This window comes from Halolamina sediminis (assembly GCF_001282785.1).
Classification (GTDB): Archaea; Halobacteriota; Halobacteria; order Halobacteriales; family Haloferacaceae; genus Halolamina; species Halolamina sediminis.
Genome location: NZ_CVUA01000001.1, coordinates 1,214,572 through 1,441,037, shown reverse-complemented (window position 1 = coordinate 1,441,037; position 226,466 = coordinate 1,214,572). Strand labels below are relative to the sequence as shown.

Annotated in this window: 215 protein-coding genes and 5 pseudogenes (2 of these 220 only partly in view); 107 read left to right on the top strand and 113 right to left on the bottom strand. The window is 66.5% G+C overall.

Annotation, left to right across the window (positions count from 1 at the left end):
• From BN1959_RS07270 to BN1959_RS07240, 7 genes are all read left to right on the top strand, one after another.
• Positions 1-640: the 3' portion of an ABC transporter permease subunit gene (locus tag BN1959_RS07270; protein WP_053948023.1), read on the top strand. 149 nt of this gene lie to the left of the window's left edge; 640 of the gene's 789 nt are visible here — the last part of the coding sequence; its start codon lies beyond the left edge, outside the window; it ends in the stop codon at positions 638-640.
• Entirely contained in the window at positions 637-1,452 is an 816-nt protein-coding gene (locus BN1959_RS07265; RefSeq protein ID WP_053948022.1) for an ABC transporter permease, read from the top strand. Before BN1959_RS07270 ends, BN1959_RS07265 begins: the two co-directional genes overlap by 4 nt.
• Before the next feature lie 344 nt (positions 1,453-1,796).
• Positions 1,797-3,479 (top strand): ABC transporter substrate-binding protein, encoded by a 1,683-nt coding sequence (locus tag BN1959_RS07260; RefSeq protein WP_053948021.1) that lies wholly within the window; start codon positions 1,797-1,799, stop codon positions 3,477-3,479.
• A gap of 23 nt (positions 3,480-3,502) precedes the next feature.
• Positions 3,503-4,489, top strand: coding sequence for an ABC transporter permease (locus BN1959_RS07255; RefSeq protein WP_053948020.1), 987 nt, complete (start codon positions 3,503-3,505; stop codon positions 4,487-4,489).
• A gap of 34 nt (positions 4,490-4,523) precedes the next feature.
• Complete coding sequence (locus tag BN1959_RS07250) at positions 4,524-5,432, top strand: ABC transporter permease (RefSeq protein ID WP_053948019.1); 909 nt, start codon at positions 4,524-4,526, stop codon at positions 5,430-5,432.
• Complete coding sequence (locus tag BN1959_RS07245) at positions 5,432-6,484, top strand: ABC transporter ATP-binding protein (RefSeq protein WP_053948018.1); 1,053 nt, start codon at positions 5,432-5,434, stop codon at positions 6,482-6,484. The genes BN1959_RS07250 and BN1959_RS07245 overlap by 1 nt, the downstream gene beginning before the upstream one ends.
• A complete protein-coding gene (locus tag BN1959_RS07240; RefSeq protein WP_053948017.1) occupies positions 6,481-7,533 on the top strand; it encodes an ABC transporter ATP-binding protein in 1,053 nt (350 codons plus the stop codon). The genes BN1959_RS07245 and BN1959_RS07240 overlap by 4 nt, the downstream gene beginning before the upstream one ends.
• 273 nt (positions 7,534-7,806) lie before the next feature.
• On the opposite strand, the gene BN1959_RS07235 is transcribed toward BN1959_RS07240, so the two are convergent.
• From BN1959_RS07235 to BN1959_RS07215, 5 genes are all read right to left on the bottom strand, one after another.
• Positions 7,807-9,747, bottom strand: coding sequence for a CocE/NonD family hydrolase (locus BN1959_RS07235; protein ID WP_053948016.1), 1,941 nt, complete (start codon positions 9,745-9,747; stop codon positions 7,807-7,809).
• Positions 9,744-10,529, bottom strand: a complete 786-nt coding sequence (locus tag BN1959_RS07230) for a creatininase family protein (protein ID WP_053948015.1) — start codon at positions 10,527-10,529, stop codon at positions 9,744-9,746. The genes BN1959_RS07235 and BN1959_RS07230 overlap by 4 nt, the downstream gene beginning before the upstream one ends.
• Positions 10,526-12,160 (bottom strand): hydantoinase B/oxoprolinase family protein, encoded by a 1,635-nt coding sequence (locus tag BN1959_RS07225; protein ID WP_053948014.1) that lies wholly within the window; start codon positions 12,158-12,160, stop codon positions 10,526-10,528. Before BN1959_RS07225 ends, BN1959_RS07230 begins: the two co-directional genes overlap by 4 nt.
• The gene (locus BN1959_RS07220; protein ID WP_053948013.1) at positions 12,157-14,151 is read right to left on the bottom strand and encodes a hydantoinase/oxoprolinase family protein; all 1,995 of its coding nucleotides are present in this window, start codon (positions 14,149-14,151) and stop codon (positions 12,157-12,159) included. The genes BN1959_RS07225 and BN1959_RS07220 overlap by 4 nt, the downstream gene beginning before the upstream one ends.
• A gap of 157 nt (positions 14,152-14,308) precedes the next feature.
• On the bottom strand, positions 14,309-14,851 hold the full coding sequence (locus tag BN1959_RS07215) for a ribbon-helix-helix protein, CopG family (protein WP_053948012.1): 543 nt from the start codon (positions 14,849-14,851) through the stop codon (positions 14,309-14,311).
• Between the two features lie 200 nt (positions 14,852-15,051).
• Here BN1959_RS07215 and BN1959_RS07210 point away from each other — a divergent pair, with 200 nt between their 5' ends.
• Both BN1959_RS07210 and BN1959_RS07205 read left to right on the top strand, forming a co-directional pair.
• Complete coding sequence (locus tag BN1959_RS07210) at positions 15,052-15,618, top strand: plastocyanin/azurin family copper-binding protein (RefSeq protein ID WP_053948011.1); 567 nt, start codon at positions 15,052-15,054, stop codon at positions 15,616-15,618.
• Positions 15,619-15,736: 118 nt separating this feature from the next.
• Positions 15,737-16,090 carry a winged helix-turn-helix domain-containing protein gene (locus BN1959_RS07205; RefSeq protein ID WP_053948010.1) on the top strand — a complete coding sequence of 118 codons (354 nt, stop codon included), beginning with the start codon at positions 15,737-15,739 and terminating at the stop codon, positions 16,088-16,090.
• A gap of 91 nt (positions 16,091-16,181) precedes the next feature.
• Here the strand turns inward: BN1959_RS07205 and BN1959_RS07200 are convergent, their stop codons facing one another.
• Together BN1959_RS07200 and BN1959_RS07195 are read right to left on the bottom strand one after the other, a co-directional pair.
• On the bottom strand, positions 16,182-16,601 hold the full coding sequence (locus BN1959_RS07200; protein WP_053948009.1) for a desampylase: 420 nt from the start codon (positions 16,599-16,601) through the stop codon (positions 16,182-16,184).
• A 112-nt stretch (positions 16,602-16,713) separates the two neighbouring features.
• Complete coding sequence (locus BN1959_RS07195) at positions 16,714-17,733, bottom strand: PLP-dependent cysteine synthase family protein (RefSeq protein WP_053948008.1); 1,020 nt, start codon at positions 17,731-17,733, stop codon at positions 16,714-16,716.
• A 181-nt stretch (positions 17,734-17,914) separates the two neighbouring features.
• Between BN1959_RS07195 and BN1959_RS07190 the strand changes: the two genes are divergently transcribed.
• The 5 genes from BN1959_RS07190 to BN1959_RS07170 all read left to right on the top strand — a co-directional run bounded on the left by BN1959_RS07190 (position 17,915) and on the right by BN1959_RS07170 (position 22,075).
• Positions 17,915-18,103 carry a hypothetical protein gene (locus BN1959_RS07190; RefSeq protein ID WP_079978631.1) on the top strand — a complete coding sequence of 63 codons (189 nt, stop codon included), beginning with the start codon at positions 17,915-17,917 and terminating at the stop codon, positions 18,101-18,103.
• Positions 18,103-18,426: a rhodanese-like domain-containing protein gene (locus BN1959_RS07185; RefSeq protein WP_053948007.1), complete on the top strand. Its 324-nt coding sequence runs from the start codon at positions 18,103-18,105 to the stop codon at positions 18,424-18,426. The genes BN1959_RS07190 and BN1959_RS07185 overlap by 1 nt, the downstream gene beginning before the upstream one ends.
• A 402-nt stretch (positions 18,427-18,828) precedes the next feature.
• Positions 18,829-20,109, top strand: a complete 1,281-nt coding sequence (locus BN1959_RS07180) for an MFS transporter (RefSeq protein ID WP_202594656.1) — start codon at positions 18,829-18,831, stop codon at positions 20,107-20,109.
• Positions 20,110-20,162: 53 nt separating this feature from the next.
• Positions 20,163-20,795, top strand: coding sequence for a hypothetical protein (locus tag BN1959_RS07175; protein ID WP_053948006.1), 633 nt, complete (start codon positions 20,163-20,165; stop codon positions 20,793-20,795).
• The gene (locus tag BN1959_RS07170; RefSeq protein ID WP_053948005.1) at positions 20,792-22,075 is read left to right on the top strand and encodes a hypothetical protein; all 1,284 of its coding nucleotides are present in this window, start codon (positions 20,792-20,794) and stop codon (positions 22,073-22,075) included. Before BN1959_RS07175 ends, BN1959_RS07170 begins: the two co-directional genes overlap by 4 nt.
• Positions 22,076-22,094: 19 nt before the next feature.
• Here the strand turns inward: BN1959_RS07170 and BN1959_RS07165 are convergent, their stop codons facing one another.
• Positions 22,095-23,750, bottom strand: coding sequence for an acyl-CoA synthetase (locus BN1959_RS07165; protein WP_053948004.1), 1,656 nt, complete (start codon positions 23,748-23,750; stop codon positions 22,095-22,097).
• Between the two features lie 108 nt (positions 23,751-23,858).
• On the opposite strand from BN1959_RS07165, the gene BN1959_RS15430 reads away from it, so the two are divergent.
• The 4 genes from BN1959_RS15430 to BN1959_RS07145 all read left to right on the top strand — a co-directional run bounded on the left by BN1959_RS15430 (position 23,859) and on the right by BN1959_RS07145 (position 28,153).
• Entirely contained in the window at positions 23,859-24,509 is a 651-nt protein-coding gene (locus tag BN1959_RS15430) for a PH domain-containing protein (protein ID WP_079978630.1), read from the top strand.
• Positions 24,506-26,083, top strand: a complete 1,578-nt coding sequence (locus BN1959_RS07155) for a PH domain-containing protein (RefSeq protein WP_079978629.1) — start codon at positions 24,506-24,508, stop codon at positions 26,081-26,083. Before BN1959_RS15430 ends, BN1959_RS07155 begins: the two co-directional genes overlap by 4 nt.
• Before the next feature lie 171 nt (positions 26,084-26,254).
• Positions 26,255-26,593: an aminotransferase class I/II-fold pyridoxal phosphate-dependent enzyme gene (locus BN1959_RS15235; RefSeq protein WP_053948003.1), complete on the top strand. Its 339-nt coding sequence runs from the start codon at positions 26,255-26,257 to the stop codon at positions 26,591-26,593.
• 162 nt (positions 26,594-26,755) lie between these two features.
• Positions 26,756-28,153, top strand: a complete 1,398-nt coding sequence (locus BN1959_RS07145; protein WP_053948002.1) for a sodium-dependent transporter — start codon at positions 26,756-26,758, stop codon at positions 28,151-28,153.
• Between the two features lie 30 nt (positions 28,154-28,183).
• Here BN1959_RS07145 and BN1959_RS07140 read toward each other — a convergent pair whose 3' ends face one another.
• From BN1959_RS07140 to BN1959_RS07125, 4 genes are all read right to left on the bottom strand, one after another.
• Entirely contained in the window at positions 28,184-28,630 is a 447-nt protein-coding gene (locus BN1959_RS07140) for an arsenate-mycothiol transferase ArsC (protein ID WP_079978628.1), read from the bottom strand.
• Between the two features lie 2 nt (positions 28,631-28,632).
• The gene (arsB, locus tag BN1959_RS07135) at positions 28,633-29,685 is read right to left on the bottom strand and encodes an ACR3 family arsenite efflux transporter (RefSeq protein ID WP_053948001.1); all 1,053 of its coding nucleotides are present in this window, start codon (positions 29,683-29,685) and stop codon (positions 28,633-28,635) included.
• On the bottom strand, positions 29,682-30,062 hold the full coding sequence (locus BN1959_RS07130) for an ArsR/SmtB family transcription factor (protein ID WP_053948000.1): 381 nt from the start codon (positions 30,060-30,062) through the stop codon (positions 29,682-29,684). Before BN1959_RS07130 ends, arsB begins: the two co-directional genes overlap by 4 nt.
• Before the next feature lie 98 nt (positions 30,063-30,160).
• On the bottom strand, positions 30,161-31,303 hold the full coding sequence (locus BN1959_RS07125; RefSeq protein ID WP_154018240.1) for a type IV pilin N-terminal domain-containing protein: 1,143 nt from the start codon (positions 31,301-31,303) through the stop codon (positions 30,161-30,163).
• Positions 31,304-31,441: 138 nt separating this feature from the next.
• Between BN1959_RS07125 and BN1959_RS07120 the strand changes: the two genes are divergently transcribed.
• The 3 genes from BN1959_RS07120 to BN1959_RS07110 are packed head-to-tail and all read left to right on the top strand — an operon-like array spanning position 31,442 to position 34,033.
• Positions 31,442-32,353 carry an ABC transporter ATP-binding protein gene (locus BN1959_RS07120; protein WP_053947999.1) on the top strand — a complete coding sequence of 304 codons (912 nt, stop codon included), beginning with the start codon at positions 31,442-31,444 and terminating at the stop codon, positions 32,351-32,353.
• Positions 32,350-33,171 carry an ABC transporter permease gene (locus BN1959_RS07115; RefSeq protein ID WP_053947998.1) on the top strand — a complete coding sequence of 274 codons (822 nt, stop codon included), beginning with the start codon at positions 32,350-32,352 and terminating at the stop codon, positions 33,169-33,171. Before BN1959_RS07120 ends, BN1959_RS07115 begins: the two co-directional genes overlap by 4 nt.
• A 40-nt stretch (positions 33,172-33,211) precedes the next feature.
• A complete protein-coding gene (locus BN1959_RS07110) occupies positions 33,212-34,033 on the top strand; it encodes an ABC transporter permease (RefSeq protein WP_079978627.1) in 822 nt (273 codons plus the stop codon).
• Positions 34,034-34,042: 9 nt separating this feature from the next.
• Here BN1959_RS07110 and BN1959_RS07105 read toward each other — a convergent pair whose 3' ends face one another.
• Positions 34,043-34,354 (bottom strand): hypothetical protein, encoded by a 312-nt coding sequence (locus BN1959_RS07105; protein WP_053947996.1) that lies wholly within the window; start codon positions 34,352-34,354, stop codon positions 34,043-34,045.
• Between the two features lie 138 nt (positions 34,355-34,492).
• Here BN1959_RS07105 and BN1959_RS07100 point away from each other — a divergent pair, with 138 nt between their 5' ends.
• Together BN1959_RS07100 and hflX are read left to right on the top strand one after the other, a co-directional pair.
• Positions 34,493-34,840 carry a thioredoxin family protein gene (locus BN1959_RS07100; protein ID WP_053947995.1) on the top strand — a complete coding sequence of 116 codons (348 nt, stop codon included), beginning with the start codon at positions 34,493-34,495 and terminating at the stop codon, positions 34,838-34,840.
• A gap of 96 nt (positions 34,841-34,936) precedes the next feature.
• Positions 34,937-36,259, top strand: coding sequence for a GTPase HflX (hflX, locus tag BN1959_RS07095; RefSeq protein ID WP_053947994.1), 1,323 nt, complete (start codon positions 34,937-34,939; stop codon positions 36,257-36,259).
• Between the two features lie 450 nt (positions 36,260-36,709).
• Here hflX and moaC read toward each other — a convergent pair whose 3' ends face one another.
• Both moaC and BN1959_RS07085 read right to left on the bottom strand, forming a co-directional pair.
• Complete coding sequence (moaC, locus tag BN1959_RS07090) at positions 36,710-37,243, bottom strand: cyclic pyranopterin monophosphate synthase MoaC (RefSeq protein WP_053947993.1); 534 nt, start codon at positions 37,241-37,243, stop codon at positions 36,710-36,712.
• The gene (locus BN1959_RS07085; protein ID WP_053947992.1) at positions 37,236-38,687 is read right to left on the bottom strand and encodes a bifunctional ADP-dependent NAD(P)H-hydrate dehydratase/NAD(P)H-hydrate epimerase; all 1,452 of its coding nucleotides are present in this window, start codon (positions 38,685-38,687) and stop codon (positions 37,236-37,238) included. The genes moaC and BN1959_RS07085 overlap by 8 nt, the downstream gene beginning before the upstream one ends.
• 81 nt (positions 38,688-38,768) lie before the next feature.
• Between BN1959_RS07085 and BN1959_RS07080 the strand changes: the two genes are divergently transcribed.
• Positions 38,769-39,602 carry a hypothetical protein gene (locus tag BN1959_RS07080; RefSeq protein WP_053947991.1) on the top strand — a complete coding sequence of 278 codons (834 nt, stop codon included), beginning with the start codon at positions 38,769-38,771 and terminating at the stop codon, positions 39,600-39,602.
• 3 nt (positions 39,603-39,605) lie between these two features.
• On the opposite strand, the gene BN1959_RS07075 is transcribed toward BN1959_RS07080, so the two are convergent.
• Together BN1959_RS07075 and BN1959_RS07070 are read right to left on the bottom strand one after the other, a co-directional pair.
• On the bottom strand, positions 39,606-41,003 hold the full coding sequence (locus BN1959_RS07075) for a LamG domain-containing protein (protein WP_053947990.1): 1,398 nt from the start codon (positions 41,001-41,003) through the stop codon (positions 39,606-39,608).
• 248 nt (positions 41,004-41,251) lie between these two features.
• A complete protein-coding gene (locus BN1959_RS07070) occupies positions 41,252-42,115 on the bottom strand; it encodes a fumarylacetoacetate hydrolase family protein (RefSeq protein ID WP_053947989.1) in 864 nt (287 codons plus the stop codon).
• Positions 42,116-42,203: 88 nt separating this feature from the next.
• Here BN1959_RS07070 and xacF point away from each other — a divergent pair, with 88 nt between their 5' ends.
• The 5 genes from xacF (at position 42,204) to BN1959_RS07045 (ending at position 47,487) form a co-directional block, all read left to right on the top strand.
• Entirely contained in the window at positions 42,204-43,640 is a 1,437-nt protein-coding gene (xacF, locus tag BN1959_RS07065) for a 2,5-dioxovalerate dehydrogenase (protein WP_053947988.1), read from the top strand.
• Between the two features lie 69 nt (positions 43,641-43,709).
• On the top strand, positions 43,710-44,789 hold the full coding sequence (gfo6, locus tag BN1959_RS07060; protein ID WP_053947987.1) for a D-xylose 1-dehydrogenase Gfo6: 1,080 nt from the start codon (positions 43,710-43,712) through the stop codon (positions 44,787-44,789).
• Between the two features lie 80 nt (positions 44,790-44,869).
• Positions 44,870-45,736: an MBL fold metallo-hydrolase gene (locus tag BN1959_RS07055; RefSeq protein WP_053947986.1), complete on the top strand. Its 867-nt coding sequence runs from the start codon at positions 44,870-44,872 to the stop codon at positions 45,734-45,736.
• 58 nt (positions 45,737-45,794) lie between these two features.
• The gene (locus tag BN1959_RS07050; RefSeq protein ID WP_053947985.1) at positions 45,795-46,967 is read left to right on the top strand and encodes a mandelate racemase family protein; all 1,173 of its coding nucleotides are present in this window, start codon (positions 45,795-45,797) and stop codon (positions 46,965-46,967) included.
• Positions 46,968-47,031: 64 nt separating this feature from the next.
• On the top strand, positions 47,032-47,487 hold the full coding sequence (locus BN1959_RS07045) for a ferritin-like domain-containing protein (protein WP_053947984.1): 456 nt from the start codon (positions 47,032-47,034) through the stop codon (positions 47,485-47,487).
• Positions 47,488-47,524: 37 nt separating this feature from the next.
• On the opposite strand, the gene BN1959_RS07040 is transcribed toward BN1959_RS07045, so the two are convergent.
• Together BN1959_RS07040 and BN1959_RS07035 are read right to left on the bottom strand one after the other, a co-directional pair.
• Positions 47,525-48,475 (bottom strand): ABC transporter permease, encoded by a 951-nt coding sequence (locus tag BN1959_RS07040; protein WP_154018237.1) that lies wholly within the window; start codon positions 48,473-48,475, stop codon positions 47,525-47,527.
• Between the two features lie 159 nt (positions 48,476-48,634).
• The gene (locus tag BN1959_RS07035) at positions 48,635-49,576 is read right to left on the bottom strand and encodes an ABC transporter permease (RefSeq protein ID WP_154018236.1); all 942 of its coding nucleotides are present in this window, start codon (positions 49,574-49,576) and stop codon (positions 48,635-48,637) included.
• Positions 49,577-49,678: 102 nt separating this feature from the next.
• On the opposite strand from BN1959_RS07035, the gene BN1959_RS07030 reads away from it, so the two are divergent.
• The 4 genes from BN1959_RS07030 to BN1959_RS07015 are packed head-to-tail and all read left to right on the top strand — an operon-like array spanning position 49,679 to position 53,389.
• The gene (locus BN1959_RS07030) at positions 49,679-50,893 is read left to right on the top strand and encodes an ABC transporter permease (RefSeq protein WP_053947981.1); all 1,215 of its coding nucleotides are present in this window, start codon (positions 49,679-49,681) and stop codon (positions 50,891-50,893) included.
• Positions 50,890-51,897 carry an ABC transporter ATP-binding protein gene (locus tag BN1959_RS07025; RefSeq protein ID WP_053947980.1) on the top strand — a complete coding sequence of 336 codons (1,008 nt, stop codon included), beginning with the start codon at positions 50,890-50,892 and terminating at the stop codon, positions 51,895-51,897. The genes BN1959_RS07030 and BN1959_RS07025 overlap by 4 nt, the downstream gene beginning before the upstream one ends.
• Positions 51,890-53,104, top strand: coding sequence for an ABC transporter ATP-binding protein (locus tag BN1959_RS07020; RefSeq protein WP_053947979.1), 1,215 nt, complete (start codon positions 51,890-51,892; stop codon positions 53,102-53,104). The genes BN1959_RS07025 and BN1959_RS07020 overlap by 8 nt, the downstream gene beginning before the upstream one ends.
• Before the next feature lie 51 nt (positions 53,105-53,155).
• Positions 53,156-53,389 (top strand): SelT/SelW/SelH family protein, encoded by a 234-nt coding sequence (locus BN1959_RS07015; RefSeq protein ID WP_053947978.1) that lies wholly within the window; start codon positions 53,156-53,158, stop codon positions 53,387-53,389.
• A 43-nt stretch (positions 53,390-53,432) separates the two neighbouring features.
• Here the strand turns inward: BN1959_RS07015 and BN1959_RS07010 are convergent, their stop codons facing one another.
• From BN1959_RS07010 to BN1959_RS06995, 4 genes are all read right to left on the bottom strand, one after another.
• The gene (locus BN1959_RS07010; RefSeq protein WP_053947977.1) at positions 53,433-54,488 is read right to left on the bottom strand and encodes a phosphotransacetylase family protein; all 1,056 of its coding nucleotides are present in this window, start codon (positions 54,486-54,488) and stop codon (positions 53,433-53,435) included.
• The gene (locus tag BN1959_RS07005) at positions 54,485-56,590 is read right to left on the bottom strand and encodes an acetate--CoA ligase family protein (RefSeq protein ID WP_053947976.1); all 2,106 of its coding nucleotides are present in this window, start codon (positions 56,588-56,590) and stop codon (positions 54,485-54,487) included. The genes BN1959_RS07010 and BN1959_RS07005 overlap by 4 nt, the downstream gene beginning before the upstream one ends.
• Positions 56,591-56,715: 125 nt before the next feature.
• Positions 56,716-57,276: a class I SAM-dependent methyltransferase gene (locus BN1959_RS07000; RefSeq protein WP_053947975.1), complete on the bottom strand. Its 561-nt coding sequence runs from the start codon at positions 57,274-57,276 to the stop codon at positions 56,716-56,718.
• On the bottom strand, positions 57,276-57,716 hold the full coding sequence (locus BN1959_RS06995) for a DUF302 domain-containing protein (protein ID WP_053947974.1): 441 nt from the start codon (positions 57,714-57,716) through the stop codon (positions 57,276-57,278). The genes BN1959_RS07000 and BN1959_RS06995 overlap by 1 nt, the downstream gene beginning before the upstream one ends.
• Positions 57,717-57,868: 152 nt before the next feature.
• Here BN1959_RS06995 and trxA (BN1959_RS06990) point away from each other — a divergent pair, with 152 nt between their 5' ends.
• The 13 genes from trxA (BN1959_RS06990) to BN1959_RS06935 all read left to right on the top strand — a co-directional run bounded on the left by trxA (BN1959_RS06990) (position 57,869) and on the right by BN1959_RS06935 (position 66,680).
• A complete protein-coding gene (trxA, locus tag BN1959_RS06990; protein WP_053947973.1) occupies positions 57,869-58,273 on the top strand; it encodes a thioredoxin in 405 nt (134 codons plus the stop codon).
• Positions 58,274-58,598: 325 nt separating this feature from the next.
• On the top strand, positions 58,599-59,336 hold the full coding sequence (locus BN1959_RS06985; RefSeq protein WP_053947972.1) for a DsbA family protein: 738 nt from the start codon (positions 58,599-58,601) through the stop codon (positions 59,334-59,336).
• A complete protein-coding gene (locus tag BN1959_RS06980) occupies positions 59,333-59,887 on the top strand; it encodes a hypothetical protein (protein ID WP_237560311.1) in 555 nt (184 codons plus the stop codon). The genes BN1959_RS06985 and BN1959_RS06980 overlap by 4 nt, the downstream gene beginning before the upstream one ends.
• Positions 59,884-60,297, top strand: coding sequence for a hypothetical protein (locus BN1959_RS06975; protein WP_053947971.1), 414 nt, complete (start codon positions 59,884-59,886; stop codon positions 60,295-60,297). The genes BN1959_RS06980 and BN1959_RS06975 overlap by 4 nt, the downstream gene beginning before the upstream one ends.
• Positions 60,298-60,362: 65 nt before the next feature.
• Complete coding sequence (locus tag BN1959_RS14380) at positions 60,363-60,686, top strand: hypothetical protein (RefSeq protein WP_202594655.1); 324 nt, start codon at positions 60,363-60,365, stop codon at positions 60,684-60,686.
• Positions 60,687-60,803: 117 nt separating this feature from the next.
• Positions 60,804-62,054 (top strand): M20 family metallopeptidase, encoded by a 1,251-nt coding sequence (locus tag BN1959_RS06970; protein ID WP_053947970.1) that lies wholly within the window; start codon positions 60,804-60,806, stop codon positions 62,052-62,054.
• 92 nt (positions 62,055-62,146) lie between these two features.
• A complete protein-coding gene (locus tag BN1959_RS06965) occupies positions 62,147-62,371 on the top strand; it encodes a YgaP-like transmembrane domain (RefSeq protein ID WP_053947969.1) in 225 nt (74 codons plus the stop codon).
• A gap of 2 nt (positions 62,372-62,373) precedes the next feature.
• Entirely contained in the window at positions 62,374-62,967 is a 594-nt protein-coding gene (locus tag BN1959_RS06960) for a class I SAM-dependent methyltransferase (RefSeq protein ID WP_053947968.1), read from the top strand.
• A gap of 119 nt (positions 62,968-63,086) precedes the next feature.
• Positions 63,087-63,323 carry a sulfurtransferase TusA family protein gene (locus BN1959_RS06955; RefSeq protein ID WP_053947967.1) on the top strand — a complete coding sequence of 79 codons (237 nt, stop codon included), beginning with the start codon at positions 63,087-63,089 and terminating at the stop codon, positions 63,321-63,323.
• Positions 63,320-64,465, top strand: coding sequence for an NAD(P)/FAD-dependent oxidoreductase (locus BN1959_RS06950; protein ID WP_053947966.1), 1,146 nt, complete (start codon positions 63,320-63,322; stop codon positions 64,463-64,465). Before BN1959_RS06955 ends, BN1959_RS06950 begins: the two co-directional genes overlap by 4 nt.
• 2 nt (positions 64,466-64,467) lie before the next feature.
• On the top strand, positions 64,468-65,094 hold the full coding sequence (locus tag BN1959_RS06945) for a DUF1641 domain-containing protein (protein WP_053947965.1): 627 nt from the start codon (positions 64,468-64,470) through the stop codon (positions 65,092-65,094).
• Between the two features lie 122 nt (positions 65,095-65,216).
• A complete protein-coding gene (locus tag BN1959_RS06940) occupies positions 65,217-65,555 on the top strand; it encodes a thioredoxin family protein (RefSeq protein ID WP_237560309.1) in 339 nt (112 codons plus the stop codon).
• A gap of 6 nt (positions 65,556-65,561) precedes the next feature.
• A complete protein-coding gene (locus BN1959_RS06935) occupies positions 65,562-66,680 on the top strand; it encodes an aminotransferase class V-fold PLP-dependent enzyme (protein WP_053947964.1) in 1,119 nt (372 codons plus the stop codon).
• 66 nt (positions 66,681-66,746) lie between these two features.
• On the opposite strand, the gene BN1959_RS06930 is transcribed toward BN1959_RS06935, so the two are convergent.
• Both BN1959_RS06930 and BN1959_RS06925 read right to left on the bottom strand, forming a co-directional pair.
• Positions 66,747-67,316 carry a DsrE/DsrF/DrsH-like family protein gene (locus BN1959_RS06930; protein WP_053947963.1) on the bottom strand — a complete coding sequence of 190 codons (570 nt, stop codon included), beginning with the start codon at positions 67,314-67,316 and terminating at the stop codon, positions 66,747-66,749.
• Between the two features lie 2 nt (positions 67,317-67,318).
• The gene (locus tag BN1959_RS06925; RefSeq protein ID WP_053947962.1) at positions 67,319-67,564 is read right to left on the bottom strand and encodes a sulfurtransferase TusA family protein; all 246 of its coding nucleotides are present in this window, start codon (positions 67,562-67,564) and stop codon (positions 67,319-67,321) included.
• 246 nt (positions 67,565-67,810) lie between these two features.
• Here BN1959_RS06925 and BN1959_RS06920 point away from each other — a divergent pair, with 246 nt between their 5' ends.
• The 5 genes from BN1959_RS06920 (at position 67,811) to BN1959_RS06900 (ending at position 72,953) form a co-directional block, all read left to right on the top strand.
• On the top strand, positions 67,811-69,004 hold the full coding sequence (locus tag BN1959_RS06920) for an MBL fold metallo-hydrolase (protein ID WP_053947961.1): 1,194 nt from the start codon (positions 67,811-67,813) through the stop codon (positions 69,002-69,004).
• Between the two features lie 8 nt (positions 69,005-69,012).
• Complete coding sequence (locus BN1959_RS06915; RefSeq protein ID WP_053947960.1) at positions 69,013-69,570, top strand: YeeE/YedE family protein; 558 nt, start codon at positions 69,013-69,015, stop codon at positions 69,568-69,570.
• Positions 69,567-70,025, top strand: coding sequence for a YeeE/YedE family protein (locus BN1959_RS06910; RefSeq protein WP_053947959.1), 459 nt, complete (start codon positions 69,567-69,569; stop codon positions 70,023-70,025). Before BN1959_RS06915 ends, BN1959_RS06910 begins: the two co-directional genes overlap by 4 nt.
• 7 nt (positions 70,026-70,032) lie before the next feature.
• Positions 70,033-71,208 carry an inorganic phosphate transporter gene (locus BN1959_RS06905; RefSeq protein WP_053947958.1) on the top strand — a complete coding sequence of 392 codons (1,176 nt, stop codon included), beginning with the start codon at positions 70,033-70,035 and terminating at the stop codon, positions 71,206-71,208.
• Positions 71,209-71,270: 62 nt separating this feature from the next.
• Entirely contained in the window at positions 71,271-72,953 is a 1,683-nt protein-coding gene (locus BN1959_RS06900) for a formate--tetrahydrofolate ligase (protein WP_053947957.1), read from the top strand.
• A 27-nt stretch (positions 72,954-72,980) separates the two neighbouring features.
• Here BN1959_RS06900 and BN1959_RS15400 read toward each other — a convergent pair.
• Positions 72,981-73,112, bottom strand: a pseudogene (locus BN1959_RS15400) (helix-turn-helix domain-containing protein); the annotation flags it as partial.
• 334 nt (positions 73,113-73,446) lie between these two features.
• On the opposite strand from BN1959_RS15400, the gene BN1959_RS15030 reads away from it, so the two are divergent.
• The 7 genes from BN1959_RS15030 to BN1959_RS06875 all read left to right on the top strand — a co-directional run bounded on the left by BN1959_RS15030 (position 73,447) and on the right by BN1959_RS06875 (position 78,337).
• Positions 73,447-73,596, top strand: coding sequence for a DUF7512 family protein (locus BN1959_RS15030; protein ID WP_202594654.1), 150 nt, complete (start codon positions 73,447-73,449; stop codon positions 73,594-73,596).
• Positions 73,597-73,598: 2 nt separating this feature from the next.
• Positions 73,599-74,639 (top strand): TSUP family transporter, encoded by a 1,041-nt coding sequence (locus BN1959_RS06895; protein ID WP_053947956.1) that lies wholly within the window; start codon positions 73,599-73,601, stop codon positions 74,637-74,639.
• Positions 74,640-74,747: 108 nt separating this feature from the next.
• The gene (locus tag BN1959_RS06890; protein WP_053947955.1) at positions 74,748-75,152 is read left to right on the top strand and encodes a helix-turn-helix domain-containing protein; all 405 of its coding nucleotides are present in this window, start codon (positions 74,748-74,750) and stop codon (positions 75,150-75,152) included.
• Between the two features lie 154 nt (positions 75,153-75,306).
• On the top strand, positions 75,307-75,666 hold the full coding sequence (gene trxA / locus BN1959_RS15025) for a thioredoxin (RefSeq protein ID WP_053947954.1): 360 nt from the start codon (positions 75,307-75,309) through the stop codon (positions 75,664-75,666).
• Positions 75,667-76,713 carry an NAD(P)/FAD-dependent oxidoreductase gene (locus BN1959_RS06880; RefSeq protein WP_053947953.1) on the top strand — a complete coding sequence of 349 codons (1,047 nt, stop codon included), beginning with the start codon at positions 75,667-75,669 and terminating at the stop codon, positions 76,711-76,713.
• A 107-nt stretch (positions 76,714-76,820) separates the two neighbouring features.
• Positions 76,821-77,045 carry an SHOCT domain-containing protein gene (locus tag BN1959_RS15490; RefSeq protein ID WP_079978735.1) on the top strand — a complete coding sequence of 75 codons (225 nt, stop codon included), beginning with the start codon at positions 76,821-76,823 and terminating at the stop codon, positions 77,043-77,045.
• A gap of 278 nt (positions 77,046-77,323) precedes the next feature.
• Positions 77,324-78,337 carry a tyrosine-type recombinase/integrase gene (locus BN1959_RS06875; protein ID WP_053947952.1) on the top strand — a complete coding sequence of 338 codons (1,014 nt, stop codon included), beginning with the start codon at positions 77,324-77,326 and terminating at the stop codon, positions 78,335-78,337.
• Between the two features lie 45 nt (positions 78,338-78,382).
• Here BN1959_RS06875 and BN1959_RS06870 read toward each other — a convergent pair whose 3' ends face one another.
• The 5 genes from BN1959_RS06870 to BN1959_RS06850 form a co-directional block, all read right to left on the bottom strand.
• Positions 78,383-79,219: a DUF6036 family nucleotidyltransferase gene (locus BN1959_RS06870; RefSeq protein ID WP_053947951.1), complete on the bottom strand. Its 837-nt coding sequence runs from the start codon at positions 79,217-79,219 to the stop codon at positions 78,383-78,385.
• Positions 79,216-80,166: a MarR family transcriptional regulator gene (locus tag BN1959_RS06865; RefSeq protein WP_079978626.1), complete on the bottom strand. Its 951-nt coding sequence runs from the start codon at positions 80,164-80,166 to the stop codon at positions 79,216-79,218. The genes BN1959_RS06870 and BN1959_RS06865 overlap by 4 nt, the downstream gene beginning before the upstream one ends.
• A gap of 231 nt (positions 80,167-80,397) precedes the next feature.
• Positions 80,398-81,567, bottom strand: a complete 1,170-nt coding sequence (locus BN1959_RS06860) for a site-specific integrase (protein WP_154018234.1) — start codon at positions 81,565-81,567, stop codon at positions 80,398-80,400.
• Positions 81,568-81,613: 46 nt separating this feature from the next.
• The gene (locus BN1959_RS06855) at positions 81,614-82,918 is read right to left on the bottom strand and encodes a hypothetical protein (protein ID WP_053947949.1); all 1,305 of its coding nucleotides are present in this window, start codon (positions 82,916-82,918) and stop codon (positions 81,614-81,616) included.
• Between the two features lie 242 nt (positions 82,919-83,160).
• Positions 83,161-83,493, bottom strand: a complete 333-nt coding sequence (locus tag BN1959_RS06850) for a hypothetical protein (RefSeq protein WP_154018233.1) — start codon at positions 83,491-83,493, stop codon at positions 83,161-83,163.
• Between the two features lie 395 nt (positions 83,494-83,888).
• Between BN1959_RS06850 and BN1959_RS06845 the strand changes: the two genes are divergently transcribed.
• Positions 83,889-84,431: a hypothetical protein gene (locus tag BN1959_RS06845; protein WP_053947948.1), complete on the top strand. Its 543-nt coding sequence runs from the start codon at positions 83,889-83,891 to the stop codon at positions 84,429-84,431.
• A 171-nt stretch (positions 84,432-84,602) separates the two neighbouring features.
• Here BN1959_RS06845 and BN1959_RS06840 read toward each other — a convergent pair whose 3' ends face one another.
• From BN1959_RS06840 to gatC, 5 genes are all read right to left on the bottom strand, one after another.
• The gene (locus BN1959_RS06840) at positions 84,603-86,141 is read right to left on the bottom strand and encodes an AAA family ATPase (RefSeq protein WP_053947947.1); all 1,539 of its coding nucleotides are present in this window, start codon (positions 86,139-86,141) and stop codon (positions 84,603-84,605) included.
• A 10-nt stretch (positions 86,142-86,151) separates the two neighbouring features.
• Positions 86,152-87,555 (bottom strand): hypothetical protein, encoded by a 1,404-nt coding sequence (locus BN1959_RS06835; protein WP_053947946.1) that lies wholly within the window; start codon positions 87,553-87,555, stop codon positions 86,152-86,154.
• 48 nt (positions 87,556-87,603) lie between these two features.
• Entirely contained in the window at positions 87,604-88,431 is an 828-nt protein-coding gene (locus tag BN1959_RS06830; protein WP_053947945.1) for an IS5 family transposase, read from the bottom strand.
• A 104-nt stretch (positions 88,432-88,535) separates the two neighbouring features.
• A complete protein-coding gene (gene gatA / locus BN1959_RS06825) occupies positions 88,536-89,834 on the bottom strand; it encodes an Asp-tRNA(Asn)/Glu-tRNA(Gln) amidotransferase subunit GatA (protein ID WP_053947944.1) in 1,299 nt (432 codons plus the stop codon).
• Positions 89,834-90,121 carry an Asp-tRNA(Asn)/Glu-tRNA(Gln) amidotransferase subunit GatC gene (gene gatC / locus BN1959_RS06820; RefSeq protein WP_053947943.1) on the bottom strand — a complete coding sequence of 96 codons (288 nt, stop codon included), beginning with the start codon at positions 90,119-90,121 and terminating at the stop codon, positions 89,834-89,836. Before gatC ends, gatA begins: the two co-directional genes overlap by 1 nt.
• 94 nt (positions 90,122-90,215) lie before the next feature.
• On the opposite strand from gatC, the gene BN1959_RS06815 reads away from it, so the two are divergent.
• Positions 90,216-91,520, top strand: a complete 1,305-nt coding sequence (locus BN1959_RS06815) for an MFS transporter (protein WP_053947942.1) — start codon at positions 90,216-90,218, stop codon at positions 91,518-91,520.
• Positions 91,521-91,603: 83 nt separating this feature from the next.
• Here the strand turns inward: BN1959_RS06815 and BN1959_RS06810 are convergent, their stop codons facing one another.
• Positions 91,604-92,764 carry an acyl-CoA dehydrogenase family protein gene (locus BN1959_RS06810; RefSeq protein ID WP_053947941.1) on the bottom strand — a complete coding sequence of 387 codons (1,161 nt, stop codon included), beginning with the start codon at positions 92,762-92,764 and terminating at the stop codon, positions 91,604-91,606.
• 129 nt (positions 92,765-92,893) lie between these two features.
• Here BN1959_RS06810 and BN1959_RS06805 point away from each other — a divergent pair, with 129 nt between their 5' ends.
• A complete protein-coding gene (locus BN1959_RS06805; RefSeq protein WP_053947940.1) occupies positions 92,894-93,211 on the top strand; it encodes a hypothetical protein in 318 nt (105 codons plus the stop codon).
• A 153-nt stretch (positions 93,212-93,364) separates the two neighbouring features.
• On the opposite strand, the gene BN1959_RS06800 is transcribed toward BN1959_RS06805, so the two are convergent.
• The 3 genes from BN1959_RS06800 to BN1959_RS06790 form a co-directional block, all read right to left on the bottom strand.
• Positions 93,365-94,354: a transcription initiation factor IIB gene (locus tag BN1959_RS06800; protein WP_053947939.1), complete on the bottom strand. Its 990-nt coding sequence runs from the start codon at positions 94,352-94,354 to the stop codon at positions 93,365-93,367.
• 288 nt (positions 94,355-94,642) lie between these two features.
• On the bottom strand, positions 94,643-95,563 hold the full coding sequence (locus tag BN1959_RS06795) for a hypothetical protein (RefSeq protein ID WP_053947938.1): 921 nt from the start codon (positions 95,561-95,563) through the stop codon (positions 94,643-94,645).
• A gap of 68 nt (positions 95,564-95,631) precedes the next feature.
• Positions 95,632-96,540 (bottom strand): DUF7260 family protein, encoded by a 909-nt coding sequence (locus BN1959_RS06790; protein ID WP_053947937.1) that lies wholly within the window; start codon positions 96,538-96,540, stop codon positions 95,632-95,634.
• 125 nt (positions 96,541-96,665) lie between these two features.
• Here BN1959_RS06790 and BN1959_RS06785 point away from each other — a divergent pair, with 125 nt between their 5' ends.
• Positions 96,666-96,986: an EthD family reductase gene (locus BN1959_RS06785; protein WP_053947936.1), complete on the top strand. Its 321-nt coding sequence runs from the start codon at positions 96,666-96,668 to the stop codon at positions 96,984-96,986.
• Positions 96,987-97,171: 185 nt separating this feature from the next.
• Here the strand turns inward: BN1959_RS06785 and BN1959_RS06780 are convergent, their stop codons facing one another.
• From BN1959_RS06780 to BN1959_RS06765, 4 genes are read right to left on the bottom strand one after another with little or no spacing between them, the layout of a single operon-like run.
• Positions 97,172-98,440, bottom strand: coding sequence for a DUF5305 domain-containing protein (locus tag BN1959_RS06780; protein WP_154018232.1), 1,269 nt, complete (start codon positions 98,438-98,440; stop codon positions 97,172-97,174).
• Positions 98,441-98,494: 54 nt separating this feature from the next.
• Positions 98,495-99,658, bottom strand: coding sequence for a signal peptidase I (locus BN1959_RS06775; protein WP_053947934.1), 1,164 nt, complete (start codon positions 99,656-99,658; stop codon positions 98,495-98,497).
• Between the two features lie 19 nt (positions 99,659-99,677).
• The gene (locus tag BN1959_RS06770; protein ID WP_053947933.1) at positions 99,678-100,529 is read right to left on the bottom strand and encodes a hypothetical protein; all 852 of its coding nucleotides are present in this window, start codon (positions 100,527-100,529) and stop codon (positions 99,678-99,680) included.
• A 46-nt stretch (positions 100,530-100,575) separates the two neighbouring features.
• Positions 100,576-102,027 (bottom strand): PGF-pre-PGF domain-containing protein, encoded by a 1,452-nt coding sequence (locus BN1959_RS06765; RefSeq protein WP_053947932.1) that lies wholly within the window; start codon positions 102,025-102,027, stop codon positions 100,576-100,578.
• Between the two features lie 500 nt (positions 102,028-102,527).
• On the opposite strand from BN1959_RS06765, the gene BN1959_RS06760 reads away from it, so the two are divergent.
• Both BN1959_RS06760 and BN1959_RS14695 read left to right on the top strand, forming a co-directional pair.
• On the top strand, positions 102,528-103,100 hold the full coding sequence (locus tag BN1959_RS06760; RefSeq protein WP_053947931.1) for a DUF7344 domain-containing protein: 573 nt from the start codon (positions 102,528-102,530) through the stop codon (positions 103,098-103,100).
• Positions 103,097-103,789 carry a hypothetical protein gene (locus BN1959_RS14695; RefSeq protein WP_053947930.1) on the top strand — a complete coding sequence of 231 codons (693 nt, stop codon included), beginning with the start codon at positions 103,097-103,099 and terminating at the stop codon, positions 103,787-103,789. Before BN1959_RS06760 ends, BN1959_RS14695 begins: the two co-directional genes overlap by 4 nt.
• 25 nt (positions 103,790-103,814) lie before the next feature.
• On the opposite strand, the gene BN1959_RS06750 is transcribed toward BN1959_RS14695, so the two are convergent.
• The 3 genes and pseudogenes from BN1959_RS06750 to BN1959_RS06740 form a co-directional block, all read right to left on the bottom strand.
• The gene (locus BN1959_RS06750) at positions 103,815-105,053 is read right to left on the bottom strand and encodes a CaiB/BaiF CoA transferase family protein (protein ID WP_079978625.1); all 1,239 of its coding nucleotides are present in this window, start codon (positions 105,051-105,053) and stop codon (positions 103,815-103,817) included.
• A gap of 76 nt (positions 105,054-105,129) precedes the next feature.
• Positions 105,130-105,635 (bottom strand): annotated as a pseudogene (locus BN1959_RS06745) (HAD family hydrolase).
• A 26-nt stretch (positions 105,636-105,661) separates the two neighbouring features.
• Positions 105,662-106,951: an erythromycin esterase family protein gene (locus BN1959_RS06740; protein WP_053947928.1), complete on the bottom strand. Its 1,290-nt coding sequence runs from the start codon at positions 106,949-106,951 to the stop codon at positions 105,662-105,664.
• Between the two features lie 96 nt (positions 106,952-107,047).
• Here BN1959_RS06740 and BN1959_RS15230 point away from each other — a divergent pair, with 96 nt between their 5' ends.
• The 3 genes from BN1959_RS15230 (at position 107,048) to BN1959_RS06730 (ending at position 108,619) form a co-directional block, all read left to right on the top strand.
• Positions 107,048-107,164: a hydrogenase maturation nickel metallochaperone HypA gene (locus BN1959_RS15230; RefSeq protein ID WP_237560308.1), complete on the top strand. Its 117-nt coding sequence runs from the start codon at positions 107,048-107,050 to the stop codon at positions 107,162-107,164.
• Positions 107,161-107,571, top strand: coding sequence for a hypothetical protein (locus tag BN1959_RS06735; RefSeq protein ID WP_053947927.1), 411 nt, complete (start codon positions 107,161-107,163; stop codon positions 107,569-107,571). Before BN1959_RS15230 ends, BN1959_RS06735 begins: the two co-directional genes overlap by 4 nt.
• Positions 107,572-107,686: 115 nt before the next feature.
• A complete protein-coding gene (locus tag BN1959_RS06730; protein WP_053947926.1) occupies positions 107,687-108,619 on the top strand; it encodes an acetamidase/formamidase family protein in 933 nt (310 codons plus the stop codon).
• 67 nt (positions 108,620-108,686) lie between these two features.
• Here the strand turns inward: BN1959_RS06730 and BN1959_RS06725 are convergent, their stop codons facing one another.
• The 11 genes from BN1959_RS06725 to BN1959_RS06675 form a co-directional block, all read right to left on the bottom strand.
• On the bottom strand, positions 108,687-109,082 hold the full coding sequence (locus BN1959_RS06725; protein WP_053947925.1) for a hypothetical protein: 396 nt from the start codon (positions 109,080-109,082) through the stop codon (positions 108,687-108,689).
• 145 nt (positions 109,083-109,227) lie between these two features.
• The gene (argF, locus tag BN1959_RS06720; RefSeq protein WP_053947924.1) at positions 109,228-110,151 is read right to left on the bottom strand and encodes an ornithine carbamoyltransferase; all 924 of its coding nucleotides are present in this window, start codon (positions 110,149-110,151) and stop codon (positions 109,228-109,230) included.
• Positions 110,152-110,164: 13 nt separating this feature from the next.
• The gene (locus BN1959_RS06715; RefSeq protein ID WP_053947923.1) at positions 110,165-111,262 is read right to left on the bottom strand and encodes a [LysW]-lysine hydrolase; all 1,098 of its coding nucleotides are present in this window, start codon (positions 111,260-111,262) and stop codon (positions 110,165-110,167) included.
• Between the two features lie 2 nt (positions 111,263-111,264).
• A complete protein-coding gene (locus BN1959_RS06710) occupies positions 111,265-112,407 on the bottom strand; it encodes an aspartate aminotransferase family protein (protein WP_053947922.1) in 1,143 nt (380 codons plus the stop codon).
• Entirely contained in the window at positions 112,404-113,309 is a 906-nt protein-coding gene (locus tag BN1959_RS06705) for an acetylglutamate/acetylaminoadipate kinase (RefSeq protein WP_053947921.1), read from the bottom strand. The genes BN1959_RS06710 and BN1959_RS06705 overlap by 4 nt, the downstream gene beginning before the upstream one ends.
• A complete protein-coding gene (argC, locus tag BN1959_RS06700) occupies positions 113,306-114,346 on the bottom strand; it encodes an N-acetyl-gamma-glutamyl-phosphate reductase (RefSeq protein WP_053947920.1) in 1,041 nt (346 codons plus the stop codon). The genes BN1959_RS06705 and argC overlap by 4 nt, the downstream gene beginning before the upstream one ends.
• Positions 114,343-115,221, bottom strand: a complete 879-nt coding sequence (gene lysX / locus BN1959_RS06695; protein WP_053947919.1) for a lysine biosynthesis protein LysX — start codon at positions 115,219-115,221, stop codon at positions 114,343-114,345. Before lysX ends, argC begins: the two co-directional genes overlap by 4 nt.
• Positions 115,221-115,391 (bottom strand): lysine biosynthesis protein LysW, encoded by a 171-nt coding sequence (gene lysW / locus BN1959_RS06690; protein ID WP_053947918.1) that lies wholly within the window; start codon positions 115,389-115,391, stop codon positions 115,221-115,223. The genes lysX and lysW overlap by 1 nt, the downstream gene beginning before the upstream one ends.
• 273 nt (positions 115,392-115,664) lie before the next feature.
• The gene (argH, locus tag BN1959_RS06685) at positions 115,665-117,146 is read right to left on the bottom strand and encodes an argininosuccinate lyase (RefSeq protein ID WP_053947917.1); all 1,482 of its coding nucleotides are present in this window, start codon (positions 117,144-117,146) and stop codon (positions 115,665-115,667) included.
• Positions 117,147-118,379, bottom strand: coding sequence for an argininosuccinate synthase (locus BN1959_RS06680; protein ID WP_053947916.1), 1,233 nt, complete (start codon positions 118,377-118,379; stop codon positions 117,147-117,149).
• Positions 118,380-118,690: 311 nt separating this feature from the next.
• Entirely contained in the window at positions 118,691-119,908 is a 1,218-nt protein-coding gene (locus BN1959_RS06675; RefSeq protein ID WP_053947915.1) for an aminotransferase-like domain-containing protein, read from the bottom strand.
• Between the two features lie 312 nt (positions 119,909-120,220).
• On the opposite strand from BN1959_RS06675, the gene BN1959_RS06670 reads away from it, so the two are divergent.
• Entirely contained in the window at positions 120,221-121,123 is a 903-nt protein-coding gene (locus BN1959_RS06670) for a hypothetical protein (RefSeq protein ID WP_053947914.1), read from the top strand.
• On the opposite strand, the gene BN1959_RS06665 is transcribed toward BN1959_RS06670, so the two are convergent.
• Both BN1959_RS06665 and BN1959_RS06660 read right to left on the bottom strand, forming a co-directional pair.
• Positions 121,120-122,565 (bottom strand): M20/M25/M40 family metallo-hydrolase, encoded by a 1,446-nt coding sequence (locus BN1959_RS06665; protein WP_053947913.1) that lies wholly within the window; start codon positions 122,563-122,565, stop codon positions 121,120-121,122. The two genes, BN1959_RS06670 and BN1959_RS06665, sit on opposite strands and share 4 nt — an antisense overlap.
• A 78-nt stretch (positions 122,566-122,643) precedes the next feature.
• Positions 122,644-123,135, bottom strand: coding sequence for a molybdopterin-dependent oxidoreductase (locus BN1959_RS06660; protein WP_053947912.1), 492 nt, complete (start codon positions 123,133-123,135; stop codon positions 122,644-122,646).
• Between the two features lie 272 nt (positions 123,136-123,407).
• Here BN1959_RS06660 and BN1959_RS06655 point away from each other — a divergent pair, with 272 nt between their 5' ends.
• Positions 123,408-125,063, top strand: a complete 1,656-nt coding sequence (locus BN1959_RS06655; protein ID WP_161803741.1) for a sensor histidine kinase — start codon at positions 123,408-123,410, stop codon at positions 125,061-125,063.
• A 4-nt stretch (positions 125,064-125,067) separates the two neighbouring features.
• On the opposite strand, the gene serA is transcribed toward BN1959_RS06655, so the two are convergent.
• Positions 125,068-126,648: a phosphoglycerate dehydrogenase gene (gene serA, locus BN1959_RS06650; protein ID WP_053947910.1), complete on the bottom strand. Its 1,581-nt coding sequence runs from the start codon at positions 126,646-126,648 to the stop codon at positions 125,068-125,070.
• Positions 126,649-126,795: 147 nt separating this feature from the next.
• On the bottom strand, positions 126,796-126,981 hold the full coding sequence (locus BN1959_RS06645; protein WP_053947909.1) for a hypothetical protein: 186 nt from the start codon (positions 126,979-126,981) through the stop codon (positions 126,796-126,798).
• Between the two features lie 96 nt (positions 126,982-127,077).
• On the opposite strand from BN1959_RS06645, the gene serB reads away from it, so the two are divergent.
• Positions 127,078-127,716 (top strand): phosphoserine phosphatase SerB, encoded by a 639-nt coding sequence (gene serB / locus BN1959_RS06640; protein ID WP_053947908.1) that lies wholly within the window; start codon positions 127,078-127,080, stop codon positions 127,714-127,716.
• Between the two features lie 3 nt (positions 127,717-127,719).
• Here serB and BN1959_RS06635 read toward each other — a convergent pair whose 3' ends face one another.
• The 7 genes from BN1959_RS06635 to BN1959_RS06605 form a co-directional block, all read right to left on the bottom strand.
• The gene (locus BN1959_RS06635; RefSeq protein ID WP_053947907.1) at positions 127,720-128,895 is read right to left on the bottom strand and encodes a pyridoxal-phosphate-dependent aminotransferase family protein; all 1,176 of its coding nucleotides are present in this window, start codon (positions 128,893-128,895) and stop codon (positions 127,720-127,722) included.
• 80 nt (positions 128,896-128,975) lie between these two features.
• Entirely contained in the window at positions 128,976-129,959 is a 984-nt protein-coding gene (locus tag BN1959_RS06630; RefSeq protein WP_053947906.1) for an AbrB/MazE/SpoVT family DNA-binding domain-containing protein, read from the bottom strand.
• Positions 129,959-130,855 carry a phosphate ABC transporter ATP-binding protein PstB gene (gene pstB, locus BN1959_RS06625; protein ID WP_053947905.1) on the bottom strand — a complete coding sequence of 299 codons (897 nt, stop codon included), beginning with the start codon at positions 130,853-130,855 and terminating at the stop codon, positions 129,959-129,961. The genes BN1959_RS06630 and pstB overlap by 1 nt, the downstream gene beginning before the upstream one ends.
• The gene (gene pstA, locus BN1959_RS06620; RefSeq protein WP_053947904.1) at positions 130,848-132,452 is read right to left on the bottom strand and encodes a phosphate ABC transporter permease PstA; all 1,605 of its coding nucleotides are present in this window, start codon (positions 132,450-132,452) and stop codon (positions 130,848-130,850) included. The genes pstB and pstA overlap by 8 nt, the downstream gene beginning before the upstream one ends.
• Positions 132,449-133,606 carry a phosphate ABC transporter permease subunit PstC gene (gene pstC, locus BN1959_RS06615; RefSeq protein ID WP_053947903.1) on the bottom strand — a complete coding sequence of 386 codons (1,158 nt, stop codon included), beginning with the start codon at positions 133,604-133,606 and terminating at the stop codon, positions 132,449-132,451. Before pstC ends, pstA begins: the two co-directional genes overlap by 4 nt.
• Before the next feature lie 49 nt (positions 133,607-133,655).
• Complete coding sequence (locus BN1959_RS06610) at positions 133,656-134,765, bottom strand: PstS family phosphate ABC transporter substrate-binding protein (protein WP_053947902.1); 1,110 nt, start codon at positions 134,763-134,765, stop codon at positions 133,656-133,658.
• 240 nt (positions 134,766-135,005) lie between these two features.
• Positions 135,006-135,650, bottom strand: a complete 645-nt coding sequence (locus BN1959_RS06605; protein ID WP_053947901.1) for a hypothetical protein — start codon at positions 135,648-135,650, stop codon at positions 135,006-135,008.
• A 79-nt stretch (positions 135,651-135,729) separates the two neighbouring features.
• Here BN1959_RS06605 and BN1959_RS06600 point away from each other — a divergent pair, with 79 nt between their 5' ends.
• Positions 135,730-136,041: an MTH1187 family thiamine-binding protein gene (locus BN1959_RS06600; RefSeq protein ID WP_053947900.1), complete on the top strand. Its 312-nt coding sequence runs from the start codon at positions 135,730-135,732 to the stop codon at positions 136,039-136,041.
• Positions 136,042-136,053: 12 nt separating this feature from the next.
• On the opposite strand, the gene BN1959_RS06595 is transcribed toward BN1959_RS06600, so the two are convergent.
• Positions 136,054-137,601 carry a hypothetical protein gene (locus tag BN1959_RS06595; protein ID WP_053947899.1) on the bottom strand — a complete coding sequence of 516 codons (1,548 nt, stop codon included), beginning with the start codon at positions 137,599-137,601 and terminating at the stop codon, positions 136,054-136,056.
• A gap of 117 nt (positions 137,602-137,718) precedes the next feature.
• Between BN1959_RS06595 and mch the strand changes: the two genes are divergently transcribed.
• Both mch and BN1959_RS06585 read left to right on the top strand, forming a co-directional pair.
• Positions 137,719-138,654 (top strand): methenyltetrahydromethanopterin cyclohydrolase, encoded by a 936-nt coding sequence (gene mch / locus BN1959_RS06590; protein WP_053947898.1) that lies wholly within the window; start codon positions 137,719-137,721, stop codon positions 138,652-138,654.
• A 3-nt stretch (positions 138,655-138,657) separates the two neighbouring features.
• Positions 138,658-139,146: a hypothetical protein gene (locus BN1959_RS06585; protein WP_053947897.1), complete on the top strand. Its 489-nt coding sequence runs from the start codon at positions 138,658-138,660 to the stop codon at positions 139,144-139,146.
• A 1-nt stretch (position 139,147) separates the two neighbouring features.
• Here the strand turns inward: BN1959_RS06585 and BN1959_RS06580 are convergent, their stop codons facing one another.
• The gene (locus BN1959_RS06580) at positions 139,148-139,543 is read right to left on the bottom strand and encodes a hypothetical protein (protein WP_053947896.1); all 396 of its coding nucleotides are present in this window, start codon (positions 139,541-139,543) and stop codon (positions 139,148-139,150) included.
• A gap of 39 nt (positions 139,544-139,582) precedes the next feature.
• Positions 139,583-141,199, bottom strand: a complete 1,617-nt coding sequence (locus tag BN1959_RS06575) for a GTPBP1 family GTP-binding protein (RefSeq protein WP_053947895.1) — start codon at positions 141,197-141,199, stop codon at positions 139,583-139,585.
• A gap of 132 nt (positions 141,200-141,331) precedes the next feature.
• Between BN1959_RS06575 and BN1959_RS06570 the strand changes: the two genes are divergently transcribed.
• Positions 141,332-141,718 carry a winged helix-turn-helix transcriptional regulator gene (locus BN1959_RS06570; RefSeq protein ID WP_079978624.1) on the top strand — a complete coding sequence of 129 codons (387 nt, stop codon included), beginning with the start codon at positions 141,332-141,334 and terminating at the stop codon, positions 141,716-141,718.
• Here the strand turns inward: BN1959_RS06570 and BN1959_RS06565 are convergent.
• On the bottom strand, positions 141,715-142,710 hold the full coding sequence (locus BN1959_RS06565; RefSeq protein ID WP_053947894.1) for a sensor histidine kinase: 996 nt from the start codon (positions 142,708-142,710) through the stop codon (positions 141,715-141,717). The two genes, BN1959_RS06570 and BN1959_RS06565, sit on opposite strands and share 4 nt — an antisense overlap.
• Before the next feature lie 123 nt (positions 142,711-142,833).
• Between BN1959_RS06565 and BN1959_RS06560 the strand changes: the two genes are divergently transcribed.
• The 4 genes from BN1959_RS06560 to BN1959_RS14690 all read left to right on the top strand — a co-directional run bounded on the left by BN1959_RS06560 (position 142,834) and on the right by BN1959_RS14690 (position 145,029).
• The gene (locus BN1959_RS06560) at positions 142,834-143,448 is read left to right on the top strand and encodes a class I SAM-dependent methyltransferase (protein ID WP_053947893.1); all 615 of its coding nucleotides are present in this window, start codon (positions 142,834-142,836) and stop codon (positions 143,446-143,448) included.
• A 62-nt stretch (positions 143,449-143,510) separates the two neighbouring features.
• Positions 143,511-144,038 carry a multiprotein bridging factor aMBF1 gene (locus tag BN1959_RS06555; RefSeq protein WP_053947892.1) on the top strand — a complete coding sequence of 176 codons (528 nt, stop codon included), beginning with the start codon at positions 143,511-143,513 and terminating at the stop codon, positions 144,036-144,038.
• Between the two features lie 48 nt (positions 144,039-144,086).
• Positions 144,087-144,731 (top strand): triose-phosphate isomerase, encoded by a 645-nt coding sequence (gene tpiA, locus BN1959_RS06550; RefSeq protein WP_053947891.1) that lies wholly within the window; start codon positions 144,087-144,089, stop codon positions 144,729-144,731.
• 148 nt (positions 144,732-144,879) lie between these two features.
• Positions 144,880-145,029 (top strand): hypothetical protein, encoded by a 150-nt coding sequence (locus BN1959_RS14690; protein WP_154018230.1) that lies wholly within the window; start codon positions 144,880-144,882, stop codon positions 145,027-145,029.
• Between the two features lie 104 nt (positions 145,030-145,133).
• Here the strand turns inward: BN1959_RS14690 and BN1959_RS06545 are convergent, their stop codons facing one another.
• From BN1959_RS06545 to BN1959_RS06535, 3 genes are all read right to left on the bottom strand, one after another.
• Positions 145,134-145,415, bottom strand: a complete 282-nt coding sequence (locus tag BN1959_RS06545; protein ID WP_053947890.1) for a hypothetical protein — start codon at positions 145,413-145,415, stop codon at positions 145,134-145,136.
• On the bottom strand, positions 145,415-146,404 hold the full coding sequence (locus tag BN1959_RS06540; protein ID WP_053947889.1) for a hypothetical protein: 990 nt from the start codon (positions 146,402-146,404) through the stop codon (positions 145,415-145,417). Before BN1959_RS06540 ends, BN1959_RS06545 begins: the two co-directional genes overlap by 1 nt.
• Before the next feature lie 114 nt (positions 146,405-146,518).
• Positions 146,519-147,889 carry a DNA polymerase Y family protein gene (locus tag BN1959_RS06535; protein WP_053947888.1) on the bottom strand — a complete coding sequence of 457 codons (1,371 nt, stop codon included), beginning with the start codon at positions 147,887-147,889 and terminating at the stop codon, positions 146,519-146,521.
• Positions 147,890-148,083: 194 nt separating this feature from the next.
• On the opposite strand from BN1959_RS06535, the gene BN1959_RS06530 reads away from it, so the two are divergent.
• Positions 148,084-149,307 (top strand): MFS transporter, encoded by a 1,224-nt coding sequence (locus BN1959_RS06530; RefSeq protein WP_053947887.1) that lies wholly within the window; start codon positions 148,084-148,086, stop codon positions 149,305-149,307.
• A gap of 67 nt (positions 149,308-149,374) precedes the next feature.
• On the opposite strand, the gene lrpA1 is transcribed toward BN1959_RS06530, so the two are convergent.
• The 4 genes from lrpA1 to BN1959_RS15485 form a co-directional block, all read right to left on the bottom strand.
• Positions 149,375-149,803, bottom strand: a complete 429-nt coding sequence (gene lrpA1 / locus BN1959_RS06525) for an HTH-type transcriptional regulator LrpA1 (RefSeq protein ID WP_053947886.1) — start codon at positions 149,801-149,803, stop codon at positions 149,375-149,377.
• Between the two features lie 102 nt (positions 149,804-149,905).
• Positions 149,906-150,844 carry a thiamine pyrophosphate-dependent enzyme gene (locus BN1959_RS06520; protein WP_053947885.1) on the bottom strand — a complete coding sequence of 313 codons (939 nt, stop codon included), beginning with the start codon at positions 150,842-150,844 and terminating at the stop codon, positions 149,906-149,908.
• Positions 150,845-150,847: 3 nt separating this feature from the next.
• Positions 150,848-152,737 carry a 2-oxoacid:acceptor oxidoreductase subunit alpha gene (locus tag BN1959_RS06515; protein ID WP_053947884.1) on the bottom strand — a complete coding sequence of 630 codons (1,890 nt, stop codon included), beginning with the start codon at positions 152,735-152,737 and terminating at the stop codon, positions 150,848-150,850.
• A gap of 132 nt (positions 152,738-152,869) precedes the next feature.
• The gene (locus BN1959_RS15485) at positions 152,870-153,097 is read right to left on the bottom strand and encodes a hypothetical protein (protein WP_053947883.1); all 228 of its coding nucleotides are present in this window, start codon (positions 153,095-153,097) and stop codon (positions 152,870-152,872) included.
• A 138-nt stretch (positions 153,098-153,235) separates the two neighbouring features.
• Between BN1959_RS15485 and BN1959_RS15480 the strand changes: the two are divergent.
• The 3 genes and pseudogenes from BN1959_RS15480 to BN1959_RS06500 all read left to right on the top strand — a co-directional run.
• Positions 153,236-153,526, top strand: a pseudogene (locus BN1959_RS15480) (PKD domain-containing protein); the annotation flags it as partial.
• Positions 153,527-154,153: 627 nt separating this feature from the next.
• On the top strand, positions 154,154-155,989 hold the full coding sequence (locus tag BN1959_RS06505) for a hypothetical protein (RefSeq protein ID WP_154018228.1): 1,836 nt from the start codon (positions 154,154-154,156) through the stop codon (positions 155,987-155,989).
• Positions 155,990-156,586, top strand: coding sequence for a CAP domain-containing protein (locus tag BN1959_RS06500; protein WP_079978623.1), 597 nt, complete (start codon positions 155,990-155,992; stop codon positions 156,584-156,586).
• On the opposite strand, the gene aroC is transcribed toward BN1959_RS06500, so the two are convergent.
• The 4 genes from aroC to BN1959_RS06480 form a co-directional block, all read right to left on the bottom strand.
• Entirely contained in the window at positions 156,583-157,746 is a 1,164-nt protein-coding gene (aroC, locus tag BN1959_RS06495; protein WP_053947880.1) for a chorismate synthase, read from the bottom strand. The genes BN1959_RS06500 and aroC overlap by 4 nt on opposite strands.
• A gap of 86 nt (positions 157,747-157,832) precedes the next feature.
• The gene (locus tag BN1959_RS06490) at positions 157,833-159,095 is read right to left on the bottom strand and encodes an alkaline phosphatase family protein (RefSeq protein WP_053947879.1); all 1,263 of its coding nucleotides are present in this window, start codon (positions 159,093-159,095) and stop codon (positions 157,833-157,835) included.
• A gap of 76 nt (positions 159,096-159,171) precedes the next feature.
• The gene (aroA, locus tag BN1959_RS06485) at positions 159,172-160,491 is read right to left on the bottom strand and encodes a 3-phosphoshikimate 1-carboxyvinyltransferase (RefSeq protein WP_053947878.1); all 1,320 of its coding nucleotides are present in this window, start codon (positions 160,489-160,491) and stop codon (positions 159,172-159,174) included.
• A gap of 193 nt (positions 160,492-160,684) precedes the next feature.
• Positions 160,685-161,950, bottom strand: a complete 1,266-nt coding sequence (locus tag BN1959_RS06480; RefSeq protein ID WP_053947877.1) for a Zn-dependent hydrolase — start codon at positions 161,948-161,950, stop codon at positions 160,685-160,687.
• Between the two features lie 102 nt (positions 161,951-162,052).
• Between BN1959_RS06480 and BN1959_RS06475 the strand changes: the two genes are divergently transcribed.
• Entirely contained in the window at positions 162,053-164,908 is a 2,856-nt protein-coding gene (locus tag BN1959_RS06475) for a DEAD/DEAH box helicase (protein WP_053947876.1), read from the top strand.
• 193 nt (positions 164,909-165,101) lie between these two features.
• On the opposite strand, the gene BN1959_RS06470 is transcribed toward BN1959_RS06475, so the two are convergent.
• From BN1959_RS06470 to BN1959_RS06455, 5 genes are all read right to left on the bottom strand, one after another.
• The gene (locus BN1959_RS06470) at positions 165,102-165,836 is read right to left on the bottom strand and encodes a CBS domain-containing protein (protein ID WP_053947875.1); all 735 of its coding nucleotides are present in this window, start codon (positions 165,834-165,836) and stop codon (positions 165,102-165,104) included.
• Positions 165,837-165,943: 107 nt separating this feature from the next.
• Positions 165,944-166,798: a transcription initiation factor IIB family protein gene (locus BN1959_RS14360; protein WP_079978621.1), complete on the bottom strand. Its 855-nt coding sequence runs from the start codon at positions 166,796-166,798 to the stop codon at positions 165,944-165,946.
• A 445-nt stretch (positions 166,799-167,243) separates the two neighbouring features.
• Positions 167,244-168,041 carry a polyprenyl synthetase gene (locus BN1959_RS14355; protein WP_079978620.1) on the bottom strand — a complete coding sequence of 266 codons (798 nt, stop codon included), beginning with the start codon at positions 168,039-168,041 and terminating at the stop codon, positions 167,244-167,246.
• 5 nt (positions 168,042-168,046) lie between these two features.
• On the bottom strand, positions 168,047-169,546 hold the full coding sequence (locus BN1959_RS06460; RefSeq protein WP_053947873.1) for an MATE family efflux transporter: 1,500 nt from the start codon (positions 169,544-169,546) through the stop codon (positions 168,047-168,049).
• Positions 169,546-170,145 (bottom strand): TetR/AcrR family transcriptional regulator, encoded by a 600-nt coding sequence (locus BN1959_RS06455; RefSeq protein WP_053947872.1) that lies wholly within the window; start codon positions 170,143-170,145, stop codon positions 169,546-169,548. Before BN1959_RS06455 ends, BN1959_RS06460 begins: the two co-directional genes overlap by 1 nt.
• 172 nt (positions 170,146-170,317) lie before the next feature.
• On the opposite strand from BN1959_RS06455, the gene BN1959_RS06450 reads away from it, so the two are divergent.
• Positions 170,318-170,935 carry a TetR/AcrR family transcriptional regulator gene (locus BN1959_RS06450; RefSeq protein WP_053947871.1) on the top strand — a complete coding sequence of 206 codons (618 nt, stop codon included), beginning with the start codon at positions 170,318-170,320 and terminating at the stop codon, positions 170,933-170,935.
• Positions 170,936-172,402: 1,467 nt separating this feature from the next.
• Here BN1959_RS06450 and BN1959_RS06440 read toward each other — a convergent pair.
• Complete coding sequence (locus tag BN1959_RS06440) at positions 172,403-173,011, bottom strand: TetR/AcrR family transcriptional regulator (protein WP_053947870.1); 609 nt, start codon at positions 173,009-173,011, stop codon at positions 172,403-172,405.
• A gap of 2 nt (positions 173,012-173,013) precedes the next feature.
• On the bottom strand, positions 173,014-173,469 hold the full coding sequence (locus BN1959_RS14345; RefSeq protein ID WP_079978619.1) for a zinc ribbon domain-containing protein: 456 nt from the start codon (positions 173,467-173,469) through the stop codon (positions 173,014-173,016).
• A 252-nt stretch (positions 173,470-173,721) separates the two neighbouring features.
• Between BN1959_RS14345 and BN1959_RS14340 the strand changes: the two genes are divergently transcribed.
• The 3 genes and pseudogenes from BN1959_RS14340 to BN1959_RS06430 form a co-directional block, all read left to right on the top strand.
• Positions 173,722-174,048: a HalOD1 output domain-containing protein gene (locus BN1959_RS14340; RefSeq protein ID WP_079978733.1), complete on the top strand. Its 327-nt coding sequence runs from the start codon at positions 173,722-173,724 to the stop codon at positions 174,046-174,048.
• A gap of 189 nt (positions 174,049-174,237) precedes the next feature.
• Positions 174,238-175,119: a M48 family metallopeptidase gene (locus BN1959_RS06435; RefSeq protein WP_053947869.1), complete on the top strand. Its 882-nt coding sequence runs from the start codon at positions 174,238-174,240 to the stop codon at positions 175,117-175,119.
• 316 nt (positions 175,120-175,435) lie between these two features.
• A pseudogene (locus BN1959_RS06430) lies at positions 175,436-176,482 on the top strand (transposase); the annotation flags it as partial.
• A 180-nt stretch (positions 176,483-176,662) separates the two neighbouring features.
• Here BN1959_RS06430 and BN1959_RS06425 read toward each other — a convergent pair.
• Positions 176,663-178,372 (bottom strand): transposase, encoded by a 1,710-nt coding sequence (locus BN1959_RS06425; protein ID WP_053947868.1) that lies wholly within the window; start codon positions 178,370-178,372, stop codon positions 176,663-176,665.
• Between the two features lie 67 nt (positions 178,373-178,439).
• Complete coding sequence (locus BN1959_RS06420) at positions 178,440-178,880, bottom strand: hypothetical protein (protein WP_053947867.1); 441 nt, start codon at positions 178,878-178,880, stop codon at positions 178,440-178,442.
• Between the two features lie 424 nt (positions 178,881-179,304).
• On the opposite strand from BN1959_RS06420, the gene BN1959_RS14330 reads away from it, so the two are divergent.
• The 6 genes and pseudogenes from BN1959_RS14330 to BN1959_RS06395 all read left to right on the top strand — a co-directional run bounded on the left by BN1959_RS14330 (position 179,305) and on the right by BN1959_RS06395 (position 184,813).
• Positions 179,305-179,682, top strand: coding sequence for a winged helix-turn-helix domain-containing protein (locus tag BN1959_RS14330; RefSeq protein WP_079978617.1), 378 nt, complete (start codon positions 179,305-179,307; stop codon positions 179,680-179,682).
• Positions 179,679-179,954 carry a DUF7521 family protein gene (locus BN1959_RS06415; protein WP_053947866.1) on the top strand — a complete coding sequence of 92 codons (276 nt, stop codon included), beginning with the start codon at positions 179,679-179,681 and terminating at the stop codon, positions 179,952-179,954. Before BN1959_RS14330 ends, BN1959_RS06415 begins: the two co-directional genes overlap by 4 nt.
• A gap of 194 nt (positions 179,955-180,148) precedes the next feature.
• On the top strand, positions 180,149-182,749 hold the full coding sequence (locus tag BN1959_RS06410; protein WP_053947865.1) for an efflux RND transporter permease subunit: 2,601 nt from the start codon (positions 180,149-180,151) through the stop codon (positions 182,747-182,749).
• A 242-nt stretch (positions 182,750-182,991) separates the two neighbouring features.
• Positions 182,992-183,651: pseudogene (locus BN1959_RS06405) on the top strand (transposase); the annotation flags it as partial.
• A gap of 349 nt (positions 183,652-184,000) precedes the next feature.
• Complete coding sequence (locus tag BN1959_RS06400) at positions 184,001-184,288, top strand: hypothetical protein (RefSeq protein ID WP_053947864.1); 288 nt, start codon at positions 184,001-184,003, stop codon at positions 184,286-184,288.
• A gap of 3 nt (positions 184,289-184,291) precedes the next feature.
• Positions 184,292-184,813: a winged helix-turn-helix transcriptional regulator gene (locus BN1959_RS06395; protein ID WP_053947863.1), complete on the top strand. Its 522-nt coding sequence runs from the start codon at positions 184,292-184,294 to the stop codon at positions 184,811-184,813.
• Here the strand turns inward: BN1959_RS06395 and BN1959_RS06390 are convergent.
• From BN1959_RS06390 to BN1959_RS06375, 4 genes are read right to left on the bottom strand one after another with little or no spacing between them, the layout of a single operon-like run.
• Positions 184,810-185,352, bottom strand: coding sequence for a hypothetical protein (locus BN1959_RS06390; protein WP_053947862.1), 543 nt, complete (start codon positions 185,350-185,352; stop codon positions 184,810-184,812). The genes BN1959_RS06395 and BN1959_RS06390 overlap by 4 nt on opposite strands.
• On the bottom strand, positions 185,352-185,606 hold the full coding sequence (locus BN1959_RS06385) for a thrombospondin type 3 repeat-containing protein (RefSeq protein WP_237560307.1): 255 nt from the start codon (positions 185,604-185,606) through the stop codon (positions 185,352-185,354). Before BN1959_RS06385 ends, BN1959_RS06390 begins: the two co-directional genes overlap by 1 nt.
• A 16-nt stretch (positions 185,607-185,622) precedes the next feature.
• A complete protein-coding gene (locus tag BN1959_RS06380) occupies positions 185,623-186,492 on the bottom strand; it encodes an FAD:protein FMN transferase (RefSeq protein ID WP_079978616.1) in 870 nt (289 codons plus the stop codon).
• A gap of 5 nt (positions 186,493-186,497) precedes the next feature.
• Positions 186,498-186,830, bottom strand: coding sequence for a hypothetical protein (locus tag BN1959_RS06375; protein WP_053947860.1), 333 nt, complete (start codon positions 186,828-186,830; stop codon positions 186,498-186,500).
• 433 nt (positions 186,831-187,263) lie between these two features.
• Here BN1959_RS06375 and BN1959_RS06370 point away from each other — a divergent pair, with 433 nt between their 5' ends.
• The 3 genes from BN1959_RS06370 to BN1959_RS06360 all read left to right on the top strand — a co-directional run bounded on the left by BN1959_RS06370 (position 187,264) and on the right by BN1959_RS06360 (position 191,427).
• The gene (locus BN1959_RS06370; protein ID WP_053947859.1) at positions 187,264-189,063 is read left to right on the top strand and encodes a M28 family peptidase; all 1,800 of its coding nucleotides are present in this window, start codon (positions 187,264-187,266) and stop codon (positions 189,061-189,063) included.
• A complete protein-coding gene (locus BN1959_RS06365; RefSeq protein ID WP_053947858.1) occupies positions 189,063-189,818 on the top strand; it encodes an aspartate/glutamate racemase family protein in 756 nt (251 codons plus the stop codon). Before BN1959_RS06370 ends, BN1959_RS06365 begins: the two co-directional genes overlap by 1 nt.
• Positions 189,819-189,939: 121 nt before the next feature.
• Complete coding sequence (locus tag BN1959_RS06360; protein WP_053947857.1) at positions 189,940-191,427, top strand: amidase; 1,488 nt, start codon at positions 189,940-189,942, stop codon at positions 191,425-191,427.
• A 68-nt stretch (positions 191,428-191,495) separates the two neighbouring features.
• Here BN1959_RS06360 and BN1959_RS06355 read toward each other — a convergent pair whose 3' ends face one another.
• Positions 191,496-192,455 (bottom strand): LLM class flavin-dependent oxidoreductase, encoded by a 960-nt coding sequence (locus tag BN1959_RS06355; RefSeq protein ID WP_053947856.1) that lies wholly within the window; start codon positions 192,453-192,455, stop codon positions 191,496-191,498.
• Positions 192,456-192,513: 58 nt separating this feature from the next.
• On the bottom strand, positions 192,514-194,244 hold the full coding sequence (locus tag BN1959_RS06350; RefSeq protein WP_053947855.1) for a M28 family peptidase: 1,731 nt from the start codon (positions 194,242-194,244) through the stop codon (positions 192,514-192,516).
• 279 nt (positions 194,245-194,523) lie between these two features.
• On the opposite strand from BN1959_RS06350, the gene BN1959_RS06345 reads away from it, so the two are divergent.
• From BN1959_RS06345 to BN1959_RS06325, 5 genes are read left to right on the top strand one after another with little or no spacing between them, the layout of a single operon-like run.
• Positions 194,524-196,194 carry an ABC transporter substrate-binding protein gene (locus BN1959_RS06345; protein WP_053947854.1) on the top strand — a complete coding sequence of 557 codons (1,671 nt, stop codon included), beginning with the start codon at positions 194,524-194,526 and terminating at the stop codon, positions 196,192-196,194.
• 40 nt (positions 196,195-196,234) lie between these two features.
• Positions 196,235-197,233 carry an ABC transporter permease gene (locus BN1959_RS06340; protein ID WP_053947853.1) on the top strand — a complete coding sequence of 333 codons (999 nt, stop codon included), beginning with the start codon at positions 196,235-196,237 and terminating at the stop codon, positions 197,231-197,233.
• A complete protein-coding gene (locus BN1959_RS06335; RefSeq protein ID WP_053947852.1) occupies positions 197,233-198,180 on the top strand; it encodes an ABC transporter permease in 948 nt (315 codons plus the stop codon). Before BN1959_RS06340 ends, BN1959_RS06335 begins: the two co-directional genes overlap by 1 nt.
• 4 nt (positions 198,181-198,184) lie before the next feature.
• Positions 198,185-199,303 (top strand): ABC transporter ATP-binding protein, encoded by a 1,119-nt coding sequence (locus BN1959_RS06330; RefSeq protein WP_053947851.1) that lies wholly within the window; start codon positions 198,185-198,187, stop codon positions 199,301-199,303.
• Positions 199,300-200,571 carry an ABC transporter ATP-binding protein gene (locus BN1959_RS06325; RefSeq protein WP_053947850.1) on the top strand — a complete coding sequence of 424 codons (1,272 nt, stop codon included), beginning with the start codon at positions 199,300-199,302 and terminating at the stop codon, positions 200,569-200,571. The genes BN1959_RS06330 and BN1959_RS06325 overlap by 4 nt, the downstream gene beginning before the upstream one ends.
• Before the next feature lie 30 nt (positions 200,572-200,601).
• Here BN1959_RS06325 and BN1959_RS06320 read toward each other — a convergent pair whose 3' ends face one another.
• Complete coding sequence (locus BN1959_RS06320) at positions 200,602-201,321, bottom strand: aspartate/glutamate racemase family protein (RefSeq protein WP_053947849.1); 720 nt, start codon at positions 201,319-201,321, stop codon at positions 200,602-200,604.
• 181 nt (positions 201,322-201,502) lie between these two features.
• On the opposite strand from BN1959_RS06320, the gene BN1959_RS06315 reads away from it, so the two are divergent.
• A complete protein-coding gene (locus tag BN1959_RS06315; RefSeq protein ID WP_053947848.1) occupies positions 201,503-203,014 on the top strand; it encodes a carboxypeptidase M32 in 1,512 nt (503 codons plus the stop codon).
• Between the two features lie 42 nt (positions 203,015-203,056).
• Here the strand turns inward: BN1959_RS06315 and BN1959_RS06310 are convergent, their stop codons facing one another.
• From BN1959_RS06310 to BN1959_RS06290, 5 genes are read right to left on the bottom strand one after another with little or no spacing between them, the layout of a single operon-like run.
• A complete protein-coding gene (locus tag BN1959_RS06310) occupies positions 203,057-204,088 on the bottom strand; it encodes an ABC transporter ATP-binding protein (RefSeq protein ID WP_079978615.1) in 1,032 nt (343 codons plus the stop codon).
• Positions 204,064-205,074 (bottom strand): ABC transporter ATP-binding protein, encoded by a 1,011-nt coding sequence (locus tag BN1959_RS06305; RefSeq protein ID WP_053947846.1) that lies wholly within the window; start codon positions 205,072-205,074, stop codon positions 204,064-204,066. Before BN1959_RS06305 ends, BN1959_RS06310 begins: the two co-directional genes overlap by 25 nt.
• Complete coding sequence (locus BN1959_RS06300; RefSeq protein ID WP_053947845.1) at positions 205,071-206,006, bottom strand: ABC transporter permease; 936 nt, start codon at positions 206,004-206,006, stop codon at positions 205,071-205,073. The genes BN1959_RS06305 and BN1959_RS06300 overlap by 4 nt, the downstream gene beginning before the upstream one ends.
• Positions 206,007-206,009: 3 nt before the next feature.
• Complete coding sequence (locus BN1959_RS06295) at positions 206,010-206,987, bottom strand: ABC transporter permease (RefSeq protein WP_053947844.1); 978 nt, start codon at positions 206,985-206,987, stop codon at positions 206,010-206,012.
• Positions 206,988-207,005: 18 nt separating this feature from the next.
• Positions 207,006-208,823 (bottom strand): ABC transporter substrate-binding protein, encoded by a 1,818-nt coding sequence (locus tag BN1959_RS06290; protein WP_053947843.1) that lies wholly within the window; start codon positions 208,821-208,823, stop codon positions 207,006-207,008.
• A 145-nt stretch (positions 208,824-208,968) separates the two neighbouring features.
• On the opposite strand from BN1959_RS06290, the gene BN1959_RS06285 reads away from it, so the two are divergent.
• Both BN1959_RS06285 and BN1959_RS06280 read left to right on the top strand, forming a co-directional pair.
• Entirely contained in the window at positions 208,969-210,003 is a 1,035-nt protein-coding gene (locus BN1959_RS06285; protein WP_053947842.1) for a zinc-binding dehydrogenase, read from the top strand.
• Between the two features lie 86 nt (positions 210,004-210,089).
• Positions 210,090-211,895 (top strand): M28 family peptidase, encoded by a 1,806-nt coding sequence (locus tag BN1959_RS06280; RefSeq protein ID WP_053947841.1) that lies wholly within the window; start codon positions 210,090-210,092, stop codon positions 211,893-211,895.
• A 12-nt stretch (positions 211,896-211,907) separates the two neighbouring features.
• On the opposite strand, the gene BN1959_RS06275 is transcribed toward BN1959_RS06280, so the two are convergent.
• The gene (locus BN1959_RS06275; protein WP_053947840.1) at positions 211,908-213,005 is read right to left on the bottom strand and encodes a mandelate racemase/muconate lactonizing enzyme family protein; all 1,098 of its coding nucleotides are present in this window, start codon (positions 213,003-213,005) and stop codon (positions 211,908-211,910) included.
• A gap of 102 nt (positions 213,006-213,107) precedes the next feature.
• Here BN1959_RS06275 and BN1959_RS06270 point away from each other — a divergent pair, with 102 nt between their 5' ends.
• Positions 213,108-214,886, top strand: a complete 1,779-nt coding sequence (locus tag BN1959_RS06270) for a M28 family peptidase (protein ID WP_053947839.1) — start codon at positions 213,108-213,110, stop codon at positions 214,884-214,886.
• A gap of 311 nt (positions 214,887-215,197) precedes the next feature.
• Here the strand turns inward: BN1959_RS06270 and BN1959_RS06265 are convergent, their stop codons facing one another.
• Entirely contained in the window at positions 215,198-215,953 is a 756-nt protein-coding gene (locus BN1959_RS06265) for an IclR family transcriptional regulator (RefSeq protein WP_053949331.1), read from the bottom strand.
• Between the two features lie 124 nt (positions 215,954-216,077).
• Here BN1959_RS06265 and BN1959_RS06260 point away from each other — a divergent pair, with 124 nt between their 5' ends.
• Positions 216,078-217,112 (top strand): zinc-binding dehydrogenase, encoded by a 1,035-nt coding sequence (locus tag BN1959_RS06260; RefSeq protein WP_053947838.1) that lies wholly within the window; start codon positions 216,078-216,080, stop codon positions 217,110-217,112.
• A 54-nt stretch (positions 217,113-217,166) separates the two neighbouring features.
• Entirely contained in the window at positions 217,167-218,363 is a 1,197-nt protein-coding gene (locus tag BN1959_RS06255; RefSeq protein ID WP_053947837.1) for a dipeptidase, read from the top strand.
• A 41-nt stretch (positions 218,364-218,404) separates the two neighbouring features.
• Here BN1959_RS06255 and BN1959_RS06250 read toward each other — a convergent pair whose 3' ends face one another.
• From BN1959_RS06250 to BN1959_RS06225, 6 genes are all read right to left on the bottom strand, one after another.
• Positions 218,405-218,635 (bottom strand): hypothetical protein, encoded by a 231-nt coding sequence (locus tag BN1959_RS06250; protein ID WP_053947836.1) that lies wholly within the window; start codon positions 218,633-218,635, stop codon positions 218,405-218,407.
• 94 nt (positions 218,636-218,729) lie between these two features.
• Positions 218,730-221,066 carry a dipeptide ABC transporter ATP-binding protein gene (locus BN1959_RS06245; RefSeq protein WP_053947835.1) on the bottom strand — a complete coding sequence of 779 codons (2,337 nt, stop codon included), beginning with the start codon at positions 221,064-221,066 and terminating at the stop codon, positions 218,730-218,732.
• Entirely contained in the window at positions 221,063-222,016 is a 954-nt protein-coding gene (locus BN1959_RS06240; RefSeq protein ID WP_202594651.1) for an ABC transporter permease, read from the bottom strand. The genes BN1959_RS06245 and BN1959_RS06240 overlap by 4 nt, the downstream gene beginning before the upstream one ends.
• Positions 222,016-223,002, bottom strand: a complete 987-nt coding sequence (locus BN1959_RS06235; protein WP_079978611.1) for an ABC transporter permease — start codon at positions 223,000-223,002, stop codon at positions 222,016-222,018. The genes BN1959_RS06240 and BN1959_RS06235 overlap by 1 nt, the downstream gene beginning before the upstream one ends.
• Before the next feature lie 16 nt (positions 223,003-223,018).
• Positions 223,019-224,866 (bottom strand): ABC transporter substrate-binding protein, encoded by a 1,848-nt coding sequence (locus tag BN1959_RS06230; RefSeq protein WP_053947833.1) that lies wholly within the window; start codon positions 224,864-224,866, stop codon positions 223,019-223,021.
• 90 nt (positions 224,867-224,956) lie between these two features.
• On the bottom strand, positions 224,957-226,466 hold the 3' portion of the coding sequence (locus tag BN1959_RS06225; RefSeq protein ID WP_053947832.1) for a S9 family peptidase. 317 nt of this gene lie beyond the right edge of the window; only the last 1,510 of its 1,827 coding nucleotides appear in the window; its start codon lies off the right edge, out of view; the stop codon is at positions 224,957-224,959.

Here is a 226,466-nt window from a genome sequence, read left to right as displayed (position 1 = left end):
CCCCCCGACGTTCGTGGAGACGTTCGACCTCCAGCAGATGGGAACGATGGAAGGGTTCCTCGCGATCGAGCTCTACCAGTTCCTCTGGCTGATCGGCCTCGGCGCGTACGTCGCCTACGCCGCCGGCGGGGCGATTGCCGGCGACGTCGAGACGGGGCGGATCGACACGCTGCTCGCGGCGCCGATCTCCCGGGAACGCCTGCTGGTTGAGAACTTCCTCGCTCTCCTCTCGCCGATCCTGCTCGCGAACGCCGCGGTGTTCGCGGCGGTGTTCACCGCCACGCGGTTCGTGGGCGAGCCGATCGCGATCGCGGACCTCGTCGCCGTCCACGCGCTCTCGGTCCCCTACTTCCTCTGCTGTGGCGCGTTCGGGACGCTCGCGTCGGTGACGGCGCCGGAACGGGTCGTCGCCGAGGGCGTCGCCGCGGCCGGGATCGTCGGGACGTTCCTGCTGGAGACGATCGCGACGAGCAGCGACCTCGGCTGGCTGGGCGCCGTCGCGCCGATGCGGTACTACGATCCGACGGCGGTCCTGACCGCGAGCGAGTACGACCGCGGGGGCGCCGGGATCCTGCTCGTCGCGACGGCGGTCCTGCTCGCCGCGAGCGCGGCGTGGTTCCGGGAGGTGGACCTCTCGTGACTGGAGTGCCGGGCTGGTGGTCGACCGTGGAGACTGTCGCCCGGTTCGAGGCCCGGGAGCGACTGCGGACAAGCGCCGTCGTCGCGGCGCTGCTCGCTGCCTACGGCGCACTGTTCGTCTGGGTCGGGCCGGAGCTTGTCGGCGGCGAGGAACTGCAGGCCCTGCTCGACGCGATGCCGCCCGTGCTGGTCGAGCTGCTGGGGTTCGAGAGCCTCGCGTCGCTGTCGGGGCTGCTCGCCGGCGAGTACTACACGTTCGGCTGGCTGGTCGGCCTCGCGGGCTACGTGGCCTACACCGCCGCCGGCTCGGTTGCGGGCGACATGGAGACCGACCGGATGGACACGCTGCTCGCGGCGCCCGTCTCGCGGGGGAGCGTCCTGCTGGGGAACTTTCTCGCGCTGCTCGTGCCGATCGTCGTCGCCAACGCCGTGGTCCCACTGGTGCTGGCCGTCTCGGCGTCGGCGGTTGGCGAGTCGCTCCCGCTCGGAGAATTATTCGCGTTCCACGCGCTCTCGATCCCGTACCTGCTGTGTTGGGGAGCAGTAGGGCTGCTGCTGGGCGTCGTGATCGGCCGGAGCCGGACTGCGGGCCGGATCGCGATCGCGCTCGTGTTCGCCTCGTGGCTGTTCGAGTCGGTGCTGGAGGTGACCGATTACGGTCGGGTCGGTGCGGTGACGCCGACGTGGTACCTCGACCCGTCGGCGGTGCTCGTGGGCGGGGAGTACGACCTGCTCGGGGCGGCGGTGTTGGTCGCCGCGGCCGCGCTGTTCGTCGGGGCGAGCGCTCGGCTGTTCGCGCGCCGGGACCTCTAGCGCTCGGCGACCCGTCGCCGTACTTCTCGCCGAACTCGACGACGAGCCGCTTCACCTCCCCACGGACGTTCAGCAGGCGCTGCATCTCCCGGCACCCGGTATCGCGCGGGTGGTACCCGCGCTGCCCGTTGGGTTTCCCGGGGCAATCGCGTGAATCCAGCTGTCGGGGTTCGCGGACAAATATGAACGATTCATACAAGCGATAGCGGAGTACTCAGAGGTATTCAGCGCTCACAACTACCTTTAACGGACGTGGTATGCATTCTCGTACTGAGTGATACTGTGTACCACCCAGTTCACGCAGTCCTACAGTTCGACAACTGCGACCACCACAAAGTAACACAATGAACGACGACATCACCGACGAGATCAGTCTCGATCGCCGCCGCTTCCTGCAGGCGACGAGTGCGAGCACCGCCGCAGCGATGCTGGCTGGCTGTGCCGGCAGTCCGGGGGGCGACGGCACCGAAACGACGGACGGAACACCGACCAGCGGGAGCGGCTCCGCCGACGACGAGCTCTCAGTCATCTGGCCCGGCGGCGTAAACAACATCAACCCGCTGGGGTGGCTCACCATCCCGGACTACGACGCCGCTCGGATGATGTACGAGCCGTTGACGAGCGTCGACGCCGAGGGGCAGGCAATCGGCCACATCGCGGAAGACTGGGAGACCTCGGACAACGGCGCCACCTACACTTGGACGATCCAGGACGGGATCACCTGGCACGACGGCGAGCCCCTGACCGCGGAGGACGTCGCGTTCACGTTCCGGTCGATCAAGGAGTACGAGTGGCCGTACCTCGGCTCGCTGTCGAGCGTCATCGCGGAGCCGAGCGAGATCACCGTCGAGGACGAGCACACCGTGACGACGCCGCTGACTCAGCCGTACGCGGCGCTCCCGCTGGTGCTCGCCGACCTCGGGCTCGTCATCCCGAAGCACATCTGGTCGGAGTACGACAACCCCACGGAGGTCTCGAACACCGAGGACCCGATCGGCAGCGGCCCGTTCGTGTTCGAGGAGCGCGAACAGGACCAGTTCATCAACTTCTCCGTCGACGAGGAGTACTGGGGTGAGATCCCGGACTACGAGAGCGTGAGCATCGAGATCATCTCCTCGACAGACTCGCAGGTACTGACGATGAAGGAGGGCAGTGGCGACATGCTGCGCCTCCAGCCCGGGCAGTACGTCAACGAGATCGAGAGCGCGAACAACCTCGAAGTGGTCGAGGGCGGCTCGACGTACGTCACGTACATCGGCATCAACACCAACCGGTCCCCGCTCTCGGACGGGGCGCTCCGCGAGGCGATGGCGTACGCGGTGGACCGCGAGACCGTCGCGGAGCTGGTCAACGCCGGCTATGCCACGCCGGGCTACTCGCCGGTCCCGCCGGGACTGGAGTTCTACCACAACTCGGACACGAACAGCTACGCCCACGATCAGGAGCAGGCCCGGACGATCCTCTCCGAGAACGGGTACGAACAGCAGGGCGACGGGCGGGTGACGCCCGAGGGCGACCCACTCGAACTCGTCATCTCGATCCAGAACACGGGGAACTGGCCGCGCATCGCGGAGGTGCTCCGTCGCCAGCTCGGCGAGGTCGGCATCAGCGTCGAGGTCAACTCGATGGAGTCCAACGCCCACACTCAGAAGGTCTCCGTCGAGCAGGACTACGACCTGACGCTCAACACCTGGCGCGTCTGGTTCGACCCGGACCCGTTCCTCTCCCCGGTGTTCGAGGAGGAGGGGACGCTCAACACCAGCCAGTACCACAACGAGGAGTTCGACGAGCTCATGCGCCAGCAGCGGCGCGCGACCGATCCCGAGCAGCGTCAGGAGTACCTCTACGACGCACAGGACATCCTCACCGACGAGCTCCCGTGGGTCGTCCTCTACTACCCGCAGCTGCTCCACGGCATGCGCTCCAGCGCCTGGGAGAACTTCAACCCGATCCCCCGCTACGGGATGCAGAGCCCCTACGGGCTCGAACCCGGCAGCGGCCCGATGGTCCAGCTCGACCCCAAGTAGCGTCGCCCTCCACTCTCTAACGAATGGCAAACACGTCTTCGAAGAAAGCGTACATCGCCACGCGGGTCCGGAACTATCTCGCCGCCTTCGCCGCGATCCTCGCGGTGAACTTCGCGATCCCCCGGGTGATGCCCGGCGACCCGACCACGCGGTTCGTCGGCCCCGGCTTCACCGAGGCAGCCCGTCAGCAGCTGCTCCAAGAGTTCGGGCTGAACAGGCCCATCTGGGAACAGTTCCTGCTCTACCTAGCGAACACCCTCACTGGCGATTTCGGCGTCTCGTTCGCCCGATATCCGACCCCGGTCATGGACCTCATCGTCGAGCGGCTGCCGCGGACGCTGTACCTGATGGGCGCGAGCGTCACCATCAGCGTCGTCATCGGCATCCCCCTCGGCGCGTTCGCGGCCTGGAACTTCGGGGAGCGCGAGGACCTGTTCATCACGCAGTCCTCGCTGTTCTTCCGCTCGATCCCGACGTTCTGGCTGGCGATCCTACTCGTGTTCGTCTTCGGCTACGTCATCCCGATCTTCCCGATCTCGGGGGCGACGGGCAGCGCGACACACCCATCGTTTTTCGCGTACTTCGTCGACCTGACGTACCACACGGTGCTGCCGGTGGTGACGATGTCGGCGTACTTCCTCGCCGGCTACACGTTCCTGATGCGGGGGAGCCTGCTCGACATCCTGCCGGAGAACTACATCAAGATCGCCGAGAGCAAGGGGCTCTCCGAACGGCAGGTGCTGTTCGGCCACGCCGTTCCGCCGGCGTTTCCGCCCGTGCTGACCCAGCTGGGGTTCCAGATCGGGCGGCTCGCCGGCGGCGCGGTGCTGGTCGAAACCGTGTTCAGCTATCCCGGGATGGGACAGCTGATGTTCGAGGCGGTGTTGGCGCGGGACTACCCGGTCATCCAGGCGACGTTCTTCTTCCTCGCCGTCATGGTGCTCGGGTCGATGTTCCTCGCGGAGATCCTCTACACGATCATCGATCCACGGATCGGAGGCGGCGAATGATTGGGCAACAGACGACAACGACGGAGGTGGACGGATGAGCACGACCGAGGAGACGGCCGGCGGGGGATCGAGCAGGCGGTTCGATCGCTTCCGGCGGTTCCTGCGGGCGTTCCTGACCAACCGCAAGGGGCTGTTGGGAACGCTGCTGCTGGGGACGATCGTCTTCATCAGCGTCGCGGCCCCACTGATCGCGCCGTACGATCCGGAGGCCTACGGCGTCGGCAAGGCGCTTGCACCCCCCTCGGCGGAACACCTGTTCGGCACCGACGATCTGGGCCGGGACGTGCTCTCCCGGTTCCTCTACGGCGGCCGGATCTCGCTGCTGGTCGGCGTCGTCAGCGGCGTCGTCGCGACGCTGGCGGCGACGCTGATCGGCGTCCCGGCGGGCTACTACCGCGGCCGCATCGGGCGGTGGATCACGACGGCGATCGACATGAGCCTCGTGTTCCCCCCGTTCGTACTGGTCGTCGTGTTCGCGGCCTACGCGGGCAGCAGCGTCTGGAACATCATCCTGATCCTCTCGCTGCTCTCGTGGCCGATCCCCGCCCGGACGATCAAGGCGAAGACGCTGAGCGTCCGCGAGAACGACTTCGTCGAGTCGACCGAGGCGCTGGGCGCCTCCGACGTCCGGATCATGCGACAGGAGGTGCTCCCGAACATCCTGCCGGTCGTGTTCGCGAACGGCATCCTCCAGATGGTGTACACCATCCTGATGGAGGCCGCGGTCGGCTTCCTCGGGCTGGGCGACACCGCCCGCATCTCCTGGGGGACGATGCTGTACTTCGCCCAGAAGCAGGCCGCACTGAGCAGCGGCGCCTGGTGGTGGATGATCCTCCCCGGGTTCGGCATTGTGCTCGCGGCGTTCAGCTTCATCCTCGTCGGCAGCGCGCTCGACGAGGTGCTCAACCCCCGACTCCAGCGGCGGACGTGGGGTGACGACTGATGGACCGACAGGAAGGCGACCGATCACGCACACAGGACATGAGCACGCAGACACAGGAACGACCGACCGACGCCGCGGAGACGCTGCTGTCGGTCCGGAACCTCTCGACGTACTACAGCGAGGACGAGGCCGACGTGCCCGTTCGGGCCGTCGACGGCGTCGACTTCGATATCGCCCGCGGGGAGACGTACGGGCTGGTCGGCGAATCCGGCTGCGGGAAGTCGACGCTCGGGCTCAGCCTCATCCGGGCGCTCCCGCCACAGGGTGACATCGTCGAAGGCGAGATCCGGTTCGAGGGACGCGAGATCGGCCAGCTCCCCAAGTCCGAGGTCAAGGACGTGCAGTGGGCCGACATCTCGATGATCTATCAGGGCGCACAGAACGCGTTCAACCCCGTCAAAACCGTCGGGGCACAGATCAAGGAGCCCCTCCGGGTCCACGACGTCGTCCCGGAGGACGAGCGGGAGGGGCGCGTCCGCGAGCTGCTGGAGAAGGTGAACCTCCAGCCCGACGTGGCCGAGCAGTACCCCCACGAGCTCTCCGGCGGGATGAAACAGCGCGCCGCGATCGCGATGGCGATCGCCTGCGAGCCCGACCTGCTGATCGCCGACGAGCCGACGACCGCCCTCGACGTGATCGTGCAGGCGGAGGTGCTCAACATGCTCCAGCGGCTGCAAGCCGACCTGAACTTCGGGATGCTCGTCATCTCGCACAACCTCGCGGCCATCATGAAGCTCTCGGACCGCATCGGCGTGATGTACGGCGGGAAGATCGTCGAGAGCGCGCCTGCGGAGGCGCTGTACGACGCGCCGAAACACCCCTACACCGCGCTGCTCCTCCGGAGCCTCATCGATCCGCGACGGCCGCCCGAGCAGGTCGAGACGATCGAGGGGACGCCCCCGGATCTCCGTGACCCGCCGACCGGCTGCCGGTTCGCCGAGCGGTGTGCATTGGCGACTCAGGACTGCCGGGACGGTGAGCCACCCCTCGAATCGGTGGGCGAGGCCCACGAGACCGCCTGCTTCCACCACGAGGAGGTGTCGGAGCTATGAGCTCGGAGTCGACCGCCACCCGGGCGGAGCGGGGCGAGGAGCCGATCCTCGAGGTCCGGAACCTCGAGAAACACTTCGTGAAGAGCACGGGGTGGCTCGAGTCGCTGTTCGCCGACGAGAAGCGGGTCCGGGCCGTCGACGGCGTGAGCCTCTCCATCGAGGAGGGGGAGATCTTCTCCGTCGTCGGCGAGTCCGGCTGCGGGAAGACCACGCTCGGAAAGACACTGCTTCGGGTGATCGAGCCGACCGCCGGCGAGATCCGGTTCAAGGGGACCGACCTCGCGTCGCTGTCGGGCAGCGAGATGCAGGAGATGCGCCAGCACCTCCAGATCGTCTATCAGGACCCGTTCGAGGCGCTCAACCCCAAGCGGACCGTCCGTGGGCTGTTGCGCCAGCCGATGGAGATCCACGGGATCACCGACGACGAGGAGCAGGACGACCGCATCCACCGCGCGCTGGAGGACGTGAACCTCCTGCCCGCGGCGGACTTCCTCGACCGCTACCCGGAGGAGCTCAGCGGCGGCCAGCTCCAGCGCGTGCTGTTCGCGCGGGCGCTGGTGCTCGATCCGGAGTTCATCGTGGCCGACGAGCCCTCGAGCATGCTCGACGCGAGCGTCCGGGCCCGCGTGCTCGACCTGATCGACGAGCTCCGCGAGGAGCGCAACATCTCCTTTTTTATCATCACGCACGACATCGGCGCAGCACGCTACCTGAGCGACCGCATCGGCGTGATGTACCTCGGGCGACTCGTCGAGATGGGCGCCGCCGACGGGATCGTCGACGACCCGAAACACCCCTACTCGAAGGCGCTGATCGACAGCATCCCCTCCCCGGACCCGCGGGAGCCGCTCGGGAGTTCGGGGATCGGTTCGGAGGTGCCCGAGCCGGTCGACCTGCCGAGCGGCTGTCGGTTCCACCCGCGGTGTCCGATCGCGACCGAGCACTGCACGGAGGTCGACCCCGAGTGGCGCGAGGTACCCTCGGCGGACGACGCGGTGCGGATGACCGAGTGCCACGAGGTCGAGCCGAAACAGACGCCGTCAGAGTAACCGATACGGTGAAGTTCCTGCCGGCGCCTCCGTGCGCCGGCCACGAACACTCTGCCGTAATCGTGTGTAACCAACACGGCGAAGTTCCTGCCGGCGCCTCCGTGCGCCGGCCACGAACACTCTGCCGTAATCGTGTGTAACCAACACGGCGAAGTTCCTGCCGGCGCCTCCGTGCGCCGGCAACGAACACTCCGCCGTACTCGTGTTGTAACCACCCCTGAGAAGCGGCGCGTTCGAACGCCGAGCAGCCGCGGAAAACGTCCTCGCCGAAAATCAGCGATCGACCGCGGCCCGTTTCCGCTCACGGTAGAGCGCCTCGCCCTCGCGGTCGACGCCGTACTGCATCGACGCGAACGACCGCGTCACCGAGCTGTGGACCTCCGACTGGATCGACTCGGTCGGGAACGAGAGCGTCGTCGCCGTCCGGCGATCCATGGTCTCCGTTTCGAGCGTCCCGCGTTCGACGCTCGCCGTCGTCGCGGTCTCGTACTCGAACGTCGCCCCCGAGAGTGACTTCGAGTAGGACTGTTCCAGCGACACCGTCACCGTGTCGTCGGTGTGTGAGACGGCCGTCTCCCAGTCCGGCGCCGTCGGCTCCTCGTACACGTCCTGCGGTGGATCGAACGCGGCGCCGTCGTCGAACGTCGGGCTGCCGTCGTGGAACTGGCCGGGGAGATGACACGCCGAACCCGCCGTCCAGAGCGCGAACCCGGCGCTGCCGTCGGGCGGCGACACGTAGGGGAAGAAGGCGCCGCTGACGGCGACCCGGAGCGTGTGCCCGGGCTCGAACACGTGGGAGGTCGGCCGCAGCGACACGTCGATGCTGTGGGGCTCTCCCGCCGTCAGCGGCTCGGGGGTCGCCCCCTGCTCACCGAGTGGGTCGACCTCGCCATCGAGTTCGGCCCGGGTCACGCCGTGGGTGACCAGTCGGCCGGTTCCGTCCGGCGCCACGTCGACGACGCGGACCGCGACGAGCTGGGTCGGGCCGTCCGGGACGATCTCCAGACCCACCTCACCGCTACCCGTCAGCTCGAAGGCGTCCTCGAGCGGAGCGGTCTCGTAGGTGAGCGACCGATCGTCGTCGGGCGTCGTGTCCAGATCCGTCCCGCCCGGGATCTCGAAGCCGATCGAGGCGGTTCCAACGCTGTAGTCGACCTCCCAGCGGTCGGTGGTGCCCGCCGACGAGCCGTCCGTCGAGAGCCCGTCCCGACCGAGATCGAACCCCACAGCGTCGTCGTCGGCCGTCGGCCACGTCTCGCGGGCCCGCCATTCGCCAGCGAGGCGATCCTCGTCGGCGGGGCGTTCGGTCCAGTAGCGGATTTCGGGGCGGGACTCCCGGTCGCCCCCGTCGTGGAGGTGGTGGTCGAACCACGCTTCCATCTCGCCGAGGAAGTCGATTCGGGCTGTCTCGCCCTGTTCGGGCATCGCGTGACGCCACGGGCCAAGGATCACCTCCGTCGGCGCATCGATGCGGTCGGCGTAGTCGAGCGTCCCGCCGCCGAACGCGTCGCGGTAGCCGCCGACCGCGAGCGTGGGGACCGAGATATCTCCGATCGGGACGTCCTTCGCCGCCCAGTACTCGTCCTTCTCGAGGTGGTCGAGGTACTGGAAGAGGAACGGCTCCCGGTCCTCGAGCGCGTCGAGTCGGTCGTTCCACCGATCGGCCCACCCCTCGACCGTGCGGTTCGCTGGGGGCTGGAGCGGGAGGTACTCGAAGTTCGGCGCCCACTGGCCGCAGGTGCGCAGGAACGCCAGTGTGCCCCCGTCGAAGTAGGCGTCGTAGATCCGGGCGGGCGCGTGGATCGGGACGATCGCCGCCAGCCCGTCGGGGTTCTCCGCGGCGATCTCCAGCGCCGTCGTCCCGGGGTAGGACTTCCCAACGATACCCACTCGGCCGTTGGACCACGACCGGTCGGCGAGCCACTCGACGACGGCGGCGCCGTGACGGCCCTCGTCGGCGGTGAACGGCTGGTCGACCAGCCCGTCCGAAGCACCTGTCCCGACGGCGTCGGCGACGACCACCTCGTAGCCAGCGTCGACGAGGGAGCCGACCATCGGGTCCGAGCGTGTGTCCGAGAGGTCGTCCTTGTGGTACGGCGTGTAGACGAGCACGACCGGCTGCGGGCCGTCGACCGCCGGCTCGTGTCGCGTCGCGCGGACGGTGCCGTCCGCGAGCGGGATCGCAACGTCGTCGTGGACAGTCACGTCGCTCATGCCGTACCCCCCTCGACGGCCTCGATGTAGTCGGCGGCGTCGGCGACCAACTCCGCCCAGAGCGCGTCACCCTTCCCGGCGCTCGCGAGCGTCGGGTCGCCGACGTGGCCGAGGTCGCCATCTTCGGGGGAGTGGGCCGTGCTCGGGGTCAGCACCCGGTCGTCGTTGCCGACGAGGTTCAACGTCCCGTACGGGCCGGGGTCGGCGGTCTCCTTCTCGACGGCGTCCTCGTCGACGAGGTCGGGGTACCGTGCGAGCATGAACGAGGTCTCGAACTCGCCGCCGTGCATCCCGTCCTCGGGGTCGCCGTCCCGGAGGCGCTCGTGGACAGAGATGCCGAGCCGGAGCGGGTCGATCGCCGCGAACGAGGTGTCGGGATGTCGCGCCGCGCTCTGTTGCATCGCCGTCTCGATCGCGGTGAGGTTCGCGATCCGGTGGCCGTTGACGGTGACGACGTTCTTGAAGCCGTGGCCGGCGAGGCTGGCGTACACGTCCGTGAGCACCGACACCACCGTCTCCGTCGACAGCGAGATCGTCCCCGGGAAGCCGAGGTGGTGGTTCGCGTCGCCGTAGGGGATCAGCGGCGCCGTCAGCACGTCGGCCGCGACCGCGATCTCCTCGGCGAGATCCCGCGCCTGAAATGCGTCGACGGCCAGCGGGAGGTGTGGGCCGTGCTGCTCGGTCGAGCCGATCGGAACGATAATCGTCGGCGACTCGCGCTCGGTGAGGTACTGTTCGACTGCCGGCCAAGGGAGTTCTTCCAGTTTATGTGTGTCGGTCATCGCTCCTCCGTGTCGTCGGTCACTTTCCCGTCCAGTCGGTCGGCCTCGCGGTCGGCCCCGGCCCGATCGTCTGGGTCGCCGTACCCGCCGCCGCCGGGCGTCCGAACCGTGACGGTGGTTCCCGCCTCGATCTCCCGGGTGGTCTTTGCGGCCAGCGGCTCGCCGTCGACGAGGTTCTCGCCCAGCGCGCCGGGCTCGCCGCCCGCCGCACCCTGTGGGCGGTGGCGACGGCGCTCAGTCAACAGCGAGACGACGGCATCGGTCTCGACGGTGAGCGAGCGCGTGAGCCCCAGCCCGCCGCGGTACTCGCCGTCGCCGCCGCTGCCCTCCCGGAACGCGTACTCCTCGACGGTGAAGGGGTACTCCGCCTCCAGCGCCTCGATCGGCGTGTTCAGCGTGTTGGTCATTCCCACTTGAACGCCGTCCATCCCGTCCTTGTCGGGGCGGGCGCCGAACCCGCCCGCGATCGTCTCGTAGTAGGTGAACCCGTCGCGGTCCCGGTTGCCGATGATGAGGTTGTTCATCGTCCCCTGCGAGCCCGCCGGCACGCGCTCGGGCACCGCCTCGGCGAACGCGGCGAACACCACGTCGGTGAGCCGCTGGCTCGTCTCGACGTTGCCGCCGACGACGGCCGCCGGCGGGTTCGGGTTCACGACGGTCCCGTCGGGCGCGACCACGTCGATGTCGGCGTAGCTCCCGTGGTTCGGCGGGATCTCGGGGTCGGTGATGCTCCGAACGACGAAGTACACCGCGCTCTTTGCGACCGATAGCGGCGCGTTCATGTTGCCGGCACACTGCTCGGCGCTGCCCGCGAAGTCCACGTCGACGGTCGCGCCGTCGACGGTGATCGACACCTCGATCGGGATGTCCGCGTCGGTCACGCCGTCGCCTTCGAGCACATCGCTCGCGTCGTAGGTGCCGTCGGGGAACGCCGCCAGTTCGTCGCGCATCCGAGCGCGGGAGTAGTCGATGATGGCGTCGAACGCGTGTTCGACCCGGCCCCGGCCGTGCTCTTCGATGAGCTCCGCGAGGCGGTCCTCGGCGCGGTCGTGGGCCGCCAGCTGAGCGCGCAGGTCGGCCCGCCGCTCGGTCCGGTTGCGCACGTTCGCCAGTATCACCGCCATCAGGTCCTCGTTCAGTTCGCCGCCCGAGCGCAGCGCCACGCCGGGCAGGCGCATCCCCTCCTGGTAGATGTCGGTGGCGCCGGCGGGCATACTGCCCGGCGTCATCCCTCCGACGTCCGCGTGGTGGGCCCGGGTAACGGCGTAACCGACGATCTCGCCCGCCGGTGCGATCGTCGAGACGATCGTCACGTCGGGCAGGTGGGTTCCGCCCTCGAAGGGGTCGTTCAGGATGTACGCGTCGCCGGGCTCGGGATCCTTCGCCGTCACGGCGGCGACGGCGTCGGGCATCGCCCCGAGGTGGACTGGGATGTGTTCCGCCTGTGCGACCATCCGGCCGTCCGCGTCGAACAGCGCGGTCGAGCAGTCCTGTCGCTCCTTGATGTTGGGCGAGTAGGCGCTGCGGATCAGCACCTGGCCCATCTCCTCGGCGACGCTCTCCAGTTCGTTCCGGAACACTTCGAGCGTGACCGAGTCGATCGCCTCGGTCTGCGCCTCGGCGTCGCTCATCGCTGCACCTCCGTCAGCACGAGCGAGCCGTTCTCCCTGACGGTCGCCTCCCACGCCGGCGGCACGACGGTCGTGCTCTCGTCCTGTTCGAGCACGGCCGGCCCGCCGAACGTGGTGCCCGGCGTCGTCGGCCGGCGGTAGACGGGCGTGGTGTACTCCTCGCCGCCGAACACCGCGGTATGCTCGCCGAGCTTCTCGAAGCGGTCCTCGGGCAGCGCCGTCTCGGGGACGCTCCGGGGAACCGCGGCGGCGACCCGGAGGTTCACTACCTCGACGGGCTCTGCGGCCGCGTAGCCGTACACGCGTTCGTGGCTCGTCTCGAACGCGGTCCGGAGCGCGTCGGTGTCGACCGGGCGCCCGGCGTCGATTTCGAGTTCGAAGCTCTGCCCGCGGTAGCGGAGGTCCGCGGACCGCCGGACAGTCACGTCGTCGGCCTCGGCGTCGACGGGGAGCTCCCCGACGAGCCCTTCGTACACCGATGCGAGTTCCTCGCCGGTCGTCGCCGAGAGCGGGGTCTGGTAGGTGCGGACGGCGTCGTACGTCTCGTCGGCATCGAGCAGCCCGTACGCCGACAGCACGCCGCCGACGTGGGGGACGACGACGGTGCCGATGTCGAGTTCGCCCGCGAGCGCGGCGGCGTGCATCGGGCCCGCGCCGCCGAACGCGACGAGGCCGAACTCTCGGGGGTCGTGGCCGCGCTCGACGGTCACCGAGCGGATCGCCCGCGTCATGTTGGCGTTCGCGATGCGGAACACCCCCTCGGCGGCCTCACGCGCCGAGCCCAGCCCGGCCTCGTCGGCCAGCCGTTCGAGCGCGGCGGCGGCGGCGTCGACGTCCAGCCCGAGCTCGCCGCCGAGTTGGGTCTCCTCGCTGATGTAGCCGAGCACGAGGTTCGCGTCCGTCACCGTGGGCTCGGTCCCGCCACGCCCGTAGCAGGCTGGGCCGGGCTCCGAGCCCGCGGATCTGGGGCCGACGCGCAGCGCGCCGCCGGCGTCGACCCACGCGATGCTCCCGCCGCCGGCGCCGACAGTGGTCACGTCGACCATGGGCACCCGGATCGGGTAGCCGTCGATCTCGTTGTCGGTAGTGCGTTCGACGCCGCCGTCACGGACGAGGCTCACGTCGCTCGACGTGCCGCCCATGTCGAACGTGACGAACCCCTCGAACTCGTCCTCGCCAGTCGAGGCGGTGCTGCTGGCGCCGACCACGCCCGCCGCAGGGCCGGAGAGCACGGTCTGGACGGCGTGGCGTCGGATCTCGCTGGCCTCGGCGATCCCGCCGTTGGACTGCATGATGCGCGGCTGGGGCAGGCCGAGGTCGGCCGCACGCTCCTCCAGCCGGCCGATGTAGGAGTCGATCGCGGGCGTGACGTAGGCGTCGACGGCCGCCGTCGACGTGCGCTCGTACTCGCGGAACTCGTTGAGCACCTCGTGGGACGCCGACACCGAGACGTCCAGCTCCTCCCGGAGCCGCTCGGCGACACTCCGCTCGTTGCTCGGGTCGACGTAGGCGTGCAGAAAGGAGACGACGACGCTCTCGACGTCGCGGTCCCGGAGTCGCTCGACCAGTTCGTCGATCGCCCCGGCGTCGGGCGACGTCCGGACGCCGTCGGTCGTCGTCCGCTCCGGGATTTCGAACCGGTTCCGGCGCTGCACCAGCGGCGTGGGTTTCTCCGCGTCGAGATCGTACAGATCCGGCCGGGTCTGCCGGCCGATTTCGAGCACGTCCCGGAACCCCTCGGTCGTCACCAGTGCGGTCTCGGCGCCGTCCCCTTCGAGGAGGGCGTTGGTCGACACAGTCATCGCGTGGGAGAACTCGGTGATCGCCGCGGGGTCGATCCCGGCCTGCTCGCAGGCCTGCTCGATCCCCCGGACGACGCCCTCGCTCTGGTCCGCCGTCGACGGGACTTTCGTCGTCGTGAGCGTGCCGTCCGCGACGAGCACCACGTCGGTGAACGTTCCCCCGACGTCGACACCGACAGCCGCCGTCACGATCCCGCCTCCCGCCGGCTACCCGGTCGTCCGTCCACCTCTGCCGGCGACCGACGGCCGGCTCGTGTTCCGTTCGTCATTGATACTCTCTACCAATGATCCGCCCCGGAAAAGGGTGATTAAGAGATTCACGTACGGCGTATGCAGCCGTGTGAACTTACACCTCGGAGATAAGGACTTTTGAGACACCTTCGGACACTTCGACCTCGAAGTCGAGCTTCTCGGTGCTCCGCTGGATGAAGCGAGTCATGAACCACTTCACCTTCTCGGTCGGGAACACGACGTGGTAGGTGCCGTCGTCGGCCTTTCGAGCGGTGAGGAACCCACAGAACGAGAGCCAGTCGAGGATGTCCGCGAGGCTGTTGAAGCGAGTGTGGTACTCGTCGGCGTGGAACTCGGCGACCCGGTCGATCACCTCCTGGAACTCCGGGCTGGGCTCGCCGTTCTCCAGTTCGACGTTGTCGAGCAGGCCGTGCAGGAAGTCGATATCGAGGAGCACGTGTTCGCCGCCGGAGAGCATCCGGTGGTACTGTTCCAGATCGACATCGGTCTCGGAGTTCGCCACTTGGAAGTTCGCCGCGTAGAAGATGATCGCGCGCCGGACCGTCTCGCTCTGACCCTCCCCGGTCAGTTCGACGAGTTCGTCGAGGGCCTCCCGCGACTGCTCGTCGAGGGAGACGGTGAGTCTATCTCCAGCCATACGACACCGTAACGCGCCCCACGGGAAATACGCGCTGGTGGGTCGCCCACGGGGGGAACGCCGCGCCGAGGGGCCCCGAGCCACGGCCGTCGGTCGAACTACCCCGGTAGCTACGACCGCGACGGGGGTCAATCGACCGCGGTTTCCCACTGTTCGGGATTCCGCCGAAGTGGTCTTTGGGTCCGGCACCAACCGTGGGTATGGAACGCCGAAAGGTGCTGAAGGCTGCTGGGTTCGCCGCGACCGCAGGACTGACCGGACTCGCCGGCTGTAGCGCGCCGTCGGACGAGACGGACACGCCCGCGAGCGACGGGACGGAGACGTCCACTGAGGGCGGCTCCGGCGGCGGGACCACGACAGTGGAGATGATCACCAGCGACGACGGGAGCTACTACTTCGACCCGATCGGGCTGTTCGTCGAGGCCGGCACGACTGTCACGTTCGAGAACGCCAGCGGGAGCCACTCCGCGACGGCGTACGACGAGTCGATCGACTCGGCGTCGACGACACGCATTCCGGAGGGTGCCTCCGCGTTCAACAGCGAGATCCTCGGCGAAGAGGGGGCGACGTTCGAACACACCTTCGAGACGACCGGCACGTACGACTACTTCTGTATCCCGCACAAGAGCCTCGGCATGGTCGCCCGCATCGTCGTCGGCGAAGCAGGCGGCCCCGCCGAAGGGAGCATGCCGCCGGACGGCGACGTCCCCGAGAGCGGGACGATCGTCGATCAGGGATCGGTCAGCTACGACGAGTTCTCCGGCTGAGGCCGCGCTTTCCTCCCGATTTTTCGCCGTTCGTGTGTCGGAACCGATCCGCCCGGAGAGCCGACCGTGTCGTGCCGAGAACGCGCAGTATTTCCGTCGCCGCCCCCCAGTTCTGACGATGGATCTCGCCGCTCCCGAGGAGGTGCCGTCGCTGAACACGGTCCTCAACGCGCTGGACGACGTGGACTGTCGGACGATCCTCCGTGAGACCGCCGATCCCACGCCGGCAGCCGATCTCGCCGACGCCTGTGGGATCCCCAGATCGACGCTGTACCGCAAGCTGGAACTGCTTACCGAGGCCTCGCTCGTCCGGGAGTGCGAGACGATCAACCCCGGCGGGGGCCGGACCACGAAGTACGAGCGCGACATGGAGGGTGTCACGGTCGCTCTCGACGCCGACGACGAGTTCTCCGTCACTGTCGAACGTCCGAACCGGGACGCCGACGATCGGATCGTCGACGCCATGTGGTAGGCACTGTCGACGGCCATCGCCCGGCAGAATGGGTTTCCTCCTGGGATCGGACGGTGAGAGCTGGCTCTCCCGGCCGACCCCTCGACGCCGTTCAGCGGTCGACCACGCGGACGACTTCCTGCTCGAACCCGGCTTCCTCGCCCTGCCACCGCCACGATCCCAAGTACGGGTAGCCGGCGAACGCACAGATGGCGTAGGAGTAGCCCGGCCACGCCGCCCGGTCGGCGTCGGTCTCGCTGGGCTGGGTCGGGCCGGCTGGGTGGGTGTGGTAGAATCCGACGACCTCCAGCCCGGCGTCCTCGATCTCCTCGATGACCGCCAGTTGCTCCTCGGGGTCGATGTAGTACCGGATCTCGGGCGTGTCGGCGACGTTCTCCGTCGGGTACGCGTCGACGACGGTGCTCTCCTCCTCGCCGTACTCGCCGGCGAGGACGCCACAGACCTCCTCGGGGGCGCCGTCGTAGCCGGCGTACACCACGTCGTCGTACGCCTCGCGGGCGAACTCGATCACACACCGGGTTCCACGGGCGGGAAGAAAACCCCAGCGCCACCGGCGACGTTCGGCCGGCCGGCGCCCGACGACACGCGCCCGCGGCGGCCGGTAGAACGGACCCGTTCTTGCGTCAGCTATCGCCGTCCAGGTACGACTCCCAGAGCGGGGTGTCGGCGTACTTGTCGCCGCGATCGCAAAGCGGGATCACCACCACGTCGTCGGCGTCGAGCCCCTCCGCTTCGTGGAGTCGGTGAACCGCCTCCACCCCGGCACCGCTGGAGACGCCGACGACGAACTGCCCGTCGACGCGCAGGTGCTCGCGGACCGTTTCCTCGTCGTGCTGTCCCGTGTCCCGGATCGCGATCTCGCGCTCCTGAAACCGGTCCCGGAGCTCGCGGGCGCGCTCGTAGGCGGCCTCGGTGTCGACGTACAGCTTGTCGTCGAGCACCGACTCGTCGTACGTCTCGGGGTGGTAGTGGTCGCCCGACCGGAGGTACTTCAGCCCGGCAATCGCGTGCAGCGGGTCCGCCGGCTCGAAGCCGACCACCGTCACGTCGCCGCGTTCGTGGAGCCCGCGGCCGGTGCCGGTGACGGTGCCGCCGGTGCCGGCGCCGGCGACGAAGTGGGTCACTTCGCCGTCGGTCGCGTCGTCGATCTCGGGGGCGGTCGTCCGCTCGTGGGCGCCGGGATTGTCGGAGTTCTCGTACTGGTTCGGCCGGTAGTAGCGCTCGGGTCGCTCGGCGATCAGCGCCTCGCAGCGCTCGAGCACCGCGTCGTAGCCCCGGTCGGCGTCGACGAAGTGGATCTCCGCCCCGGCGTCCCGGATCGCGCCGACCTTCTCGCCGCTTGCGTTGTCGGGGACGACGATCTCCACGTCGTACCCCCGCGCGGTCGCGACGCGGGCGAGCTCGCTGCCGGTGTTACCGCTGGAGGGCTCGATGATCGTCCGGTCACCGTCGAGTTCACCGCGGGCCTCGGCGCCGTCGAGCATCTCCCGGGCGATGCGGGACTTCACCGACCCCCCGCCGTAATCGGCGGCGTAGAGGTTGAACCACTCGACCTTCCCGTAGACGGTCGCCGGCACGTCGACAGCGAGCTCCACCAGCGGGGTGCCGCCGATCGTGGACTCGTCGACGGTACGCTCGGACATAGGCGGGGTAGACGCCGTCGTCGTGAAGGCTCTGACGCAAGCAGTAGCGAGACCGGCCGATCGCGGCGAGCGATCTCGTGTCGCAGTCGCGGAGTCCGTGCCGTGATCGTGGCCGCCCGAGACAGGGGAGAACACTGCGGGCGGCGAAACCCGTATATCCCACCCTGTCGTGGCTTCGACCATGAGCCACGCAGACTGGGAGGACGTCGTCGGCTCCCCCGAGGAGATCGACGGGGGTGACATCCTCGTTCAGGAGACCAACCACGTCCCGAGCACCGAGAACGTGCCCAAGTTCGTCGGGGACGGGACCGAGGCACAGGTCTGGCGCAGCGGCGACGGGCCCTACTGCATCTTCCTCCGGACAGCGTAATGGTCGACGAGATCACCCCCGAGGCGGTCGAGGAGAAGCTCGGCGAAGACGGCGTGCAGGTGATCGACATCCGCTCGCCCGCCCAGTTCGAGCAGGGGCACATCCCGGGCGCGATCAACATCCCGATGTCCGAGCTCCCCGCCCGCGTCGACGACGTGGAGTGGGGCGACGACGTGGTCGTCGCTTGCCCGATCGGGCAGTCGTCGGTTCAGGCCGCCCGGCTGATCGACTCCTTCGAGGGCGTGGAGGCCGACGACGAGGTCCGGAGCATGGCCGGCGGCTACCGGGACTGGGAGTACGAGCTCGAAACCGGCGAGAACTGACGGGAGCACGCGCCGCCAGCAGCCACCGTCTCTGCCGTCCGGACTGACCCTCCGAGAACGATCGCGAACCGCTACCTCTTTTAGCGACGTCGGCGACGGGGCGATCGAGGCGTCGATGTACCGCCGGCTCTCGGTTCGTCCGGTGTTCGATCCGACCGCGCCGCCGGCCGCGCGGCGGGCCCGATAGCTGCAGCACTCGGGTTCGCTCCGCTACCGGCGACGGTAGCCGCACTCCTTCGATCGAACACGCCAGATGCCGAACGCCACCGAGCCCGCGGCACACCGCCCGGGCTCACACGACGCCGAATCGCTCGCCGACCGGCAGTGGTATCGCTCGCGTCCGCCGGGACGTGAATCGAATCCTCCACGCAGTCTTCGCGGTCCCTACAGGGGTGATCGCCGGTGATCCTGCCCAACATCGGGCGGGACCACCCGCTGCGTGCCAACCGGGACTTCCGGCGGTTCGTCGCCGGGCAGTTCGTCACGAACGCCGGGGACAGCCTCTACACCGTCGCGGTGCTGTGGCTCGTCTTCGAGCTCAGCGGTTCGACGACGCTGGTCGGCGTCGCGAACGCCGTCCTCCTGCTCCCGTGGCTCCTCCAGGCGGTTGCGGGCCCGATCGTCGACCGCTTCCCGGTGAAACCGCTGCTGGTCGGCTCCCAGATCGTACAGGGGGTCGTCGTCCTCGTCTTCCCGCTGGCGGCGGCCGCGGGCCGGCTCGGGGTCGACCTGATGCTCGGGGTCGTGCCGATCCTGATGCTCGCGACGCTGGTGATGGGGCCGATCGAGGCGACGTTAGTCCCGCGGATCGTCGCGGACGACCGGCTGCCACAGGCCAACGCCGCGCTCACGACGGTGACGCTCGGGCTGGACATGGTGTTCGACGCTGTCGGCGGCGGGCTGATCGCCCTGTTCGGCCCGACCGCGCTGTTCCTCGCCGACGCGGTCACGTTCGCGCTCGCGGCGCTTTTGTTCGCCCGGATCGGGATCCCGCGCATCTCGCCCGACGACGCCGACGGCTCGGTCGCCGCGGCGGTCCGATCCTACGTCGACGACCTGCGCGAGGGCGTCGAGGTCCTCCGCGGGACGGCGTTCGTCGAGCTCGTGCTCACGACCGCGGTCGCGAACTTCGCGACGGGGGTCACCCTCGCGGTGCTGCCGGCGTTCGGCGACGCCGTCGGCGGCCCCGCCGTCTACGGCCTCCTGCTCGGCGCGCTCGGAACGGGCCGGCTGCTCGGCTCGGTCGTCGGCCCGCGGTTCGAGCGTGTCCGCTACGGCCGGTTCCTGATCGTCGGCAACGGGCTGGCCGCCTGTGCGTGGCTCGCGTCGGTGCTCGTCCCGTCGACCGCGCTCACGATCGGCCTGTTCGCCCTCGCGTGGATCCCGGCCGGGGCCAGCGGCGTGCTCACGTCGACGCTGAACCAACGGCTGTTCGCGGCCGACCGGCTGGGCCGGGTGTCCGCAATCAAGGGGACCGCCTCCGGCGCGACGCTGCCGCTGGGCTCGCTGCTCGGGGGCGCGCTCGGCGACGCGATCGGTCACGGGACGGCGATGGCGCTGGCCGCCGCCGGGTTCGGGTTCACCGCCGCGTACGTGCTCGTCCGCCCGCGGCTGCGGGGGCTCCCGACCGTCGCGAGCGCGGAGCCAGTGGACTTCGACGTGAGGGTGGCCGACGAATCGTAGGGGCCATGCCGACCACCGCCTTCTTGGCGGTCTGCCCACATCGTCGACCCGGGATGGTCCCCAGCGACACGATAGCCTCCGAAACCGCGAGACGTGGCTTCCTCACAGGCGTGGTCGGTATCGCGACGGCGCTGGCCGGCTGTAGCGGCTCCGAGAGCCACAGCTCCCCGCCCGAGAGCGGCACGATCGTCACCGATCACGTCGCGACGACGACGCGGTCGACGGGCGATCGCCCGCCGATCGTCGCCCCCCGGGAGGACACCGGGGGCGGGAACACCGACGACGGATCGACGGCTGAACCCCTCACTCTCCAGACCGTCGAGAGCGAGGACGCCGCCGAGGCGTTCGAGTTCGCCGAGGGCGCGACGAACGTCGGCGCCGCCCGGCGACTCCTCGCGGAGACAGAGTACGACAGCGAGTCGGTGTTCGTTTTCCAGACCCGCATCGGCGAGTGCTACCGGCTGAAGCTCAACTACGTCACGAGGGGCGACGACGGCGACCCGAACCTCCAGTTCTGTCGGGTGATCCGGGACGCCCACACCGCCTGCGACCGCGAAGCGTTCGACCACGCCGCCGCGTTCGTCCGGCTGCCGTTCCGCGGCGACGAGTACGGCGGCCTCTCCGCGGGCAGCGGCGGGAGCTGTGACCCGATCCCCGACCGCTACAACGGGAGTGATTCGGCGTGAGCCGGCTCACTCGCCGCTCGGCGATCGCGGCCGTCGGGACCGCGCTCGCTGGCGGGCTCGCAGGCTGTAGCGGCCTGCAGTCGTCGGAGACGACCGTCGAGTACGACGAGTCCGCGATCCGGGCGCTGCCGGAAGACCTCCCGCGGGTCCCCGCGACGATCCCCGTCCAGCCGACCGAAGCACACCTCGCGGCCGCTCGCGAGCGCGTCCGGTCGCTACTCGACGGCGCGGACGTCTCTGCGGTCCCCAACGGCGCCGTCCGGCACGAACTCGCCGCGGAACGCGACGCTGCGCGGGACGCGCTCTCGGATGATCACGACGGGGAGAGCCGCGCCGACGCGCTCGCCGGGCTCACGCACCCGCGCTCGGAGGCGATGTTCGTCCACGCCGGCCTCGCCGCGTTCGACGACGAACTCACCGCGGCGGACGTGCGCGCCCGCCGCGAACGCCACCACCGGGACGCCACGTCGTTCCTCGCCGACTACCGCTACGCGGGCCCGCCGGACGATCCAGTTGCCGCACTCGCCCAACACGCCGGGATCACCGACTGGGCACAGACGGGCGTCCGCCTCACCCAAGCGAAGGAGCGCTACGAGTACGAGAACACCGTCCTCCACGTCGCCGAACTCGCACAGGGCGTCGAGTGGGGGCGGGCCTACGCCGCGGACGCGCGCCGTCTCCACGAGCGGTACGTGTCGACGCTCGACGACCCCCGCGATCACGGTGCGCGCTTCGCGAGCGTGGCCGACACGCTGGTCGGCGACGTGGAACCGAACGCGACGCCGCCCGAGTTGGACGCGGTCGGGAGCGAGATCGACCGCGATATCGCGGACACGCCGGCCGAGACGCTCCTCGAAGCGCTCACGCGGAGTCGATGGGTCGGGACAGAGAACGCCGTCGAACAGCACGACGACGGGCGCTCCGCCGGCGCGATCGTCGCCGCGATGGGCGGGCTCGCGGCCGACCGTGCGCTCGCGGCGGCGGAGACGGCGGTCGCCGACGGCGAGTACGGCGTTCCCGAGTCGGTCGATCCGATCGCTGCCGAACGGACCGCCGCAGTCGACGGGCTCCGGGCGCTCCTCGACAGTTCCCCCGTGCTGCTCGCGCGACGGCTCGGACAGACCATCCACGGCCGGATACGGAACGCCGACGAACTCGTTCGGTCGGGCGTCGTCTCCGAACCGGGACGCTCTCTGTACGCGGAGTACGCGGCCGCGAACCGCCTCGCCGCCGCTGCGCCGGCCGTTGTCGAACGCGTCGGCGACGCAGTCGACGCCTGAGTCGGGGGAGCGTCGCCGACTACCGGCCGAACCGCTGCTGTTCGCGCTCGCGGAGTTCGATGCGGCGGGTCTTCCCGGAGGCGGTCTTCGGAAGCTCCTCGACGTACTCGATCCGGCGGGGGTACTTGTACGGCGCCGTCTCCTCCTTCATGTACGCCTGGAGTGTCTCGGTGAGCTCGTCGTCGCCGTCGTACCCATCCGCGAGCACGACGTACGCCTTCACCACGTTCCCGCGCTCCTCGTGGGGCGAGGCGACCGCAGCGGCCTCGGCGACAGCCTCGTGGGAGACCAGCGCGTCTTCGACCTCGAACGGGCCGATGCGGTAGCCCGCGGAGAGGATGATGTCGTCGGCGCGGCCCTCGAAGAAGAAGTAGCCGTCTTCGTCCTCGCGGGCGAGGTCGCCGGTGCGGTAGTACTCGCCGTCGAACGTCTCCGCGTCGAGGTCGGGCTTCTCGTAGTAGCTGTCGAAGATGCCCGGGCAGTCGACCGGCACCGCGATCTCGCCGGTCTCGCCCTGCTCGACCTCTTCTTCGTCCTGCGTGTCGATGATCGTCGTCCCGAGGCCCGGTGTGGGTTTGCCCATCGAGCCCTCCTTCACGTCGATTCCCGGGTAGTTCGAGACGAGCGCGACGGTCTCGGTCTGGCCGTAGCCGTCCCGCGGCGTGATACCGTAGGCGTCCTGTATCGCCTCGATCGGCTCGCGGTTCAGCGGCTCGCCCGCCGACAGCGCCTCGACGAGGTCCAGATCGTACTGGTCGAGGTCGGTCTGGGTGAACATCCGGTACTGGGTCGGCACCGCACAGAGCCGCGTCACTCCCTCCTCGGCCATCACGGAGAGGAACTCGTCAGCGTCGAACTCCCCCTGGTAGAGGAGCTGTCGGGCGCCGGTCGTGAGCCCGACGCCGACCGGCGACCAGAACCACTTCGCCCAGCCGGTGCCCGTCGTCGCCCACAGCAGCTCGTCGTCGAGATCGACGTCGTCGCTCTCGACACCCGGCGGCTGCTCCCCGTCGGCTGAGACCCCCCACCAGTAGGGCGCGTTGACCAACTCGAACGCCCGAAGCCAGCGGTGGCGGTGGAGCACGGGCTTGGGCTGGCCGGTCGTCCCCGAGGTGTAGTTGATGCTCATCGGGTCCTCGGCGCCGATCTCGGGGCCGTCGTGCTCGGTCGACGCGCCGTCGATCAGGTCGGCGAACGACGCCCAGCCCTCGGGAGCGCCGTCGAGCGCGATCGTCGTCTCCAGCGGCGTCTCGTTGAGCACCGGCTCGACCATGTCGACGAGGGATTCGTGGGCGACGATCGTCGTCGCCTCGCAGTCGTTCGCGCGGAAGGCGATGTCCTTTGGCTTCAGCATCGCCGAACAGGGAACGAGCAGCGCACCACGTTTCAGCGCGCCGAGCTGGATCGCGAAGGCGTCGGGGTGACGGGGGAACAGATGCATCACGCGGTCACCCTCGCCGACGCCCAGCTCCGCGAGCGCGTTGGCGAAGCGATTCGTGTCGTCCCGGATATCCGCGTAAGTTCGCTCCTCGCGTGCGCCCTCGTCGTCGAGGAACGTCACGGCGACGCGATCGCCGAAGGAGTCAGCGTGATCCTCGATAGTTGAAGTGATCGCGTAGTCGTCCGAGATTCCCCACTCGAACCCCTCGACGGCGGTCTCGTAGTCGACAGACATACCTGTCGAGTGATGCGATCCTGCAGAGATAATCGTTTGGGTTACGACAACACGAAGTGCTCACGCGACGGCGATACGGTTAAGCCGCCGTTGTGTGACTTTCCCTGCATGAGTGATCCTCCCGGTGACGGTACCGATGAGGTCTCCCCGTCGGCGAGCACGACGGAACCGTCGTCGTCCTCCGGTGACTCCGGTCCCGACCCGGATACGGACGACCAACCCTCCGTCGCGGCCGAGGCGGGACTCGACGACTCGATCGTCGGCGTTCCCCGCGAACTGGCGTCGACGGTCCGCCTGCAGTGGATCGTGGGGTCGACGATCGGTGCGCTCGTGGCCGGCGTCGTCCTCGGGGTGATCGGCTACGTCGTCGGCACCCGGACCGAACTGCTCGCGCCGGGCATCGAGCCCGCTGCCCGGATCGGCGTCGCCGTGTTCACGCTGTTCGTACTGTTCGGCGTCATCCGAGCGGTCCTGCTCTACCGCTCGTGGGAGTACGTCGTCCGCGCGGACTCGCTGTTCCTGAGCCGCGGCGTACTCACCCGCGTTCGAACCGTCGTCCCCTACGTCCGCGTCCAGCACATCGACACGACGCGGAGCCCGCTCGAACGCGTGCTCGGGCTGTCGACGCTGGTGGTGTACACCGCGGGCTCCCGCGGCGCGGACGTGACGATTCCCGGGCTCACGCCGGACCGCGCGTCGACGCTGCAGGAGCGTCTCGAACGGCTCACCACCGAGTCTGAGGAGGAAGACGCCGTATGACCGACGGGGAGACGACGGGCGAGGAGCCGCTCACGGGACGTGTGTTCCGCCTCCACCCGCTGTCGGTCCCCTACCGGATCGCCGAGAACGGGCTCGGACTCGCGATCGCCGTGCTGTTCATCGGCCCGCCGGCGTTCGGCGCGGTCGCTGGCACCGTCGGCGTCACCGTCGCGCTCGCGCTCGCCGGGGGGATCGCGGTCACGGTCGTCGTCTACGGGATCGCCTACTACCGCCGCTTCGAGTACGAGCTCACCGCCGATACGTTCGACATCCGCTCGGGCGTGTTCGCGAGACGCGAGCGGGAGATCCCGCTGGGGCGGATCCAGAACGTCGACATCAGTCAGAACGTGGTCCAACGTGTGCTGGGGATCGCCGAACTCCGCCTCGAAACCGCTGGCGCGAGCGGGAGCGAGGCCCACCTCCAGTTCGTCGGCGAGGACCGGGCGGGGCAACTGCAGGGGGAGATCAGCCGGCTGAGCCGCGACGGCGACGCGGCGGCCGAGGAGACCGAACGGTTCGAGACGGTGTTCGAGATCGCCGACCGCGAACTGGGCGTGCTCGCGCTGGTATCGGCCGACGCCCAACTGCTCTCGATCCTGTTCGTCGTCGGCTCCGTGTTCATGCCCGCGATCGGTTCGATCGTCGGTGCGGAGTGGTTCTTCGGCGTCGAGTCCGGGCTGAGCAGGCTGCTCGGACCGCTGGCCACGCTCGCGGGGATCCTCGCGCTGGGGCTGGTGTACGGCGCCATCAACGCGACGCTGTACTACGGGTTCACGCTCCGCCGGGGCGACGAAGAGCTCCGCTACGAGCGGGGCCTGCTCCAGCGCTACAGCGGGACGATCCCGCTCGGGAAGGTCCAGTCGCTTACGATCGAGGAGAACGTGCTCGCGCGGGCGCTGGGCTACGCCTCGCTGGAGATCGAGACCGCCGGCGGGAGCGGCGGCGAAGGCGGGCAGGACACCTCCCAGTCTGCGGTGCCCATCGCCCGGCGTTCGCGGGTGTTCGAGCTCGCGAACTCGATCGAGCCGGCCGGCGAGATGGCGTTCGAGCGCCCGCCCAAGCGGGCTCGCGAGCGCTACGCGGCGCGCTACGCGGGCGTCGTCCTACTCCTGACCGGCCTGCTCTACCTGATCCAGAGTGTCCTCTCGGCGTCGTTCTACTGGTGGGCCCCGCTCGGCCTGCTGCTGCTCGTCCCGGTCGCCGCCCACCTGAAGTGGCGGTCCCGCGGCTACTACGTCGGCGAGAACCACGTCGTCACCCGGAACGGGTTCTGGGTCCGCCAGCTGAAAGTCGTCCCGTACTATCGGGTACAGACGGTGCTGAGCTCGGAAACGGTGTTCCAGCGGCGCCGCCATCTCGGGACGGTGACGATCGACACCGCGGGCACTCGGAGCCTCGTCGGGAACGACGCCGCGGCCGTCGACGTGAGCAGCGAGACGACCGAGCGACTCCGCGAACACGTCGCGGGGGCGCTGTACGACTCGCTTCGTCGCCGCCGGCGACAGAAAGCGTCGAACCGGCCTGAGGGACCGACCGCAACTGAGTCGTCCGTCTCACCGGACGACTCCGGCTGATTCGGGGCCGCTGGGGTCGACCGAGACCGCGGCGATCGACGGCATCAGCGCGGCCGGCGAGAGCCCGGCGCCGTCGTTCGCGGAGTACGCCCGGGAGGTGACGCTGCAGGGCGGGAACGCGGATTACCTCTCGCCGCGGCGATCGTCAACGAGGACCCCTCACCGTACAAGATGGCTGTCGTCTGCCAGCCGAACAACCCCACCGGGGAAGCGGTCCCGCCGGCGCGGCTCCGGGCGTTCGCCGACCGCTGCCGCGAGGCCGTCACCGAACTGCTCGTCGACGAGGCGTTCGTCGCGACCACGCGCGAGCGCGTCGCCGACGAGCATGAGCGCCTGGGGGCGGCGATCGCCGGGCAGTTCGACGTTCGGCAGTTGGACGCGCCGTTTCTGCTGTTGGACACCGGCGGTGTGGACGTTGACGCGCTGCTCGCACAGGCTCGCGACCGTGGGTCGTACTTCGCGACGCCCGGAGCTTCCGCGGGCTGGACAGCCACGTCCGTGTCGCCGTGAAGGTCCGAACCGCGAACGACCGGCTGCTGTGGGCGCTCGGGCTGGCTCCGGTGCCGGAGTCGTAGCCGTCCGGGCGCTCGGGCGTCGTGTCGGCGCGCTAACCGCCGTTTCCCGCCGGAAACAACACCGCTTTCGGTGTCCGTTGTACATCTCCCCTCATCAATGGCCGATCGAGACACGTGGGTATCGAGCCTCGGGTTCGTCCTCGCGTCGGTGGGGAGCGCTGCGGGGCTGGGCAACGTCTGGCGGTTCCCGTGGCTGACCGCCGAAAACGGGGGGAGTGCCTTCCTCGTGGTGTATCTCCTCGTCGTCGTCGGCGTCGGGGTCCCGGGACTGCTGGCGGAGTTCGTCCTCGGTCGGCGGGGCCGGCAGACGCCGATCGGCGCGTTCCGCTCGCTGATCGACTCCAAGTGGGGGACCGCGCTGGGCGCGTTCAACGTCGTGACGACGCTGGTGATCCTCTCCTTCTACTCGGTGGTCGGCGGGTGGATCCTCCGGTACACGCTGGCGTCACCGACGGGAGCGTACTTCGCACAGCCACAGCAGTACTTCGGCGCCATGGGGTTCGGGCCGGCCGCGGTGGGGTTCCACCTCGCCTTCCTGGGGATCGTCGCCGGCATCGTCTTTTTCGGCGTGGGCGGCGGGATCGAGCGCGTCTCGAAGGTGATGCTGCCCGCGATCGCGGTGCTGCTGGTCGGGTTAGCGGCGTGGACGGCCACCCAGCCGGGCACCGCCGCCGGCTACGAGTACTACCTGCGCTTCGACGCCGGCTACCTCGTGGCGAACCTCCCGTCGGTGCTCGGCCCGGCGGCCGGGCAGGCGCTGTTCACGCTCTCGCTCGGTGCCGGGACGATGCTCACGTACGCCTCCTACATCGACGACGACACGTCGTTGCCGCGTGACACGCTCGTGATCGCGATATCGAACACGTTCGTCGGCGTGCTCGCGGGGCTGGTCGTGATCCCGCTTTTGTTCTCTCAGGGCGTCGACCCCGGCGGGGGCGGGCCGGGCGCGCTGTTCGTCGCGCTCGCCGGCGCGTTCGGGTCGCTCCCGGGCGGCCCGATCGTCGCAACGGCGTTCTTCGGGACGGTGCTGCTGGCGGCGGTGACCAGCGGGATCAGCCTGCTCGAGGTGCCGGTCGCGACGCTGGTCGACACGTTCGACGTACCGCGACGGCGGGCGACGCTGCTCGTCTCGCTCCTGCTTGCGGGGACGGGCGGCGGGCTGGCGCTGTCGAGCGGCGTGTTCCAGTTCGTCTCCGGCACCCTCGCGGACCTGCTGCTGTCGGTCGGACTGCTCGGCTTCCTCGCGGTCGCCGGCTGGCTGCTCCCGACCGACTCGGTGGCCGAGTTCCGGATCGGGGCCGGTCGCTTCGCGCCGCTGGCGGAGCCCTGGATCGTGACGGTCGGCTGGGTGCTGCCCACGGTCGTCCTCTTCTCACTGACGAGCAGCGTCGCGCCGCTGGTCGGCGTCACGCTCGGTCTCGGCGGCCGGGCGCTGGTCGCGATCGGCGTAACGGTCGCGTGTCGGCTGACCGTTTCAGCCGTTTCCTCCCGCTGAGGGGTCTGGACGTTTTCCGAGACGATTCGACTACTCGGCGAGTTCGTCGAACAGCGCGGCGACGCGGTGCTCGATCTCGTCACGGATCGCCGCCACCTCGGCCGGTGACTGCCCGTCCGGATCGTCGAGTCCCCAGTCACGGCTCTCGCCGCCCCAGCCGGCGGGGCAGACGTCCGCCGCCGAACAGCCCATCGTGATCACGTAGTCGCTCGCCCGGAGCTCGTCGACGGTGACCTCGCGGGGGGTCCGGTCCGAGAGATCGATCTCGACCGCGGCCATCGCGTCGACGACTTCGGGGTGGACGTGCTCGGCGGGTCGTGTCCCGCCGGTCAGCAGGTCGAGCCGGTCGTCGAGGCCGCGGCGCGCCAGTTCGCGCCGAGCGAACGCGTACGCCATCTGCGAGCGCCCGGCGTTCTGGACGCAGACGAACGCGACTGTCGTGGGGGCGTTGTCCTGCCCCTCGGTGGGTTCGGACACGGTCAGTCCCCAGTGATCGGGCTGCTCACACCGACGCTGTCGGGGAACAGCCGGTCTTTCGTCGCCAACGCCACCCGAACCAGCGCGAGCATCACCGGCACCTCGATCAGCGGCCCGACGACGGTCGCGAGCGCGACGTTGCTGCCGACGCCGAACACCGCGACGGCGACCGCGATCGCGAGCTCGAAGTTGTTCGAGGAGGCGGTGAACGCCACGCTGACGCTCTCCGTGTAGGAGAACCCCAGCACTGCGCTGGCGCCGTAGGCTAGCGCCCAGAGCCCGGTGAAGAAGACCAGCAGCGGGATCGCGATCAGGACGATCTCGCCGGGGTTGGCGACGATGTAGTCGCCCTTCAGCGCGAACATCACCACCACGGTAAAGAGCAGGCCGAGCAGGCCGAACGGGCTGATCCGCGGGATCAGCCGGTCGTAGTACGCTTCGCGGCCGATCGTGCGGAACGCCGCTTTCTGAGTCAGGTAGCCCAGTAGCAGCGGCAGGCCGAGGAACACGAACACCATCTGCGCGATCAGCGACATCGACACGTCGACCGCGGTGCCGCGCAGCAGCGTCAGGAACAGGAAGGCGTAGGGGACGAACAGCGCGATCTGGAGCAGGCTGTTGACGCCGACACAGACCGCACAGAGCTCCTGATTGCCCGCCGCGAGCTCGTTCCAGACGAGCACCATCGCGATACAGGGCGCGATCCCGACGAGGATCAGCCCCGTGACGAACTCGGGCCGGCCGCCGAGAAAGAAGGTCGCGAGCCCGTACATGACGAACGGCGCGATCAGCCAGTTGAACGCGAGCGTGAGCGCGATCTCCTTCCGGGCGGTCCGCGTCACCTTGGGCACGCGCCCGTAGTCGATCTCGGCCATGATCGGGAAGATCATCACGAACAGCCCGAGCGCGATGGGGAGGCTGGTACCGTGCCACGTCACCGCGTTCAGCGTCTCCACGACGCCCGGCGCGAACCGACCGACTGCGATGCCTAGCACCATCGCCAGCCCGATCCAGACCGTGAGATAACGGTCCAGAACGCTCAGCGAGTCACTCACGCCGACCCTCCGTCGGCGACTGCGAGCAGGTCCTCGGCGAGCGCGGTGCTGTCGTAGTAGCGCCAGTTCCCCTCCTTCCGCCGGGTCGCGAGCCCGGCGTCCACGAGGTCGGCGAGCGCGTGGCTCACCCCGCTCTCGCTCACGTCGACGACGGGCTCCAGCTCACAGACACAGAGCTCGCCGTCGGCCGCCGAGAGGATGCGGGTCAGCCGGTGGCGAGTCTCGTTCCCGAGCGCGGCGAAGGCGTCGCGAGCGCCGTCGTTCTCGGCCGTCGAGTCGGCCAGCTCGTCGAGTTCGGCGAGTCGCTGCCGTACGTCGGCGTCACAGCACTCGCCGACCTCGTCCTCGATTCGGCGGCGAAGACGCGATTGGCTCATCGGGCGCTGATTGAGGAGCAGTTCAGATAGCTGTTTCGGTCTGAACGACTGTTCAGATAGGTCGTCGCTAGCCGAACGTCTGTCGCTAATTGGGAGGATCAGTCGTTGCCGTTGCCGCCATTGCCCCCGTTCCCGTCATTACCGTCGTTGCCGTTCGGGCTCGCCGACTTCGTCTCGGGCGGGCAGATCACCACGTCCTCGCCGCGGGACTCGTAGATCCCGCTGCGCTCCGCCTGTGTGAAGAAGGAGACCAGCACGACCGCGTCCTGGTAGTCGTGGGAGTCCTCGTTGAAGTCGAACAGGTAGATCGCCTGATTGTCGTCGAGGCTGATCTCGCCGTCCTCGAGGTAGGGCTCGACGTACGCCGCGGCAGACTGCTGGCCGTCGGCACCGCCGAACTCGGGGGCGTCGTCGCCGTCGCGGTAGACGCGGACGTTCTCGGTGTTGTCCGTGCTGCTGACGCGGGTCCACTGCCAGCCCACCTGCGTACAGCCGAAGTTCCCCCAGACGCAGTCGTACTCCGGCTTCCGCCCCGCCGCGGTCACTTCGAGGTCCGTACCGGGCTCCTGCCGGGAGACGCCGGTCGCGCCGACGACCGAGTCGCTGTCCTCCACCATCCGCCACGCGTTCTCGACGGTGCCGCCGACGCTCACGGTGACGTTGACCGGCGCGTCGGCGGTCTCCGAGGACCACCCCGTGCCGACGAACTTCACGTTCGCCGTGTACGGCGCGGTGGCACGGACCTCCGCGCCGTCGATGACGAACTGGCCGCGCTCGATCGGCACCGTCTGTGAGGAGAGCTCGTAGCTGGCGCCGTCGTCGCGGTAGGAGAGCGCCACCGACGCCTCTTCGGCGTCGCCGGCACAGAGCAGCGACTCGTTCAGCCCGAGCGTGAGCCGCTCCCCGACGCTCCACTCGCCGTCGGCCAGTGCGCCGTCGTCGCTCTCGGTCGCTGGGAGGCTGATCGCCCGGTCGCCGACGGCGATCCGCGTCGTCAGCGCGGCCGCCTCGACCGGGTCGCCACCGCGGTGGACGACATCCAGCGTGTGCCGGGTCTCGTTCCCCTGGACCTCGACCTCGACCTCCTCGTCGGTCGCCGCGAACGGCGGCGGCGCCCGCAACGAGTCGCTGAACCCCAGCACCATCACGCCCGCGGTCGCCGTGAGCATGATCACCACCGCGAACAGCAGGACGGCGCCGATGACGGGCGATATCGCCCGTTCGTGGGGGTCTCGGGGCACGTCATGGGGCACGGAACCTGGATAAATAAACGCTCGTATCCGTGCAACCGCCCCTGTCCGGAGTCGTCGGAGACGCTGATAGGCCGGTACTACGATCAGTTTTATCACTACTCGACCGAACGGGCTTCCCGAGAACCGATGCCCGCTATCGAAACACACCAGCTCTCCAAGCGGTACGGCGACGTGACGGCGGTCGACAGGGTCGACCTCACCGTCGAGGACGGCGAGATATTCGGCTTCCTGGGCCACAACGGCGCCGGGAAGTCGACCGTGATCAACATGCTGCTCGACTTCGCGCGCCCCACTGAGGGCAGCGTCGAAGTGTTCGGGATGGATGCCCGCGACCAGAGCGTTGCCGTCCGGGAACGGATGGGCGTACTCCCGGAGGGGTACGACGTGTACGACCGGCTGACCGGCCGCCAGCACCTCCAGTTCGCAGCTGAGTCGAAGGGGGTCGAGATCGAACCAATGGCCGTCGCCGAGCGCGTCGGTATCCGCGACGCTGCCGACCGAAAGGCCGGGGGGTACTCGAAAGGGATGGCCCAACGGCTCGTGCTCGGGATGGCGCTGGTCGGGGATCCCGACCTGCTCATCCTCGACGAGCCCACGTCGGGGCTCGACCCCGGCGGCGCCCGGCGGATGCGCGAGATCATCCACGAGGAGAACGAGCGCGGCGCGACCGTCTTCTTCTCCAGCCACATCCTCGAGCAGATCGAGGCGGTCTGTGACCGCGTCGGCATCATGCACGAGGGGCGGCTTCAGGCGGTCGACACGATCGACGCGCTGCGTGAGTCCGCCGCCGGCGGCACGAAGCTCCGCATCACCGTCGACGACCCGAGCGAGAGCTACCTCGACACGATCGAGGCGGTCGAGGGCGTCGACACGGCGTGGATCGAGGACGAGGCGTTCGCGGTCACCTGCCCCGACGACGTGAAGATGGACGTGCTGGTCGCGCTCGACGGCGCCGGCGTCGACGTGCTCGACTTCTCGACGGAGGAGCCGTCGCTCGAGGACCTGTTCGTCGAGTACACCGCGGAGGGGGGGCAGTGAGTTGGACCGTCGTCGCCCGGAAGGAGCTCCGGGACGTATGGGGCGCCCGACGGACGCGCTGGCTGCTCGGGACAGTCGCGTTCCTGTTCGTCGCCGGCGGCTACGCGGTCCCGATGCTCGGCCCGGAGACGCCGACGAGCGCCGACTTCGCGTCGTTCGTGGTCGGTGCGGCCGCGCTGGTCGTGGCACTGGTCGGCCTGCTGCTCGGGCATCGAACGATCGTCGGCGAGCGCGCCTCGGGGGAGCTGGCGCTGCTGCTCTCGCTGCCGTACGACCGGCTGGACGTGGTGATCGGGAAGTTCCTCGCACGGTGGGCGGCGCTCGGCGCCGCCGTTGCCGTCGGCGTCCTCGGCGGAGCCGCGCTGACGAACTACCCGTTCGGCAGCCTCGAAGTCGGCACCGTCGCCGCCTACCTGCTCGGGACGCTGCTGTACGGCGCCGCCTTCGTCGGAATCGGGCTGGCCATCTCGACGGCGACCACGTCGACGGCCGTCGCCAGCAGCGCCGCGTTCGGCGTGTTCGTCCTGTTCGTCGCGGTCTGGTCGCAGCTCCGGGGGGTGTTCACCGCCGCGCTCGACTCCCTCGGCCTCGCGAACGGGACGATGCCGGACTGGGCGCTGTTCCTCTACGGCGCGGAGCCAGGAATGCTGTACCGCCGGCTCGTGAACGGCTTCTTCGCGGGCGTCGAGCAGGGGCCGTATCTCGGTCCGGACGCGCCGTGGTATCTCGGCGAGTGGGTCGCGGCCGGCCTGCTCGTCATCTGGGCGCTCGGCCCCGCGGCGCTCGGCTACCTGCGGTTCCGTTCCACCGACCTATGATCCGGAGCAGTCAGACTGTCGACGACACGGAGGGGTGCCGATGAGTTGGCGCTCGGTCGCTCGGAACGACCTCCGGGGCGCGTTCGCGGCGCGGGGAGTGTGGGTGCTGACCGCCGGATTGCTCGCGCTATTTGCGGGGTTGGGCTACGCCGTCCCGCGGCTTGCCGGGTCGCCCGAAGCGCCGTTCTCGGCGTACCTCGACGTGTTCGTGTCGGTCGCCGTCCCGCTGTTCCCGCTCGTCGGGCTGGTGCTGGGCTACCGTGCGGTCGTCGCCGCCCGGGAGTCGGGCACCGCCGCGCTGGCGCTCTCGCTGCCGAACTCCCGGCGCGATCTGGTAGCCGGGAAACTCCTCGCCCGCGCGGTGGCGCTGACGGGCGCGCTCGCTGTCGCGGGCGTGGCCGCCGGCGGCTACCTGTTCCTCAGCTACGGCGACTTCGCGGCCGGCGAGTACCTGCTCGTGCTGCTGGCGACGCTGCTGTACACGCTCGCCTTCCTCGGGGTCGCGGTCGGCCTCTCGACGGGGTTGGCGAGTCCGCGCCGCGTGATCGGCGCCGCGTTCGGGACGTACGTGCTGCTGGCGATGCTCTGGGGGTCGCTGGTTGACGCCGTAGTGATCGTGCTGTTCCGGTTCCAACCGCCGATGGCGCAGCCGACCTGGGTCGAGTTCGCGCAGTTCGTCGAACCGGGAACGAGCCTGAACTACCTCCTCGCGGCCGAACTCGGCGTCGGAACGGCGCCGCCGGCGGCCGTCGTCGGGACCGAACCGTTCGTCTCGACGGCGGGGGCGCTGACGGCGCTGCTCGCGTGGCTCGGGCTCCCGGTACTACTCGGCTTCGTCCGGTTCCAGCGGAGCGAACTCTGAGTCGGAAATTCAGACTCGCTCGAACCGGTGCCGGACGATCTCGCTGTCGTCGTCCCACTCGAACTCGTCGTGGGAGCGCCGAAGCATCTCCTTGTACTGTTCCAGATCACGGGCGCCCTCGGCGCGGGCGTCCTCGTCAGTCATGTCGCCGAGCGTCCGGTCGGTCACGTCGACGATCTCGAACGTCGTGCCGTCGATCTCGAAGCGATCCCCTTCCTCGGCGTAGGCCTGCCCGCGGTGGATCTGTGTCACGTCGCCGTCGAGGGCCTGTTCGCGCATCCGCTCGCTCGGGAGCAGCGTGTCGGCGTGTGCCTCGCTCATAGTGGAATACCGGGCCGGACGAGGTAAATAGCTCCGGGCGGCGGCACGCGCGGTGGGAAGGCGTCGATGGCGGTGGCGGCGTCGAGTCCGCGTCGCCGCGGGCGCGGGACATATCCCCCTCCAGCGCCTCTCTCCGGTATGAGCGAAACGTTCGAGAAACCGCACCGACTCGACACCGGCGATGAACTCGACGAACTGGTCGCCGAACACGACGTGGTCCTCGTCGACTTCTACACCAAGGGCTGTACGCTCTGTCAGTCGATCGAGCCCGTCGTGGGCAACGTCGCCCGTGCGACCGACGCGACTGTCGCGATGCTGAACCCCCAGACCGATCTGGATCTCGTCGACGAGTACGGGATCAAGAGCGTCCCGACGCTGCTGCTGTTCGAGGACGGCGAAGTCGTCGGCCGGATGGCTAGCGGCTTCGATGGAACCGAGTCGATCGTCGAGTTCGTGACCGAGAACAGCAGCGCCGAGCGCCGGTGAACGACCGGATCCACCGCGGGATTCATGCCCACGGATCACGAACGTCGACCGTGAACGAACCGTCGATCGCGACCGGAACCGAGGTGACCGACAGCCATTCCGACTGATCGCGCGGTCGTCGCCAAGCGCGTCGACGAAGGCGAGGCGGACCTCGAAGAGATAAGCGAGCTCACCCGCTCGGCGGGGTACGAGGTCGTCGGCGAGCTGACCCAGCGCCGGACGCAGGACGCCGCCTACCACTTCGGCGAGGGGAAAGTCGACGAGCTCGCTGCGCTCGTGCGAGAGACCGGCGCCGACACTGTCGTCGTCGACAACGAGATGGGGCCGTTCCAGACGTACAATGTCGGGGGGAAGCTGCCCGAGGGCGTCGACGTGCTGGACCGGTTCACCCTGATCCTCGAACTGTTCGGCCAGCGCGCCCAGACGCGGAAGGCCCAGCTACAGGTCGAGCTCGCGGAGCTACGCTACGAGCTCCCACGGGCCGAGGCCAAAGCCAGCCTCGCCAAACGCGACGAGCGACCGGGGTTCATGGGGCTGGGGGAGTACGACGAGTCCCGCGAGCAGGACATCAAGAACCAGATCGCCCGGATCTCCGAGGAGCTCGACCAGATCGCCGAGAAGGAGGAGAAACGGCGGGCCCAGCGCCGCGATCAGGGGTTCGACCTCGTCGCGCTGGCGGGGTACACCAACGCCGGGAAGTCGACGCTGCTGCGCCGACTCGCGAGCGAACTCGACGTCGACGAGAACGAGGAACAGCACCCGGACCTCGACTCCACCGCGGAGTCGGAGGATCGACTGTTCACCACGCTCGGCACCACGACGCGGAAGGCCGATACGGGCACGCGGGAGGTGCTGCTGACCGACACGGTCGGGTTCGTCTCGGACCTCCCCCACTGGCTGGTGGAGTCGTTCAAGTCGACGCTGGACTCGGTGTACTACGCCGACCTCGTGCTGCTAGTCGTCGACGCCGCCGAGCCTGTCGAGGAGATGCGTCAGAAGCTGGTGACCTCCCACGACACGCTCTCGGACCGCAACGAGGCGCCGATCGTCACGGTGTTCAACAAGGCCGACAAGCTCTCGGAGCCGGAGATCGAGCGCCGCGAGCGCGCGCTCTCGGGGCTGGCGCCCAACCCCATCGTCGTCTCGGGGAAGACCGGCGAGAACGTCGACCGCCTGCGCGAGCGCGTCGAGCGCGAGCTGCCCGACTGGGAGCAGGAGCGACTGCTGCTCCCAGTGACCGACGAGGCGATGAGCGTCGTCTCGTGGATCCACGACAACGGGAACGTTCAGGAGGAGTCCTACGGCGACCAGCAGGTCGTGATCGAGTTCGAGGCGCCACCGGAAGTGGTGTCGAAGGCGCGCTCGAAGGCAGCGGAGTTGGAGTCAGTCGCGGTCGACGCCGAGGCTGGTGGGGCCTGAGTTTTCGAGTTCCGTTATGGATCTCTCGGTCGATTCTGTGAGTTAGTGGTCGATCTTGCAGACAGCGACCGCGGCAGTATCTCCTTCGTTGGCCACTGAGACAGCGACGGCATCTCGACGCTAGACCACTTGCGGCCGCAGTGCGCCGGGCACGAGGCCCGGCGCAGCGCCGAGTCCCCACCCCTCCCCCCGCCGGCGCCACGTTGGCGCCGGCGAGGCGTCCACCGCCACCGCACCGCGGCCGCGGTGGCGCGAAGCGCACGCGGCCCTGTGCCGCGTGTCAGCGCGAGGGACGACTGACCGAACGGATGTGAGGGAAGGAGTCGGCTGGGGAGGCGTGTGGGCTGTGCGGGGCGGTGCGGTCACAAGTGGTCTACGATCGAGACGCTGTTACCGATCTATCAGCCAACAATCGAACCACGAACCACCTGACCACCAACCGAACCGTCCTCAGAGCTCCCGCTTCTCCTTGCTCACGACCTCGACGCCCGAAATCTCCGTCCCCGGGTAGCCACTGGCCTCGACCGACTCTCCCTCGTCGACGACCTCCTTCTCGGCGGCTTTCACCATGTCCCAGACGACGCCGAGCCCCGTCGTCACGCCCTGGATCGCCTCCATCTCGCAGCCGGTCTTCCCGGTCGTCTCGACCGCCACCTCCAGTTCGATTCGGTCGTCGCCGACCGAGAACTCCGTGTCGACGTTCGTGATCGGGATCTGGTGGCACATCGGGATCGTCTCCCACGTGTGCTTGACGGCCTGAATCGCGCCGATGCGGGCGGTCGCGAGCACGTCGCCCTTCCCGATCTCGTCGGCGCGGACGGCGTCGACCGTCGACTCGGTGAGCCGGATCTCTCCCCGCGTGACCGCGCGCCGGCCGGTGTCGGGCTTCTCGCCCACGTCGACCATCTGCACGTCGCCGTCGTCGGTGGTGTGGGTCAGTTCGCCGTCCGGTGTGACGCCGGCCACGTCGTCGTTCTCAGTCATCGTCGCCCCCTTCGAGCGCCGCCGGGATGGTCTCTTGGAGTTCGGTCGCGCGCAGGCCATCGCCTCGATCGAGCAGTTCGGCGGCACGGCCGTTGACGTAACTGCCGACGCAGGCCGCCTCGAACGGCGCGGCGCGGGAGAGCAGCGCGGCGACGATGCCCGCCAGCGTGTCGCCGGTGCCGCCGACGGTCATCCCGGGCGTGCCGGCCCGACAGCGCCGCACCGTCTCGCCGTCGGTGATCACGTCCACCACGCCTTTCGCGAGGATCGTGTGGCCGAGATCGGCCGCGAGCTCGCGGATCTCGTCGGCGTGGGCCACGAGGTCGTCCGCCTCGGGGCCATCCAGCTCCGCCAGTTCGGAGCGGTTCGGGGTGAGCACCAGCGCCGCATCGGTGTCGACTTCGGGCACGAGCGGGAGCGCGTCGGCGTCGACGACCGCGGTGCCCGAGAACTCGGCGAGGAACTGCCGGGCGGCGTCCTCGGTCTCGGGATGTCGACCGAGCCCCGGGCCGAGAATCACCGTGTCGTCGTGGCGCTCTGCCGTGTCGACGAGTTCCGGGACGTGTTCCGGTGCGAGGTGGTCCGTGGTCGAGTTCTCACCGTCGTCGCCGTAGGGCTGGACGATCAGGTCCTCGGAGTAGCCCGCGATCGGGGCGAACACCGATTCCGGGCAGGCGACGAACGCGAGATCCGCGCCGGCCGACAGCGACGCGCCGGCGGCGAGGGCGGGCGCGCCGGTGTAGGGGCCGCCGCCGATCACGAACGTCTGGCCGCTGTCGCCCTTGCGGCTGCCGCCCGCGCCGAGCACCGCCACGTCGCCCGGCCCGACCACTTCCTCGGCGGCCGCGGGGATGCCAATGTCCGCGACGGTCACGTCGGCGTGCTCGGCGAGCCCCGGCTTCAGGTCGTGGAACGTGACGACGTGCTCGGCCTCGACGACCCCGACCGGCGTCGCGGCCGTGTCCGCGTCCACGCCCGAAGGGACGTCCACCGCGAGGACCGGCGCCGCGCTGTCGTTGATCGCGTGGGCCGCGCTGGCTTCCGGCTCCCGGAGCTCGCCCGTGATCCCCGTCCCGAGCATCGCGTCGACGAGCAGGTCCGGGTCGTCGAGGTCGAACGCGTGGGAGTCGGTCACGATCTCGGCATCGATTTCGGCGGCTTCGAGCGCCTCCCAGTTCGCTCGGGCGATCTCGGTCGTGATGCTCTCGGGGCGACCCAGCAACTTCACCTCGACATCGCGGTCGTCGAGGAAGCGCGCGGCGACGAGCGCGTCGCCGCCGTTGTTCCCCCGGCCACAGACCAGCGTCACCGAGTCGCCCCGGGCCGTCAGTTCCCGGACCCGCCGGGCGACCGCGTTGCCCGAGGACTCCATCAACGCCCGGAGCGGCACGCCCAGCGCCGCGGCGTTGCGGTCGACCGCGGCCATGCGCCTGCTCGTGATCATGCCGATAGCTTCGGTGTCGGCCGGATTAAGGGTGGTGGGCCACGCCGGAACCAATACCCGGCCGGCCCTCCGAGCCCACCTGTGCAGGAGTACCCGCCCATCCCTACCGTCGGCGACGAGGCCGCCCCCGAGTTCGCGGGCCACCTCTGGCTGCTGGAGGCGGTCGAGGGGTCGCTCCTCCGGTTCCAGCTCCGGACGTCGGGTGCGATCCGTTTCGGCGGCCAGCAGCACGTCTACCACGACGACGATGCGATCCCGCGACAGTGTCGGCGCGCGGTCCGGCACGTCCGGGAGCGGCTGAACCGCGCGGCGCTCCGGCGCGCCGTCGACGACGCGAGCAGCCTCACCTTCGTCGGCTGGGCGACCCACCGCGAGCGGATCGACTACGACTGGGGGCGGCTGCCGCCGTTTCTCGGCATCGACGTGTTCGACGCCGACGCCGACGCGTTCCGCCCGCCGGACGACGCCGAAGCCATCTTCGACCGACTCGGGCTCGATCCCTCCAACGCGGTCGAACGCGAACGCCACAGCCGCGACTTCGACCCCGATAGCTACCGGATCCCGGCCTCGGCGTGGTACGACGGCTCCGCTGCTGGCGTCCTAATTTGTGACAAGCGTGACGGCCGTGCACTGCTCAAAAATTCCGAAATTCCCACACCGCCCGAGAATCCGATAGAGTCCGAGAACGCCGACTCGCTGGCGGCCGCGGTGGCCACGGATCGCCGGTTCGAGCGCGTCGCGACGCGGCTCCGTGAGCGCGGGCAGGCACCGACCGTCGACGCGCTTCGCGATCGACTACTGGAGGACGTCTATCGCGAGGAGCACGGCCGCCTGTTCGGCGGCGAAAGAGCGATCGACGAGTCGGCGTTGCGAACGGCCGTCGCGAGGCGTGCCCAGCGGTTCCTTGGCGGATAGCCCTCACTCGGCGTCCCACGCGGCGGCAGTCGGCCCCGTCGTGGTTACGAGGCCCTCGATCTCCTCGGGCGAGAGCGTGACGTCGTAGAGCCGTGCGTCGTACAGTCGGCCGTCGTACGTCGGCTCGTGGACGCCGGTGTCCCTGTCGCGGTAGTGGTACCCCAGCGCTGCTCCGATCTCGGCGATGTGGAGCGGATAGTCGTCCTCGGTCTCGTCGACGAGCTCACCGTCGAGGTACAGCCGGGCGCGGGACTCGTCGTAGGTGTAGGCGACGTGCTGCCAGCGCCCCGTGTCGAGCCTGTCGACAGGGACCGCGGTGTACGCGCGGCTCTCCTCGCGGTCGGGATCGTACACCATTCCGTGGAGCTCCCCGCGCCGGAGCGCGATCGCGACGTAGTCCCACTTGAGGAGTATCTGCCAGCCGCCGTCGGGGTCGTTCGGCTGTATCCAGAACGACACCGTACACGCCCCCTCGGCACCGAAGGCGGGGGTTCGGAGCTTCCCGCCGTCGACGGCGTAGCCACCGGCGAGGAGGCCCTCGGTCCGCTCCTCGACACCCCCTTCAGCGATCGCCGACACCCCGCCGAACGGCGGCGTCACGTCACCGACGCCCGTGAACCCCAGGTCCGCGTCGAGCGCCCGGATGCGCGCCGACCGGTCGGTCGCGCCGTCGCGGAGCGTGTCGACCCGCTCGTCGGCCCACGCTGCCCCATCCCCGTGGTTCCGGAGCACGCCGTGGAGCCGGCCGTCGTCGTACGTGAGCAGGAACGCCTCGCGGTCGTCGCCGGCGCGGCAGACCACGAGTCCGTACTCCGGCACCGGGCCGACGGCGACGCGGCCGGCCCCCGCGAGCACGACCCCGCGGAGCCAGCCCGGGAACGTCGACGCCAGCGTGTCGAACAGCGACTCCGAGAACACGAGGTCGAGATTGGCGTCGACGTTGGCCCGCGTGTACAGCGTCTCCAACTGCTCCGGCCGAGCGATCTGGGGGAACACGCCTCGGACCTCGTCGGCGTTGCGGATCGCCGAGCCGAGCTCCGCGAGGAGCCGGACCACGTCGTCGTCGGCCGCCAGCGAGACGTCGGCGTTCCGGAGGAACGTCACGTCGACCTCGGACTCCTTCCACAGCGGCGTCAGCGCCGGCGCGGCTGCCGCGATGGCGTTGGCGTCGCGCTCGTACGCCCGGGACTGTTCGAGCGCCAACACGCCCGCGAGCGTGGCCTCGTACCCGCCGTCGACCGCCCGCACCAGCCCGCGGTCGAGCAGCTCCTCGGTCGCGCGGTCGATCGTCGAACGGGATGCGGCGACGCGATCAAGCAGATCACGCTTGTCCAGGGGGCCGTCCCGCAGGTAGTCGAGTAGCGTCGCCCGCCGCCGCGCGGTGTCGAGGATCGTCGTCATGTGGAAACCGAACGACACCAAGCGGGAACCGGAGGAGTATAAGCGCGTTGACGATGGCTCACGGCGTGACGAACTCCGTCGCCCCGTGAACTATCCCGCCGGAAGCGCCGACGATCGGCTGAGGCCACGGCCGGAGTCGCTCTACTGGCGGACCCGACGGACCAGTCACGGAGCGTGACACGGGGCGGTCCGCGTCCGTGGCCGAGTTCCGTTCCTGACCTCGTCGAAATCGCCCACCAGCACGACGCTCAGACCTCGATGACGGGGTTCACGAGCTCCCCGATCCCCTCGATGTCGATGCGGACCGTGTCGCCGGGACTGAGGGTGAACTCGTCCTCGGGGACGAGCGAAGTGCCGGTGAGCAGCACGCCCAGCTCCGGCACCGCGTTGTGGGCCCGCCAGCAGTCGGCGAGCTCCTCGCAGCTCCGGGCCATCTCCGCGGTCGAGGTGGCGTCGTCGTAGACGGTCTCGCCGTCGCGCTCGATGCGCATCGACATCCCGAGGTCGTGGGGATCCGGGACGCTGTCGGCGCCCACGACACAGGGGCCGATCGAACAGCAGCGGTCGTACACTTTCGCCTGCGGGAGGTAGAGTGGGTTCGCCCCCTCGATCTCGCGGCTGCTCACGTCGTTGCCGACGGTGTAGCCGACGATCTCGCCATCGTACAGTACGAGCCCCAGTTCGGGCTCGGGGACGTTCCAGTCGGAGTCGCCGCGGACGCCGATGGCGCCGCCGGGGCCGACCGTCCGGCTCGGCGTGGCCTTGAAGAAGATCTCGGGGCGCTCGGCGTCGTACACGTCGAGGTACACGTCGGCCATCCCGCTCTCCTCTTCGCGGGCCTGCTCGCTGATCTCGTAGGTGACGCCGGCGGCCCACACCTCCCCGGGCGCGACGGGGCGTTCGAGCTCGACGACGGAGAACTCGACGACAGGCGCCTCGGCGAACAGCTCGGCGGCCAGCGCGTCGACGCCGCTGTTCGCGACGTCTCCGGCCGCGGCGAGATCGCGGAACGATCCCAGCCGGGGTTTGATCGCCGTCAGATCCCGAGCCTCGCCGTCGGCGACGGCGAGGAGGTGGGCATCGCCGTCGCGCTCGTGGCGGTAGTAGCGCATGCGGGGACTGCGGCGCGTGGGGGGCATAAATCTCCGGGGGTGGGCCGCAGCGTAAAGGGTTATCCGCCGACCGCTACAACGGACGGGTATGGCGAGCAGATCGAATCTCATCGACGGCGAGTGGATCGACGCCGAGAGCGGCGACACGTTCGATACACACGACCCCGCCAACCCGGACGAGGTCGTCGGCACCTACCCCAAGTCCAGCGCGGCGGACGCCGAACGCGCGGTCGAGGCCGCAGCCGCGGCAACCGACGAGTGGAGCAACACGCCCGCCCCGAAACGGGGACGGATCCTCTCGCGGGCGAGCGGGATTCTGGCCGACAAGAAGGATGAACTGACCGAACTGCTGGTCCGCGAGGAGGGGAAGACCGAGGCCGAGGCCGGCGGCGAGGTCCAGCGCGCCATCGACATCTTCGACTACTACGGCTCGAAGGCCCGCGACATCGGCGGCGAGGTGAAAAGCGCCAGCGGCGGCGACACGGTGCTTCGAACCAAACAGGAGCCGGTCGGCGTCGCCGGCCTGATCACGCCGTGGAACTACCCGATCGCGATCCCGGCGTGGAAGATCGCGCCCGCGCTGGCGGCCGGCACGACAGCGGTGATCAAGCCCGCGACGCTCGCGCCCGGCCCGACCCACGAGATCGCCGCGGCGCTCGACGAGGCCGGCCTCCCCGACGGCGCGCTCAACGTCGTCACCGGGCCCGGCAGCGAGGTCGGCGACGTGGTCGCCGGCCACGAGGCCGTCGACGCCGTCTCATTCACCGGCAGCGCCGCAGTTGGCGACATTGTCTACGACACCGCGACCGAGGACGGCAAGCGCGTCCAATTGGAGATGGGCGGGAAAAACCCCACCGTCGTCTCGGACTCGGCTGACGTGGAGAAGGCCGCCAAGATCGTCTCTTGGGGCGCCTTCGGCGTGACGGGACAGGCCTGTACCGCCTGCTCGCGGGCGATCGTCTACGAGGACGTGTACGACGAGTTCGTCGACGCGATCGTCGAGCAGGCCGAGGGGATCAAGCCCGGCAACGGGCTCGAAGGCGGCGACATGGGCCCGCAGGTCAGCATGGACGAGCTCGAAAGCACGCTCGAGTACGTCGAGGTCGGGCAGGAGGAAGGTGCGAGCCTCGAGACCGGCGGCGACGCGCTCGACCGCAAGGGGTACTTCGTCGAGCCGACGGTGTTCGCCGACGTCGACAACGACAGCCGACTCGCCCAGGAGGAGATCTTCGGGCCGGTGCTGTCGGTGATCCCCGTGAGCGGCTACGACGAAGCGCTCGCGGCCGCCAACGACGTGGAGTACGGGCTCTCGGCGGGCATCGTCACGAACGATCACACCGAGGCCAACAGCTTCGTCGACGACATCGATGCCGGCGTGGTGAAAGTCAATCAGCAGACGACCGGCGTCGAACTCCACGTCCCCTTCGGCGGGATGAAGGCCTCCTCCAGCGAGACGTTCCGCGAGCAGGGCGAGGCCGGGCTCGACTTCTACACCATCTCGAAGACGGTGTACGACAGCTACTGAACCCGCGGCCTCCTGCAGCTTTCGCTGTCACAACGGCTTTTTTTTTCGTTCCCGGCGAGACTGGCGTCCATGGATATCGAGACGCTCGCCGAGTCGTTCGACCGGCGGGATTGGCAGGAACTGGAGGCGACCGACGACCCCGTTCGCTTCGCGATGGTCGGCGTCGGCTGGTGGACCCGCGAGCAGGCGATGCCCGCGGTCGCGAACGCCGAACTGTGTGAGACGACCGTCCTCGTCAGCGGCGACCCAGAGAAGGCCGCCGACGTGGCGGCCGACGTCGAGACCGTCGAGCACGCGATCAGCTACGACGCGTTCCACGACGGGGAAGCGAGCGACGCCTACGACGCGGTGTACGTCGTGACACCGAACGCCCTTCACCTGCCCTTCGTCGAGACGGCCGCCGAACTCCACAAGGCGATCCTCTGTGAGAAGCCGATGGAGGCGACGATCGAGCGCGCTGAACGGATGGTCGAGGTCGTCGAGGAGAACGACGCGACGCTGATGATCGCCTACCGGATGCAGACCGAGCCCGCAGTCCGGCGGGCGAAGGAGTTCGTCGACGACGGCCTCATCGGCGAACCGATCTTCGTCAACGGGAACATGACCGAGCCGATCCTCGATCTCGTCCCCGACCCCGACCAGTGGCGGCTGGACGGCGAGCTCTCCGGCGGCTGTGCGGTGATGGACATCGGGCTCTACCCGCTGAACACCGCGCGATACCTGCTCGGCGCCGACCCCGAGCGCGTTCGCGGCACCGTCGCGTCCGTGACCCCCGAGTTCGACGACGTGCCGGACGAGCACGCCGCGTTCCAACTCGACTTCCCGGGCCACACGTTCGCGGTCTGTACCGCCAGCCAGAACGCCCACATGGCGAGCCACATCGAGGTGCTGGGCACCGAGGGGCGGGTCCGGATCGAGCCGGCGTTCTACCCCTGGGACGACCGCGCGCTCACGATCGAGCGCGGCGACACCAGCTTCGACGTCGCGTTCGAGCAGGCCGACCAGATGGAGGAGGAGTTCGAGTACTTCTCGCACTGCGTGCTGACCGGCGAGGACCCTCACCCGGACGGCGAGCACGGGCTGGCCGATATTCGGGCGATCAAGGCGGTGTACGAGGCCAGCGAGACGGGCGAAACTGTGGAGCTCTGAGTCGCGTCGGCGACCGCAGGTCAGTTGGCTGTTCCCCTGCGGCGCCAACGCTTTGCCCTCCCCCGCCGAACCACGCGGCCATGGTTCACTCGACGTGGGGCGACTGGTTCGTACGCGAGGAGGTCGAGGCGGCCGATCCCGGCGACGGCGTCGTCGGCTGGTACCTCGGCTGTAACGGGTTCGTGCTGCGCTCGGCGTCGACGACGATCTACGTCGACCCGTACTTCGGCGACGGCGACCCGCCGAACATCGTCCGCATGATTCCCGTCCCGATCGACCCCACCGACGCCACTGACTGCGACGCCGTCCTCGTCAGCCACGAACACATCGACCACATGCACCCGCCGTCGTACGGCCCACTGGTGAACGACCTCGGCGCCGACCTCTACGCGCCCGCGGCGTCCTACGAGTCGCCGGACTACGACGCCGACCTCGACGCTCCGGAGGATCGTCGAAACGTGATCGCCGCGGGCGAGACGTTCGACGTCGGCGACTTCACCGTCCACGTCCGCGGGGCGAACGATCCCGACGCGATCGAGCCCGTGAGCTACGTCGTCGAACACGAGTCGGGGACGTTCGTCCACGCCGGCGACAGCCGGCCCGCACCCGACGCGTTCCCCGAGATCGCCGCGGAGTTCGACGTCTCCGTCGGCGCGCTGGCGTTCGGTTCCGTCGGGGAGATCTACAAGCACGATCTCGGCCGCGGGGAGCGAACGCGGTGGTACATGGACGAAAATCAGGTGATCGAGGCCGCGAACCAACTCGAACTCGACCGGCTGCTCCCGACCCACCACGACATGTGGCAGGGCGTCGGTGCCGATCCAAAAGTGCTCCACGAACACGCCGCCTCGTTCCCCTACCCGCGAGTGCTGGAAGTGCCCCACGTCGGCTGCTCGTTCCGGCTCGACGAGCCGGGGATCCGGCGGATGGGGGCGCTGGACGGGTAGCCCGCCGCCGAATCCGCCTTGGGGGGATTTTTACGCGGTGGCCGCGCAGTAGGCGGGCATGGCACCCACGATCACGAAGATCGAGAGCCGGGAGTTCGAGTACCCATTGGAGGACGTGGGGACCGACGAGCACGGCTTCAACCTCGTCTACGAGCCGGGCGAGACGACCTACCGCAAGCTGTTCGGCGTGAAGATCCACACCGACGAGGGGATCACCGGCGAGTACGTCGGGGGAAACTCCCCGGCGGCCGCACAGTACAACATCATCGCGAAGTACCTGATCGGGAAGAACCCCCTCGAACGCGAGAAACACTGGTCGGAGATCAAACGGGCGCTCCGGAAGTACGACCGGATGGGGATGGGCCCGATCGACATCGCGCTGTGGGACTTCGCGGGCAAGTACTACGACGCGCCGATCCACGAACTGCTGGGCACTTACCGCACCGAGATCCCCGCCTACGCGTCGACGTACCACGGCGACGACGCCGGCGGGCTCGACTCGCCGGAGGCGTTCGCCGACTTCGCCGAGGAGTGTCGCGATCAGGGCTTTGGCGGCTTCAAGATCCACGGCTGGGGCGGCGGCGACTCCTCCCGCGATCTCGATCGGGAGGTCGAAGCGGTCCACGCGGTCGGCGAGGCCGTCGGCGACGAGATGGACCTGATGCACGACCCCGCCTGCGAGCTGGAGACGTTCGCCGACGCGCTCGAACTCGGGAAGGCCTGCGACGAGCAGGGCTTCTTCTGGTACGAGGACCCGTTCCGCGACGGCGGCATCTCCCAGCACGCCCACCGGAAGCTCTCCCAGAAGCTGGATACGCCGATCCTCCAGACCGAGCACGTCCGCGGGCTCGAACTCAAGTCCGACTTCGCCGCCAACGACGCGACGGACTTCCTCCGCGCGGACCCCGAGTACGATGCCGGAATCACGGGCGCAATCAAGGTCGCCCGCGTCGCGGAGGCGTTCGGGCTCGACATCGAGTTCCACGCGCCCGGGCCGGCACAGCGCCACTGCATTGCCGCCTGCCGTAACTCCAACTACTACGAGATGGCGCTGGTCCACCCGGACTGTCAGAACACCCAGCCGCCGGTGTACGAGGGGGGTTACTCCGACATGATGGAGGCCGTCGAGGGCGGGACCGTCTCCGTCCCCGAGGGCCCCGGACTCGGCGTCGACTACGACTGGGAGTACATCGAGGAGAACACGACCGGACAGGTCCACACCTACGAGTAGCGGCGACGGCGGTTTCCGGGAATCGCCGACGGATATATCGTCCGTTAGGTACAAATCAGAGTGCATGAGCTCCGAGAAAGTCATCGACCTGCTGCGCAAGGCGTACGGCGACGAGATGGAGACGGTGATGAACTACCAGACCAACGCCATCGTGCTCGACGGCGTCCGTGCCGAGGAGATCAAGGAGAGCCTCAAGACGGACATCCAGGAGGAGCTGACCCACGCCGAGCAGTTGGGCAACCGCCTCAAACAGCTCGACGCCCGGCCGCCGAGCTCGGCGGAGTTCGTCGCCCGGCAGGACTCCCTCCAGCCGCCGGAGGACTCTACCGACGTGCTCTCGGTGATCCGGGGGGTGCTCGACGCCGAGGAGGGCGCCATCGACACCTACCGCGCGCTCATCGACGCCGCTGAGGCCGCGGACGACCCGGTGACGGAGGACCTCGCGGTCACGATCCTCGCCGACGAGGAGGCCCACCGCACCGAGTTCCGCGGCTTCGAGAAGGAGTACCAGCAGGACTGACAGGGGGAAGCGGCGCGCGCGTCACCACTTTCGTTTTTCACTCGACGGAGACCTGTGGATCGAGGTAGCCGTACACCACGTCCTGCAGGAAGCTCCCGCCGATCCCGAGGAAGACGATCACCAACGTCGACCAGGTGATCAGGGACATGTCGCCCTGATCGACCGCGACCAGGCTCGCCCGTGCCAGCCCGTCGATCGGCAGGATCTCTTCGATCACGTAGATGTTCAACACGAGCACCGCGAGCAGTTCGCTGAGCGACAGCGAGACGATCGGCAGCGCCGCGTTCCGGAGCACGTGCTTGACCAGCGTGAGCCGGGAGATGCCTTTCGCCCGCAGCATCTTCACGAACTCCCGGCCCGTCTGGTCGAGTACCGCCGAGCGGCTGAACCGGAGCTGCCCGGCCAGCAGGCTCGCCGCGACCGCGCCGGCGGCGATCACCTGCGGGTGGACGTACGGTCCGGCGCCGGCGGTCGGGCCGGCCCGGACTGGCGAGACGACCGCGAGGAGGTACGTAATCACCATGAACACGGGGATGCCGAGCAGCGCGTACGTGCTCAACCGGGCGGTCCAGTCGACGGCGCCCTCCTTCTCGAACGCCGCCAGCACGCCCAGCGGTACCCCGAGCGCCACGGCGACGACGACGCCGGGGACGACGTACTCCAGTGTGGTCACCACGCGCCCGTCGAGCACGGCCGCGACCGACTGGTCGTACGCGATCGACTGCCCCCACTCCAGCGTCGTGAGGTCGACGAACCAGTCGGCGTAGTGTTCGTAGAGCGGTCGATCCAGCCCGCGCCGGGCGAGAAACTCCTTCCGGAACTGCTCGATCTGCCAGTCCTGTGCGCCGTTGTACCGCATGAGCGCCAGCTGCTTCTGGAGGATCAGTCGCGCCTGAAGCACCGTGAACCCGAACATCACGGACGCGGCGGCGTACACCGAGAACACGGCAAACGCGAACCGACGGAGGAGGTAGCTGACGTAGCTCACGGGGACCACCCGACCACGGGTCGTTCGTCCGAGGTCATCGGCATCATCTGCAGCAGAAAGTCGTATAAACTTTCCTGTGACTTCCGGAGCGAAGGGGAGCCCCGACGAGTCCGGATCGTCGCCGCTCCGGTGGCCCGGGACGACGTCGCCACGGAATGTTCACTCGACGGAGACCTGTGGATCGAGGCAGCCGTACAGCACGTCCTGCAGGAAACTGCCAGCGATCCCGAGGAACACGATCACCAGCGTCGACCAGGTGATCAGGGACATGTCGCCCTGATCGACCGCGACCAGGCTCGCCCGTGCCAGCCCGTCGATCGGCAGGATCTCTTCGATCACGTAGATGTTTAACACGAGCACCGCGAGCAGTTCGCTGAGCGACAGCGAGACGATCGGCAGCGCCGCGTTCCGGAGTACGTGCCGGACCACTCTGGCCCGAGGGACGCCTTTCGCTCGGAGCATCTTCACGAACTCCCGACCCGTCTGGTCGAGCACGGCCGCCCGGCTGAACCGAAGCTGCCCGGCGAGTAGGCTCGCCGCGACGGCGACGGCAGCGATCACCTGCGGATGGATGGGCAGCCTGCCGCCGCCTACCTGGGAGACGCCGGCGAGGAGGTACGTGATCAGCATAAACACGGGGACGCCGAGTAGCGCGTACGTGCTCAGCCGGGTGCTCCAGTCGACGGTTTCGTTCTTCGCGAACGCCGCCAGCACCCCCAGCGGGACCCCGAGGACGACGGCGATCACGACCCCCGGCACCACGTACTCCAGGGTGGTCACGACGCGCCCGCCGAGCACGGCCGCGACCGGCTGGTCGTACGCGATCGACTGGCCCCACTCCAACGTCGTGAGGTCGACCAGCCAGTCGAGGTAGCGCTCGGACAGCGGCTGGTCCAGCCTACGCTGGGCGATGTACGACTCCCGGAACCGTTCGATCTCCTGTTCGGTGGTGTCCGAACCCCCCCATTGCATGAACGCGAGCTGTTGGCGGAAGAGCAGCCGTATCTGGAGGACGGTGAACCCGAACATCACCGTCGCTGCCGCGTACACCGAGAACACGGCGAACGCGAACCGACGGAGGAGGTAGCTGACGAAGCTCACGGGGACCACCCGACCACGGGACGATCGACCGCGGACATCAGTTCCATCACCAACATAAAATCTTATAAAGTTTCCTGATGGTTTCCAGAACCGCGAACAGCGATGCCCTCCAAGGACTTCGAGTCGGCAGCGTTCACCGAGGTGAATTGGGACGTACGCGACCGTGGAATCACGGTCCGGAAGCGGACGCTCGGGCTGATCGCCGCCTTCCTGCTGCTCGGCGCGCTGTACGCGTACGACGCGATCGTCGCGCCCGACGAGCTGGTCGCGGCCCTGAACTGGGACGTGACGCGTGCGGACTGGCTCCTGCTCGTCGCCAGCGTGTTCTTCGCGCGCTACGGGCTGTTCCCGCTGGCGGCCGACCCACCCCGGACCCGGCGGCTGCTCGGCCGCCTCCGCTCGCACCCGATCGGGCTGGCCGCGATCCTCGCTCTCGGCGTACTCACGGCGATCGGGCTGCTCGGGCCGGGGCTGTTCTTCGACACTGGCTACCCCAAGCTCAAGTATCGCCTCCAGCCGCCGGTGTACACCAGCGTCTTCGTCGGCGACGTCCACTACTACAACTGCGTCGGGCAGGTGACCGACGGCTACTGTCACGGGACCTGGCGCTACCCGTTGGGGACGAACCGCTACGGCGAGAACGTCCTCGAACTGCTCGTCTACGGGATCCGTGTCGCGCTGCAGGTTAGCCTCCCGACGGTCGTGCTCATCGGCGTCGTCGGCACGGTCGTCGGCGCGCTCGCGGGCTACTACGGCGGCTGGGTCGACGACGCGTTGATGCGCTACGTCGACATCCAGCAGACGGTGCCGGCGATCGTCGTCTACATCCTGCTCGCGACGTTCTTCCTCGGGGAGTACTCCGGCGTCACCGACGGCGGCCTGTTCGCCTTTGTCGGCGTGTTCGGGCTGCTCAACTGGGGTGGCGTCGCACGCGTCGTCAGGAGCGACGCCCTCCAGCAGCGGTCCGCGGGCTACGTCCGGGCGGCGCGGGCGACGGGCGCGAGCGACCTACGGATCCTGCGGGACCGCATCGTCCCGAACGCCAGAGGGACGATCGTCACCGAACTCAGCCGTCGGGTGCCGCTGCTCGTCCTCGCACAGGTCGCGCTCGCGTACCTCAGCCTCAGCCGGATCGCCTCACAGTCGCTCGGCCGAGTGATCCGTGTCGGGCTACAGCCCGAGGTGATGCCGTGGCACCAGAAATGGTGGGTGACGACGTTCGCGGTCGCGCTGCTGGCGTTCGCCGTCGCCGCGTTCAACGTCTCCGGGGACAGCCTCCGCGACGCGCTCGACACGCGGCAGGGGGGGAGCTCGTGAGCGACCCGCTGCTCTCGGTGCGCGACCTCCGCACCGAGTTCGACACCGACGCCGGGGTGGTGCGGGCCGTCGACGGCGCCTCCTTCGACGTCGAGGCCGGCGAGACCGTCTGTCTCGTCGGCGAGTCCGGCTCCGGGAAGACCGTCGCCTGCGAGTCGATCACGCGGCTGATCCCGACGGACACGGGGGCGATCACCGGCGGCGAGGTCCGGTTCGACGGCGAGGACCTGACCGACCTCTCGGCGTCGGCGCTGACGGAGTACCGTGGCAACCGGATCGCCCACGTGTTCCAGAACCCCCAGGGCGCGCTCGACGACGTGTACACCGTCGGCGAGCAGGTCGTCGAGACCGTCCGCGCCCACCGCGACCTCGACAAAGCGGCGGCACGGGAGGCGGCGATCGACCTGCTCGATCGGGTCGGGATCCCCGACGCCGCCGACCGGGTCGACGACTATCCTCACTCCTTCAGCGGGGGTATGAAACAGCGCGTCGTCCTCGCGATCGCGCTCGCGGGCGACCCCGACCTGCTAATCGCCGACGAGCCCACGACCGCGCTCGACGTGACGATTCAGGCCCAGATCCTCCGGCTGCTCGGCGAGATCCAGGCGGAACGCGGGATGGGGCTGCTGTTCGTGACTCACGACCTCGGCGTCGTCGCGGAGATCGCCGACCGCGTGGTCGTGATGTACGCGGGGAAGGTGATGGAGACCGGCGACGTGTACGAGCTGTTCGAGAACCCCGCCCACCCCTACACCCGGGCGCTACTCGACTGTCTCCCGGGCCACGGGGAAGCGTTCGACACGATCGACGGCCTCACGCCGGACCCGACCGACCCGCCGGACGGCTGTCGGTTCCACCCGCGCTGTGACCACGCGGTCGAGGACTGTCGCGCCGGCGAGCAGCCGGCGTTCGAGCCCGTCGGCGACGACCACGACGCCGCCTGCGTGCTGTACGGCGACGACCACCAGCCACCACTGTCGTTCCCCGACAAACACGATGACTGACGAACCCCTCCTCTCGGTGCGTGATCTGGAGAAACACTACCCGGTCCGGAGCGGCCTGCTGCGGCGGGTCACCGACCACGTGAAGGCCGTCGACGGGATCTCCTTCGACGTCGAGGCCGGCGAAGTAGTCGGGCTCGTCGGCGAGTCCGGCTGCGGGAAGTCCACCGCGGCGACGACCCTGCTCCACCTCGAAGAGCCGACGGGCGGGGAGGTCCGGTTCCAGGGGGCGACGGTGGCCGACCAGTCCCGGAGCGAGCGCAAAGCGTTCCGCCGGAACGCACAGGTCGTGTTTCAGGACCCCGACTCCGCGTTCGACCCGCAGGCGACCGTCGGCGAGTCGATCGCCGACCCGCTCGCGACCCACGGCCTGCGCGACGAGCAGCGTCAGTGGGAGATCGTCGCCGACGTGCTCGAACGGATCGGACTCTCGGCCGACGACGCCGACCGCTACCCCCACGAGTTCTCCGGCGGGCAGAAACAGCGCATCGCGCTGGCCCGCGCGCTCGTGCTCGACCCGGACCTGCTGGTCGCCGACGAGCCCGTCAGCGCGCTCGACGTGAGCATCCAAGCGGACATCCTCTCGCTGCTCGCGGACCTCCGGGACGAGCTCGGTCTGGGGATCCTCCTGATCAGCCACGATCTGGACGTGGTTCGCCAGATCTGTGACCGCGTCGCGGTGATGTACCTCGGCGAGATCGTCGAGATCGGGCCGACGGAGGCGCTGTTCGAGAACCCCCAGCACCCCTACACCGAGGGGCTGCTCGCCGCGATCCCGGACACGGACCCGCGGAACCGCGGCGGGACAGTCGAACTTCGCGGCGACGTGCCCGACCCGATCGACCCGCCGTCGGGCTGTTCCTTCCATCCGCGCTGCCCGCAGGTGATACCGCCCGAGGAGTACGAGTTCGCCGACGGCGAGTACCGAACGGTGCTCGACTTCCGGCTCGCGCTCCGGGAGGACGATATCGACACGGCACGCCACGACACCGCAACGGCGCTCCGCGAGGCGTACGAGATTCCCGAGACGCTCACGGACGACGACGCCGAGACGCTCCTCGACGGCGCGATCGAGGACGTGCTCGGCGGCGATCGGGAGCGTGCGCTCGATCGGCTCGGGGGGTTCGCGACGCCGTGTGAGCGCGACGATCCGGCGCTGGGATCGACGAACGAGCGCCAGTCGGCCGCCTGCCTCCGGCACACGCGATGAGTTTCCGGGGTGCGTAAGTTTACCACTGAACGGTCCGTACTGGGAAACGCTATGACGAGCGTCGAAATCGAGTACTGCGTCCCGTGTGGACACCGCGATCGAGCACAGGATCTGCAAGCGGCGATCCTCGAAGAGTACGGGCTGCAAGTCGACCGCGTGTCGCTGGTCACCGGCGACGGCGGCGTGTTCGAAGTTCGTGTCGACGGCGACGGGATCTTCGACATCGACGAGGACGAGTACGACGCAGACGCGATCGTCGAGGGCGTCGGCGCGTACGTGAACTGATTGGCGGCGACGGGCGTTTCGAGCGGGGATCGGCGTCTCTTCTTCAGTCGAGCAGGGCGTCCACGTCGGCGTGGGCGTGGAGCAGCTCCTGCATCCGCTCGACGGTCGCTTCGTCCCGCACGCGGCCGCCGTGGATCAGGGACTCGATCCGCTCGATCGTCGTGATCGTGTCCGTCTGGACGGTCAACACCGGCATCCCCTGCTCTTCGGCCTCGCCGAGTATCGCGCCGGACGGCCGGTGGCCCCCCGTGAGCACGAGACAGTTGACGCCGGGGGCGTCCAGCGCCGCGGCTTGGACGTCCGCCCGGTCGCCCCCGGTGATGACGGCGGCGTCCTTCGTGCGCCGGAAGTGGCTGAGCGCGCTCTCCCCGCTCATCGCCCCGACGAGCACGCGCTCGACGAGAGCACTCGTGTCCGCGTCGGTGAGCGACTCCGCGCCGAGTTCGTTCGTGAGGTCTGCCACCGAGACGCCGGCCATCGAGCGTTCCCAGGGCAGGACACCCAGCACGGGGATGCCGCGCGATTCGAGGAACGGAACTACGTCGGTTTCCACCTCGTCGTACGCGGCGCTGGAGACGGCGTTGAACACGATGCCGAGGCAGCGGTCGCCGAGACCGTTGGCCGCCGTGAGGATGCGGTCGACGTCGCCCGGTTCCTCATAGCGGGCGACCAGCACCGCGCGGGCGTCGAGCAGCGCCGCGATGTCGGCGTCCGTGAGGTCGACGGTCGCCCCCGTATCGGGGTCGCCGGCGCCCTCGACGACCATCACGTCTTTCCCCTCGGCGAGCCCCGCGTACGCGTCCTGCACGCGGTCACGGAGCGCCGGGACGTCCTCCTCGCCGCGGATCGCGCCGGAGATGAACGTCGGGGAGTAGACGACAGGCTCCATCTCGTGCATCTCGGCGTCCAGATCCAGCAGCTCCCGGGCGAGCATCGGGTCGGCGTCGATCGTCTTCCCGACGTTGCTCTGGAGACGGGTCCCCTTCGGTTTCATGTAGCCGACCGCTGCGCCGCGGTCCGCGGCGAGGCGCGCGAGCGCGAGCGTGACGGCGGTCTTCCCGGTGCCTTCGTCCGTCGAGGTAACGAGTAGCGAGTTCATAGTTTCTCTGGGTCGATGGTCAGTCGTACGTCGAGGGCCTGCACGCCGTCGGCGGTCGCGAGCAGCGGGTTCACGTCGAGTTCGAGGATGGCGTCGAAGTCAGTCACGAGCTGGCTCAGGCGCTGGATGGCCTCCTCGATGGCCGCTTCGTCCGCCGAGGCACGGCCGCGTGCCCCCCGAAGCAGTGGCGCCGAGTCGAGTTCGTCGATCATCTCGCCCGCCTCGCGCCCGGAGACGGGGGCGATCCGGACGCTCGTGTCCTCCAGCACTTCCACGAAGATCCCGCCGAGGCCGAACAGCACCATCGGGCCGAACTGCGGGTCGCGATTCATCCCGAGGATCGTCTCCGTCCCCGCGTCGGTGTCTACCATCTCCTGCACTTGGACGCCGAGAACGGTCGCGTCCGGCTGGTAGTTCCGGGCGCGGGTGAGCAGCGTCTCGTACGTGTCGGCGACCTCTGACTGGGGGACCCCGACGGCCACGCCGCCGATGTCGGACTTGTGGGAGATGTCCGGGCTCACGATCTTCATCACCACGTCGCCGTCGATGCGCGAGGCGGCCGACACGGCGGCCGCCTGATTCTCGACCAGCTCGGAGTCGGGGATCGGGATGCCGTACGCCTCGAGGATTCCCATCGCTTCCACGCCGAGCCGTGTCGCGCCGCGCTCAGCCCCCTCTGCGAGGACCTCTCGGGCCCGCTCCCGGTCGACGTCGAACGACTGGGGTGCCTCGTAGCTCCGGGTTTCGACGCCCCGCTGGACGGCGAGTGCGTCCAAGCTGCTGACGGCTCGGGCCGGATCGAAGTAGTTCGGGATGCCGGCGTCGCCGAGGACGTCCGCCGCGCGGTCGGTTCGCTCTCCACCCATCAGACACGCGACGACGGGTGTGTCGTGTTCGGCCTGTCGGTCGGCGATCGCTGCGGCGAGCTCCCCGAAGTCGACGACCGCCGTGGGTGCGGAGATGACGATCGCACAGCCCACGTTGTCGTCGGCGAGCACGGTGTCGAGTGCCGTCTCGAACCGTTCGATGTCGGCGTCGCCGATCACGTCGACGGGGTTGTAGATGTTCGCCTCCTCGGGCATCGTCGCTTCGAGTTCCGAGAGCGTCCCGTCGGTGAACGACGCCATCGCGAGCTGTGAGTCGCCGACGGCGTCGGTCGCCATCACGCCGGGGCCGCCCGCGTTCGTGACGACGCCGACCTGTTCGGAGTCGGGCATCGGGAGCCCGTCGAGCGCGCGAGCGTAGTCGAACAGTTCCTGGACGTTCTCGGCGCGCACGACGCCCGCCTGCTCGAACGCCGCCTCGTAGGCCGCCTCGCTGCCGGCGATCGTCCCCGTGTGGGAGGACGCCGCGTCGGCGCCGGCCTCGGTCCGTCCGGACTTGACGACCACGACGGGCGTGTCCTGGGTCACCTCGCGGGCCGTGTCGATGAACGCGCGGCCGTCCTCGACGCCCTCGAGGTAGCCGAGGACCACGTTCGTCTCGGGGTCGTCCCGCCAGTGGGCGAGGAAGTCAGACTCGTCCAGCACGGCCTTGTTGCCCAGCGAGACGACGTCCTTGAAGCCGATGCCCTGGTCGTTAGCCCAGTCCAGTACCGCCGTGATGAACGCGCCGGACTGGCTCATGAACGACAGCGAGCCCGGAAGCGCGTTCGACGGCCCGAACGTGGCGTTGAGCCCCGGCGGCGTCGAGAGCACGCCCAGCGAGTTCGGCCCGACGAGGTTGAGGTCGTACTCCGCGGCGACGGCGCGGAGTTGCTGCTCGCGCTGTGCGCCCTCCGTCCCGGTCTCGCTGAACCCCGCCGTGATGACCACGACGTTGTGCACCCCCACCTCGCCCGCCTCGCGGACGGCGTCGACAGCTATCGGCGGCGGAACGACGACGACCGCGAGATCGACGGGGTCCGGAACGGACGCGACGTCCGGGTAGCACGGCTCCCCGAACACGGTGTCGCGGCTCGGGTTCACCGGAACGACGTCGCCCGTGAAGTCGGCGAGGTTCCGGACGATGGCGGCCCCGATCGACCCAGTACGCTCCGTCGCACCGACGACGGCGACGCGTTCGGGCGCGAACAGTCCACCGATATCGGCGTCCGAGTTCACGTCGTCTCCCTCGCGCGGACAGTGCTTAAAACCGGGGCCGGGATCTCACGTTGCGGGAGTCGGATAGCGAACCCAGCCCGAAACCCGAGCTGGTCGAACCCGACATCGCCGAGAGAGGGGCGCACTCAGTCGTTGCGGCCGACCAACAGGAACGTCTCCGGCCGCTCCGCCTCGAACTCGATTTCGAACCCGTGCTGGCGCAGTGCATCCCCAGCCTCGGCGGCCGAGAACCGCTCGTCGAGGGGTGGGCCGTGGGCACCGGTTCCGGCGGCCGCCCAGTCGACGACGACGAGCGTCCCACCGGGTTCGAGCACGCGCGAGAGCTCGCGCAGCGCCCGTTCGCTCGCGAACTCGTGGTAGGTCATCGTCGAGAACGCGGCGTCGAGGCTATCGGTGTCGAAGGGGAGGTCGTCGACGCCGCTGGTCACGAGGTCGACGTTCTCGGGGACGCCTTTCTCCCGGTAGTAGTCGTGCATCGCCTCCTGGATGTCGACGGCAGAGACGCGGTCGACGGCCGGCGCGACGTCGTCGGTGTAGAACCCGGTCCCGCTGCCGAGATCCGCGACCGTCTCGTCGCCGTCCGGTGACAGCGCCCAGAGTAACTCCTCCGCCGAGAGGAACCGGTACCGACGCTGTGCGTCTTCGAGGTTGTCGGCGCGGTCGGCGTCGAACGTGTGATACCCCATTAGAGGTTCGCGAACGCCTCGTCGACGAGCTCGCCGGTGTCGGCGACGATGTCGGCCATCTCCTCGTCGTCGGGCGCCATCCCGATCAGCCGGCCGATGCGCATGATCGAGACGTGGTAGACGACCTGCTTGCCGGGCTCTTCCTCCCAGATGACGACGTTACAGGCCATGAGCGCACCGAGCTTGTTGTCGGTCGCGTCGAGCGCGCGGTCGGCCACCTCGGGGTTGCACGCGCCGAGCACGTAGTAGGGGTCCCGGCCCGCGTCAACCTTCTCGTTGAGCATCTCCGAGGGGGAGAACTCGACGGGGACGCCGAACCCGGCGTCCGTGAACACGTCCCGGACGTGCTCGATCGCGTCCTCGTGGCTCATCTCGAGGGTCGCCTGTTCTTCGCCGATATCCTCCGGGTCGATCTGGCTCGGGTCGATTGGGAGCGTCATTCGTGTGCTGTCTTGGGTCTTCAGGACAAAGTCTCTTCGGGTACTCCGCAGAACGACTGATCTGTGGGACGAGTCGGTACCGCTTCACGGCCTAGCAGAATTGTGGGAAACGTACAAAACACATAAACGCCCCCGGTACCAAAACGAGGCCGATGGCGGAAGATATCGAGGAGATACGACGGCGGAAGCGAGAGGAGCTTCGAAAGGAAGCCGGCGACGAGAGCACAGCAGCCCAGAGCCCGTCCGAACCGGTCCCGATCGACGGGGACAGTGAGCTGTCCGAAACCGTCGCCGAACACGACCTCGTGCTGGCCGACTTCTACGCCGACTGGTGTGGGCCGTGCCAGATGCTCGAACCGATCGTCGAAACGATCGCCGCCGAGACCGAGGCGACCGTCGTGAAAGTCGACGTCGACGCGAACCAACAGCTCGCCGCCGAGTACGGCGTCCGGGGCGTGCCGACGCTCGTTCTGTTCGCCGACGGGGAGCCGGCCGAGCGGCTCGTCGGAATGCAGGACGAAGCGCAGCTCCGCTCCGTGATCGAAACCCACGCGTGACCGACGACGACTGACGCGTTTGCCGACGCGGACAGGGCCTTCCCCACGGACCGCTCAGTTGCGGATCCCACTCACTTCCCCGAACCGAGACCGACGGACGGTTCCGGTGGAACGTTGGTCGGGCTCACTACCTACGAGGGGACCCAGTCCGACGTCCTGTACCGGGACGAGGCGACAGTATCGTGGTCCGGAACGACGACTCACACGACCAGTATTCGGTGATCGAGACGATCGAAAACGCGGTGTCAGTGTCCAGGGGGCGGGTTACGGCTGTCGTTCCGGACCACAACGTCTATCAGCCGGTGAGCAGTAGTATTGTACATTGATGGACAGAGAGGACAACATCACCCGGCGGAGGGCGCTCGTCGCTGGCGGCGCAGTGCTCGCGTTCGGCGGTGGTGTCGCCTATCTCGGATCACGCTCCGGGGGGAGTGGGCAGCAGTACGTCCCGGACACCACACACGCCGGGACGGGGACGACCGGGTTCGGCGTCGAGCTCGACGGACGCCCCGTCGCCGGCGAACGCGGCGCGCCGGTGGACATCTACTACTGGACGGACTACCTGTGTCCGTTCTGCAAACAGTTCGAGGTGGAGACGCTGCCGGAGCTCGGTCGCAGACAGCTCGATACCGGCGACGCCCGGCTGGCCGTCCTGCCCTACCCGAACATCGGGGAGTACTCGACGCCAGCGGCGGTCTGGGGGCGCTGCGTCTGGTCACAGGTCGCCGACAGCAACCCCGAGGCGTTCTGGAACTGGCACGCGGCGGCCTACGGCGAACAGTCCGGCTCCGGGACGGACTGGGCCGACGAGGAGACGTTCGCGGCGATCACAGAGCAGACGGACGGCGTCGACCTCTCCACGGTCGAGAGCTGCCGCGAGGAACGCGGTTCGTCGATCAGGGAGCGCTTCGAGCCGAACGTCGGCGTGGCCCGGGAGGCGAGAATTCAGGGGACGCCCGGGTTCGTGCTCTACAACCGTGACTCCGGGGCGGCCGGGAAACTCGTCGGCGCACACCCCTACGAGAACTTCGCCGACGCGATCGACCGGGTGAAGCAGGCGTGATCAGAGAGTACGCCGCCGCGGGTCGCGACTGGACTCGCGACCTCCGGGACGCACTCGCCTTCCCACTCACGTCGGACGTGCGGTTGCTGTCGGCCGGCGTCGTGACGGTCGTTACCTACGTCGTTCTGGTGTTGAGTTCGTTCCCGCAGTTCTCGCTTCAGGTGCTCGCGACCGACCCGACGGACGTCGGCTACGCGGTCACCGCTCTCACGCGTGAAGTGTACTTGACCACCGGCGCTCTCGGCCTCACGCTTGTCGGCGCGTACGCGGTACTGACTGGTGTTGCGGTTGCGAACGCCCTCAAACTGGTCAACCGTGCGCGTCGGCGAGGCGCGTCGACGATCCTGGGCGTGCTCCCCGGACTGCTCGCCGCCGGCTGTGCGAGCTGTGGCGCGGGCGTGCTCGGTGCGCTCGGCTTCGTCGGAGCGATGGCGGCGCTACCGTTCGACGGCAACCTCCTGCGAGTCGGTGGCATCGGCCTGCTCCTCCTCTTCCTCGCTCGTACGGGCGATCCACGGGCGTGTTCGGTCGACGGAGGTGTACGAGGGTGACGTCGCTCCCACACCCTCGGCTGCTCCGGAGCGTCGGCGTGAGCGTCGGGGTGTTCGTCCTGTTCGGGACGGTGACCGGGCTGCTGCCGAACCCGGTCTACGTCCGGATGGTCTCCCGGACCCCGGCGGACTACCTGTTTCTCGTCGCGACCGCGGCCTTCGCCGGCGCGTTCGTCTACCAGCGCTCGCTGGCCGAGGAGCCGACCGGCGACGGGTTCGCCGCTGGTGGCGTGATCGGGGGGTTCCTGGCGTTCGGCTGTCCGATCTGTAACGCCGTGCTGCTCGCGCTGTTCAGCTCGTCGGCGCTCATGACGTACTTCGACCCATTCCGGCCGGTCCTCGGTGCCGTGAGCGTCGTGTTCTTCGCCGCGTTCCTGGTCTACCAGCGCCGGCGGTGTGAGGTGTGCTGATCGCGACCAGTGTCCTCGACGACCCAAACACACTTGTGGCGATCAGGTGAACGAGAGAGCAACCGATGACTGCTTCCGACGAAGATGCGAACGCCGGGGACGCGTCGACGCCGCCGTGGGGAGTGCTCGGTGTCGGCGGCGCGGTGAGCCTCTGCTGTCTCTTCGCGGCGCCGACAGCCGGTGCCGCCGTCGCCGGGGGAACCACGGCTACGCTCGGTGGTGGTGTCGTCAGAATCCTGGTAACCGTGCTGGCGGTGGGTATGGTCGGCGCAGTCTACCGCTTCCGCTCAGTAGGCAGTCCTGCAGCGCGCCGGACGGCGGCGAACCCTGACCCGTATCGGTCGGCGCTGACTGAACGCCGGACTGCACCGACGTTCAGGTTTCCGTGACTGGTTCCGCCACGGACCCCCCTCTCCGAGTGCGGTCGCTCCGACCTAGGGGAGAGAAACAAGCGGTATTGTAAAAACCGCGAAATACTTTTGCGTCTACCGCACCGATACCGAGGCGTGAGCGACACGACTCCACCCGAGTACGTGCGAACCCACCGCGAGGAGCTAGTCGCGCTCACCCTCGACCTCCTCGCGATCGACACGTCGAACCCGCCCGGCGACACGCGAGAGATCGCCTCGGAGATCGAGCGGTTCCTCGACCCGCTTCCGGTCGCCGTCGAGCGGTTCGCCGTCGATCCGGCGAAGCCGAACCTGCTCGTTCGAATCCCGGGCGAATCCGACCGCACGCTGCTGTACAACGGCCACCTCGATACGGTGCCGTTCGACGGCGAAGCGTGGTCTCACGACCCGCTCGGCGAGCACGTCGACGATCGCGTCTACGGCCGGGGTGCAACCGACATGAAGGGTGCCGTGGCGTCGATGCTGTTCGCGATTCGGGCGTTCACAGCTACCGACACCGATCCGGCCGTCGACCTCCAGTTCGCGTTCGTGAGCGACGAGGAAGTGGGTGGAGACGCCGGCCTGCCAGCGTTGCTGGAAGCTGGAAAGCTCGAGGCCGACGCGTGCGTGATCGGCGAGCCGACCTGCGAGGAGGGCCGCCACTCAATCACGGTCGCAGACCGGGGCAGCATCTGGCTGACGCTCGAAGCGAGCGGCGAAGGCGCCCACGGCTCCCGGCCGGCACTCGGTATCAACGCCATCGATCGGCTCTACGGCGCCATCGAGACGGTGCGCGAACGGTTCGGCACCCGGCGGCTCGAGATCGACGCCGCCGTGGCACCGATCGTCGACGAATCGGTCGAGTACTACACCCCCTCGATGGGCGAGGCCGCCGCTCGGGAGCTGTTCTGGTACCCCTCGATCAATCTCGGTGTGCTGGAAGGCGGCGACGCCATAAACAGCGTCCCGCAGTCCGCCCGCGCCGAAGTCGACGTCCGGCTGACGGCGGGTGTCCACACGCCCGACGTGCTCGCGGGAATCCGTGACTGCGTCGCCGACTGCGACGGTATCACGATCGCCGACGTCGCCTGGAGCGTCGGGACCGCGGAGGATCCCGACAGCCCACTCGTCGAAGCTGTCGCATCGACAGCGGAGGAGACCACGGGCGATCGGGTTTTCAGACGGAGTGCCACGGGTGGTGGTGATGCCAAGAAGCTCCGGAATGTGGGTATCGGTACCGTCGAGTTCGCGCTCGGGACCGACACGGTTCACGCGCCCGACGAGTACGTCCCGACCGACGTGCTCGTCGAGAATGCGGTCATCTACGCCCAACTTCCGGCAACGTGGCAGTCCCGGATGGAGCAGTAGCGGTCTCCAAGCGCCGTAGTCGTGCCGGATCGGTCGGTGGACCAACAGCGAATGGTCGCCGAGAAAGACTTAGGTAACTGTATGGTGTAGTCATGGGTATGGAAAGCAATATTGGCGCAACGGACAGGCGAGCTCGCATCGTTGTTGGGTTGGGCGTGGGCGTCGTCGGACTGGCGACGCTCGGTGGGCAGCTCGAACTCGGGACGACGGTCGGCGCAGTCCTAACGCTGCTGGGGCTGGTTCTGCTCGGTACGGGAGTCGGCCGAGTCTGTCTCCTGTACCGCCTGCTGGGGATCGACACGTCGGACTCCCGGTAGGGATGGACCGGTTCGAGAACACCGGCCAACCCGACTGGGACTGGTGGAGCAAGCTCTGGCCGACCCCCGGCGCGACACTCCGGAAACTCGGCCTCGAACCCGACGGGTCGGTGGCCGAAGTCGGCTGTGGGAGCGGCTACTTCGCGCTTCCAGCCGCCCGCATTGTCGAACCTGAGCCGGTCTATGCCATCGACTTGGATCAGGCACTACTCGACGACCTCGACGCCCTCGCTGATCAGCAGGACATCGAGAACGTCGTCCCGGTCCACGGCGACGCCCGGAAGCTGACTCGTCTCCTCCCCGAGCCAGTCACCACGCTCGTCGTAGCAAACACGTTCCACGGCGTCGACGATCAGTCAGGGTTGGTCGAGCAGGCCTACCGGATGATCGAACCCAGGGGGAGCCTGGTAGTGGTCAACTGGCACGAGCGCCCGCGTGAGGCGACGACTGTCGGGAACGAACCCCGGGGCCCCCCGACGGAACTCCGAATGACGCCGACGGAGACTGAAGCTGCCGTGGTTCCCGTCACGGGGTTCGAGCTCGACCGGCGGGTCGAGCTGCCGCCGTACCACTACGCGCTCGTATTCGACCGGTAAACACCTCAATTCTCCGATTCCGGGGGAACACCCGGGACCGAACCGGTTGTTTCCCACAATCTTGGAATTCACGCACAATACAATAGGGGGCGGCTCCAACTGCCACCTGTGAGAGAGCCATGACTGACATCGAACCCGACGACACCGTCGACGCCAGAGGCGCAGCATGCCCCGGCCCGCTCATGGACCTCATCGGGGGGATCCGGAGCGCCGAATCGGGGGACGTGATCCGGCTGTTGAGCGACAACGACCAGTCGCTCACCGACGTACCCGAGTGGGCTGAGGAAGCGGGCAACGAACTACTCGCGGTCGAGGAGCGCGACGACCACAACGCGTTCTACGTGGAGAAAGCGTGACCGAGCACGTCGTCATCGTCGGTGCCGGGACCGGCGGCACCGTCCTCGCGAACGACCTCGCCGACCGGCTCGAACCCGAACTCGACGCCGGCGACGTCCACGTCACGCTGGTCAACGACGGCCCCGACCACGTTTACAAACCGGTCTGGCTGTACGTGCCGTTCGGGCAGCGGGAGCCCGGCGACGGGCGGCGTGCCCTCGAAACCCTCGTCGACGACGCCGTCGACCTCCGGATCGACCGCGTGAGCGACATCGACACCGAGTCCCAGCAGCTGCAGTTCGACGGGAACGGCTCGTCAGTCGACTACGACCACCTCGTGTTGGCGACTGGATCGACGCTGGAGCCCGACCGGATCCCTGGCCTGCCCGAGGGCGGTCACGACTACTACAGCGAGTCGGGCGCGACCGACCTGCGCGACGAACTGCTCGAGTTCACGGAGGGCGAACTCGTGTTGAGCGTCATCGGGACACCACACATGTGTCCGGCAGCGCCCTTGGAGTTCGTCTTCATGGCCGACGACTGGTTCCGGGAGCGTGGCCTCCGGGAGGACGTCGACATAACCTACACGTACCCGATCCAGCGCGTCCACGGCAACCCCCATATCGCCGAGTGGGCCCGTCCCATCATGGACGACCGAGACATCCAGGTGGAGACGTTCTTCAACGCCGAGTCGGTCGACCCGGAGGGGGAGACCATCACGTCGATGGAGGGGAGCGAACTCGATTACGACCTCCTCGTGACGATTCCGCCCCACGCCGGTGTCGACCTGATCGAGGAGGCGGGACTCGGCGACGACGGCTGGGTCGACGTCGACAAGCACACGCTGGAGGCCGAGGCCGCCGAGAACGTCTACGCGCTCGGCGATACCGCCGACACCGGGGTCCCGAACGCGGGCAGCGTCGCCCACTACCAAGCCGGGGTCGTCGGCCAGCGCCTCGCCAGCGAGATTCGGGGCCGCCCGGCGACCGCGACCTACGACGGGAAGACGCTGTGTTTCATCGAGACGGGGATGGACGCGGCCTCGTTCGTCGAGTTCGACTACGAGAACCCGCCGTCGCCCGCGCCGCCTTCAGAGAAACTCCACTGGTCGAAGCTGGCGTACAACGAGTCCTACTGGCTCACCGCGCGAGGGCTGCTCTGATCATGTCCGAAGAACAGGTATCCGAGCCGGCCGACCTCGAATCGGCGATCGAGCAGAACCCCGAGGCGGTCGCCGAGTTCGTGGAACATCTCGACGCCGTCAACGAACTGCTGGACGTGCTCTCGCTGGGCGAGAACGCACTCTCGGACGAGATGGTCCGCGAGCTCTCGGCCACGGGGTCCACGCTCGCGGAGTCCGCCGACGGGCTAGCGACCGACGAGACCGTGGCGCTGGCCGAGACGGTCGGGGAGAACGGCGACGAGCTACGGGAGGCACTCGACACGGTGCTCACACTCCAGCAGAGCGGGACGCTCGACGAACTGGCCGAGCTCGCGGAGGTCGGGTCGCTGGCGACCGCGGCGCTCGACGACGAAATGGTCACCTCGCTAGCCGGTACCGGCGCCTCATTGGGGGAGGTCGCACAGTCGGCGTCCGACGACGACACCCGTGACGGCATCGAAACGCTCCTCGAAAGTGTGGGTGAAGCCGAACGGGAACCTCCCGAGCAGGTCGGAGCTGTCGGCTTGCTTCGTGGACTGCGTGATCCGGATGTCCAGTACGGACTGGGCTACCTGCTTGCGCTTGCAGGCGCGATCGGCCGTGACCGTACCGCTGGGGACTCACACTGACGGGTAGCCCCCGGTTCACGTCACGGCTTTGCTCGTTGCCGACGAACGGATAGACGGGGGAGAGAGTTGTATTGTGTATTTTGGGCAAGACTATTACCCATCCGGTACGTAGGGCCCGGTAGATGGTACTACAGACAGCGGCGACGGACAGCGTGGTTTCGCTCGGTGACGACGACCTCGACACGGTCGTGGGAGGCAGCCAGGTCGCGCTCGCCGAGTTCAACACGGGGTGGTGTGGCACCTGTAAGCGAATGAAACCGGCTCTCGAAGCGCTCGCCGCGGATACCGACGCGACGATCCTGACGATCGACATCGAATCGAACCTCGAGACGGCGATCGAGTTCGGCGCCCAGAGCACCCCGACGTTCGTGCTGTTCGTCGACGGGCAGCCGGTGAAACAGCTTCGCGGCGGCCAGACCGAAGAGACGCTCCGCGACCTGATCGCGCAGTACCGCGACTAACACGAGATGACCCCAACAGAACTCCGCGCCGACACGCCCGCCCTGCACGAGGACGTCTATCTGAACTTCGGCGCCCACGGGCCGAGTCCACGGTACGTCGTCGAGGCCGCAGACGAGTTCGTGCGGTCACACGAGTACGAGACGAGTAGTCGAAACGATCCCTACGAGGTGGCGTTCGACACGTACGATCGTGTGCGGGCGCGCGTCGCCAACTTCGTCGGCGCCGCCGACGACGAGATCGCGCTCACCGAGAGCACGACCGCGGGCATCAACGCCGTCGCGAACGCGATCGACTGGGAATCCGGTGATATCGTCGTTCGGACCGATCTCGAGCACCCGGCCGGGACGCTCCCGTGGCAACGCCTGAAACAGAAGGGCGTCGAGGTTCGCGTGGTCGAAACCGAGAACGGTCGCGTCGATCTCGACGCCTTCGCCGAGGCCGTCGACGGCGCGAAGTTGGCCTGTTTCAGCGCCGTGACGTGGACCCACGGCACCCGGTTACCCGTCGCTGAGCTCGCCGACATCGCCCACGAAGCCGGCGCGTTCACGCTCGTCGACGCAGTCCAAGTGCCGGGACAGCTCCCGATGGACGTCGAGGAGTGGGGTGCGGACGCGGTCGCGGCGGCAGGCCACAAGTGGCTGCTGGGACTGTGGGGCGGTGGCTTCCTCTACGTCGACCGCCGAGTCGCCGACTCTCTCGCGCCCACCACGGTTGGCTACCGGAGCGTCGAAACGCCGACTGCGGATCCCTTCGAGTTCGCGGCCGGCGCTCGACGGTTCGAAGTCGGATCGTCGAACCCGGCACCGCACGTCGCCCTGGCCGAGGCCATCGAGGCGATCGACGAGGTCGGCGTCGAGCGTATCGCCGACCGGATTCAGGAGCTGGCCGGCAAGCTGGCCGACGGCGTCCCCGACGACCGGCTTCTCAGTCCGCAGGATCCCGAGTCAGGACTCGTAAGCATCGACGTGGACGACCCCGAAGCGACGGTCGACCGACTCGCGTCGGAGGGGATCGTCGTTCGGGCCCTGCCGACGCCGGACGCGATCCGCGTGTCGGTCCACGCGGTCAACAGTGATAGGGAGGTCGAGAAGCTGTTAGACGCGCTGGAACCGGAGTGGACCTGACGGGAGCATCGTCCTCCGCTGTACAGCGCGACGATCCGAGAAAGGAATCGAGTTCGGTTGTCGGGTTCAGACGAGGAGCTGGATGTCGGCATCGGCCATGTCTTCGAGGGCGGTCGCCGCGCCGACGCCCGTGGTGACGCCGTCGTAGAAGTCGTCCTCGTCGTAGTCCATCAGGTCGATGGTCATCTGACAGGCCTGGAACTCCACGCCCATATCGAGGCTCGTCTCGAGGAGCTCCTCGATGGTGGCGGTGTCGTTGTCAGCGATCTTCTTCTCCATCATCTTCGTCGTTACACGGTCCATGCCGGGGAGCGCGGCGACGGCGTTCGGAACGGGCATGTTGGGGTTGCCAACGGAGCTCAGCTTGAGCTCCTTCGAGCGCTCCTCATGGAGGATCTCCAGCCCCCAGAACGTGTGGAAGACGGTCACGTCGTAGCCGAACGCGGCCGCGGTGCTGGCGAGGATGAGCGGCGGGTACGCCATATCCAGCGTCCCCTTCGTCGCGATGATGCTCATCTTCTTCCCGTCGTCGTCGGTGGCTTCGGCGAGCGCATTCTCCAGTTCGTCCACGCGGGCGGCCAGTTCCGCACGCGAGGGGGCGTCGTCGGCCGACGCGTCGGGTGTGTCCGTGCTCATCGTTACTCCGTCTTGCGGACGTAGTGCTTGTACACGTCGTCGGCTTCCTCCTGCTCGACGAGCTCCACGCCTTCGGTACCGGACGCCCAGCCGTCGATGTCGCTCATGCTCCCCGAATCGGTCGCCAGCACTTCGAGGACTTCACCCTCGGAGAGGTCGTCGATGGCCGTCTTCGTCTTCACCACTGGCATGGGACACGATGCGCCTTTCACGTCGAGCGTCTCCGTAATGTCGAATTCAGCACTCATTGGTTATCTGCTCCGTCTGTATTGGAGCTATCGCACAATATCCCCTACCGGAGTAAAAGATTGTCGGTTCTTGGAAATACTCCAACGAACCAACTATAGGGAGACAGCCGATTAGTGTGCTTATAGACCTTTGAAACAGGTTTTAACCGGAAAAGACTGGTCTCCGCCCCGAGGTAGTATTGTGTAGTTGGGGAACTACTATGCAAATGTTTTTGTACGTCCACCCGGTATGAACGACTGCACAACATGGACGCCGACGACTTCCCAACTCCGGACGCCGACGTGGAAACCGTCAACCCGGAAACGCTCAAGGACCGTATCGACGCCGGCGAGGACGTCACGCTCCTCGACGCGCGTATGCAATCAGACTACGAGGAGTGGCGGATCGACGGCGAGAACGTCACGTCGATCAACATTCCGTACTTCGAGTTCCTCGAGGACGAGGTCGACGAGGACGTCCTCGAGCAGATCCCCGACGACCGGGAGGTGACCGTCCTGTGTGCGAAGGGCGGCGCCAGCGAGTTCGTCGCGGGCACGCTCGCGGAGCTCGGCTACGACGTCAACCACCTCGAGGACGGCATGAACGGCTGGGCGAGCATCTACGAGGCCGTCGAGGTCGAGCGCTACGACGGCGCCGGTACGCTGCTGCAGTACCAGCGGCCCTCCTCGGGCTGTCTCGGCTACCTCCTCTACGACGACGGGGAGGCAGCGATCATCGACCCGCTGCGGGCGTTCACCGACCGCTACCTCGACGACGCTGACGACCTCGGCGTCGACCTGCAGCACGCGCTGGACACCCACATCCACGCCGACCACATCTCGGGCGTGCGCGATCTCGACGCCGAGGGCGTCGAGGGCGTCATCCCCGAGGCAGCTGTCGACCGCGGCGTCACCTACGGGGACGATCTGACCACGGCCGCGGACGGCGACACCTTCGAGGTCGGCGAGGCCACCATCGAAGCTGTCTACACGCCCGGCCACACGACCGGGATGACCTCCTACCTCGTCGACGGAAGCCTGCTCGCGACCGGCGACGGCCTGTTCATCGAGAGCGTTGCCCGCCCCGACCTCGAAGAGGGCGACGACGGCGCACCGGACGCCGCGCGCATGCTCTATGAATCGCTGCAGGAGCGCGTACTGACGCTGCCCGACGATACGCTGATCGGCGGCGCCCACTTCAGCGACGCCGCCGAGCCCGCCGCCGACGGCACCTACACCGCGCCCATCGGCGAACTCGTCGAGGAGATGGACGCACTCACGATGGACGAGGACGACTTCGTCGACCTCATCCTCTCGGATATGCCGCCGCGGCCGGCCAACTACGAGGACATCATCGCGACGAACCTCGGGCAGAACGTCGTCGACGACGAGGAGGCGTTCACGCTGGAGCTCGGCCCGAACAACTGCGCAGCCAGCCAAGACTCCCTCGCGGGTGACTAACGACGCCGATGGTAGCTGATCCAGTACTGCTCCAGACGGTCGCCGACCTGTTCCCCAACGGGATCAGCCGGTACGCCGTCGGCGGACTGCTCGTCGGTCTCGGGACCGTCCTGATCTACGTCGGGACGGGGATCCCGGCCGGGGCGAGCACGTTCCTGGAGTCGACACTGTCGTACGTCTCCGACCAGTCACGGTTCCAGCAGTACGTCGGCTCGCGTGACTGGCGGGTCGTATTCACGGCCGGGATCATCCTCGGCGGGCTGGCGTTCGCGGCGACGTTCCAGTCCGGGCTGGTCACGAGCCCGCTGTACGAACCCGGGACGACCGGGCAGCTGTACGAAGTCGCCGGTGTGACCCTCTGGACAACCGACGTCCAGCCGTGGCGGCTGTTTGGCGGTGGTATCCTGGTCGGTATCGGGACCCGGATCGGGAAGGGCTGTACGTCCGGGCACGGCGTCTGTGGCGTCGGCTCGGCGTCGAAGACGTCGCTAGTCGGCGTCGTGACGTTCCTGACCGTGGCGATCGGGACGGCACAGGTCGTCGCCGCGATGGGGGTGAGCCCATGAGCGACCGACATCCGCTGTTCAAGCCACTGATCTTCATCGGCGGCATCGTCTTCGGGTTCGGGCTCGGCTTCAGCCACATGGCGCGGCCGGAGGTCGTGCTGAACTTCCTCCAGTTCGACGACCTCGGCCTCCCGTTCGTGATGTTCGGGGCCGCCATCGTCTCCGGGATCGCGTTCGCGCTGCTGCCACGGATCCGAGATGCCGCGCCCCTCACGGGCGACCCCTACGAGCGGCGCCTGAAGCCGTTCGACCGGAACGTTCTGATCGGCGGCGCCGTCTTCGGCGTCGGCTGGGGGCTCTCCGGCATCTGCCCGGGCGCCGCGTACGCGAGCCTCGGCATCGGCAACGTCACGATCCTCTGGGCGCTGGCCGGAATGTTCCTCGGCGCGTACGCGCAGGGCTACTGGCGGAGCCGCAGCCAGGCGCGTGACACCACCGCGACCGGCGCGGATTAGCACACAGATGGACCCCGCTCTCTTCGCCCTCTTCGCCGGTGCAGCGCTCGCCAGCCTGTTCATGGCGTGGGTCATCGGCGCCGGCTCGAGCGGTGCCACGCCGTTTGCCCCTGCCGTCGGCGCGAACGCGATCGGAACGATGCGGGCCGCGTTTTTCGTGGGCATCTTCGGGTTCGCCGGCGCAGTCACGCAAGGGGGGAACGTCTCTGAAGCAATCGGCAGCGGCCTCGTTGGCGGCATCAGTCTGCCCGTCGCGGGCGTCATCCTGGTGCTCGTGTTGGGCGCAGGGCTGATGGCGATCGGCATCCGGACGGGGTACCCGATCGCGACCGCGTTCACCGTGACCGGCGCGGTCATCGGCGTCGGCCTCGCGCTCGGGGGCTCGCCGGTCTGGCCGAAGTACCGACAGATCGCCGCCGTCTGGGTACTGACGCCGTTCGTCGGCGGCGGCATCGCGTTCACCATCGCGAGCCTCCTTCCCCGTCCCGACGTCCCCGAACGGTACAGTATACCGGCCCTCACCGGTCTCGTCGGGGCCGTCCTCGTGAACGTCCAGTTCAGCTTCCTCGGTGAGGGGGGCAGGTCCGGAACTCTCCGCAGTCTCGGCCAGCAGGTGCTGGCAGTCGACGGGCTCGCGTCGGCGGTCGGGGTTACGGGCGTCGCGGCGCTGGCCGTCGCGGCCGTCGTCTGGTGGGACATCCGTCGTGACGAACGCGGTGGCCTGCGGCGCGTCCTGCTCGCGCTCGGATCGCTCGTCGCGTTCTCCGCGGGCGGGAGTCAGGTCGGACTTGCCGTCGGGCCACTGCTGCCGCTGCTCGACGAGTTCGGGATGGTCTCGACGTTCGCCGTGCTCGTCGGCGGCGGCCTCGGGATGCTCGTCGGCTCGTGGACGGGCGCGCCGCGAATGATCAAGTCGCTGGCGCAGGACTACTCGTCGCTCGGGCCGCGGCGCTCCATCTCGGCGCTCGTGCCGTCGTTCCTGATCGCACAGCTGGCAGTGTTGCTGGGCGTCCCGGTCTCGTTCAACGAGATCGTGGTCAGCGCCATCATCGGGAGCGGCGCTGCGGTCGGGGGGCGCGAGGCCGTCGACGCACGGAAGATCCTCCTGACGGTGGGGGCGTGGGCGGGATCGTTCGTCCTCTCGTTCGTGCTCGCCTACGGCGCCGCGTTCCTCCTGTTGTAGCCACGGTCTGGGAATCGACTCACGGTTTTAGCACCCGCCGGACGCTACTGTCGGGGAGAGCCATGGATTCACAACAGGAGAGCCTCCCCACGGACGCCGACATCGCTCGAAACGTCGAGCGACGGCCGATCGAGTCGGTCGGTGCGGAGATGGGACTGAACGAGGGCGACCTCGAACACCGAGGGGACGAAGTAGCGAAACTGACGTGGGACGCCGTCCACCGGGAGCTGGACCAGCCAGCGCAGGGGGACCTCGTTCTCGTGACGGCGATGACGCCGACGAGGCGTGGTGCGGGGAAGACCGTCACGACGGTCGGCCTCGGGCAGGCGTTCGGCCAACTCGGCGAGACGAGCGTCGTTGCGATACGCGAGCCCTCGCTCGGACCCGTCTTCGGTATCAAGGGCGGTGCCGCGGGCGGGGGGTACAGTCAGGTCCTCCCCATGGAGGGGATCAACCTTCACTTCACGGGAGACATCCACGCCGTGACGTCGGCGCACAACCTCGTCTCGGCGATGCTCGACGCCCACCGACACCACGACAACGAGCTCGATATCGACCCCGACCGGGTCGTCTGGCCGCGCGTGCTCGACGTCAACGACCGCGCGCTCCGAGAGACGGTCGTCGGTCTCGGTGGCCCAGCGAGCGGCCCACCCAGAGCGGATGGGTTCTCCATCACTGCCGCCTCCGAGTTGATGGCGGTGCTCTGCTTGGCGACGGACGTAGCGGACCTCCGTGAGCGAGTCAGCCGCATCATCGTCGCCTACGACACCGAGGGGACGCCGGTCACGGTCGACGATCTCGAGGCCGCCGGATCGGTCACGGCTCTGCTGAAGGACGCGTTGCGGCCGAACCTCGTCCAGACGATCGAAGGAACACCCGCGTTCGTCCACGGTGGCCCCTTCGCCAACATCGCCACCGGGACGAACTCCATCTTGGCGGACCAACTGGGGCTTCGACTCGCCGACTACGTCGTCACTGAGGCGGGATTCGGCGCTGACCTCGGCGCCGAAAAGTTCGTAAATATCGTCTCGAGAGAAGGGATCGAACCGGACGCGACCGTCGTCGTGGCAACCGTCGATGCCTTACGGAAACACGGGGGGGACGGGGCCGACGAAGACTCGCTGGACGGAGTTCGCGCGGGGTTCGCGAATCTCGATCACCACGTCGACGTACTCCGATCGATGGGGCTGCCGGTCGTCGTCGCGGTCAATCGGTTCCCCGACGACACGAGTGCGGAGATCGGCGAAATCGTGGATCATTGTGAGCAACGGGGGGTGCCTGTGTCGGTTTCGACGGTCCACGCGGACGGTGGTGAGGGCGGCACTGACCTCGCTCGACGAGTGAAAGAGCAGATCGAGGCGGGGCAGGGTGACCTCCAGCGGACGTACGACCTCGATACGCCGCTTCCGGAGAAGATCCGGGCAGTCGCGACGCAGGTTTACGGCGCGGCCGATGTCGAGTTCACGTCGGGGGCCCGTGATGACATCGCGCGTATCGAATCGCTCGGACTCGACGACACCCCGGTCTGTATCTCCAAGACGCCCAGTTCACTGTCTGACGACCCCGAAAAGCGGGGCGTCCCCGAAGATTGGACGCTCACCGTTCGTGAACTGTACCCGTCAGCCGGAGCCGGGTTCGTGGTGGCACTGACTGGAGACGTGTTGACGATGCCGGGACTGCCGGCCGACCCCGCTGCCGCCGACATCGACGTCGACGCGGAGGGCTCCATCCACGGGCTGTTCTAGCCCCGGCCACTCGCTATCGGAACAACGTCAGTCGGCAGGCTGTTCGGCTCCCCGGGTTTTCTCGACGCCCAACGGGTCGGCCGTCGACATCGCGATGACCAGCCGCAGGAACTGCCCTGCGTTCGTGAGCAGTTTGTTCTCCGCCTTCCGGAGGTGTTCCCTGTCAGGTCGGAGGTCGCCGCCGGCAGGTCCGGCGCGTAGACCGCGCGCATGTGCCTCGTTAGCGCCTCCAGTGCATCCGTTCCCCGGCCGACATATCTCGGGTACTCTCCCGGCGCGCGCGAGCCTCACGCCCCTGCTTCGGCCCCCCGTTCGGCGCCGGCGCCGCGAACCGTATATTTGGAAAACGTATGCGTATATCCGAATCCGTTAGCCGTCGCATCCATTGCAGTAATATTGTATTACCATCCCACAACCGTTAAATGCCACAACGGAGTAGGCTCGACCGAGCAGAATCCCATGAAAAACACAATACTGTACGAGGTGACCGCCGATGTTCGGGCTTGAGGGTGCCACGGGCATCAGCGGCGCCCTGCTCGTCATCGGTGTCGTACTGCTCGAAGCAATCATCCTGTACGTCGGTTACGGCCTGGTGGAGCAGCTGGTGGGCCCGACGATCATCGACGCGATCGGTGGTAACTAATGATGGAGATAATGGGCGTCTCGGTGGCGTTACTCGCCCTGTTCGCCGGTTTCGGCGTGCTGATCGGCCTCCTGTTCGGGTTCTTCGGAATGGGGGGTTCGTTCCTGGTCACGCCGGCGCTGATGGTGATGGGGTACGAGACTGACGTGGCAGTCGCGTCCGGACTGGCGTTCGTGTTCGCTACCTCCGTGATCGCGACACTGAAACACCGTGACCTCGGGCAGGTCGACTACAAGCTCGGGGTACTGATGATCGCGGGCACGACCGGGGGGATCGAGGTGGGGAAGATCGGCCTTCACTACCTTCAGTCGATCGGCCAAGCTGACACGGTCGTGAGCGTCATCTACGTCCTGCTGCTGGGCGGGATCGGCGCGTTCATCACCTACACTGCGGTCAGAGGCGGCGACGGCGGTGGCCTCAGCCCCGACCACGACGAGGCTGACGGCGAGATCAACGCGGACGACATTCCGGATATCGCGAAGAAGATCCAGTCCTACCGTATCCCGCCGATGATGAAGCTCCGTGGCGGGATCCAGGTCTCGCTGTGGATGATCCTGCTCGTCGCGTTCGTGACGGGGCTGCTCTCCGGGTTCCTCGGCGTCGGCGGCGGCTTCATCCGCATGCCCGCGCTGTTCTACCTGATCGGCGTCCCCGTTCCGATCGCGGTCGGGACCGACCTGTTCGAGATCGTGTTCTCTGGTGGGATCGGCAGCTTCCTCTACGCGATGGACGGAGCGGTGAACCTCTCGATCGTCGTCCCGCTGCTCGCGGGGAGCGCCGGCGGCGCCCGTATCGGCGCCGCGGCGACCAGCCTCGTCGACGAGGACGAGATCAAGGTGTACTTCGGCGTGATGCTCCTGCTGGGGGCGATCGCCGTCGCCCTGCGGAAGGTCGGGACGTTCATGGACATCCCCGTGCTCCAGACCGTCTCGCTGGTCGTGATCCTCGGCGCCGCAACGCTCGTCGCCGGCGCCGTCGTCGTGAGTTCGATCCGGGCGCTTCGCTCGGAAGAAGAAACTCCCACGGCGAGCGCGGCCGACTGACGCCTGCGTTCGCGGCGTCACACGCAGGTTCCGGACGGTTACGCGTGGATTTGTGCAATTCGTACACAAGTCTTTTAACGTCATAGTGCCTACGAGAAGGTGATAACAATGCCAGATTCGATGTCTGAACAACTCCGGCGGGACATGGAGTGTGAGGGACTGCTAGAGTGCTTCCACGGCCTGAAAGAGCTCGACAAGGAGTGCTTCCAAGCGCTCGTCCAGTCCGACGAACCGCTGACCGTCGACGAGATCGCCGAAGCAGTCGATCGCGAACGCTCGACCGCCTACCGTGCCGTCCAGCGGCTGCTACAGACCGGTTTCATCGAGAAGGACCAGATCAACTACGATCAGGGTGGTTACTACCACGTCTACTCGCCGACGGACCCCGCCAAGATCGCCGACGACATGCAGCGCCTGCTCAACGACTGGTACGCGAAGATGGGGCAGCTCATCCAGGAGTTCGAGACCAAGTACGAACAGTCCGAGACTGCGGCGCCGGCCGCCGAAAGCTAACTTTCTCCTTCCCTCTCCCGAGTTGCGTTACTCCTCTCGATAGATCTCACGTACTATCGAGTCACGAACGACATTTCTCGCCGGAGTTCGTATTGGGTAGTATTGTGCCTATTCTCCAAAACTCTTAATTAGCGCTGGTGCGTACGTGCTGGTGATGGCAACTGATACTGCATCCGACGCTGGCAACGCGAGCACGAACGAACCGCTCTACGTCGACGGGCAGTCCGAGCTCGACGACATCGTCGCAGAGAACGATGTCGTCCTCACGGACTTCTACGCCGATTGGTGTGGGCCGTGCCAGATGCTCGAACCGACCGTCGAGACGCTGGCTGCCGAGACCGACGCGACCGTCGCGAAAGTCGACGTCGACGCCAACCAGTCGCTTGCGAACGCCTACGGCGTCCAGGGCATTCCCACGCTGATTCTGTTCGCTGACGGCGAACAGGTCGAGGAAGTTGTCGGTCTCCAGGGTGAAGACCAACTTCGAACGCTCATCGAGAGCCACACCGAGTAGATGACTCGGGATATCCACGACCTCGTCATCGCCGGGTCGGGCGTCGCGGGCCTCTCCGCGGCTGTGTACGCCGGGCGTGGCGATCTCGAACCCCTCGTCCTCGAGGGCGACGAGCCGGGCGGCCAGCTCACGCTGACGACGGACGTCGAGAACTACCTCGGCTTCCCCGACGGCGTCGGCGGGATGGACCTCGTCCAGCGCGGGAAGGAGCAGGCCGAGCAGTTCGGCGCGGAGTTCCAACACGGCCGCATCGAGGACGTAGTCTTGGATGAGCAGCCGTTGGAGCTGTCGTTGTCGACCGACGACACGATATACACGCGGTCGCTGATCGTCGCGACCGGCGCGAGCGCGCGCTGGGTCGGCGCCGAGAACGAGGACGAGCTGATGGGCCACGGACTGTCGACGTGTGCGACCTGTGACGGTGCCTTTCACCGCGGCGACGACGTTCTCGTCGTCGGTGGTGGCGACAGCGCGATGGAGGAAGCGTTGTTCCTCGCGAAGTTTGCCGACTCCGTGACGGTCGTTCACCGCCGCGAGGAACTGCGTGCGTCCGAGATCATGGCCAGCCGCGCCCGCGACCACGACGACGTCCAGTTCCGCTGGAACGCGGAACTCGAAACCATCCACGGCTCGCAAGCGGAGGGCGTTACCGGCGCCACACTCGTCTCACATCCCGAGGGATATCCGAGAGAGAAGGCCAAATCCGGGATCGACGTCGAACGCGAGACCGTCGATATCGGCGGCGTGTTCTACGCGGTCGGGCACACGCCGAACACACGGTTCCTCGACGACACTGGGATCGAGCGGGACGAGAACGGCTACGTCTTCACTGAACCCGACGACGCCGGCCGACCTACGGCCCGGACGACTGTCGATGGGGTGTTCGCTGCTGGTGACGTCGCCGACCCGCGCTATCGGCAGGCGATCACGTCCGCCGGGACCGGGAGCATGGCTGCCCTCGACGCTGAGGAGTTCCTCGAGACACTCCGGAGTTCAGACGGATCGACGGCGACCACGACGGCCAGTCAGGAACAACCTGCCCCGTGAGCCCCACGTACAGAACCGCCATCGTTCGTACTACCGGTGGCCTCGTCGGGTTGATCGCAACCGCTGGGGTCGCCACCGCACAGCACGGCGGTGGCCACTCCGGAAGTATGGGCGGGGGAATGAGCGGCTTCGGCTGGTGGCCACTCCTCTGGCCGCTCGTCTTGCTAACTGTGGTTCTCACCCTCGGCTACGGAATTTACGCACGGGAGCGTACGCCGGCGACTGGACGAAGCCAGACGGATACTGCACTGACGACGCTCCGGGCCCGGTACGCTCGTGGAGAGATCTCTGAGGATGAGTTCGAAGAGCGTCGACGCCGACTCGAGGAGTGACTGGTGGGCACTCGTTCTCTCGATTTTCACGAGACGAACGGATGTGCCGACCCACGGTAGAAAATCGAAGGTAACCAAGCATGTACGACGGTCCGATGGTAAAACACTGTACCGGACTCTCGTCGATGTGGTCCGTTCGAAAAACGAATGGGCGCTGCAGGACTTGGTCACGCGGCGTGACAGCGCTTCCTTTTGGTTATTTCGGGCGTTCAGCTCGTCGGAATGGAACGGGGAGTACCCGGGGCTCGTGGGGTTCGCCTGACCGGAGAAAACTGACCATGAGTCTCGAACCAATCGATGCCGAAACCGCGCTCGAACTGTACCTCGCAGACAAGGAAAACGAACTCTCGGAGGCCTCACTCACGGGCCACAAGTACCGCCTCGGGCACTTCGTCCGCTGGTGCGACGAAGTCGAGGAGATTGAGAACCTCAACACGCTCAACGGCCGCCAGCTCCACCGGTACCGGCTGTGGCGACGGGAGGACGGCGACCTGAACAAGGTCAGCGAGAAAACCCAGATGGACACACTCCGCGTGTTCATCAGGTGGCTGGAGTCCGTCGATGGCGTCGAACAGGACCTGAGCCAGAAGGTGCTGTCCCCGTCGATCACCCCGGACGAGAACTCCCGTGACGTGATGTTGGACAGTGATGATGCCTCGCAACTCCTCAGCCATCTTGAGACGTACGAGTACGCGAGCATCCAGCACGTCGCAATCGCCCTGATGTGGCACACGATGATGCGCATCGGCGGTGTTCACGCCCTCGACGTCGATGATTACGATCCGGACGAACAGTTCCTCAAGATTCGGCACCGCCCGGACACCGGGACACCGATCAAGAACCAAGGTGACGGTGAGCGAATGGTCGCCCTCTCGGACAGAGTGTGCGACCTCATCGACGACTGGATCGAAACGAAGCGACCGTCGGTGACCGACGAGTACGGTCGAGAACCGTTGCTGGCGTCGCGGCAGGGGCGGACGAACAAGACGACGCTGCGCACCTACGTCTACCGATGGACCCGGCCGTGTACCTACAGTACTGAGTGCCCGCACGACCGTGACCTCGGAGAGTGTTCCGCACTCGAACGCGACAACGCCTTCAACTGCCCATCGAGCGTCAGCCCGCACGCGATTCGCCGGGGCAGCATCACGCATAGCCTGAACAGCGACATGCCGGACAAAGTGGTCAGCGACCGAGCGAACGTCAGTCAGCGAGTCATCGAACAGCACTACGACCGTCGTACCGAGCGGGAACGGATGGAGCAACGGAGGGAATACTTGGACAACCTGTAACCCACGTCCACGACCCACGGGAGAACCGCATCACAACCGCTTTATTCACTCATCGAACGCATCGCGCTTGCCGGTATCAACATACCCCGAGTCTGTCCGTCGGACGTGCCCGTACGTTTCGAGTTGCGCTAACTGTTCGCCAACGTGACTCCGGTCGAGACCACGCTCCTCGGCGATCGAATCCACCGACATGGGATTGTCCTCGTCCAACACGAGCCTGACTTCCAACTCGTCCATGTACTGTGCGTAGTACTCATCGACGGTGTCTTCGAGCGGTGTCTGTACCTCGTATTGCTCGTCCAATTTGTCGAGGGATTCACGGATATGCGTCGTGAATCGCTTCCCGTCGAGTAACGTGACCTGCGCCGTGATCTCACGGCCGATCGCTTCGAAGTCCAGCCCGGTCTGGATCAGCGTGTTCATGTCGTCGATGTCGTCAGGGCGCTTGGCGACGGTCTTGAACAGGAAGATATCTTCCAGCGCAGTGAGCTGGACAGTGAGCTCGCTGGATGTGAGGTACTCTTCACTTCGCTCCTGCATCCCGTCACTGAAGATGAGCTTGTTGGCGACCTGGCGGTTGAACACGTCTATCCGACAGCCGTCGTCGTTTTCCAGACAGAGCCTCGCGCCGAGCTGCTGGTACGTCTCGTCGAGTTCGGACACTTCCTCGTACCCCTGGTCGCCGAGCGCGGCAAGTAACCGGTCGAATTCGTCCTCCGTCGTGACGACCAGGTCGATGTCTTTGGTCGTGTCTTTCAGCCCCCGGAATGCCATCGCCCCGCCGCCGATGAGGAACGCGGTGACCTCGGCGTGTAGCGTCGCGCCGAGTTCCTGCAGCTCCGCCTCGATATACGCTGCGTCGAACTGTGGGCGAGGCGTCATAGGGATATGTTGTAGTCAGCGGCCGTCGATTTGAACGTATCCCATTCTGGCAGCGTCTCGCTGGACACCGCGCCGTCGGCGTCGAGATACGCACGGAGCTCCGCCACGATGCCACGAAGATCGATCTCGGCTTCTCGATCGTAGCGTTCAGCCGTCCGGGTGAGTGTCTCCGCGCCAATCTCGCACGCAGCAATCAGTAACAGGCAGTACGATCGGTACCGAGCGCCGTCGTCGATCAGCAGCAGGTGGCACACGATGTCTTCCGGCGCGAGTTCCGCTCGGTGTTCGGACCGGAAATAGTACTGGTCCTCTCGCGTTAACAGGGAAATCCCGTACTGGTCAAGCGCGTCCGGTCCAGTCTGGTGAAACAGTGATGCAGTCACGTCCCCTTGGCAACCGAACAGGTACTCGTCGACGTCGGTCCAGATAAGCCGGACGCCAGCAGCGTGGTCACTCGATTCCTGCCGATGCATGTGGCGGACGAGCGACCGCGCAAACGCTGCCAGGTCTTCGAACTGCGTCGTCAGGGCAAATCGAGCGTCGCGTTTCGTGACGATGCCGACGTTCCGTAGCTGTTTGAGTCGACGGTAGACTGTCGCTCGACTCACGCCGGTCCATTCCGTGAGGTCCGCTGCTGTTCGCTCGCCATCCAGATGGTAGAGGATCTGGATCGTCGATCCACCCAGCAGGTCCGGGAAATCGACGTGCGGGAACTCGCGTACGAGATCGGCGAATCGCTGTGCGGGTTCGGCGTTCGATAGTGCCACTCTGTACCGACCGTTCTGTTGGTCTCTGGTGACTAACCCGTTTTCTGCGAGTGTCGACACGATCCGGGACGTATGCCCTGGGTCCCAGTCGAGGGCGGTAGCTAACTCTCGCTGTATCACTCCCTCAGCCGCCTGTGAACTCAGCTGTGAGAGGACGGTGAGCTCCGATTCAGAGAGCACTCTATCTCAAAACACGCAACTTATTTATAAATATCTTGCTCTTTTTGAGAATCTAGTCGCGGTCGATTGAATCGACGAACACCAGACCGTCGATCGCACTTCCCGCCAGATAACGACACCACGCTCACTGAGCGTCCCGGCACCTTCGTACACCCTCAGGCTACTGGCTCCTATCGAACTTCGGCGAGAGGACAGACCGAAACCCGCACGATTACGCGACCTTCCCAGCGATTACTCGTGAGTGAACCCGGAGTCCGGATCATCGTCGGCGTTCCGGAACTCGTCCTCGTACCGTTCCCGTTCTTCAGTCTCGTCCGGGAGATCATAGTGAAGGTCCTGCACGCGAGGAGAAACGTCGCACCGCTGGGCAACCGCCTCCGCCGACACGCCCTGGTTCTTCTGGTCAGTAATGTACCCGGTGCGGATGTGGTGTGGTGCCCGGCTGCTCGGACACTTGAACGCGGAATTGTTCGTCTGAGCCGCTTCACACTCCTCAGGGTCCCGGTCGTGTGGGCACCCGAGCCCGACCGCGCACGGCCGCGTCCACATGTACGCGATCGTCTGCAGCGTCGAGGGACTGATCCGCCCGTCCCCTTTCGTCAACAACGGCTCGCGTCCCTCGTCGTCCACGGCCGCGGGACGTTTATTGGCGAGGTAGTCCTGAATGATCTCGGGAACAGCGCCGTAGAGAGTGACCTCACGTTCGCTTCCTTCGTCGTTCTTGAGCGGCGTCGCCGAGTCATGCTTGAACGTGAGTGTTCCCTCGTCGTAATCGAAATCATCCACGTTACGCCCACGTAGGCCGTTCTTGCGCGGACCGAACTGGCACATCAACTCCATGGCGACGTGCTCGACAGTAGCATACTCGTACTTCCGCAGATACTCCAGGGCAGCCTTCGCAATCTCCGGGTCCAGTTGTTTTTCATCCACCCCGTCACCGTTCTCGTATTCGGGTTCGGGAATATTGACGGACTTCTCGAAGCGAACCGGCGCCATCCGGTGCTCGATCAGATGCTGGATGGACTCACGGAAGAGATACATATCGTCCCGTAGTGTAGAGACCGATAACGGCTCCTCACGCGTCAACGATTCGTATTTCCGCCACGTATCGTACCGTTCGACATCTTCACTGGTGAGATCCTCCGTTGTTTCGACGCGTGCTTCCTCGGCAAGGTACGTCTGAAGGTAATCCAACTTCCGTTCGTACTGCCGGGTTGAGTCAACTTCCTCCAGTTTGTTCTCACGAAACTCGCGGAGAACCGCATCCATCGGTCGAGACTTCCGGGAGAGCTCCGGGAACGACTCCGACATCTCATCGACGATCGTTGAAGCGATCGCTTCGAGGAACTCCTCCGACGGGTCCTCGGAGAGTCGTTGTTTCAGGAACTCTTCGTCATCCACGGTGTCAGTCATTGGTCTGTTGTTTGGAATGGGGGTGCGTGCTGGCTCACTCGAAGTCGTCCAGTGATCGGTCGAAGCCGGGGCCGTCGCCGGTGTCCGCGAACGCATCGTCCGGGAAGATCTGGCGCATCCGGTAGCGGAAGAAGACCCGGCGGTACCGATCTCGCCGCTCCGGCGTCAAGTAGAAGTCCCGCACCGAGACTGGGTCTTTTGCGCCCTGTTCCTCCGCGAGGTTCGCGGCCATCTCCAGCAGATCAGTCTCCGCATCGGCCAGGACGTTGTAGTACAACGACCGGCCGTGTTTCGGGGTGGCGACGTCACCGTCGATGGTGACGTTGGCTCTTCGACAGAGATCTTTGAACTTCTCCCGCGCCTGCCTCCCACAGAGGAACGGCCGGCCGTCCTTCGGACTCGGGAAGAGATGCCCGTTCCAATCCGGCTGGCGAGCGCGTGTGTCGAGGAGACTCGCCACCGCGTCAAGCCCGAACAGGAGGCTGACCTCGCCGAGCCCGTTCTTCCGGTCACGTTCGTCGAAGCTGATCTTTGGGGGCTCCTGGTCGAACTGGAACTGCGTGACGTGCACGCGGGGAAGTTCGCTCGTTCGAACACCCCAGACACAGTACCCGATCACCAAGACGCGTTCTTCGTCCGTCTCAGCAGTAATCCAGAGTCGCTTGACTTGCTCCTCTGTCAGCGGCGTCGGCTCTGGGTCTACCGCCCACGTGAACTCCTCTTCGATGTCTTCCATCGGGTCGAACTCGATCCGGTCCGATCGTTCGAGCCATTCGAAGAACCGATGGGCGGCACGGACGAACTTCAGTGCGGACTCGTCGGACGCACACTCGTCACGGAGGCTGATCCCGATCTGCTTGAACGTCTCGTAGAGCTCTGTTTTCCGTTCCGGATCGTTTGCGTACGCGACGACCGCCGCGTCGCCGTACTCTTCGCTAAACCGCCGGAGGACGCTGTTGATCCGTGAACGGTTCGTTCGCTTTGTCGAGTATTCCCAATCACGACACGCGACGCGGTCGTCGAGATACGTTTTTGCGATCCCGATCGTTGCGACGTCGTCGATGTGCCACTCGTATCCTTCCTGGCCACCCGCGGAAGTGAGGAGCACGAAGAACTCCGGGGTACCCATATCGTGCTTCTCTCGGAGTATCCAGCGGAGATGTGAGTAGCCGTTCTCGGCTAGCCATTGAACCGTTGGGTAGTCCCGAGGTGAGTGCGGGTTGTCTTCCCGCCAGTCGTCGAGGATCTCTTCCCCGATGTCTTGGAGGGTTGTGAGGTCGTGTCCCCAGTCTCGATACTCGTCGGTATCGTCTGGGTTGTCTTTCGGTCGGTCCGTCATACCTCACCGTAATGGGTGCTGTATTAAACTTCTTGTTGAAAAACAAACATGTTATGAGAACAGAATTGTGACAGTCGAACAAATGTTCCCATCACAAATTTTCTAGAATGGCTTCGAGGGGGTGGTCCTGAACACCGATCGGCGGCTAATCTGATTCTCGCCAGTCCGTCGGAACTCGAATGACCGGGAAAGAGGCTGTCGAATAACGCAGTAGTAGTATTGCTTGCTACAACGCCACGCGGTCAGTGTTCGCGCCGGCGTTCGACTTCAGCAACGTACGCCGATCTCCCGTCAGCGTCGAGGAACTCCCAAACGTCCGGGAGTGGTGCTGTCTCCGGGGAGGCTGTCGCAGCGAGGCTGACGGCCGCTTCTGCAGTTTCCAGTGCACGGCGTAGCTCCCGAATATCGTCCGCAGTCAACGATTCGTCAGCGCCGATACGGCTCGCAGCCTGCTGGAACGCATCCCGCACAACAACCTCACCAGTATGCTCCAGTTTCGCCCGGAGAAGCTGCCGCCCGATCGACTCCCACGAATCAGTCCCAGCCACGGACGGGAGTGCGTCTTTCTCAGTCACAGTCGGTGTCATCGACGACATGCGGCTCACCAGTGACACGCCGGCCGTGCGTACTTTCTGGCACCCAGAGAGCATCGGACACACCGCCAGACAGCCGATGAGACCAGAGCCGACCTGCTCTGCCTGGTACCATCTCAACGAACGGGACCACTGATCGGGCCTCTGTGTTGGGGTTACGAAAATTCCATAACAGCAGCCAGAGCTATGTGCGAACTCAACTGAACCTTCCACTGAGTCATCGGCCCTGAGTCTGCTCACGTTCTTTTCTACGCCATCTGTAGAAGAGCCCGAAATACGTCGCTCAGTGGCGATTACAGGCGATTCCAACGGACAGGGCAATCTGAGTCCTGTGCGAGGGTTTATATTCACAAGTATCATCTACGGGGTTTGAACCGATGGTCGAATCAGAAAAGCAACCGCCGGCGGACCCGTTACCCTCACAGTTACGCCGTACTGTCTCCAGCAACGAGCAGTTCCAACTCCCTGTCGAATTCGTCGCCGAGGTCGGATTCCAGAGTCCGCGAGTCGATACGACACAAGGTGCGAAGACAGCATGGTACTACCACGAACGACACGACAAAGCAGTCCTGGCAAGCGATGCTGTAGACAGGCCCTCGTTGGAGTTCATCGGCACGAGTAGCCTCACAGGCGTTAGTAACGACGACATAGTAACTGGAGACGTCGACGCAGCCCGAGTAAAGATCATAACGGCGCTCCCCAGCCCACTGTACGAACGCCTAATAGCCGGGAGTGTCGTGCTGAAGCCGGTCTACGAAGGCCGGGATCCTGAGTTGAACGCGACGTGCGTGTCAGTGTACCCCGCCGAAGCGTACGACGATGGGAGCTTGCCGAACGTTGACCGTGAGCAGGACATCGTTGAAACCGACGATAGCAGGACGGAAGTACAGGTAACCCACGACCACCAGAATTCAGTCTAACTGGTTCTCCCAGTATCTGTCGTGTTCCCTCTACCTGCAGCGGTATCCTTCACTCACTTCATCGACAGTATCTTGGACGAATCCACCAGACTACTCATTCTGATTTACAAATTAGATACTGACACATCACTAGGCAAAAACGCGGTGCGGCGGCCGGTTACTCACACACGATTACCCACGGCCGATTACCTTGCCCAGTAAAACCACGAGACTGCGGCGGAAGCCTTCGATACTGATGGAAACATCCATGACGTCATCGTCTTTGAATGCCGTTGTGACGCTATCCTCAGCCAGCGCCGAGAACAGCGATCCAAAGGCTTTGTCGACGTTGGCGCGATTCAGTTCGTCGACGATGAGCCACTCGTTAGTCGGATTCCCGTCATCGTCTTGGAACCGGTCGAGGAAGACACCCGGCGAGAAATTCAGCCCCGATTGACCCTCAGGCTGATACCCGCCGATCGTGTCGAACGACGACCAGTCGGCAGTCGCAGTCACCATGGTCACGTTCGATTCGACGAGATGGCTAGCTACCTGCTTTGCCAGCTCACTTTTTCCCGTGCCAGGTGGGCCAACTAAGACGATATGCTGACCACCAGTCAGCGCTTGGGTCATCTGGCCGATGATCTCCGGAAGGACACCGTCATCCGGGTAGTAGAGCCCCTCAATATCGTCTTTGGTCGGGGGATTCTCGAATTCGTACTCCGGGACTGCCTCTGCGTATGTGCGACCGGCGTCGACGGCGCCGAGGATCGTCCAGGCGGCGTCTGACCCGAGTTCGCCGATCGTGACGTCTGCAAGGCCGGTTGCTGAGAACGGGTAGCTGTCTGGGCGGGTTGTTGCATCCGTATCCAGCAATTCACCGATAACCTCTCGGATACCGACGGGAGTGTCGAACCGGACGACGTCGACGGGGACTCGTCGATATCGGGTTCCGTTCCACGTCGTTTCAGTCGCGGGTTCTGACTGCCGTGAATAACCACGGAACTCGTCGTCGACGAGATGGATGAATAGCGCGTTTGCCGACAGTGTCCGTGGAGAAATATCGTGTCGATTGTCTTCCGGAATGTGAATTTGGCTATCGCCGAAGTCCCCGATATCTTGAGTGACGAGATAGATCTCTGGGGGCGTCTCTTGATCGAGAACGTCGACGATGTCCGATATGGCTGGAGGGTCTTGGAACTGAGCCCGTTCAGATTTGCCCTCGATGAAATCGCGGCCATCCGCACTGAGCGAATACGTCCCATCGGCAAGTTCCACGTAGCCAATCGACCGGAGATAATTCAGCCGCCGTGTGACCTGCTCCGATGTTTCCCAGTCAACTCCGATATCCTTGGCCAGAAACTCCCTGAGCTCCTCAGCGGTGGCTTCGTGTCGGAATAGCTCTTCGAGTACTTCTCGAAAGCCGACAATGGAACTGTCGAATGCCCCGAAATATGTCTCTGCATCAGCCCCCTCACCGAGCCATTTCCCGCCTTCGGTCCCGGGGCTAAGCCGCTCCCCGGTTTGAGCTAAGAGATCGATCCCGACGAGAAATCGGACCACTCGCGTGGCACGGGTGTCACCATCAAGTGAGAATTCATCCTCAATCCAATCGGTGAGCTCCTCGACAAGTGGCGATTCCGAGTCAACATACCTGAGGATCTCCTCAATCGACTCGGTTTGGCTATCGACGCCACCCGGAATTCGTTCGACGCTTTTTCGTGGAGCCATTGGTGGAGCGTTACTCAGTTACCCACGGCAGATCCTCAGAGGCCGTATCCGGCGTGACGACGACAAATTCATAGGGCTCATCGTGGTCGTCAGTCCGGTGTGTGATACTGTCGTGATCGGACTCTGCGTCATCCGTAAGGCCCGTGCAGAGTAGGATGGTCTGCCCATACTCCCCGTCTCCAGACCGTTTGAAATGGTCTTGGTACATCATCATCTCGTAGATGTCGTTGGGACGGGCCTGCCCGTGCACAATCTTATAGAGATTTGTAGGGCCATCCGCTTGCTCGTGGATGAGATCGATCTCGCCACCGTCGATCTCGGTTTCTGAACGGAGGCTATCTCCCGGCTTTGCAGACGATTCGATGTTCTCTATGAGTGCTTCAATCTCTGTTTGCTCAGATTCATCCTCATCGTCGTCGGTCTTGTCATCGTCATCCGTGCCGTCATCATCGCCATTACCCGATTCATCGTCGCCATCACTCGTGTCGTCACCGTCGTCGTCGCCCGTGTCGTCATCATCATCGTCACCCGTACCGCCATCGCCACCGCTTGACTCGTCGTCATCGCCCGTCTCATCATCGTCCCCGCCCGTGGTATCGTCATCACCTCCGGTGTCGTCATCATCTATTGTGTCGGTGTCGTCGTCGCCATCGTTCGTGCTACCACTGCCACCCCCATCGCCACCGCTTGACTCGTCGTCATCGTCGTCGCTATCAGAGTCGTATACCTTTCGCTGTGGCTTTCGAGAGTCGTCATCGAGCCACTCCCGTAGCTTCTGCCACAGCGACGATGTCTCATCGATCCCTGTCTTTTCGTTATTCGTCGGCACCTCATGCTCTTCTGCGGCAGGTTCGATGCGAATTACCCCATTGAATCGGTTTAGTGTCTGGTGCCGGTCGATCTCGAATGGCCATTCATTCGTGTTTAACACCCGCCCGTTTGCATAGACGTCAACCCCTGCATCATTCGTCGAAATTCGATAGCGATAGCGGAAATTATCGCTCCCCGGGGTCGTCACTGTGAAGTTGCGATCATCGGCGTCGACCGCCTCGCCCATTGCCTCGAGATCAATATTCCCATACTCATAGGAGACGTTGTATGTGACCCCGAGATCGTCGGTAAGCGTCGTCGTATCGTAGCCGTACTTCGCGTCTTCAGGAATGTCTAAGTCAGCGACTGCGGCTTCGAACTCCTCGAATGAATCGTAGTCGGCCATATCCGAGGGAGCAGACTCGACGGCATCGATGAACGCCATATTGACTGGCGGCACGTCGATCGTATCTTCCGACACAACTTCTTCGTCCGCGTCGATATCCCGATAGGTAATCGTAATCGAATTGTCCGGGTGTGCACCCAGCAGCCGCCGGAAGCGAATGCCGAGTACCAGCGCCACGTAGCTGGCTTTCATCGACATGCTCAATGCCTGTCGGGGCTCTGGTGAATCGCCAGAAGGCGTTTCGTTTCACTGTTTCACGGATCGCTTGATGTTGTGGACCGCACACATCAGGACGATCTCACGAAATTCGCGGTACCACGCTCGGGCACGCACCGCGTGGCCGAGCGTGCGCTTAATCGTCGAGAAGACGGTCTCAGACAGTGCTCTTTGGCCGTATAGAGACCCATCGATGCGCGCGTTATGCGCGCAATCGATGGGTCGGAACTCGCGGTGCTTGATCAGCGGTCTCACGCCCTCTTCGCGCAATTTCTTGCGCAATTGCTGCCAATCGTAGCCTTTGTCAGCGGCGAGGCTGGCAATCTCGCCCGCGTTGCGGCGGGCGAGTTGCCAGCCGATCTGCGTGTCGTGGCGCTTCTCAGTCGTACAGTGAACGTCGAGCACAGCTTGCGTTTTCGTATCAACGAGCGCAGTCGCTTTGAGCGTTTGAACGCGGTAATTCGTCCGGCGACAGTAGTGCTTGCTGGCAGTTTCGCGGTCGAAAAACGTCGCGTCCATTGCGGCGTGATCGGCGGTGTCGTGCAGCTGCGACGAAAGGCGCAGGAGCACCCGCCAGATCTTCATCTCTAACCTATCAAACGCCTTCACAAGCGTGGAGTGATGCGGGAGATCGCCCTCTTCGAGGCCGATCTCGGCCAAAATATGCGGCATCTCGCTCAAGAGATCAAGCGCTTCACGATACGGTTTCGCCAAGTAAATCCGGAGACAGTGAAGCGAAACGACGGCGTAGTCGGCGAAGCCGCCACCCCCTTCGGGGGCGGCGACTTCGCCTCGGCCACCAACAGCATTTTTAGCTAACGTCACAGTTTTGCGAGTGAAGCGGGAGATTTTCGACATAGGCATCGACAGTCTCCCGCTTCAACTCCTTTGAACTGACGACCTATCCCGCCGCAGTATAGCGATTCACCAGAGCCCACCAAACGAAAACCCGAGCTACCGACTCACTCTAGCGCACTCGCCGCCCGAACGATCGTCTCCTCGCCGTACTTCGGTCCGACCAGCTGCAGCCCGACCGGCAGGCCGTCGGCCTCCCCCGCCGGAACCGAGATCGCGGGCAGGTCCGCGAGGTTCACCGGCACCGTGTTCGCGTCGGCGAGGTACATCGTCCGCGGGTCCTCCAGCCCCTCGCCCAGTTCGAACGGCGGGACGGGCATCGTCGGCGACGCGAGTACGTCCGCCTCCTGCAGCGACTCGTCGAAGTCCTGCTTGATCCACTCCCGAGCGTCCTGCGCCTTGGCGTAGTACTTGTCGTGGTACCCGGCCGACAGCGCGAACGTCCCGAGCAGGATCCGACGCTTCACTTCGGGACCGAACCCCTCCTCGCGGGCGGTCGCGAACGCCTCGTTCCAGTTGCCAGCTTCCGAGAGGTCGTCGTAGTCGCCGGCCTCCACGGCGTTCAGCCCGTAGCGAGTGCCGTCGAAGCGCGCGAGGTTCGAGGAGGCCTCCGACATCGCGATCACGTAGTACGCCGCGACCGCCTTCTCGACGGAAGGCATCGACACCTCGACCGTCTCGGCGCCCTGCGCCTCGAGTTCGTCAATCGCGTCCCGGAACGTCTCGACGACGCCCTCGTCGGCGCCCTCGAGCAGTTCGTTCGGGATCCCGATCGTCATCCCCTCGACGTCGCCGTCCGCGGCCGCGGCGTAGTTCGACCCGTCACCCTCGTCGACGGTCGTCGCGTCGCGGTCGTCGGAACCAGCGATCACGTCCAGCAGCGCCGCGGCCTCCTCGACGGTCGGCGCGATCGGCCCGATCTGTTCCAGCGAGTTCGCGTAGGCCACCAGCCCGTAGCGGGAGACGAGCCCGTAGGTGGGCTTGATCCCGACGACGCCACAGAACGCCGCGGGCGCACGGACCGAGCCGCCCGTATCGCTCCCCAGCGCGAGGTCGGCCTCGCCCGCGGCGACAGCCGCCGCGGAGCCGCCGGAGGAGCCCCCCGGCACGCGGTCGGTGTCGACGGGGTTCAGCGTCGCGCCGAAGTGGGAGGTCTCGGTCGTCGTCCCCATCCCGAACTCGTCCATGTTTGCCTTGCCGTTGATCGTCGCGCCCGCCTCTTTCAGGCGCTCGACGACCGTGGCGTCGTAGGGGGGAACGTACCCCTCCAGCATCTTCGATCCGCAAGTGGTCTCGACGCCCTCGGTGGAGATGTTGTCTTTCACCGCGACGGTCTTGCCCGCGAGCGGGCCGTCGTCGGCGCCCTCGATGCGCTGCTCGGTGATGTAGGCGTTCAGCTCGGCCATTACGACACCCGCGGCCCCTTGAAGTAGCCGTCCTCCGTCTCGCTGGCGTTCTCGAGGGCCGCCTCCTGACTCAGGCCCTCCTCGACCTCGTCGGCCCGCATCACGTTCACGAGGTCGGGCTCGCTCTCGACTTCGGGCACCTCGTCCAAGGTTTCGAAGTCCGCGAGCACGTCCTCGAACTGCTCGGCGAACTGCTCGACCTCCTCGTCGGTCAGGTCCACCCGCGCGAGGTCCGCCACCTTCCGGACCTCCTCGCCGGTGACCGCCGGCTCGTCTCCGTCGCTCATACCGTTCGGTCGCCGCGGACCGGGAGTAAGGGTTTCGGTGAGCCCCGAGATCGACGCCAGAACGTCTTTCCGGGAACCGTTCGACAGCGGTGCTGTGAACCTCCCGTTCGCGACCGACACGCCGACGGACGACCGCTGGCTCCAGGCGTGGGCTGTCGGCTACGCGGCCGTCGGCGGCGCGTCGGTGCTCCTGCCGCTGTACGCGCTGAGCCTCGACGGCGGCGCCTTCCTCGTCGGACTGATGGCCTCGACCGCGGCCTTTGCGGGCGTCCCTGGCGCGATCCTGTGGGGGCGGATCGCCGGGCGGGCCGGGCGCCGACGCCCGTTCGTGCTGTTTGCGCTACTCGCGACGGCGGCGGTGCTGCTGGTGTCGCCGCTGCTCCGGAGCCCGGTCGCGCTGGTCGCCGCCAACGCCGCGCTCTGGTTCGCCGTCACCGCCGCCTCGCCCGTGCTGAACCTCGTCGTCGTCGAAGGGGTCGAGCAGTCGGCGTGGGACGGCCGGATCGCCCACCTGAACGCGCTGCAGGGCTGGGGCTGGCTGGTGGGGCTGGTCGTCGGCACCGTCTGGACCGCCGCCGCCCCGCGGTTGGGCTACACGGCCGTCTCGGCCCAGCGCACGCTCCTGACGGGGCTGGGGCTGCTCGCCGTCGCAGCGACGGTGCTGTTCGTGCGGTTCTACCCGGACGCGACCCACGTCTCCGAGAAGCGGTTCCTGCGTCGCTACCGCTCGCTGTCGCGGGAGAGCTGGCGCGGTGACCGCTTCCTCCGCGGCATCCCCTACGGTCCGAGTCGGATGTACTGGGCGCTGCGCTCACTGCGGTCGGGGCGGCTCTCCGAGCGCTTCGGCCGGCCGCTGCTCGGCTACTTCGCCGGGACGGCGCTGTTCTCGGCTGGCTTCGCCGTGTTCTGGGGGCCGATGCCCGCCCACCTCACCGACATCGGGTTCGACGACGGGGTCGTGTTCCTCTGCTTCCTCGCGAACACGCTCGGCGCGACGGTGTGTTACGATCCCGTGGGCCGGCTGATGGACCGCTACGCGGCCATGCGCCTGCAGGTGGGCTCGCTGGTCGTCCGTGCGGTGCTGTTCGTGGGCACGGCCGTCCTCGTCGGCGAGCTACTGGTCGGGAGCGCACTCGCGGCGATCGGCGTGACGTGGGCGGTGGTCGCGGTCACGACGACCGGGATCGTCGCGCGGCTGGCGGCGGAACGCGTCCGCGGCGAGGCGCTGGGACTGGTCGTCGCGATCACCGGGCTCGGCGGCGGCGTCGGGAACGCGGTCGGCGGCGCCGTCGCCGCGGCGACGACCCCGCTCGCGACGTTCGGGCTGGCGGCGGTGACCGTCCTCGTCGGCGGCGCGGTCGCTGCCGCCGCAGTCGTTCCGGCGCGAAACACCGCCTGACACCCGCTTTCGCGTCGGCGACGCTCTCGGACGCTCTCTTCTGCCGCAGAATCAGGGAGGAACGCCGAGTTCGGACCGACCGATCAGAGCCCGATCTCGCGACCGATCACGAGGTGCTGGATCTCGCTGGTCCCCTCGCCGATCTCCATCAGCTTCGCGTCGCGGTAGAAGCGCTGGGGCGCGAAGTCCTCCGTGTAGCCGTAGCCGCCGAGGGTCTGGACCGACTCCTCGGCGACCTCGCGGGCGGCCTCGCTAGCGTCGAGCTTCGCCAGCGCGGACTCGCGACTGACGGACTCGCCCTGATCGTACGCCCACGCCGCCTTGTGGGTCAACAGGCGGGCGCGCTCGATCTTGCGGTGCATGTCCACGACCTTGTCCCGGATCGCATCGAACTTCGAGATCGGTTGCCCGAACTGCTCGCGCTCGGTGGAGTAGTCGCGTGCGGCCTCGTAGGCGCCCTGTGCGAGCCCCGTCGAGAGCGCCGCGATGGAGATGCGGCCGCCGTCGAGGGTCTTCTTCGTCTGCTCCCAGCCCTCGCCCTCCTCGCCGAGCAGGCGGTCCTCCGGGACCCGCACGTCGTCGAGCTGGATCTCGCAGGTGGGCGAGCAGTTCAGCCCCATCTTCTCCCAGACGGTCGTCACCTCGAACCCGTCGTCGTTCTCTGGGTCGACGATGAACGTCGAGATGCCGTCGTACCCCTCGTCGGGGTCCGTGACCGCCTTCACGAGCACGCTGTTCGCGACGTTGGCGTTGGTGATGAACTGCTTCGTCCCGTTGAGCACGTACTCGTCGCCGTCTTTCTCGGCCATCGTGTCCATGTCGGAGGCGTCGGAGCCGCTGCCGGGCTCGGTGAGCGCCCACGCGCCCATCCCCTCACCCTCAGCGAGGGGCGTGAGCCACTCCTCCTTCTGGGCCTCGGTGCCGAACATCTCGATCGGCTTCGAGCCAAGCGAGACGTGGGCGGCGTAGGAGAGCCCGATCCCGCCGGAGACACGGCCCAGCTCTTCGGTCACCAGCGCGTACATGAGCTGGTCGCCGCCGAGCCCGCCGTACTCCATCGAGACGGGGACGCCCATCATGTCGAGCTCGCCCAGCTGCTCGAAGATCTCCTCGGGGAAACGGTGCTCGTTCTCGATCTCCTGTGCGATGGGTTCGATCTCCTCCTCACAGAACTCCCGGACCGTGTCACGGATCATCCGGTGCTCCTCGCTGTCGACGACGTCCAGCAGACCCTGCTCGCTCATGCACGGCCGTATGGGCGAAGCAGGCAAAAACCCCGCCGGTCCGTCGCCGCCGGGAAGTGGCACCGCGACCCACGGACTGCTACCACGGTGACGTGTACGTTTAACACCTGAGCGGCCGTTCAATCTCGCGTGCCCTCCGATCGGTCACGCGACGACGAGTCGGACAGCCGGACTGCCGTCGACGTGTCCGACCTCGATCAGGAAGCCCTCTACCGAACCGTGCGACAAGCCGTCCAAGACGCGATCCTCGACGCCGTCGGAACGATCGCGCTGGTCACCGTCGGCGGGGCACTGGCGTTCGTCGGGGGGAGCCTCCTCGTCCGAACCGCCACCGAGAGCGGGCTCTCGATCGGGTTTCTCACCGCCGGGATCTGGCTGCTCGCGATCGGTCTCTACGTCGTCGGCTCCTCCCTCGGCGTCGTCCAGCCGGTCCGCGACTGGCTCTGAGAGGTCGACATCCACCCTGTCGAGCCCGTTCAGGGGCTCGACGGACTCCGACTGTGCGCCAGCGTCGCTACTCGAACGGGAACGAACGTCGAATCGATCGCGAAAATCGAAAAACGAGCCCTCAGTCGGTGGTGAAGGAGCTCTCCACCCGTCTCAGGGCATGTGGATGCTCTCTTCGGCCTCCAGCAGCTCGTGGTAGCGGTTGCGGATCGTGACTTCGCTGATGTTCGCGACCTCGCTGACCTCGGACTGGGTCACCTTCTCGTTGGTGAGCAGCGAGGCGGCGTAGACGGCGGCGGCCGCGAGGCCGACCGGCGACTTGCCCGAGTGGACCTCCTGCTCTTTTGCGGTCTGCAGGAGCTGGCGCGCGCGGCGCTCGGCCTCGTCGGAGAGACCGAGGTCGCTCGCGAACCGGGGGACGTACTGCTCGGGGTCGGCGGGCTGGATCTCCAGCTTCAGTTCGCGGACCACGTAGCGGTAGGTTCGGGCGATCTCGTCCTTCTCGACGCGGGAGACGGCAGAGATCTCGTCGAGGCTTCGCGGCGTGCCGGCTTTCCGGGCGGCGGCGTAGAGGCTGGCCGTCGAGACGCCCTCGATCGAGCGTCCCGGCAGGAGATCCTCCGAGAGCGCACGTCGGTAGATGACGGAGGCGGTCTCGCGGACGTTCTCCGGGAGGCCGAGCGCCGAGGCCATGCGGTCGATCTCGCCGAGGGCCTGCTTGAGGTTGCGCTCCTTGGAGTCACGAGTCCGGAACCGCTCGTTCCAGGTCCGGAGCCGCTGCATCTTCTGTCGCTGGCTGGCGGAAAGCTGGTTGCCGTAGGCGTCCTTGTCCTGCCAGCCGATGTTGGTCGACAGCCCCTTGTCGTGCATCATGTTCGTCGTCGGGGCGCCGACGCGGGACTTCTCGTCCTTTTCGCGGGAGTCGAACGCGCGCCACTCGGGGCCGTGGTCGATGCTGTCCTCGTCGACCACGAGACCGCAGTCCTGACAGACCGTCTCGCCGTGTTCGGTGTCGGTCGCGAGGCTGCCGCCGCACTCGGGGCACTGTAGCTCGTCGACGGACTCCTGCTCCTCTTCGGTCTCTTCGTCGCTCTGTGCGGCCTCGGCACGCTCACTGGTGTACGCTTGTACTTTGTCGCTCATTGGGTGTGGGGGGAGAGACAGATGGGTCTGGACTGCAGTCGTCTCACTTTCGGATACCGTACGCACCCACTTAAATCTGCTGTCTGTTTTCTGGGCCGAGAGGACGGAGAGGAATCGGAAAGAACCGCTGAAACAGCCGAATTGTTCAGAATCCTCCCAGACGGGCAGAACGGCGGATGTGGCCGTCGACGGCTACTTGAGGGTTTCGTCGCGCTCAACCAAGGAGTTTATTGAGCGTTTCGCCCGGCAGGAACCGCCGATCGGCGCGGCGGCCGGGTCCCCGAAAGCTCAGTCCGTCCGGTTCACGTAGAAACTGGCGCGGAACAGGCTCCGGCCGTCCCACAGGATCCGCCCCGTCTCCGACTCGTCGACAGCGAAGCCGAGCCGCCGGAGCAGCGTCTCGAACGCGTCGGACGGCTCGCCGGTCTCTCGGTACGTCTCCCGTTCGATCGCGCGGTCCAGCAGCGTCCGGGCGTCCTCGGAGAGGTCGATCGCGCCGAGGTCGGCATCGACCGCCGAGCCCAGCACGACCTCCCGGAACGCCTCGCGGTCGTCGGCGACCGCGTTCGCGAGCGTGGTGTGTTCGGTCAGTGTGACCTGTTCGCGGTCCACGTGGATCCGGTAGGAGAGCTCCCCCTCCGCCGTCATCCTGACGACCCGCCCGTCCAGCTCGCCGACGAGCCGGCTCTCGCGTTCGGCCGGGCGAGCCATCACGTAGGCGTCGCCGCGGAGCAGCGACGCCGACGCCGACGCACCGTCGGTCACGACGTGGGAGTGGAGGATCTTCACCGTTCGCGCGCTGGGCTGCTCGAGGCTGTCGAGGAGCACCGCCTCCTCGGGCGCCTCCTCGACCGACTCGACCCGGACCAGCGGGCGCTCCAGCACCGCGCGGCCGCTGACGAACTGGTCGATCCGGTAGTACTGGCCGTCGTGTTCGACGTAGGCGCCCTCACTGATCGGCGTGTAGCCGTGAGTGACGTGCCGTCCAGTCGGGAGGATCGCGTCGAGGGCGGCCCGCGCCGGGTCGCCGAACAGTTCGTCCTCGGGCGGTTCGTACAGCGCCCACGGGACGGGCTCGGTCGCGATGCGCTGGATTTGCAGTGCGTACTTTCGGGACGTCTCGTCACTGAGCACGTCGCCCGAACAGCCGGCCAGCGCGGCCGCGACGGCGGCGCCGGCGAACTGGAGGGATCGTCTGCGAGAGACCATACCCACTGTGGTCGCCCGTCGAACTTGGAACTACTGACGCGAGACTACGGGCGAAAAACGAGCGACGGTCAGGCTTGCGCGGTCAGCGCGGTCGTGATACGGCTCTCCACGTCGTCTATTCGGGCCAACACGCGTGCCCCGTCAGCGAGCACGGGGTAGGTGGCGTCCATATCCCGGTAGAGGTAGCGGTACACCGACTCGCTGTCCCGTCGCTGCCAGCCGAACGTCACGCCCTCGTGAATCTGCACTTGGCGGCGGGAGAGCGCCGTCTCCAGCGATTCTCGTGTCTCGTCGAGCCGGTCGAAGCGCGCCCGCAGGTCCTCGAACGACTGCAGTCGGAGTCGATTCCCGTCCAACTCCGCACACCGGGTCGCAGCGTCGTCGAGCGCATCGCCCGCTCGATCGAGCCGCTGGCGCTCGGTGTCGAGCGTGTCGAGGTAGCGGTCCCGACGGGTGTGACTCTTTTTCGCACTCGCGATCACCGCACGCTTGACCTGCGGGGAAAGCGTGTCGTTCGCGACGACCGCGCCGGCGACGCCATCGCCGAACTCGTTTGCGAGGTTGACTGGCAACGACTCCCCGTAGTCGCGCTCGAAGTGCTCCACGTCCATCACCGTCTCGCGGTACGCATCCCGCACCTGTGCCATCCCGCCGGACTGCCTGTTGGCCGCGCCGACGACGCCGACCCCGCCGCCCTCGGCGGTCGAGGTCGGCCCGGCCGTCGAGAGCTCCTTCACCTGCGACGTGAACGACGACAGCGCGTCCTGCTCGGCGGTGATCGCCTCGTACTCCGCACGGATCGCCTCCTTCGCCGCCCGCACGTTCGCCCGCGGGGCGAACAACAGCCCGGTCGAGAGCCCCGCCCACAGCACCAGCGCGACGAGCGAGCCCGCGACCGCCTCGGCACAGCCGAGCGTGCCGCTACAGGCTGCTACCTCCTTCCCGATGTCTGGGGAGAAACCGTACGAAGCGGGCATTTGAGTGTGTGAACAACTGGCTCGGAGCTACTTCAAATGATCGCCGATTCTTCGGATCAGCAAACGGCGGCGGGATCGGTCCGCGAACCGACAGATCGAAGGCCACACCGGCGACAGTCCGAGACATGGTCAAGATGGTCGTGCTGCTGGTCCGGAAAGCGTCACTCGACTACGATGAGTTTCTGACCCACTGGGAGGAGGAACACGTCCCGCTGGTCGAGGAGCTCCCGGGCGTCGAGCGCTACGTCACTTCCCACCCGACGGAGCCCGAGAAGAGCGCCTACGACGGCGTCGCGGAGGTGTACTTCGAGGACATGGCGCAGCTCGGCGCCGCGTTCGACTCCGACGCCGGCAAGGCGCTGCTGGCCGACGCCGAAGAGTTCTCCGATCAGGAGGCGGGCGAGGTGCTGTACATGGATGAGGAGACGCAGTTCGTCGCAGAGTGAGAAACCGACTCACGGGGAGCGACCTGCCACGCAATCCGTTGTGCGGCCACGGAGCCCATGCCGTGATCGTGTAGAACCGACTCACGGCGAGCGACCCGCCGCGCAATCCGTTGTGCGGCTGTGGAGACTACCGTGGTTGTGTCGACCCCTCGACCGAACAACGAACACTCGATAGACGCGTCGCCTTACTTCTCACTCGACTCCGACTCACTGCCGTCGGCGGCCGACGACTCCCCCGCTTCCGACTCCCCGTCGCTCGCGGCGTCGGACTCGGCTGCCGACGCTCCGTCGCCGTCCTCGCCGTCAGCAGCCCCCTCGTCGGTGAGCGTCAGACCGTCGTCGAGGAGCGCCCCGAGGCCGTCGTCCCCGTCGTCGCCCGCGGGCGGCTCGGGCCGCGCGAGTGCGGGGGGCTCGTACACTACGACCAGCTCGTCGGCGACCGCGTAGAACAGCCCCGTGTCCGGGTTCTCGATAACCCCGGTGTCGGCGTCGATGGCGAAGTCGACCACGTCGCCCAGCGACTCCGCGTCGGCGCGGGCCCGGTCGTCGAACGCCGTGGAGAGGCGTGCCCGGACGACCCACTCGTCGAACTCCGCACGCTCCTCGCGGAACGCGAGCAGGTCGCGCTCGGCCTCGGAGAGGGTGAACGCGTTCTCACGCCATCCGGCGACGAGCGCCCCGACGCCGGCTACGCCGAGGACGAACAGGAGCGGGCCGCCGATCGACCAGAACGGGCCGTACTCGCGGGGCGTCCGGACCGTCCGCGTCGTGGTCACCGGCTCGGTTCCGGCCTCCGCGGGCCCGACCGAATACGTCTCGCCGCTGACGGCGATCGGCAGTCGGTGGGTGAACGAGCGGTTGGCCGGCTGCCCGTTCAGGCTCCCGGCGACCGTCGCGTCGATCGCGACGAACGTGGCGATCTCCCCCTGGGTGCCGCCGAGGCTCTCCTGAATCGTCGCCTGCCTGTCGGCGAGCGCCGTCGCGTTCACCGAGAACCCCAGGTCGACCGACTCACCCGGGGCAACCGACTCGGCGCTGGTCCCGTCGAGTGAAGTGCGGTCCGACCAGAACACTGTCCCCTCCGAAGTCGACTCGATCACGAGGGTTGCGTCGATGTCGATCGTCGCCGGCTCGGCGCCCGCCCCGGCGTACGTCAGCGTGTACTGGCCGTCGAGCACCGGCGCCGGCCCAGCGTAGTACGTCGAACGGTCCGAGAGCGTCGATCCGACGGGGAAGACGGGGTTCTCGCGGATCACGTCGGCGCTGTGCTGGAACGCGCCGTCGGCCCGCCAGTGGGTCCGCTCGACCTGCTCGGTCTCGGTCCCCGGGGCGACGTGGGCGGTGTACGCTGCGGCGCCCCCCACGACCGCGACTGCGACCAGTACGATGGTCAACACGGCGAACCACGACCCCACGATCGCGCGAGCCCGGAGCCTGCTCGTCCCCTCGGTCATGCCCATCCCTGCGGGATGACGTTACATAGAACTATTGGTCATCCGAAACGAACGTTACCGCGTCAGATAGCGGAGCAGCCGTCGCAAGCTCGACCGGCTGTGGCGGGAGCTCCGATCCCTGACCCGCACGCGCCGGCCGCCGAGCACCACGAGCCCCAACAGTGCGACGGACCCGGCAAGTCCGGCGTCGATCACGAGAATCGGGAGCCACGGGTGGACGTCGTACAGCGTATCGATTACCGGCCCGGGGAGCACCGCGAGGTACCGATGCTCGGTCACGAACCGGCGGTAGTACCCCGTCTCCGGGGGTGCCGACAGCGTCATCTCGACGGTAGCCTGCTCCCGGCCCCCCACCCGGACGCGGTCGGGCGAGACGGCCACCCCCTCGCTGCCCGGTTCGAGGTACGCCACGACCGGGACGAGCCCCCCGTTCGGGACGGTGTAGGGGAGCGTCGCCGACTCCCCCTGTCGGATCACGGTGGGGTTCTCGGAAGCGAACTCCGCGCTCACGACGCCGAACTGCTGGGTGCCGGCCGGGACCACCATCGCCGCCGTCGCCGACGCCACGAGCACCCCGGCCAGCACGGCGACGATCAGCCCCGGGGAGATCCCCTGATCGCGATCGCGGCTCCGGCTCCGGTCCCGGAGCTCGCCACCGCCCACGACCAGGTCGTAGAGGTACAGCAGCGCCGACAGCCCCAGCAGTACGTACGCGAGCCCTTGGGTGCCGAGAAACGCTCGCGAGCCGGTGAGCACGGCGAGCTGCTGTTGGACCGCGCCGAACGCGCTCTGTAGCCCGGTGACCAACGTCCCGAGGTTCGGGATCACTACCACGCTCCCGCCGATCTGGAGTGCCTTGGCGACGATCTGCCCCTCCTTCACCGGCGGCTCGTCGCCGTCCTGGTCGGTGAATGGGTTGGCGTCGCCCTGCGTGACGTACCCCCGTTCGGTCTCACCGACGACGCGGTGGGTCGTCAGCCCGCCGCCCTGCAGCTCCTCGGCGCGGAACACGATCACGTCGCCCTCCGCCACGTCGCCGGCGACGGCGTCGGGGATCGCGACGAACCCGTCACCCGGGTCGAGCGTCGGCTCCATGCTCCCGGTCTCGACATAGCCGAGCAGTACGGGCGTCCCAAGCACCTGCCCGAGTAGCAGCGACGCCACGACTAGCGCCACGGCCAGTTCGGCGCCGATCGTCAGGAACCGTCGGGGGGACACGAGTACGCGATGGGTGGAGTTAGTCTGACAAAAAGGCTCGGTCGGGACCGAGGACGCCGAGCGCGAGCGCGGTGTACGGGACGATGAAACCCAGACAGAACCCCAGCAGATGGACGTAGACGTTCACGATTCCGCTGTCGCCCACGAGGCTGTCGAAGCCGACGAACTGGTAGCCGAACAGCGTGACGACGCCGAGGACGCCGGCGTCGAGCCATCCGGCCTGCATGAGGCGAGGTCCCCAGCCGGCTCGGGGTTTCTCGGGCCACGACCCTCGGGCAGAGAGCACGTAGCCGGCGGCGACGACTACGCTCGCGGCGCCGATCCCGGTAATGGTTCCCGCCCGTGGAACGATCAACGCGATCAGCGCCACGACCGCGAAGAACAGCCCCGGCGCGTATCGCACGCTGATGCGGTCGTCCAACCGGCTCCCGTACGCGACTAGCACGAGCGCGAGGAGCCCGACGAACGCCATGTTCAGCCCCGAGAGCCCGTAGCTGACGGCGTTGCGAGGGAGCGCGAGGTTCAGCCACGACAGCGCCGGCGAGAACGCCACCAAGTACGTCGCCGCCGTGACGCCGAACACCCGCCGGTAGCCCGACAGCGCCGCGAGCACGTAGCCGAACCCCGCGACGAGCGCGTAGCCGAGCACGTTCGCGGCGAGGTGGGCGGCGTCGAAGTGGACGAACTGCGCGGTGTAGGCGGTCAGCAGCGACGGGTCACCGTACGCGAACGCGAGCGATCGCCGGCGCGCGACCGGCAGCGCGAAGACGGCGACGGCGATCGCCGGCACGAGCGCGAGTGCGATACAGTCCCGGAGCCGGACGGCGTCGCGTAGCGCCGCGAGAAACGAGTCGTCGTCCGGTCGGGCCATATGTCAACTGTCACGGTCGAACGGCAAAAGGCTGTCTGCCGGCAGTTCAGGGCTGTGGCGTCCGGCGAGCCAGCAGGAGTGTCGCGGCGACGATCACCAGGAGGCCCACCAGACCGGCCAGCGCGCGGAGCCCGAACCCGCTGGCCTCCCCGACGGGGGACTGCGTGGGCTGTGCCGTCGACGCCGCGGAGGCTGTCGCCGTCTCGCTCGGCACCGCCGTGGAACGCTCCTCGGCCACCACGCGGACCGTTCCGGCCTCGCTCCCGGCGACGGCCACGGCGTACTCGCCGGTCTCGTTCCGGACGATCGGGACCGATACCGTCTCGCGCTCGCCGGGCGGCACCGCGACCGTCCGCTCGGCGGCCACCGTGCCGTCGACAGTCACCCGGACGGTTCGCTCGCCGGCCAGCGTGCCGTCGTTCACGACGGCGGCGCTGACGGTAGCGGGCTCGCCGGGCGCGACGGCGTTCGTATCGAGGCTCGCGTCGGTCACCGAAAGCCGCGGGCGATCGACGGCGACGATGAACGTCGAGAACCCGGGTGTCACGGCCTCGAACGTCAGTCGGCCATCTCGTTCGCCGGTCGCCGTAACGGGGACTCTGGAGAGTTCGCCGTCGGAGTGGCGGTACACCGCGAGGTTCGCGGGATCGACGTTTTGGGCCCGGAAGTACGACGGCGGTGCGCTGAACCGCATCGTCGCGTTCGAGACGTTCCCGGAGCGGACGGTCATCCTGACCGCCCCCAACGGGTCGGCGCCGTCGTCGACTACCGACGACTGGGCCTCGCCGGCCTCTGTGGCCTCGGCGATCACCGAGAACGTCCGGTCCGGGCTCGTCACCGAGAGCCCGTCGAAGGTGAGAGCCTCGCCGTCGACGCGATCCAGCGGCAGTCTGCTGGTGTCGAAGTTGACGGGCTTTCCCGGCTCCGCGCTGAGAGAGGTGAACTTCCGCGAATCTCCGGAGGGGGCACTCGACAGGGTCGAAACGCCGTCGATCTCGTCGTCGTTTTCCTCCGCCTGCTCTTCGGGCTCGGCGACCCGGGCGTGGATCGTGATGTCGTCGACGAGGCCGTCGACGGCGCCGCCGGTAGTGTCGACGGTGAGGGAAATGGCGGCGGACTCGTTGGGGGCGAGGGTGACGTTGTTCTCCGGCGACTCGATCGGCTGGCCGTCGACGGCGAACGTCACCGCGTCCGAGCCGTGGGTCAGCCAGACGTCGGCGTACCGGGAGCCGTTGTATCGAACCCGGAACACGTCCCCGATCGTCGTCCGCCCGTCGGCGTTGACGCCCTCGCCGTCGATCGCCGGGTTCGACGGTGAGAGATCGACGACGAGCTCGTCGTCGCCGTCGAGGTACGCGTAGTCGCTGCTCGGGGCGAGCTCCACGTCGCTTCCGAGCTGGTCGGTCGGGCCGTCGAACAGTGGCGCAGCTGCCGACGGGAACGCGAGCGTTCCCGCGACGACGAACGCGATGGCGAGTGTGAGTGTTCGACGGTTCACTGTCGGACTCCGCGGTGGGAGGCGTGCGTTACCTCTACTTGAATACGAACTACCGTAGTATTGGCACGTCTGAGGCGGTTCAGGGTCGGCCTACGGGGCCGCAGTCCGTCGATCGTCTCCCCTCGTGATGGTTGGCAAATGGGTTCGACACGGCACCCCGTAATCGATAGAGTCCCAACAGGTGCTGAAGCAGCTCTCGATTAATGACTGAATTATGATATTCGTCAGACGCTTCCTGAAGCGCTGGATTACTACAACAAACCTCACCTGAACCGTCCGAGAACACCCATTCCCCGACATTATATCAAATTATAATTCTAGAATTGTATTAGGAAATATGTCTGGGTAGCCCCATATACCGCGTTTTCGCCCGAATTAGGTGAAGACAACTTAGTAACCGGTCTGTTAAACTATACATAGGGTTTATATGCTACTATGCTAACATTCTCTCTGTGTCATCCACAACTCCGCGCCAGCAGCAAGGGGAGGCTGCCGGCGACATGTCCCCGGGCTCGGTCGAGGAAGGAGAATCGCCGAGTCTCTCCGACGACGAGCTGTTCGAGGTGCTGTCGAACCGTCGTCGTCGGTACGCGGTTCACGCACTGGAGGCCACGGATGGTGCCGCAGAGATCGGTGACGTCGCCGAACAGGTGGCTGCCTGGGAGTACGATGTCGACGTCGAGGAGGTGTCCTACGAGGAGCGCAAGCGAGTGTATACGGCGCTCCAACAGTCCCATCTGCCGATGATGGACGACGCGGGAATCGTCGAGTTCAACAAGAACCGGGGGGTGGTCGAGCCGACCGACTCCCTCAACGATATCGAGGTGTACATGGAGGTCGTCCAGGGGAACGAGATCCCCTGGAGCGTCTACTACCTCGGGCTCTCCGGGGTCGCCGCCTCGCTCACGGCTGCGGTGTGGTTGGGGGCGTGGCCCTTCGCGCTCCTGCCCGACGCGGCGTGGGCCACCGCCATCACCGCGATGTTCACCGTCTCCGCGGTCGCTCACACGTACTATGCACGGGGCCAGCGCATCGGTGAAGTCGACAAACCGCCCGAGCTCAGGAAAGAATGAACACCCACCGCGCGGTCAGCGTCCTGCTGGCGGTCGTCGCCGCGACGATGCTCGTCACGGGCAGTTTCGGGTTCACGAGCGTCAGCGCTGAGCGCGGGGTGTCCGTCAACGTCGTCGAGTCCGAGGAGGCGTACGTGGGTGTCTCGGCCTGCGAGAAGAGTAACGGAAACGGCAACGGGACCGATCCGGTACGGGTGATGGTGACAAACCAGTTCAGCGAGGAGTTCACCGTCGAAGACGTCTCGTGGGGGGAGATGTCGAACCAACTGGTCTTGTCTCCCGGCGATTCGACGACGTTCAACAACGTGAAGCTCTCCGGTGACACGGTGACTATGGAGGTGACCGGTGGGATCGATGCTACCGTGACCACGCAGGTGAAGGAGAAGGGCGACTGCCCGAAGGAACTGAGGAAAAATAAGCACGTCAACGACGAAGGAGAGGAAGACGACGAAGGAGAGGAAGACGACGAAGGAGAGGAAGACGACGAAGGAGAGGAAGACGACGAAGGAGAGGAAGACGACGAAGGAGAGGAAGACGACGAAGGAGAGGAAGACGACGAAGGAGAGGAAGACGACGAAGGAGAGGAAGACGACGAAGGAGAGGAAGACGACGAAGGAGAGGAAGACGACGAAGGAGAGGAAGACGACGAAGGAGAGGAAGACGACGAAGGAGAGGAAGACGACGACTGAACTCCTAGTCGATCCGGAACCGCGCTCAGACGACGCCGTCCGCATCCAGCCGCTCGATCGTCGCCTCGCTGTACCCCAACTCCGCCAGTACCTCTTCGGTGTGCTCACCCAGCAACGGCGGGTGTCGCCGTGCGGTCGCCGCGTACTCCGAGAACTGCATCGGCGACCCCGGAAGCTCGATCTCGCCCGCCGTCGGGTGAGTGACGCGCTGCACCATCCCCCGCGCCTCGGCCTGCGGGTCATCGAACGCCTCCAGTACGTCCCGAATCCGGCCGACAGGGACGTCGTTGGTCCGGAGTAGGTCGACCACCTCGTCGACGCTGCGATCGGCGAACGCGTCGGTGAGGATCGACTCCAGTTCCTCCCGGTTGTCGACGCGTCTCTCGTTGGTCTCGAAGCGCGGATCGTCGACGAGGTCCGGCCGGTCAAGCGCCTCGCAGAGCCGGTACCAGATCGCCTGACTCGCACAGGCGACGACGACGTAGCCGTCCGCGGCCTCGAACGCCTGGTACGGCGCGATGTTGGGGTGGCGCGAGCCCATGCGCTCGGGCGGCTCGCCGGAGGCGAACGCGTCCGTCCCCATGTAGGAGAGCCAGCCCAGCAGGGCGTCGAACAGCGCCACGTCGATGCGGTCGCCGGTTTTCTCGGCGTCCGGCGCGCCTGCTCGGTCCGCGCCGCCGTCGAACTCCCGGCGGAACAGCGCCGCGAGCACCGACTGGGTGGCGTACATCCCCGCCGCGAGGTCGGCGACGGCGACGCCGACCCGCACCGGCGGCCGCCCCTCCTCGCCGGTGATGCTCATCATCCCGCCCTCGGCCTGCATCATCAGGTCGTACGCCGGGCGCTCGGCCTTCGGGCCGGTCTGTCCGTACCCCGTGATCGAGCAGTACACCAACCCGGGGTTCGATTCTCGGAGCGTCTCGTAGTCCAGTCCCCACTCGGCGGCTTTGCCGACACGGAAGTTCTCCAGCACGACGTCCGCCTCGCTCGCGAGGTCGCGGAACGCTTCCCGGCCGTCCTCGGTGGTGAGGTTCAGCGTGATCGAGCGCTTGTTCCGGTTGATGCTCGCGTAGTAGGAGGCAACGTCGTCGCCGAAGGCGGGCGGCGTCCAGTGGCGGGTCTGGTCGCCACCGTCGGGGCGTTCGACCTTGATCACGTCGGCGCCCAGATCGCCGAGCTGCATCCCGCAGAACGGGCCGGCGAGCACGCGCGAGGCGTCGAGTACGGTGACGCCCTCCAGCGGTCCGGTCGGGTCCTCGGTCATACCCCGACCCGGGCGGGCCAGCATCTTAGTGGTTCCCACCCGGCGCCGTCCCGGCTCACTCCTCGCCGCCGGCGAGTCAGTCCGGAAGTTCGGTCAGACCGCCGTCGATGTGGAGGTACCGCCCGCCGTATCGACCGATTCCACCGTCCGCGTCACGGTCGTCGCCCACGTGGGTCAGCGCGTCGACGGGCACGTCGAGTTCGGCCGCGACCGCGGCGAACGCTCGGCGGTCCGGCTTCCGCCAGCCAATCTCGACGCTCGTTACCACCGCATCGAACTGGTCGAGCAACCCCACACGGCCGAGGACGCGACGGACCAGCCCCGGCATCGAGCAGTTCGAGAACAGGCCCACGGACTCGTCAGCCTCGATCCCGCGGCTCGACAGCGCCCCGCGGGCGTGGGCGGGCAGCGACACACCGGCGCCGGCCGGCGAGTCGAGGTTCGACTCGGTGTACGCCTCCCCCAGTCCGCGGGGACCGTGACGCCGCGGGTCCGCAACTGTTCAGCGACAGCCTCGGCGGGGTCCGAGGGGCGCGGGGCGGCGACGAGCGTGCCGAAGCAGTCGAACGAGACAGCGCGCATCACTCCACCGTCGGGGCGGGAGCGCGCTAAGAGTTTTGCCGTCCCCCGTCGATCGCGACAGTCGGCGTCGATTCGGGCAGGACGAGTAGCCAGTCGAACGATCCCGGCAGATCGGTACGGGCGTAGCTCTCCCCCGCCGGATCGAACACCGAACCGACGTAGCGTTTCCGCCGCACTGCGGTAACCCACGACGCGAGCTGATCGTCGGCCGCGACGGCTCCGAGATCGAGAGCGTAGGGAGTATCCCCGACTGCCGCGAACGCGGCCGTCGCGGTGTCCTCGCTCGGTTCGTCGGCCAAGAACGTCTCCACCTCGCCGCTCCCGTGGCCGACCGCGCGGAACGAACCGCGGGCGAAGTCGAATCCGACCGGCCGGTAGTCGTCGCCGAGCGCCCGCGCGAGTCGCTCGCCCATCGTCGTCGAGTCGGCCCAACCCGTGCCGTCGTCGAACGTTCCACGCTGGACGTGGCCGTCGTGCGCCCACAGCACCACGCCCGTTCCGGGGTCCCGATCCAGTGCCCAACGGACGTTCTCGGCCATGAAGCGGTCCCGTGCCGCCATCCCCGCGGGGTGGGGGCCGGGCTGTTCGTGTCTGACGCGGGCCCACTCACAGGACTGTTCGATCACGCGGCAGAGCCACTGGGCCGTCCACCACGCGTCGACCGATCCCTCGGACACGGCGCGGTTCGCGTCCAGTCGGTCGCGTAGCCGCTCCGCGGCCGCAGTCACCGCCGGCAGTACGCGTTCGCGCTCGGCGTCGTCGTTGACCGTCGCGTCGGCGACGGTCCGGAGTGCGCCGATCTCGGCGTCGAGATCGGTTCGCTCGAAGTACGCCCGCAGCGGTGTGGCCGGCGCCGATGGCGTGCTCAGGTCGACGCCGCGAACCCGGACCTGGTCGTCGGGGGCGCGACCGTCGTTGAACGCCCGGAGCCACTCCAGCAGCGCCCGGACGGACTCGGTCCGCCACTGCCACATGTCGAGTTCGGCGAGTGCTGCCCGTGCGTCCGCGGGATGGTCGGCGAACGGGCTTCCCCACCGGACGTACGCGTCGAGCGCCGTCGTCGCGGCCGCGTCGGCCTCGAACGCGACCGTCCGGAACCCCCGCTCGCTCACGAGGTGGCGGATCAGGCGGTGTTTGTGTTCGAAACACTCCCTGGTCCCGTGGGTCGCCTCGCCGAGCCCGACGATCCGGGCGTCGCCGAGTGAACGAGCCAGCGGCGTCGGTGGGTCGGACGCTTTCACGTCGGTCCCCCGGTCTGCAGGCGCCATCGGGGTTGTGTGGGTCGCCAGCGCATCGAGCGCCTCGTCGTCCAGCATACGGGCCCACTGAAGCCAGCGCATGAAAACGGTGCGTGAGAAAGCGTCTCAAACGCACGACAACATTTACCACGGTAGAACCCCCACGGTTACTCGATGGTCGGCCCCCAGTTCGTCTGCCAGGAGTGTGCCCGGACGGTGAGTAACCGCTCGTACCGCGCCAACTGCCCCGACTGCGGTGGTGAACTCGGCCGACAGCGCCGCGCGACGTGAGCGAGGAGTCGACCGACCCCACCCGAATCCGCTCGCTCGCGGTCCACCGCGACGACGTGCTCACAGCGTTGGAAGCCCGGGCGCGCGACCGCGATCCGACCGTTCTCCGTCTCGTCGCCCCGTTCTCCGGTCGGATGCGTGCACGCCTCCACGTCGCCCGCGAGGACGCCGGGCCCGAGGAGATCCACGTCGAGCCGGCGGCGTTCGTCGCCGATCTGCCGGCGTTTCCGAGCGTCGACGAGACCGAGGACCGGCTCCGGGCGGCCGACGAGTACGACCTCGAGCGCCACCGCGAGGCCCACCAGCGAGCGGTGGATCGGTGGCGCGACCGCGTCGGGGATCGCCTCCGAGAACGGATCACGCTCCCGGGGACGGACCACGAGGTGACGGTGCGCTATCTGGGCTGATCGGCGAAAACCGAACAGTCCGGGGATGCCTGAACAGTTCGCGGTGGGACGCAAACCCGTGTGGCGACCGGCGGACCGACAGCAGCTTTTTGCGAACACGTCCCAACCGACGCGTATGGCCAGAGAGACCATCAGCGACGACACCCACGGCGTCGTCTACGAGTTCAGCCCGCAGATGAAGCCGGTCCGGACCGTCGAGCCCGGCACCGAACTCACCTTCGAGACGCGGGACAGCCTGAACGGCGTGATCCAGGGCGACGAGGACCTCCTCGAACAGATCCCCGAGGAGGTCAACGCCGCCACCGGTCCAGTCGCCGTCGAGGGCGCCGAGCACGGCGACGTGCTCCGGGTCGAGATCGAGGACGTCCGACTCGCAGAGGACCGCGGCCGCGTCGTCACCACGCCGGGGTTCGGTCTCATGCAGGACGATCCCGACGTGGAGGCGCCGTTTACCCGGGTCACCCCCGTCGAGAAGGGGTCGAACTACGCGGACGGCCGGCCGCGGGTGACGTTCCAGGGGCGGGAGATCGCGGCCGACCCGTGTATCGGCACGATCGGCGTCGCGACCGCCGGGGAGACCCACTCGACGCTCGTCCCCCACGACCACGGCGGGAACCTCGACACCAACGACGTGACGGCGGGGTCGACGCTCTACCTCCCCGTGTTCCAGTCCGGCGGCCTGCTCGCGATGGGCGACTCGAAGGCGGTGATGGCCGACGGCGAGATGTGCGGCACCGGCGCGGAGATCGCGACCGACGTGGACGTGACCCTCGACGTGATCTCCGACCCCGAGTTCGACCTCCAGCGGCCGCTGATCGACACCGGCGACCACTGGAAAACCGTCGCGAGCGCGGAGACGATGGAGGCGGCGTCGAAGCTCGCCCACAAGGACGCGATGGCGCTACTCTCGGCGGAACACGGCTACAGCACCACCGAGGCACACACGTTCGGCAGCCTCGTCGGCGGGCTGGAGATCTCGCAGGTCGTCGACCCGCTGGTGACGGTCCGGAACGCGATCCCCAGCGAGCACGTCTCCTCGCCGTTCTGAGCCGGGTCGACAGTCAAGCCCGGTGACGGGAGGGTTCCCGACTCCGAACCCGTTCCCACGACGCCCGCTACAGATACTGGAACGCCTTCCGGCTCAGTTTCTCGTTTCTTCCGTCGAAATGGTGTGCGATATCGCCCAGCTTGTCGGTCGCACCGATCGATGCCAGCGCCTCGATCGCGTCGAGTTTGTACTGGTCGTCGATGTTGTCGTCGAGTAGCTTGTCCAACTCCTCCTCCGCTCGCATGTACTCCATCTTGTCGATCGCTTCCTCGCGGATGAAGTGGTCCCCGTTGTGGAGGGAGCTATCCACGACGACGTACGCGAGTGCCGTGCCGCCGTTTTCCTGCCGCGCGAGCTTCTCTAGCGCGTCCCGCCGTTTCGCGTCGTTCGAGCTGTCCGCGACGATGTCCAAGAGCCGGTTCGTGTGGTCCGAAAAGCTCGGTCCGCTACTGAACAGTCCCATGTCGGAAGGTAGCAGTGAACGATCATATTACCTAATTTATCGGAAATACTTTCCGAGAGTCAACCGGTGAGACCCTATTGATATCTGTCAGTTCGCACGGCAGCCGGCGAGTACCCCGCTCACACGCTAGCCTGTACTGCGGCACCTACCGGCGACCGTGTATTAACTCCAGCAGCAGCGCCTGCTGCGTCGGCTTGCGGTTGCCGGCCTGCTGCCACACTACCGACTGCTCGCTCTCCAGCGCGCCGTCGGTCACTTCCTGTCCACGGTTCGCGGGCAGACAGTGCATCAGCTTCGCGTCGCCGAGCAGTTCCTCGTCGACTTGGAACCCCTCGAACGCGGGCAGTTTCTCCTCGCTGTCGCCCATGCTCACCCAGACGTCGGTGTACACCACGTCCGCGCCGGCGACGGCCGCCTCCGGGCTGTCGAACTGTGTCGGCTCGCCGCCGGCCGCGGCCGCCGCCGCGATCGCGTCCTCGTCGACGTCGTAGCCTTCCGGCGTCGCGACGCGCAGGTCTACGCCCACAAGCGCACAGCCGACCACGAGCGAGCGCGCGACGTTGTTCCCGTCGCCGACCCACGCGAGGGTGATGTCGTCGAGCGCCCTGCCCGATTCGGCCGCGATCTGCCGCAGCGTCAGCAGATCCGCGAGCGTCTGACAGGGGTGGGCTTCGTCGGTCAGCGCGTTCACGACGGGCACGTCGGCGTACGCCGCCAGCTCTTCGAGGTCGTCGTGGCTGTTCAGTCGCGCGACGAGCGCGTCGACGTACTGCGAGAGCGCGCGGGCAGTGTCCTTCAGCGGCTCGCCGTGGCCGAGGTGGATGTCGTCCTGCCCGAGGAACGTCGGGTGGCCGCCGAGTTCGGCGACGCCGGCCTCGAAGGAGCTCCGGGTACGCGTCGAGGGTTTCTCGAACACCATGGCCACGCTCCGATCGTCGAGTCGGGCGGCCTCCTCGCCGGCCTCGATCGCGGCCGCGCGGTCGAGGAGCCGCCGGAGCGCCGCCGGCGAGAGCTGGTCGATCGTGAGCAGATCCGTCGGGAACGTGGTCGCGGTGTCGTTGTCGTGCATGGTTCTGAGTCAGTCAGTCGATGAGCTGTTCGCAGGCGGTCGTCAGGACCGTTTCCGCGCGGTCGAACTCGGCAAGCGGCAGGCGCTCGTCGGGCGCGTGATCGAACGCCGAGTCGCCGGGGCCGTAGGTGGCGACCGGGACGTCCCACGCGTCGGCGTAGAGGTTCGCGTCGGCGGTCCCGGTCTTCTGCAGGTGGGTCGGCTCGCCGCCGGCGGCGCGGATCCCCCTCCGGAGCGCCGTTGCGGGCGTGCTACGTGGCGAATCGGCATGGGACGGGATCGACTCCCTCCACTCGATCTCGCCAGCGTCGAGACAGTCCTCGACGGTCGCACAGACGGAATCCGGCGCCTCGCTCGGCGGCACGCGAAAGCGCGCAGCCATCGACGCCGTGACGGCCGAGCCGTCGTTGGAGAGCCCGCCGTCGATCGACGCCGCGGTGGCGGTGATCGTGTCGAAGCCCCCGGGCTCGGCGTCGCCGTTCTCCTCGGCGACGACCGCGCGGACGCGCTCCCACCACGCGGTCGCGTGGTCGATCGCGTTCGCGTCCGGGCGAGCGCCGTGGCCCGCAGGCGTCGAGACAGCGTATTCGCCGCCGACGATCCCGCGGTAGCCGAGGGTGATCGCGTCCCAGCCCGAGGGTTCGCCGTTGATGACGGTCTCGGGCGCGTCGCGATCCTCGATCAGGTGACGCGCGCCGCGGGAGTCGGTCTCCTCGCCGACGACGCCGACGAACGACGCCCCGGTTTCGACGGCCGCGACGGCCATCGCCGCCAGCGGCCCGGTCGCGTCGACGCTGCCGCGCCCCCAGAGTACCGGGCCGTCGACGCCCAGTTCCTCGTCCCCGTCCCCGACGCGGACGGGGATCTCGCCAGGGACGGTGTCGACATGGGAGGTCAGCAGCACCGAATCGTCGCCCGGCACGCGGACGTTGCCGGCGTCGTCGATCCACGCCTCACGGCCGTGGTCGCCGAAAAACTCCGCGAGACGGGCCGCCGCCTCGGCCTCCTCGCCCGAAGGCGAGGGAATCGAGACGAGCGCCGCGAGCAGTTCGCGGCCGGGCGTATCGAGTGCGCCAGCCGGGTCCGGGATGTCGCTCACGGGGTCGGGCATCGTCAGCCGAGCACCTCGATCAGGCTGTCGACGACGCTGTCGGCGTGTTCCTCCCCGATCACGAGCGGCGGGAGCAGGCGCACGACGGAGCGGCCGGCCGGGAGCGCGAGCACCTGCTCCTCGATCGCGAGATCGCGGAGCACGCGCATCGAGCCGCGCTTGACTTCGATGCCGATCATGAGCCCCGAGCCGCGCACCTCGCGCACCGGGAGATCGTGCTCGTCGACGGCCGCACGGAGCTCCGCGCGGAGGTACCCACCGACCGCGGCGGCGTTCTCGGGCACACTATCGGCCTGCAACTGTGTCAGCGTCGCGCTCGCGGCGGCGGCGACGACGGGGTTGCCCGCGAACGTCGAGCCGTGGTTCCCCGCGTCCTCGGCGATCCAGTCCGCACAGAGCGTCACGCCGAGGGGGAGCCCCGACGCAACCCCCTTCGCGGCCGTGAGCACGTCGGGGACGATGCCCGCCGACTGGCAGGCCCACATCGTCCCGGTGCGGCCGACGCCGGTCTGGATCTCGTCCAGCACGAGCGCCGCGCCGGTCTCCTCGGTCACCGCGCGGGCAGTCCGGAGGTACGCGTCGCCCGCGGGGTGGACGCCGCCCTCCCCCTGGATCGGTTCGAGGAAGACGGCGGCCGTCTCGTCGTCGACGGCCTCGGCGAGCGCGTCCTCGTCGCCGTACGGGACGAACTCCACGCCGCCCGGGAGCGGCCCGAACGGGTCGCGGTAGTCGTCCTTCCACGTCAAGGAGAGGGCGCCGAGCGTACGGCCGTGGAACGCGCGCTGTGTGGCGACCACTTTCTCGCGGCCCGTCGCCGAGCGCGCGAACTTCAGTGCGGCCTCGTTGGCCTCCGTGCCGGAGTTACAGAGCCACACCTTCGAGAGGTCGCCCGGCGCGACCTCGGCGAGCTGCTCCTGCAGCGCCGTGCGCGCGGCGACGGGGTAGGAGCCCTGCACGTACAGCAGCTGCTCTGCCTGCTCGGTGATCGCGTCGACGACCGCCGGCGGCGAGTGCCCCAGCGGCGTACAGGCGTAGGAGGCGCCGAAGTCGAGGTACTCGGTGCCGTCCTCGGCGGTGAGCGTGACGCCCGAGCCCGACTCGATCGCGATGGGCTTCTCGGAGAAGACGAACCCCTCGCCCGTCACGCGGACTCGCCCCCGTTCGCTGTGGTCGCTGCGTCGTCGTCCGTACCCGTGACCGACTCCTTTGCGATCCACGTGCCGTGGCCCTCAAGCGCCGCGAGCAGCGGCTTGCGGAGCGTGGCGTCGGAGACGACGACGCCTTCGGCGCCGCCGGAAAGCGCCTCCTTGGCGGCGTGGACCTTTCGGCTCATGAACCCCTCGGCGGCGTCCTCAACCGCCGCGAACTCCTCGGGCGTCGACGCCTCGTCGATGAGGGTGGCCGGATCGTCCGGCTCCGCGTAGATCCCGTCCACGTCAGTCAGCAGCACCAGTTCGGCGCCGAGTTCGGCCGCGAGCAGTGCGGCCACGCGGTCGGCGTCGGCGTTGGCCGCGGTGTCGTCGTCAGCCAGCATCGGCGGCGAGACCGTCGGGACGTAGCCGTCCGCGAGCAGCGATCGGAGCAGGTCGGCATTGACCTGCTCGGGTTTGCCCGCGTGGTCGCCGCGACGAATCTTCTTCTTCCCGTCCTCGACGATCCGGACCGCCGACTTGCGCGGGCCCGTCACGAGGCCGCCGTCGACGCCCGAAAGCCCGACCGCGTTCACCCCCGCCGCACGGAGGTCGGTCACCAGCTCGGTGTTGAGCTTCCCGGGCAGCACCATCTCGAACACTTCGAGCGTCTCGTCGTCGGTGAAGCGCCCCGAGACGCCAGACGGCGTGGTGACGTACTCTGGCTCCTCGCCCATCGCTTCGAGCGTGTCGTCGACGGCGGTCGAGCCGCCGTGGACGACGACGACCTCGCGGCCGGCCGCGACGACGTGGGCAACGTCCTCGATCACGCCCGCCGGGTCGACCGCGCGGGCGCCGCCGATCTTCACGACCAGCGGGGCCTGGTCCGGGCCGACCGCGGCGTTGGACTCGCTCATGGCGACCCCACCGGGTGAAGCCCCTGCTGGTCGAGTCCGGCCGTCTCTTCGAGCCCGAACGCGAGGTTGGCGGCGTGGACTGCCTGCCCCGCGGCGCCTTTCATCACGTTGTCGATAGCCGCGAAGGCGACGACGCGCTCGCCGTCGGCGGCGAAGCCGACCTCCGCGAGGTTAGTGCCCGCGACCGATTTCGGCTCGGGGTAGCGATACACGCCACTGCCGCCCGCGACCAGTCGGACGAACGGCTCGTCGTCGTAGGCGTCGCGGTAGGCACTCCAGAGGTCGGCGGTCTGGATCTCGCTGTCGCCGCCAGTGGGGAACGTGTGACAGGTCGCGGCCGCGCCGCGGACCATATCCACCGCGTGGACCGTAAAGGAGAGTGAGAGCCCCAACTGCTCCTCGATTTCGGCCTCGTGACGGTGGCCCGTTGGCGCGTACGGACGGACGACGCCCGAACGCTCCGGGTGGGACGAGGCCGCACCGCCGCCGGCGCCGCCCTCCGAGGAGCCGACCTTGAGGTCGGCGACGATCTGGTCCGCGGGCGTCAGCAGGCCTGCATCGACCAACGGCTTGAGCGCGAGCATCGTCGCCGTGGCGTTACAGCCGCCGGAGGCGACGATCTCCGCGTCTTCGAGCCCGTCACGGCCGAGTTCGGGCAGCGCGTACGTCGCCGAATCGAGGTAGTCGGGCGCACTGTGGCCGTCGTACCACTGATCGTACGCCGCCTCGCTGCCGAGGCGGAAGTCCGCCGAGAGGTCGACCAGCGTGTCGGCGGCGTCGAGGTACGCTTCGACGTTGTCCATCGAGACGCCGTGGGGCGTCGCCGCAAACAGCGCGTCGATCGACTCGAGGTCGGCCGGGTCCGAGAAGCGCAGGTCGAGTTCGCGGAGGTTCGGGTGGACCGATCCCACCGTTCGGTTCTCGTACTCGCGGGAGGTGGCTTGGACGACCTCGAACTCCGGGTGGGCTGAGAGCAGGCGGAGCAGCTCCCCGCCAGCGAAGCCGGAGGCGCCGACGACGCTCGCGGTGAGCGTCACGCCTCCACCTCCGTCGCCCCAGCGTCCGCGTCGACTTTCGTCTCCAGCCAGTCGACGACTTTCGCCGCCACGTCGACGTCGACGGCGGCGTTCAGCGCCTTGAACTCCACCGTGTGGTTCACCTCGTGGACGGTGTACCCCCCGGTTTCGAGCTCCATCAGATCCACCCCGAGCAGGCCGCCGCCGACGGCCGCGCTGGCTTGCTTGGCCAACTTCTCGACCTCGGGATCGAGGTCGAACGACGCCGTCTCGGCGCCCGTCGCGGCGTTGGTGAGCCAGTGGTCCGAACTGCGGCTCATCGCCGCCACGGGCTCGCCGTCGACGGTCAGCACGCGCAGGTCGCGGCCGGGCTTCTCGACGAACTGCTGGACGTAGAACACACTGTGCTCGTAGTGACCTAGCGTCTCCTTGTGTTCGAGCACGGCCTCGGCGGCCGAGCGCGACTCGAGCTTGGCCATCAGTCTGCCCCACGATCCGACGACCGGCTTCAGCACGCAGGGGTAGCCAAAGGCCTCGATCGCCTCGAGCGCCGAGTCCTTCGTGAACGCGACGGTGGTTTCCGGCGTCGGGATATCCGCCTCAGAGAGCGCGAGCGTCGTCTCGACCTTGTCCGAGCAGAGTTTCGCCGTCTCGGGGCTGTTGACGACCGGCACGTCGTAGTGGGCCATGAACCGGCTCGCGTACTTCGATCGCGAGGTCGCCAGACAGCGGTCGAACACCACGTCACACTCCCCGAGCGACTCGGGCGGCGCGTCGAGGCCGAACGTCGCCTTGCGCACGTCGACCTTGTGGACCTCGTGACCCCGGTCGCGCAGCTCCGTCAGCAGGAGCTTCTCGTCCGGGCGGATGCGGGAGTAGAGCAGACCGACGTCCATCACTCCCCCCAGTCTTCCGCGAGGTCGGGCGCCTCCGCCAGCTCGGCGGGCTCGACGCCCACGACTTCGAGTTCGGTCCCACAGCTCCCGCAGTCGACGATCTCGCCGATCTCGACGTCCGCGGGCAGTGTGACGCTGTCGCCGCAAGTCACGCAATCAGCTTCTGACATCGTACTCCGAGGGAGGCGACGGGAGTACTTTAATCCGTCTATTTATTTTCCGTAAAATAAGAGCTTAGACGACTCTATCCGCCAAATTCTGTCGGGACGGTGCCGCGCGGAACGGGCCGCGGCGGCGCGGAGTGAGTGGTGGCCCGGGCGGGCCGTCGCGGCCCCCGCCGGAGTCGGGTGGGAGCCGGCCGCGGCCGCCGTCGCCGGGGCCGCCGCGGTGCCGTTGGCCGTGGCTGTCGCCGTAGAACTGGGGTCACCGTGGGGTGGGTGTTCTCAGACATACTCGGTCACCGCCGCAGTCAGTCGGCTGTCCGCGGCCGCGAGCGCCTCGCGGTGGGCGTCGACGGCCGCCGCGTGTTCCTCGTGGGTGTCACGGAGGCGGGTCAGCGACTCCGTGACCGCCGGGGCCGCGGGGCCGCCGCGGGAGCTGCGCGCAGTGACGCTGCCGGCGGGCGAGAGCACGTCCGCCAGTGTCGCCTCGTCGACGTACGCCGAGAGCGAGTCGTCGAGCACGCCCTCCGCGGCCGCCGCGAGCGCGTCGATCTGCTCGTCCACGCTCGACTCGTCGTCGATCCCCGCGGCCGCGTCGGCGACGAGCTCGTGGGCGGTGCGGAACGGGATGCCCGCGCTCGCGAGCGCGTCCGCGACGCCCGTCGCCGTCGAGAACCCCTTCCCGGCGTCGGCCGCGCAGGCCTGAGCGTCCCACTCGGCGGTCGCGACGGCGCCGGCGGTGACCACGGTCGCCTCGGTGACGATGTCCACCGCGTCCCACGCGTGCGGGGTGGCACGCTGGAGGTCGCGGTTGTACGCGCGGGGGAGCCCCTTCAGCGTCGTGAGCAGCCCCGTCAGGTCGCCGACGGCGTCGCCGGCGACCGCGCGGACCAGCTCCAGCGAGTCGGGGTTCTTCTTCTGGGGCATGATCGAGGAGGTCGAGGCGTAGGCGTCGTCCAGCTCGACGTGGCCGTCCTTCGCGCCCTCGATCAGGTCGGCCGCGAGCCCCGAGAGCGTCGCCGACAGCGCGGCAAAGGCCGCACACCCCTCGATCAGGAAATCGCGGGCAGTGACGGCGTCGGCACTGTTCTCGATCACGTCGTGGAAGCCGAGCAGTTCGGCGGTGCGCTCGCGGTCCACGTCGAACGTGGTGCCCGCGAAGGCCGCCGCGCCGAGCGGCGAACGGTTCGTGCGCTCGTAGGCGGCGAGCAGGCGCTCGGTGTCGCGCGCCACGGCACCCGCGTAGGACGCGAGCAGGTGGCCGACCGTGGTCGGCTGGGCGTGCTGGCGGTGCGTGAAGCCGGGAACGATCGTGTCGGCCTCCGCGGCCGCCGCGTCGAGCAGCGCGCCGCGGAGTTCGAGGCTGGCCTCGGCGGCGGCGAGGAGATCCTCGCGGAAGCGGTAGCGGATGCAGGTCGCGACCTCGTCGTTGCGCGAGCGCGCGGTGTGCATGCGACCGCCCGCGGGGCCGACCTCGGCGACGACCGCCGACTCGATCGCCTCGTGCACGTCTTCGCCCTCCGGGAGCGCGTCGTGGCCGGCGGTCTCGATCCCGTCGAGCGCATCGAGGATCGCCGTGGCGTCGTCGTCGCCGACGATACCCTGCTCGGCAAGCATCACGGCGTGGGCGCGGTCGACCGCGAGGTCCGCCGCGAAGATGCGTTCGTCGGCGTCGAGGCTTGACATGAACGAGCGCGCCGGCCCGTCCGCGAAGCGTTCGCGGCGGACTACGGTCTCCGCACCGTCGGTCGGCTCTCCGGACATCTACTCCCCGCCGTCGGTCGAGAGCGTCGTTTTCTCGTTCTCGTCCTCTTTCTCGGCCGCCTCCGTCACCTGGTTCGCGAGGCGCTCCTGGAACCCGTGGTACTTCGCGACGCCGGTCGCGTCGGCCTGCTCGATCCCGTTGACGGTCTCGGTGTTGAACGAGGCGGCGTTCTCGGAGTAGACGCCGTACTCGGAGTCACGGGCGACCGGGCGGACGCCGCCGCCCTGCAGCTTGACCGTCACCGTACCGGTGACTTTCTCCTGTGAGGCGTCGAGGTAGCCGTTCAGGCTCTCGGTCAGCGGCGAGAACACCAGCCCGCGGTAGGCTTGCTCGGCCCACTGCTGGTCGATCTGGGGTTTGAAGTCGCGCTCGGTCTTCGTGAACACGAACTGCTCGAGCGCCTCGTGGGCCGTGAGCAGCACCGTCGCGGCGGGGTGCTCGTAGTTCTCGCGCACTTTCAGCCCGAGCATGCGGTCCTCGAGCATGTCGGTGCGGCCGACGCCGTAGGCGCCCGCGAGCGCGTTGAGCTCCTCGATCAGGTCGACGGGGTCGAGCTGCTCGCCGTTGAGCCCGACGGGGTAGCCGTCCTCGAACTCGATGTCGACGAGCTCCTCGCCGCCGCTGGGCGTCTCGGTCCACTCGTATATCTCCTCGCTGGGAACGTGGCTGGGGTCCTCGAGGTCGCCCCCCTCGACGGAACGGGACCAGAGATTCGTGTCGATGCTCCAGGTCCCCTCGTTGCCCGCCTCGACGGGCAGATCGCGCTCGGCGGCGTACTCGACCTCCCACTCGCGGGTCAGGCCGAGTTCGCGCACGGGCGCGACGACTTCGAGGTCGGAGCCACGCCAGACCGTCTCGAAGCGCAGTTGGTCGTTCCCCTTGCCGGTGCAGCCGTGGGCGATCGCGTCGCAGTCCTCCTGTTCGGCGACGTCGAGGATCGCCTCGGCGATCACGGGACGGGCGAGCGCGGTGCCGAGCGGGTAGCCCTGATACGTGGCGTTGGCACGGACCGAGTCGAAACAGAGCGACGCGAACTCGGACTTGGCGTCGACGACGTGGATCTCCAGCCCCAGCGCGTCGGCGGTCTCGCGGGCCTCCGCGAACTCCGCCTCGGGCTGGCCGACGTCGACGGTGACGGCCATCACTTCGTCGTAGCCGTACTCCTCTTTCAGTAGCGGGACACAGACGGTGGTGTCCAGACCACCGCTGAACGCGAGCGCGACTTTCGTCATATCTACGTCTGAACATCGCTACCCGATAAATACATCGCTTTAGAGTTTGTAAGAAAATGTGCTACGACACGCTAACCGGACGAAGGTTTGGAGAACATCGGCGAAACGGTGACGAAGGGGTAAGGTGGAGTTGGGCCTAAGCGGCCCGCGGCCGGAACGCGACCCGCCGCTGTCGGGAGGCGGCGACGGCGGTGGCGTCGGCGGCGTGCGTGCCGTCGACGGCGGTGGTCGCGTGAGTCACAGGCGTGAGGTTGGGCCGGGGGGACAAATGTGTTTCGCCGCCCGCTACGCCAGTACGTCTCCGTGGTCCGTTACTCCAGATACGTCTCGGTCGCCCGCGCCAGCGCCGCCACGCCGGCTTCGAGCTCCTCGGGCGAACAGTGGCTGAAGGAGAGCCGTGCCGAGCGCGTCCCCCGGGCGTCCTCGACGAAGAAGCGCTCGCCGGGGAGGTACGTTACGCCCTCTCCGGCCGCGAGCGGGAGCAGTTCCTCGGTGTCGACGCCCTCGGGGAGCGTGACCCAGAGGAAGAAGCCGCCCGCGGGCTCGGTCCACGACGACCCGGGCGGGAGGTGGCGTTCGAGCGCGTCGAGCATCGCGTCACGGCGGCGCTCGTACCCGTCGAGGAGTTCGTCCAGCGTCGGCTCGTAGTGGCCAGCGTCGAAGTAGCGGCCGAGCACGCTCTGAGTGAACGTGTTGGTGCCGCCGGCGGCCATCCCGCCGATCTGGTCGACGAGCGCCTCGTGGGCGACGATCCAGCCCGTCCGCACCCCGGGCGCGATCGTCTTCGAGACGGTGCCGAGCCGGATCACCCGGCCCGAGTCGTCCAGCGCGGACAGCGGCGGCGGGGACTCGCCGGAGAAGCGGAGCTCGCCGTACGCGTCGTCGGCGACGATCAGGAAGTCGTACTCCTCGGCCAGTTCGAGCACGCGCTCGCGGCGCTCGCGGGTGAGCGTCGCGCCCGTGGGGTTCTGGAACTCCGGGATCGTATACAGCAGCGTCGGCGTCGGCTCGCCGGCGGCCTCGCGCGCTTCGAGTGTCGCTTCCAGCGCGTCGGGATCGAGGCCGTTCTGGTCGATCTCGACGCCGGTGAGGGCGGCGCCGTGGTTGTCCAGCACCGCGAGGCTCCAGACGAACGTCGGCGCCTCGACGAGCACCTCGTCGCCCGGATCGAGAAACGTCGCACAGACGGCGTCCAGCGCGTGGGTCGCGCCGTTGGTGAGGAGCAGTTCCTCCCGCGTGGCGTCGACTCCCTGCGTCGCCTCGCGGGCGAGCAGCCCGTCGCGCAGGCGCTCGACGTACTCGCCGCCGCCGTACTGGAGCACGTCCGCACCCTCCTCCTCGAGTACGGTCTCGGTGGCGGCCTCCAACGCCGCCGTCGGGAACGAGTCCGGGTAGGGGAAGCCGTACGTCAGGGGGACGGCGTCCTCGGCATCCGGAGAGGCGCTGCTACCGTACCCCTCCCGCCCGAGGCGTTCGCGCACCGTCGACGCGAACAGGTGGTCGAACCGCTTGTCGCGTTGCTCGGTCATGACGGGATTCGTCGCCGCCGGAAAATAAAGCCACCCGTGGCGGAAACGGCGGCCGGCTCAGCCGAGCAGCCCCAGCACCCAACGGCCGGGCGACGCCACCCCGACGACCGTCAGCAACACCGTCCCGACCTGTTCGAGCGCCGTGTCGAGCATATCGGGCGTGGAGACACCGCTCGTGCCGCCAGCGATTTATCCGTACTTGCTGGGGCGGGGAGGACGGGACCGCTGACCGACGCTGCAACAACGCGTGTGACTTTATTTCACGATTCAATCGGCAACAAGGGTTTTGCGTCGCTGGGGCGACGATTCGGTATGGATCGGACCACGCTGACGCGACGTGACGCCCTCCGAGTCGGCAGTGCGGCCGGGGTCGTCGGTCTCGCCGGCTGTTCCGGCGTGCTCGGCGGGAGCGCGACCGTCTACGGCCGGTGGACCCCCGAACGGGAAGGCAGCGGCGCCGCCCAGAGCGGCGAGTCGATCCGGGCGATGGAGCCGGCCGCGTTGGCCGAGGGGCGCTTCGTGCTCGGGGACCGCTACGACCTGATGGCGGCCTTTCTCGAACCGCCGGTGCCGACCATGGAGTTCGGCGAGCTCGACGCCGTCTACTACAACGGCGGGTGGACCACCTCGCTGTACGGGGTGGAGGCGGCGTTCGACCAGTCGGCGATGATCGACGCCTATCGGCAGGAGCTCGAGGCGGAGACGGTGAACAGCACGTACAGCGGCTACGAACTCTACCGCGTCGACGCCACGCTCTCCTCCTATCTCGTCGGCGTCGCCGACGGGCGGATCGCCATCGCCGCGAACGGCGACCGGGACCGTGCGGCGATCGAGTCGCTGATCGACGCCCGCGAGGACGGCGCGCGCCGGACGAACACCGACGGCCCGCTGGCCTCGATCCAGTCGGCGATCGGGCAGGAGTCCTACACCGAGGTCTCGATGGGCGACGGCGTGGGGATTCAGGTCGTGGAGACCACGCCGACGGCCGTCGCGAATGGGTTCAGCGTCGCCGACGCCGAGAAAGAGCTCGTGGGGCTCACCAGCGGGTTCGTCCTGCCCGACACCGTCTCCGACCCCGAGGCAGCCGTCGAGGCCCGACTGAGCGCCGACGCCTCCGTCGGCGTGCTGAACTATTCCGCCCCCGAGATCAGCACGAGTTCGGGGGTCGTGGTCGCGACCGAGGAGCGGCTGGTCGAGGACGGGCTGGCGTTCTAGAGCGTCTCGAACAGCTCGACGCTGGTCCGGATCCCGCTCCGGAAGCAGTCAAGCGCGAGGTTCTCGTCGGGCGAGTGGTTGTTCTCGTCCTCGTTCGCGTACGGCACCGTCACGCAGGGCAGCCCCAGTTCGCGTTCGAACACCGCGGTCGGCAGCGACCCGCCGAGCGTCGGTTTCAGGATCGGCTCGGTGGGCCACGCGGCCGCGACGGCGGCCAACACGGTCTCGCGGATCGGGTGGTCCAGCGGCGTCCGCTGGGGGTGCATCTGCCCCATCTTCGTCACCGACACGTCACAGACGCCGGTCGCGTGCTCGTGGACGTGGTTCTCGAACGCGTCGTAGATCGCGTCGGGGTCCTGATCCGCGACGAGGCGCATGTCCATTTTCAGGGTCGCCGTGGAAGGGAGGACGGTCTTGCTCCCCTCGCCGCCGTAGCCCGAGGTGAACCCACAGATGTTGCAGGTCGGGTAGTACAGCAGCTTCTCGAGGTAGCTCTCCCCCGGCCCCTCGGCGAAGGCGTCGATCCCGAGGTCCGTCTTGACTGCCTCGGCGTCGAACGGCATCGCGTCGAGCGCCTCGCGATCGCGCTCGTCGATCGGGCGCACGTCGTCGTAGAAGCCGTCGACGGCGACGCGGCCGGAGTCGTCTTTCAGCGAGGCGACGATCCGGACGAGCTCCCACGCGGGGTTGGGGACGGGGCCGCCGTAGTTCCCGGAGTGCAGGTCGCGGTTCGGCCCCTCGACGTCGATCTGGACGTACTGCATCCCGCGGGCGCCCAGCAGGACGTGCGGGCGCCCGGACTCGTCGACCGGGCCGTCGGCGACGTACGCGAGGTCTGCCTCCCCCAGCACGTCGGCGTACTCCCGGACGACGCCGTCGAGGTTGGGGCTGCCGCTCTCCTCTTCGCCCTCGAGCAGGAGGGTGACGTTCGTCGGCAGGCCGGTTGTCTCCCGCAGCGCCCGGACCGCACAGAGGTGGGCGAACCACTGGCCCGTGTTGTCGCCGGCGCCGCGGGCGTAGATGCGCTCGCGGCCGTCGGGCCCCTCGCGGATCGTCGGCTCGAACGGCGGCGTGGTCCACTCCTCGGGGTCGGCCGGCTGTACGTCGTAGTGGCCGTAGACGAAGATCGTCGACGGGTCGTCGACGGCGTCGGCGCCCGGCCGACCGTCGCCGGTCGCACCTGCGTCGGCGCCCGGCCGACCGTCGCCGGTCGCACCTGCGTCGTCCGCCTCGGCGCGGGCGATCACCGCCGGCTGCCCCGGCGTCTCGACCCGGATCGCGTCGTCGAAGCCGTACTCGGTACAGAGCGCCTGGACCAGTTCCACGCAGTCGGCGACGCCCTCGCCGGTCGCGCTGATCGAGGGCTGGGCGAGCAGCGAGAACAGGTCCGCCAGCTGCTCGTCCTCGTGGTCGTCGGCGAACCGCCACGCGGCTTCGCTCATCGGTAGACACCCGGACTCATGTGAACGAGTGGCGCGGGGAGGGAGAAATCCCTATCGGACCCGGCGATCCGCGGCCGCTCAGTCGACTCCGCCGAGCGCGATCTCGCCGGCGGTGCCGTCGGGACGACCGACAGTGAGTTGGATCGCCGCCACCCACTTGACGCTCTCCCAGCAGTCGCCGTCGCCGGTGGGGACCAGCCGGGCCGGGCCGCCGTGTTCGATCGGGAGCGGTTCGCCGTCGAGTTCGAGCGCCAGCACCGCGCTTTCGAGCCGGTCGAGCGGGAAGGCACAGGCGTAGTCGCCGTCCATCGCGTGGACGAGCGCGAACTGGCTCTCCGGCGACGGCTCGGCGCGGGCGAGCAGGTCACCGACGCGGACGCCGCGCCACGACAGCCCCTCTGCGACCCAGCCGGCTTCACAGTCGAAATCCTCCGAGAACGTCTCCGTCGGGAGGTCGGCGAGGTCGGCGGCGTCGAACGTCCGCGGGTTGCCGACGCTCCCGCGAATCGCGAGCGCCCAGTCCTCGGTCTCGACCTCGTCGGGGACGGCGTGTTCGGGCAGCCCGTTCATCGGTCGACCCTCGTGGTGGTCATGGGCCCCAAGTCGGTCCCCAGCCACGAACGGCTTTGGGCGAACATCTTCAGTTCCGGGCCCGACACGCGCTGGCCCGGGGAAGGCGGGGAGATCGTTGTAGTGATAGTTACATTTCCGGGATCGATCAACTTAGATGGGAACCCCATCGTGCCATACCACAACCTTATCCCGGCTTCTGTTCATTTCCTCCCCAGGGTTGTACAGACTGTGTATACTCTTCTGACACGGGCGCCGTCGGAGGTGGCATGATGCAGTTTCCCGCCGAGGTGTGGCTCTCCGCCGGGACGGCGCTGCTCACGACACTGGTCGGGGCGTACCTGCTCGCCCGTCGAAACTCAGCTGCCAGCCGTTCGCTCGTCGCGTTCAACCTCGCGGTCGCGGTGTGGACCGGCGGAAACGCCTTCCAACTCGCCTCGACGACGTTGGCCGGAAAGCTCGTCTGGATCAACGTCCAGTACGTGGGGATCGCCCTACTGCCGATCTCGATATTCGCGTTCGCCGTCACCCTCGCCGGCGAGGAGGACCGCGTCAGTCGGCGCCATCTGGCGCTCATCGGGGCGCCGCTGGCGGCGCTTGTGGTTCTCTCCTGGACCAACGCCGCCCACGGGCTCGTCCGGAGCAGTGTCGGCCTCGTGGTCGTCGACGGGGTCGTGCGCATCGAACGGACGTTCGGGCCGGCGTTCTGGCTGGGCTGGGTGTACAGCAACCTCCTGAACCTCGTCGCGACGGGGCTCGTGTTCCGCACCGTCGTCTACGCCGACCGCGTCCTCGAACGCCGGGTGTTGGCGCTGCTGATCGGCCCGATCGTTCCGTGGCTGGCGCACTTCCTCTACCTCACGGGCGCGATGTCGGTGGAGCCCGAACTGTTCTTCTCGGTCACCGGGATCGCGTTCGCCTACGCGCTGCTGACGTGGGACGCGATCGAGCCCACGCGGGGGCGGGACGCGGTGCTCGAACTGCTCGACGAGGGCGTCGTCGTGACGGCCGGCGATCGGATCGTCGACCTCAACAGCGCTGCCAGACGGCTGCTCGCCCTCGGGGACGAGCCGGCCGTCGGCGAGCCGATCACGGCCGTCCTCGACGACCACCCCGAACTGCTCGAACGGTTCCGGGACGGCGAGTCCGGGGAGGATCTCGTCGTCGATGCCAACGGAACCCGGCGGTATCTGGACGTGCGGTTCGACTCGTTCGACGACAGCATCGGGAGCCCGGATCGCGTGATCGTGCTCGTCGACGTGTCGACGCTCCGGGAACGGGAACGCGCCCTCGAACGACAGAACGACCGGCTGGAGTCGTTCGCCAGCATCGTCAGCCACGACCTCCGGAACCCCCTCAACGTCGCCCAAGGACGCGTCGAACTGGCTCGGGAGGAACACGACAGCGAGCATCTGGCGATCGCAGAGCGGGCCCACGAGCGCATGACGACGCTGATCGACGACATCCTGACGCTCACCCGCGACGGCCGCTCGGTCGAGTCCGTCGAACCCCTCGCTCTCGCCGAGATCGCCCGGGGAGCGTGGGAGGTCGTGGAGACCGACGGCGCGACGCTCGAGATCGAGGGGGACGGTCGGATTCTGGGCGACAGCAGCCGATTTCGCCAGCTGTTCGAGAACCTCTTTCGGAACTCGATCGAGCACAACGACGGGTCGATCACCGTCCGCGTGGGGCGGTCGGCGGACGGGTTCTACGTCGCCGACGACGGGCAAGGGATCCCCGATGCCGACCGCGACCGCGTGTTCGAGGCAGGGTACACGACCGGCGAGGACGGGACGGGGCTCGGGCTCAACATCGTTCAGGAGATCGTGACGGCACACGGCTGGACGATCGAGGTCCACGAAGCCGACGGCGGCGGGGCGAGGTTCGCGATCCGCGGTGTCGTGGACGGCGACGCCGAAAACGCGTAGGGACTCAGTCCGAGAGGTCGATCTCCTGAACAGCGATGATCCGGCTGTCGGCCGTCAGTTGTGCCAACGCGTCCTCGGGCACGTCGTCGTCGAGACTGTACACCGTCAGCGCCTCGCCGCCGATCGTCTCGCGGGCGTTGTACATCCCCGCGATGTTGACGCCGTACTCGCCGAGCACGGTACCGATGAGACCGATCACGCCCGGCGCGTCCTCGTTGCGCGCGACGAGCATGTGGCCGTGGGGGAGCGCGTCGACGCGGTAGCCGTCGATCGAGACCAGCCGCGGCTCCTCGCCCGTGAACAGCGTTCCCGACACCGCGAGCTCGTCGGTGCCGTCGCCGACAGTCACCGTCAGCAGGCTTTGGAAGTCATCGGAGCTTCGGGTCTTCGTCTCGGTCACGTCGACGCCGCGCTCCTCGGCGACCCGGGGCGCGTTGACCGCGTTCACCTGCCACTCAAGCGGCGCGAACGCCCCCTGAAGTGCGCTGGCCGTGACCAGCTCCACGTCCTCCTCGGCGATCTCGCCGGCGTAGCTCACCTCGATCTGCTCGATCCGGCCGTCGAACAGCTCGGCGGCGACCCGCCCGGCGGTCTCCGCGAGGCCAATGTACGGCTCGATCCGGGGAAAGGCGCTCTCGTCGACCGAGGGAGCGTTGAGCGCGTTCATCACCGGCTCACCGGTGAACGCGGCGAGCACCTGCTCGGCGGTCGCGACGGCGACGTGCTCCTGTGCTTCGGCGGTCGAGGCGCCGAGATGGGGTGTCAGCACGATGTCCTCGACCTCCCGCAGACGCGAGCCCTCTGGGAGCGGCTCGTCGGTGAACACGTCCAGCGCGGCGCCGGCGACGACGCCGTCCTCGACCGCGTCGGCCAGCGCCGACTCGTCGACGACGCCGCCCCGAGCGACGTTGATCACGTAGCCGTCCTCCAGCTGGGCGAGCTCTTCCTCGCCGATCAGTCCCTCCGTCTCGTCGGTCAGCGGGACGTGGACGGTGAGGAACTCCGCGCGGTCGATACACTCCTCCAGTTCGACCAGTTCGGCGCCCAGCTGCTCGGCGCGCTCCTCGCTGATGTACGGGTCGTAGGCGACGAGCTCCATCCCCAGCGCGCCGAGTCGCTTGGCAGCCTCCTGCCCAACGCGGCCGAGGCCGACGATGCCGAGGGTCTTCCCGTTGAGTTCGGTGCCGAGGAACGCTCCCTTCGCCCACGCGCCCTCGACCATCCGGCCGTGGGCCTGCGGGATCGAGCGCGCGGTCGCGAACGTCATCCCGACGGTGTGCTCGGCGGCGGCGCGGACGTTCCCCTCGGGCGCGTTCGCCACGATCACACCGTGCTCCGTGGCGGCGTCGATGTCGATGTTGTCGACGCCGATGCCCGCACGGCCGACGATCTGGAGGTTCGGCGCGGCCGCGAACAGCTCCTCGGTCACCTCGGTGCCCGAACGGACGATCAGCGCGTCGGCGTCGGAAACGGCGTCGAGCAGCGCGGTTCCGGCGGCGTCGTAGTCGGTGGCGACCTCGTGGCCCGCCTCGCGGAGGCGTTCGATCCCGGCGTCGGCGATCGGATCCGTGATGAGTACCTTCACGCTCCGAGTGAACTCTCCCCGGGGGTTAACGCTTTCTCAAGCATGGGAGTGATTGGCCCATGAATAGGCACGAACGTGAATACTATCGAGGAATGAAATAGAGAGTATGCAGTGGTGTGGGTCGTCGCGGCATCGGACCGGACGGAACTACTTGCCGCCGGAACGTAGCGAACGGACCGCGAATACGGCCCCCAGAACGAGGACGCTCGCGAGGGCGATCTGCATCTGCGCGTACGCGTCACGGCCAAACACGAGGCCACTGAGCAGCGCGACTGTCAGCACCAAGAGGTACTTGATCTCGGTGAGCTGCCGTTCAGTGGAGGGATCGACCATACTCGGGCGACTCCGACCGGCGACAAATGTGTACCGCTCCCGCGCCGCGGCTATCCCGGACAAACGACTGATTACCCCCGCGCCCGGAGAGAGGGTATGACCCTCGTCGCGTTCGACTTCGACGGCACGCTCTCGGAGGCGGAGATGCTGGTGGCACTTGGCGAACGGTACGGTGTCGCCGAAGAGATTGGCGGCATCACCGCCCGCGCGATGCGCGGGGAGCTCTCCTACGCCGAGAGCCTGCGCGAGCGCGCGGCGATGCTCGACGGATTGGCCGAACACGAGGCCGCCGCGGCGTACGAGGAGACGACGCTCCGACCGGGCGCCGCGGACGTGATCGAGCGCCTCAACGACGCCGGCCACACGACGGCGATCCTCACCGGCGGCTTCACGCCCGGCGTCGAGGCAGCCCTCGAACGCGACGGCGCGAGCGTCGACCGGATCGTCGCTAACGACCTCCCGACCGCGGACGGCGAACTCACCGGCGAGGTCGAGGGACCGCTGATCGAGGGGACGAAAGACGACGCGCTCGAAGAGCTCTGTACAGAGTACGACGTCGATCGCGCGAACACCGTCGGGGTCGGCGACGGCGCGAACGACCTGCCGATGCTGCAAGCCGCGGGCCACGCGGTCGGCTTCGAGCCCAAGGACGCCGTCGAACCGCACTGTGACGACGTGGTGACGACGATGGACGCGCTGGCGACGCTGTTCGAGCGGACCGGACTGCTCGACTGAGATTTACGCGTCCAGTTCCTGCCGCGCGGTCTCGACTCCTGCCTCGGTGTCCACGTCGACGCCGACCTGCTCGAACGCCTCGCCGATGGTTCGGATCCCCCGCAGCAGCTGCTCGCTCGTGAGGTTCCCCATGTTGCTCACCCGGAAGATGTCGCCGCCGAGGTGGGCCTGCCCGCCCGAGATCGACACGCCGCGCTCGGAGACCGCGTCGAAGAACTCGTCGCTGTCCTCCTCGCGGGCGCCCTCGGGCAGTTCGATCGCCGTCAGCGTGTTGGAGTAGCTGCTCTCGTCGTTCAGTTCGGGGAACGACGAAAGCCCCATCGCCCACATCGCTTCACGGAACGCGGTCGACTGCCGGCGGTGGCGGGCGATGCGGTCGCCCATCCCCTCGGCCTCGATCTCCTCGACCGCGACCGCGAGCCCGCGGAACAGCGGAACCGCGCTGGTAAAGGGGGTCTGATGCTGGCTCGCTTTCCGGCTGTGCCAGTCGAGGTCCTCGTAGAACGGCGCCCCCTCGCCGTCGATGTGGACGTCGACGCCGTCGGCCACGTACAGCGCGGAGATCCCCGGCGGCGCCGCGAGCGCCTTCTGCCCGTCAGTCACCGCGATGTCGACGTCCCAGTCGTCGATCCGGAACTCGTCGCCGCCGATGGAGGTAACGCCGTCGACGACGAACCGGGCGTCGTGTTCCGCGGCCATCGCGCCGATCTCCGGGACGGGGTTGATGAGCCCCGTGCTCGTCTCGTTGTGGACGACCGTGACGACCGCGGTGTCGTCGGTCACCGCGTCGGCGACCGCGTCCACGTCGACGGGATCGCCCCAGTCGAACTCGACGGCCGTCACCTCGCAGTGGCGCTGTGCGATGCGCTTGAACCGCCGGCCGAACTTCCCGTTGACGACCGCGACGAGTTCGTCGTCGGGGTCGACGAGGTTCGCGACGGCGGCCTCCATCCCCATCGTCGCCGTCCCGTTGAGGATCAGCGCCTCGCCGTCCCGGGTGGCTCGCGTCTCGTCGGGCGTCGAGCGCTCGAACACGTACTCTAGCCCGTCCTGTGCGCGCTCGTACACCGCCTCGAACGCGCCCGAGCGGTGGGAAACCATCGGCTCGCTCATCGCCTCGCGCGCCGCGTCGCTCATCGGTACCGGACCGGGGTTGAGAAGCAGGAAGTCCTCTCGCATGTGTGTGAGTAGTTCGGCCCGTGGGTGTTAAGCCCGCCGTTGGCTGTAAGCGTGTTACCACGAAACAAGAACGGGTCGCGTCAGGACCGAACGACTCGTTGGAGAGCGATCTCGCCGAGCGACTCGGCGCGGCTGGTAGTCCGGAGCACGCTGTCGAGCACGCGAGTGAGCAGGATGCCGTCCGGCGGCGCCTCGGTCGACACCGTCCGGCGGAGCGCTCGCGCCGCTTCCGCGGCACTCCCGGCGCGGTCCAGCACCTCGTGTGCCGTCGCGGTCGACCCCCCGTCGACGACCGCGTCGGCCGCCATCTCGACGGTCTCGCGGGCGTCGTCGCCGACGGCGCGAACGTCGGCAGCGAGGTTGGCCGATTCGACCGGGCCCAACCGACGGACGGCGCGGGCGATCTCGGCGGCGTCGATCCCGACCCGCTCGAGCTCGCGCGCCGCGCGGTACTGCGCAAACAGCTGTGGGCGCGTGGCGTCGAGCCGGTCGAGCGCCGCGAACAGCACCATCGCCCGGCTGCACTGGCGCTCGACCAGCCGGGCGAGTCGGTCGGTCTCCTCGGTTCGATCGCCGATCGATCGCGGGTCGGCCGTCGCGCCCGCGAGCGTGGCCATCGCGGCGTCGTGCATCGACCCCGCGACGAACCGGAGCTGCCCGACCGACCGGCGGACGGTGAGGTCGCTGTCGTCCAGCAGCCACCGGACTTCGACGCCGTCCGCGGACTCCTCGGTCACGTCGACGCCGATCAGCGTCCGGGCCCGCGCGGTGATCGACTCCCGCTGGGCGGCCGAGAGAGCGTGGAAGGTGATTCGGTCGAACCCCGCGGTGTACGCGGCGTCGAGCGTCCGGTCGACGGCCGCGTCGGCGTCGCCGCCCTCGACGTCGACCGCCCCGAGAGCGGTCTCCTCGCGTTCGCCCCAGCGGACGATCAGCGAGCCGTCGCGGTGGGTGTAGAGGTACGCAGTCTCGCCGGCCTCGACGCCGTGCTCCTGGGCCCACGAGATGGGGATCGAGACGGTGTACGTGCCGCCGCCGACCTGCTGGATCTTTCTGGTCTCCATCAGCCGAACTTGCCCGTGATGTAGTCCTCGACCCGCTGGCTCTGCGGGTGCTCGAAGATCTGGTCGGTCTCGCCGTACTCGACGAGCTGGCCGCCGGTGAGGAACACGGCGGTCTGGTCGCTGATCCGGGCGGCCTGCTGCATGTTGTGGGTGACGACGACGACGGCGTACTCCTCGGCCAGCTCCTCGATCAGGTCCTCGATCTTCGCGGTCGCGATGGGGTCGAGCGCACTCGCGGGCTCGTCCATCAGGATCACGTCGGGGTCGACCGCGAGACAGCGCGCGATACAGAGGCGCTGTTGCTGGCCGCCGGAGAGCCCGAGCGCGTTGTCGTCGAGTCGGTCCGCGACCTCCTCCCAGAGCGCGGCCCGACGGAGCGCCCGCTCGACCAGTTCGCGCTCCTCTTGGGTGTCGTCGCGGCCGAGCAGGCGAGCCAGCAGCCCCGTATCGAGGTCGCCGTGTTTCCGCGGCCCGTAGGAGATGTTATCCGCGATCGACTTCGGGAACGGGTTGGGCTCTTGGAACACCATCCCGACGCGCTTGCGGAGCTCCACGAGGTTCACGCCGTCGCTGTAGATCTCCTCGCCGTCGAGCCGCACGGAGCCGTCGACGCGTGCGCTGTTGATCCGATCGTTCATGCGGTTCAGACACCGGAGGAACGTCGACTTCCCGCAGCCCGACGGCCCGATGAGCGCGGTCACGGACTCGTCGGGGATCTCCAACGAGACGCTCTGGAGCGCCCGCTCCTCGCCGTAGTAGACGTCGAGGTCCTCGGCGGCGAGTTTCGCGTCGCCGGCGAACTCGTACTCCGTCCACGCCTCGCGGACCTCCTCGCTGGTCTCGCCGGTAGTCGTCAGCTCCTGTTCGGTGCCGTCGCGCGTCTCTGTCTTACTCATGTAGTTTCCTCCGGAAGTAGAGTCGGCTGCCGACGCCGACGGCGTAGAAGCCGACGACGACGAGCAGCAGGACGAGGGCGGTGCCCCAGCCGAACTCGGTGTTGGTGAAGATCTCCTTGGGGAACACCCCGGCCGTGATCGTCGAGTACAGCTGGTACGGCAGGGCGCTCGCGGGGGAGAGCAGCGCCTCGTTCGTCACGAACGGGGGCTGGGCGCTGAGCTGGAAGCTGCCGAGGACGTTCGGGGAGTTGCTGGGGTACGGCGCCCCGCCGAACACCAGCAGCAGCGGGGCCGTCTCCCCGGCGATCCGGCCGACGCCGAGGATGACGCCGGTGATGGTGCCCGGCATCGCCGCCGGGAGCACGACGCTCCTGATCGTCTGCCACTTCGTGACGCCGAGGGCGGCACTGGCGTCGCGGTGGGCGTCGGGCACCGCGAGAATCGCCTCTCGGCTGGTGATGAGCACCAGCGGCAGGAGCATGAAGCCGAGCACCAACTGCCCAACGACGATCGAGTTCCCGCCGCTGATCCGCGGGACGAGAAACGCCAGCCCGAACAGCCCGAACACGATGCTCGGCGTGCTCCAGAGCCCGTTGGTCGCGACCTCGACGACCTGCGTGAACCGCCCGCGCTCGGCGTACTCCGTCAGGAACACCGCGGCGCCGATTCCGAGCGGGACCGCGAACGTGATCGCGCCGAACACGAGCCACAGCGTCCCGACGACCGCGGGCAGAACGCCCGGGATCTCGACGTAGAGCCCGCCGGTCTGGTTCAGGAGGAACGGGAACTCGGGCCACGGGAGCCGGACGCCGACGAACGGGAGAGTGAACCGGCCGCCAGTCAGGCTCGCGCCCGTGAGCATCGTCTCCAGCCCGTTGGTGACGATGAACGCGATCAGCAGTACGAGCACGCCGAGCATCCCGAACACGACCGATCCGACGAGGTAGTACGCCCCCGTCTGTCGCCCCTCGGCGCCGAACCCCGCCTTCGCCTTCCCGGCGCTCCAGGCGCCGAGCAGCGTGCCGAACACGACGAGGATCGGGACGAGCTCGCTCCCCGGGAACTCGGCGGAGGACCACGCCGGCGACCACGTCCAGCCGGCGTTGATGCCGCCGACGGCGACGAAGCCGCCGAGCAGGATCAGTACCCCCGCGACGGGGAGTGTCGAGCCGACGTCCTCGGGGGGGAGGACCGACGCGAGGAAGCCGCCGACCCCGACGAGGGCGGCCACGGGGAGCCACAGCGCAGCGTCGTTCCCGAGCACCAGCGTGGCGGCGAGGCCGCCGACGATCGCCCACAGCAGGCCGAACACGGCGCCGACGGTGACGCCTGCCGTCGACGACGGCGCGGTGTCGACGTAGTCGAGCCACGAACCGAGACCGAGGAACGCGAGCCCCCCGCCGACGACGACGAGGCCGACGCCGAGCAGCTTCAGCACGCTCAGCCCGGCGACGGTCGCCGTCTCGTCGGCCCACTGCAGCAGCAGTACCCACGACGCGAGGAACGTGACGACTGCGACGGCGAGGATCCCGGTCGACACGAGGTCGCCGGCCGTCGAGTCCGCGCCGGCGAGCCGGTTCCGTTCGACGTTGCTCATCGCTCACCTCCGAGCTTCCGGTGCATCCGCCACTCGACGTACTGCGAGGCGACGCTCAGCAGCATCACCATCACGAACAGGACGACGCCGGCCGCGAACAGCGCGCTCATGTGGACGCCGCTGGCGTTGCCGCCCTCGAACGCGATGACGGTGGTGAGCGTCTCGCCGTAGCGCGAGAACACGTCGAACACGGGCGAGGGGAACCCCTTCGTGTGGGTGAGCATCACCGTCGCGGCCATCGTCTCGCCCATCGCCCGGCCGACACCGAGCAGGACGCCCGCAGAGACGCCCGACAGCCCCGCGGGGATGGTGACGCTCTTGGTGGTCTGCCAGTTCGTCGACCCCATCGCGAGCGCGCCGCTTTTGATCTCCTCGGGCACCGCGTTCAGCGCGTCCTCGGCGACGGTGACGACCGTCGGGAGCGCCATGATGCCGATCATCAGCCCGGCCGCGAAGTACGTCCCGATGGTTGGGGTGCCGAACTCGGCGTAGAAGTACTGGTTCACGATCGTGAGGCCGATGAACCCGTACGTGATCGACGGGATGCCGGCCATCAGCTCGATGCCGGGTTTGACGACCTCCCGGACACGTCCGGGCGCGATCTCGCTCACGAACACCGCGCCGGCGACGCCGACCGGCGCCGCGATCAACGTCGCGATCAGCGTCGTGATCGCGGTGCCGAGCATCATCGGCGTGAGCGACCAGACGCCGCCGCGGCCCCAGAGCCCCTGCCCGAGCGTGGGGGGCTCCATCGCGGGGTTGCGGACCCGCATGAACAGGTCCACGCCCATCGCGCGGACAGCGGGGATCGACTCCAGCAATAGGAACGCGACGATCAGCGTCAGGATCGACACCGTCGCGACGGTCGTCAGGAACGTCAGGGCCTTGGCGGCCTCCGCCTGATAGCGAGCCCAGCCGACGCCCATCGTCCCGAGAAACGACAGCACCGGCAGCACCGTCCACCGCGAGCCGGTGAGGAACAGCAGGAACGTCAGAAGCACCGACGCGATCACGAGGCCGTGCATCGCGATGGCGCCGTCCTCGGTCCGGGATCGGTAGTCGCGTGCCCGCTGTTTCGTGCCGTCGACGCGCCGGGTGACGGCCGCACGGAGCCGCGTCAGTACCTCTCGTGCTTGGGGAACTCGCTGCGTCATGAATGCATCATTGATAAATCAGGGAGAGCCGATTGCGCGGGGCGTGGCGTTACTCGTAGTTCGACGCCGCGACTTTCTCGCGCTGGGTCTCGAGCCGGTCGCTGGGGAGCTTGAAGTAGTTGTTCCCGGCGACGAAGATCTCCTGCCCGAAGTCGCTCAGACAGAAGTTGATGAAGGCAGCCTCCTTGCGGGAGGTGTCCTCGTACGTGTAGGCGTGGAGGTCACGCGACAGGGGGTAGTCCTGTGCGCCGAGGTTCTTCCCGTACTCGTAGAGGGTGCCGTCGATCTCGAGACCGATCGGGACGGTGCCGCCCTCGGGGTCGACGAACGCCAGCGCGATGTAGGCGATCGCGTTGTCGGCCTGCCCGACTGCCTGCTGGAGCTGCTGGTTCTGCCCGAAGCGCTGGTCGGGGCTGATCGGCTCCTCGGGGTCGCCGTAGACGTTGTTCCGGAACGCGGTGTCCGTGCCGGAGCCCTCCGCACGGCCGAGCGCGAGGATCTCTCGATCGGGGCCGCCGACCTCGTTCCAGTTGGTGATCTCGCCCTTGTAGATGCCGCGCAGCTCGTCGATGGTGATCGACTCCAGCCCCGCGTCCGCGATCTCGGGGCTGACGACGATCGGCTGGCCGTCGACGCCGACGACGTGGTCGACGAAGTCGTCGAGCCCCTCGGCGTCCTCGCCGAGTTCAGAGGCTGCCGAGGAGCTGGCGTCGCCGATGTCGACGCGACCCTCCATCACGCCCTCGATCCCCGTCCCCGAGTGGCTTAGCGCGATGCTGACACGGAACGGCGGGACCGAGCGCTGCTCGGTCGCCTCGTAGCCGTAGTCGCTCGCGAAGTAGTCCGCCAGCCGCATGTCGGTGCCGTACTCGTCGGCCCACTCTTGGGGCCAGTAGTCCTCGTCGCCCGCCTCGGGGTTGGAGTTCCAGTAGCTGGAGGCGGTGTTCGTGATCGGGAACACCGTCGAGGAGCCGTCGCCGGTTAGGACCGTCGTGTCCAGCCCGTTCGAACTCCCCGAGCCGGAGCCGCTGGAGCCGCCCGCCTCGGTGTCGGTCCCGCTGCCGCCAGAACAGCCGGCGACCCCCGCCACGCCCGCAACGCCAGTCACTGCGATGAATTTCCGCCGCGATACTCGTCCTGCCTCCGGGTCCGGTGCCATCACCTGAGTCGGGGGTGGGTACGAGTAAAGCAGTTTATAATAGGGGTATTTTCCAGTACAATAACCCTACAGCGATCTGTTCATCCATAGTGGTATTCATCCTCACACTAGACGCTATATACTCCTCCCCATTGCTCTGCAGTCTCGGCGGACTGTAGGCCTGTAGCTGTGGGACACCGCGTGTCCCCGTGAGCAGTCCGACGCGCTCGTCCGGCGAATCCGGGCGTTCGTGGCCGTCGGCTACCGCGACAGCGAGAACGACCGCTCGACGGTCTCGTACCCCTGTGCCGCCAGTGCGGCGTCGCGGTACCGGCGCGCGACGAGGTGCTGGGGGAGCCGCCGGAGGCCGAACTTCCGGTCGGACTGCACCTCGACCGTGATGCCGGTGCCGCCCTCGACGGGCTCGATCCACGCGGTGTACGTGCCCCACGGCTGCCCTTCGGCCGTGACGGTCAGTTCCACGCGATCCGGCTCGGTCACGTTCTCGACGACCTCGGCTTCGACGCCCATCTCGACGCTCCGGAGGCCGAACAGGTAGGAGAGGTCGAACGCGGCGCCGCCGTCGACCCGTCGCACGTCGTCCGCGATCCCCCACTGAAGCACGAGCGACGGCGGTGTCGGCCCCGCGAACGCCTCGCGGACCGCCTCGGGGTCGGCGTCGGTTCGCAGTCGGGCACGGCCGCCCGTGCGGAACACGGGCGCCCGTGCCAGCGCCATCAGGGCAACGATGGGGACCAACGCCCACAGCGGCGGGAGCGACAGGAACGCCGCCGCGCCGGCGATCCCGATTCCGAGCGCGACAGCGCCGCTGACCAGCCGTTCGACGCGGAGGTAGCGCCGCGCGACCGCGGCGCCGTCCCGGGGGACCTCGATATCGTCGGTCACGGGGGTGGCGTGTGCGGCCGTTACCCTCAGCGTTCCGGTCGCCGGTAGAGCGAAGTCCCGGGGGAGTCAACAGCCGGCCATGACCGTCGTGGCGTTCCTCTCCGTCGCACCGGCGACCGACGAGTCGATGGGGTCCGAAGTCGCGAAAGCCGTCGACGCGCTCGAGGCGTTCGACGTGTCCTACGAGACCACGCCGATGGGGACCACCATCGAGGCCGACGAGATCAGCGAACTGTTCGCCGCGGCGCAGGCCGCCCACGAGGCCGTGGACGGCGATCGCGTGAGCACGTTCCTGAAGATCGACGACAAGCGGACCAGCGACGCCGACGCGGCGTCGAAAGTCGACTCCGTCGAGGAAGCGTTGGGGCGGGAGGCACGGAGCGAGCGGTGAAGGCGGCTCAGACTACTGCGGGGGTTCGCCGTTCTGCCACGTTTGCTCGAGACCCGAGACGTCCAACTCACCGTACCGGAACGTGTTCTCGCGCATATGCTCCCAGTCGTCGAACGGGTCGCCGTCGTTGTAGTCGGCGAAGTCGTCGGGTCCGTTGTAGTTCATGACGCTCGCGTACTCGCCCACCGAGTACTCCTCCGAATCGATCCCCCCGAACTCCTCCGGCAACAGCCCGAGGGAGTGGCCGAGTTCGTGTGCCAACACGCTCGTTCGTTCGGTCCACGGGAGCGTTCCGTCGACCCAACTTGCGGTTCCGGTGTTCAACCCCCGCCGATCGTCCTCGCCCTGGAAATCGAGGTCGCGGTCGTTCAACAGGACGTAGTGGTGGCCGAGTCCGGCGCGTTCGCCGTCCTCCGCCCGGGACTCGACCGCCTCCTCGTACCCCTGTGTCAATGGTTCGACGTCGTCGGCCCCCTCGTAGAAGTGGAGGTGAATCGGTCCGCCGGGCGCGTTCGCGAACAGGTCGACCAGCCGTTCCCGCTCGTTCTCAGAGAGGTGGTCGACCCCCTCGGCGGCCGCCACCTCGACGTAGACGTCCGGTTCGGTGGGGTGGACCGGGAACCCGAACTCCTCGGCCATCAGCCACGCGAGGTGGTCGGGGAACCCGTCACCCGCTGTGTCGCCCCGGGTCGGATCGACGCCGAACGCCTCGGCCTGTGCGTCGATGAGACGGTCACTACTGCTGCTCCCGATCCCTCGGGATGCGGCCTCGGTGATCTCGCCGTCGGTCGTCGCTTCGACCAGCAGGTTTTGCCGCTCCGCCTGGGCCCACCGCTCGTAGGGGTTACCCTCGTACTGACGGTAGCGTAACACCGTCCGCATGTAGCTGATCGCCCGTTCGGTGTACCCTTCGCCGGCGAGGTTCGTCGCCATCTCCGCGACGATCGGTCTCGGTTCGTGGAGTCGCTCGACGACGGATAGCAACGGGCTCGTCCCGAGCAGGAACCCGTCCCGCATTCCGTCCCCCGACGAGTCGACGAGGGCGCCCGCGATCGCGCCGGTCGGGGGGTACGACGTCGCCATGAACGCTCCCCTCTGAAAGCCGGTCGGCAAAGCCAGCCATCGGTCCACCGTCGCGAGATCGCCGTCCGAGATCGAATCGAACGCGGCGACCGAGGCCGCGGTCCGGGCAGCGTTCCGCATCTCCAACGACTCCGAGACGGTCTCTAACCGATCGAGGAAGGCGAGCCCGTTGTCGGTGTAGCCGTCGTCGTCACGGAGCGTCGCGACGAAGCTCTCCGAGACGTCGTCCACACTGACGCCCTCGTCCCAGTCCTCGGTCTCGCGGTCGATCGCGCCGACGAGTTCGTCCAAGAACTCGGCCATCGGTTCCGGCGTCGCCGTCTCCGTCCGCGTCGACGTTGGTGAGGCAGTCGCAGTCGGGGAACGCGTCGGTGAGTCGGTGTCGGGGGCGGCCGATCGACCCGCCAGCCCGCTGCAGCCGCTCAGGCCTGCCGCCCCCAGCACGGCACAGTTCCGCAGGAGCGTCCGCCGATCCATGACATGAGATAGCACACTCTCGGGATAAACCTTCTGAGGGTGACAGAACCGTCGGCGGCACCGCGAGCCGTGGACGGACTGAAAACCCCTTTACGCGGGGCGGCGGGAGTAAGGCGTATGGAGAGCATCAACCGGATGGCGGTCGAGCTGGTCGACGAGGCGCTCGACTTCGCCGACGAGCTCAACGTCGCGCCCTACGAACTCGACTCGGGCGCGACCGTGCTGGACTTCGGCGTCGACGTCGACGGTGGGGTCGAGGCGGGCGTGCTGCTCGCGGAGATCCAGACGGCCGGGCTGTCGACGATCACGACCCGGATGGGCCGTGTCGACGGCGCGCCCGTCCCCCACGTCGAACTGTCGACGGACCACCCCGGGATCGCGCTGCTGTGCTCGCAGAAGGCGGGCTGGGAGCTCGACTTCGACGTGTTCGACGGGCTCGGCTCCGGCCCGGCCCGGGCGCTGGTCGGCCGCGAGAGCGAGTTCGAGGCCGTCGGCTACTACGACGAGTTCGACCTGACCGTGCTGGCCGTCGAGAGCATCGAACTGCCGGACGACCAGATCGCGGCCCACGTCGCCGACCTCGCGGGCGTCGAGGAGAGCGGCGTGTTCCTGCCGACGTTCGCACTGGGCTCGATCGCCGGCAGCGTCGCCGCCGGCGCCCGCGCCCCGGAGATGGCGGTCTGGCAGCTGTTCGAGGCGGGGTACGACCCGAACGACGTGCTCTCGGTCTCGGGCAGTGCGCCCGTCGCGCCCGTCGGCTACGACGAGAGCGAGGCGATGGCCCGGACGAACGACGCGCTGGCCTACGGGGGCGAGGTCCACCTCACCGTCGCCAGCGACGACGCCGACGCGTTCGAGTCGGTCACCTCCGCCGCCGGCGAGGAGTTCGGCGAGCCGTTCGCGGACATCTTCGGGGCCCACGACTGGGACTTCGAGGCGCTGCCGGAGTCAGTGTTCGGCCCCGCAGCGGCCACCGTCGACGTGGCCGACGGCCCGACGTACCGCTTCGGCGAGCGCAACGAGGAACTGCTGGCGGAGAGCTTCGGCTTCTAGGCCGTGCGACTCAAACCGCTGCCCGAGGCGCCGAACGACCTCGACGCGGTGGCGGACGCCCAGTCGGCGGTGCCGCTGGTCCCCGGCTCGGAGAACGACTGCTGTGCCCGGCTGATGCGCCGCGAGGGCCACGAGAGCCGGGACGTGGCGCGGACGTGGTTGACGTTCCTCCGCGCGCTGGAGTTGGCCGCGGAGACCGATTCGGGGTTCAAGCGCACCCAGCGCGAACCGACAGCCGAGAATATCCGTGGGTCGTTCCGCGAGCGCGTCTTCGGCGCGAGCGAGACGCTTTCAGTGCTGCAGGACGCCGACGAGCCGCTGTCCGCGGAGAGAGTGTTCGAGCGTCTGCGCGACACCGTTCCGGGCTGGGAGCGCGAGCGGCGCCGGCAGTGGGTCGAGCACTGGACCGACCGCACCGAGCGACTGCTCGACTGGCTGGTGCTGTTGGATTTGGCCACGCGCGTCGACGGCAGCTACGTCGTCGGGAACTGAGCTACGGCTCCCCCTCGCCGGTCGGTCGCCCCAACACGACCGCTCGCGCCGCGGTAGCGCCGACGTACGTCGCGGCCGCGGCGGCGCCGACTGCGAGCATGTCCGGCAGATCGGTTGTCACCAGCAGCGCGACGGCGCCGACGCCGGCGCCGACGCCGGCAACAGCTTCCACCAAGACGAGTATCGCGTGCCATCGCGTATCGGTGGTCTCCGTCCGCGGGTACGCGCCGGCGAGCAGCAGCGGCATCGCGACGCCGAGTCCGACCGCGACGGCGTAGGGGCTCGCGTCGGCGACGCCCCCGGCGACGAGCGGGAACTGCGCGAGCGTCGTCGCCACGGCGGCCAGCAACACGCCGGTCACGAGCAGCGTCAGCCGCCGCTTCGTGCCGTCATCCATCCCTTCGTGGGTCGCCGTGGGTCGCGAAAAGCGTTCGGGCTACGTGTCTATCGAGCGGACCGTGCCCACGCCCTTGCTCTGGCCCTCGCGGAACACGAACCGCTGGCCCTCCTCGACGAGGTAGGGGCGGAACTTGAACCGGACCGTCGTCCGGCCGTTGTCGCCCGGGAGCAGCCGCCCGCCCTCGGGCGTGAAGATCCCGGCTTCGCTCACGGTTTCGAGGTGGACGACCGGCTCGTACCCCTCGCCGATCTTGGTCGGGTGGTTCAACACGACGACCTCGGCCTCGAACTCTCGGACGGGATCGGGGTCAGCGTCGCGGGGGAGCAGCGCCATCCCGCGCTCGATCTCCGCTTCCTCGACGCCCTTGAGGGCGATCCCGACGATCCGGCCCGCGCGGGCCTGATCGACGCGGTGGTAGTGCATCTCGATCGACCGGACCTCCACCTCCCGGAAGCTCCCGTCGGCCATCGGGCCGAGCAAGAGCTCGTCGCCGGCCTCGACCGTGCCGGCGTTGATCGTCCCCGAGGCGACGGCGCCGACGCCGGTGACGCTGTAGGAGCGGTCGACGTACATCCGGAACGGCGCGTCGGCGTCGGAGTCGCGCTTGGGCAGCGCCTCGAACAGCGTGTCCAGCTCGTCGAGCCCGTCGCCCGCGACCGCGCTGGTCCGGAGGATCGGAACTACGGTGCCGATCTCCTCGATCGCGGCGTCGACGCCGTGGCGATCGACGGGTAGGGGTGTCTCGCCCACCTCCCGGAGCATCGCCTCCACCTCGTCCTCCACGGCTTCGACGCGCTCGTCGCTGACGGCGTCGGTCTTGGTGATCGCGACCATCGTCGGCAGTTCGGTCGCGAGCAGGATGCCGAGGTGTTCGCGGGTGGTCTTGGTCGGCCCGTCGTCGGCCGCGACCGCGAGCAGGCCGTAGTCGAGCTTCTGACCCACCAGCCCCCGGATCGTCGTGCGAAGCCAGGGCTCGTGGCCCACGGTGTCGACGAAGCTGACGAGGCGGTCGGCCTCCTGTACGACCCGGGCCCGGTCGCTCTTGCGGTGGGGGTTGTCCATCCGGACAGTGTCGCCATCCTCGTCGAACCCGTACACCGCGTAGGAGAGATCCGCCGAGAGCCCGCGTTCGACCTCGTGGGGCTGCACGTCGAGGAACGAACGGGTGTTCCCCTGCCCGTCGTCGCGCTCGCCGGTGACGAGTGTGCCCACGAGCGTCGACTTCCCGTGGTCGACGTGGCCCGCGGTGCCGACGACGACGTGTTCGTCGTCCTCGCGTTCGAGCATCGCCCCCTCGCGAACCGTCGCGACGCCGACGAGCCCCTCGGCCCCGTCGCCACCGTCGATTCCCCACGTCTCCACGTCCTCGATGTGGGCGTCGGCCTCGTCGGCCAACAGCGAGAGCACGTCCATCGACTCCGAGAAGGCGTCGGGGGAGATGCCCGCGATCGCACCGTCGTCGTCGACGCCGACGACGTACGTCGCCTCACCGTCGCCAGAGAGCACGCGGTGGCGGAGTTGGGCAGCCAGCGACTCCATCCGACCGTCCGCGAGGTGGGTGTCGCGGGTGAGCCGGGTTTTGAACTCGACGGGGCCGCCCTCCTCCTCGCCGCGCTCCAGGGCCCGCTGCAGCGGGGCCCGGTCTGCGCTCATGGAGCGAGGTAGGCGCCGCGGCCGATATATGCCTTTTCGTGTTGTGTCTCCCCATGCCACAGTAGTGCTCCGGAGCGGCGCCGGCGGTGGAGGGGAAGCGGTTATAGGTATCCGGAGCGAACCGGGTAACAGATGTCTACCGATATCGAGGACGCCGGCGTGAGCGCGGAGGAGCAGGTGAGCGAGGGACAAGCGACGGAGGTCTGCCCGGTCGTCGACGCCGTCGAACAGATCGGCTCCCAGTGGCGGCTCGTAGTGCTCCACGACCTGACCGAGGGGGAGAAGCGGTTCAACGAGCTCAAGCGGTCGACGGAGGCCAACGCCCGCACGCTCTCGCGCGTGCTCGACGACCTGCAGGAGTCCGGGTTCGTCGAACGGCGACTGGAGGAAGACGCCCCCGTCGCGACGTACTACTCGCTCACCGGGAAAGGCGAGTCGCTGGCGCCCGTGTTCGACGAGATCGAGTCCTGGGCCAACGAGTGGATGGAGAGCTGTCAGGCGGGCACGGCCGACGACTAAGTCCCGATCTCGACCCGCGCGCCGCCGTCGTTCTCGGCGACGATCTCCCACCCGTGAGCCTCGGCGATGCGTCGGACGATCCCCAGCCCGGCACCCTGCCCGCCGTCGCCGGAGTACCCCCACGCGAACGGACTCCCGTCACCGAACCCCGGGCCGTCGTCGGCGACCACGAAGCCAGCGTCGGTGTCGGTCACGCGGACGGTCACGTCGTCACCGCCGTGCTCCACGGCGTCACCAGACTGCGTCTGGTTGCCAGTCGAGCCATGCTCGACGGCGTTGCGAACGAGATTCTCGAGTAACAGCGTCAACAGTGCCGGATCCGCCTGTACCGTCCCCTCGGCGTCGATGTGGATCGAGGCCTCGGGCGCGCGAACGCGGTCGGCCGCATCCGTGGCGGCGGACGCGAGCGAAACGGATTCGGTGTCGCTCACCTCGCCGGCGGCGATCGCCTCCGCCTCGTGGGCGAGCCCCTCCAGCCGGTCCAGCGCGTCCCGCGCCTGCTCGAGCGTCGGCCCCTCCAGCGAGTCGACGGCGAGCCGGGCCGCACTCAGGTGGTTCCGGAGCTCGTGGGAGACGGTGTCGCCGAACGCCGCGAGCGGGTCGTGCTCGACTGCGGGCTCGGCCTCGGCCGCGCTCGCGGCCAGCAGGCGTTGGCGGATCACCGACGCGGCCGCGTCGGCGCCCGCGGGCGCCTGTTCGACCCCCGGCGGGAGCTGTCGCGCCTTCGACCCGACGAACACGCCCGGGAGCTGGTGGCCCCGACGGGCGGCGGCGCCAAACACGTCGGCGGGGCGGCTCTCGATCCCGTCGATCACGACGAGCAGCGTTACCTCTATCGCGTCGAGCGTCGCGAGCGCCTCGGGCGCCGACGACACCCGCGTCGTCTCGATCCCGTCGGCGGCGAGGCTGCTCTCGAGTGCTGTGGCTCTGTCGTCGTTCCCAACAACGAGAACGCGACGGCGGGCGAACGGCGACTCCAGAGCCGGCGTCACACCCGTCGTTCGTGAGCCGCCCACAATAATCGCACGCTCTAGTTACGAGATCTGATAGGAGATGTGTGCGATGCGTTGACAGGCATCCGGAACGCGTTTCACTCGGGGGTCGGAACGCCGCCCATGGACGATCAGCGGGCGACGGTTCGGGACGGCTACGACGCGATGGCGGACGCCTACGACGAGCAGCGAGGGGGGGACCCAGCTGACAACGACGCGCTCGTCGCGCTGAAGGAGTCGCTCCCGGCGGCGCCGCGGGTGCTCGATCTCGGCTGTGGCGCCGGCGAGGGGCCGCTCGGGTTCCTCCCTGCCGAGCGCGCGGTCGGGCTGGACATCTCGACGGCACAGCTCCAGCTCGCCCGCAAGCGCGTCGACGCCGGCCTCGTCGCCGGCGACATGACCGCGCTCCCGTTCGCGGCCGACGGCTTCGACGCCGTCACCGCCTTCTACTCGGTGATCCACCTCCCGGTCGCGGACCACGGCGACTGCTACGCCGAGGTCGCACGGGTGCTCGAACCGGGCGGGGAGTTCCTGTTCAGCATCGGCGACGACTGGGCAGGCGAGAACGACGACTGGCTCGACGCCGGCGAGCGCATGGCGTGGTCGTTCCCGCCGATGGCGGAGACCGAGCGGCTGTTGGCCGAGGCGGGGTTCACGATCACGGAGCGCTACGGCGTCCACAGCGAGTTGGACGACATCGACTGGCCGTTCCTGCGGTGCCGGCTCGGCGCCGAGTGAGTCCGTCCGAACCATCGGCGCCCCGCCGGTTCCTTTTTACTACCCCATCCGCTAGGTCGGGTATGGCCCAGTGTGAGATGTGCGGCGCGGAGAAGTCCTCGCTCACCACGACGAAAGTCGAGGGCGCGGAGCTCGAACTCTGCGACGACTGCACGGACTTCGGCACGACCGTCGAGACCGAGTCGACGTCGACCACGTCGACGAAGTACTCGACGTCCTCCTCCGACGGCTCCTCCTCGTCCTCGACGGGTGGGGGGAGCACCGGGGGCGGCGGTGGCGGCGGGCGCCGCCGCGACATGTTCGATCAGATGGACGAGATCGCGAGCGACTACGACGAGCAGATCCGGGCGGCCCGCGAGGACGAGGGGTTGAGCCGGGAGGACCTCGCGAAGGAGCTCAACGAGAAGGCCTCGCTGATCAGCAAGCTCGAGCGCGGCGACGTGCTCCCCAGCGACGACGTGCGCACGAAGCTCGAGAAGCGACTCGGGATCTCGCTGGCGGAGGGCTCCGGCGACGACGGCTCCGACTGGGAGACCGACTCCTCGATGACCCAGACCCTCGGCGACGTGGTCGAGCGCAAGGGCGAGTAACGCCGCCGAACCGCCTACCTATTTGCCGGTCGGGACCCGCCTCCCGACGTGTTCGTCCTCGTCAACCTCAAAGCATACGACTGTGACCCCGTCGCCGTGGCCGCGACCGCGGCCGACGTGGCCGAGGAGACCGGCGCCCGCATCGCGGTCGCCCCGCAGGCCGCACGCCTCGGCGCCGTCGCCGCCACCGGCGTCGAGACGTGGGCCCAGCACGTCAGTCCCGTTTCCCACGGTAGCCACACCGGCAGCACCCACGCCGACGCCGTCGCAACGACCGGCGCGGTGGGTACGCTGCTGAACCACTCGGAGAAGCGCCTGAAACTCGCGGATATCGACGACGGGCTCGACGCCGCAGACGCGGCCGGGCTCGAGACGGTGGTCTGTGCGAACAATCCCGACCAGATCGCCGCCGCCACGGCGCTCGGCCCCGACGCCGTCGCGGTCGAGCCGCCCGAACTCATCGGCGGCGACGAGTCCGTCGCGACCGCCGACCCGGACATCGTCCGCGACGCGGTCGACGCCGCGGAGGACGTGAACGACGACGTGGACGTGTTCTGTGGCGCCGGCATCGCGACCGGCGAGGACGTGGCAGCCGCGCACGATCTCGGCGCCGACGGCGTCTTGCTGGCTTCCGGGGTGGCGCTCGCAGACGATCCGGAGGCAGTGCTGCGCGATCTGGTCTCGCCGCTTTGAGTACCGGTCGCGTGGAGTGGTACTTCGCCGTCGGAAAGTCGACCCGCAATAACCGGGGAGAGATCGTCCCACTCGGTCGGTCGGGTGAAACCGGAGGTAAAGTACAAACCAACAGACGTTTTCCCTACCGTTCAACACGATGGTACCGATGCCGTGGTTCAATCCGGTTGGTTACTCTCCCGCTTGGCCACTCAAAATCGGGGCAAGCGATCCTGTTGGAATCGTCCTGACAGTCGGTCTGGTGGTGTTCGTCAACGTCGTCGTCTATCTCGCCAAGAAAGTGTGGCAAGCGCTGTAGCCGCCGCTCCACGAGTGCTCGCAGTTCTCAACAGGTCGCGGTGAATCTCGAACGTCGCATCCGCGCTCGAAGCGAGGGCGGATCCCGACAAAAGAGGTTGGTGTTCAGCCCTCGCGCTCCTCGATCACGTAGTGGTCCTCGCCCTGCTCCACCAGCGTGCCGCCCTCTTTCAGCGTGACGACGTACCCCGTCGGCGAGCGCTCGGCCTCGTGGGGCGCGCGCACCCGGACGAGGTTGCCGATGAACTGCGCCGAGGGCGGTTTCTGTGCAGCGCCGCAGTCGTAGACGGTGACGAGTTCGTCGCCGGCGTCGGCCTCGTACACCACCAGCCGGGCGTGGCGCTCGAGGTGCCAACGACCGTCGCCGGTTTCCGGGAGCGCCCGCATCAGTCGAGATCCGTCGCGGTCTCGATCGCGTCGACCGCGTCGGCCACTGTCCCCGCGGCGGCGTTGCCGTCGAACGCCTCGCCGACGAGATCGGGCAGCGCATAGCGGTACCGGCCGGCGCCGTCGTGTTCGATCACGCCAGCTTTCCGCAGCGTCCGGTTGCGCGCGTAGGCGTACTGGCGCTCGCCGGAGCCGCCGGCGGCGACGTGGGCGTCGAGAGGGGTGGCGTCGCCGACCTCGCGATAGTGCGCTAGCATCTCCCGGGTCACCTCGTCCAGCGCATCGATCCCCTCGACGAACGCCTCGACCACCGCGTCCTCCTCTCGGAGTTCGGCACGGCGAACGAGCCGGCTGAGGCGCTCACCGCGGTCGGCAGTCGGGTCGGGAGGCTGCTCGTCGCCGTCCGCCGAGTCCTCGCGTTCCGGTGCCGAGCGCTCGACCGGTGCCGAACTGCCGAGCGAGCCGCCGGTGAGGTCCGACGAGGACTCCATCGTGACGCCGAACTCCTCGTCCGCGGTTTCTCGGCTCGACTCCGCGGTCCTCCCGCCATCACTGGCGGATGCTGTCTTCACGGGCGAGAGGCCGGACTCCCGCGCAGTGTCGCCGGCGTGGGTCGACTGCCCGCGCTCGGTGTCGGCCGTCGGCGCCTCGCGCTGGGACGATTCGGCCGCCGCGTCGACGGTCGGTCGCACGCCCTCGTGGTCGCCGTCGGCGGTCGCCACGCCGGTGTCCTCCAGCGGGTCGGTCGCCGGGTCCCAGTCCTCGTGCGTTCTCGTTTCCGTGTCGTCGGCCGTCTCGCCCGCCGAGGCAGCGGTCTGGGGATCGCCGTCGGCAGGGTCGAGGTAGCGCCGGTCGAGTTCGCTCTCCAGTCGCTCGATCCGGTCGGTCTTCGCGTCGAGTTCGGCCGTCAGCACGGCGAACGTGTCGATGAGCGGGAGCGAGACGGCGCGCTCGTCCTCGTCTTCCTCGGTGTCGGTGTCGTCGGTCATGGTGGGGGCGTCGCCGCCGTCCCGACGCCGGTCGGGCGGCTCGGTGGGCGACCGGAGGGGTCGCCGTGATCGTCGTAACAGACCCACTGGGCCCACATAGGGTTTCCGACGGGGCTACTCGAACTCCTCCAGCGAGAACTGCCCCGACCGGTCCTCGCCGGCGGCAGGGTCGCGGTCGTCGCCGCTGCCGTCCGCGACCGCGTCGCCGGACCGCTGTGCGTTCCGACTCCCGACCGCGCCGTCACCGGCTTCGTGTGCGTCGAACCCGTCGAGGCTCGCCTGCTCGCCCGCGGTGAAGCTCAGCTTCGACACCCGCACCCCGAGCTTGCGGACCGACTCGTCCTCGAACTCGCCGAGCAGCGAGAGGGCGGTCTCCTCCACCAGATCGGGGTCGTCGACGGGGCCGGAGAGCGACTCGGCGCGGGTGTTCACGTCGTACGGCGTCGTGACGGCCTTGATCCCGATCGTCCGGTAGAGCGCGTCCTTCGAGCGGGCACGCTCCGCGACCGCGGCCGCGAGCGCGCGGACCTTCTCCCGCATCGCCTCGGCGTCGGTCGTCGCTTCCGAGAACGACGACTCCCGGGAGAGGCTCTTTGGCAGCCCCGTCGGCGTAACCTCGCGGTCGTCGTCGCCGCGGGCGCGCTCGTAGAGCTCGACGCCCCGGTCGCCGAAGCGGTCCTGCAGGTGGCCGGGGTCCGCATCTGCGAGGTCGCCGGCGGTCTCGATCTCCATGTCGTGAAGCTCGCCCGCACGGACCGGGCCGACGCCGTGGATCTCTTCGATGGGCAGCGGCGCGAGAAACGCCGCGACCGTCCCCGGCGGCACGACCGTCAGCCCGTCGGGCTTGTCGTGGTCGCTGGCGATCTTCGCGGTCGCCATGTTCGGCGCGACGCCGACGCTCGCGGGGACCCCCACCTCGTGGGCGATGCGCTCCCGGACGTGGCGCGCGAACCCCTCGGCGAGCGTGCGCTGCTCGGCCGCGCCGGAGGCCCGCGCAGGCGCGTCGACGCGCTCCCACGACGTGCGATCGGTCACGTCGAGATACGCCTCGTCGATGCTCACCTCCCGCACCGTGTCGGCGCAGTCGTGCAGGATCGTCTTCACCTCGCTCGCGACAGACTGGTAGAACTCCATGGCTACCGGGCGGTAGTGGCCGCGGTCGTCGCCCTCGCCCGCCGCGCCTGCTCGGTCCGCGGCGTCTTCGTCGCCCAGATCCGGGCGCTCGACGGGCGGCAGTCGCTCGACCGCCTGCGAGATGGGCTGGGCGGAGTCGACGCCGTGCTCCCGGGCCTCGTAGGAGGCGGTCGCGACGGCGCCGATCGTCTCACCCGCCTCGTACCCCATGCCGACGACGACCGGCTCGCCGCGGAGTTCGGGCTCCCGCAGGCGCTCACAGGAGGCGTAGAAGCAGTCCATGTCGACGTGGAGCACCACTCTGTCGGGCGACTCGTCGTCGCCAGTCCCGGGAAGGGTGCTCCCGCTCATACGTGGCGTTCGGGCCGGGACGGAGAAGAGGGTTTCCCGGACGGGGTGAAAGTGGAGCGGGGGTCCTACCCCCACTTAGCAGACCCAAAACCGCCCCCACCGACTGGTTCCACGCACGGCCAAACACGTATCAACTCCCCTACTAAAAATGATTGCCGGGAATACACTTGATGCCGGGGAACCGACAATCGGGTATGATCTCGGTCGTCAGGCGGTACTACGCGTACCGCGCGACGCTCACCAACGGGTTCTACCTCCCCGTCTCGGTGATCTACATGGAGGCACAGGGGCTGGGGCTGGCCGAGATCGGGTTCGTCCAGGGCGTGTTCCTGTTCGGGATGGTCGCCGGCGAGCTCCCGACGGGCTATCTGGCGGACTACCTAGGCCGTCGGCGGACGCTCGCGCTCGGCAACGCCGTCACCGCGACGGTGATGGCCGGGTTCGTGTTCGCGTCGTCGACGGCGGCGTTCACCGCGCTGTTCCTGCTGTGGGCGGTGGCGTGGACGCTCCGGAGCGGCACCAGCGACGCGTGGCTGTACGAACTGCTCGCGAAGGCGGGTCTCGACGACGAGTTCGCCCGGCTCAGCGGCAGGGCCGAGTCCGTGCTGTTAGTTGTCTCCGCGGGCGCAGCCCTGACCGCTGGCGTGCTGTACACCGTCGACCCGGCGCTACCGTTCGTGGCGAACGCCGCCGTCGCCGCGCTGGGGCTGCCGATCCTGTTCACGCTGCCCCGGACCGGGGAGATACGCGACGACGAGCCGACGATGACGGTCCGTCGTGCCGTCTCGCTGCTGCGCTCGCAGTTCACCCGCCCCTCGATCGGCTGGCTGGTCGTCTACGCCGCCCTGTTCAACGTCGTCTTCTCGGTGACGCGAGTGTTCGAACAGCCGGCATTACGCGAGGTCGGCGTCCCGGTGGCCGGACTGGGCGTCGTCTACGCGGGGTTCAAGCTCGTCTCGGCGGCCGCGACGGGCGCCGCCGGAGCGGTGCAGGATCGGCTGGGGACCCGCGGCGTCATGCTGTCCCTGATCCCGATTTTCGGGGTTCTCTACGCGAGCTTCGCGGTCGTCCCGCTCCTACTCGTCCCCGCGGTGTTCGCCCGTCGGGCCGTCTCACAGCTGGTCCGCCCCGTCCGCAACGAGTACCTCAACGACCGGCTCGACGACGTGGGCCGGGCGACGGTGCTCTCCGGCGTCTCGATGGTGCTCTCGCTGGCCTCCGGGGCCGCGAACGTGCTCGGCGGCCGGGTCGCGGAAGGGATCGGCCCCGTCAGCTTCCTCGCGGCGACCGGCGTCGCTGTCTCCGTCGCTGCGGCCGTGCTCTGGCTGCTCACGTCGCCGGTCCGGGACGAGCCCACGACGGCCAGCCCGAGCCCGGTGGAGTCGACCGAGCCGTCGCCCAACGCCGGCGAGCCGTAACGGCGCCGACGCGACGCTACCCGTCGTCGAGAGCGAAGGTGAACACCGGAGCCGCACCGAGCGGGAGCTACTTCAGACGCTCCTGCAGGAAAGTGGGGTGGGCTGCGGTCAGCCCGTCGATCTCCAGCACCTCGTCGTTGATCACGTCGCCGAGCGCGTCACCGTTCTCGGCTCGGATCTCCGCCATCAGCATGTGGTCGCCCGACGAACTGTACAACGACTCGACCGCGTCCAGCTGTTTGAGCGCGTTCGTGGCGTCGACGTACTGCTCGCTGTCGACGTCCATCCCCACCAGCGCGATCGACTGGCCCGTGAGCTTCTTGGGGTCGACCTCGGCGGAGTAGCCGACGATCACGCCCTCTTCCTCGAGCTGGCGGACGTACTTCCGAACCGTCGGCTTGGAGACGTCGGCGCGCTCGGCGATCTCGGAGACCGACGCCTGCGCGTCCTCCTCCAAGATCTGCAGGATTCGGTCCTCGGTGGCCGACGTAGTCATGGACCGTACTTCGCGGTGCGAGGAAAAATGCCTTGCGAAGCGGAAAGCGAGTCTCGGTGGACCCAAACGCCCGGGCGGGGGGCCGCTACCGGCCGCCAGCGCTCACTTGTGGTCGTCGAGGAACATGTCCGCGGAGCGCTCCCACTCGTAGTCGTCGTCGAAGTAGCGCTCGGCCAGCGGCTCCTCGGGCATCTCGCCGATGTTCTGCTTCTCCTGCTGGTAGGAGGGGCGGTCCTCGTCGACGTAGAACTTCCCGGTGAGCACCTCGCCCTCGTGGAGGGCTTCCTCGGTCTCACGCATCATCTCCGCGGCCTCCTCGCGGTTCGTCGGGTCGAACTCGTAGTCGTCGTTCTCGTTGACGTCGATGTAGGGGACGTACTGCTTTGCGTCCTTGTTCCAGGTCGGACACTGGGTCAGGAAGTCGATGTGGGCGAACCCGTCGTGCTCGATGGCCTCCTTGATCAGCTCCTTGGCCTGGTTGGGGTTGACCGCCGCGGTGCGGGCCACGAACGACGCCCCCGACGTGAGCGAGAGCGAGAGCGGCCGGATCGGCTCCTTCGCCGAGCCGTGGGGCTGGGTCTTCGACTTGTGACCCTTCGGGGAGGTGGGCGAGGTCTGGCCCTTGGTGAGGCCGAAGATCTCGTTGTTGAACACGATGTAGGTGAAGTCGTGGTTCTCCCGGGCGGTGTGCATGAAGTGGTTCCCGCCGATGCCGTAGCCGTCGCCGTCGCCGCCGGCGGCGATCACTTCCAGCCCGGGGTTCGCGAGCTTCGCGGCCCGCGCGACGGGCAGTGCGCGCCCGTGGATCGTGTGGAACCCGTAGCTGTTGAAGTAGGAGTTCAGCTTGCCCGAGCAGCCGATCCCCGTCACCGTCAGGGTCTCGTCGGGCGTGCGCCCGGCCTCGGGCAGGGCGCCCTTCAGTGCCTTCAGGACGCCGAAGTCACCGCAGCCCGGACACCACGTCGGCTGGGGCTCGATCCCCGGCGTGTACTCGTCCTGTTCGATCTCGCGTTCGTCGCCGATTGCGCTGAATGCACTCATTGGTCAGTCACCTGCCGCGGGTACGAACGTCGTCTGGTGATCGGTCGCTTCCTCACCGTCGACGGTGTTGTGGAACCCCTCGACCACTTCCGCAGGCTCGAAGGGGTTGCCGTTGTACTTCAGGAGGCTCGACAGCTTGGGCCCGTACTCGCCCAGGTGCTTCTGGGTCAGGCCGCGGAACTGCGCCGAGGAGTTCATCTCGACGACCATCGCTTGGTCGACGCTCTCGATGAACGCCCGAACCTCTGTCTCCGGGTACGGCGCCAGTTCGCCGACCGCGAGCGCCTTCACGGACTCGCCGTCTGCGTTGAGTCGGTCGACCGCCTCCTCGACGGTGCCGACCATGCTGCCGAACGCCAGGATGCCGTAATCGGCGTCCTCGGGGCCGTACGTCTCGTTCAGGCCGTCCTCGTTCAACTCCTCGCGGATCGACTCCAGCTTGCGGCTCCGCCGGTGGACCTGCGCGACGCGGTTGTCGGGGTCCTCGCTGATGTGGCCGGCCTCGTTGTGCTCGTTGCCGGACGCGAGGAAGCGCCCGCCCTTCTGTCCCGGCACCGAGCGCGGCGAGACGCCGTCCTCGGGATTGTGCCGGAAGCGCTTGAGCTTCCCGCCGGGCTCGTGCGGTGCCTCGGCGATCTGGTCCTCGGTGAGCGTCTTGCCGATGTCCGGGTTGGGGTCCCGATCGAAGTGGCTCGCCGGGACGTTGCGGTACTCCCCGGAGAGCTTCTGGTCGTAGAGGATGATCGACGGGATCTGGTACTGGTAGGCGATCTGGAACGCTTTCCGCGCGTGGTCGTACGCCTCCGCAGGGTCCGCGGGCGCGAACACGACGCGGTTGGAGTCGCCCTGTGAGGTGTACAGGACGTGCTCCAGGTCGGCCTGCTCGGGCTTCGTCGGCATCCCCGTCGACGGGCCCGCTCGTGCCGCTTCCAGCAGCACGATCGGCGTCTCCGACATCTCCGCCAGTCCGAGCGGCTCGGACATCAGCGCGAAGCCGCCGCCGGAGGAGCCCGACATCGCCTTCACACCGGTGTGGGCGGCACCGATCGCCAGCGACGCCGCGGCGATCTCGTCCTCCACCTGTTCGGAGATCCCCCCGACTTCGGGGAGGTTCTTCGAGAGGATGGTGAACACCTCCGTCCACGGCGTCATCGGGTAGCCGGCGATGAACCGGCAGCCCTCGTCGAACGCACCGTAGGCGATCCCGTCGGAGCCGTTGACGAGCACCTGCTCCTCCTCGTGTTCGCCCTCCGGACAGGAGACTTCGATCCCGGAGAGGTCGTAGTCGTCAAGCACCGCCTCGTACGCCTCGTTGAGGATCTCGAGGTTGGGTTCGAGGATCTTCTCCGGCATCGCGTCCGTCATCAGTTCCTCGATCGCCTCGACGGGAATGTCGGCGATCGCGCAGGTAGCGCCGACGCCGGCGGTGTTGCGCATCACCTCGCGGCCCTTCTCGCGGGCCAGCCCGCGGAGGTCCAGCGGGAACACGTGCCAGTTGTTCTCCTCGACGCGCTGGTCGAAGTTCGGTACCTCGTCGGCGTCGATGAGGCCGGAGTCGTAGACGATCACGCCACCCTCCCGGAGATCGTCGAGGTTCTCCGAGAGCGGTTTGATCTCCTCTTTCCCGTAGTACGCCTCCTCCTGTGGGTTGCGCGCGAAGGAGTCCCCGAGCGCGAGGAGGAAGTCGTACCCGTCGCCCCGCGATGTCACGTCCTCGGGGGCGGCCCGAACCTCGGTGTACGTGTGACCGCCACGGATCCGAGACGGGTAGTGTCGGTGGGTGAAGACGTCCAGTCCCGACCGCATCAACGCTTTCGCGAAGTTCTGGCTGGTCGAAGCGATCCCGTCGCCGGAACCTCCTGCGATCCGCCAGATGAGTTCGTCGTCAGTCATGAGTGGTACGGCGACCGACGGTCGGTCGCGTCTTCGTGGACATTCCCGCGCCGAGCCCAAAGCACTTGCTATCAGTTGTCAAGAAAAGACCGTGACAGACTGCCGCCGGCGGGATCGATCGCGGCCGACAGCTCAGTGACCGCCTTCCTGATCAGCGAGTCCGTCGAGGTAGCGCGCGAACAGGAGCACGCCGAGAACGAGCACGGCGCCGCCTGCCAACTGCAGCGGCTGACCGAACTGCGTGAGCTGTTCGCTGTGCACCAACTCGGATCCCAGTGCGACCCCAACGAGTAGCACAGCCGTCCCGACGGTCATCGTGCCCCCGAGCAGATAGGGCATCGAGGACTCGTTCTCGAGCATACCCGTACTCCGGGTGTGGAGTGATAAATAACGCACGGACACGTCGTCGGGAGCTTCTTCGAACCCGCCGTCTATCAAATCTGCAAATCCGTTCCTGAAATTTAAGTACTGATACGAGATGAAAGATCCCACTGTCAGATGAAACGACTCTCCCTCATGCTCGCAGTCCTGCTCGTGGTCGCTTGCCTGCCGACGCCCGCGGTGGCGGCGGTTGACGATGGACGCCCGCTCGCGGACGCGGGGCTCGATCAATCGGCGACGGTCGGGAGTACCGTCTACCTCGATGGCGGCGGGAGCGTCGACCCCGACGGCGAGATCGTCGACTACGACTGGTTGATCCGGACGCCCGGCGGCGAGACGGTGACGCCCGCGGACCCGGACGCAATGACCACACAGTTCGTCCCCGACGAGCCCGGGCAGTACGAAGTTCGACTGACGGTCACCGGTGACGACGGGCAGACCCACGCGGACACGATGTACGTCGACGTCGAGGAAGCGTCGGGGCCGCCACCGACGGAAACAGCAACCGAATCGCCGACGTCGATGCCGGAATCGACAGACTCCCCGGGACCGACGGACCCCTCCGAGCCGACACCAACTCCAGAACTGACAGACCCCCCGGGACCGACGGACCCCGCCGAGCCGACGCCAACTCCGGAAGAGTCGTCGACATCACAGCAGTCGGACAGCACGAGCGGTGACCCGAACCAACCGCCATCGGGCGACATCGATGGTCCGTCGCACGTGACATCGGGATCGGCGGTCAGCTACAGTATCGACGCGACGGACCCCGATGGCGAGATCGTGGACCGTTGGTGGCTCCCCACGTCGATCGCGTCTTCGCCCCCAAGCCAGGCTGAGCTTCGGAGCGGGACACGAACCCTGACCGTCGACGGTACGCCGGGCACGACCGCGACGGTGACCGCGATCGTCGTCGACGACAACGGGGCGACGTCGACACTGCAGAAGACCGTCGAGGTGCAGAACACGCCGCCGACTGCCCGGATCGAGGGCGACGACGTCGCGGTCGTGAACTCGACGAAGGAGTACCGAGTCGTGGCGAGCGATCCCGACGGACAGATCACCTCGGTGAGCTTGACCGACGACGCTGGCGCCGTGGAACCGGTCGGAACGCTATCGTCGGGTAGCGGCGAGTGGGCACGGTCGTTCCGTTTCGACGGAATTCCAGAGCGCGACGGCACGGTGACGATCGAGGCGACGGTTCACGACGAGCACGGTGGGGTGACGAAGGTGGAGAAGGAGGTGACGGTGGTCGAGGAGACTTCAAGGTCGGAAATGGCCAATCCAGTCTCTCAACGGGCTCCCGAAGTCCTTGATTTGGATCTCACAATGCGGGACACACCTAGCGGGATAAACGGAAGACAAGCTATGTTGACCGGGGTCGCAAACGATACTGATTCAGATCGCTTGCAGTTTGAGTACCAGATTGACGATACGTTCCTGCTTAGCACCAGTTCGAGCGGGAGCCCCGCACGAGCGACTGTCTCCCACGGGCTCGAGAACATGGAGTTCGACGACGGAACGATCGAAGTGCAGCTCACCGTCACCGATCAGAACGGGCACGAACAGTCGCTCACGAAGACGTTCGATGTACAACGGAGAACCTCGGGGGAAAGTGTCTCTGGCTTGGGCAACCCGATCGAGATCACGAAGATAGATGGGCGAACCGTCCACGGGAAGTACCAGATCGACGGCACGCATACCGGGAAACGGATCGTGATCAGCTTCGGCGACGGTGAGGTCGTCACCGACACGATCGAGGAGACGAACTATCACTACTTTCAGCATCGGTACGCGTCCGGCGGTGATTATCATCTCTCGATAAACCCCGCGTGGTCACCGGACAAAGCGTCGGTTCCCGTGAGGGTATCGCAAACGACGTACACTGTCTGGAAGTACGAGCGGAATACAACCGAAGTGTACAGAACCGAGGCTGTCGAGAGCCCCGGCGATGATTGGACACGGGAGACTGTCGCCCGGATCGACCGTGAACAGACCGACACCAGGACGATGCGAACACCAGCAGACGACGGGCGCGGAACTCTCAGTCCCGGTCAGGAGTGGCGGCGTGTCGGAACAACGACCGAGTTCGACACCGAACGGCGAACGACGAGGAGTACGGATCACCCTGGTGGCGAGTGGGAGGTCGCAAAGCGGAACGTCGACCAGCGGCGGGTGTTCGCCGGCTGGGAGTATACTACAATGCCACAGCGTGACGCTTTCGGTGACGACTGGGAGTACGTCGAACCCGTTCCCCGAACCGTCGAGCGGACCGAAACGGAGCGGTCCGCGGGCCGACCCGCCGGGAGTGGCTGGGAGCGAGGGGACCGAGTCGGTCGAACGCTGACCGGCTTCCACACGCAATGGGTCTACTCCCATTACCGTGCACCCGAGCACTGGGAGTACCGCCGGTCCGATAGATACGTCAGTGGGTACGACGAGACGCGGTACTGTGTCGAGCGCTCGTATCGGTTCGATCCACCGGTTTGCATCGAATGGGAAACCGAGAGTGAGCCGGAGTACGACTACCGGTACGAGTACCGCGTTCCGGAGTACGATGCGGTGTACGAGTGGGAACGAACGGTCGAGGAGACGGAGTACTCCCATCGGTACCGCCGCGCGACGTACGACGAGGTGGCGGTCCACGAGTACGAGAAGCAAGTACGGGTCGGCACCGAGTACGTCCGATGGGAACGCCCGGTGTTTGAGGAGACGGAGGTGTACCGATGGAAACGAACTGCCAACAAGTGGGAACAAACCCGTGCGTTCAGTGAACCGATTGGGAACGTACGCAACGTGACCAAGATCGTGAAGGAGTGTGACGCGGATCCGAACGCAGACGAGCCGAGCATCTGTGAGGGGGAAGCCTGAATGAAGGTTCGGATTATCACGGTTTGCGTGTTAGTAGTTCTCGGCGGTTGCGTAGGGGTTGGAACTGTCCCTGACGCTATCGACGGGGCCGAACATACGACGGCCGATACGGAGCCGACACCGCGACAGCCGACGACACCATCGTCGGCACGGTACGACGTCGACGTGAAACAGATAGAGGACCTCATCCACGAGAAGATGAACGAACGGCGGGTCCAAAACGGGGTCGAGCCACTCGAACGGAACGAAACGCTGGACGCCGTTGCTCGGTACAAGTCGTGGGACATGGCAAAGCGGGACTACTTTGCGCATACCGGGCCTAACGGGACTACGCATCCCGAACTTCGTGCACAGTACGAGTTGGAGTGCGGTCGTTCAGGACAGAACATCTACAAGCATAAGACTCAACAGATAGTCGAGAACACTCATAAATTCCTAACTAATAGCGAAAAAGCCTCTAAATCGGCTGTCGATTTCCTACTTAATTCCCCCTCTCACCGCCAAAACGCCCTCTCTTCGAACTACGACAGCCAGGGGATCGGCGTCTTCGTCGACGAGAACGGGACCGTCTTCGTAACGCAGGAGCTCTGCGGTTAGTCGTTCCGCGGGCTACTCGGGTGGTACGGCGTGTCGTACTCGCCCGGGTTATCGTCCAGTCGGTCCGGATTGATCCGGCCGCCGAGGAGCATGAAGTCGAGCACCGTCAGGTAGAGCATCGACTCCACCACCGGGACCGCTCGCGGCGGAAGTACCGGATCGTGTCGGCCGACGACCTGAATCTCCTTCTCCTCGCCGGTCTCCCAGTCCGCGGTTCGCTGGGTCTTCGGGATCGAGGTCGGGGCGTGAAGCGTGAGTTCGCCGTAGATCGGCTGTCCCGTCGTGATCCCGCCTTGAAGCCCGCCGTGGTCGTTGCCGACCGGCGTCGGGTCCGGATCCGCCTCGTCGGGGAACTCCCAGTCCTCGTTTCGCTCCTTGCCGGTGACTTCACGCGCGTCGCGGCCAAGTCCGTACTCGAAGCCCGTCGACGCCGGGACAGCGAGTAGTGCCTGCCCGAGCCGGGCCGGGAAGCTATCGAACCGCGGCGCACCGAGGCCTCGGGGGACGCCGCGGGCCTCGAACGCGACGCTGCCGCCGATGGAGTCACCGGCTTCCTGGTACTCGTCGATCAGTTCCCGCATCTCCTCGGCGGTCTCGGGGTCCGCACAGCGGACCTCGTTCTCTTCGCTGTGTTCGAGCAGCTGCTCGAAGCTCACGTCCGGCGCCTCGATGTCACCGATCTGGTTGACGTGCGCCTTGATCTGTACGTCGTAATCGCTCTGTTCGAGCACCTGTTTGGCGATCGCGCCCGCGGCGACCCAGTTCACCGTCTCGCGCGCGCTAGAGCGGCCGCCACCGCCCCAGTTCCGCGTACCGAACTTCGCAGAGTAGGTGAAGTCCCCGTGGCTCGGCCGGGGCGCAGTGACGAACGGCTCGTACTTGCCCGAACGGGCGTCCTTGTTCTGGATCGTCATCCCGATCGGGGTGCCCGTAGTGTAGCCGTCCTGCAGCCCCGACTGGATCGACACTTCGTCGGGCTCGCCGCGACTGGTCGTGATCATCGACTGCCCGGGCTTGCGCCGGTCGAGGTCGCGCTGGATGTCGTCCTCGTCGAGTTCGACGCCGGCGGGGACGCCACTCACCGTACACCCCATCCCCGGGCCGTGACTCTCGCCGTAGGTGGTCACCTGGAACAGGCGCCCGAAGCGATTGCCGTTCATGGGTGGTGGTAGTGAGCCGTGCATTTAGTCGTTGCAGAAGCGGCCGCCCGGGCGTCGACGCCGTCGAAGTCGGTCGAGCGACGAGGTCAGTTCTGCAGGTCGCTCGCTCGTGCCGCGGCGAAGGGGACCAGCATCTCCTCGGGGGCCATCCCGCCGTGAACGCCGATCTTGTCGTCCGGTTCGTACCACATCACGTGATCGCGATGGACTGCCAGCAGATCCGGAGCGCGGCGGTCGAAGGTCGCGCTAGCCTCGGCGTGGTTGCTGCCGAACAGGCCACGATCGCGGTACTCGGCCTCCGTCAAGGTCAGCACGTCCCCGCCGGCTTCGGTTTCGACGTGGCTCCGGAGCTCCTCGACCCGCCCGTCGCGGACGTGGAACTGCACGTTTCGCGGGCCCCCCGTCGGTTGAATCGGCTCGCCATCGTCGTTTCGGACGAAATAGTCCTGCACCTCTGACACGGAGAGATCGACCGCGAGACCTTCGTCGACGTTGGTGTGGCCGTGGTCGGCGGTGAGCAGGACGGCCGTCTCCCCGGCGGTTTCGGAGTCCAGCTTGTCGAGGAAGCCCGTACGGAACGCCTCAGTCACCATCCGCACCTGGGCGTCGTACCGGTCGGCCTCGGTCCCAGTCACGTGGGAGATGCTGTCGACGTTCGGGACGTACGCCGTGACGTGGGTCGGTCCCCCCTCGACGACGGCGTCGCGTACCGTGACGGCCATGTCGGCGACGTTCCAGTAGCCGTGCGTCTCCGCGCCGGCGGTCGTGAGCTCGGAGGAGACTGAGCCGGCGATGTGCTCCGGCTGGGTGACGTGGGTATCGATGCCTGCCGTCTCGGCGTCGCCGTAGATGGCCTCGCCCTCGAACAGTTCACGCGGGTCCGCGAGCGGGTACTCCTCACGAACCGGGGTGCCGTCCTCTAGGAGGAACGGGAGGGTCTGGACCGACTCGCCGACGGAGTCGAGGTACTGGTGCCAGCCGAGCAGGCCGTGTTCGGCCGGGAGCAGTCCCGTGTGGAGCGTCGTGATCGCCGCGGCCGTCTCGGAGGGGTAGGTGGAGGTCAACGGCGTTACGGTTCCGGCCGTCTCGAAGGCGTCGAGGAGTGGGAGATCGTCCGAGAGCCGGGTCCACTGGTCCAGCCCGAACCCGTCGACGACGAGCAGGACGACGTTCTCGACATCGTCAGAAAAATCACCGAACGTGTCGTCGGGGAGGTTCCGGTCGAACTCCGACGACAGCAGCGAGAGGGCGCTCTCGGTAGCATCGGCGAAACAGCGGTCACGGTACGCGGGGAAGACGTACCCGTTCTCCTCGCACTCCCCGCGGAGGTCGGGTGCGAAATCTGTCACAGAGGGAGTCCCACAGCGACCGATAAATCGGTACCGACACCGATCGAGTGGTGCCGTCGAAGAGGATACCGGCGCTTCAGGCGTCAGTAACGTTCCCGCCGAGCTCGTCGAGTACGAGCCAGAAGTCGGGGAACGACACGTCGACGTGTTCGGCGCCCGCGATCGTGGTTGTCCCCTCGGCAACGAGGCCGGCGACCGCCAGCGCCATCGCGATCCGGTGGTCGCCGCGGCCGTCGACTTCCGTGCCGACGAGCTCCGACTGGCCGCCGTGGACCGTGAGCGTGTCCTGCTCCTCGGTCACTTCGGCGCCGAGTTTTCTGAGCTCCTCGGCCATCGCACTCACGCGGTCGGTCTCCTTCAGCCGGACGTGCTCGCAGTTCACGATCCGCGTCTCGCCGTCGGCGACGGCGCCGACCGCGGCGATCGTGGGGAGCAGGTCCGGCGTGTAGCCCACGTCGACCTCGATCCCGGAGAGGTCGCCGCCCGCGGCGTGGAGTTCGCCGGCATCGCGGTCCCAGTCGATCGCGGCGCCCATCCGGTCGAGGATTTCGACGATCGCGGTGTCGCCCTGCGCGCTCGGCTGGGCCCCATCGACGACGACACCCTCGTCCCCATCCGGGCTTTCACCCCCGTCTGCGGCGACCGCGCCCGCGGCGGCGAGGTAGGAGATCGAGGAGAAGTCCCCCGGCACCGCGTAGCTCCCCCCCGAAGGGGCGTACTGTTGTCCGCCGGGGACGTGGAACCCTGAGTCGGTGTGCTCGGCGTCGACCCCGAACGCGTCGAGCACCTCGAGCGTGATCTCGACGTACGGCGCCGACTTGAGCTCGGTCTCGAGGTCGATCTCGATCCCTCCGTCGGTGACGGCGCCGGCCATCAGCAGCGCGGTGATGAACTGTGAGGAGACGTCGCCGGGCATCGAGACGGTCCCGCCCGAGAGTGAGTCACCGACGACGAGCGGTGCCTGCCCGTTCCGTCGGGTGCTCTCGGCGCGTGCGCCGAGGTCCCCGATCGCGTCGAGCAGCGGGCCGTGGGGGCGGGAGCGAAGCGAGTCGTCGCCCGTGAGTACCGTCAGTCCGTCGGCGAGGGCAGCCGCCGCCGTGACCAATCGGGTCGTGGTCCCGGAGTTCTCGCAGTTTATTACGTCGTTGGGGACGGCGGGACGGCCGTCGAATCCCTCGACCGTGAGCGTGCCGGCGTCGAGTCGCGAGCGGTCGACCGTGCCGCCGAACGCCGAGACGGCGCGCATCGTCGCCCGGGTATCGGCGCTGACGAGCGGGTTCTCGACGGTCGCCTCGTCGGCGTAGCCTGCGGCGAGGATCGCACGGTGGGTGTAGCTTTTCGACGGCGGCGCGCGACAGCGGCCGGCGACTCGGGATCGTGAGACGTGTTTCTTCATGCCCGCCCCTGTGGCTGCCGGGGGGATGAGTCCACCGGAGCCAGCTTTTGAAGTAGGATGACGGGACCACTCCCAGCGTGATCTGAGACTCACCGCGGGACGGTTTGCGGTTGTGCGGCCAGCCGTCCCGCGTCGAAATTCGGCCGCCTGTTCGCGTCGGGCCGCCAGCGACTGCGCTGGGCGTCGACGGCGCCTACTCCCTGGCGGCGTCGGCGCCGGCCGACTCCGCCATCGCCCCGGCCAGCACCTGCGCTGCGCTGGCACAGTCGTCCCAGTCCGTCCACTCCCGCGGGTTGTGACTGATGCCGCCCCGCGATGGGGCGAACAGCAGCGCGGCGTCGGTCACGTCGGCGACGTGCATCGTGTCGTGTGCGGCGCCGGAGTGGAGGTCCATCGTCCGGATCCCGGCCGCCTCGCCCGCGCGGTGAGCCGCCGCGCGGAGCGACTCGCTCATCGGGGTCGGTTCGAGGTCGAACGGTCGCGAGAACGAGGTCTCGACGCCGCGGTCGGCTTCGACGATCGCGAGGCTGGATCGCGTGGCCTCGACGATCGTCTGCATCGACTGGTACTCCACGTCCCGAACGTCGATCCCGAGTTCGACGCTCCCGGGGACGACGTTGGTCGCGTTCGGCGACACGGAGAGCGAGCCCACGGTGCCGACCGCGGACTCGCTTTCGGACTCAACCACGTCGTTGGCGGCAGCTTCCACGTCCAGCACCACCTCCGACGCGGCGGCGAGCGCATCGGTCCGGTCGTCCATGGCCGTCGCGCCGGCGTGGTTCGCTTCCCCGACGATCTCGGCCTCGCAGTGGGTGATCCCGGTTATCGTGGTCACCACGCCGACCGAGACGTTCTCGCGTTCCAGTTGGGTGTCCTGTTCGACGTGGAGCTCGTACCACGGCGCCCAGTCGCTGGCATCGAGCCGACCCTCGCCGCGGAAGCCGATCCGTTCGAGGGACTCCTCGAGGCTGATTCCCTCTCCGTCCTCGATCGCGAGCGCTTCCTCGACGCTTCGCTCGCCGACGGCGACCGACGAACCCAGTAAGCCGTCGGCGAAGCGCTGGCCCTCCTCCTCGGCGAAGGAGACCACGACCAGCGGCCGCGACGGCTCGACGCCGGCGTCCTGCATCGCCCGGACTACCTCCAGCGCCGCGTACACTCCCAGCGGGCCGTCGAAGATGCCGCCCTCCGGAACGGAGTCGACGTGGCTCCCCGCCGCGACGGGTGCGGCGTCGGGGTCGGCGGATTCGGGCGTCCACGTTCCCGCGATGTTTCCGACGGCGTCGACGGTCACGTCCAGTCCGACTGCTTCCATCCGATCGACCAACATCTCACGAGCGGCGCGGTTGGCGTCGGTTCCGGTGAGGACCGTCCGGCCGCGCCCCTCGTCGACCTCGATCTCCCCGTGCTCCGCGTTACGTTCGATATCTCTCCGCAGGCGGTCGGCGTCGATCTCCATGCCCGACCGTGGCGGGGCAGGCGCCTTACCAGTACCTCTCGCGGCGGACGAGCCCACCGGAGGCGTGGTGCTTAACCCCGCCGACCGCCTGGCTCGAAACGAATGGAGAACGCCGGCGTCGACGCGTTCACCCGCCTCGGTCCGGCGGTTCGGGAGGCCCTCTCCGAACGGGGGTTCTCGACGCCGACGGAGCCACAGCGGCGGGCGATCCCCCCGCTCGCCGCGGGGGAGAACGCGCTCGTGATCGCGCCTACCGGGACTGGCAAGACCGAGACCGCGATGCTCCCGGTGCTCGATCGGATCGCGTCCGCCGAGGAGCGCCACGGCATCTCGGCGCTGTACATCACCCCGCTCCGGGCGCTGAACCGCGACATGCTCGACCGGCTGGAGTGGTGGGGCGAGACGCTCGGCCTGGAAGTCGACGTCCGCCACGGTGACACGACCGACTACCAGCGCAGCAAGCAGGCGGACGACCCGCCGGACGTGCTGATCACCACCCCCGAGACGGTGCAGGCGATGCTGACCGGCGAGAAGCTCCGGAAGGTGTTGTCGGACGTCGAACACCTGATCGTCGACGAGGTCCACGAACTCGCGGCCTCGAAGCGCGGTGCACAGTTGACGATCGCGATGGAGCGCGTGCGGGAGCTCTCCGGGCCGTTCCAGCGGATCGGCCTCTCGGCGACCGTCGGCGACCCCGACGAGGTCGCAAAGTTCCTCACCGGTGCCGTACAGGGCGAACACCGCACCCAACGGGACTACCGGATCGTCGAGGTCGACGCCGGGTCGAAGATCGACATCGACGTCGTTCGGCCGGAGATCACCGAGTCCGACCGGAAGCTGGCAGGCGAGCTCGCGACCGAGCCCGAGATCGCCAGCCACGTCCGGTTCGTCCGGGACGTGGTCGCCGAGAACGAGTCGACGCTCGTGTTCGTCAACACACGTCAGACCGCCGAGGCGCTGGGCTCGCGGTTCAAGAGCCTCGACGCGCCGATCGGTATCCACCACGGCTCGCTCTCGAAGGACGCCCGGATCGAGGTCGAGGAGGCGTTCAAGGCCGGCGAGATCGACGGGCTCGTCTGTACGTCGTCGATGGAACTGGGGATCGACGTGGGGCGGGTCGATCACGTCGTGCAGTACGGCTCCCCGCGAGAGGTCGCACGGCTGCTCCAGCGCGTGGGTCGCGCGGGCCACCGCCGGGACCAGGTTTCGAACGGCACGGTCGTGGTCGCCGACCCCGACGACGCCAGCGAGGCGATGGCGATCGCCCGCCGCGCCGTCGCCGGCGAAGTCGAACCGGCTGGCATCCACGAAGGCAGCCTCGACGTGCTCGCGAACCAGATCGTCGGCCTGTTGATGGACGAGGGGGAGATCGACGCCCGCGAGGCGTACGAGCGGATCACCCGCGCCTACCCGTTCCGCGACCTCCCCGAATCGACGTTCCGCGAGGTGGTCCGGGAGCTCTCCTCGAACCGGCTGCTCTGGCTGGAGGAGGACCACGACCGCATCGAGAGCTCCGGCGGGACGTGGCAGTACTACTACGCGAACCTCTCGATGATCCCCGACGAGGAGAAGTACGAAGTGTACGACGTCTCCTCCCGTCGCGGGATCGGGAGCTTGGACGAGCGGTTCGTCGTCAACTTCGCCGAACCAGGATCGGTGTTCGTTCAGCGCGGCGAGATGTGGCGCGTCGACCGCGTCGACGACGAGGAGGAGCGCGTCGAAGTCTCGCCCGTGCAGGACCCCGGCGGCGAAGTCCCGACGTGGGTCGGCTCGGAGATCCCCGTGCCCGCGGCCGTCGCGAACGAGGTCGGCGAGCACCGCGAGGTGGCGGCCCAGCAGTTCGAGGCTGGCGGGAGGCTCTCGGCGGTCGCGTCGGAGTTCACTAACCGCTACCCGGTCGACGCCGGGACGGCAGAGACTGCGCTGGAACCGGTCGAACGACAGGTCGACGCCGGCGCGCCGGTACCCACCGCGGAGCGACTGGTTCTCGAGTCGCAGGGTCGGACGGTCGTGCTCAACAGCCCGTACGGCCACCAGGTGAACGAGACGCTCGGGAAGCTCTGTTCGGCGCTAGTCGGACAGCGGACGGGCTCCTCGGTCGGGATGGAGGTCGACCCATACCGTGTCGAGTTCGAGGTTCCCAGCGGCGTGGGCATCGCGGCCTTCGACGAGGTGCTACGGGAGACTGATCCGAGCCACGTCGAGGCGATCATCGAACTCGCGCTCAAGAACTCCGACGCGCTGAAGTTCACGCTCAGCCACGTCGCCGCGAAGTTCGGCGCGCTCAAGCGCTATCAGGGGCAGGGTCGCTTCGGTGCGGACCGGCTGCTCGCCGCGCTGGAGGACACGCCCATCTACGAGGAGGCGCTCCGACAGGTGTTCCACGAGGATCTGTCCCTCGAAGAGACGAAAGACCTGCTGGACGCGATTCAGTCCGACGACGGCGACGTCGACCTGACGACCGCCCGCGAGCGGACGCCCATCGGCGCTGGCGGGCGCTCGACCGGCGGGGAGTTCCTCGTCCCCGACGACGCCGACGCCAGCGTAATCCAGACTGTCCGCGACCGGCTGGAGGGAGACCGCGTGCTGCTGTTCTGCGTCCACTGCAAGGACTGGAACCGCCGGCAGGAGGTGGGGAAGATTCGCGAGCCGATCGAGTGTCCGAAGTGTGGTTCGACCCGGATCGCGGCACTCAATCCGTGGGCCGACGAGGTCGTGAAGGCGACCCGAGCCGAGGAGAAAGACGGCGAGCAGGACCGCATGACGCGGAAGGCGTTCAAGTCCGCCAACCTCGTGCAGGAGCACGGGATGAAGGCGGTTCGAGCCTTGGCCGCTCGCGGAGTCGGCCCGCAGACGGCGGCGCGGATCATCGCGAAGTTCCGCGAGGACGAGGCCGACTTCTACCGGGATATCCTGGAGCAGGAGCGGCAGTACGCACGGACCAAGAACTTCTGGTGACCTGGTTCCCCTTCCCTGGGGCGGGTAGCGTCTCGGTTGGCTAATCGTTCCCTTCGGAGCACGTACTGGATCGGCACGCGACGCGGTACAGTAGTTGAGACTGGCTCTCTCAATGCATAGAGCCCAAGCCAGTTGCTCGATTTGCCGTCAAGCCGTATGATACTCATGACCCCCCAGCGCACGAACTCAGAAGTTACACGGAGGAAAAGTACGACTGACCGAAGCGAAGCAAATCTCGGTCAAATTCGTCCGGGTCGTCGACTCGAAAGTGGAAGAGCTGATTTCGCATATCCCCGATTTCAAGCACTAACTCGCGGATCACGTCCTGTTGATCATCAAAGAGCGACTCAAATTCCCCCCAATGAATCGAGATGAATTGGGCATAGTGTGCGTAACTGCAATGCTCGATCGACGCTGGCGTTGGTAGTGGGTGTTCCTCGTCGAACGTTTCGGCTAGCTGCTCCGACAGCGCATCACCGAACACTCGCGTGAAAATCTCGCGCAACTGCATCTCGATGGACTCGATCAACAGAAACGGCTCAAGCATCTGTTTCAGTCGTGTCAGGAGGTCGTAGTCGGTTAGAATCCGCCACTCGTCGTCTCGATCGACCACGATGTACGTGTATTCTGCGAGTGCATTGAATACGGCGAGAAGGTTCTCGTCTTCACTGATGGTGTGTGCATCTTCGACGGCCGCTCCGACCGAGATCTTATCGAGCGTTTTGTGCCCGACCTCCAGCCGCTGGAATGCAAGGAGGGTCCGGACCACGGACCTGTAGGTGACAATCCCGACTAACTCACCGTCACGTTCGACACCGATCTGGGTGTAGCTGTTCTCGAACATCTGACGGAGAGCCGATTCGAGCCCGAGGTCGTATTTGACAGTCTGGAGGGTGTTCTCGATGGGCAGGTCAGCGATTGTGTACATGGATGCTCACAAGGTTGGCCCGTAGCTAACTATGCGTTTCCGTCCGTATCCAAATGACTGCTATGTCCATACAAGAGAATAATCAATTCTGCATTTCAGTAGATTACTCAAACACTATCCCTACTATCTAGGCCGGTATCAGCAGTTCCAACGTGCTCGATGAGATCTCGATAGCGGGCACGAATGGTCGACTTACTCACACCGGTTATATCTGCGAGTTCCGCCACGTTGGCATCGACATGATGCCTGTTCACTGCGTACAACCACGCTCCAGCGAGAACACCCATATGACGCTTGCCCTTTGCCCATTGTGCAGTCCGTGCGTAGGAGAGTAGGTTGTCAACCAACCATGTGGCTTCGGGCGGTGCTGTCGGATATTGAAGTTCGAATAGGTGGCTCCCGGTTGCTTCGAGCAAGTCGTCACGTCTCTCTCGGAGGGAGGCTGTAGATACGCCGAATTGTTCGGCGATGTCAGCCTGAGAGAGGTCGGGTTCGGCAGCTGAACTAGCGATGTAGAGCACAGCTGCTGCATACGAATATGGGGAGACGCCACTGGTGACTCCGGCTTCGACACCCAATTGTGCTACCTGTTGTGCGCGAGCTTGGATGTCGGCGGAGAGCGAAAGGTCCTCACACGCCTCTTCGAGGATCACAGTTGGATCGTCATTCGGGATCCCGAGATCCAATGCGTCTGAGACCCGTTGCATTTCATTGAGGATTTCTGATTTAGTAGCAGTAGAGGTTTCAGCAATTCTGGTCACACGAATCGGAACCTCTTGCAAGCGGCACGCAATGAGGTAGCATGCTGCGGCAGTACGGGCTGGGAATCGGATCTGCAGTTCTCGTGTCGTGAGTTCTGAAACCAGTAGTTCACCATACTGCTGAATGTTCGCTTCCAGATTGAGGGCCTGTTGGATTGACGCTAAGTTTTCGAGGACGGCGCCTTCAAATTTCGTGGTCATCTTCTAGGTTTAATCATTTTCCCGTAAGTTCTGGAACGAATCAAGGGTCGCTCGGATTCGATATCTGAGTGTGCCGTACCGATATCGACCGACTATCGCTTCTAACGTTTCGGCGTCGAGTTCGTCAAGAGTCCGAGCCTCAGCGCGGAATGACCGCTGGAGGGAGCGCAGTAACTCCTCGGTCGTCTTCATCGCCTCCGCTTCTGACGTACACTCGCCAGCAATCATTGAGTGTTCTTCTCCATCGTCAATGACGACGGTAATAGTATAGATGGCATCGTGCTCAGTACTACTCTGCCCTACGAGTCGTACAGACAGGGCAGTAGACGCAGGGCTCTCGAATTGGAACTCGAACATCGTCTCCTCGTATCGTCCGTTTGCAGTGTGAATCTGCCAGGCGTCCGGGACGTTAATCGAGTGCGTCGTCATTAGTGGCTGAGCTCTGTTAGTCGTGTCCCGTTACAGTCACATCGGCGAACGCTTGCAGACGCGTTACGTTGACAGTCTCTGACAGGGTGTCGAGAGCCTGAGCAGCGTCATCTTGCCGCTGTTCTGCATACCTACGAAATTGTGACTCGTCGAACGTGGGCGGGACAATCATCGCCTCAGTTGGATTCGTATCGAGCACGTAGTTGATCTGTCGGGCGGTACTGAGCCCGCGACCGAGTCGTTCGCAGTGTCGGCGAACCGGTTCGTCGACACCAGCCAGCGCCGCTCCAAGGGCCGCCGCACCTTCACCGAGACTCCCCGCAGTGTCATCGAGAAATTTCGCTTGGTCGTGATCTGTGGATCCGGCCGCGGTGTAGGTGCGCGCAAATGCCTCCGTGACGGTTTCGAGGATTGTTGTCAGTATCTCGAAACAGTCGCTCGACGAAGAGTCGGGTCTTGAACGGAGTGACGAAAATGCCGCTGTATACAGGTAATCCCCGGCCAGCAGTGCTGCTGTCGGATCCAGCGTAAGCGAATGCGCGTGTTTATCAGTGAGAGTGAGGAGTAGCCGATTTCGGAGACGAACGTATCCCCGGAGTAATTCGACCGCGGCGGCGTAAGAAAGGACATCCTCACGGTCCTGGTGGTCTGACAATGAATCGTATACGGTCACCACCAACTGTCCGTACCATCTGTCGGGGCTATCGTCAAGTACATCGTGAACGAGCGGGAGATTGGCCTCGTCCCCGGTGCTGAGCACCTGTTCAAAGTGGCGCTCGATCTGTGAGGGGTGGACAGGCTCTGTGTCAGTCATCGGTTTCAGTCATCACCTGCTGCTGTCTCGACACTGGTCTCGTCGAGGTCGACTTTGGATTCGGTCAAGTCACTCTCGCGCCACGTGCCGCGCCGGTACCATACATAGGCGATGATCGCTCCAACGACGTTCGAAATCGCGAACGACAGCCAGATTCCGCGCTCACCGAGTGGTCCAGAGGCGATCCATGCAATCGGGAACCGGATAATCCCGAGCATCAGCACGGAGATCGCCGCCGCGGTGAGCGTCTTGCCGGCACCGCGGAAACTGCCCGTATAGGCTCGCATAATCCCGATGAACCCGAAGGTCAACGCGACGTAGCGAAGGAACTGAGCGGCGATATCGACGACCTCGGGGTCGGTCGTGAACACGTCGGCGATGGGTGCCGCGACGAAGAAGACAACGACCCCCGCGACCGTGAGGACGGTGAAGAGCACTTTCGACGCCAGCCCCGCCGCTTTTTCGACACGGTCCGGCTTGTCCGCACCCATATTTTGGCCGGTCATTGTCTCCACTCCCCGAGCAACCGCGATGGCGGGGAGGAAAATAACCGAGAAGACCCGCGTGCCGATACCGTAAGCAGCGACGACCGCGTCCGGGAACAACGCGACAATGAACAGCAGCAGGTTCATCGACAGCGCTCGGCCCATCCCCTCGATCGAAGCAGGTAACCCGATCCGGACGAGGCGTCGCAGATAGGAGAGGTTCGGAACCATATCACGGATGTGGATCTGGACGCCGCGTGTCCCTCGGAACATGACTGCAAGGCCGACGACCAGCGCGAGCCCGCGGGAAAAGACAGTTGCAAGTGCCGCACCAGTAATACCGGAACCCGTGTAGCCGGTTACGGCGAATAGCGTGGATTCGAGACTACCAAGCCCGAATATCCCGAAAACGGGGTTGTTCTCGAACCCGAAGATTAGGAATGGGTCGATGACGATATTCAGGACGACCGACCCGAACATCACCAGCATCGGGGTGATGGTATCACCGTACCCTCGCATTAACGCGATGAACACCGCGAAACCGAACATAAACAGCAGCCCCAGTGAGATGACCTCCATGTAACTCGTCGCTAGCGGCAGGACGTCCTGTGACGCGCCCATTACTGCGAGGAAGTCTTCGATGGCGAAGTATCCGATGGCGCCGAGAATCACCGACGCGATGACTGCGAAGGTCACGGTTTGAGACGCCGCGTACTCGGCTTCCCGCTCCTCGTCAGCGCCCGTGAACTGGGCGACGAGGACGCTTCCTGCGACTGAAATCCCCATTCCCAGTGAGATAAGCAGGAACACCATCGGGAACGCAAAACTGATCGCCGCTAGTGCATCGGTGCTGTACTGGCCCAGCCAAAACGTGTCCGCCAGATTGTACGCGGTCTGGAAGAGGTTCGTGACGACGATCGGCATCGAGAGAAAAAACAGTGGTTTCGCGATGCCACCCGATGTGAGGTCGAACTCTTCTGGGCCCTTGAACAGCGAACCAATACGGCTGAACAACCCCATTACCGTCCAGCCTCCGGTTGCTCGTCGGCGAGTAGATGTCGCTCGATGTATTTGGTCATCGTATCGTAGAGTTGGTCAGAGGACTGGTTGATTGTGACATGGCGAGTCTGTGCGCCGGTGATTGTCGTTGCGAGGAATTCTGCGTCGCGGGCTGGCTCGATGTCGTCGTCGAACTCACCGTCGTCCATGCCAGCCGCGAGTATTTCTCGCAATTGTTCGATCAGGAACTCATCGAAGTCGGTGAGACGTTCCTGTAGAGTCGAATTGTACGGGGCCTGCGCCTTCAGTTCGAGCATTGCGGTTCGGAACTCTCTCAGAGGCGGCTCAGCGTCGGTAGTCAGTAGAACCTGAAGGAGCTCTTCAAGCTGTTCGTTGGGCGTATTTCCCTCGGGAGAGTCCACTCGGTCGGTAAATCGCTCGTACAGGTCGTCGAGGAAGGTGACGAACAACTGGTCTTTTGAATCGTAGTGGTAGTGGATGGACGACTTGCTGGCGTCTGCTTCGGCAGCGATATCCTGGAGTGTAAGATTCGCGTACCCATGCTCGCAGAGGGCACGGTACGTGGCGTCCAGGATCTCGGTGGCTGGGTCGTCTGCCATGTAGTCGATATCCTACTTACTAACCGATTAGTCAAAAGCCTTCGGGAGTACAAAACCCAACCGGGGGCTATCGATACTTCCATCTAACCCAACCGCTACGGGAGGATATCGCGCCACCGGTTCTGACGAGTGTGTCAAAACTGTTATTGGGAGCAGGACGAATATTCTACTAATGGCCGACCCGCCGGATCGGACTTCGTCAGATCCTGACGAGGAGATTATGCGTGCGACCTATCGTGCGCTTCGCGACCACGGATACGCAGATCTCACGATCAAACGTATTGCCGAGGAGTACGGGAAATCGACCGCTGCCGTTCATTACCACTACGACACAAAAGATGATCTCCTCGTCGCGTTTCTGGACTATGTCCTTGACCAATTCGGCGAGACGATCCATGAGGTTCAGACAACAGCTCCCGAACAGCGATTGGAACTTCTACTCGACAAGCTGCTCGTTGCTCCGGAGGACCACCACGACTTGTTGATCGCAATGCTGGAGATGCGGAGTCAAGCGCCGTACAAGGAAGCGTTCGCCGACCGATTCCAGCAGAACGACGAGTACGTCCAGTACCTGCTCAGGACCGTGATTGATCACGGCATCAGTGAAGACACATTCACTGACGTGGACTCCGAACACGTAGCACGGGCACTTATGACCATCGTCGACGGGGGGCGCACTCGAGCAGTCGTTCTGGACGAGACTGAAACCCTCGCAACGGCCAGACGAACCGCGGACGAATACGTGAACGCCGTCCTCAGAGCTGACACAGGCGGAAGCGGAGATCCATAGAACGGAGAGCCAGCTAGATACAGGACTCGAAGGGTATATTCTGGTCTTTGAATTCAAGCAGAGGTCAGGACAGCACGAGAATATCGCTCACCGCCATTGTGCATTACCCAGCAAACAGCATGGCGTTGAGTACGCCGTAGACGGGAATTGGAACGGGAACGTAATCGCCTACCCAACGTACCTCTGACTTCTCTGTCGATGATTCGTTGATTTGTGTTTCCGAAATCCCGGTGGGGCAGCACACATCGTTAGCTATCAAAATATTTCAAAATGATGTACGGACGGTATTGTCCACTCAGATCCACGAATGCTTCCACTGATCCAAGAATATGAATGTCGTTAGTCGAGGGTTTGAAGGTACGGTTTGTGCGCGATAGTTTCGCGGATTTCAGCAATCGCGTTACGATCAGCGGTACTAGCCGTCTCCATTACGGCAATCACTTGCCGCCGCGATATCTGGCTCGGGAGATGGAGCGGTCATCATTTCGGGAGCTTATACTGTAGTGAGGAAGTAGACCCAGAACAGAAACCCAAATCCGCCGAGCCCGGCCATCAGGATAGACAGTACTGTTTTCTGTTGAGTATCGTATAGCTTGTACCCGCAATACATGGCGAGGAGGCCAAACAAGGGAATAAACACGAGCGAGAGTATCGCCGCGATCAAGCCAAGGACGACATAGAGACCACCGTCTTGGTTCCACGCCTGTACCGTATTTCTCAGCGATCTTTGTGACTCACTCATGGGTAATGAAGCCTGTTCCGCACGCACTTACTAACTAATTAGTCAGGTGTACTTAAATGACTCGGATACTCTTTCCGAATACCGTTCGAATCCACGATATTGCCCTGCTTAGCACTAGGGCGACGACAACTGAGAGAAACCAGTTGAACTCGACCCTGAAGTACGGCACGTAATCGCTCGCTTGAAATACGGTGTCGACGACTACGCTGGGACGCTCTGAGACCGGTTGGGTAAACGGGGATTGGTTTTGTCAACAACGATCTCGGGGGCGCAGCTGTCGGTGCTGGGGCATCGACCGATAGTCCGGTGCTTCCTTCCTAACCTTTCGAGCGGTCCGCTCGCACCGTAAATCCACAGATTCGTCGTTGTGGGGACTCCGATCCCTAGTCGGGCCACGGTGCTCTTTGCCCTCGTTGAGTGAGAGAGTACCCCGTATCTGATCGGTAACGGCGATAGCATCGTCGTCAGCAGTATCTACCGGTACGTGCTCGACGCGCGGTGGGTGTAGTAAATAAATGACGCTGCTTCCGCTTCCCTCACGCCCGCGATCGAGCTATCGTTCGCCGCGCCAGCGGGCGCCGCCGAGGACTGCGCTGAGGAGGACGCCGACCGAGGGCCGTCCGAATGCATCCGGTGGATAGTGATGTACGACTGTCTCGGATGTCGCGTAGACAAGCGAGATGAGCCACAGCGTAAGTACGTACTCGAGTTGACATCGCGCCTAATCATGAGCGACGCCTCAGTTCCGAGTCAATATACGAGGCCAGCGAGACGCGTGCTGCCGCCACGGCGCTTTTGCGGTCTGTCGTCACGCGACCGTACCTCGCGCCGTTGATCGTCGCTAGGATATGCTCTGCGACCCGCGACGGATCGACATCACGGAAAGTGCCGTCGTCGATGCCGCGTTCGACGATGCTCCGGACGGTGGCCGCCAGTCGTTCATCGATCTGGGTGAATTGCTCACGAAATACCCCGTTCGTCACGGCCTGGGAACGGAGGCCGACTAGCACCGCTTGGAGCTGGCGTTGCTCCTCGTCGGGCTGAAGCGGGAGGAGCTTCTCAATGACGTGTTCAAGATCTTCTGGCGGTTCCTCGCCTGTCTCTGTCTCGATCGTCTCTTCGAATCTATCGACGGCGAACTCGAGAAACGCGACCAGAAGGTCGTCTTTCGTGTCGTAATGGTAGTAGATAGCAGCCTTCGATTTATCGAGTTCGTCGGCGATTCGGGAGATCGACAGGTCGGCGTAACCGTGCTTGAGTAGTGCTCGATAGGTGGCTTCCATAATCTCTTCTTCGCCGGTGCTCCAGTGCTGTTTGGGTGAATCAGAAGTCATTGTCAGTTCGATTGATTCTCGTCGATCCGTTCTAGTTTGGAGACGTCGACAACGTTGAATTCGGTTGTACACCAGTGACAGAATCCGAGATCGGGATCGACCGGTTTTCCGCAGGCAGGACAGGCTGGAGATTCTTCAGCCCCTGCTGACCCGACAGTATTGTTTGCTTGGAATCTTTCGGTTTGTCTTCTAACTTTCGCGATGAGATACGCGTCAAGGGCACTAGCGGCACTGATCAGGACTATCGAGAATGGAATCGAGAATGGATCGGTTAGCGTACCCGAACTAAGCGCGGATATCGTTGACTCGGGGACGAACAGAACTGAAGCAGCTACGGTGAGTCCTAGCCATCCAAGCGCTCTCAGCCAGCGGCGGAGGTAGAAGTGGCCAAGTCCGGTGACTACTGTTCCCAGGAGTGCAGCAAGTAGTGGATTGTTTCTGAGCGAGACTTGTCCCATACTACTGACTAAACGTTCGGTAGGCATTAAACTCTTCGTCTAACTGGAAAGGCCACTCCCAAAGGCATAATAAGATCCACTATATATCCGAGTGAATTAGTTTTAAGCCGTATAGTTGGCAGATGGAAAATTGTGGCTGAAGAGTTGCTTGGTTTGAGGCGACCTACTCTACCGTGAGATGAGGGGGAAAGATTGATACTTACCGAACGTTCAGTAAGGCCCGTGGCGCAAACCGGAGCGCCCGAATACACAATGACCGACGAATCTCGGCCCGCTGACGAACTGGCAGCATCGTGGCACGGCAGCTACCTGGCTCGCTGGGGCAATGAGACACCCCTCTACGAAGCCGTCACCGATGCAGTGTCAACCGTTACCGGCGATGCCCGCTCGGCAGTCGCCTCCCGCTACGACCGGGCGCATGCGTTCGCGCTCAGTCAACTGTTCGGGGATGCTGACGGAGCGTCGACAGCATCTACTGGAGTGGTCAAGTTCGTTCTCTCCGAGTGTGTCGTCTCGGTTCACAGCGACGGGCAGCTCTTGGTTAGCCTCACTGATCGAGAACGTAACGCGATTGACTAATCACACACATATGCAAAGATCCACCGCGAACTGCAGGCCCGTTAGAGGATTGACGGCCGGACTCAATCGAACGATCGTCACCCGGAGACTGAATCGGGTTGATGAACCAACCAGCGCCGAAACTGCGTACACCCCCGAGACCACCTCTACAACATAACTTACATGCGAAATTTTGGACTCAAAATACGGATGGCCCTCGTCGGTGCACTTCTCGCGGGGTTCTACCTCGTGGCCGTCGCCGCAGCGATGGTCGCGTTCGGCGAGGGCATCCTCCCGATTGCCATCGTCGGCAGCATCCTCTTGATCGGAATCCAGTATAAAGTGGGCAAGTGGGCCGCGTTACGGAGCGTCGGGGCCGAAGACCTGCCTGAGACCCAATACGCAGAGATTCATCAGTTCGTTGAGCGCGTCTGTCGAGAGAAGGGCATGAAGAAACCGTCGTTGAAAATCGCCAGTATGGGCGTTCCGAATGCGTTCGCGGTCGGTCGCCGTGGAAACGGAACCGTGGTCATCTCTCAGGAACTCATTCAACTGCTTGACCGAAGCGAGCTCGAAGGCGTCATTGCCCACGAACTCGCCCATATCGACAATCGCGACGTCATCACGATGCAACTCGGTCAAGGCATCGCATCCATCGTCGCTATCGTTGCGCAGTACATCGTGTTGTTTACTGGTGAGAACGACCTCGCGGATTTCTTCCTCGCGGTCGTCGTCGGGAACATCGTCCAGTTCGTCGTGATGATCTTCGTGCTCGCGATTTCCCGGTACCGCGAATACGTCGCCGACGCCGACGCCAGGGATGTCATCGGGAAGGGCGAACCACTCGCTCGCGCGCTTGAGAAAATTCACCAGGGCAACCAGCAGGCCCAACAGTCGGCTGGACGTGCCCAGCGCAGCCCTGGGTCGGCTAATCGGCGCGGCCGCGGGCGGGGGAGGCAGCGCTCCCGCGACGCGAGCGTTGATCAGCAGGTGAGCGCACTCTGTATCTCCAGCTCTGACCGTGGCTTCCTCCAACAAATCGTCTCCACGCACCCGCCCATGGAGAAGCGTATCCAGCGGCTCCGCTCGTAGATGCCCGGGGTCCGCGAACTTCTCGCAGTCGTTCTCGGCGTCCTGCTCGGTGTTGTGTTGATTGTCGCCCCACAAACAACACTCCGACTGTCCGTATTCGTTGGCCCGACCCGTCGACGTCGTGGTGACTACGGCACAGACAAGCACGACTCGCTCTCCGACCAGTGGACGTGGCTCATTCGTGGACTCGGTGTCGTATGTCTCGCTATTGCGCTCTTTATCGCGTATCAAACGTATGCCTGACTGGTCCGCCAACACATCTGTATCTCTATAGTTTCAGAGAAACTCATCGATAAGAGATACTGAGGTAGTGAATATGACGGCAATCCCGGGGTCTCGTCGGGTGGTCTTCCGACGGATCGCAAGACGTTCGCATACTGATTGGCCGGCGTACGATTCGGCACCGTTGTACGATCGGACGTCGCTTGCTGGTCTAGAATCGGACGTTCGTATCGTCTCTACAACGTGGTTCAGACACGATGACCATACCTCCGTCGAGCAGTTCGTCTGCTCGCTCCCGTTGGCCTATGTCGTCTTTGACGCCGAGGATCGCTACACCGGGCCCACACGATACGAGATGGCCACGCTCTTTCGGGTGTTCGTACTGAAAGAACTCCACGGATGGGAGTACGAAACAGCTCTCGTCGACTACCTAGAGAACCGTCCTGTACTCTGTGAGCAACTGGGGTTCGAGACGATCCCAGAGCAGTCAACACTGTGGCGAAGTTGGCACCAGCGGTTCTCCGCTGACCTCCGAGAGACTGTCGAGACAGCGGCTCGAACGATTCTCATCAAAGCACAGAATGCAGGTGTCGCGGTTCCGCATGAGCCGGCACGAAAGCTCCGATACCACGGGAACGAGTCTGGTGAGTCAGACCCGGATGATCAAACTACGTTGGAGCAGGCAGAGAAGATCACTGACCACGTCAGCCGCATCGTGTTCCCGGCGTTTTCGTTGGACCGTGGGGACGGCTGTGAAATCCACGAGAACGCCTACTGGGGCTTGCAGACCTATCTCGGACTCCGTGAGAGACTGGCTGCGAACGAGAGCGCTCGTAGCTTCACCTACGAGTCGACTCGTGAGCGGACACCACTCGGACATGTCCACCGCGACCACATTCGTGACCTCTCCATCGCGGAGATCCGCGAGATGTACCGACAGGCGGTCAATAGGCTCCTGAGCGAAGTCGCGGAGACAGAGGAGTTTTTCCGAGGCGGGATCGTCGCAATCGATATCGCCGAGGCTGACCCGTTCACCGGCAATAGAACGGGCCACGAAGACGAGATCATCGGCACGAAAGAGAAGACCGACGAATACGCCTACCAGTGGGCCACCGTCCAGTTAGCACATTCTTCGCGTCCTTTTAAGGCTACAAATGAAACTGGGAATTCTGGGAGTTGGTGAGTCCACAATCGCCCGAACACAGAACAGAATCGACTTACCGAGTGACCATCGCTCGAACTACTGACAGATACCGCGAAAATACGCGAAAATGAACAGCGCAGCCGCTACCGAATCGATGAACCCGGCGTGAAAAAAGCGTTACCCAAACTTTCGGAGGAAGTCACCTAACGCCCGTACGAACGTCTTCGCCGTGATCACGGGCGGTGACCGAATCGGCTCGTCGAGCGCAACCTTGATCAGATAATCCGTCAGCCGCCACAAGTTGTAGATCAGCGTTGACAACGCGAAGTTACTGAACCGAAGTCGATAGTCCGTCGACGATGTCTTCGGCATGAAGTTCTTGATCGACTTGTACTGGTTCTCGATGTCCCACCGCCGACTGTACCCGTTCACAACACTCGAAATCTCCTCAGGTTCCACGTGGTCATGGTTCGTCACGAACACCGCGTACTTCCCATTAGCATCGTCGCTCGTACTCGGCGCGTAGAGGAACTCCGCTTCGTGATGAATCTCGCCGTCGATTCCCAGCGGCACATCGTGTTTGACAGCTGCATCCGCCGTCGGATGCTCCTGAATATCCTGAATCGCCGCCAAGTCATCCTCGTACGTCGGAACTGGCGAGAGGTACGTCAGGTCTCGGTCATGAACGTCTGCGTACACCTGATTCACGTAGAATCCTCGGTCGAACATTACCGTGTCCAAATCGACGAACCGCTCGGCACGGTCCAGTAGTCGGCTCACCAGGTCGGCTTTCGAGTACGACGGGGAACCGTCAGGCTCCCACTCGGAATCCTCTTTGACCGGCTCGATACCGAGGACAATCGGTGCATGGTCTCCGACCAGCGTGATGGTCGCGTACTTGTACCCTCGCTTGTACTCGCCGTCTTTCTTGTACCCGCTCACCATCTTCGGATAATCTGGCTTGGCGACGCCTGATTCCTTGTCTTCCCACGGCCAGACGTGGAACTGCTCGTGTGTGATGTCGATAGCTGCAATCGTCTCACGAGCGCTGAAAGGGTTCTCTCCGCGAATCGAGTTGATGATGTTGTCCGTCGCGGCGTCGAACGCCGTCATGATAGAGTCTCTAATCCGGTCGATTTCCAGCATCGAATCGTCATCCTCGAAGGTGAGTTGGCTGTCCGAATTGTCGGGTGTCGCTATCTTCTTAATCGCACGCAGGAACGTCGAGTCGTCGCAGATGAGGTCGTCGTCTGTGAGCCAACCGTACTCCGATTCAGAATGAGCACTCCCCTTGTTTGCACAGATTCGTGCGAACATGTCGAGTATCACTTCGTCGGAGTAGATCTTGTGGGCCGCTCGGTGTGTGTCGAACTCGGGAAGGACGTGCTTTCGAGCGAGCGTCAGCGTCTTCTGGGCTTTCTCCTTCTTGTACTCGTTCTCGCTCTTCGAGTTCTCCTTCTCGAGTCCAGTTGGACCGGTCGGAACCAGTCCCTCTGTAATCACGCCATGGTCGAGTGCAGCCTGTCGCACGCCCGCAACCGTCCTGTTGAGAACCTCTTGCGTGTCCTCGCTGAACTTCCCGTGCGTGTACGAGAGGTCTTGTTGGGTGGGAGTGTTGGAGAGATCAGTAATGTCGAATTGGAAACTCTTTGTCAAGGCCGGACTCTGTCCTAATCTAGCCGCGAGTTTGTTCTGGGAGATGCCGCGGACCCCCATAAACAGCAGCGCACGAAACATCTCGTCGGTTCCGTAGGTGACGCGGTTCTGGTCGCGTGCGTCCTCAAGTTCGCTAACGGGAATCGAGAGCCTTTTGATGACGTCCCAGAGGTGGTCTTCACGCTCACAGAGCGTCTCTGCGTGAACAACGATGCCCTCCGCAACAGTCATTCGTCTTTTGTCAACCTACTAAAGTAGAGTCCTAATCAACGGCTCTGATAACTCCTATCGACTCGTCTCACAGAAGCCCGGCAACGACGAGCAGCGCTATCGAGACACCGCTCGCACCAAGGAACCACGGTCGCGCTCGCGTTGCAGCTGCGACCGCTGACGTCTCCGATTGGCTGCCGGTCAGTCGACGGAACCCCAAGAACAGCACGGTTACGAGGACTAGCCACAGGCCGACCATCGTCAGGACGAGGTTTCCTCGGCCCGTCGCCTGGAGCGATTCGGCAGTATAGAGCGTCCCTGCGAGATGGCCGCCGCTGAACAACAATAGCAGGACTGAGGCCACCGTAAGATACCAGAATCTTCGTGCGATAAGCGTCAGCCCTTCTGTACTCAGCAAATCGCTGCGTGCTGCCGGGATGACGGCCCCTGCAATCACGAGTGTCCCGCCCGTCCACAATGCGGCGAAGACCGTGTGGATGGTCATTACCACATCAAGCATAGTTGTCATTGTCGCACCTCCGCGCTCAATTGTGTGACAATCGAATTAGGGTTGCTCGATCGGCATTTTGTGCTGGATTCTTCACACCCCGCGTCTCGCAGGTTGATTCGTTTATTAGCTTCGTGTGTCATCAGTCGATTATTCGAGGCTGGCCATATACACCAAAGGAGGTGTCCCAGAGTCTGGGAGTAGTACCTGTAAACGACCAGAAACAGCAGTAACGCACCACAGCGTGCTATTCCAGCAACTTGGGAATAACCGGGGACTCTAAAGCCATCGCGCCGAATGAATTAAACACTACAAAATACGATGTCCGTGAAATGTCACAGCAGCTCTACAATATTCAGCACTTGAGATGACCGAACAAAACGTTGATCCGAATCGTCTATCACTAATTCCGTCGAAGAATTCATTCCGCAATTCATCTACTGAAATGGATCGATGGTCGTCCGAGGAACTCGACGAACCCGGCCTCCCGACGGTGTTGAAATCCCTCGACGACGATAAATGTCGAACCATACTCACGCTACTGGCCGAACCGAAATCTGCCAGTGAACTCTGTGAGGAGTGCGGTCTCTCAAGCTCGACGGTGTATCGGAAGCTCGACTTGCTCCGTGAATCGATGCTCGTCCGTGAATACACCGAGGTTCGACGTGACGGACCCAACGTGACTCTCTACGAACGCGATTTTACTGACATCTCAATTAGCGTCACCGATGACGAGTTCACGATAGAGGTATCCCGACCCAAAGAAGACCCAGAAGACCGCATGGCAACGTTCTGGTCTGCAATGAAGGAGGAATCAAAATGAACCTCTCTATCGTGTTACTCGGCGTCGTGAAGATCACTGCCCTCATTCTCGGGGGAATTGTGTCTCTGATGGCGTACAGAGCATACAATCGCACGCGAATCGCGGGCCTCCAGTTCTTTGCGATAGGATTAGCAGTCATCACACTTGGAACGTTTCTCGTCGGAGTCTTCCACCACATCGGTGGAGCGTCCACTATCACCGGGATGACTCTTGAGAGTGTGATCATCAGCATTGGATTCGTCGTGATGATCTACGGGCTCAAGCAAACGTAGAATCCGATCTGTCGTCGCCGACGGTCGCTACTCCAGCAGGGACGTTCGAAGCTACGACTGGTTCTCCCACATCTTGGGACGCTTCCATCGCTCCTTATCAATCCCTATTGGAATACGCATATGGACACGTCCGATACAGAACGAACTCGATTAGACATCGTATTTTCTGGTATAGCTGGGGGTGTCAGTAATCGATGAAGCGAAGCCTTACTTCTGAGTACGCAGATTTCGTCGCATCGCGGAGCAGGTTGGTTATTGTACTGTTGCTCGTCATCAGTGCCGTCATTGGTGCTGGCGCGATTGTAGGCACCACTGCGGAAGGCCAGATTGGCCAAGCCGGAATCAATTCTCCGGAACAGGCGGCGCTTGACCGTATCGAAGCGACGTACGAGACGGACGATGCAGTTGTTGCACAGGTCGTGATCAGGGACGAAGGAGATAACGTTCTCACCCGCGAATCATTACTTAAAAGTCTACGTCTTCAGCAGGAGCTCCGAGAAAACGAATCGTTCAATGCGACACTTCGTGACGGAACGGGGATGGTCGGCATTGAGAATATCGTTGCAAACGTTGCGTACTCACACCAACAGAGTAGCGGTTCGTCAGCTACCGGCAATGATTCTGGAAACAATACGTCGATGGCAAGACAGGGTCAGTCGTCAGCACCGACACTTGACCAGCAGATCACAGCACTTGAATCCAGCACCGACGAGGAAGTGGAAACGTATCTCAGCCGAATCCTTGACCCAGACACGTCTGTTCCCGGCAACGAGCCAACTCAATTTCTACCGACGGATTTCGAACCAGGGACGACGAGTGCAGACGCGAGAACGACTCTCGTCTTTCAACAGAGTCCGAGCAGTTCGACTACAACCACCGAATCGGTGAACGATGCACAGCTGGTCATCAGCTCTCTCGTCGAGAATCGCTTCGACGACGCGTTCGTGTTCGGGCAGGGTCTCATCGATGCGGAATCCTCGCAGGCCATCGGCGACACGTTCATCATCATCACGCCCGTCGCAATCGTTCTCTTGCTCACCGTCCTTACGATTGCCTACCGGGACCTCATTGACGTTCTCGTGAGCATATTCGGCGTGGCCGTCGTGCTGGTGTGGTACGCTGGCATACAGGGGTGGCTCGGGATTCCGTCGAATTCGACCCTGATCGCCGTTCCGTTCTTGCTTATCGGCCTGAGTATCGATTACTCGCTCCATGTCGTCATGCGCTACCGCGAAGCTCGAGAGGGAGCGCTCGACACCGACGATGAGAACGTCGGTCGGCGAGATCCCGCGACAGCGATGCGTCTCGGAATCGCTGGAGTCGTTCTCGCTCTGGCTACCGCCGCGTTCTCGACCGCTGTCGGGTTCCTTTCGAACTACGTCAGTCCGCTGGGCTCGATTCAGGATTTCGCCATCCTGAGCGGTGTGGGAATCGTCGCCATCTTCGTTGTTTTCGCCGCGCTTGTACCAGCCGTCAAACTCGAACTCGAACGGTTCTTTGACCGCCGTGGCCGCAACCGGCATACCCCCGCCGTCGGCGTCGGTTCGGGGCGGCTGAACCGTGTTCTTTCGGGTACTGCGACGCTTGCCCGGCGAGCCCCAATCGTCGTCATTGTTCTTTCGTTAGTCCTCGCCTCCGCAGGGGCGTACGGCGCGACCAGTATCGACACCGAGTTCAACCAAGCCGATTTCATCCCGCAGGATGCGCCGTCGTGGATGGATTCCCTCCCGGAACCGTTCGCACCCGGTGAGTATGAGGTGAGTGAGAATCTTGCATACCTCAGCGACAATTTCCGCCAACGTGGAGAGGGATCAGAAGGTCAAATATTGATACGTGGGAACGTGACCGCGCCAGCACTCCTTACCGCGACCGACGATGTGGTCCGCAATACTAAGAGCAGCGGGACAGTCGTCATCGGTTCCGATGGAAGAGCAGCTATCGAAAGTCCAACATCTGTCCTTCGAGCTGTCGCTTCGGAGAATCAAACGGTTGCGGATGCAATCGCAGCCCGTGACACGGATGGTGATGGCCTCCCAGACAGAGACGTCGCGGCAGTCTATGACCTGATGTTCAATGTTGCTCCCGAACATGCATCGTCGGTTCTCTATCGTGCCGAGAACGGGTCATACGAATCTGCCCGGCTAACTGTCGGCGTGCAGGGAGACGCCTCGGCTCAGTCGGTCGCAAGGGACGTACGAGACATCTCCTCAACCATTGAACAGGACGCCCCAGTACGAGCTACTGCAACGGGTGGTCCGGTCATCACTGCTGTCGTCCAGAGTGCTCTGTTCGAAACGCTCGTCGAAGGATTCGCTATCACCTTAGGGGTCATCCTTGCCCTTCTTATCAGTATGTACTGGTGGCGGTACCATGCACCGGGGCTGGGTATCGTGACGCTCGCACCCGTCCTAATCGCGCTCGCGTGGTTGCTCGGCACCATGTCCGTGCTCGATATCCCATTCAACAGCGAGACCGTCGTGATCACGAGTTTAGCCATTGGTCTCGGCGTGGATTACAGCATTCACGTCAGTGAGCGGTTCGTCGATGAACGCGCTCGCCACGATTCGCTCGCCGAAACGCTGGGGACAGCACTTGAGGGAACTGGTGGTGCGTTACTCGGAAGTGCGGTGACGACTGCGGCGGGCTTTGGGGTGCTCGCACTGGCGCTGTCACCCCCGCTCCAACGCTTTGGCATCGTCACAGGCTTGAGTATCGTCTACGCTTTCATTGCGTGCGTGACGGTACTTCCGTGTCTGCTCGTGGTTCGGGAGCGCGTGCTCACACGAATGGCCTGAGCATCTCCTTGGGACGCACACGCGTTCTTTTTCCACTCGGGATGTAGTTTCTCAGCCAGGTTGATCACTTTGCGGTTCAGAGACCAGTCTGAAGTGTAGCCGATTGTGCACATCTGCCACGGTTGATGTACGAGGAACTATCTACTCCGTGCCTGTGTTGAAGTTGACGCGAGCACCTATTGATTCCCGTCCGCAGGATAAATGTTGGAAGATTGGTGGTTTGTAGGAGTATAAACGCAGAATCTGTGCAGTTAGTCGGGAATGCCGTTCCGATTGTATTGGACGCACGGCCAGTTCGGAAGGGGGAGTCCCGCTTGGAAATCGTCAAGGACCTCTTGGATTCTGCTGAAGAGATAGTACACGTTGATAACGTGCTGATGGATCGGGAGTTCGACAGTCAGCACGTCTTGGAGATGCTCAGCCAGCGTGGCCTGTCGTATGTCGTGCCGAAACGAATGCAGACCAGCGAGAAAGCACAGGCGAAGCGATTGCGCCAGCGCGACCAAGACCGATACGAGACCGACCGGAAGCTCCACCTCGGCAAGAACGAGTGGCACGAGACGACGCTAATCTACCGTCGGAAAGAGGACTCCGAGCACGACGATCACAGGCAGTACTCGGTGTTTATGACGAATGGGGCCAGTGGCCACCTCACAGAGTACGGCTATCGGTGGGAAATCGAAAGTGGCTACAGATCGATTAAGCGGTTCATGGCGGCGACGACCTCGAAGAATTTCGGGCTGCGGTTCTTCTACTTCGCGTTCGCGTGTCTCCTGTACTCGATCTGGCGAGCTGTCGATCTGCTCGTGCAGGTTGAGTTGACTTGTGAGTACGAACATTCGCCGATCGTAACAGCCGACAACACGCTGACGCTGCTGAAGAAGGAGACTGGAATCGGATAGCGAGGCCCTCTACCCGTGGTAGCACGGCGTCTGAGTGGCTACACTACCCACGGCCTCGGAAACACTCTGAATTAGTTGACTATCGAACAATAACCTGGGTCAGAAAGCGTTCTGAATCAGTTTCTGCTCATCTATTCTTCCGACACCACGCATCACAGTCCCGCTAAACCCGTTGTAGTCTCAACTTCCAGACGCGGTAGAATTGATATCGCATTATACAATTTATCGCAAGGAGTCGGCGGCAGGCGAGACCGGCCCTAGATCTGGATTCGACGGTTGGACGCCAATCGTTTTCCCGTCCGCTACCGTCCAGTGAGTTGCACCTACACCGTGTGCGCAGGTCGCAAGTATGCCACTCGCTCAACTCCTCGAACAGTACATCAGTCTGGGTATCTTCGTCATCGCTGCAGGCCTGAGTGTACTCAGCTTCCTCGCATGGCGGCGGGAACGTGATCGTCGTATGTGGATCGTTACGCTCGGGTACGCGATGTTCGCAGTCTACGGGCTCATCGTGTTTCTCGAGTATCCGCTGCTCCCGTATTTCCCGTACGCCACGCTGGAGTTACTCGAACACGGGAGTGGGATTCTGATCCTCGGTGGCCTCCTGACGTTCTTCGTCGCTTTGACGCGGGACTGAGCAATGTCGGATCCGGACCTCGAACTGACCTCTCGGCGGGAAATCTACCAGCGAATAGCCGACACTCCCGGCGTTCACTTTCGCGCGCTCCTCGACGGGCTTGACTACGCACAGGGGACGCTCCAGTACCAGCTCAGGTGGCTCGCCGACGAAGGCCTGATCGACGCCTCGGACGACGGCAAGTACACGCGGTACTACCCGGCTGCCGAGTTCAATGAAGCCGATCGGACAGTGATGAACGCGTTGCGCCGGGAGTACAGTCGCCGCGTCCTCGCACATCTTCTCACGGACGGTCCACTCTCAACGACCGAGCTCAGTGGCCGCTTGGACAAGGCCCAATCGACGGTCTCGTGGCACCTCTCGAAACTCACGGAGGCCGGTCTCGTCACGAAAGAGCGTGACGGCCGAAGTGTCGTCTACGAGGTCAGTGACCCCGACCGAGTCGAATACCTCTACACGGTTCACCGGCGCTCGTTCACGGACAAAGTCGTCGACCGTATCCTCGGCCTCTGGGACAGCTACTAGCTCGCCGTCGCATTCGAGGGTATCCCGTGCAGCACCAGCAAGCGCAACAGGAGCACGTACACCAGAAACGCAACCGAAGGTCCTAGCAGGGGACGGACGAGTCCCATCAGGTCGGTTCCGATCGCTGCAGCATGGATTGTCCCGAACGCGAACCCGGCGTACGCGAACGAGTGGACGACGCGTGGCCCCCACGGTCGCTGGAAGCGTTTCGCGTCGGTGAACCCTAGGACTGCGACGAGGAGGATGAGCAGCGCCCCCACACCCACGGTGACGCCGCCGAGGAAGTACGGCATCGAGTACGTCGGCGCCGCAACCTGTCCGGTGACGACGAACCACGCATCGAGTACACCGAGTGCCGCGTGTAGCAACGTGACGATCATCGCGAACACGGACAGTTCGACATGCACACGTCGGGCAGCCTCGTGGAGCACTCCGAACGACTCCGTGTTGTAGAGGATACCCGTAAGAACCGCCAGATACAACGCCGGATACGTGACGAGCGCGGCACCTCGGTCGAGGAGCCAGACGAGTTGTGACATTAGGATGCCCCCGTCGTTTCGACGACATCGGGACAGCCGTCCCCGTCCTGAAACCCGTTCTTCGTTTCAGGTCGTGTCGGACACTTGTCGGCGGAGTCGTTGATACCGTCCCCGTCGTAATCAGTTGGGGCCTGTCTCGTCGAAACGGTCTGATCGACGAAATCGCCTCGTTTTTGTTCGGTCGCTTGGGCGGCGCGCACGTCCCCAATCTGCAAGAGGGCAGGGACAGCCACCACGAAGACGACGATTGCCACGGCTGTGATTCGTTGCCTATCTGTCCAAGACATGTGTATCGAACCCTTCCGTCGTATGAAAGACACCACCGTGGACGACGAGTGCCTCCAGCCCCTCCCATTCCGAAGCTAACTCGCGTGCTTCGGAAAGTGAAAGCGCCGCAAGCGTCGTCGCCAACGCGTCGGCTTCCATGCAGTCTCGGCGCGCCACGACGGTAACGGACTCGTGACGAGAGCCGAACGATTCGGTGGTCGGATCGTAGACGTGATCGGTGCCGTTCCGCGACCGTCGGTATCCGCCGGATGTTGCGACGTACCAGTCCGTATCGAGAACCTTCAGCGGCGTGTCGTCACCGTACGGGCTCTCGATGGCGACCGGGCCCGTCGGTGGGGACATATCCCCACCACCACTGACGAACCCACGTCGACCGACCCCGCCGAGTGCCTCGGCGGCCCGGTCGACGATGTACCCTTTGGCGAGGCCGTTGAGATCGAGTTGGGCGTCGGTAATGACGTGCGATTCGTTGGTTCGGACAGTTCCGGTATCGAACTCCGTCGGTGGTGTGTCACTGTCACCACGCAGGAACGCTTTGAGGTCGTGTTCGACGCCGCCTTGATGGATATCGAACACCCCGCCGGTCCGGTCGTTGTATTCGAGCCCCCGGCGGACGATACGCGCGACGTGATCGTTCACGACTCCCCCGTCACGGTTGAGCTGGCTGACGGCGCTTCCCGCATCGAAGGCGTTTAATTGCGTTTCGAGTGACTCTGCCGTTTCCCGAGCCGCAGTCACCGCAGCGCCGGCCCGGACCCCCGTCACCCGAATCCGAAACGTCGTATCACAACATTCGAACTCGGAGTGTGAGTCCCCGAACCGTTCGTAGACCGATGCGAGCGATCCCATCATCTTGGTCACTCGTCCTCGTATTCGTCGTGCTCGTCGTCCTCTCCGTGTTCTTCGTGTTCTTCCTCGTCCTCGTCGTCCTCTTTATACTCGTCCTGATCTTCCTCCTCGAATCCGGACTGTGTCTGGACTGCTGGGGTGAACTCCTGATTCGGCGTGGGCGCATCAGAAACAGCCTGTTGTGAGGCGTCTGGCGCGGTCGTATCTGGTGAGTTGGGGTGCTCACCGACCTCCACGAGGCCGCCACCGGGCAAGACAAGGGCCCCGGCGACGCCAGCTGTGAGGAGTGCACCGACGAGCGTGAGGGCGACGAGTTTGTTTTTCGGGACCGGAACGCGCATGATTAGCTCCCCCTCGATTGAGAACCGTGATCTTCGACGTGTCGGTCGTTACGTTCTGTCATCGCAGATAGAAGGTTGAGACAGCATTAGTAAGTCGTTCGCGTCCAACCCTCGAATCTTCGTACGGCTATCGAATCGGTTCTGAGGACGAACTGCCCCCGAGTGACAGTTCCCGCGGTGGTGTCTTTCGACGAATCGCTCAGGATCGATACGTCGACTGGCAGCGTACGACTGAAGCGACGAAACGGCGGTCGTCGAGTATCCCCGTCAGAACTCTGCAACCGTCGCTCGGTCGGGTTCAGTTCTTTTCCGATTGGTCCACACTGTGACGGAGGCCGTTTCCGGCAATCGCCGCCGACGGTCGGGAATCCCGTGTTGACGTTTACCAATGTTTATCCCGGGCCCTCCCCTACCGCGCGAACGCGAGCCACGTATGAGCCAGCCGACCACTAACAGGGACGTCCTCGACCAGTTCGAGCGGCGCCTCTACGACGACGTATCGATCGACGAGCCGTGGGATCTCCTCGAGGAGTTCGCTACCTTGAACCGCGTGTCGGGCAGCGACGACGAGGTCGCCGCAGCGGACTACATCTGTGATCGACTCGACGCGAACGGGATCACGTATCGGCGCCACGAGCCCGAACTCTACATCAGCCAGCCCCACAGCGCGACCATCGAGACGATCGACAGGGAGTTCGAGCCCGGACCGGTCAAGACCGTCTCGTTCTCGGCGTCGACGACCGTCTCCGGCCCCGTCGAGTACGTGGGGAGCGCCGGCGGCGATCTGCTTGAAGACGAGGAGGAGGACGACGCCCGTGAGCCGTACCACGATGTGGGTGATCTCTCGGGCCGGATCGCCCTTACCAAGGCCGGGAGCCTCTCCATCCGCGCGGTCAGGAAGCTCTCGGAGAAGGGCGCCATCGGCGTGATCGCGATCCACAAGCACGACCGCGAGCCACACAACGGGATCGCGACGCCTATCTGGGGCGGCGCGCCGCGGTACGACGAGCGCGAGAAGATTCCCGATGTGCCGATCGCCAACGTCAACAGCCCGGACGGCGAGACGCTCCGGGAGTGGGCCGAGAGCGACGCGGGGCTGGAACTGGAACTCTCGACCGACCTCACGACTGATTGGATGGAGTGCCCCGTCGTCGTCGCCGAGATCGAGGGCGAGGCGGCCCCCAACAACGACGACTTCGTGCTGCTGCACGGCCACTACGACTCGTGGTACGTCGGCGTGACCGATAACGCGACCGGCGACGCCGGCCTGCTTGAGGCGGCCCGCGTGTTCGAACAGCACAGCGACGAACTCGAGCGAAACCTCCGGATCGCGTGGTGGCCCGGTCACTCTACAGGTCGCTACGCCGGGTCGACGTGGTACGCCGACCAGTTCGCCCAGGAACTGGCCGAGCGCTGCGTCGCACAGGTCAACATGGACAGCCCCGGCGCGAAAGACGCCACCGAGTACACGGACATGTCCTGCTGGACGCCCGAAGCCCACGAGCTCGTGGGCGACGCGATCGACGACGTAACGGGCGCGCCGTACGAGGAGCAGTTCCCGTACCGCGCGGGCGACTACTCCTTCGACAACCTCGGCATCACCGGCTTCTTCATGCTCTCCTCGAACATCCCAGCGGAGATCCGGGAGGAGCGGGGGTACCATCCGGTGGGCGGCTGCGGCGGCAACTCCGACGCCTGGCACGTCTCCACCGACACGTTGGAGAAGGCCGGCGAGAACGAGCTCCTTCGGGACATCCGGCTGTACGTGATCTCGGTCGCCCGCGTGCTGAACGCGGGCGTGCTACCGTTCGACCACGCCCGGACCGCCGCGAAGCTCCGCGAAGCCGTCCAACGGTACGACGAGGTCGCGGGCGAGCAGTTCGACTTCTCGCCGACGCTCGACCGGCTGGACGCGCTGGAAGCCGAAATCGAGGCGTTCCAAGACGCCGCCGAGGCGGGCGAGATCGACGCGAGGACGGCCAACGACACGATCACGTCGCTCTCTCGGGTGCTGACTCGGCTCTATCTCGTCGAGCGCGGCCAGTTCGAACAGGATCCGGCGACGGGCCGCGAGCCGTTCCCGCGGTTCTCGGTCGCCCGGAAGTTCGAAGTCGTCGACGGTGACGAGGTCGGCTTCGTCGAGACCCAGCTCACTCGCGAGCAGAACACGGTCGTCGGCGAGCTGGAGCGGGCGCGTTCCATCGTCGCGGACGCGACGGGGGGTGGTGCCTGATGGTCGACGTCTGCTACCTCGTCCCCGGCGTCGGCCTCCCGAACGACGAGAAGGAGCGGCGCGAGCGCGTCGCGAACGAGCTCACGCCGGGCCACGTGGACGTGACGGTGATCGAGGCCGACGGGCCGGGCCCGACGAGCATCGAGAGCGCCGTCGAGGAGTACTGGTGTGTCGTCGGGTCGATGAAGACCGCCCACCGCATCCAGTCGGAGTTCGACGCGCTGGTGATCGGCTGCTTCGGCGACCCGGGCATCCGTGCGCTGCGGGAGCTGCTCTCGATCCCGGTCGTCGGGCCGGCGGAGGCGACGATCCACACCGCCGCGATGGTCGCCGACCGCTTCACCTGGCTCACCATCCTCGAGGAGACGGCACCGATGAGCTACGAGCAGGCCCACGAACACCACCTCTCGGACCGCTGTGTGAGCGTCCGCTCCGTCGACGCCCCCGTCGAGTCGATCGACCACGGCGACGATGATCTCGTCGAACGCATGGTCCGGGAGGGGAAGGCCGCAGTCGAGGAGGACGGCGCGGAGGCGCTGTTCCCCGGCTGCATGAGCCTCTCCTTCGCCCAACGGCACGACGAGATCGAGGAACGCGTCGGCGTGCCGTTCCTCGACCCCGCGAGCATCGCGCTCGAACAGGCGGCCGCGTGGGCACGCCACGGCGTCGCCCAGAGCGCGAAAACGTACCCCGAGCCGAAGTTCGAGAAGCTCGGCGATCTGTTGGGTGAGCCCCCCGCCGCGGCCGATGACTGAGACGCGGCGACGGTCAGCCGCGTTTCGGTGAGGACTAATCGCCGCGACGGTCAGCCGGCCACTGTCCTCGGCGGCCGGTCTCCGGCGAAGCTATTTGACCGACCGCTTGTGAGTTCCCCACATGGACGACGACCCGTCCGTGACGGCTGACGAGATCGGAGCGTACGCCCGGCGGGCACGGCTCGACCCGGACCGGTTCGATCCGGCGGAGCAGGCAGCCGCCATCGAGGTACAGGACGACCTCGTCGCCCGCCTCGACGAGCTCGAAGCGCCGACGCCGCCCGATCGGGAGTGCTGGGAGCCGACTGAGGACGAGGACCCGAACGCGGCGTTTCTCTCCCGGTGTGACCTCCAGCGAACCGACGACGGGGTGCTGTCCGGGCTGACGGTCGCCGTCAAGGACAACATCGCTGTCGCGGGGCTCCCGATGACCGCCGGCTCGCCACTGTTCGCCAACCACGTCCCGGCAGAGGACGCGACCGTCGTCGACCGAATACTGGACGCTGGCGGGCGGATCATTGGGAAGGCAAACATGGACGAGTTCGCACTCGGCGGCGACGCGGCGACGATGCGCTTCCGGCTGGCCCGGAACCCCAACGACCCCGACCACCAGCCCGGCGGCTCCTCGGCCGGCAGCGGGGTGGCCGTCGCCGACGGGCTCGCAGACGTGGCACTGGGGAGCGACACCGGGGGGTCGGTCCGGTTCCCCGCCTCGTTCTGTGGCGTCGTCGGGCTGAAACCTAGCCGGGGGCTCGTCCCGACGACGGGGTTCGTCCAGTTCTCCAAGCTCAACGACGAGATCGGCGTGCTCGCGGACAGCGTCGAGGACGCCGCCCGTACGCTCGACGCGATCGCGGGGGCGGACCCGCGGGACGCCGCCACGGACGGGGCGATCTCCGAGAGGTACGTCGGCGCGGTCGACGGCGTCGATGCTGCCGCGGTCGAGTCGCTCACCGTTGGCGTCCCCAAGGAGCTGTTCGGGGGCGATCCGGCGGTCGACGCGACGGTCCGGGCCGCCCTCGACGAGCTCGCGGCCGCCGGCGCGACCGTACGCGAGGTGTCGATCCCCGACTTCGAGTACGCCGTCCCGGCCTGGTGGGCGATCGCGATGATCGAGGTCGCCGCCTACGTCGAGCGGAACGGGGCCAACCTCTGGCAGCGCTCGGTCGGCGACCCGGCGTTCACGGCGGCCGTCGGCGAGGCGCTCGCGGAGCGATCCGACGAGCTCGGCGACTACCCCGCTGAGGTGTTGCTGTACGGGCAGCACCTGCTCGCGACGGACGGCCCGGAGTACTACGCCCGAGCCCAGTGCGCCCGGGAGCTGGTGACCGCCGGCGTCGCCGATGCGCTCGCGGCGGTGGACGTGCTCGCGGGCCCGACGACGCCGATGGTCGCCCCCGCATGGGAGGGAGAGAGCTACTTAGCGGACAGTACGCTCGACGAGGCAGTTCGGACGACGGGGCCGTTCAACCTCACCGGCAATCCGGCCGTTTCGGTGCCCTGTGGGACGAACGACGGACTCCCGGTTGGGCTGCAGTTCGTCGGGCCGCGAGGCGCCGACGCGGCCACCCTCCGCGCGGCGGCGATCTGGGAGCGGATCGACGGGTAGGCGGGACTCGGCTACTTCCGGCCCCGTGAGTCACCCTGAATTCCACGCGTCTCGACAGCCGGGAGGCGCTAGCTGAACGCCGGGACGACCTCGTCGGCGAACAGCTCTACGCCAGTCGAATCCGGGAAGTCGACGAACTCCAGGGCGGCTTCGTCGACGCCGAGTTCGGCGTAGGGCTCAAGCTCCTCGATCAGCTGTTCGGGCGTCCCGATGAGGTTGTTGTACGAGGCCATCGGGTCGTCGGGATCCGGATCGCGGAACCGCGGCACCTCGTCGAGGATCGCCTCGACCTCCGCCTCCGTCTCTCGGACGATACACCGTGCGAACCAGGACACGTCGATATCGTCGTACTCGGTGTCGTACGTCTCACAGTGCGAGCGCAGCACGTCGAGTTTGTGCGACATGAGCTCGGTCGGCCCCCAGTAGTTCCACTCGTCGGCGTGTTTAGCGGCGATCCGGAGCGTGAACTCCTCGCCGCCGCCGCCGACCATGATCGGCGGCCGGGGCTCCTGACGCGGCCCCGGGCGGCAGCTGGCGCCGTCGAGCTGGTAGTAGTCGCCGTCGTAGTCGACGTCGTCCTCGGTCCAGAGGCGTTTCGTGAGTTCGATCGTCTCTTCCATCGCCCGCAGTCGCTCGGGCGCGTCCGGCCAGTCGTAGCCGTAGGCCACCGCCTCGTCCGCCTTCCAGCCGGCGCCCATCCCGAGCTTGAGCCGGCCGTCGCTGACGTTGTCGACTTCGGCGGCCATCTTCGCCAGCAGGGGGCCGTGGCGGAGCTCGTTGTTCACCGTTTTCGGGAACAGAGTCACCTCCTCGGTCGCACCGGCGAGGGCCGTCAGGGTGGTGAAGCACTCGGTGGTCGCCCCGTCACCCGCGAGCAGGTGGTCGGGGACGCCCAGACCGTCGAACCCCGCGGCCTCCGTCGCTCGGGCGAACGACCGCTGTTTCTCCCACGAGATCGAGTCACAGAACGCCAGCGTGGAGTACTCTGACGCGCCGGCGGCAGTCGGAATGTTGGCTGCGAACCGCATCGTCCCTACTATCCCCCACCACGGATAAAGAACTACCCCCGGTATGGGTGCACACCGTCTACAGCGACCGGCGTAGCCGCCGGAGCGCCGCCACGACGTCGTTTCGGGCACGCCGGAGCTGGAGTTCGAGGAAGCGCTCCTCGTCGCTGTCGAGATCGGGGAGCTGCTCGACAGGCGCCAACTGCGGCAGCGGCGCCCGGCTCTCGGCGGGGTCCTGCTCGAACCGACCCTCGGTGACGAACTGGAGCCGGGTCAGCCCCTTCACCAGCCTGTCGGCGGCGTCGGGGTAGCCGTCGGCGTCGTCGAGGAACGCGGTCGTCGCCTCCCGGAGCGCGTCGAGCTCGTCGATCACCGGGCCGAGATCGAAGCCGCTGGCGGCGTCGTACTCCGCGGCCGTCGACGCGAGCTGGTCGATCACCCGAACCGGGTTCGCGGGGCGCTCGGCGCGACTCAGCCGGGCAGTGGCGAGGGTGTATACTTCCGTGTCCCGCTCCAGCACGTCCGGGTCGGCTTTCTCGATCGTATCCGTCGAGAGGTGCCACGCGTCGGCGTGGCCGCCCGAGCCGCCGACGGGGTGGTAGGCCCGTTTCTCCCGGACTGACTCGGGGATGCTGGACTGCAGTGACATCCCCGGAATGCCGAGGTTGTTGAACGAGTAGTCGCCCGCCCGCGCCGGCCGGAACTCGCTCGTCGCTTTCCCGGTCACGTCGTCGATGGTGTCGGCCGCTACGTCGTTGACCGCGGCCATCCACTTCACGCGCTCGTCGTACTCGGTCGCGTCGGCGACGCCCGGGGAGTCGATGTTCACGTGCGCGACACAGCGCTCGGCCAGCTCCTGGGCGAACTCGTCGGTGAACCACGTGGAGCCGGCGTATCTCCCGGTCGAGTGCCCCGGCCACCACGCGACCCACACGTCCCGGCGAAGCTCCTCCTGATGCTGCTGCAACACTCTGGCCAGCTCCAGTAAGGTTGCATCGCCGGTCGCGTTGTCGGTGACGCCCTCGTACCACGAGTCGATGTGACCGTGGGCGAGCACGAACTCGTCGACGGCCGGCGCGGCCTCGCCAGGAATCCGGGCGACGACGAGGGGCGCGGTCTGCCACTCGGTCGTCGTCTCGGCGGAGACGGTCACCTCGGCACCGGCGGCGGCTTTCTCCCGGAGCTCGCGGCCGTCGCTCGCGGAGACGTTCGCCACGAGCAGGTCGGGTATCCGATCACTTTCGTCGTAGGGCGGCGCGCCGCCCCAGACGGGGGTGACGATCCCCTCGTGGGGCTCGCGCTCGTGTGGGTGGATGCCGACGAACGCCTCGGCGCCACGGTCGGCGAGCTCCGAGATCGCGCTGATCGGGATGATCGACTCGCTCATCACGACTGTGCCGGAGAGATCAGCGGGGAGGCCGGCCAGAGAGACCGAGAGCATGGCCTCGATGGAGTCCATCTCGTCGTCGTTCTCGACGTAGACGAGGTCGCCCTCGGCGGTCTCGTTCGCCGAGAACGCGACCGTCTTCGCCGACGCCGCCGTCCAGCCGTCGTCGGTTTCGACACTCGCGTCGCCGGGCGTGCTCAGATACAGCGACGGCTCGAACAGCTCGTGATCGACACCGAACTGTTCGAGTCGGTCCGTCACGTACGCCGCCGCCGCCCGTTCGTCGTCGCTGCCCGAGACGCGTTCGAGCTCGGCGAACCGTTCGACGAGCGCCCACGGCTCGTCGGCCGAGACGTCGTCGACGATGGCGGCGTCGGTCCCCGACAGCGATGGCTTCCCCTCCTCGTAGAGTCGCTGACCCATGCCGGACGTTCAGGAGCCGGCCGGTAATAGTTTCTCGTAAATGACATAGGGCCGGCAGGACCTCCCGGCCCGACCGCGACGGCGGTGGCCGAGGGGGAGACGAACGCCCCCGGAGCCGAGCCCCCGGCCCGCCGGCCTCGACACGAGATATTTCCTAGATGATTCACGTACATCCAATATAGCTATTATTAACTTCTATTAAAAACTGGGCAAAGTATATTTCACTAGCGGGGCGCCCTATGACAAACATTTAAATAAGTTTGGGGGTTGGGTACAACCATGCCTGAGAATGATTGGCAAGATAACCGGCGGAAGTTCCTCCAGGCCGCGGCATCGGCTGGCCTGATCGGACTCGCCGGCTGTACTGGCGGTGACGGCACGGAAACACCGACTGACACGGATTCCGGCTCGTCCGGGAACGGCGACACCGACACCCAGACGGCGATGCCGAAGCGTGGCGGCTCGCTGAACTTCGCCCAGACGTCGTCGCCGGTGGAGCTCGACCCCGTCAACAACAACGGCGGGAACTACTCCATCATGCTGAAGAACCTGGTGTACTCCCCGGTGCTCGGCTACGACCGGAACACCAACCTCGTCCCGATCCTCGCCGAAGAAATCCCTACCCTCGACGGCAACGAGTTCACGCTCAACCTCGACCCCGACGCGACGTTCCACAACGGGGACCCCGTGACCGCGGAGGACGTGAAGTACACGTTCGAGGCGACCGTCGAGGAGCAGACCAGCTACGCCTCCAACTTCAGCATCGTCGAATCCATCGACGTCGAGGACGACCAGACCGCCCACTTCACGCTGACAGAGCCGTACGTCCCGATCCTCCACGCCATCGCGCACCCGGTCGCCCCGAAGAGCGTCCGTGAGGAGGACCCCGAAGGGTTCGGGATCAGCACGTTCGTCGGCTCCGGCCCGTTCGAAGTGACGGATTTCGCGGAGAACGACCACGTCACCATGGCGGGCTGGGACGACTACTGGGGCAGCGGCAGCCCCAACCTCGACGAGGTGACGTTCACGCCGATCAACGAGCCCACCAACCGCGTGACCCAGCTCCAGACGGGCGAGCAGGACGTGATCAACCGCATCCCGCCCCAGTTCTGGACCACCGTCCAGAACATGGACGACGCGGACGTGATCGAGGGGCCCTCGCTGAGCTACCAGTTCGCCGCGTTCAACCAGAACGAGGGGGAGTGTGCCAAGCGCGACGTCCGGCTGGCGATTGACCACTGTGTCGACCTCGACCAGGCCATCGAGCAGTACATCAAGCCGGGCGGGGGCCGGATCCACAGCCCGGTGCCCGCCTCCGTCGCGGAGGCGTGGGACATGCCCCTCGAGGAGTGGGAGAACAGCTGGGCCGAGAAGGATATCGACCGTGCACAGGAGCTGTTCGAGAGCGCCGGCGTGCCCGACGACTGGACGTGTAACATCATCGTCTCCTCCACCGAGAAGCGCCGGCAGGTCGCCGTCTCGATCGCGAACGGGATCCAGGAGGCCGGCTACGACGCGCAGGTGCAGTACCTCGACTTCGCGACGATGCTCGATAGGTTCGACTCCGGCGACGCCAGCCAGGTGAACATCTACCTGCTGGGCTGGACGCGCGCCCCCGAGCCCGACCGCTTCCTGTACGAACTGCTCCACATCGACGGCGCGTTCCAGGGACAGTACTACGACAACGATCGGTTCAACGAACTGCTGGCCGAGGCGCGAGTCACCGCCGACCGCGAGCAGCGCCGCGAGATGTACATCGAGGCGATCAACCTCTTCGTCGAGGACCGCGTCCACCTTCCGCTGTACTACACCTCCATCTCGATGGGCGTGAAGAACTACGTCAAGGGGCTGAAAACCCACCCCGTCTCGACGTACAACCCCTACCTGTACGGCGAGCGGAACAACACCAACGGCGAGGCGGAAGGCTCGAACGTCTGGATGGACCAGTAACCCCTCCCCGACGACCGTTTTCGCACTCACGACGACATAGATGTCACACTTACGATACACCCTCAAACGGCTGCTACAGGCGATCCCCGTGCTCATCGGCATCTCGTCGATCACGTTCTTCCTGATCAACGCGATGCCCGGCTCGCCGGTGGAGGTGATGCTCGGCCCGACTGCGAGCGAGGAGCTCATCGCCGCCGCCGAGGAACGCTACGGGTTCGACCAACCCATCCACGTACGGTACGTCAAGTACATCCTCGCGGCGATAGGCGGCGATCTGGGGCGCAGTATCCACTACGGCGTCCCGGTCACGACCAAGATCATGGAGCGGCTGCCGGTGACGCTCCTGCTGCTGGCGTCGAGTTTCACGTTCGCCCTCAGCGTCGCGATCCCGCTGGGCATCGTCTCGGCGCGCCGCCGGAACCAGCCGGTCGACCACGCCTCCCGCGTCGTGTCGCTGATCGGCGTCAGCACCCCCAACTTCTGGATCGGGCTGCTCCTGATCATCGTGTTCGGCTACCACTTGGAGGTGCTCCCCTCGAACGGGTTGGTGATGCCGTTGTCCCCGATATCGGAGGTGGAAGGAGCCACCTCACGGCTCGACGTGTTGGTCGAGACCGCCCGGAGCCTGATCATGCCCACGATCGCGCTGGGCACGCTCCAGATGGCGGCAGTCTCCCGGATCGAGCGGTCGTCGATGCTCGAAGTGCTCGGCCGGGACTACATCAGCTTGGCCCGCGCGTTCGGCGTGAAAGAGTCGGTGATCACCCGGAAACACGCGTTCCGCAACGCGCAGTTACCGGTGGTGACCATCATCGGGCTCCAGCTCACCTCCGCGCTGGGCGGCGCCGTGCTGACCGAGACAGTGTTCAATATCAACGGGATGGGCCGACTGATCATTCAGGCGGTCCGCACGCAGGACTACGCGCTCATCATGGGGACGACGTTGTTCTTCGGCGTCATGTTCGTGATCGGTACGCTGCTCACGGACCTGACCTACGCGTACCTCGATCCCCGCGTGACCTACGAGGGTGAGGAGTGATGGCGGCCGAAACCGAGGGGGACGGCGAGGAGTACGAGTCCCGCGTCGGCGCCTCCTACATGCTCTCCCGGCTGCTCGGGGACACCACCGCCCGGATCAGCCTCGTACTGATCGCGGTCATCTCCGGGATGGCGCTGTTCGCGTTCGTCGACGCCGAGTTCCTCGACTACCAGCTGGCGGAGACGTTCCTCTACCACCCGCTCCGGAACAACGCCGGCACCCGGCCGCTCCTGCCGCCGGTCGGTCTCAGCAACCAGTTCGGCGAGGGCGTGCTCGCCCACCCGCTTGGCACCGACACCCGCGGCCGTGACATCGCGGTCCGACTGCTGTACGGCTCCCGTATCGCCATCCAGATCGCGCTGGTCTCGACCACCATCGGCGTAGTCGTCGGCACCGCCGTCGGCGCCGTCTCGGGCTACTACGGCGGCTGGATCGACGACGTGCTGATGCGGTTTGTGGAGATCCTCTACTCCATCCCGTTCTTGGTGCTCGTGATCGCGTTCATGGCCGCGTTCGGCCGGGAGCTCATCTACGCGATGATCGGGGTGAGTATCATCTCGATCCCGATCTTCGCCCGGCTGATCCGCTCGGAAGTGCTCAGCATCCGCGAGGAGACGTACGTCGAAGCCGCCCAGGCGGCGGGCGTGAAGGACCGGAACATCCTGCTGCGCCACGTCATCCCGAACAGCTTCGCGCCGGTCGTCGTCCAGACGACCCTGCAGATGGGGACCAACATCCTGATCGTGGCCGGACTGTCGTTCCTCGGCTTCGGCGCCCAGCCCCCCACGCCGTCGTGGGGGCAGATGCTCTCGATCGCGCGTAACTACATGCTCCCGGCCCCGTGGTTCTCGGTCTGGCCGGGGCTGGCCATCCTGCTCACCGTGATGGCGTTCAACATCCTCGGCGACGGGCTCCGCGACACGCTGGACCCGCGGCTGGAGGACTAACACAATGACAACTGACACACCACTACTCTCGGTCGAAAACCTCCAGACACAGTTCGAAACCGCCGAAGGGACCGTCCGTGCCGTCGACGGCATCTCCTTCGACGTCCACGAAGGGGAGACCGTCGGCCTCGTCGGCGAGTCCGGCGCCGGGAAATCCGTCGCCATCTCCAGCATCCTCCGGCTGGTCGAGTCGCCCGGCGAGATCGTGGGCGGCGAGATTCGGTTCCGCGGCGAGACGCTGCTGAGCTTCGAGGAGGGGCCAAACGGCGAGCGGCGGCAGAGCCCGGAGACGCTCACGAACGAACAGTTCCGCGAACGCATCCGCGGCCGGGAGATCGCGACCATCTTCCAGGACCCCATGGAGAGCCTCAACCCCGTCTTCTCCATCGGCAGCCAGCTCCAGGAGTTCATCGAAATCAACCGGGAGCTCCCGCCGAAGGACGCACGCGACGTGGCCATCGAGACGCTCCGGGAGGTCGACATCCCCAAACCCGAGGACCGGTTCGACGACTACCCACACGAGTTCTCCGGCGGGATGCGCCAGCGGGTGCTCATCGCGATGGCGATCGCGTGCCGGCCGTCGCTGATCCTGGCCGACGAGCCGACGACGGCGCTCGACGTGACCGTCGAGGGGCAGATCCTGAACCTGGTCTCGGACCTCCAGGAGGAGTACGGCACGAGCTTCGTCTGGGTCACGCACGACCTCGCCGTCGTCGCGGACATCTGCGATCGCGTGAACGTGATGTACCTCGGCCAGATGGCCGAACAGGCGGAGGTTCACGACCTGTTCGACGACACCAAACATCCCTACACCGAGGCGCTGCTGAACTCCGTCCCGCGGCCCGACAAGACCGTCGAGTCGCTCACCCCGATCAAGGGGGTCATGCCCGAAGCGATCGACCCCCCGTCGGGCTGTCGGTTTCACCCGCGATGTCCCGACGCGCGTGAGGCCTGTCGGGAGATCAACCCCGAGCCCCGGAACGTGAGCCACACCGGCACCCGACACAACGCGGCGTGTGTGAAACACGACGCCTTCGACGTCGACTACGAGCACAGCCCGCCGATACAGTCCGAAAACGACGAGTTCGGCGAAGACCTGCAGGTGACGGAGGGCGACCGATGAGCGAGGCCGACGACGGGGAGCCGATCCTCCGCGTCGAAAACCTCGAGAAACACTTCTCGACGGGCAGCGGCGTGTTCGACACCGTGAAGCTCGACTTCAGCGGGGGGTTCCCGCTCAAACGGACCGTCGAGCACGTCCGTGCCGTCGACGACGTCTCTTTCGAGATCCAGCGCGGCGAGACGCTGGGGCTCGTCGGCGAGTCCGGCTGCGGGAAGTCCACGCTCGGGCGGACGATCCTCCGCCTGCTCAAGCCGACCGACGGCGCCATCTACTTCAAGGGTCGAAACATCGCCGACCTCGATAAGGGCCAGCTCCGGCGGACCCGCAAGGACCAGCAGATGATCTTCCAGGACCCGCAGTCCTCGCTCAACCCACGGATGAAAGTCGGCCCGATCGTGGAGGAGCCGATGAAGGCCCACGACCTCTACGACAGGGCGGGCCGGGAGGAGCGGGCCCGGGAGCTGCTGGAGGCCGTCGGCCTCGACCCCCAGCACTACAACCGCTACCCTCACCAGTTCTCTGGGGGGCAGCGTCAGCGCATCAACCTCGCACGGGCGCTCTCGGTCGACCCGGACTTCATCGTCTGTGACGAGCCGACGAGCGCGCTCGACGCCTCGATTCAGGCCCAAGTGCTCAACACGATGCGGGAGCTCCAGGACGAGTTCAACCTCACCTACCTGTTCATCAGCCACGACCTCTCGGTGATCCGGCACATCTCCGACCGCGTCGCGGTGATGTATCTCGGCCAGATCGTGGAGCTGGCCGAGAAGGAGGAGCTGTTCGAGGACCCGAAACACCCCTACACGCGATCACTGCTGTCGGCGATCCCGGTTCCCGACCCCAGCCAGGCCGGCTCGCGGACCATCCTGCAGGGCGACGTTCCCGACCCCGTCAATCCGCCGTCGGGCTGTCGGTTCCGAACGCGCTGTCCCGAACTCATCCCGCCGGATGCCTACGACCTCGACGACGACGCCTGGGCGGCCGTCCGAGAGTTCATGCGCGCGGTCAGACGTCGCGCATTCGACCCCGAGGACCGCGCAGCCGTCGAGGCCGAGTACTTCGATGGGGTGACCGTCGATGGCGAGCCCGGCGCCATCGTCGACGAGGCGCTCGACCACGTCGTCGCGACGGAGTGGGAGAGGGCGACGGCCCTGCTCACCGAGTCCTTCGCCGAGGAAAGCATCTGCGCACAGGCGGAGCCGGCGTACGAACTCGAATCGAGCCACACGGGGAGTCGTTTCGCTGCCTGCCACCTCCACCGGGAGTAGCCACCCCGCGCCCCGGCGGCCGTGCCGGCCTCACTCGAACAGGCTCGCTTCCCGTTCCGCCGAGAACGCGGGGTAGGTAACCCGACTTTGTGTCAGTCCCTGCTCGGCCCACATCGCGGCCGTTCCGAGGCTGATGCGGACGGGGTCGAGGAACGGCACGCCGAGCGCCTCGGCGACGCGATCGTGGACCTGCATGAACGCGAGGCTCATGCAGCCGGGGACGACCGACTCTGCGCCGTCGGCCTCGACTGCCGCCTCGGCCTCGCGCACCATCTTCTGGACGATCTCCTCTGACTCGTGATCCACGTCGAGCACCCCCTGTTCGACGACGCGCACGCTCGCCAACCGATCGCCGAGCCCGTCGGCGAGTATCTGCCGGCGTTTCGACGCCGGCGTCGAGCGAATCGTCAGACAGGAGAACAGATCGGAGAGCTGTGCTGCGGTGTGAAACGTCGACGACGCCGGGCCGACGACGGGCTTGTCGACGAACTCCCGCGCCGCCGCGAGCCCCGGGTCGCCGAAGCAGCCGATGACGAACCCGTCGTACTCGTCCTCGGTCTCCCTGAGGAGGCCGAGCAGGCTCCGCACACACCACTCGTGTTCGACTTCGCTCTCGATCGACAGCGGCCCGTCGTCGGCGTCGACGACGGTGACGCTGGCGTCGGTGAGTTCGTTGGCGATCCCCTCGCGTCGGTCGAGCTCCGCGGCGTCCAGTCCCCGTCCCGGGACGAGGTAGGCAATCTCTGTCACGGGCTGATCTGACGGTCGGACCACGATAAACCTACCTCCGGGGCCGAAGGGTGCTCCCAGAGGGGTATCGGCCTGCGTGCCTCTCGACGGGTCAGTATCGGCCAGCGTCCCCCTACGATGACTACCGACCAGCGTGACGGGAATGGGTACTGTTTTCATTGTTGTACGGTAACGTACCTGTATGGCCGAGATATCTCCGGCTGACGCGTACCAGCGACTGCTCGACCGGGCCGAACGGGTCGGGACGCTCGAAACGATGGACAACCTCCTGTTCTGGGACCAGCAGGTGATGATGCCGCCGGGCGGGACGCCGGCGCGATCGACCCAGCGCGGGCTGGTCTCCTCGCTCCAGCACGAGGCGCTGACCGGCGACGACGTCGAGGCGTGGCTCGACGCCGTCGACGGCGCCGACCTCGACGACGACGAGCAGGCCGTCGTCCGCGAAGTCCGCCGCGAGCACGAGCGGACGGCGGCGGTCGATCAGGAGCTCACCGAGGAGATCAACGCGGTGATCTCCGAGGCCAACGACGCCTGGGAGGAAGCGAAAGCCAACGACGAGTACGAGACGTTCGCACCCTACTTGGCGGAGCTGCTGGAGCTCAAACGCGAGCAGGCGAACCAGATCGACCCCGAGAAGGAGCCGTTCGCGGTCATGCTGGAGGAGTACGAGCCCTACGTCGGGGTCGAAACCGCGGAGCGAGTGCTCGAGAACCTGAAGGAGGCGCTCGTCCCACTCATCGAGGAGATCCGGGCGAGCGACGTGGACCCATCGGGCCCGTTCGTCGAGCGCGGCCCCTACGACGAGGACACCCAGATGGCGCTCTCGAAGGACGCCCTCTCGTTCGTCAACTGTGACTGGGACCGCGCACGGCTCGACACGTCGCCGCACCCGTTCTCCTACGGCAACCGGTACGACATGCGCATCACGACCCGGTTCCACGACCACTCGCCCGTCGACGGGCTGGACAGCTCACTCCACGAGTACGGGCACGCGACCTACGAGATGGGCCTCGACGAGGGCGCGTTCCCCGGCCCGCTAGGGCAGTCCCGCAGCCACTCGATCCACGAGTCACAGAGCCGCTTCTGGGAGAACCACGTCGGCCGCTCCGAGGCGTTCTGGGAGCAGTTCCTCCCGATCGTGGTGAAGCACTTCCCCCGGCTCTCTGACGTGACGCCGCGGGAGGCCTACGAGGCCGCAAACCAGGTGTACGAGGACAACCTCACACGTGTCGAGGCCGACGAGGTCACCTACCACCTCCACATCGTCGTCCGGTTCGAGATCGAGCGCGCGCTGCTGAACGGCGAGCTCGAAGTCGAGGACGTCCCGGAGGTCTGGAACGACAAGTACGAGCAGTACCTCGGGATCCGCCCCGAGAACGACAGCGAGGGCTGCCTGCAGGACATCCACTGGAGCATCGGCCGCATCGGTACGTTTCAGGGCTACTCCCTGGGGACGGTGTTCTCCGCCCAACTCCAGCACTACCTCGAAGAAGAGTTCGGCAGCTCTCTCGACGAACTCGTCCGCGAGCGTCGGTTCGACGAGATCCGCGAGTGGATGGAGGCGCACGTCCACCGCCACGGGAAGCGCTACCGGACCGACGAACTGCCAGAGGCTGCGACCGGCGAGCGACTCACGACCGAGTACTTCGTCGATCGCATCGAAGAGAAGTACGCCGACATCTACGAGCTGTAGCCGGCGACGCGACGACCCCGTCGGTGTCACGCCGACGGGGCCTCACATGTTGTCGACTGTTTCGACCCGCCAGCAGGCAGCCGCATGCTCGCCGTCGGCCGTCCCGAAGGCGTCGAGGCCCGGCTCCTCGAAGCACTCCTCGGCGGCGAACGGACACCGCGGCCGGAAGTTACAGCCCTCCGGCAGGTCGACGGGGTCCGGCGGCTCCCCTTCGAGCTGCGGTTCCGAGATGTCGTGTGCGGGGTTCGGAACGGGGACGGCGTCGAGCAACGCTCTCGCGTAGGGGTGTTTCGGCCCCTTGATGAGCCGCTCCGTCGGCCCGCGTTCGACCACCTTCCCGAGGTACATCACGCTGGTCCGGTCGCACATCTGCCGGATGAGCGAGAGGTCGTGAGAGATGTATAGCGCGCCCATGTCGAGCTCGTCGACGAGGTCGCGGAGCAGGTTCAGGATGCTCGCGCGGACCGAGACGTCCAGCATCGACACCGGCTCGTCGGCGACGATGAACTTGGGTTCGAGCACGAGCGCGCGGGCGATCGAGACGCGCTGGCGCTCCCCGCCGGAGAGCTCGTGGGGGTGTTCGTTGACGTAGTTCTCCGGCGGCGTCAGCTCCGCCCGCTCGAGCGCTTGGTAGATTCGTGCGTCCTGATCGTCGATGTCGTGGACCTCGAGCGGCTCGCGAATCCACTGCTCGACGGAGAACCGGGGGTTCAGCGACTCGTAAGGGTCCTGGAAGACCATCTGGACGTTCCGGCGGAACTCCTTGTGCTGGGCCTCGGACATCTCCTCGAGCTCCGTGCCGAGGAACTTGATGGAGCCGCCGGTGGCCTCCTGCAGGCCGATCAATACCTCGCCCAGCGTGGACTTCCCACAGCCGGACTCGCCCACCAGCCCCATCGTCTCGCCGCTCTCGATGGCCATGTCCACGCCGTCGACGGCCTTGACGTGGCTCGTCTCGCCGCCGATCAGTTGGTGGATGATCCCGGTGCTCTGGGGGAAGTGCTTCTCCAGCCCCGTCACTTCGATGATGGGACCGTCGTAGTCCCAGTTCAAGCTTTGTTCTGTGATAGCCATGTCTCGTCCTCGCGGGATTGGTCGCGGATCTGTTCGAACGGAACCGGCTCGTGGCAGCGAACCCTGTGGCCCTCGACCGGCTCCTGTACTGGCACCTCCTCGGCACACTCGGGGGCGGCGAACGGACATCTGGACGCGAACGGGCAGCCCTCCAGCGGCTCCGACAGGTCGGGGGGCGAGCCCGGGATGCTGGTCAGGTCACGCTTCTCGCCCTCGACGCTCGGGAACGCGTTCTGGAGTCCCAGCGTGTAGGGGTGGTGAGCGTTGTTGAATATCTCGTCGACGTTGCCGGACTCCATCAGCTCGCCGCCGTACATCACCACCATGCTGTCACACGTCTCCGCGACGACGCTGATGTCGTGGGTGACCATCACCATCGAGTTGCCGAGCTCGCGCTGGAGCTCCTTGATCCGGTAGAGGATCTGCTCCTGGATGATCACGTCGAGCGCGGTCGTCGGCTCGTCGGCGATGATGAGCTCCGGGTCGAGCGCGAGGCTCATGGCGATGATGACCCGCTGGCGCATCCCGCCGGAGAGCTGGTGGGGGTAGTCCTCGACGCGGTCGGGGTCGAGCCCGACCAGCCCCATCAGCTCCCGGGCGCGCTCGTAACACTCCGCGTCGGACATCTCCCGGTGTTCCTGGATCGCCTCCTTGATTTGGTCTTTGACCCGGTACACCGGATCGAGGCTGTTCATCGCGCTCTGGCTGATCATCGACATCATCTCCCAGCGAATCTCGCGTCGCTCGCGGTTCGAGAGATGGGTGATCTCCTCGCCGTCGAAGATGATCTCGCCGCCGGTGATCTCGCCGTTGTCCGGCAGCGCGCCCATGATCGCCTGTGCGAGCGTCGTCTTCCCACAGCCGCTCTCGCCGACGATGCCCAGGGTCTCCCCCTCTTCGAGGGTGAACGAGACCCCCCTGACGGCCTCGACGTCCGGATCGCCCGCGTACGTCACGTGTAGATCGTTGACTTCGAGTAGTGTCATTGTTCTTGGAGTTCGGGGTTCAGTTGCTCTTCGTAGCCGCGACCGATGAGGAACGCCGAGATGACCGTCAGCATGATCGCCATGCCGGGCATCGTGAACCACCACCACGCGTCGCGGGCGAGCGCCTGTGACTGCTGTGCCGACTGGAGCATCTGCCCCCACGTGACCGCGGTCGGGTCACCGAAGCCGAGGTAGCTGATCGAGGCCTCGGTCAGGATCGCCCACGCGATCGCGAAGCTTCCGTAGAGGAACACCAGCGGGAGGACGTTGGGCGCGATGTGTCGGTAGATGATCCGCCGATCGCTGGCGCCGACGGTCCGGGCGCTCTTGACGAACGGTTTCTCCTTGAGGTTCAGCACGTGCGAGCGGACGACCCGTGCGGTCTGGCGCCACAGCAGCAACGCGATGGCGCCGACGATGGTCCACTTCGACGGCTCCCAGAGCGCGACGAGCACGATGATGAACGGCGTGAAGGGGATGCCGTAGGCGAAGTCGACCAGCCGCATCAGGGCGTCGTCGACGTAGCCGCCGTAGTAGCCCGCGATCAAGCCGACGTTCATCCCGACGAACGCGACACTGATCGCACTGAGCAGGCCGATCTGGAGCGCCGGGCGCGCGCCAAACACGAGCTGGCTGAAGATGTCACGGCCCGCGCTGTCGGTGCCGAGGGGATGCTCGGCGCTGGGCGGAGCCAGCGAGTTGCCGTAGTCGGTCTCGGTCGGCTCGTAGGGGGCGATCACCGGCGCGAAGATCGCGACGAGGATGATCGCGAGCAGGATGATGATGCCCGCAAGCCCCATCGGCTCCTGTTTGAGGAAGGCGAGACGGCGACGCCACGCGTCGACCTGGCGTTCCCGCCACGTCGAGAACTCCGAGTCGAGGGGGTTGTCGGTCGGCTGCGAATCGAGAGCCGAGGTGTTCTGGTCACTCATGAGTCAGTCGTAGGTGATCCGCGGATCGAGGTAGCCGTACGCCAAGTCCGCGAGGAAGTTCGCGATCAGTACCAGTCCGGCGAGGATCAGGAACGTCGCCTGCGCCACGGGGTAGTCGTTCGCGATCACCGCCCGGACCATCTCTCGGCCCAGGCCCGGCCACGCGAACACGGTTTCGAGGACGACGCTGCCGCCAACGGCGAAGCCGGCGGCGACGGCAAACGCCGTCACGATCGGGAGCAGCGCGTTCCGGGCGGCGTGTTTCAGCATCACCGAGAAATCGCTGATCCCCTTCAGCTCCGCGAAGTCCACGAAGTCCTCGTTCATCACTTCGAGCATGCTGTTGCGCATCAGCAGCGCCGGCAGGCTGTAGAAGTAGAACGCCTGGACGAGCGCCGGCAGGATCAGGTGTCGCAGGAAGTCGGGGCTGGTGAACTGTGCGAGCTTGCTGGAGTAGGTCACCCCCGGCTGCGACATCGACCCCGCGGGGAGCCAGCCGAGCTTGAACGAGAACAGCCAGATACCGAGCAGCCCCGTCCAGAACACCGGCGCACTCCGGGAGATGAGCGCGAACACGACGCCGAAGCGCTCGCGTTTCGTCCCGCGGTTCCACGCGAGGTACGCGCCGAAGGGGACGCCGATCAGGTACGCCAGCACGACAGACGTGCCCATCAGGGCGAGCGTGTTCCAGATGCGGTCCTGAATGATCCCCCAGACCGGGTCGCCCGTGATGTAGGAGAGCCCGAAGTTGAACGTGACCAGGTTGGTCATGTACTTCCAGTACTGGACGTGGACGGGCTGGTCGAGCCCGAACGTCGCCCGTATCTGTGCCGCTTGCTCCTGGGTGAACCCGGTGCCGATGTACGCCGCCAGCGGATCACCGGGCGCCGCCCGGAACAGGAAAAACAGCATCGTCGCTATCGCAAAGTAGAGGACGACGATCTGAATGATACGCCTCGTGACGAATTCTTTGAGTCCCATATTTAAAAGAAAAGAGGCCTAGGGCTGATCGTCCCCGTCGATCTCGGTGTTGTCGGCGGGCATGTACAACATCCCGTCGCTCTCGTCCCAGACGAAGCCGGCCTCGATGAGTTCGTTCGCGGCGGCCTGCAGGCTGAACTCGTACCGTTCGAGCTCGCTGTTGTGCCAGTTCTCCAGCGCCGAGGAGACCAGCGTGTTCGGCGCGATCGACCCCCAGCCGCCGTAGATGTCGTTGACGATCGTCTCCTTGTCGAAGCGGTGGTTCATCGCGCGGCGGAACCCGTCGATGTGGAACGGCGGGCGATCGTTGTTGTAGGAGATCTGCTTGAACCCGACCGTCGTCGTCGCGGCCATGCTGAGGCTGTCGTTCTCGTCGACGCGATCCTGCAGCACGTCCTTGTCGCCGCGGTAGTTCGCCAGCATGTCCAGCGTGCCGTTCTCGAGTTGGGTCAGCATCGTCTGGACGCTGGGGATGATCCGGGAGTTACGCGCCTCGTAGGCGATCGGGTCGAAGTGGTCTTCGAACCGCTCCAGACGGACCTCCTCGGAGGATTTCCAGTGGACGAACTCCATCGGCCCCGACCCCAGGGGCTCCTCCTCTTGGTACAGCATCGGGTTGTCGACGTCCATCCGGTTCTCGATGATGTCGGTCCACTTGTGCTTGGGGATGATCGCAATGCGGCCCATCGCCGCCATCGGGAACGGCGCGAAGTGGTAGTCGAAGCTGAACTCGACGGTGTGGTCGTCGACGACCGTGATCTCGTTGACCGGCTCGACCGGCCCCGAGAAGTACGTCGAGTAGTCGCGGTGGATGTTGTAGCTGTACTTCACGTCCTCGGCGGTGACCGGCTCGCCGTCGTGGAACGTGTGGCCCTCCTTGATCGGGACTTCGAGGGTGGTGTCGTCCTTCCAGTTGAACTCCTCGGCGAGGCGGGGCTCGGGCAGGGCCGACTCGTTGGGCCAGGCCAGGCGGTCCCAGATCATCCGGTGCTGGATCATGTCGATCTCACCGGACTGGTCGAACGGATTGAGCGCCTGCAGCTCCTGATCGTACGCGATGTTGAGCTCCGTCCGGTCGCCGGTGGGCTCCATGTTGGCGAACGTCAGCATGTTCACCGCACCCATCCCGTTGAGCTCGACGACCCCCTCCCAGCGCTCGCTGTTCCACGGGATCGTCTTGTCGGGGTACATCAGGAACGTGCTCGGCCCCCTGTCGTGGAAGATCTGCTGGCACTCCTTGACCAGCTGTTCGCGGGCGTCCTGGTCCAGCTCCTCGCGCTGGGCCATCACTTTCTCGTCGTACTCCTCGTCCTCCCAGAAGTAGTAGTTGTACCCCGTCTGGAAGCTCGAGTGCCCCATCTGGACCGAGAACTCGTCGGGGTCGAGTCGGGACGGGCGCCCGACCATCTGCCAGAACGTCATGTCCCAGTCCTCGCCGTCCCAGACGGTCGAGGACTGGGAGGGCCACGTCATCGTCTCGACGGTGGTGTCGAGGCCGAGCTTGGCGATCTCCTCGGTCACGAACATCGACGTCTCGTGGTCGTCGGGCTGTGCGTCCGGGGGGTTGACGATCAGGGTGAGCTCGGGGATCGCCTGTGCGTCGTCCAGTTCGCTCTGGGGGACGACGTTCTCGGAGGGCACTTGGAACCCCTCCATCTCGACGGTGTCGCTGTCGCCGCCGCCCGCGACGGTCTCCGTGTCGGTGTTGTCGCCGCCGTCACCGTCGCCGCCCGCACAGCCGGCGAAGGAAGCGAGCGTCACCGTCGCTCCCAGTGCGCCGGTCTTTTTCAGAAAGTTGCGTCTCTGTACCGGGTTGTCGGGTCTCTGGTCGGTCATGGGCTTACGTTTGGTTCTCACTGTCATGGTATATAGTGTCTTGGGTTGTTCCCATAATTCTTACATTACACTCAGCCCCTCACATTGCCGAACGAATCCCGGAGAGGCGCATAGAGCTATGGTTGTGGCCGCCGACGGCGGGCGTATGCGAGCAGTTCACATCGTCGACAGCGGTGCCCCGGAGGACGTACTGGCGATCCGCGAACTCCCGCGACCCGAACCCGGCCCGGAGGAGGTGACGGTGGCGGTGCGGGCGTGTGCGCTCCAGCACGCGGACGTGTTCGCCCGCGTCGGCCACCCGGAGATCGAGGCGACGTTCCCGAAGCGGCCCGGAACGGAGATCGCGGGCGTCGTCGACGAGGTCGGCGACGGCGTCGAGGGGTGGACGCCCGGCGACCGGGTCAACGTCTACCACCACGTGAGTTGTGGGGAGTGTGAGTTCTGTGAGCGGGGCGAGCAGACGATGTGCCCCCACGATCGGAAGTTCGGGAGCGACTTCCCCGGCGGGCTGGCGGAGTACGTCCGGGTGCCCGCGGCGAACCTCGAATCGGTGCCCGACGACGTCGACATGACGACGGCGGCCGCCTGGCCCTCCTCGTTCACGACCGCGTGGCGAATGCTCGTGAGCGGCGGGGGACTGGAGCCGAGCGAGACCGCGCTGATCCTCGGCGCCAGCGGCGGCGTCGGCCACGCCGCCCTCCAGCTCGCCGACCGGATCGGCGCCGAAGTGTACGCGACGACCTCCGCCGACTGGAAGGCCGAGAAAGCGGGGGCCTGGGCGGAGGCGATGATCGACTACACCCAGGAACCGTTCGACGAGCGTGTGGTCGAACTCACCGATGGCCGGGGGGTGGACCTCGTCGCCGATCACGTCGGGGAGGAGACGTGGCAGCGGTCCATCGACAGCCTCGCGACCGGCGGGCGCATGGTGATCTGCGGCGCGACTTCGGGGCCGGACCCCGACATCGACATCCGCTCGGTGTACCAGCGCCATCGGCGGATCCTCGGGACGCCGATGGGGAGCCGCCAGGACTTCCGGGACGTCGGCCACCTGATCGCCCGGGGCGAGGTATCGCCGGTCGTCGACCGCGTGCTCCCGCTCGATCGCGTCGCCGAGGGCCACCGCGCCATCGAGAACCGGGAGGTGTTCGGCAAGGTCGTCGTGACGCCCCAAGAGTGAGCCGTCGCTCGTGCGGGGATCGCCCGGGAGCCATCCGGTGGTCGGCACGCGAAGGTTTTTGTGCCACGGATTGACTTACCAATACGATGTCTCAGGAGAGTGCCGGCCAGAAGTCGCTAGACCAGTACGAATCACGACTCACGGACGCAGTGTCGATCGACGAGCCCTGGGCGCTGCTGGAGGAGTTCTCGGAACTCGAGCGCGTCTCGGGCACCGAGGACGAACGGCGCGCCGCCGAGTACCTCACCGGGCGGCTGGACGCCGTCGGCGTCGAGTACGAACGTTACGATCCCGAGCTGTACATTAGCCAGCCCCACGACGCGTCGGTCACGGTCGACGACGGCGCCTTCCAGCCGGGACCGGTGAAGACCGTCGCGTTCTCGGCGTCGCGGTCGGTGACCGGCGAGCTGGTGTACGTCGGCGAGGCCGAGCAGAGCGACGTGGGCGCCGACGACGGGAGCCAGTACCACGCCGTGAACGTCACTCGGCCCTACGCCGACGTGGACGATCTGAACGGGAAAGTCGCGCTCACCGCGGCGGGGAGCCTCTCGATCCGGGCGACCCGGGTGCTGGAAGAGAAAGGCGCCGCCGGCGTAATCGCGATCCACGAACACGAGCGCGAACCGCACGACGGGATCGCTACGTCCGTCTGGGGCGGCGCACCCCCCTACGACGAGAAGGAGCGCATCCCGGACATCCCGATCGCCAACGTCACCCGGCCGGACGGCGACGAGCTGCGGTCGTACGCCGACGCCGAGACCACCCACGAGGTGACGCTCGAAACCGACGTGAGGACCGACTGGATGGCGTGTCCGATCGTCGAGGCCCGCATCGAGGCCGGGAACGCCGACCCCGACGACGAGGATTTCGTGCTGCTGCACGGCCACTACGACTCGTGGGCCGTCGGGATCGCGGACAACGCGACCGGCGACGCCGGCCTGCTGGAGTTGGCCCGCGTCTTCGAGGAGCACTCCGAGGAGCTGCAGCGTGACCTCCGTGTCGCGTGGTGGCCCGGCCACTCCACGGGGCGCTACGCCGGGTCGACGTGGTACGCCGACGAGTTCGCGATGGCGCTCGCCGAGGACTGCGTCGCCCACGTGGACATGGACAGCCCGGGTGCGAAGGGCTCCACCGAGTACGTCGACATGGCGTGCTGGATGCCGGAGATGCACGGCGTGGTCTCCGGCGCGATCGAGGACGCCACCGGCGCCCCCTACAGCGAGAACCGCCCCCGGCGCGCCGGCGACTACTCGTTCAACAACCTCGGCGTCTCGGGTGCGTTCACGCTCTCCTCGAACATCCCCGCCGACGTGCGGGAGACGATGCGCTGGCACACGGTCGGCGGCTGTGGCGGGAACGCCGACGCCTGGCACCTCAGCACCGACACGATCGACAAGGCGGGCAAGCCCGAGCTGGTGCGTGACATCCGGATGTACGCCGTACTGGTCTCGCGGCTGCTCCGGGCGGACGTGCTCCCCCACGACCACGTTCGAAACGTCGAGCGCCATCGCTCGATCGTCGCGGACTACGACGAGCTCGCCGGCGACGCGTTCGACTTCGCTCCCACCCTCGACGCGCTGGACGAGCTCGCCGACGCGGTCGAGTCGTTCTACGACGGCGTCGAAGCCGGCGAGATCGACCCCGAAACCGCGAACGAGACGATCAAGACGCTGTCGCGGACGCTGACCCGGCTCAACTTCGTCAGCGACGGGCAGTTCGAACAGGACCCGGCGTACAACCGCCCACCGTACCCGCGCTTCGAGCACACCTCGCTGTTCGAAGTGTACGACGAGGACGACGACGAGTACCGGTTCCTGCAGGTCGAACTGCAGCGGGCACAGAACGACGCGGTGTTCGAGCTGTCGCGGCTGCAGGAGGCGCTCCCGAACTGACTGGCCGACGGCTCAGTCGAACAGCGCGTCGTCGAGTTCGACGCCCAGCCCCGGGCCCTCGGGGACGGGCGTGTCGGCCGCCCGCTCGATCGATCGGTCGACCGGATCTTCTGCGATGAGGTTGGCGCCCAGCTCCGCCGCCGAGGAGAGCGTCGGGAGCACCGACGCCACGTGGAGGTTCGCCGCCACGCCGAGGGAGGTTTCGAACGCGCTGACCAGCGTCACCGGGAGGCCGGCGTCGGCTGCCAGCTCGCCCATTCGGACGATCTCGATCAGCGACCCCGCCTTGGCGAGCTTCGCACAGAACCCCGAGACCGCCGCGGGCTCGCGAGTGAGCTCGCGCACCTCCGCGACGTCGTGGACTGCCTCGTCGGCGAACACCGGTACCCCGCGGACGGTCCGCAGCGACCGGAGGTCGCCGGCGGCGTCGGCGGCCACGGGCTGTTCGTAGTACTCGACGAACGCCTGCCGGTCGATCCGATCGATGGCCCGAACCGCCCGTTCGTACGACTCCCAGCCGGTGTTGGCGTCGGCGCGGACGAACACCTCTTCGGGGTCGGCCCGCTCGGCGAGCTCTCGGGTGACGGCGTTGATCCGCGCGGCGTCGCCGTCGAGATCGCCGTCGACCTTGATCTTGAACGTCCGGAACCCCGCCTCGAAGGCGTCGACGACGTTCGCCGCCACCGTCTCCGCCGGGAGCGCGCCAGAAGCGAACGCGAGCGGGACCGACTCTCGGCGGGGCTGACCCAGCAGCTCGCGGACGGGGACGCCGAGCTGTTTCGCTCGGAGATCGAGCAGCGCCATCTCGACGCCGGCGCTCGCACCCGGGTTACCCGGGAGGCGGTCGGCCAGATCACGGCAGGTGCCGAGCGCCGCCGTGACCGGTTTCCCCTCGATCGCCGGGACGAACTCCGATCGGACGATCGACGCCATGGTGGCCGCGGTGTCGCCGGTGAACCACTTCAGCGCCGACCCTTCGCCGTAGCCGGTCGAGTCGTCCGTGCGCACCCGCACGAACACGTGTTGGGTGGGGCTCTGATCGTCGTACGACGTCGGGAACGCGTCGGCGTAGGGAATCTCGCGGCTCACGACCTCGACACTCGTTATCATGGCAACATCAGTGTGAACGAACGAATTAAGCGTTGTGCCGGTTCCCCTGATACTCACCCCCATGCGAGTATTGAAATAGTTCGGTTCGCAACACCAGCTTGCATGAGCGAGGCAATCACCGACAGGAGCGCGCTGAGCGACGTGGAGCGGCGGGTCGTCGACGAGATCTCGATCGACGAGCCCTGGGACCTCTTAGAGGAGTTCTCGGAGCTGAACCGCCTCTCCGGCTCCGAGGACGAACGGGCGGCCGCGAGCTACCTGACCGGCCGACTCGACGCCCTCGGTGTCGAACACCAGCGGTTCGACCCCGAACTGTACATCAGCCAGCCCCACGACGCGTCGATCCGAACGATCAACAAGACGTTCGAGCCCGGCATCGTCAAAACCGTCGGGTTCTCGGCGTCGACGACGGTGGAAGCCGAGGTCGAGTACGTCGGCACCGCCAGCAGCGACCTCGTCGACGACGGCGAGGCGGGCCCCCGCGAGCCGTTCGCGGAGCTTGACGATCTCGAAGGGCGGATCGCGCTGGTCGACGGCGGGAGCTTCTCTATCGGCGCCACGACCCTCCTGGAGGAGAAAGGCGCCGGCGGCGTGATCGCGATCCACGAACACCGACGGGAGCCACACGACGGGATCGCGACGCCGGTGTGGGGCGGTGCACCCCCCTACGACGAGCGCGAACGCATCCCGGACGTGCCGATCGCCAACGTCACGAAACACGACGGCGAGATCCTCCGGGAGTGGGCCGAGAGCGAGGAGGGGCTCGAGCTCGAACTGTCGACCGACCTCACGACCGACTGGATGGCGTGCCCGATCGTCGAGGCACGGATCGAGGGCGGGGCGGCTCCCGAGAACGACGACTTCCTGCTGCTGCACGGCCACTACGACTCGTGGTACGTCGGCATCACCGACAACGCGACCGGCGACGCCGGAATGCTCGAACTCGCCCGGGTGTTGGAGAAGCACAGCGACGAGCTGAAACGCGACATCCGCATCTGTTGGTGGCCCGCCCACTCGACCGGGCGCTACGCCGGATCGACGTGGTACACCGACGAACACGCGCTCGAAATCGCCGAGCGCTGTGTCGCACAGGTGAACATGGATAGCCCCGGCGCGAAGGACTCCGCGGAGTACACGGACATGTCCTGCTGGACGCCCGAGGCGCACGGCCTCGTGACCGACGCGATCGACGACGTCGCCGGCATCCCCTCCGCGGAGCAGTTCCCGCCGCGTGCGGGCGACTACTCCCTCGACAACATCGGCGTGACCGGCTTCTTCATGCTGGGCTCGAACATCCCCGAAGAGGTCAGGGAAGAACGCGGCTACCACCCTGTCGGCGGCTGCGGCGGGAACTCCGACGCCTGGCACGTCTCGACTGATACCCTCGACAAAGCTGGGAAGGACGAACTCCTGCGAGACATCCGGATCTACGCGGTCAGCATCCTGCGCGTACTGAACGCGGAGCTGCTGCCGTTCGACCACGCCCGGTACGCCGACCGCCTGATCGACCAAGTCGAGGAGTACGACGACGCCGCCGGCGACGCCTTCGACTTCGGGCCGACTCTCGACGAACTCCGGGCGCTCCGCGAGGAGATCGGGTCGTTCCGGGAGCGCGCCGAAGCGGGCGAGATCGACCCCGAGACCGCGAACCGTGCGATCACCGACCTCTCTCGCACCCTCACTCGGCTCTACCTCGTCGAGGACGGGCAGTTCGAACAGGACCCGGCGACGAGCCGGAACCCCGTCCCGCGGTACGACCCGGCCCACGACCTCGCACGCGTCGGCGAGGACGACGCTCGGTTCATCCAGGTTCAGTTGAAGCGCGCACAGAACGAGACGGTGTACGAGCTCCGACAGGCCCGGAACCGCCTCCCCAACTGAGGCGATCGAGCGGGCGCTGTTCCCGCTTTGCAGAACTGTTCTCCCCAGAAATCGAACGCGTGTCCAGTCCGGAGCGGAACGGCTGAGCCAACAGCGCACGCCGAAACCGTGCAGTCGTCGGAACTGCGGCACACGAGGAGTGGTGTGGGACGAACGATGAACCGCTCTCCGGTAACTTCGTTCCGTTTTGCGGGAACGGCTCCCCGAACCATAACAAGTGTACGTTTGTGATAGTTATCGATGGCGCCCTCGGCCGGGTACGATCGTTTTCCACACCGGAACGATCGTTCACTATGAGAATAATTAACACGCTACAGCAGCCTGATGTTCAGTTCGAGCTCCTTCTTCACGTCGAGAAGCAGTTGGGTGTACTCACCGTCACCGTCGCCGACGCGGTTGATCGGTCCCGAAATACCCAAGGCGCCGACGACCCTGTCGTCCTGAGCCTCGATGGGGACCGACACCGCGCCCAGTCCCTCGACCGTCTCCTCGACGTTGGTAGCGTAGCCGCGTTCTCGAACTCGTTCGAGCTCCTCGAACAGCACGGCCGGATCCGTGATGGTGTGTTCGGTGATCGCTTCGAGCCCGTTCCGGTCGATGTACGCCTCGACCTCGGCACGCGGCCACGTCGAGAGAATAGCCTTCCCCCCCGCAGTCGCGTGCAGCGGCCGGAACGTTCGGGCGTCCGACCGGGAGACGAGGCCGTTGCGCCCCGTCTCCTTGAACAGGTACACCAGCCGGCCGTCCTCGTGGGTCGTGAACTGCACGAGCTCTTCGGAGTCGTCGGCGAGATCGCGGACCTTCCGCTTGATCATCGGGTAGGCGGGATCTCGCAGGTGGATGCGGTTGGCGTAGCTGAGGAACTCGAAGGAGACGCGGTACTGGCCGTCCTCCCGACTGACGTACCCGATCGAGATGAGCGTCGCGAGGTGGCGGTGGATCGTGCTTTTCGACAGCGCGAGCGCCTCCGAGACCTGTGTCAGGGTGACCGGTTCGTTATCGCGAACGAATTCGAGGACCTGAAACGATCGTTCGACCGATTTCAGCGGGTTCGAACCGTTTGACATGAGCTTGCCGATGCTTCGCATGGGCCCGGCTTAATTGTTCCGCCAGCCGGAACGATCCTCCCGCTCGTTCAAAGGAATCGGCGCCGCCGAAACACGTATTTGCCGTCCAGCGAACGTCCCCGGTATGCGTGCAGGTCACATTACCCACGAGGGACCGGCGGCCGAAGCCATCGAAATCGTCGACGTCGAGACCCCCGAACCCGGCTCGGACGAACTCCGGCTCCGGGTCGAAGCCTGCGGGCTCAACCGGTTCGACGTGTTCGCCCGGGTCGGCCACCCCGAGGAGGACGACGTGTTCCCCAAACGCACCGGCGGCGACATCGTCGGCGTCGTCGACGCCGTCGGTGAGAACGTCTCGACCGAACGCCTCGGGAACGAGGTGATGGTGTACGGCGGCGTCACCTGCGGGGAGTGTGAGTACTGTCTCGCCGGCGAACACACGATGTGCCACGAGTACGAGATCATCGGCGAGGACCGCCCCGGCGGGCTCGCGGAGTACGTCACGGTCCCGGCCGACAACGTCGACCCGAAACCCGACTCGCTGGGCTGGGTGGCCGCGGCGGCGCTCCCCGCGGCGTTCACGACTGCTTACCGGATGATGTTCACCGTCGGCGATCTTGGCCCCTCGGACACCGCGCTGATCCTCGGCGCCAGCGGCGGTGTCGGCAACGCCGCGCTCCAGTACGCCGACATGGTGGGGGCGACGGCGTACGCCACCACCTCGACCGAGGAGAAAGCCGAGCGACTCGACCGGTGGGCGGACGAGGTGATCGACTACACCGAGACGCCGTTCGACGAGGCGGTGATGGCACTCACCGACGGCCGTGGCGTGGACGTCGTCGCCGACCACGTCGGCGAGGAGACGTGGCAGCGGTCCATCGACAGCCTCGCGATGGGCGGGAAGATGGTCATCTGCGGCGCGACCTCGGGCCCGGACCCGGACATCGACATCCGTTCGGTGTACCAGCACCACCGCCAGATCTTGGGGGCGCCGATGGGGAACCGACAGGAGTTCCGTGACGCTGTGGCATTGGCTGCCCGCGGAGAGGTCGGGCCCGTCATCGACTGCGTGCTCCCGCTAGCGGAACTGGCGGAGGGCCACCGAATCATCGAGGACCGCGAGGTGTTCGGTAAGGTCGTCGTCCGGCCGTCCCGGTAGCGGACGCCCCACGGCCCTCGAAAGAACTATGCTAGCGTAGTGACACCGCTACCCATGGGTACTGACAAGCAGTATCAGGGGTACGAGCCGTTCGAGTATCTGGACGCCGGCGAGGATTACGAGGAGTTCGATACGCAGGACGGGCCGCACTACTTCGACGAGCCGTACGAGATCCCCCTCGACGAAGAGGAGACGGCGCGTGCCGACCGGCTCTCCGCGGCGGAGACGATGGTCTCGCTCCACGAACACGCGTTCTACTTCCCCGAGAACATCGAGGAGATCGACGACTACTGCCGGCAGGGGCGGGCGATGACCGCCTACGACGCGCTGGCAGCGTCGAACCTCGACGCGGTGTTCGACTGGCACCTCGACGGCGTGCTCCGGATGCACTCGAAGAACGGCTGGAAGTTCTCGGAGGTCGTCCACGACCTGGGGATCAGGGCTGCCGACATCGCGAAACAGGAGTTCGTGACCCGTGCGGGCAGCGTCGACGACATCCGCGAGGCCCACGAGAACGGACAGGTCGCGATCGTCCCGAGCATCGAGGGCTGTATGATGATCGAGAACGAGCTCGACCGGCTCGACGTGCTCTACGGGCTCGGCGTCCGCGCGCTGGGGGTCACCTACAGCGAGTCGAACGCGCTCGGGACGGGGATCAACGACGAGGACAGCGACGGCGGCCTCACCAGCTTCGGCGAGAACGCCGTCGAGCGCATGAACAAGCTCGGCATCCTGATCGACCCGAGCCACGCGAGCCGGCAGACCACCCTCGACACCTGCGCGGCGAGCGAGGACCCCGTGATGCTCTCACACAACGGCGCCCGGGAGTTGCTCGACATCACACGCCTCGACGCCGACGAGGTACTCGAAGCCGTCGCGGACACCGGCGGCGTCATCGGGATCCAGTCCGCACCGCACAACGTCGCTTCCCCGGACAACCCGACCCACACCATCGAGTCCGTGATGGACCACTTCGAGTACGTGAAAGACCTCGTCGGGATCGACCACGTGTCGTTCGGGCCGGACACGCTGTACGGCGACCACGTTGGCCTCCACAAGTACATGGGGAAGAACTACGAGAAGTACCCCGACTGGCAGGAGATCGAGTTCGACTACGTCGAGGGGATGGAGAACCCCACGGAGGCGTGGCACAACATCGTCCGGTGGCTCGTCCGCGAGGGGTACTCCGACGAAGAGATCCGTAAGGTCACCGGGGGGAACACGCTCCGGGTGCTCGAAACGGTCTGGTAGCCCGAACGCCGAGGCCGCCGCTCCGGCGCTGTCGGCCGGGCTCAGTTCACCGCCGAGTAGCCGAGCCCGCCGCCGAGGCTCATCAACACGACGCCGATACCGACGATCATGGCGCGATCGACCGTCGTCGCGACCAGGTCGGAGAACGCGCCGAACACGACGATCGAGAACCCGACCGCGGCCAGCACCGCGGCGACGCTCAGCGCGAGCATGAACAGTTTCTGCCCGCCGGCGGTGATCAGACGACTCACGGGATTGGCGCTTTCGGTCATCGGGTGATCGTGTACATCGGTGGCACATAACTGTGTCGTCCGACGCCGGGCGAAAACGGGGTGGGGCGCGTCACCGCGCCTGCGTCACGCCCGTTCAGTCGTACAGGTGACAGGAAACCTGCCGCCCGTCCTCCAGTTCGACGAGTTCGGGCTCCTCGAGCTCACACGGCGTCGTGAACGCGTCAGCCAAGCGCTCGACCGCCGCGTCTTTCTCCCCGCGGGCGAGCGTGGTCAGGGCCTCGTCGACGATGGCCTCGGCCTCGGCGTCGACGAACGCGCCGTCGAAGCGCCGCTGCTTGATCGCGGCGGCGACGGACTCGGGATCGTCGGGCGCCTCGGCCTGCTCCCGTGCGCGCTCGACGCGGACCGAGTCGGTGTCGAGATCCTGTCGGAGGTCCATGAGCTCGCGGAACCGCCCGTCCGCGAACTCGAACTCCTCGGGGGGGATGACCGCCGGACAGCGCGTGTGGAACCGACAGCCAGAGGGCGGGTCCCGGGGCGACGGCGGCTCGCCGCTGATGTCCACGGGCGTCCGCTCGACGGTCGGGTCCGGCACCGGCACCGAGTCGACCAGCGCCTCGGTGTAGGGGTGTTTCGGGTCCTCGACGATCCGGTCGGTGTCGCCGACCTCGACGAACTCGCCGAGGTACATCACCGCCGTCCGGTCGCTGACGTTCCGGATCAGGCTGAGGTCGTGGCTGATGATCGACAGCGTCAGCCCCTCCTCGCGGCGGAGCCGCCGGAGGATGTTGAGCACGCTGGCCCGGATGCTCACGTCGAGCATCGACACCGGCTCGTCGGCGAGCAGGAAGCTCGGGTCGACCACCAGCGCCCGCGCGATCGAGACGCGCTGGCGCTCGCCGCCGCTGAGCTGGTCGGGGAACCGCTGCAGATACTCCTCGGGCGGGGAGAGCCCCACCTCCGCGAGCGTCTCCTCGGCGACGGCGATCCGCTCGGAGTAGGTCAGATCCTCGCCAAGCAGTGCCAGCGGCTCGGTGATCGTCTGCTGCACCGTCATCCGGGGATTCAGGCTCTCGAACGGGTCCTGAAAGATCATCTGAGCCCGGCGACGGAACTCCTCGTTGGGGATCTCGTCGATCGCCTCGCCGTTCAGCGAGATCGTCCCGTCGGTCGCGGGGTGGAGGTTCAGCAGTGTCCGCCCCAGCGTCGACTTCCCGCAGCCCGACTCGCCGACGATGCCGAATATCTCCCCCTCGTTCACGTCGAAGGAGACGCCGTCGACGGCTTTCACCGGCGTCGACTCCCGGCCCAACAGGGAGTCGAGCAGCCCGCTGCCGGTGTCGAAGTACTTGCGGACCGCCTCGGCTTCGAGCACGGCCTCGTCGCCGGGCTCGGCCGCGGCCTCGTCGCCGCCGGCGGCGCCGCCCCACGTCGCCGGGTCGGCAGCCTCCTCCCGGAGGCGGTCGACCTCGTCGACGAAGTGACAGCGCGAGCGGTGGTCGGGCGCGCCCGGCGCCGCCGTCAGGTCGGGGTGGTACTGCTCGCACTCGTCGGTCGCGAACGGACAGCGCGCCACGAACGGACAGCCCTGGTGTTCGCCGGTGAGCTCCGGGGCGGTCCCGGGGATGTCCACGAGCTCGCGATCCGGGTCGGTGATGTCCGGGAACGAGTTCGCCAGCCCCAGCGTGTAGGGGTTCGAGGGGTCGGTGAACACGTCGGTCGCACTCCCGACCTCCATCAGCTCGCCGCCGTACATCACGCCGACGTCGTCGCAGATCTCGGCCATCACGCCGATGTCGTGGCTGATCACCAACATCGCGACGCCCATCTCCCGCTGGAGCTCGTCGAGCTCGGCGAGGATTTCGTCCTGGACGACCACGTCGAGCGCCGTCGTGGGCTCGTCGGCGATGATGAGGTCCGGGTCACACGACATCGCCATCGCGATCACCGCCCGCTGAAGCATCCCGCCGGAGAACTCGTGGGGGTAGTCCGCCATCCGGTCGGGGATGAGGCCGACCTGCTCGAACAGCCCCTCGGCGTGCTCCCGGGCCTGCTCGCGGTCGCGATCCGTGTGGAGCTGGATCACGTCGAGGATCTGGGAGCCGACGGTCTCGACGGGGTTGAGCGCGTTCATCACGTTCTGGGGGATGGTCGCGATCTCGTTCCAGCGGGCGTCGCGAAGCGCCGCATCGCTCACCGCCGTGAGATCGCGGCCGCCCTTACGGACGCTCCCGCCGGTGATCTCGCCGTTCTCGTCGAGCAGGCCGATCAGCGCGCGGGCCGCGGTCGTCTTCCCGCAGCCGGACTCGCCGACCAGCCCGAACGTGGTGCCGGCCTCGACGCTGAAGCTCACGTTCTGGACCGCGTTGACGTCCGGTTCGTCGTCCATCCGGTAGGTGACTGAGAGGTCCTCGACGTCGAGGACCGTCCCCTGTGACTCGTCGGCCGTCGGTGTGGTCGTGCTACTCATTGGTTCGATCCGGGGTTCATGACGTCTTCGAGGCTGTAGCCGATGAAGTAGAACGACGCCGCCAGCAGGGCGATCATGATCCCCGGCGGAATCAGCCACCACGGCGCCGTGTAGATGTAGCCCTGTACCTGTATCCACTGCAGCATCGTCCCCCACGAGACCTGGGTGAAGTCAGCGAGCCCGAGGAACGCCAGGCTCGCCTGGATCAGGATCGCGAACGCCGCGTCCTGTGCGAGGTAGATGAACCCCAGGGGCAGGACGTTCGGCAGGAGGTGTCGCCACATGATCCGGAAGTCGCTGGCGCCGCTTGCCTCCGCGGCCTCGACGAACGGCCGCTTCGACAGCGACAGCACCTGCCCGCGGATGACGATGGCGTTGTTCAGCCACGACTTCGCGACGATGCCGAGGATGATGTTCGTCGTCGTGACGCCGTTGATGAACACCAGCACGATCACCAGCGGCAGGAACGGCAGGCCGTACATCACGTCGACGACGCGCTGGATCCCCTCGTCGACCCAGGTGTTGCTGTAGTAGCCGCTGATGATCCCCAGCGGGACGCCCACCAGCGAGGAGAGCACCCCCGCCGCCAGCCCGATGAACAGCGCCGTCCGGGAGCCGTAGATCAGCTGGGTCAAGATCCCGTGGCCGAGGTGGTCGGTGCCCAACGGGGCGAAGAACGGGTCGCCGAACGCGGGCGGGTGGGGGAGCTGGCTCGCCTGCGAGAACGTCGGGTTGTTGCCAAAGGCCTGCCACTCCAGCGGGTGGGGCGCGATGTACGGTGCGAACACCGCGACGAAGGAGATCGCCGCGATGATCGCCAGCCCCAGCACGCCCAGCCGGGACTCGGTAAACTGTCCCCACGTGCGGCGGACGCCGACGATCAGCGGGTAGAGCCGCTCACGAAGCCCGCTGTCGGAGTCTGCGTCGACCTCTCTGGTCTCGGTCGCCATCAGGCTTCACCCCCGAACTCGATCCGCGGGTCGATCATCGTGTACACCACGTCCGTGACGAGCCTGAGCACGACGATCAACACCCCCAGCGTGTAGAACGCCGCGAGTGCGGTCGGGAGGTCCTTCGCGAAGATGGCGTCGACAAGCAGCTGGCCGATCCCAGGCCAAGAGAACACCGTCTCGACGATGACTGAGCCGTCGATCATGAACGCGATGCCGATGATCCCCTGGGTGACGACCGGGATCAGCGCGTTGCGCGCGCCGAAGCGGGTCATCACCGTCGGCTCGTCGTACCCCTGTGCGCGGGCGAAGTCGACGTAATCGGCGTCGACGACGTCCTGCATCGTCGTCCGCATGATCAGCATCGGCCCGGCCCAGCCGACCAGCGCCAGCGAGAGCACGGGGAGAGTCATGTGCCAGACGAGGTTGATCACCGCGTCGGCCCAGCCGAAGCTGCTCGTGAACGCCGGCATCATCGAGCCGCTGGGGAACAGCCCCATCTCGTAGGAGAACACGCCCACGAGGATCCAGCCCAGCCAGAAAAACGGGATCGAGTACATGAACAGCCCCGTGGTGAACCCCGCGAGGTCGGTCTTCGTCCCGCGTTTCCAGCCTAGGAACGTCCCGATGATCGTCCCCATCGAGTACTGAAGCATGAACGCGGGCGCGAACAGGACGATCGTCGGCACGAACCGATCGAGCAGGCGCTCGCGCACCGGCTCCAGCGTCTGGACGGAGTAGCCGAAGTCGAACACCGTGACGGAGGTGATGAACTCGACGTACTGGAGCCAGATGGGCTGGTTCAGCCCGAACCGCTGCTCGATGTTCTCGATCTGTTCGGTCGTCATCCCCGGACCCACCAGCGCGTCGATCGGGCTGCCCGGCATGGCGTGCATCAGCACGAACAGCAGGCTCGCGAGTATGTAGACGGTGACGACGCTGATCGCCACTCGGCGGAGCAGATAGCGGCCAGTAATCCGAACCATGGAGGTGGTGGGGGAGTTAGGCCTCGCGGACGTTCAGATACGTCCACGGGTTCTGCGTGATACCACCCGGCACCTTCACCCAGCCCTCGAAGGTGTTCGAGGAGGCGTGGAGCCGGTTGGGGTACTCCGTGACGAGCACCGGCTGGTCCTCGTACACCCGGGCCAGCGCCTCCTTGGTGGCGGCTTTCTGGGCGTCGGGCTCGAAGGTGGTCTGTACCTCCGAGATCAGGTCGTCGGCGTTGGTGTACCCCATCGGGTTGAGGTTGACCTGGTCGCTGGAGGAGTCGGCGTCTACGCTGCTGCTGGTGAGCCAGAACCCCATGTACATGTGGGGCTTGGGCATCCAGATCCAGCCCGAAGACCACATGTCGAAGTCCTCCTGCACCCAGATGAGCGAGTTCTGGGAGCCCTCGGCGACCGGCTGGGTCTCCGCGGGGATGCCGACCTCGTTGAGGTTCTCGACGAACCGGGCGCCCGCCTGGGCCTCCACCGGTGCGGTGCTCGGCGGCGTGATCACGAGGCTGATCGGCCCCTGCCCGCTTTCGCCGTCGTTGTTCGTGTGGGCGTCGGTGAGCAGTTCGCCGTCGACGCGGATCTCCTGATCGCCGGTGACCTGATCGGACTCGACGGGGCCGAACGTGTACTCGTGCTCGCCGTCGGCGTTGCGGAGGAACTCACGCGCCTGCTCCACGTCGAGCTGGCCGTCCTCGGTCATGTACGGGCCGTGGTCCATCGGCTCGTCGAAGCTATCCGGCCGCCACGGCTCGTACACGCCCGCGGCCACGTAGTCGCCGGGCTCGGTCAGGCCACGCCGGAGCTGGCTCTGGAGATAGTTGAACGGGTAGATGAACCCCAGGCTCTGCCGGAAGGGCTTGTCGTCGAACGGCACCCGGCGCATGTTGTGGGCGATGTAGTTGTAGCCGCGTGCCCGGGAGTTCCAGACCTTCACCGAGTCGGCGTCCTGAAGCTGGAACGCGCGGTTCGGCGTGATGGAGTTATACGTCAGGTCGACGTTCCCGCGCTGGAGCTCCTGGATCAGCGTCGTCATGTCTCCGAACACGCGGAACCGGAGCGACTCGATGTAGGGCCCCTCGTGGATCTCGTCGGGGAGCGTGTCGGGGTTGGCGTTCAGCTCGTACCAGTTTCCGGGGTTGGAGTCGTTCCACTCGAACCCCTGTGCGCCGATCAGTTCGTCCGGGGCGTACTGGGTGTAGTCGTCGATGTCCTGCCAGATATGCGCCGGCAGGATCGGCACCGCGAACACGCCCGTCTCGGGCGTGAACACCGCGGCCGTGCTGCTCTCGAGTTCGAACTCCAGCGAGTAGTCGCCGGTGGCCTCGATGCTCGCGAGCTGGTTGGTGTTGGACTCGTAGCGGTGGCCCGACTGGTCCATCAGGTACTGGAACCACCAAGCGACACCTTCGGCGTCCAGAGGCTCGCCGTCGGACCACTCGAACCCCTCGGTGAGCGTCACCTCGCCGGTGAGCGAGTCCGGGTCGAACGACCAGTCGTTGAACACGTAGGGGTGGGTGTTCTCCACGTCGGCGGGGTCACGGACCGTCGGGTACGGGTACATGCGATCCATGATCGCCCACGCGTCGGAGTCGGAGGTGACCAGCGGGTTGAACGCCTGTGGCTCCGCGCCGAGGCCGACGATCGGCTTCCCGCCGCGCTCGATGTCCTGCTCCGTCGAGAGCGGCGTCCCCTCGGCGGTGCTGCTCGGCGTGTCCTCGCCGTCGGTCGCGGTGTCCGTCCCGCCACCGCCGGTGCAGCCGGCGAGCCCGATCGCCCCCCCGATTGCGCCGTATCGGAGGACCGATCGACGGTTGACGAGCTTCTCGATGTCTGGGCTGTCGTCTGTCATGGGTCTCTGTCTCGTGGGAACGACCCTCTCACCATAAGTCTTAGCATACCGCCCAGATTTCTCGGGGGAGAACGGGCCAGGGAGGGGCCGTCAGAGCTGCTCGTCGAACCAGCCCCGGGTCCGCTCGATCGCGTCGCGACGGTTGGCCTCGTCGCGGAACCCGTGCCCTTCGTCCTCGTAGATGGTGGCGTCGAAGGGGACCGGGCCGTCGTCGAGCTCGTCGATCAGCTCTTCGGCCTGGTTGATCGGGACGCGCTCGTCCTCGGCGCCGTGGAGCACCCGCAGCGGCGTCTCGACGCGGTCGAGGTCGAACGCCGCGCTGGCTTTCCGGTAGAGTTCCTCGGCCTCCTCGGGCGTGCCGCCCATGTCCCGCTCGGTGAGCAGCCGCCCCACGCGGTCGACCTCCTCGTAGTCGGTGAACTGGTTCGAGACGCCGTACCACTCGACGCCGGCGTCCCACACCTCGGGGTAGCGGGTGAGGCTCATCAGCGTCATGAAGCCGCCCCACGAGCCGCCGTAGATGCCGACGCCGTCGGTGGTGTACGGCAGCGACCGCACGAACCGCGCGGCCTCGCGGGCGTCGTCGACCTGCCCGCCGTGCCAGTCCGCCATCGAGAGCTCCTGGAACGCCCGGCCGTAGCCGCCGGAGCCCCGGAAGTCGATCGCGAACACCACGTAGCCGTGGGCGACGAGGTACTGCTCGATGGCGTGCCAGCCGTCGCCGTACTGGAAGTGGCCGCCGCCGTGGACCTGTACCAGCGCCGGCGCGGGGTCGTCTTCGGTGACGTCCTCGGGTTTGTAGAGGTAGCCGTTGACGTACTGGCCGTCGAAGCTCTCGTAGGTGACGTTCTCCGGGACGACGACGCCGTCGGGAACCTCGGGATCACGGAGCTGCTGTTCGTGCCCCCCGGCGGTCGGGATCGCCCGCGGGTGCGGCGGCAGGTCAGCCTCCGCGTAGGAGAACCCCAGATACTCGCCGTCGGGCGAGAGCGCGACGGGGCCGGCGCCGAAGACGCCATCGTGGACAGTCACGCGGGTCGGGATCCCCCGCGCGTCGCTGTCGTCGTGGAGCAGCATCGCTTCCAACTGCTGTTTCCCCCGCTCGCGGGTCGGGAAGAACAGCCGGTCGGTGCCGTCCCAGATCGGCTGCTGAACGTTGTACTGGTGGGACGCCTCGACCGGGTAGATCTCTCGGCTCCCCCGTCGCAGGTCGTGGACGTGGATATCCTCGGAGTGTCGGTACCACGGCTCGGCGACCTCCTTCGCGAAGAACGCCACCCTGTCGCCGTCGGGCGCCCACGAGGGGACCGACGTGACGCTCAGCCCGCGGGTGAGGCGGTCGACTTCGCCCGTGCCGACGTGGACGACGTGTGCCTCGTCGGCCCAGTCGCGGCCGTGCCAGTCGGCGGCGCCGACGTAGGCGATCCGGTCGCCCTCCGGCGACCACGCGGGCTCCCAGCGCTTGTCGTCGTGGGGGTTCGCGCCCTCGGTGACCTGTTCGAGGTCGCTCCCGTCGCGGTCGACGACCCAGATGTCGTTGCCGGCGTCGCCCCGGCCGGAGACGAACGCGATCCGCTCGCCGTCGGGCGCGAATCGCGGG

Excerpts from the sequence above, each read along its gene's own strand:
- BN1959_RS06305 (WP_053947846.1), bottom strand. The coding sequence starts at position 205,074 with ATGACACTACTCGAAGTCAACGATCTACACGTGACGTACGCGGGCGAT.
- BN1959_RS06290 (WP_053947843.1), bottom strand. The coding sequence starts at position 208,823 with ATGACCGACCAGAGACCCGACAACCCGGTACAGAGACGCAACTTTCTG.
- trxA (WP_053947973.1), top strand. The coding sequence starts at position 57,869 with ATGGCGGAAGATATCGAGGAGATACGACGGCGGAAGCGAGAGGAGCTT.
- gfo6 (WP_053947987.1), top strand. The coding sequence starts at position 43,710 with ATGGATATCGAGACGCTCGCCGAGTCGTTCGACCGGCGGGATTGGCAG.
- BN1959_RS07230 (WP_053948015.1), bottom strand. The coding sequence starts at position 10,529 with ATGACCGACACACATAAACTGGAAGAACTCCCTTGGCCGGCAGTCGAA.
- BN1959_RS07190 (WP_079978631.1), top strand. The coding sequence starts at position 17,915 with ATGAGCCACGCAGACTGGGAGGACGTCGTCGGCTCCCCCGAGGAGATC.
- BN1959_RS07020 (WP_053947979.1), top strand. The coding sequence starts at position 51,890 with ATGACTGACGAACCCCTCCTCTCGGTGCGTGATCTGGAGAAACACTAC.
- BN1959_RS06985 (WP_053947972.1), top strand. The coding sequence starts at position 58,599 with ATGGACAGAGAGGACAACATCACCCGGCGGAGGGCGCTCGTCGCTGGC.
- lrpA1 (WP_053947886.1), bottom strand. The coding sequence starts at position 149,803 with ATGACTACGTCGGCCACCGAGGACCGAATCCTGCAGATCTTGGAGGAG.
- mch (WP_053947898.1), top strand. The coding sequence starts at position 137,719 with ATGGAGAGCATCAACCGGATGGCGGTCGAGCTGGTCGACGAGGCGCTC.
- BN1959_RS06540 (WP_053947889.1), bottom strand. The coding sequence starts at position 146,404 with ATGACCGACGACACCGACACCGAGGAAGACGAGGACGAGCGCGCCGTC.
- BN1959_RS15235 (WP_053948003.1), top strand. The coding sequence starts at position 26,255 with ATGGCTGTCGTCTGCCAGCCGAACAACCCCACCGGGGAAGCGGTCCCG.
- BN1959_RS06325 (WP_053947850.1), top strand. The coding sequence starts at position 199,300 with ATGAGCGAGGCCGACGACGGGGAGCCGATCCTCCGCGTCGAAAACCTC.
- BN1959_RS07045 (WP_053947984.1), top strand. The coding sequence starts at position 47,032 with ATGAGCTCCGAGAAAGTCATCGACCTGCTGCGCAAGGCGTACGGCGAC.
- BN1959_RS06265 (WP_053949331.1), bottom strand. The coding sequence starts at position 215,953 with ATGTCAAACGGTTCGAACCCGCTGAAATCGGTCGAACGATCGTTTCAG.
- BN1959_RS06345 (WP_053947854.1), top strand. The coding sequence starts at position 194,524 with ATGCCTGAGAATGATTGGCAAGATAACCGGCGGAAGTTCCTCCAGGCC.
- serB (WP_053947908.1), top strand. The coding sequence starts at position 127,078 with ATGACCCTCGTCGCGTTCGACTTCGACGGCACGCTCTCGGAGGCGGAG.
- BN1959_RS14690 (WP_154018230.1), top strand. The coding sequence starts at position 144,880 with ATGCCGTGGTTCAATCCGGTTGGTTACTCTCCCGCTTGGCCACTCAAA.
- BN1959_RS07075 (WP_053947990.1), bottom strand. The coding sequence starts at position 41,003 with ATGACGACGATCCTCGACACCGCGCGGCGGCGGGCGACGCTACTCGAC.
- BN1959_RS07195 (WP_053948008.1), bottom strand. The coding sequence starts at position 17,733 with ATGTCCGAGCGTACCGTCGACGAGTCCACGATCGGCGGCACCCCGCTG.
- BN1959_RS06580 (WP_053947896.1), bottom strand. The coding sequence starts at position 139,543 with ATGGATGACGGCACGAAGCGGCGGCTGACGCTGCTCGTGACCGGCGTG.
- BN1959_RS06295 (WP_053947844.1), bottom strand. The coding sequence starts at position 206,987 with ATGGGACTCAAAGAATTCGTCACGAGGCGTATCATTCAGATCGTCGTC.
- BN1959_RS06895 (WP_053947956.1), top strand. The coding sequence starts at position 73,599 with ATGGAGATAATGGGCGTCTCGGTGGCGTTACTCGCCCTGTTCGCCGGT.
- BN1959_RS06960 (WP_053947968.1), top strand. The coding sequence starts at position 62,374 with ATGGACCGGTTCGAGAACACCGGCCAACCCGACTGGGACTGGTGGAGC.
- BN1959_RS07100 (WP_053947995.1), top strand. The coding sequence starts at position 34,493 with ATGAGCGAAACGTTCGAGAAACCGCACCGACTCGACACCGGCGATGAA.
- BN1959_RS06835 (WP_053947946.1), bottom strand. The coding sequence starts at position 87,555 with ATGTCGATGAAAGCCAGCTACGTGGCGCTGGTACTCGGCATTCGCTTC.
- BN1959_RS07250 (WP_053948019.1), top strand. The coding sequence starts at position 4,524 with ATGAGCACGACCGAGGAGACGGCCGGCGGGGGATCGAGCAGGCGGTTC.
- BN1959_RS06375 (WP_053947860.1), bottom strand. The coding sequence starts at position 186,830 with ATGCGCGTTCCGGTCCCGAAAAACAAACTCGTCGCCCTCACGCTCGTC.
- BN1959_RS06945 (WP_053947965.1), top strand. The coding sequence starts at position 64,468 with ATGTCCGAAGAACAGGTATCCGAGCCGGCCGACCTCGAATCGGCGATC.
- BN1959_RS06680 (WP_053947916.1), bottom strand. The coding sequence starts at position 118,379 with ATGACGAAAGTCGCGCTCGCGTTCAGCGGTGGTCTGGACACCACCGTC.
- BN1959_RS06555 (WP_053947892.1), top strand. The coding sequence starts at position 143,511 with ATGGCCCAGTGTGAGATGTGCGGCGCGGAGAAGTCCTCGCTCACCACG.
- lysX (WP_053947919.1), bottom strand. The coding sequence starts at position 115,221 with ATGGACGTCGGTCTGCTCTACTCCCGCATCCGCCCGGACGAGAAGCTC.
- argF (WP_053947924.1), bottom strand. The coding sequence starts at position 110,151 with ATGCACGACAACGACACCGCGACCACGTTCCCGACGGATCTGCTCACG.
- BN1959_RS06315 (WP_053947848.1), top strand. The coding sequence starts at position 201,503 with ATGGCCGAGATATCTCCGGCTGACGCGTACCAGCGACTGCTCGACCGG.
- BN1959_RS06230 (WP_053947833.1), bottom strand. The coding sequence starts at position 224,866 with ATGACAGACGACAGCCCAGACATCGAGAAGCTCGTCAACCGTCGATCG.
- BN1959_RS06250 (WP_053947836.1), bottom strand. The coding sequence starts at position 218,635 with ATGACCGAAAGCGCCAATCCCGTGAGTCGTCTGATCACCGCCGGCGGG.
- BN1959_RS07085 (WP_053947992.1), bottom strand. The coding sequence starts at position 38,687 with ATGATCACGAGCAGGCGCATGGCCGCGGTCGACCGCAACGCCGCGGCG.
- BN1959_RS06665 (WP_053947913.1), bottom strand. The coding sequence starts at position 122,565 with ATGAGCGAAGCCGCGTGGCGGTTCGCCGACGACCACGAGGACGAGCAG.
- BN1959_RS06560 (WP_053947893.1), top strand. The coding sequence starts at position 142,834 with ATGGACGATCAGCGGGCGACGGTTCGGGACGGCTACGACGCGATGGCG.
- BN1959_RS14355 (WP_079978620.1), bottom strand. The coding sequence starts at position 168,041 with ATGACTGACACAGAGCCTGTCCACCCCTCACAGATCGAGCGCCACTTT.
- BN1959_RS06910 (WP_053947959.1), top strand. The coding sequence starts at position 69,567 with ATGAGCGACCGACATCCGCTGTTCAAGCCACTGATCTTCATCGGCGGC.
- BN1959_RS06780 (WP_154018232.1), bottom strand. The coding sequence starts at position 98,440 with ATGACCGAGGGGACGAGCAGGCTCCGGGCTCGCGCGATCGTGGGGTCG.
- BN1959_RS14380 (WP_202594655.1), top strand. The coding sequence starts at position 60,363 with ATGACTGCTTCCGACGAAGATGCGAACGCCGGGGACGCGTCGACGCCG.
- BN1959_RS06845 (WP_053947948.1), top strand. The coding sequence starts at position 83,889 with ATGGTCGAATCAGAAAAGCAACCGCCGGCGGACCCGTTACCCTCACAG.
- BN1959_RS06380 (WP_079978616.1), bottom strand. The coding sequence starts at position 186,492 with ATGATGGGATCGCTCGCATCGGTCTACGAACGGTTCGGGGACTCACAC.
- BN1959_RS06370 (WP_053947859.1), top strand. The coding sequence starts at position 187,264 with ATGAGCCAGCCGACCACTAACAGGGACGTCCTCGACCAGTTCGAGCGG.
- BN1959_RS06800 (WP_053947939.1), bottom strand. The coding sequence starts at position 94,354 with ATGAGCGACAAAGTACAAGCGTACACCAGTGAGCGTGCCGAGGCCGCA.
- BN1959_RS07155 (WP_079978629.1), top strand. The coding sequence starts at position 24,506 with ATGACCGACGGGGAGACGACGGGCGAGGAGCCGCTCACGGGACGTGTG.
- BN1959_RS07105 (WP_053947996.1), bottom strand. The coding sequence starts at position 34,354 with ATGAGCGAGGCACACGCCGACACGCTGCTCCCGAGCGAGCGGATGCGC.
- BN1959_RS06875 (WP_053947952.1), top strand. The coding sequence starts at position 77,324 with ATGAGTCTCGAACCAATCGATGCCGAAACCGCGCTCGAACTGTACCTC.
- BN1959_RS06365 (WP_053947858.1), top strand. The coding sequence starts at position 189,063 with ATGGTCGACGTCTGCTACCTCGTCCCCGGCGTCGGCCTCCCGAACGAC.
- BN1959_RS06395 (WP_053947863.1), top strand. The coding sequence starts at position 184,292 with ATGTCGGATCCGGACCTCGAACTGACCTCTCGGCGGGAAATCTACCAG.
- BN1959_RS07235 (WP_053948016.1), bottom strand. The coding sequence starts at position 9,747 with ATGAGCGACGTGACTGTCCACGACGACGTTGCGATCCCGCTCGCGGAC.
- pstA (WP_053947904.1), bottom strand. The coding sequence starts at position 132,452 with ATGAGCAACGTCGAACGGAACCGGCTCGCCGGCGCGGACTCGACGGCC.
- BN1959_RS06995 (WP_053947974.1), bottom strand. The coding sequence starts at position 57,716 with ATGACGCTCCCAATCGACCCGAGCCAGATCGACCCGGAGGATATCGGC.
- BN1959_RS15490 (WP_079978735.1), top strand. The coding sequence starts at position 76,821 with ATGGGCGGGGGAATGAGCGGCTTCGGCTGGTGGCCACTCCTCTGGCCG.
- gatC (WP_053947943.1), bottom strand. The coding sequence starts at position 90,121 with ATGAGCGACGGAGACGAGCCGGCGGTCACCGGCGAGGAGGTCCGGAAG.
- BN1959_RS06955 (WP_053947967.1), top strand. The coding sequence starts at position 63,087 with ATGACTGACATCGAACCCGACGACACCGTCGACGCCAGAGGCGCAGCA.
- BN1959_RS06270 (WP_053947839.1), top strand. The coding sequence starts at position 213,108 with ATGAGCGAGGCAATCACCGACAGGAGCGCGCTGAGCGACGTGGAGCGG.
- BN1959_RS06235 (WP_079978611.1), bottom strand. The coding sequence starts at position 223,002 with ATGGTTCGGATTACTGGCCGCTATCTGCTCCGCCGAGTGGCGATCAGC.
- aroC (WP_053947880.1), bottom strand. The coding sequence starts at position 157,746 with ATGAACGGCAATCGCTTCGGGCGCCTGTTCCAGGTGACCACCTACGGC.
- BN1959_RS06350 (WP_053947855.1), bottom strand. The coding sequence starts at position 194,244 with ATGGGTCAGCGACTCTACGAGGAGGGGAAGCCATCGCTGTCGGGGACC.
- xacF (WP_053947988.1), top strand. The coding sequence starts at position 42,204 with ATGGCGAGCAGATCGAATCTCATCGACGGCGAGTGGATCGACGCCGAG.
- BN1959_RS07185 (WP_053948007.1), top strand. The coding sequence starts at position 18,103 with ATGGTCGACGAGATCACCCCCGAGGCGGTCGAGGAGAAGCTCGGCGAA.
- BN1959_RS06360 (WP_053947857.1), top strand. The coding sequence starts at position 189,940 with ATGGACGACGACCCGTCCGTGACGGCTGACGAGATCGGAGCGTACGCC.
- BN1959_RS06240 (WP_202594651.1), bottom strand. The coding sequence starts at position 222,016 with ATGGCGACCGAGACCAGAGAGGTCGACGCAGACTCCGACAGCGGGCTT.
- BN1959_RS06810 (WP_053947941.1), bottom strand. The coding sequence starts at position 92,764 with ATGAGCGAGCAGGGTCTGCTGGACGTCGTCGACAGCGAGGAGCACCGG.
- BN1959_RS14695 (WP_053947930.1), top strand. The coding sequence starts at position 103,097 with ATGAACACCCACCGCGCGGTCAGCGTCCTGCTGGCGGTCGTCGCCGCG.
- BN1959_RS06725 (WP_053947925.1), bottom strand. The coding sequence starts at position 109,082 with ATGGGACTGTTCAGTAGCGGACCGAGCTTTTCGGACCACACGAACCGG.
- BN1959_RS06645 (WP_053947909.1), bottom strand. The coding sequence starts at position 126,981 with ATGGTCGATCCCTCCACTGAACGGCAGCTCACCGAGATCAAGTACCTC.
- BN1959_RS06475 (WP_053947876.1), top strand. The coding sequence starts at position 162,053 with ATGGAGAACGCCGGCGTCGACGCGTTCACCCGCCTCGGTCCGGCGGTT.
- BN1959_RS07260 (WP_053948021.1), top strand. The coding sequence starts at position 1,797 with ATGAACGACGACATCACCGACGAGATCAGTCTCGATCGCCGCCGCTTC.
- BN1959_RS07050 (WP_053947985.1), top strand. The coding sequence starts at position 45,795 with ATGGCACCCACGATCACGAAGATCGAGAGCCGGGAGTTCGAGTACCCA.
- BN1959_RS06470 (WP_053947875.1), bottom strand. The coding sequence starts at position 165,836 with ATGTACACAATCGCTGACCTGCCCATCGAGAACACCCTCCAGACTGTC.
- BN1959_RS07130 (WP_053948000.1), bottom strand. The coding sequence starts at position 30,062 with ATGAGCCAATCGCGTCTTCGCCGCCGAATCGAGGACGAGGTCGGCGAG.
- BN1959_RS06830 (WP_053947945.1), bottom strand. The coding sequence starts at position 88,431 with ATGTCGAAAATCTCCCGCTTCACTCGCAAAACTGTGACGTTAGCTAAA.
- BN1959_RS06245 (WP_053947835.1), bottom strand. The coding sequence starts at position 221,066 with ATGAGTAGCACGACCACACCGACGGCCGACGAGTCACAGGGGACGGTC.
- BN1959_RS06705 (WP_053947921.1), bottom strand. The coding sequence starts at position 113,309 with ATGAGCGAGTCCAACGCCGCGGTCGGCCCGGACCAGGCCCCGCTGGTC.
- BN1959_RS06870 (WP_053947951.1), bottom strand. The coding sequence starts at position 79,219 with ATGACGCCTCGCCCACAGTTCGACGCAGCGTATATCGAGGCGGAGCTG.
- BN1959_RS07165 (WP_053948004.1), bottom strand. The coding sequence starts at position 23,750 with ATGTCTGTCGACTACGAGACCGCCGTCGAGGGGTTCGAGTGGGGAATC.
- BN1959_RS06770 (WP_053947933.1), bottom strand. The coding sequence starts at position 100,529 with ATGGCCCGACCGGACGACGACTCGTTTCTCGCGGCGCTACGCGACGCC.
- BN1959_RS06880 (WP_053947953.1), top strand. The coding sequence starts at position 75,667 with ATGACTCGGGATATCCACGACCTCGTCATCGCCGGGTCGGGCGTCGCG.
- BN1959_RS06890 (WP_053947955.1), top strand. The coding sequence starts at position 74,748 with ATGCCAGATTCGATGTCTGAACAACTCCGGCGGGACATGGAGTGTGAG.
- BN1959_RS06635 (WP_053947907.1), bottom strand. The coding sequence starts at position 128,895 with ATGCGAGAGGACTTCCTGCTTCTCAACCCCGGTCCGGTACCGATGAGC.
- BN1959_RS15430 (WP_079978630.1), top strand. The coding sequence starts at position 23,859 with ATGAGTGATCCTCCCGGTGACGGTACCGATGAGGTCTCCCCGTCGGCG.
- BN1959_RS15030 (WP_202594654.1), top strand. The coding sequence starts at position 73,447 with ATGTTCGGGCTTGAGGGTGCCACGGGCATCAGCGGCGCCCTGCTCGTC.
- BN1959_RS06355 (WP_053947856.1), bottom strand. The coding sequence starts at position 192,455 with ATGCGGTTCGCAGCCAACATTCCGACTGCCGCCGGCGCGTCAGAGTAC.
- gatA (WP_053947944.1), bottom strand. The coding sequence starts at position 89,834 with ATGGCCGAGCTGAACGCCTACATCACCGAGCAGCGCATCGAGGGCGCC.
- BN1959_RS06530 (WP_053947887.1), top strand. The coding sequence starts at position 148,084 with ATGATCTCGGTCGTCAGGCGGTACTACGCGTACCGCGCGACGCTCACC.
- BN1959_RS06440 (WP_053947870.1), bottom strand. The coding sequence starts at position 173,011 with ATGACTTCTGATTCACCCAAACAGCACTGGAGCACCGGCGAAGAAGAG.
- BN1959_RS06390 (WP_053947862.1), bottom strand. The coding sequence starts at position 185,352 with ATGTCACAACTCGTCTGGCTCCTCGACCGAGGTGCCGCGCTCGTCACG.
- BN1959_RS07205 (WP_053948010.1), top strand. The coding sequence starts at position 15,737 with ATGGATCTCGCCGCTCCCGAGGAGGTGCCGTCGCTGAACACGGTCCTC.
- BN1959_RS06595 (WP_053947899.1), bottom strand. The coding sequence starts at position 137,601 with ATGGATCGGCGGACGCTCCTGCGGAACTGTGCCGTGCTGGGGGCGGCA.
- BN1959_RS06500 (WP_079978623.1), top strand. The coding sequence starts at position 155,990 with ATGAAGGTTCGGATTATCACGGTTTGCGTGTTAGTAGTTCTCGGCGGT.
- BN1959_RS06410 (WP_053947865.1), top strand. The coding sequence starts at position 180,149 with ATGAAGCGAAGCCTTACTTCTGAGTACGCAGATTTCGTCGCATCGCGG.
- BN1959_RS07240 (WP_053948017.1), top strand. The coding sequence starts at position 6,481 with ATGAGCTCGGAGTCGACCGCCACCCGGGCGGAGCGGGGCGAGGAGCCG.
- BN1959_RS06570 (WP_079978624.1), top strand. The coding sequence starts at position 141,332 with ATGTCTACCGATATCGAGGACGCCGGCGTGAGCGCGGAGGAGCAGGTG.
- BN1959_RS14360 (WP_079978621.1), bottom strand. The coding sequence starts at position 166,798 with ATGACCACGAAATTTGAAGGCGCCGTCCTCGAAAACTTAGCGTCAATC.
- BN1959_RS14330 (WP_079978617.1), top strand. The coding sequence starts at position 179,305 with ATGGATCGATGGTCGTCCGAGGAACTCGACGAACCCGGCCTCCCGACG.
- BN1959_RS06670 (WP_053947914.1), top strand. The coding sequence starts at position 120,221 with ATGGATCGGACCACGCTGACGCGACGTGACGCCCTCCGAGTCGGCAGT.
- BN1959_RS06400 (WP_053947864.1), top strand. The coding sequence starts at position 184,001 with ATGCCACTCGCTCAACTCCTCGAACAGTACATCAGTCTGGGTATCTTC.
- BN1959_RS06515 (WP_053947884.1), bottom strand. The coding sequence starts at position 152,737 with ATGACTGACGACGAACTCATCTGGCGGATCGCAGGAGGTTCCGGCGAC.
- BN1959_RS15485 (WP_053947883.1), bottom strand. The coding sequence starts at position 153,097 with ATGCTCGAGAACGAGTCCTCGATGCCCTATCTGCTCGGGGGCACGATG.
- aroA (WP_053947878.1), bottom strand. The coding sequence starts at position 160,491 with ATGAAGAAACACGTCTCACGATCCCGAGTCGCCGGCCGCTGTCGCGCG.
- BN1959_RS06415 (WP_053947866.1), top strand. The coding sequence starts at position 179,679 with ATGAACCTCTCTATCGTGTTACTCGGCGTCGTGAAGATCACTGCCCTC.
- BN1959_RS06760 (WP_053947931.1), top strand. The coding sequence starts at position 102,528 with ATGTCCCCGGGCTCGGTCGAGGAAGGAGAATCGCCGAGTCTCTCCGAC.
- BN1959_RS07145 (WP_053948002.1), top strand. The coding sequence starts at position 26,756 with ATGGCCGATCGAGACACGTGGGTATCGAGCCTCGGGTTCGTCCTCGCG.
- BN1959_RS06660 (WP_053947912.1), bottom strand. The coding sequence starts at position 123,135 with ATGAACGGGCTGCCCGAACACGCCGTCCCCGACGAGGTCGAGACCGAG.
- BN1959_RS06255 (WP_053947837.1), top strand. The coding sequence starts at position 217,167 with ATGGGTACTGACAAGCAGTATCAGGGGTACGAGCCGTTCGAGTATCTG.
- BN1959_RS06900 (WP_053947957.1), top strand. The coding sequence starts at position 71,271 with ATGGATTCACAACAGGAGAGCCTCCCCACGGACGCCGACATCGCTCGA.
- BN1959_RS06730 (WP_053947926.1), top strand. The coding sequence starts at position 107,687 with ATGGCCAGAGAGACCATCAGCGACGACACCCACGGCGTCGTCTACGAG.
- BN1959_RS06260 (WP_053947838.1), top strand. The coding sequence starts at position 216,078 with ATGCGTGCAGGTCACATTACCCACGAGGGACCGGCGGCCGAAGCCATC.
- BN1959_RS06275 (WP_053947840.1), bottom strand. The coding sequence starts at position 213,005 with ATGATAACGAGTGTCGAGGTCGTGAGCCGCGAGATTCCCTACGCCGAC.
- BN1959_RS06425 (WP_053947868.1), bottom strand. The coding sequence starts at position 178,372 with ATGACTGTTGCGGAGGGCATCGTTGTTCACGCAGAGACGCTCTGTGAG.
- BN1959_RS06795 (WP_053947938.1), bottom strand. The coding sequence starts at position 95,563 with ATGGTCTCTCGCAGACGATCCCTCCAGTTCGCCGGCGCCGCCGTCGCG.
- BN1959_RS06450 (WP_053947871.1), top strand. The coding sequence starts at position 170,318 with ATGGCCGACCCGCCGGATCGGACTTCGTCAGATCCTGACGAGGAGATT.
- BN1959_RS06855 (WP_053947949.1), bottom strand. The coding sequence starts at position 82,918 with ATGACGGACCGACCGAAAGACAACCCAGACGATACCGACGAGTATCGA.
- BN1959_RS06965 (WP_053947969.1), top strand. The coding sequence starts at position 62,147 with ATGGGTATGGAAAGCAATATTGGCGCAACGGACAGGCGAGCTCGCATC.
- BN1959_RS07255 (WP_053948020.1), top strand. The coding sequence starts at position 3,503 with ATGGCAAACACGTCTTCGAAGAAAGCGTACATCGCCACGCGGGTCCGG.
- BN1959_RS06920 (WP_053947961.1), top strand. The coding sequence starts at position 67,811 with ATGGACGCCGACGACTTCCCAACTCCGGACGCCGACGTGGAAACCGTC.
- BN1959_RS06455 (WP_053947872.1), bottom strand. The coding sequence starts at position 170,145 with ATGGCAGACGACCCAGCCACCGAGATCCTGGACGCCACGTACCGTGCC.
- BN1959_RS06940 (WP_237560309.1), top strand. The coding sequence starts at position 65,217 with ATGGTACTACAGACAGCGGCGACGGACAGCGTGGTTTCGCTCGGTGAC.
- BN1959_RS06915 (WP_053947960.1), top strand. The coding sequence starts at position 69,013 with ATGGTAGCTGATCCAGTACTGCTCCAGACGGTCGCCGACCTGTTCCCC.
- BN1959_RS06790 (WP_053947937.1), bottom strand. The coding sequence starts at position 96,540 with ATGCCCGCTTCGTACGGTTTCTCCCCAGACATCGGGAAGGAGGTAGCA.
- BN1959_RS06750 (WP_079978625.1), bottom strand. The coding sequence starts at position 105,053 with ATGACCGAGGACCCGACCGGACCGCTGGAGGGCGTCACCGTACTCGAC.
- argH (WP_053947917.1), bottom strand. The coding sequence starts at position 117,146 with ATGTCCGGAGAGCCGACCGACGGTGCGGAGACCGTAGTCCGCCGCGAA.
- BN1959_RS06630 (WP_053947906.1), bottom strand. The coding sequence starts at position 129,959 with ATGGAGACCAGAAAGATCCAGCAGGTCGGCGGCGGCACGTACACCGTC.
- BN1959_RS06840 (WP_053947947.1), bottom strand. The coding sequence starts at position 86,141 with ATGGCTCCACGAAAAAGCGTCGAACGAATTCCGGGTGGCGTCGATAGC.
- BN1959_RS06905 (WP_053947958.1), top strand. The coding sequence starts at position 70,033 with ATGGACCCCGCTCTCTTCGCCCTCTTCGCCGGTGCAGCGCTCGCCAGC.
- BN1959_RS06435 (WP_053947869.1), top strand. The coding sequence starts at position 174,238 with ATGGCCCTCGTCGGTGCACTTCTCGCGGGGTTCTACCTCGTGGCCGTC.
- BN1959_RS06535 (WP_053947888.1), bottom strand. The coding sequence starts at position 147,889 with ATGAGCGGGAGCACCCTTCCCGGGACTGGCGACGACGAGTCGCCCGAC.
- BN1959_RS07120 (WP_053947999.1), top strand. The coding sequence starts at position 31,442 with ATGCCCGCTATCGAAACACACCAGCTCTCCAAGCGGTACGGCGACGTG.
- BN1959_RS07000 (WP_053947975.1), bottom strand. The coding sequence starts at position 57,276 with ATGGGGTATCACACGTTCGACGCCGACCGCGCCGACAACCTCGAAGAC.
- moaC (WP_053947993.1), bottom strand. The coding sequence starts at position 37,243 with ATGACTGAGAACGACGACGTGGCCGGCGTCACACCGGACGGCGAACTG.
- BN1959_RS06330 (WP_053947851.1), top strand. The coding sequence starts at position 198,185 with ATGACAACTGACACACCACTACTCTCGGTCGAAAACCTCCAGACACAG.
- BN1959_RS06335 (WP_053947852.1), top strand. The coding sequence starts at position 197,233 with ATGGCGGCCGAAACCGAGGGGGACGGCGAGGAGTACGAGTCCCGCGTC.
- lysW (WP_053947918.1), bottom strand. The coding sequence starts at position 115,391 with ATGTCAGAAGCTGATTGCGTGACTTGCGGCGACAGCGTCACACTGCCC.
- BN1959_RS06655 (WP_161803741.1), top strand. The coding sequence starts at position 123,408 with ATGCAGTTTCCCGCCGAGGTGTGGCTCTCCGCCGGGACGGCGCTGCTC.
- BN1959_RS06600 (WP_053947900.1), top strand. The coding sequence starts at position 135,730 with ATGACCGTCGTGGCGTTCCTCTCCGTCGCACCGGCGACCGACGAGTCG.
- BN1959_RS06740 (WP_053947928.1), bottom strand. The coding sequence starts at position 106,951 with ATGCTGGACGACGAGGCGCTCGATGCGCTGGCGACCCACACAACCCCG.
- BN1959_RS07015 (WP_053947978.1), top strand. The coding sequence starts at position 53,156 with ATGACGAGCGTCGAAATCGAGTACTGCGTCCCGTGTGGACACCGCGAT.
- BN1959_RS06545 (WP_053947890.1), bottom strand. The coding sequence starts at position 145,415 with ATGCGGGCGCTCCCGGAAACCGGCGACGGTCGTTGGCACCTCGAGCGC.
- BN1959_RS06420 (WP_053947867.1), bottom strand. The coding sequence starts at position 178,880 with ATGACAACTATGCTTGATGTGGTAATGACCATCCACACGGTCTTCGCC.
- BN1959_RS06610 (WP_053947902.1), bottom strand. The coding sequence starts at position 134,765 with ATGGCACCGGACCCGGAGGCAGGACGAGTATCGCGGCGGAAATTCATC.
- BN1959_RS06575 (WP_053947895.1), bottom strand. The coding sequence starts at position 141,199 with ATGAGCGCAGACCGGGCCCCGCTGCAGCGGGCCCTGGAGCGCGGCGAG.
- BN1959_RS07070 (WP_053947989.1), bottom strand. The coding sequence starts at position 42,115 with ATGCGCTACTACCGCCACGAGCGCGACGGCGATGCCCACCTCCTCGCC.
- BN1959_RS06310 (WP_079978615.1), bottom strand. The coding sequence starts at position 204,088 with ATGGCTATCACAGAACAAAGCTTGAACTGGGACTACGACGGTCCCATC.
- pstC (WP_053947903.1), bottom strand. The coding sequence starts at position 133,606 with ATGACGCAGCGAGTTCCCCAAGCACGAGAGGTACTGACGCGGCTCCGT.
- BN1959_RS06715 (WP_053947923.1), bottom strand. The coding sequence starts at position 111,262 with ATGCCCGACCCCGTGAGCGACATCCCGGACCCGGCTGGCGCACTCGAT.
- BN1959_RS06785 (WP_053947936.1), top strand. The coding sequence starts at position 96,666 with ATGGTCAAGATGGTCGTGCTGCTGGTCCGGAAAGCGTCACTCGACTAC.
- trxA (WP_053947954.1), top strand. The coding sequence starts at position 75,307 with ATGGCAACTGATACTGCATCCGACGCTGGCAACGCGAGCACGAACGAA.
- pstB (WP_053947905.1), bottom strand. The coding sequence starts at position 130,855 with ATGAGTAAGACAGAGACGCGCGACGGCACCGAACAGGAGCTGACGACT.
- BN1959_RS06480 (WP_053947877.1), bottom strand. The coding sequence starts at position 161,950 with ATGGAGATCGACGCCGACCGCCTGCGGAGAGATATCGAACGTAACGCG.
- BN1959_RS07110 (WP_079978627.1), top strand. The coding sequence starts at position 33,212 with ATGAGTTGGCGCTCGGTCGCTCGGAACGACCTCCGGGGCGCGTTCGCG.
- BN1959_RS06280 (WP_053947841.1), top strand. The coding sequence starts at position 210,090 with ATGTCTCAGGAGAGTGCCGGCCAGAAGTCGCTAGACCAGTACGAATCA.
- BN1959_RS07010 (WP_053947977.1), bottom strand. The coding sequence starts at position 54,488 with ATGAACTCGCTACTCGTTACCTCGACGGACGAAGGCACCGGGAAGACC.
- BN1959_RS15230 (WP_237560308.1), top strand. The coding sequence starts at position 107,048 with ATGGTCGGCCCCCAGTTCGTCTGCCAGGAGTGTGCCCGGACGGTGAGT.
- BN1959_RS07245 (WP_053948018.1), top strand. The coding sequence starts at position 5,432 with ATGGACCGACAGGAAGGCGACCGATCACGCACACAGGACATGAGCACG.
- BN1959_RS06300 (WP_053947845.1), bottom strand. The coding sequence starts at position 206,006 with ATGAGTGACCAGAACACCTCGGCTCTCGATTCGCAGCCGACCGACAAC.
- BN1959_RS06285 (WP_053947842.1), top strand. The coding sequence starts at position 208,969 with ATGCGAGCAGTTCACATCGTCGACAGCGGTGCCCCGGAGGACGTACTG.
- BN1959_RS06340 (WP_053947853.1), top strand. The coding sequence starts at position 196,235 with ATGTCACACTTACGATACACCCTCAAACGGCTGCTACAGGCGATCCCC.
- BN1959_RS06925 (WP_053947962.1), bottom strand. The coding sequence starts at position 67,564 with ATGAGTGCTGAATTCGACATTACGGAGACGCTCGACGTGAAAGGCGCA.
- BN1959_RS14340 (WP_079978733.1), top strand. The coding sequence starts at position 173,722 with ATGACCGACGAATCTCGGCCCGCTGACGAACTGGCAGCATCGTGGCAC.
- BN1959_RS14345 (WP_079978619.1), bottom strand. The coding sequence starts at position 173,469 with ATGGGACAAGTCTCGCTCAGAAACAATCCACTACTTGCTGCACTCCTG.
- BN1959_RS06520 (WP_053947885.1), bottom strand. The coding sequence starts at position 150,844 with ATGAGTGCATTCAGCGCAATCGGCGACGAACGCGAGATCGAACAGGAC.
- BN1959_RS06675 (WP_053947915.1), bottom strand. The coding sequence starts at position 119,908 with ATGACCGAGCAACGCGACAAGCGGTTCGACCACCTGTTCGCGTCGACG.
- BN1959_RS07175 (WP_053948006.1), top strand. The coding sequence starts at position 20,163 with ATGGTCCCCAGCGACACGATAGCCTCCGAAACCGCGAGACGTGGCTTC.
- BN1959_RS07225 (WP_053948014.1), bottom strand. The coding sequence starts at position 12,160 with ATGAGCGACGCCGAGGCGCAGACCGAGGCGATCGACTCGGTCACGCTC.
- BN1959_RS06460 (WP_053947873.1), bottom strand. The coding sequence starts at position 169,546 with ATGGGGTTGTTCAGCCGTATTGGTTCGCTGTTCAAGGGCCCAGAAGAG.
- BN1959_RS07210 (WP_053948011.1), top strand. The coding sequence starts at position 15,052 with ATGGAACGCCGAAAGGTGCTGAAGGCTGCTGGGTTCGCCGCGACCGCA.
- BN1959_RS07215 (WP_053948012.1), bottom strand. The coding sequence starts at position 14,851 with ATGGCTGGAGATAGACTCACCGTCTCCCTCGACGAGCAGTCGCGGGAG.
- BN1959_RS07055 (WP_053947986.1), top strand. The coding sequence starts at position 44,870 with ATGGTTCACTCGACGTGGGGCGACTGGTTCGTACGCGAGGAGGTCGAG.
- BN1959_RS07030 (WP_053947981.1), top strand. The coding sequence starts at position 49,679 with ATGCCCTCCAAGGACTTCGAGTCGGCAGCGTTCACCGAGGTGAATTGG.
- BN1959_RS06930 (WP_053947963.1), bottom strand. The coding sequence starts at position 67,316 with ATGAGCACGGACACACCCGACGCGTCGGCCGACGACGCCCCCTCGCGT.
- BN1959_RS06935 (WP_053947964.1), top strand. The coding sequence starts at position 65,562 with ATGACCCCAACAGAACTCCGCGCCGACACGCCCGCCCTGCACGAGGAC.